The organism is Curtobacterium sp. VKM Ac-2861 (assembly GCF_013204965.1).
Lineage (GTDB): Bacteria > Actinomycetota > Actinomycetes > Actinomycetales > Microbacteriaceae > Curtobacterium.
This window is the reverse complement of record NZ_JABMLA010000001.1, coordinates 741952-972637: the sequence shown is the minus strand read 5'-3', so window position 1 is coordinate 972637 and position 230686 is coordinate 741952. Positions and strand designations below refer to the sequence as shown.

Annotated in this window: 200 protein-coding genes, 1 tRNA gene and 1 other RNA gene (2 of these 202 running past the window's edge); 137 read left to right on the top strand and 65 right to left on the bottom strand. The window is 71.5% G+C overall.

Translation table 11 applies throughout. The annotated features are described in order from the left end of the window. Together HQQ88_RS04370 and HQQ88_RS04365 are read left to right on the top strand one after the other, a co-directional pair. Positions 1-1585, top strand: the 3' portion of a protein-coding gene (locus HQQ88_RS04370; protein WP_173168711.1) for a hypothetical protein. Its footprint begins 158 nt before the window's first position; only the last 1585 of its 1743 coding nucleotides appear in the window; its start codon lies off the left edge, out of view; its stop codon occupies positions 1583-1585. Then, positions 1582-2589: a tetratricopeptide repeat protein gene (locus HQQ88_RS04365; protein ID WP_173168710.1), complete on the top strand. Its 1008-nt coding sequence runs from the start codon at positions 1582-1584 to the stop codon at positions 2587-2589. The genes HQQ88_RS04370 and HQQ88_RS04365 overlap by 4 nt, the downstream gene beginning before the upstream one ends. Before the next feature lie 89 nt (positions 2590-2678). On the opposite strand, the gene glgB is transcribed toward HQQ88_RS04365, so the two are convergent. From glgB to HQQ88_RS04350, 3 genes are all read right to left on the bottom strand, one after another. After that, positions 2679-5234: a 1,4-alpha-glucan branching protein GlgB gene (gene glgB / locus HQQ88_RS04360; protein WP_216833966.1), complete on the bottom strand. Its 2556-nt coding sequence runs from the start codon at positions 5232-5234 to the stop codon at positions 2679-2681. Further along, positions 5231-7231 carry an alpha-1,4-glucan--maltose-1-phosphate maltosyltransferase gene (locus HQQ88_RS04355; RefSeq protein ID WP_173168709.1) on the bottom strand — a complete coding sequence of 667 codons (2001 nt, stop codon included), beginning with the start codon at positions 7229-7231 and terminating at the stop codon, positions 5231-5233. The genes glgB and HQQ88_RS04355 overlap by 4 nt, the downstream gene beginning before the upstream one ends. 171 nt (positions 7232-7402) lie before the next feature. Then, a complete protein-coding gene (locus HQQ88_RS04350; RefSeq protein WP_173168708.1) occupies positions 7403-9466 on the bottom strand; it encodes an alpha-amylase family glycosyl hydrolase in 2064 nt (687 codons plus the stop codon). 59 nt (positions 9467-9525) lie between these two features. Between HQQ88_RS04350 and HQQ88_RS04345 the strand changes: the two genes are divergently transcribed. The 8 genes from HQQ88_RS04345 (at position 9526) to HQQ88_RS04310 (ending at position 17422) form a co-directional block, all read left to right on the top strand. Further along, a complete protein-coding gene (locus HQQ88_RS04345; protein ID WP_123294837.1) occupies positions 9526-10707 on the top strand; it encodes a cysteine desulfurase family protein in 1182 nt (393 codons plus the stop codon). Positions 10708-10767: 60 nt separating this feature from the next. Next, on the top strand, positions 10768-11877 hold the full coding sequence (gene prfB / locus HQQ88_RS04340) for a peptide chain release factor 2 (RefSeq protein WP_111086442.1): 1110 nt from the start codon (positions 10768-10770) through the stop codon (positions 11875-11877). Between the two features lie 61 nt (positions 11878-11938). Beyond that, complete coding sequence (gene ftsE / locus HQQ88_RS04335; RefSeq protein ID WP_111086441.1) at positions 11939-12694, top strand: cell division ATP-binding protein FtsE; 756 nt, start codon at positions 11939-11941, stop codon at positions 12692-12694. Further along, complete coding sequence (ftsX, locus tag HQQ88_RS04330) at positions 12691-13605, top strand: permease-like cell division protein FtsX (RefSeq protein ID WP_111086440.1); 915 nt, start codon at positions 12691-12693, stop codon at positions 13603-13605. The genes ftsE and ftsX overlap by 4 nt, the downstream gene beginning before the upstream one ends. A gap of 89 nt (positions 13606-13694) precedes the next feature. After that, on the top strand, positions 13695-14171 hold the full coding sequence (smpB, locus tag HQQ88_RS04325) for an SsrA-binding protein SmpB (protein WP_123294782.1): 477 nt from the start codon (positions 13695-13697) through the stop codon (positions 14169-14171). Between the two features lie 101 nt (positions 14172-14272). Then, positions 14273-14649, top strand: a transfer-messenger RNA (tmRNA) gene (ssrA, locus tag HQQ88_RS04320). 160 nt (positions 14650-14809) lie between these two features. After that, on the top strand, positions 14810-15625 hold the full coding sequence (locus HQQ88_RS04315; RefSeq protein WP_123294781.1) for a hypothetical protein: 816 nt from the start codon (positions 14810-14812) through the stop codon (positions 15623-15625). A 129-nt stretch (positions 15626-15754) separates the two neighbouring features. After that, on the top strand, positions 15755-17422 hold the full coding sequence (locus HQQ88_RS04310; protein ID WP_216833964.1) for an APC family permease: 1668 nt from the start codon (positions 15755-15757) through the stop codon (positions 17420-17422). A 16-nt stretch (positions 17423-17438) separates the two neighbouring features. Here the strand turns inward: HQQ88_RS04310 and HQQ88_RS04305 are convergent, their stop codons facing one another. Next, positions 17439-18746, bottom strand: a complete 1308-nt coding sequence (locus tag HQQ88_RS04305) for an LLM class flavin-dependent oxidoreductase (protein ID WP_173168707.1) — start codon at positions 18744-18746, stop codon at positions 17439-17441. A 3-nt stretch (positions 18747-18749) separates the two neighbouring features. Next, a complete protein-coding gene (locus tag HQQ88_RS04300) occupies positions 18750-20147 on the bottom strand; it encodes a PLP-dependent transferase (protein WP_173168706.1) in 1398 nt (465 codons plus the stop codon). Between the two features lie 135 nt (positions 20148-20282). Between HQQ88_RS04300 and HQQ88_RS04295 the strand changes: the two genes are divergently transcribed. Continuing rightward, a complete protein-coding gene (locus tag HQQ88_RS04295) occupies positions 20283-21551 on the top strand; it encodes an amidohydrolase family protein (RefSeq protein WP_173168705.1) in 1269 nt (422 codons plus the stop codon). A 91-nt stretch (positions 21552-21642) separates the two neighbouring features. Here the strand turns inward: HQQ88_RS04295 and HQQ88_RS04290 are convergent, their stop codons facing one another. The 5 genes from HQQ88_RS04290 to HQQ88_RS04275 all read right to left on the bottom strand — a co-directional run bounded on the left by HQQ88_RS04290 (position 21643) and on the right by HQQ88_RS04275 (position 28197). Next, positions 21643-22176: an NUDIX hydrolase gene (locus tag HQQ88_RS04290; protein ID WP_367916974.1), complete on the bottom strand. Its 534-nt coding sequence runs from the start codon at positions 22174-22176 to the stop codon at positions 21643-21645. A 116-nt stretch (positions 22177-22292) separates the two neighbouring features. Then, positions 22293-23006, bottom strand: coding sequence for a M50 family metallopeptidase (locus tag HQQ88_RS04285; protein ID WP_173168703.1), 714 nt, complete (start codon positions 23004-23006; stop codon positions 22293-22295). Between the two features lie 141 nt (positions 23007-23147). After that, complete coding sequence (locus HQQ88_RS19380; protein WP_240347339.1) at positions 23148-23261, bottom strand: Rax2 family protein; 114 nt, start codon at positions 23259-23261, stop codon at positions 23148-23150. After that, entirely contained in the window at positions 23261-25075 is a 1815-nt protein-coding gene (gene glmS, locus HQQ88_RS04280) for a glutamine--fructose-6-phosphate transaminase (isomerizing) (RefSeq protein WP_123294776.1), read from the bottom strand. The genes HQQ88_RS19380 and glmS overlap by 1 nt, the downstream gene beginning before the upstream one ends. Before the next feature lie 425 nt (positions 25076-25500). Continuing rightward, positions 25501-28197 carry a LuxR family transcriptional regulator gene (locus HQQ88_RS04275; protein ID WP_173168702.1) on the bottom strand — a complete coding sequence of 899 codons (2697 nt, stop codon included), beginning with the start codon at positions 28195-28197 and terminating at the stop codon, positions 25501-25503. 487 nt (positions 28198-28684) lie between these two features. Between HQQ88_RS04275 and HQQ88_RS04270 the strand changes: the two genes are divergently transcribed. Further along, positions 28685-30175 carry an MFS transporter gene (locus HQQ88_RS04270; protein ID WP_131879783.1) on the top strand — a complete coding sequence of 497 codons (1491 nt, stop codon included), beginning with the start codon at positions 28685-28687 and terminating at the stop codon, positions 30173-30175. Positions 30176-30234: 59 nt separating this feature from the next. On the opposite strand, the gene hisN is transcribed toward HQQ88_RS04270, so the two are convergent. From hisN to aroA, 4 genes are all read right to left on the bottom strand, one after another. Next, complete coding sequence (hisN, locus tag HQQ88_RS04265) at positions 30235-31017, bottom strand: histidinol-phosphatase (protein ID WP_173168701.1); 783 nt, start codon at positions 31015-31017, stop codon at positions 30235-30237. An 18-nt stretch (positions 31018-31035) separates the two neighbouring features. Then, entirely contained in the window at positions 31036-32208 is a 1173-nt protein-coding gene (locus tag HQQ88_RS04260; RefSeq protein WP_131879779.1) for a hypothetical protein, read from the bottom strand. A 420-nt stretch (positions 32209-32628) separates the two neighbouring features. Beyond that, positions 32629-33708, bottom strand: a complete 1080-nt coding sequence (rsgA, locus tag HQQ88_RS04255; protein ID WP_173168700.1) for a ribosome small subunit-dependent GTPase A — start codon at positions 33706-33708, stop codon at positions 32629-32631. Positions 33709-33711: 3 nt separating this feature from the next. Then, the gene (aroA, locus tag HQQ88_RS04250; RefSeq protein WP_173168699.1) at positions 33712-35091 is read right to left on the bottom strand and encodes a 3-phosphoshikimate 1-carboxyvinyltransferase; all 1380 of its coding nucleotides are present in this window, start codon (positions 35089-35091) and stop codon (positions 33712-33714) included. A gap of 111 nt (positions 35092-35202) precedes the next feature. Between aroA and HQQ88_RS04245 the strand changes: the two genes are divergently transcribed. The 3 genes from HQQ88_RS04245 to HQQ88_RS04235 are packed head-to-tail and all read left to right on the top strand — an operon-like array spanning position 35203 to position 36701. Continuing rightward, positions 35203-35970, top strand: a complete 768-nt coding sequence (locus HQQ88_RS04245) for a sigma-70 family RNA polymerase sigma factor (RefSeq protein ID WP_123294769.1) — start codon at positions 35203-35205, stop codon at positions 35968-35970. Next, positions 35967-36209 carry a zf-HC2 domain-containing protein gene (locus HQQ88_RS04240; protein ID WP_111086426.1) on the top strand — a complete coding sequence of 81 codons (243 nt, stop codon included), beginning with the start codon at positions 35967-35969 and terminating at the stop codon, positions 36207-36209. The genes HQQ88_RS04245 and HQQ88_RS04240 overlap by 4 nt, the downstream gene beginning before the upstream one ends. 51 nt (positions 36210-36260) lie before the next feature. Beyond that, entirely contained in the window at positions 36261-36701 is a 441-nt protein-coding gene (locus HQQ88_RS04235) for a GNAT family N-acetyltransferase (protein ID WP_123294768.1), read from the top strand. Between the two features lie 18 nt (positions 36702-36719). On the opposite strand, the gene HQQ88_RS04230 is transcribed toward HQQ88_RS04235, so the two are convergent. Next, positions 36720-40472, bottom strand: a complete 3753-nt coding sequence (locus tag HQQ88_RS04230) for a multifunctional oxoglutarate decarboxylase/oxoglutarate dehydrogenase thiamine pyrophosphate-binding subunit/dihydrolipoyllysine-residue succinyltransferase subunit (protein WP_173168698.1) — start codon at positions 40470-40472, stop codon at positions 36720-36722. A 166-nt stretch (positions 40473-40638) separates the two neighbouring features. On the opposite strand from HQQ88_RS04230, the gene HQQ88_RS04225 reads away from it, so the two are divergent. Beyond that, a complete protein-coding gene (locus tag HQQ88_RS04225; protein ID WP_173168697.1) occupies positions 40639-42078 on the top strand; it encodes a GuaB1 family IMP dehydrogenase-related protein in 1440 nt (479 codons plus the stop codon). A 161-nt stretch (positions 42079-42239) separates the two neighbouring features. Here the strand turns inward: HQQ88_RS04225 and HQQ88_RS04220 are convergent, their stop codons facing one another. From HQQ88_RS04220 to HQQ88_RS04205, 4 genes are all read right to left on the bottom strand, one after another. Continuing rightward, positions 42240-43277 (bottom strand): hemolysin family protein, encoded by a 1038-nt coding sequence (locus HQQ88_RS04220; protein ID WP_123294216.1) that lies wholly within the window; start codon positions 43275-43277, stop codon positions 42240-42242. After that, positions 43274-44668 carry a hemolysin family protein gene (locus HQQ88_RS04215; protein WP_173168696.1) on the bottom strand — a complete coding sequence of 465 codons (1395 nt, stop codon included), beginning with the start codon at positions 44666-44668 and terminating at the stop codon, positions 43274-43276. The genes HQQ88_RS04220 and HQQ88_RS04215 overlap by 4 nt, the downstream gene beginning before the upstream one ends. Before the next feature lie 157 nt (positions 44669-44825). Next, positions 44826-45908 carry an NADH:flavin oxidoreductase/NADH oxidase gene (locus tag HQQ88_RS04210; protein WP_173168695.1) on the bottom strand — a complete coding sequence of 361 codons (1083 nt, stop codon included), beginning with the start codon at positions 45906-45908 and terminating at the stop codon, positions 44826-44828. A gap of 10 nt (positions 45909-45918) precedes the next feature. Next, positions 45919-46551 carry an HAD family phosphatase gene (locus HQQ88_RS04205; protein WP_173168694.1) on the bottom strand — a complete coding sequence of 211 codons (633 nt, stop codon included), beginning with the start codon at positions 46549-46551 and terminating at the stop codon, positions 45919-45921. A 24-nt stretch (positions 46552-46575) separates the two neighbouring features. Here HQQ88_RS04205 and HQQ88_RS04200 point away from each other — a divergent pair, with 24 nt between their 5' ends. Further along, complete coding sequence (locus HQQ88_RS04200) at positions 46576-47436, top strand: ADP/ATP-dependent (S)-NAD(P)H-hydrate dehydratase (protein WP_132100235.1); 861 nt, start codon at positions 46576-46578, stop codon at positions 47434-47436. A gap of 265 nt (positions 47437-47701) precedes the next feature. Here the strand turns inward: HQQ88_RS04200 and HQQ88_RS04195 are convergent, their stop codons facing one another. Then, a complete protein-coding gene (locus HQQ88_RS04195) occupies positions 47702-48412 on the bottom strand; it encodes a YceI family protein (protein ID WP_173168693.1) in 711 nt (236 codons plus the stop codon). A gap of 105 nt (positions 48413-48517) precedes the next feature. Here HQQ88_RS04195 and HQQ88_RS04190 point away from each other — a divergent pair, with 105 nt between their 5' ends. Both HQQ88_RS04190 and HQQ88_RS04185 read left to right on the top strand, forming a co-directional pair. Continuing rightward, positions 48518-49783, top strand: a complete 1266-nt coding sequence (locus tag HQQ88_RS04190; protein ID WP_173168692.1) for a glycosyltransferase 87 family protein — start codon at positions 48518-48520, stop codon at positions 49781-49783. After that, positions 49780-50088, top strand: coding sequence for a thiamine-binding protein (locus HQQ88_RS04185; RefSeq protein WP_123294222.1), 309 nt, complete (start codon positions 49780-49782; stop codon positions 50086-50088). The genes HQQ88_RS04190 and HQQ88_RS04185 overlap by 4 nt, the downstream gene beginning before the upstream one ends. 62 nt (positions 50089-50150) lie before the next feature. Here HQQ88_RS04185 and HQQ88_RS04180 read toward each other — a convergent pair whose 3' ends face one another. Next, positions 50151-50345, bottom strand: coding sequence for a hypothetical protein (locus tag HQQ88_RS04180; RefSeq protein ID WP_173168691.1), 195 nt, complete (start codon positions 50343-50345; stop codon positions 50151-50153). Between the two features lie 124 nt (positions 50346-50469). On the opposite strand from HQQ88_RS04180, the gene HQQ88_RS04175 reads away from it, so the two are divergent. Then, complete coding sequence (locus tag HQQ88_RS04175) at positions 50470-50655, top strand: hypothetical protein (RefSeq protein WP_173168690.1); 186 nt, start codon at positions 50470-50472, stop codon at positions 50653-50655. A gap of 306 nt (positions 50656-50961) precedes the next feature. Beyond that, entirely contained in the window at positions 50962-52227 is a 1266-nt protein-coding gene (locus tag HQQ88_RS04170; protein WP_173168689.1) for an MFS transporter, read from the top strand. Positions 52228-52556: 329 nt separating this feature from the next. Here the strand turns inward: HQQ88_RS04170 and HQQ88_RS04165 are convergent, their stop codons facing one another. The 6 genes from HQQ88_RS04165 to HQQ88_RS04140 form a co-directional block, all read right to left on the bottom strand. Beyond that, entirely contained in the window at positions 52557-53228 is a 672-nt protein-coding gene (locus HQQ88_RS04165; RefSeq protein ID WP_111086410.1) for a response regulator transcription factor, read from the bottom strand. 87 nt (positions 53229-53315) lie between these two features. Continuing rightward, entirely contained in the window at positions 53316-54641 is a 1326-nt protein-coding gene (locus HQQ88_RS04160) for a hypothetical protein (RefSeq protein WP_173168688.1), read from the bottom strand. Further along, positions 54638-55795, bottom strand: coding sequence for an ATP-binding protein (locus HQQ88_RS04155; RefSeq protein ID WP_173168687.1), 1158 nt, complete (start codon positions 55793-55795; stop codon positions 54638-54640). The genes HQQ88_RS04160 and HQQ88_RS04155 overlap by 4 nt, the downstream gene beginning before the upstream one ends. Positions 55796-56038: 243 nt before the next feature. Then, positions 56039-57241 (bottom strand): homoserine O-acetyltransferase, encoded by a 1203-nt coding sequence (locus HQQ88_RS04150; protein ID WP_173168686.1) that lies wholly within the window; start codon positions 57239-57241, stop codon positions 56039-56041. 265 nt (positions 57242-57506) lie between these two features. After that, positions 57507-58838 carry a bifunctional o-acetylhomoserine/o-acetylserine sulfhydrylase gene (locus HQQ88_RS04145; RefSeq protein ID WP_111086406.1) on the bottom strand — a complete coding sequence of 444 codons (1332 nt, stop codon included), beginning with the start codon at positions 58836-58838 and terminating at the stop codon, positions 57507-57509. A gap of 279 nt (positions 58839-59117) precedes the next feature. Beyond that, positions 59118-60206 carry an acyltransferase family protein gene (locus HQQ88_RS04140; RefSeq protein WP_173168685.1) on the bottom strand — a complete coding sequence of 363 codons (1089 nt, stop codon included), beginning with the start codon at positions 60204-60206 and terminating at the stop codon, positions 59118-59120. Between the two features lie 144 nt (positions 60207-60350). Between HQQ88_RS04140 and HQQ88_RS04135 the strand changes: the two genes are divergently transcribed. The 5 genes from HQQ88_RS04135 (at position 60351) to HQQ88_RS04115 (ending at position 63744) form a co-directional block, all read left to right on the top strand. Then, positions 60351-61124: an SDR family oxidoreductase gene (locus tag HQQ88_RS04135; RefSeq protein ID WP_173168684.1), complete on the top strand. Its 774-nt coding sequence runs from the start codon at positions 60351-60353 to the stop codon at positions 61122-61124. A gap of 69 nt (positions 61125-61193) precedes the next feature. Beyond that, the gene (locus tag HQQ88_RS04130; RefSeq protein ID WP_173168683.1) at positions 61194-61727 is read left to right on the top strand and encodes a phosphoribosyltransferase; all 534 of its coding nucleotides are present in this window, start codon (positions 61194-61196) and stop codon (positions 61725-61727) included. After that, complete coding sequence (locus HQQ88_RS04125) at positions 61724-62443, top strand: Type 1 glutamine amidotransferase-like domain-containing protein (RefSeq protein ID WP_173168682.1); 720 nt, start codon at positions 61724-61726, stop codon at positions 62441-62443. The genes HQQ88_RS04130 and HQQ88_RS04125 overlap by 4 nt, the downstream gene beginning before the upstream one ends. Positions 62444-62448: 5 nt before the next feature. Then, a complete protein-coding gene (locus HQQ88_RS04120; RefSeq protein WP_123339794.1) occupies positions 62449-63132 on the top strand; it encodes a uracil-DNA glycosylase in 684 nt (227 codons plus the stop codon). 9 nt (positions 63133-63141) lie between these two features. Further along, the gene (locus tag HQQ88_RS04115; protein ID WP_123294233.1) at positions 63142-63744 is read left to right on the top strand and encodes a GNAT family N-acetyltransferase; all 603 of its coding nucleotides are present in this window, start codon (positions 63142-63144) and stop codon (positions 63742-63744) included. Between the two features lie 186 nt (positions 63745-63930). Here the strand turns inward: HQQ88_RS04115 and HQQ88_RS04110 are convergent, their stop codons facing one another. Then, the gene (locus HQQ88_RS04110) at positions 63931-64629 is read right to left on the bottom strand and encodes an FCD domain-containing protein (protein ID WP_173168681.1); all 699 of its coding nucleotides are present in this window, start codon (positions 64627-64629) and stop codon (positions 63931-63933) included. A 206-nt stretch (positions 64630-64835) separates the two neighbouring features. On the opposite strand from HQQ88_RS04110, the gene HQQ88_RS04105 reads away from it, so the two are divergent. After that, entirely contained in the window at positions 64836-66386 is a 1551-nt protein-coding gene (locus HQQ88_RS04105) for an SLC13 family permease (RefSeq protein ID WP_216833958.1), read from the top strand. Continuing rightward, complete coding sequence (locus tag HQQ88_RS04100) at positions 66383-66910, top strand: gluconokinase (RefSeq protein WP_123312356.1); 528 nt, start codon at positions 66383-66385, stop codon at positions 66908-66910. The genes HQQ88_RS04105 and HQQ88_RS04100 overlap by 4 nt, the downstream gene beginning before the upstream one ends. Here the strand turns inward: HQQ88_RS04100 and HQQ88_RS04095 are convergent. Together HQQ88_RS04095 and HQQ88_RS04090 are read right to left on the bottom strand one after the other, a co-directional pair. Further along, the gene (locus HQQ88_RS04095; RefSeq protein ID WP_131879740.1) at positions 66907-67821 is read right to left on the bottom strand and encodes a L,D-transpeptidase; all 915 of its coding nucleotides are present in this window, start codon (positions 67819-67821) and stop codon (positions 66907-66909) included. The two genes, HQQ88_RS04100 and HQQ88_RS04095, sit on opposite strands and share 4 nt — an antisense overlap. 64 nt (positions 67822-67885) lie before the next feature. Further along, positions 67886-69550, bottom strand: coding sequence for an ABC-F family ATP-binding cassette domain-containing protein (locus tag HQQ88_RS04090; RefSeq protein ID WP_173168680.1), 1665 nt, complete (start codon positions 69548-69550; stop codon positions 67886-67888). A gap of 81 nt (positions 69551-69631) precedes the next feature. Between HQQ88_RS04090 and HQQ88_RS04085 the strand changes: the two genes are divergently transcribed. Then, the gene (locus HQQ88_RS04085; protein WP_173168679.1) at positions 69632-70048 is read left to right on the top strand and encodes an HIT domain-containing protein; all 417 of its coding nucleotides are present in this window, start codon (positions 69632-69634) and stop codon (positions 70046-70048) included. A gap of 84 nt (positions 70049-70132) precedes the next feature. Beyond that, positions 70133-70438, top strand: a complete 306-nt coding sequence (locus HQQ88_RS04080; protein WP_123294430.1) for an EthD family reductase — start codon at positions 70133-70135, stop codon at positions 70436-70438. A gap of 94 nt (positions 70439-70532) precedes the next feature. Here the strand turns inward: HQQ88_RS04080 and HQQ88_RS04075 are convergent, their stop codons facing one another. Further along, positions 70533-70874, bottom strand: coding sequence for a hypothetical protein (locus HQQ88_RS04075; protein ID WP_173168678.1), 342 nt, complete (start codon positions 70872-70874; stop codon positions 70533-70535). 65 nt (positions 70875-70939) lie between these two features. Between HQQ88_RS04075 and HQQ88_RS04070 the strand changes: the two genes are divergently transcribed. Beyond that, on the top strand, positions 70940-71839 hold the full coding sequence (locus HQQ88_RS04070) for an NmrA family NAD(P)-binding protein (RefSeq protein ID WP_173168677.1): 900 nt from the start codon (positions 70940-70942) through the stop codon (positions 71837-71839). A gap of 99 nt (positions 71840-71938) precedes the next feature. On the opposite strand, the gene HQQ88_RS04065 is transcribed toward HQQ88_RS04070, so the two are convergent. From HQQ88_RS04065 to HQQ88_RS04055, 3 genes are read right to left on the bottom strand one after another with little or no spacing between them, the layout of a single operon-like run. Then, positions 71939-72826 carry an alpha/beta hydrolase fold domain-containing protein gene (locus tag HQQ88_RS04065; protein WP_173168676.1) on the bottom strand — a complete coding sequence of 296 codons (888 nt, stop codon included), beginning with the start codon at positions 72824-72826 and terminating at the stop codon, positions 71939-71941. Next, positions 72823-73524, bottom strand: coding sequence for a TetR/AcrR family transcriptional regulator (locus HQQ88_RS04060; RefSeq protein ID WP_173168675.1), 702 nt, complete (start codon positions 73522-73524; stop codon positions 72823-72825). Before HQQ88_RS04060 ends, HQQ88_RS04065 begins: the two co-directional genes overlap by 4 nt. 9 nt (positions 73525-73533) lie before the next feature. After that, the gene (locus tag HQQ88_RS04055; protein WP_123294243.1) at positions 73534-74298 is read right to left on the bottom strand and encodes an acetoacetate decarboxylase; all 765 of its coding nucleotides are present in this window, start codon (positions 74296-74298) and stop codon (positions 73534-73536) included. A gap of 80 nt (positions 74299-74378) precedes the next feature. Between HQQ88_RS04055 and HQQ88_RS04050 the strand changes: the two genes are divergently transcribed. Continuing rightward, complete coding sequence (locus HQQ88_RS04050; protein WP_173168674.1) at positions 74379-75245, top strand: 3-hydroxyacyl-CoA dehydrogenase NAD-binding domain-containing protein; 867 nt, start codon at positions 74379-74381, stop codon at positions 75243-75245. A 38-nt stretch (positions 75246-75283) separates the two neighbouring features. After that, positions 75284-76729: an amidase gene (locus tag HQQ88_RS04045; RefSeq protein ID WP_173168673.1), complete on the top strand. Its 1446-nt coding sequence runs from the start codon at positions 75284-75286 to the stop codon at positions 76727-76729. A gap of 86 nt (positions 76730-76815) precedes the next feature. Here the strand turns inward: HQQ88_RS04045 and HQQ88_RS04040 are convergent, their stop codons facing one another. The 3 genes from HQQ88_RS04040 to HQQ88_RS04030 are packed head-to-tail and all read right to left on the bottom strand — an operon-like array spanning position 76816 to position 80392. Then, on the bottom strand, positions 76816-78471 hold the full coding sequence (locus tag HQQ88_RS04040; RefSeq protein WP_159574189.1) for an extracellular solute-binding protein: 1656 nt from the start codon (positions 78469-78471) through the stop codon (positions 76816-76818). Between the two features lie 47 nt (positions 78472-78518). Next, positions 78519-79412, bottom strand: a complete 894-nt coding sequence (locus HQQ88_RS04035) for a carbohydrate ABC transporter permease (RefSeq protein ID WP_123294247.1) — start codon at positions 79410-79412, stop codon at positions 78519-78521. Continuing rightward, entirely contained in the window at positions 79409-80392 is a 984-nt protein-coding gene (locus tag HQQ88_RS04030; protein ID WP_133937079.1) for a sugar ABC transporter permease, read from the bottom strand. The genes HQQ88_RS04035 and HQQ88_RS04030 overlap by 4 nt, the downstream gene beginning before the upstream one ends. A gap of 109 nt (positions 80393-80501) precedes the next feature. Between HQQ88_RS04030 and HQQ88_RS04025 the strand changes: the two genes are divergently transcribed. The 4 genes from HQQ88_RS04025 (at position 80502) to HQQ88_RS04010 (ending at position 85518) form a co-directional block, all read left to right on the top strand. Beyond that, the gene (locus HQQ88_RS04025; RefSeq protein WP_173168672.1) at positions 80502-81605 is read left to right on the top strand and encodes a substrate-binding domain-containing protein; all 1104 of its coding nucleotides are present in this window, start codon (positions 80502-80504) and stop codon (positions 81603-81605) included. Positions 81606-81850: 245 nt separating this feature from the next. Then, complete coding sequence (locus tag HQQ88_RS04020; RefSeq protein ID WP_216833955.1) at positions 81851-82891, top strand: hydroxyacid dehydrogenase; 1041 nt, start codon at positions 81851-81853, stop codon at positions 82889-82891. A 72-nt stretch (positions 82892-82963) separates the two neighbouring features. Next, positions 82964-84862 (top strand): heparinase II/III family protein, encoded by a 1899-nt coding sequence (locus HQQ88_RS04015; protein WP_173168671.1) that lies wholly within the window; start codon positions 82964-82966, stop codon positions 84860-84862. Then, the gene (locus HQQ88_RS04010; protein WP_173168670.1) at positions 84859-85518 is read left to right on the top strand and encodes a ThuA domain-containing protein; all 660 of its coding nucleotides are present in this window, start codon (positions 84859-84861) and stop codon (positions 85516-85518) included. The genes HQQ88_RS04015 and HQQ88_RS04010 overlap by 4 nt, the downstream gene beginning before the upstream one ends. 79 nt (positions 85519-85597) lie before the next feature. On the opposite strand, the gene HQQ88_RS04005 is transcribed toward HQQ88_RS04010, so the two are convergent. The 7 genes from HQQ88_RS04005 to HQQ88_RS03975 form a co-directional block, all read right to left on the bottom strand. Beyond that, positions 85598-87211, bottom strand: a complete 1614-nt coding sequence (locus tag HQQ88_RS04005) for a DUF4832 domain-containing protein (RefSeq protein WP_173168669.1) — start codon at positions 87209-87211, stop codon at positions 85598-85600. Between the two features lie 275 nt (positions 87212-87486). After that, positions 87487-88269, bottom strand: a complete 783-nt coding sequence (locus HQQ88_RS04000) for a dipeptide/oligopeptide/nickel ABC transporter ATP-binding protein (protein WP_173168668.1) — start codon at positions 88267-88269, stop codon at positions 87487-87489. Next, complete coding sequence (locus tag HQQ88_RS03995; protein WP_173168667.1) at positions 88266-89102, bottom strand: ABC transporter ATP-binding protein; 837 nt, start codon at positions 89100-89102, stop codon at positions 88266-88268. The genes HQQ88_RS04000 and HQQ88_RS03995 overlap by 4 nt, the downstream gene beginning before the upstream one ends. Then, positions 89099-89986: an ABC transporter permease gene (locus HQQ88_RS03990; protein WP_173168666.1), complete on the bottom strand. Its 888-nt coding sequence runs from the start codon at positions 89984-89986 to the stop codon at positions 89099-89101. Before HQQ88_RS03990 ends, HQQ88_RS03995 begins: the two co-directional genes overlap by 4 nt. Then, entirely contained in the window at positions 89983-90936 is a 954-nt protein-coding gene (locus tag HQQ88_RS03985) for an ABC transporter permease (protein ID WP_123339771.1), read from the bottom strand. Before HQQ88_RS03985 ends, HQQ88_RS03990 begins: the two co-directional genes overlap by 4 nt. A 28-nt stretch (positions 90937-90964) precedes the next feature. Further along, complete coding sequence (locus HQQ88_RS03980) at positions 90965-92518, bottom strand: ABC transporter substrate-binding protein (protein WP_173168665.1); 1554 nt, start codon at positions 92516-92518, stop codon at positions 90965-90967. Positions 92519-92575: 57 nt separating this feature from the next. After that, positions 92576-93517 carry an alpha/beta fold hydrolase gene (locus HQQ88_RS03975; protein ID WP_173168664.1) on the bottom strand — a complete coding sequence of 314 codons (942 nt, stop codon included), beginning with the start codon at positions 93515-93517 and terminating at the stop codon, positions 92576-92578. Between the two features lie 66 nt (positions 93518-93583). Here HQQ88_RS03975 and HQQ88_RS03970 point away from each other — a divergent pair, with 66 nt between their 5' ends. Both HQQ88_RS03970 and HQQ88_RS03965 read left to right on the top strand, forming a co-directional pair. After that, the gene (locus HQQ88_RS03970) at positions 93584-94501 is read left to right on the top strand and encodes a siderophore-interacting protein (protein WP_243648766.1); all 918 of its coding nucleotides are present in this window, start codon (positions 93584-93586) and stop codon (positions 94499-94501) included. 26 nt (positions 94502-94527) lie between these two features. After that, positions 94528-95325: an ABC transporter ATP-binding protein gene (locus HQQ88_RS03965; RefSeq protein WP_367916973.1), complete on the top strand. Its 798-nt coding sequence runs from the start codon at positions 94528-94530 to the stop codon at positions 95323-95325. A gap of 547 nt (positions 95326-95872) precedes the next feature. On the opposite strand, the gene HQQ88_RS03960 is transcribed toward HQQ88_RS03965, so the two are convergent. From HQQ88_RS03960 to HQQ88_RS19795, 5 genes are all read right to left on the bottom strand, one after another. Next, positions 95873-96241: a Fe-S oxidoreductase gene (locus HQQ88_RS03960; protein ID WP_173168663.1), complete on the bottom strand. Its 369-nt coding sequence runs from the start codon at positions 96239-96241 to the stop codon at positions 95873-95875. Between the two features lie 2 nt (positions 96242-96243). Beyond that, positions 96244-97647: an NAD(P)/FAD-dependent oxidoreductase gene (locus HQQ88_RS03955; RefSeq protein ID WP_123671673.1), complete on the bottom strand. Its 1404-nt coding sequence runs from the start codon at positions 97645-97647 to the stop codon at positions 96244-96246. Positions 97648-97702: 55 nt separating this feature from the next. Then, positions 97703-98524: an arginase family protein gene (locus HQQ88_RS03950; protein ID WP_173168662.1), complete on the bottom strand. Its 822-nt coding sequence runs from the start codon at positions 98522-98524 to the stop codon at positions 97703-97705. A gap of 55 nt (positions 98525-98579) precedes the next feature. Next, on the bottom strand, positions 98580-99305 hold the full coding sequence (locus HQQ88_RS03945) for a PspA/IM30 family protein (RefSeq protein ID WP_123294264.1): 726 nt from the start codon (positions 99303-99305) through the stop codon (positions 98580-98582). Between the two features lie 95 nt (positions 99306-99400). Then, positions 99401-101329, bottom strand: a complete 1929-nt coding sequence (locus HQQ88_RS19795) for a YgcG family protein (RefSeq protein ID WP_301952667.1) — start codon at positions 101327-101329, stop codon at positions 99401-99403. Positions 101330-101632: 303 nt separating this feature from the next. Between HQQ88_RS19795 and HQQ88_RS03935 the strand changes: the two genes are divergently transcribed. Both HQQ88_RS03935 and HQQ88_RS20075 read left to right on the top strand, forming a co-directional pair. Continuing rightward, positions 101633-101836 (top strand): hypothetical protein, encoded by a 204-nt coding sequence (locus HQQ88_RS03935; RefSeq protein ID WP_071255966.1) that lies wholly within the window; start codon positions 101633-101635, stop codon positions 101834-101836. A 46-nt stretch (positions 101837-101882) separates the two neighbouring features. Further along, entirely contained in the window at positions 101883-102467 is a 585-nt protein-coding gene (locus HQQ88_RS20075) for a 4'-phosphopantetheinyl transferase superfamily protein (protein WP_173168661.1), read from the top strand. Here the strand turns inward: HQQ88_RS20075 and map are convergent. Continuing rightward, complete coding sequence (gene map / locus HQQ88_RS03925) at positions 102451-103218, bottom strand: type I methionyl aminopeptidase (protein WP_173168660.1); 768 nt, start codon at positions 103216-103218, stop codon at positions 102451-102453. The two genes, HQQ88_RS20075 and map, sit on opposite strands and share 17 nt — an antisense overlap. Before the next feature lie 32 nt (positions 103219-103250). Here map and HQQ88_RS03920 point away from each other — a divergent pair, with 32 nt between their 5' ends. Next, positions 103251-103520: a helix-turn-helix domain-containing protein gene (locus tag HQQ88_RS03920; protein WP_027465796.1), complete on the top strand. Its 270-nt coding sequence runs from the start codon at positions 103251-103253 to the stop codon at positions 103518-103520. Here HQQ88_RS03920 and HQQ88_RS03915 read toward each other — a convergent pair. The 4 genes from HQQ88_RS03915 to HQQ88_RS03900 all read right to left on the bottom strand — a co-directional run bounded on the left by HQQ88_RS03915 (position 103517) and on the right by HQQ88_RS03900 (position 110272). Then, positions 103517-104845 (bottom strand): M1 family metallopeptidase, encoded by a 1329-nt coding sequence (locus tag HQQ88_RS03915; RefSeq protein WP_243648768.1) that lies wholly within the window; start codon positions 104843-104845, stop codon positions 103517-103519. The two genes, HQQ88_RS03920 and HQQ88_RS03915, sit on opposite strands and share 4 nt — an antisense overlap. 26 nt (positions 104846-104871) lie before the next feature. Beyond that, complete coding sequence (locus tag HQQ88_RS03910) at positions 104872-108756, bottom strand: Pls/PosA family non-ribosomal peptide synthetase (protein ID WP_173168659.1); 3885 nt, start codon at positions 108754-108756, stop codon at positions 104872-104874. Between the two features lie 296 nt (positions 108757-109052). Next, positions 109053-109124 (bottom strand) — tRNA-Arg (locus HQQ88_RS03905). A gap of 566 nt (positions 109125-109690) precedes the next feature. Further along, the gene (locus tag HQQ88_RS03900) at positions 109691-110272 is read right to left on the bottom strand and encodes a hypothetical protein (protein WP_173168658.1); all 582 of its coding nucleotides are present in this window, start codon (positions 110270-110272) and stop codon (positions 109691-109693) included. 59 nt (positions 110273-110331) lie between these two features. On the opposite strand from HQQ88_RS03900, the gene argS reads away from it, so the two are divergent. The 9 genes from argS to prmC all read left to right on the top strand — a co-directional run bounded on the left by argS (position 110332) and on the right by prmC (position 122388). After that, positions 110332-112002, top strand: coding sequence for an arginine--tRNA ligase (gene argS, locus HQQ88_RS03895; protein ID WP_173168657.1), 1671 nt, complete (start codon positions 110332-110334; stop codon positions 112000-112002). A 169-nt stretch (positions 112003-112171) separates the two neighbouring features. Further along, on the top strand, positions 112172-112927 hold the full coding sequence (locus HQQ88_RS03890; protein WP_111083857.1) for an LmeA family phospholipid-binding protein: 756 nt from the start codon (positions 112172-112174) through the stop codon (positions 112925-112927). A 58-nt stretch (positions 112928-112985) separates the two neighbouring features. Continuing rightward, complete coding sequence (gene lysA, locus HQQ88_RS03885; protein WP_173168656.1) at positions 112986-114413, top strand: diaminopimelate decarboxylase; 1428 nt, start codon at positions 112986-112988, stop codon at positions 114411-114413. A 25-nt stretch (positions 114414-114438) separates the two neighbouring features. Beyond that, positions 114439-115746: a homoserine dehydrogenase gene (locus HQQ88_RS03880; RefSeq protein ID WP_123339754.1), complete on the top strand. Its 1308-nt coding sequence runs from the start codon at positions 114439-114441 to the stop codon at positions 115744-115746. Between the two features lie 70 nt (positions 115747-115816). Further along, the gene (thrC, locus tag HQQ88_RS03875) at positions 115817-116896 is read left to right on the top strand and encodes a threonine synthase (protein ID WP_123294272.1); all 1080 of its coding nucleotides are present in this window, start codon (positions 115817-115819) and stop codon (positions 116894-116896) included. A 101-nt stretch (positions 116897-116997) separates the two neighbouring features. Next, the gene (thrB, locus tag HQQ88_RS03870; RefSeq protein ID WP_173168655.1) at positions 116998-117939 is read left to right on the top strand and encodes a homoserine kinase; all 942 of its coding nucleotides are present in this window, start codon (positions 116998-117000) and stop codon (positions 117937-117939) included. Positions 117940-118121: 182 nt separating this feature from the next. After that, positions 118122-120401 (top strand): transcription termination factor Rho, encoded by a 2280-nt coding sequence (gene rho, locus HQQ88_RS03865; RefSeq protein ID WP_173168654.1) that lies wholly within the window; start codon positions 118122-118124, stop codon positions 120399-120401. Positions 120402-120404: 3 nt separating this feature from the next. Next, entirely contained in the window at positions 120405-121487 is a 1083-nt protein-coding gene (gene prfA / locus HQQ88_RS03860; RefSeq protein WP_111083862.1) for a peptide chain release factor 1, read from the top strand. 28 nt (positions 121488-121515) lie between these two features. After that, on the top strand, positions 121516-122388 hold the full coding sequence (prmC, locus tag HQQ88_RS03855; RefSeq protein WP_132100274.1) for a peptide chain release factor N(5)-glutamine methyltransferase: 873 nt from the start codon (positions 121516-121518) through the stop codon (positions 122386-122388). A gap of 162 nt (positions 122389-122550) precedes the next feature. Here prmC and HQQ88_RS20070 read toward each other — a convergent pair whose 3' ends face one another. Beyond that, the gene (locus HQQ88_RS20070; RefSeq protein WP_173168653.1) at positions 122551-123201 is read right to left on the bottom strand and encodes an HAD family phosphatase; all 651 of its coding nucleotides are present in this window, start codon (positions 123199-123201) and stop codon (positions 122551-122553) included. A gap of 37 nt (positions 123202-123238) precedes the next feature. Here HQQ88_RS20070 and HQQ88_RS03845 point away from each other — a divergent pair, with 37 nt between their 5' ends. The 22 genes from HQQ88_RS03845 to HQQ88_RS03745 all read left to right on the top strand — a co-directional run bounded on the left by HQQ88_RS03845 (position 123239) and on the right by HQQ88_RS03745 (position 150765). Next, positions 123239-123913, top strand: a complete 675-nt coding sequence (locus tag HQQ88_RS03845) for an L-threonylcarbamoyladenylate synthase (protein WP_123312393.1) — start codon at positions 123239-123241, stop codon at positions 123911-123913. After that, positions 123910-125136: an MraY family glycosyltransferase gene (locus HQQ88_RS03840; RefSeq protein ID WP_111083866.1), complete on the top strand. Its 1227-nt coding sequence runs from the start codon at positions 123910-123912 to the stop codon at positions 125134-125136. The genes HQQ88_RS03845 and HQQ88_RS03840 overlap by 4 nt, the downstream gene beginning before the upstream one ends. Continuing rightward, positions 125133-125624, top strand: coding sequence for a hypothetical protein (locus HQQ88_RS03835; protein ID WP_173168652.1), 492 nt, complete (start codon positions 125133-125135; stop codon positions 125622-125624). Before HQQ88_RS03840 ends, HQQ88_RS03835 begins: the two co-directional genes overlap by 4 nt. A 155-nt stretch (positions 125625-125779) precedes the next feature. Then, positions 125780-126592, top strand: coding sequence for a F0F1 ATP synthase subunit A (gene atpB / locus HQQ88_RS03830; RefSeq protein ID WP_111084153.1), 813 nt, complete (start codon positions 125780-125782; stop codon positions 126590-126592). A gap of 61 nt (positions 126593-126653) precedes the next feature. Then, positions 126654-126890 (top strand): ATP synthase F0 subunit C, encoded by a 237-nt coding sequence (gene atpE / locus HQQ88_RS03825; RefSeq protein ID WP_027465781.1) that lies wholly within the window; start codon positions 126654-126656, stop codon positions 126888-126890. 9 nt (positions 126891-126899) lie between these two features. Further along, positions 126900-127454: a F0F1 ATP synthase subunit B gene (locus tag HQQ88_RS03820; RefSeq protein WP_123294280.1), complete on the top strand. Its 555-nt coding sequence runs from the start codon at positions 126900-126902 to the stop codon at positions 127452-127454. 2 nt (positions 127455-127456) lie between these two features. Next, positions 127457-128251 (top strand): F0F1 ATP synthase subunit delta, encoded by a 795-nt coding sequence (locus HQQ88_RS03815; RefSeq protein WP_123294281.1) that lies wholly within the window; start codon positions 127457-127459, stop codon positions 128249-128251. 107 nt (positions 128252-128358) lie between these two features. Next, entirely contained in the window at positions 128359-129987 is a 1629-nt protein-coding gene (gene atpA, locus HQQ88_RS03810; protein ID WP_123339745.1) for a F0F1 ATP synthase subunit alpha, read from the top strand. Further along, a complete protein-coding gene (locus HQQ88_RS03805) occupies positions 129988-130890 on the top strand; it encodes a F0F1 ATP synthase subunit gamma (RefSeq protein WP_123339744.1) in 903 nt (300 codons plus the stop codon). Between the two features lie 47 nt (positions 130891-130937). After that, positions 130938-132392 (top strand): F0F1 ATP synthase subunit beta, encoded by a 1455-nt coding sequence (gene atpD / locus HQQ88_RS03800; RefSeq protein ID WP_173168651.1) that lies wholly within the window; start codon positions 130938-130940, stop codon positions 132390-132392. A gap of 1 nt (position 132393) precedes the next feature. Further along, entirely contained in the window at positions 132394-132657 is a 264-nt protein-coding gene (locus HQQ88_RS03795; protein ID WP_017885743.1) for a F0F1 ATP synthase subunit epsilon, read from the top strand. Further along, on the top strand, positions 132654-133424 hold the full coding sequence (locus tag HQQ88_RS03790; RefSeq protein ID WP_367916977.1) for a YaaA family protein: 771 nt from the start codon (positions 132654-132656) through the stop codon (positions 133422-133424). The genes HQQ88_RS03795 and HQQ88_RS03790 overlap by 4 nt, the downstream gene beginning before the upstream one ends. 104 nt (positions 133425-133528) lie before the next feature. Then, positions 133529-134107 carry a hypothetical protein gene (locus HQQ88_RS19360; RefSeq protein ID WP_254066827.1) on the top strand — a complete coding sequence of 193 codons (579 nt, stop codon included), beginning with the start codon at positions 133529-133531 and terminating at the stop codon, positions 134105-134107. A 52-nt stretch (positions 134108-134159) separates the two neighbouring features. Next, complete coding sequence (locus HQQ88_RS19355; protein ID WP_367916972.1) at positions 134160-134909, top strand: FHA domain-containing protein; 750 nt, start codon at positions 134160-134162, stop codon at positions 134907-134909. A 3-nt stretch (positions 134910-134912) separates the two neighbouring features. Then, on the top strand, positions 134913-135734 hold the full coding sequence (locus tag HQQ88_RS03780; RefSeq protein WP_123294286.1) for a PP2C family serine/threonine-protein phosphatase: 822 nt from the start codon (positions 134913-134915) through the stop codon (positions 135732-135734). A gap of 141 nt (positions 135735-135875) precedes the next feature. After that, on the top strand, positions 135876-137288 hold the full coding sequence (locus HQQ88_RS03775; RefSeq protein WP_173168650.1) for a serine/threonine-protein kinase: 1413 nt from the start codon (positions 135876-135878) through the stop codon (positions 137286-137288). Beyond that, complete coding sequence (locus tag HQQ88_RS03770; protein WP_173168649.1) at positions 137285-143161, top strand: Ig-like domain-containing protein; 5877 nt, start codon at positions 137285-137287, stop codon at positions 143159-143161. The genes HQQ88_RS03775 and HQQ88_RS03770 overlap by 4 nt, the downstream gene beginning before the upstream one ends. Before the next feature lie 69 nt (positions 143162-143230). Continuing rightward, positions 143231-144202 (top strand): MoxR family ATPase, encoded by a 972-nt coding sequence (locus tag HQQ88_RS03765; protein WP_123294288.1) that lies wholly within the window; start codon positions 143231-143233, stop codon positions 144200-144202. Next, positions 144199-145611 carry a DUF58 domain-containing protein gene (locus HQQ88_RS03760; protein WP_173168648.1) on the top strand — a complete coding sequence of 471 codons (1413 nt, stop codon included), beginning with the start codon at positions 144199-144201 and terminating at the stop codon, positions 145609-145611. Before HQQ88_RS03765 ends, HQQ88_RS03760 begins: the two co-directional genes overlap by 4 nt. 89 nt (positions 145612-145700) lie before the next feature. After that, on the top strand, positions 145701-148067 hold the full coding sequence (locus HQQ88_RS03755; RefSeq protein WP_173168647.1) for a transglutaminaseTgpA domain-containing protein: 2367 nt from the start codon (positions 145701-145703) through the stop codon (positions 148065-148067). Between the two features lie 188 nt (positions 148068-148255). Continuing rightward, complete coding sequence (locus HQQ88_RS03750) at positions 148256-149992, top strand: FHA domain-containing protein (RefSeq protein WP_173168646.1); 1737 nt, start codon at positions 148256-148258, stop codon at positions 149990-149992. A 68-nt stretch (positions 149993-150060) separates the two neighbouring features. After that, the gene (locus tag HQQ88_RS03745; RefSeq protein WP_173168645.1) at positions 150061-150765 is read left to right on the top strand and encodes a hypothetical protein; all 705 of its coding nucleotides are present in this window, start codon (positions 150061-150063) and stop codon (positions 150763-150765) included. A gap of 5 nt (positions 150766-150770) precedes the next feature. Here HQQ88_RS03745 and HQQ88_RS03740 read toward each other — a convergent pair whose 3' ends face one another. Further along, positions 150771-151763, bottom strand: a complete 993-nt coding sequence (locus HQQ88_RS03740) for an asparaginase (protein ID WP_173168644.1) — start codon at positions 151761-151763, stop codon at positions 150771-150773. Between the two features lie 58 nt (positions 151764-151821). Here HQQ88_RS03740 and HQQ88_RS03735 point away from each other — a divergent pair, with 58 nt between their 5' ends. Together HQQ88_RS03735 and HQQ88_RS03730 are read left to right on the top strand one after the other, a co-directional pair. Beyond that, positions 151822-152331, top strand: coding sequence for an OsmC family protein (locus tag HQQ88_RS03735; protein ID WP_123294293.1), 510 nt, complete (start codon positions 151822-151824; stop codon positions 152329-152331). A 6-nt stretch (positions 152332-152337) separates the two neighbouring features. Continuing rightward, entirely contained in the window at positions 152338-153309 is a 972-nt protein-coding gene (locus HQQ88_RS03730) for an FKBP-type peptidyl-prolyl cis-trans isomerase (RefSeq protein ID WP_173168643.1), read from the top strand. Positions 153310-153384: 75 nt separating this feature from the next. Here HQQ88_RS03730 and HQQ88_RS03725 read toward each other — a convergent pair whose 3' ends face one another. Continuing rightward, a complete protein-coding gene (locus HQQ88_RS03725; RefSeq protein WP_173168642.1) occupies positions 153385-153864 on the bottom strand; it encodes a hypothetical protein in 480 nt (159 codons plus the stop codon). Positions 153865-153962: 98 nt separating this feature from the next. Here HQQ88_RS03725 and dxr point away from each other — a divergent pair, with 98 nt between their 5' ends. The 10 genes from dxr to rbfA all read left to right on the top strand — a co-directional run bounded on the left by dxr (position 153963) and on the right by rbfA (position 166847). Beyond that, positions 153963-155054 carry a 1-deoxy-D-xylulose-5-phosphate reductoisomerase gene (dxr, locus tag HQQ88_RS03720; protein ID WP_173168641.1) on the top strand — a complete coding sequence of 364 codons (1092 nt, stop codon included), beginning with the start codon at positions 153963-153965 and terminating at the stop codon, positions 155052-155054. Between the two features lie 174 nt (positions 155055-155228). Then, on the top strand, positions 155229-156563 hold the full coding sequence (locus HQQ88_RS03715; protein ID WP_173168640.1) for a site-2 protease family protein: 1335 nt from the start codon (positions 155229-155231) through the stop codon (positions 156561-156563). A gap of 24 nt (positions 156564-156587) precedes the next feature. Beyond that, a complete protein-coding gene (locus HQQ88_RS03710; protein WP_173168639.1) occupies positions 156588-158060 on the top strand; it encodes a cytosine permease in 1473 nt (490 codons plus the stop codon). Further along, on the top strand, positions 158057-158617 hold the full coding sequence (locus tag HQQ88_RS03705) for a cysteine hydrolase (RefSeq protein WP_173168638.1): 561 nt from the start codon (positions 158057-158059) through the stop codon (positions 158615-158617). The genes HQQ88_RS03710 and HQQ88_RS03705 overlap by 4 nt, the downstream gene beginning before the upstream one ends. 74 nt (positions 158618-158691) lie before the next feature. Continuing rightward, the gene (gene ispG, locus HQQ88_RS03700) at positions 158692-159825 is read left to right on the top strand and encodes a flavodoxin-dependent (E)-4-hydroxy-3-methylbut-2-enyl-diphosphate synthase (protein ID WP_111083888.1); all 1134 of its coding nucleotides are present in this window, start codon (positions 158692-158694) and stop codon (positions 159823-159825) included. A 220-nt stretch (positions 159826-160045) separates the two neighbouring features. Next, positions 160046-161797 (top strand): proline--tRNA ligase, encoded by a 1752-nt coding sequence (locus HQQ88_RS03695; RefSeq protein WP_123937785.1) that lies wholly within the window; start codon positions 160046-160048, stop codon positions 161795-161797. Positions 161798-161971: 174 nt separating this feature from the next. After that, complete coding sequence (gene nusA, locus HQQ88_RS03690) at positions 161972-162967, top strand: transcription termination factor NusA (RefSeq protein ID WP_111083890.1); 996 nt, start codon at positions 161972-161974, stop codon at positions 162965-162967. Positions 162968-163033: 66 nt separating this feature from the next. Further along, positions 163034-163345 (top strand): YlxR family protein, encoded by a 312-nt coding sequence (locus HQQ88_RS03685; RefSeq protein ID WP_111083891.1) that lies wholly within the window; start codon positions 163034-163036, stop codon positions 163343-163345. Positions 163346-163418: 73 nt separating this feature from the next. Beyond that, positions 163419-166271 (top strand): translation initiation factor IF-2, encoded by a 2853-nt coding sequence (gene infB / locus HQQ88_RS03680; RefSeq protein ID WP_173168637.1) that lies wholly within the window; start codon positions 163419-163421, stop codon positions 166269-166271. A gap of 111 nt (positions 166272-166382) precedes the next feature. Then, positions 166383-166847 (top strand): 30S ribosome-binding factor RbfA, encoded by a 465-nt coding sequence (rbfA, locus tag HQQ88_RS03675; protein ID WP_123294301.1) that lies wholly within the window; start codon positions 166383-166385, stop codon positions 166845-166847. Positions 166848-166919: 72 nt separating this feature from the next. Here rbfA and HQQ88_RS03670 read toward each other — a convergent pair whose 3' ends face one another. Beyond that, the gene (locus tag HQQ88_RS03670; RefSeq protein ID WP_173168793.1) at positions 166920-167774 is read right to left on the bottom strand and encodes an A/G-specific adenine glycosylase; all 855 of its coding nucleotides are present in this window, start codon (positions 167772-167774) and stop codon (positions 166920-166922) included. An 88-nt stretch (positions 167775-167862) separates the two neighbouring features. Between HQQ88_RS03670 and HQQ88_RS03665 the strand changes: the two genes are divergently transcribed. From HQQ88_RS03665 to HQQ88_RS03645, 5 genes are read left to right on the top strand one after another with little or no spacing between them, the layout of a single operon-like run. Beyond that, a complete protein-coding gene (locus tag HQQ88_RS03665; RefSeq protein ID WP_173168636.1) occupies positions 167863-168309 on the top strand; it encodes a hypothetical protein in 447 nt (148 codons plus the stop codon). A 22-nt stretch (positions 168310-168331) separates the two neighbouring features. After that, a complete protein-coding gene (truB, locus tag HQQ88_RS03660) occupies positions 168332-169291 on the top strand; it encodes a tRNA pseudouridine(55) synthase TruB (RefSeq protein ID WP_132100295.1) in 960 nt (319 codons plus the stop codon). Then, positions 169288-169653 carry a hypothetical protein gene (locus tag HQQ88_RS03655; protein WP_111083896.1) on the top strand — a complete coding sequence of 122 codons (366 nt, stop codon included), beginning with the start codon at positions 169288-169290 and terminating at the stop codon, positions 169651-169653. The genes truB and HQQ88_RS03655 overlap by 4 nt, the downstream gene beginning before the upstream one ends. 45 nt (positions 169654-169698) lie before the next feature. Continuing rightward, positions 169699-170145 carry a hypothetical protein gene (locus HQQ88_RS03650; protein WP_173168635.1) on the top strand — a complete coding sequence of 149 codons (447 nt, stop codon included), beginning with the start codon at positions 169699-169701 and terminating at the stop codon, positions 170143-170145. An 8-nt stretch (positions 170146-170153) separates the two neighbouring features. Further along, the gene (locus tag HQQ88_RS03645) at positions 170154-171116 is read left to right on the top strand and encodes a bifunctional riboflavin kinase/FAD synthetase (protein WP_133937023.1); all 963 of its coding nucleotides are present in this window, start codon (positions 170154-170156) and stop codon (positions 171114-171116) included. Positions 171117-171218: 102 nt separating this feature from the next. Here the strand turns inward: HQQ88_RS03645 and HQQ88_RS03640 are convergent, their stop codons facing one another. After that, positions 171219-172451: a DUF349 domain-containing protein gene (locus HQQ88_RS03640; RefSeq protein ID WP_173168634.1), complete on the bottom strand. Its 1233-nt coding sequence runs from the start codon at positions 172449-172451 to the stop codon at positions 171219-171221. A gap of 113 nt (positions 172452-172564) precedes the next feature. Then, the gene (locus HQQ88_RS03635) at positions 172565-173377 is read right to left on the bottom strand and encodes a peptidylprolyl isomerase (protein WP_173168633.1); all 813 of its coding nucleotides are present in this window, start codon (positions 173375-173377) and stop codon (positions 172565-172567) included. A gap of 129 nt (positions 173378-173506) precedes the next feature. On the opposite strand from HQQ88_RS03635, the gene HQQ88_RS03630 reads away from it, so the two are divergent. The 9 genes from HQQ88_RS03630 (at position 173507) to aroB (ending at position 183803) form a co-directional block, all read left to right on the top strand. After that, complete coding sequence (locus HQQ88_RS03630) at positions 173507-174859, top strand: replication-associated recombination protein A (protein ID WP_173168792.1); 1353 nt, start codon at positions 173507-173509, stop codon at positions 174857-174859. 223 nt (positions 174860-175082) lie between these two features. Continuing rightward, positions 175083-175712 carry a 30S ribosomal protein S4 gene (gene rpsD / locus HQQ88_RS03625; protein WP_111083900.1) on the top strand — a complete coding sequence of 210 codons (630 nt, stop codon included), beginning with the start codon at positions 175083-175085 and terminating at the stop codon, positions 175710-175712. Positions 175713-175844: 132 nt separating this feature from the next. After that, positions 175845-176027 carry a hypothetical protein gene (locus tag HQQ88_RS03620; protein WP_111083901.1) on the top strand — a complete coding sequence of 61 codons (183 nt, stop codon included), beginning with the start codon at positions 175845-175847 and terminating at the stop codon, positions 176025-176027. Between the two features lie 81 nt (positions 176028-176108). Beyond that, entirely contained in the window at positions 176109-178766 is a 2658-nt protein-coding gene (alaS, locus tag HQQ88_RS03615; protein ID WP_173168632.1) for an alanine--tRNA ligase, read from the top strand. Between the two features lie 8 nt (positions 178767-178774). Then, a complete protein-coding gene (gene ruvX / locus HQQ88_RS03610) occupies positions 178775-179218 on the top strand; it encodes a Holliday junction resolvase RuvX (protein ID WP_173168791.1) in 444 nt (147 codons plus the stop codon). An 89-nt stretch (positions 179219-179307) separates the two neighbouring features. Next, entirely contained in the window at positions 179308-180888 is a 1581-nt protein-coding gene (gene mltG, locus HQQ88_RS03605; protein WP_254066826.1) for an endolytic transglycosylase MltG, read from the top strand. A gap of 43 nt (positions 180889-180931) precedes the next feature. After that, entirely contained in the window at positions 180932-182152 is a 1221-nt protein-coding gene (gene aroC / locus HQQ88_RS03600; protein ID WP_123294309.1) for a chorismate synthase, read from the top strand. 59 nt (positions 182153-182211) lie between these two features. Further along, complete coding sequence (locus HQQ88_RS03595) at positions 182212-182709, top strand: shikimate kinase (protein ID WP_173168789.1); 498 nt, start codon at positions 182212-182214, stop codon at positions 182707-182709. Beyond that, positions 182706-183803: a 3-dehydroquinate synthase gene (aroB, locus tag HQQ88_RS03590; RefSeq protein ID WP_173168631.1), complete on the top strand. Its 1098-nt coding sequence runs from the start codon at positions 182706-182708 to the stop codon at positions 183801-183803. The genes HQQ88_RS03595 and aroB overlap by 4 nt, the downstream gene beginning before the upstream one ends. Here the strand turns inward: aroB and HQQ88_RS03585 are convergent. Then, on the bottom strand, positions 183800-185113 hold the full coding sequence (locus tag HQQ88_RS03585) for an LLM class flavin-dependent oxidoreductase (protein WP_173168630.1): 1314 nt from the start codon (positions 185111-185113) through the stop codon (positions 183800-183802). The two genes, aroB and HQQ88_RS03585, sit on opposite strands and share 4 nt — an antisense overlap. A gap of 425 nt (positions 185114-185538) precedes the next feature. Between HQQ88_RS03585 and HQQ88_RS03580 the strand changes: the two genes are divergently transcribed. Further along, the gene (locus HQQ88_RS03580) at positions 185539-186153 is read left to right on the top strand and encodes a nucleoside deaminase (RefSeq protein WP_173168629.1); all 615 of its coding nucleotides are present in this window, start codon (positions 185539-185541) and stop codon (positions 186151-186153) included. A gap of 7 nt (positions 186154-186160) precedes the next feature. On the opposite strand, the gene HQQ88_RS03575 is transcribed toward HQQ88_RS03580, so the two are convergent. Next, on the bottom strand, positions 186161-186340 hold the full coding sequence (locus tag HQQ88_RS03575) for a hypothetical protein (protein ID WP_123937793.1): 180 nt from the start codon (positions 186338-186340) through the stop codon (positions 186161-186163). 437 nt (positions 186341-186777) lie between these two features. Here HQQ88_RS03575 and HQQ88_RS03570 point away from each other — a divergent pair, with 437 nt between their 5' ends. From HQQ88_RS03570 to HQQ88_RS03505, 14 genes are all read left to right on the top strand, one after another. Beyond that, positions 186778-188469: an AarF/ABC1/UbiB kinase family protein gene (locus HQQ88_RS03570; protein ID WP_131920073.1), complete on the top strand. Its 1692-nt coding sequence runs from the start codon at positions 186778-186780 to the stop codon at positions 188467-188469. Between the two features lie 90 nt (positions 188470-188559). Beyond that, entirely contained in the window at positions 188560-189123 is a 564-nt protein-coding gene (gene efp / locus HQQ88_RS03565; RefSeq protein ID WP_111083909.1) for an elongation factor P, read from the top strand. Between the two features lie 11 nt (positions 189124-189134). Then, positions 189135-189587 (top strand): transcription antitermination factor NusB, encoded by a 453-nt coding sequence (gene nusB, locus HQQ88_RS03560; protein ID WP_123294314.1) that lies wholly within the window; start codon positions 189135-189137, stop codon positions 189585-189587. Between the two features lie 24 nt (positions 189588-189611). Beyond that, positions 189612-190211 carry a bifunctional pyr operon transcriptional regulator/uracil phosphoribosyltransferase PyrR gene (gene pyrR / locus HQQ88_RS03555; protein ID WP_216833943.1) on the top strand — a complete coding sequence of 200 codons (600 nt, stop codon included), beginning with the start codon at positions 189612-189614 and terminating at the stop codon, positions 190209-190211. Further along, entirely contained in the window at positions 190211-191170 is a 960-nt protein-coding gene (locus HQQ88_RS03550) for an aspartate carbamoyltransferase catalytic subunit (RefSeq protein WP_173168627.1), read from the top strand. The genes pyrR and HQQ88_RS03550 overlap by 1 nt, the downstream gene beginning before the upstream one ends. Further along, positions 191167-192525 carry a dihydroorotase gene (locus HQQ88_RS03545; protein ID WP_131846506.1) on the top strand — a complete coding sequence of 453 codons (1359 nt, stop codon included), beginning with the start codon at positions 191167-191169 and terminating at the stop codon, positions 192523-192525. Before HQQ88_RS03550 ends, HQQ88_RS03545 begins: the two co-directional genes overlap by 4 nt. Further along, positions 192522-193085, top strand: coding sequence for a hypothetical protein (locus HQQ88_RS03540; RefSeq protein WP_123294318.1), 564 nt, complete (start codon positions 192522-192524; stop codon positions 193083-193085). Before HQQ88_RS03545 ends, HQQ88_RS03540 begins: the two co-directional genes overlap by 4 nt. Further along, on the top strand, positions 193082-194281 hold the full coding sequence (gene carA, locus HQQ88_RS03535) for a glutamine-hydrolyzing carbamoyl-phosphate synthase small subunit (RefSeq protein ID WP_123937797.1): 1200 nt from the start codon (positions 193082-193084) through the stop codon (positions 194279-194281). Before HQQ88_RS03540 ends, carA begins: the two co-directional genes overlap by 4 nt. Further along, positions 194281-197574, top strand: coding sequence for a carbamoyl-phosphate synthase large subunit (gene carB, locus HQQ88_RS03530; RefSeq protein WP_173168626.1), 3294 nt, complete (start codon positions 194281-194283; stop codon positions 197572-197574). The genes carA and carB overlap by 1 nt, the downstream gene beginning before the upstream one ends. Further along, positions 197571-198455 (top strand): orotidine-5'-phosphate decarboxylase, encoded by an 885-nt coding sequence (gene pyrF, locus HQQ88_RS03525; RefSeq protein WP_279387368.1) that lies wholly within the window; start codon positions 197571-197573, stop codon positions 198453-198455. Before carB ends, pyrF begins: the two co-directional genes overlap by 4 nt. Beyond that, the gene (gene gmk / locus HQQ88_RS03520; protein ID WP_173168625.1) at positions 198452-199390 is read left to right on the top strand and encodes a guanylate kinase; all 939 of its coding nucleotides are present in this window, start codon (positions 198452-198454) and stop codon (positions 199388-199390) included. Before pyrF ends, gmk begins: the two co-directional genes overlap by 4 nt. A gap of 27 nt (positions 199391-199417) precedes the next feature. Continuing rightward, positions 199418-199681, top strand: coding sequence for a DNA-directed RNA polymerase subunit omega (rpoZ, locus tag HQQ88_RS03515; protein ID WP_114849971.1), 264 nt, complete (start codon positions 199418-199420; stop codon positions 199679-199681). A 5-nt stretch (positions 199682-199686) separates the two neighbouring features. Beyond that, complete coding sequence (metK, locus tag HQQ88_RS03510) at positions 199687-200898, top strand: methionine adenosyltransferase (protein WP_111083919.1); 1212 nt, start codon at positions 199687-199689, stop codon at positions 200896-200898. Between the two features lie 8 nt (positions 200899-200906). Beyond that, positions 200907-202913, top strand: a complete 2007-nt coding sequence (locus HQQ88_RS03505; protein WP_173168624.1) for a primosomal protein N' — start codon at positions 200907-200909, stop codon at positions 202911-202913. A gap of 210 nt (positions 202914-203123) precedes the next feature. On the opposite strand, the gene HQQ88_RS03500 is transcribed toward HQQ88_RS03505, so the two are convergent. Then, positions 203124-203579: a DUF4383 domain-containing protein gene (locus HQQ88_RS03500; RefSeq protein WP_131846510.1), complete on the bottom strand. Its 456-nt coding sequence runs from the start codon at positions 203577-203579 to the stop codon at positions 203124-203126. 96 nt (positions 203580-203675) lie between these two features. Here HQQ88_RS03500 and HQQ88_RS03495 point away from each other — a divergent pair, with 96 nt between their 5' ends. From HQQ88_RS03495 to HQQ88_RS03405, 19 genes are all read left to right on the top strand, one after another. Beyond that, positions 203676-204611 (top strand): methionyl-tRNA formyltransferase, encoded by a 936-nt coding sequence (locus HQQ88_RS03495; RefSeq protein ID WP_173168623.1) that lies wholly within the window; start codon positions 203676-203678, stop codon positions 204609-204611. Further along, complete coding sequence (locus HQQ88_RS03490; RefSeq protein WP_216833940.1) at positions 204608-206182, top strand: transcription antitermination factor NusB; 1575 nt, start codon at positions 204608-204610, stop codon at positions 206180-206182. The genes HQQ88_RS03495 and HQQ88_RS03490 overlap by 4 nt, the downstream gene beginning before the upstream one ends. A gap of 114 nt (positions 206183-206296) precedes the next feature. Then, positions 206297-207199, top strand: coding sequence for an Abi family protein (locus HQQ88_RS03485; protein WP_367916971.1), 903 nt, complete (start codon positions 206297-206299; stop codon positions 207197-207199). Between the two features lie 37 nt (positions 207200-207236). Next, positions 207237-207896, top strand: coding sequence for a ribulose-phosphate 3-epimerase (rpe, locus tag HQQ88_RS03480; protein WP_123294325.1), 660 nt, complete (start codon positions 207237-207239; stop codon positions 207894-207896). 59 nt (positions 207897-207955) lie between these two features. Further along, positions 207956-208219: a phosphoribosyl-ATP diphosphatase gene (locus tag HQQ88_RS03475; protein ID WP_111084162.1), complete on the top strand. Its 264-nt coding sequence runs from the start codon at positions 207956-207958 to the stop codon at positions 208217-208219. A 69-nt stretch (positions 208220-208288) separates the two neighbouring features. Next, positions 208289-209128 (top strand): ATP phosphoribosyltransferase, encoded by an 840-nt coding sequence (gene hisG / locus HQQ88_RS03470; protein WP_133937003.1) that lies wholly within the window; start codon positions 208289-208291, stop codon positions 209126-209128. Beyond that, entirely contained in the window at positions 209125-209910 is a 786-nt protein-coding gene (gene hisF / locus HQQ88_RS03465) for an imidazole glycerol phosphate synthase subunit HisF (protein WP_243692450.1), read from the top strand. Before hisG ends, hisF begins: the two co-directional genes overlap by 4 nt. Before the next feature lie 43 nt (positions 209911-209953). After that, positions 209954-210400, top strand: coding sequence for a phosphoribosyl-AMP cyclohydrolase (hisI, locus tag HQQ88_RS03460; RefSeq protein WP_111083928.1), 447 nt, complete (start codon positions 209954-209956; stop codon positions 210398-210400). Beyond that, positions 210397-211941, top strand: coding sequence for an anthranilate synthase component I (locus tag HQQ88_RS03455; RefSeq protein ID WP_173168621.1), 1545 nt, complete (start codon positions 210397-210399; stop codon positions 211939-211941). The genes hisI and HQQ88_RS03455 overlap by 4 nt, the downstream gene beginning before the upstream one ends. Further along, positions 211938-212603: a Trp biosynthesis-associated membrane protein gene (locus HQQ88_RS03450; protein ID WP_123339700.1), complete on the top strand. Its 666-nt coding sequence runs from the start codon at positions 211938-211940 to the stop codon at positions 212601-212603. Before HQQ88_RS03455 ends, HQQ88_RS03450 begins: the two co-directional genes overlap by 4 nt. Further along, positions 212600-212839, top strand: coding sequence for an HGxxPAAW family protein (locus HQQ88_RS03445; protein WP_173168620.1), 240 nt, complete (start codon positions 212600-212602; stop codon positions 212837-212839). Before HQQ88_RS03450 ends, HQQ88_RS03445 begins: the two co-directional genes overlap by 4 nt. Positions 212840-212855: 16 nt before the next feature. After that, a complete protein-coding gene (gene trpC / locus HQQ88_RS03440) occupies positions 212856-213641 on the top strand; it encodes an indole-3-glycerol phosphate synthase TrpC (RefSeq protein ID WP_173168787.1) in 786 nt (261 codons plus the stop codon). A 64-nt stretch (positions 213642-213705) separates the two neighbouring features. Continuing rightward, complete coding sequence (gene trpB / locus HQQ88_RS03435) at positions 213706-214920, top strand: tryptophan synthase subunit beta (protein ID WP_131846519.1); 1215 nt, start codon at positions 213706-213708, stop codon at positions 214918-214920. Continuing rightward, a complete protein-coding gene (trpA, locus tag HQQ88_RS03430; protein ID WP_123339698.1) occupies positions 214917-215711 on the top strand; it encodes a tryptophan synthase subunit alpha in 795 nt (264 codons plus the stop codon). The genes trpB and trpA overlap by 4 nt, the downstream gene beginning before the upstream one ends. Positions 215712-215809: 98 nt before the next feature. Beyond that, positions 215810-216808, top strand: coding sequence for a prolipoprotein diacylglyceryl transferase (lgt, locus tag HQQ88_RS03425; RefSeq protein ID WP_123294331.1), 999 nt, complete (start codon positions 215810-215812; stop codon positions 216806-216808). A 202-nt stretch (positions 216809-217010) separates the two neighbouring features. Further along, entirely contained in the window at positions 217011-221528 is a 4518-nt protein-coding gene (gene gltB / locus HQQ88_RS03420; RefSeq protein WP_173168786.1) for a glutamate synthase large subunit, read from the top strand. Between the two features lie 53 nt (positions 221529-221581). Further along, positions 221582-223039 carry a glutamate synthase subunit beta gene (locus HQQ88_RS03415; protein ID WP_123671717.1) on the top strand — a complete coding sequence of 486 codons (1458 nt, stop codon included), beginning with the start codon at positions 221582-221584 and terminating at the stop codon, positions 223037-223039. A gap of 157 nt (positions 223040-223196) precedes the next feature. Next, the gene (pyk, locus tag HQQ88_RS03410; protein ID WP_123294333.1) at positions 223197-224642 is read left to right on the top strand and encodes a pyruvate kinase; all 1446 of its coding nucleotides are present in this window, start codon (positions 223197-223199) and stop codon (positions 224640-224642) included. A 139-nt stretch (positions 224643-224781) separates the two neighbouring features. After that, positions 224782-225867 (top strand): VIT1/CCC1 transporter family protein, encoded by a 1086-nt coding sequence (locus tag HQQ88_RS03405; RefSeq protein WP_367916970.1) that lies wholly within the window; start codon positions 224782-224784, stop codon positions 225865-225867. 3 nt (positions 225868-225870) lie between these two features. Here the strand turns inward: HQQ88_RS03405 and HQQ88_RS03400 are convergent, their stop codons facing one another. After that, positions 225871-226410 carry an HdeD family acid-resistance protein gene (locus HQQ88_RS03400; protein ID WP_165901426.1) on the bottom strand — a complete coding sequence of 180 codons (540 nt, stop codon included), beginning with the start codon at positions 226408-226410 and terminating at the stop codon, positions 225871-225873. A gap of 182 nt (positions 226411-226592) precedes the next feature. On the opposite strand from HQQ88_RS03400, the gene HQQ88_RS03395 reads away from it, so the two are divergent. Genes HQQ88_RS03395 through HQQ88_RS03385 form a run of 3 tightly spaced genes read left to right on the top strand, consistent with a single transcriptional unit; the run spans position 226593 to position 229763 of the window. Beyond that, positions 226593-228134 carry an aldehyde dehydrogenase family protein gene (locus tag HQQ88_RS03395; protein WP_173168618.1) on the top strand — a complete coding sequence of 514 codons (1542 nt, stop codon included), beginning with the start codon at positions 226593-226595 and terminating at the stop codon, positions 228132-228134. After that, positions 228134-228532: a DUF779 domain-containing protein gene (locus tag HQQ88_RS03390; RefSeq protein ID WP_111083940.1), complete on the top strand. Its 399-nt coding sequence runs from the start codon at positions 228134-228136 to the stop codon at positions 228530-228532. The genes HQQ88_RS03395 and HQQ88_RS03390 overlap by 1 nt, the downstream gene beginning before the upstream one ends. 52 nt (positions 228533-228584) lie before the next feature. Continuing rightward, positions 228585-229763, top strand: coding sequence for a helix-turn-helix domain-containing protein (locus HQQ88_RS03385; protein ID WP_173168617.1), 1179 nt, complete (start codon positions 228585-228587; stop codon positions 229761-229763). 79 nt (positions 229764-229842) lie between these two features. On the opposite strand, the gene HQQ88_RS03380 is transcribed toward HQQ88_RS03385, so the two are convergent. Further along, complete coding sequence (locus HQQ88_RS03380) at positions 229843-230325, bottom strand: hypothetical protein (protein WP_173168616.1); 483 nt, start codon at positions 230323-230325, stop codon at positions 229843-229845. A gap of 147 nt (positions 230326-230472) precedes the next feature. Here HQQ88_RS03380 and HQQ88_RS03375 point away from each other — a divergent pair, with 147 nt between their 5' ends. Next, on the top strand, positions 230473-230686 hold the 5' portion of the coding sequence (locus HQQ88_RS03375; protein WP_243648773.1) for a response regulator. It continues 470 nt past the right edge of the window; the window shows 214 of its 684 coding nt (coding positions 1-214); it begins with the start codon at positions 230473-230475; its stop codon lies off the right edge, out of view.

The window sequence follows — 230686 nt, the reverse complement described above, 5'->3', positions numbered from 1 at the left end:
CAACGCGAACCCCGGCTACCAGCGCATCAACGTGTCCGGCTCCGGCAAGGTCTTCGCGGCGTACGGCAAGACGGCCGACGTCGACGCGTGGGTCGGTGACGGCGAGCACACCACGCTCCGGTTCGACGCCGAGAGCGCGAAGCTGGTGGGCAAGACCACCGGCTCCGAGGCGTCCGTCCCGTCGCCGAAGGGCAGTGATCTCTGGTACCAGGAGTACGACGGCTCCGGGCAGTTCACGGTCCGTCTGCCGCAGGACGTCTCGGTCCTCATCGTCAGCGACGGCACCGCCGCCGCCCCGAGCGATGTCTCGGTCACCTGGCCGAAGGACACCGCGACGCCGTCCGTCGGCCCCCTGCTGGTCGCCGGTGGCGTCTTCGCACTCGGCGGCATCGTGCTGCTGGTCCTGGCGTTCCTGCACCAGCGCCGCGGTCGTGGGCCGCGTCGTCGCAGCGGTGGCACCCGACCGCCGCGCGTGCGGGCCTCGCGCCGTGCCGCCGCCGCCGGTGCACAGGTCCCGACGCGGGGCCGCCGTGGATCGCGCGCGTTCATCGCGGTCCCCGTGGTGCTCGTCGGCACGCTCGCACTGGCCGGCTGCTCGTCCGACTACTGGCCGCAGGGCGGGGACCCCTCGCTCGCGACCCCGACCCCCACGGCCAGCGCGACCGGCGCGGCGGAGACCACCGAGCCCACGGCGGCGACCAAGCAGCAGATCACCCGGGTCGTCGAGCGGATCGCCACGGTGGCGAAGCAGTCCGACGGCGCCCGCGACCGTGACCTGGCGAAGACCCGCTTCACCGGTGCCGCGCTCGACCTGCGCCTGGCGAACTACTCCATCCGCGGCAAGGACTCCGACGCCAAGGCGCCGCCGGCGATCTCGGCCGGTCAGGTGTGCGTCGCGTTGCCGCAGCAGACCGACACGTGGCCGCGCACGGTCTTCGTGATCGTCGCCGAGGACTGCGACGCAAAGTCGGCACCGCAGGCCCTGACGCTCGTGCAGGACACCGCGCGCGACCCGTACAAGGTCGCCTACGACGTCTCGCTCGAGGCCGACGCCAAGATCCCGAGCCTCGCGCCGACGTCGATCGGTGCGGCGCTCCTGGCTCCGCAGTCGAAGCTCCTCGCGATCGCCCCGGACCAGGTCGCGACCGCCTACGGCGACATCCTGTCCAAGGACTCGAAGAGCGAGTACGCCGACCTGTTCGCCACCGAGGGTGACGGCCTCCGCACCACCATCGGCAAGGCGTACAAGGACAAGAAGGCGAAGTCCCTGCCGGACACGGCGAAGATCGAGTACTCGTCCGAGGCCCCGGAGGACTCCGCCGTCGCGATCGCGACCGACGACGCCGGCGCGCTCGTCTCCGCCGACCTCAACGAGATCGAGAAGGTGGCCCCGACCGCCTCCGGCGCCGAGGTCAACACCGAGGGTGCCGTCAAGGCACTGTCCGGGGTCGACACGAGCAAGAAGGGCATCAGCGCCACGTACGGCGTACAGCTGCTCTTCTACGTGCCGCCGGTCGCCTCGGATGACAAAGTGGTCCTGCTCGGGTTCACGCAGGGCCTGACCGCAGCGAGTGAGGTGCAATGAGCAACATCCCCCCGACCCCGTCCGGGCTCCGCGGAGCCGTGGACCTGTCGTCCCTCGTCGACCGCGCACAGCGGCCGCCCCAGCCGCCCGCCGGTGCTCCGGCGCAGGCGGGAAGCCCGACCGGTGCAGCAGCGCCGGGCACCGAGACCGGCGGCGACCTGACCGTCCCGTCGCTCGTGCTCGACGTCACCGACGACACGTTCCAGGACGTCCTGGAGCTGTCGTCCGTTGTGCCCGTCATCGTCGACATCTGGGCCGAGTGGTGCGGGCCGTGCAAGCAGCTCTCGCCGATCCTCGAGCAGCTCACCGCCGAGTACGGCGGGCGCGTGCTGCTCGCCAAGGTGGACGCCGACACGAACCCGCAGCTCGTGCAGGCGTTCCAGGCGCAGTCGATCCCGACCGTGGCCGCGCTGATCGGCGGGCGCCCGCTCGGGCTCTTCGTCGGCGCGCTGCCCGAGGCGCAGGTCCGCGACGTCTACGAGCAGGTCCTCCAGGCAGCCGAGCAGAACGGCGTCTCCGGTCGCGTCACCGTGGACGGTGCTGCCGCGCCCGAGGACACCGCCGAGCAGGGCGAGCCGGAGCCGGAAGCGCTGCCGCCGCACCACCAGGCCGCGTACGACGCGATCGAGCAGGGCGACTACGCCACGGCGATCACCGAGTACAAGACCGCGATCCTGCAGGACCCGCACGACCAGATGGCCGTCGCGGGGCTCGCGCAGGTGTCGCTCCTGGACCGGTTGAACGGCCACACCGCGGACGACATCCGTGCCGCTGCCGGTGCGGGTCCGAAGGACGTCCAGGCGCAGCTCGCGGTCGCCGACCTCGACATCTCCGGTGGCCACGTCGAGGACGCCTTCGGGCGCCTGCTCGACCTGGTGCCGACGGTGTTCGGCGAGGACCGTGAGGCTCTGCGCGTCCGCCTGGTCGAGTACTTCGAGCTCATCGGGACCGACGACCCGCGCGTCGTCGCGGCCCGCCGTCGCCTGGCGAGCGCCCTGTACTAGCGGTCCGCAACCGACGAACGGGAGGCCCGGTGCCAGCTGGCACCGGGCCTCCCGTCCGTCTGCGGCCGCGTCCAGGACGCGGGCCACAGCTAGCGCTCGAGCTTGAGCCAGACGGCCCCGAGCGGCGGCACCACGAGGTGCGCCGATGCGGGGCGGCCGGCCCACGGGGTGTCCTCGGCGGTGACGACTCCGAGGTTGCCGACACCGGAGCCGCCGTACTCCGCGGCGTCGGTGTTGAGCACCTCGTGCCACTCGCCGGCGCTCGGCAGGCCGAACCGACGCTCCACGGGCACGCCCGAGAAGTTCACGAACACCGCCAGCCGGTCGTCGCCGTCCTTGCGCAGGAACCCGAGCGTCGAGTGGGGTGCGTCGCCGCCCTCGATCCACTCGAAGCCGTCGGCCGTGCTGTCGTGCGTCCAGAGCGCGGGCGTGTCCTTGTAGACCCGGTTCAGGGCGGCGACGAGGTCCTGCACACCGCGGTGCCCGGGCTGGTCGAGGAGCCACCAGTCGAGCCCCTTCGCCTCGGACCACTCTGCGGGCTGGGCGAACTCCTGCCCCATGAAGAGCAGCTGCTTGCCGGGGTGCGCCCACATGAACGCCAGGTAGGCCCGGACGTTCGCGAGCTTCTGCCACTCGTCGCCGGGCATCTTGCCGTAGAGGGAACCCTTGCCGTGCACGACCTCGTCGTGGCTGATCGGCAGGGTGAACTGCTCACTGAAGGCGTAGACGAGCGAGAACGTGATCTCGTCGTGGTGGTAGCTGCGGTACGCGGGGTCGCGCTGCACGTACTCGAGCGAGTCGTGCATCCAGCCCATGTTCCACTTCTGGCCGAACCCGAGCCCACCGGCGCTGGTCGGCTGGGTCACGCCGGGCCACGAGGTGCTCTCCTCGGCGATCATGACGATGCCCGGGTAGCGCTTGTAGGCGGTGGCGTTCGTCTCCTGCAGGAACGCGACGGCGTCCAGGCTCTCGCGGCCGCCGTGGATGTTCGGCAGCCAGTCGGTGCGGGAGTAGTCGAGGTACAGGATCGAGGCGACGGCGTCGACGCGCAGGCCGTCGATGTGGAACTCCTCGAGCCAGTACAGGGCGTTGGCGACCAGGAAGTTCCGGACCTGCGGCTGCCCGAAGTCGAACACGTAGGTGCCCCAGTCGAGCTGCTCGCCGCGGCGGGGGTCCGGGTGCTCGAACAGCGCGTGGCCGTCGAAGCGTCCGAGTGCCCACTCGTCCTTCGGGAAGTGTCCGGGGACCCAGTCCATGATCACGCCGATGCCGGCGGAGTGCAGGCGGTCGATCAGGTACCGCAGGTCGTCGGGGGAGCCGTAGCGTGCGGTCGGGGCGTAGTACCCGGTGACCTGGTAGCCCCACGAGCCGCCGAACGGGTGCTCGGCGAGCGGCAGGAACTCCACGTGCGTGAAGCCCGTGTACTGCACGTGCCCGATGAGCTGGTCGGCGACCTCGCGGTACGACAGCCCGGGGCGCCACGAGCCGAGGTGGACCTCGTAGACGCTCATCGGCGCATCGTGCGTGGTCGTCTCCGCGCGGCGTTCCATCCAGGCGCGGTCGCCCTCGGACCACGTGTAGCTCGACTCGGTGATGACCGAGGCGGTGGCCGGGGCGATCTCGGCCTCGCGGGCGAACGGGTCCGCGCGCTCGACCCAGCCGGAGTCGGTGAGGATCTGGAACTTGTACCGCTGACCGGCGACGGCCCCCGGCCAGAACAGCTCCCAGACGCCGAGGTCGCTCAGGCGGCGCATCGCGGTGGTGCGGCCTTCCCAACCCTCGAAGTCGCCGATCACGCGCACGGCGGTGGCTCGGGGTGCCCACACGGAGAACGCGACGCCGTCGACGCCGTCGATCGTGCGGACGTGCGCACCGAGGTGGTGCCAGAGCTGCTCGTCGCGGCCCTCACCGAACAGGTGCAGGTCGAGTTCGCCGAGCGTCGGGGCGAACCGGTACGCGTCGTCGGTCGTCCAGGTGGCGTCGTCCTCTTCCGAGGACTCGTCGAAGTCGTAGTCGGCCTCGACCCGGTAGCGCCCGAGCTCCTCGGTGGTGGCACCGGCCCAGAGCCCGTCGCCCTCGTGGGTCAGCTCGACGTCGTCGCCGTCGAGCCGGACGAGCCGGACCGCCTGCGCCAGGTGGCGCACCACGCGGACGCTCGTGCCGCCGTCGACGGCGTGCGGGCCGAGGACGTCGTGGGGCTGGGACCAGCGGCCCTCGGCGACCTGTTGGCGCAGCCACTGCTCGACCGGAGCCGGGCGCGGGCCCGTGCTGTCGGCGGTGTCGGGCTCGGGAGCCGGCGGCGTCGGGAGGGCGGTCGACGGCGCGACGGTGGACGGGCCTCCGGTCGGTGCGCTAGAGGACGCGACGGCGTCGACGGACGGTACCCGCGGGTGCGTCGCGTCGGCGGGGTGTCCCGCCAGCGTGGCGGACTCGGCGACCCCGCGGTCGGGCGCCTCGCGCGGTGCAGCGGGAGCGCCGGGCAGGTCCTCGTCGGGGGCGGAGACCCGCGGCTCGTAGCGCGGCTCCGGCTTCGCGTCGGACGGTGTCCGCGCGGGCACGGGCGGCGGCGGGGGCGGTACCGGCGGCACGGCGGGGCCGCGGCGCGACGGCGGGGTCGGCTGGGGTGCGGTCGGGTCGTTCGTCATCGGTGCAGTCCTTCCACGACGAGCAGGTGCACGGGTTCCTGGAAGGCGTCCAGGCGGACGTAGTTCGACGCGCCCCAGACCCAGCGCTGCCCGGTCACGACGTCACGGACGTCGAACCGGCTGTCGGCCGGCAGGCCGAGCGCAGCGAGGTCCAGGTGCACGGTGGTCTCACGCGCCGAGTGCGGGTCGACGTTCGCGACGACGATCACGGTGTCGGCGTGCCCGGAGCGGATGAACTCGCCGGACAGGTGCTTCGAGTACACGACGGTCGCCGGGTCGTCGGCGGCGTGCACGTGCAGGTTCCGCAGCTGGCGGAGGGCGGGGTGCGCGGCACGGAGCCGGTTGAGCATCGTCACGTACGGAGCGAGCGACGCGCCCTCGGCCTCGGCCAGGGCGAAGTCACGCGGCTTGTACTCGTACTTCTCGTTGTCGATGTTCTCTTCCGAGCCGGGTCGGGCGACGTCCTCGAACAGCTCGTACCCGGAGTACATGCCCCACGTCGGGGCGCCCGTCGCAGCGAGCGCGGCACGAACCTTGTAGCCGGCGCGACCGCCGAACTGCAGGTACTCGGTGAGGATGTCCGGTGTGTTCACGAACAGGTTCGGGCGCAGGTAGTCGCTCGTCTCGTGCGACAGCTCCTCGAAGTAGGACTCGATCTCTTCCTTCGTGTTCCGCCACGTGAAGTACGAGTACGACTGCTGGAACCCGACCTCTGCCAGTGCGCGCATCATCGCCGGCCGGGTGAACGCCTCGGCCAGGAACACGGTGTCCGGGTGCTCGTCGCGGACTTCGCGGATGACGCGCTCCCAGAACCAGAGCGGCTTGGTGTGCGGGTTGTCGACCCGGAAGATCCGGATGCCGAAGTCGATCCAGTGCCGCAGGACGCGCAGGACCTCGGCGACCAGGCCCTCGGGGTCGGAGTCGAACTGGATCGGGTAGATGTCCTGGTACCGCTTCGGCGGGTTCTCGGCCGTGGCGATCGAGCCGTCGGCGCGCTGCGTGAACCAGTTCGGGTGCTCGGTGACCCAGGGGTGGTCGGGGGAGCACTGCAGCGCGAAGTCGAGCGCCACTTCCATGCCGGTGTTCTTGGCGGTCTCGACGAAGTCGCGGAAGTCGTCCTCGGACCCGAGGTCGGGGTGGATCGCGTCGTGCCCGCCCTCGGGGGAGCCGATCGCCCAGGGGCTGCCGGGGTCGTGCGGCCCCGGGGTGAGCGTGTTGTTCGGCCCCTTGCGCGCGGTCGTGCCGATCGGGTGGATCGGCGGCAGGTAGACGACGTCGAAGCCCATCCGGGCGACGGCGGGCAGACGACGGGCCGAGGTCCGGAAGTCGCCGCTCTTCCACGAGCCGTCCGGGTTCTTCTTCGCGCCTTCGCTGCGGGGGAAGAACTCGTACCAGGCGCCGACGCCGGCACGGGTGCGTTCGACGTCGAGCAGCTGCGTCGGGGAGTGCGTCCGGAGCGAGGTGAGCGGGGCTTCCTCGACCTCGGCCACGATGCGCGGGTCGTCGACGGCGGCCAGGCGCTCGGCCGGGTCGAGGTCGGTGTCGCGCACCTTGGCTGCCGCACGGGTGGCGGCGGGGGAGTCGGTCTCGTCGGCGAGCCGGTCGAGCAGCAGGGCGCCGTCGAGGAGCGTCGCCTCGGTGTCCACCCCGGCCGCGATCTTCAGCCGCGCGGCGTGCAGCCACGTGGCCCAGTCGTCGGAGTAGGACTCGACGTGCCAGGTCCAGACGCCGACGTGGTCGACCTGGACGGTCGCCTCGTACCGGTCGGTCCCGGGCGCGCCGAGGGCCAGGGGGACGGTCCTGGTGCCCCCGTCCGGGCGTTCGAGGACGAGGTCGGCGCCGATGATGCCGTGTCCTTCTCGGAAGACGGTCGCACCGAACGTGATCACCTCGCCGTCGAACGCCTTGCCGGGGAACCCGTTCGGCGTCCTCGGGGCGAGCTCGGTGATCGGGATGCGCCCGATCTTCGGTCGGCGGGGTCGGTCTGCGGTGGCCACGGAGCCGACGCTACCCGGCGAGCGCCTCCGCGTTCCCCGGAATCCGCCCCCTGTGGACGGTCGGGCGCGCCGTGGACCTGTGGAGGAACCGGACGGGAGGCCCGTGGCGGGGCCGCCACGGGCCTCCCGTCCGCCCACTGGTCACGTGCCGGGCGCGGGCCGGATCGCGCGCTACGCCGGCTCGAACAGGTGGATGCCGGGGCCGTAGGCGGTGAACACCTGACCGGCGGGGCGGAGCCGCTCGTGGTCACGGTGCTTCTCGCTCGACCACGCGAGGCGGTAGCCGAGCACGTCCTCGCGCACCGGCAGCGTCAGGTCACGAGTGCGCCCGCTGCCGTGCACCACGACCAGCACGCGGTCGTACGGCTCGTGCTCGGGCGTGGACTCGGCGAAGTACTGCAGGACGCGGTGCACCGGCTGGTCCCAGCCCTCGATGGTCATCGGGTGCCCGTCCGGCCCGTACCAGGACATCCTCGAGGCACCCGGGGTCTCCTGCCCCTCGACGCCGAAGCGCGTCGGCCGGAGTGCGGGATGCGCCTGCCGGAACCGGGCGAGCGCGGCGACGGCCTCGGTCATCGACTCGGCGTCCTCGTCATCGGACCAGTCCACCGGGGTGAGGTCGTCGGACACGACGTACGCGTTGTTGTTGCCGTGCTGCGTGCGGCTCCGCTCGTCGCCCGCGGTGAGCATCGGCACGCCGGCGGAGAGCAGCAGCGTCGCCGCGAGGTTCCGCATCGACCGGCCGCGCGCTGCCCGGACGCCGCGGTCGGCGGTGTCGCCCTCGATGCCGTGGTTGAACGAGCGGTTGTCGTTCGAACCGTCGCGGTTCTCCTCGCCGTTCGCCGCGTTGTGCTTGCCGTCGTACGACACCAGGTCGAGCAGCGTGAAGCCGTCGTGGGCGGTGACGAAGTTGACGCTCGCGAGCGGACCGCGGTCGACGCCGAAGACGTGGCGCGAGCCGGTCAGGGCGCCGGCGAGGGCGCCGATGCCGGTGCGGGGCATGCCGTTGCGGCGTTCCTCGGCGATGTCCGTCAGCCAGAACTGGCGGACCGTGTTGCGGAAGCCGTCGTTCCACTCACTGGTGCGGTCGCCGGCCGCGCCGAACGAGCCGGTCTTCCAACCGTCGGGTCCGACGTCCCACGGTTCGGCGATGACCAGGGTGTCCTGCAGGTCGGGGTGGTTCCGGATCCGCTCGAGCAGGGGGTGCTGCGGATCGAAGACGTGGTGGGCGTCGCGGGCGAGCGCGGCCATCAGGTCGAAGCGGAAGCCGTCGACCTGCACCTCGCGCGCCCAGTACACCAGGCTGTCGACGATCAGGTCCGCCGTGGACTCCACCGAGGTGTCCAGGGTGTTCCCGCAGCCGGTGGTGTCGTAGTAGGTGTCCCGGAACGGCGGCGCGGCCTGGGTCCACCGGTACCGCTCCGCACCGTCGATGCCGCGCAGGCTGGTGGTGGGTCCGCCGAGGCCCTCTTCCGCCGTGTGGTTGTAGACGACGTCGAGCACCACCTGGATGCCCGCTTCGTGCAGCAGCCGGACCATGCCCTTGAACTCGCGCAGGACCGCGGACGCGCCCTCGGCCCGTGCGGGTGCGGAAGCGTGCGCGGCGTGCGGCGCGAAGAACCCGAGGGTGTTGTAGCCCCAGGCGTTCTCGCGGCCGGCGTCCCGCAACCAGTTCTCGGTGTCGAACGCGTGCACCGGCAGGAGCTCGAGTGTCGTGACACCGATCCGGTGCAGGTGCGCGATGGTGCTCTCGTGCGCCACCCCGGCGTACGTGCCGCGCAGGTGCTCCGGCAGGTGCGGGTTCGCGGCGGTCAGGGTGCGGACGTTCGCCTCGTAGACCACGGCGCGGTCGAGCGGGACCGTGGGCTTGACGACGCCGCCCCAGTCGAAGGCGTCGTCCACGACGACGCTCGTCCAGCGGGGCGTCCCGGGCCCTGTCGGTGCGATGCCGCGGGCGTACGGGTCGAGCAGGGGGCGTGTCGGGTCGAACTCGTTCCGCGGTCCGACGGGCCCGTCGACGAGCAGGTGGTAGCGGTCACCCGGGGCGGCGCCGGGGGTCTCGGCCGTCCACAGGTCGGTCGCCGGCAGCCGCTCGAGCGGGTACCGGACCGGCTGCCCGTCCGCTCGCTCGACGACCACGACGACGGCCGTGGCGGTGGCGGACCGCAGGGAGAACCGCGGGACGTCGGCCCCGAGGTCGAACCCCGGGGTGTGGTCGATCGCTGTCTCGTGCACCCGACAAGGGTACGAGGACCGACGCGTATCCTGGACACCGCTCGTTCCAGGGGGTGCAGATGCCGGTCTACCTCGACCACGCCGCGACGACGCCGATCCTGCCGGAGGCGCTCGCCGCGTTCACCGACGCGCTCGGAACCGTCGGCAACCCGTCCTCGATCCACAGCGCCGGGCAGCGCGCCAAGATGCTGCTCGAGGACGGCCGCGCCGCCGTCGCCCGGTCGCTCGACGCCGACACCGTCGAGGTCGTGTTCACCTCCGGCGGCACCGAGAGCATCAACCTCGCCGTGAAGGGCCTGTTCTGGGCTCGTCAACGCGACCGTGCCCGCCCCCGCATCGTCGTCCCGGGTGGCGAGCACCACGCCACCGTCGACACCCTGACCTGGTTGGAGACGCACGAGGGCGCCGTCATCGACGTGGTCCCGTTGGACGCGCAGGGTCGCGTCGACCTCGTCGGACTGGAGGCACGACTCGCCTCCGCCGACGACGTCGCCCTGGTCACGTTCCTCTGGGCGAACAACGAGGTGGGCACCATCCAGCCCGTGTCACGGATCGTGGAGCTGGCGCACGCCGCCGGCGTGCCCGTGCACAGCGATGCCGTCGCCGCCTACGGCCAGGTGCCGGTGTCGTTCGCCGCGTCCGGCCTCGACGCCCTGAGCGTCTCCGCGCACAAGGTCGGCGGACCGGTCGGCATCGGTGCGCTGGTGCTCGGGCGGAAGGCCACCGTCGAGCCCCTCATCCACGGCGGCGGGCAGCAGCGGCAGGTGCGGAGCGGCACCCAGGACGCCCCCGCTGCAGCATCGTTCGGCGTCGCGGCCACGATGGTCGCCGCCGAGCCGATGCCGCACCCGTCGCTCGTCGCCCTGCGCGACCGGCTCGTCGCCGGAGTCCGTGCGGCCGTGCCGTCCGCCGTGCTGATGGGCGACCCCGACGACCGGCTGCCCGGCAACGCGCACTTCACGTTCCCGGGCTGCGAGGGCGACTCGCTGCTGTTCCTGCTCGACGCGGCCGGGGTCGCGGTGTCGACCGGGTCGGCGTGCCAGGCCGGCGTGCCCGAGGCGTCGCACGTGCTGCTCGCGATGGGCCTGTCGGAGCAGGACGCCCGCGGTGCGCTCCGGATCACGCTCGGACACACCTCGACCGATGCGGACGTCGACGCCTTCCTGGCGGCGTTGCCCGACGCGGTGGCGCGGGCCGGGGCTGCGGGCATGGCGTCGCGGGAGCCGTTGCTGGGGCGGTAGCGCGCCCGCCGGCGCGGGTGCGACGCCGACCGGCCTGCCGCGCCGGTAGGATCGGTGACCATGGTCGAACTGGACTTCACCGAGCAGCTCTCCGCCCTCCGAGAGACCTTCGGCAACATCCGCTCGGTGGTCGACGTCGACCGCCTGCAGCGTGAGATCGCCGACCTCAGCGAGCAGGCGGGCGCCCAGGACCTCTGGGACGACGTCGAGCACGCGCAGCAGGTGACGAGCGCGCTCTCGCACCGGCAGTCGGAGCTCAAGAAGATCACCGACACCGAGCGTCGCATCGACGACCTCGAGGTGCTCGTCGAGATGGCGAACGAGGGCGACGACCAGGACTCGGCCGACGAAGCCGTCGCCGAGCTCAAGGCGATCCAGAAGACCATGGGCGACCTCGAGGTGCAGACGCTCCTCGACGGCGAGTACGACGACCGCCCCGCCGTGATCACCATCCGCGCCGGGGCCGGCGGCGTCGACGCCGCGGACTTCGCCGAGATGCTCATGCGCATGTACCTGCGGTACGCCGAACAGCACGGCTTCAAGACCACCGTGATGGAGACGTCCTACGCCGAAGAAGCGGGCATCAAGTCCGCCACGTTCGAGGTCGACGCCCCCCACGCATTCGGCACCCTGTCGATCGAGGCCGGCACCCACCGACTCGTCCGCATGTCGCCGTTCGGCGCAGCGGGCAAGCGGCAGACCTCGTTCGCCGCGGTCGAGGTCATCCCGCTCATGCCGGAGACGATGGTCATCGACATCCCCGAGAACGACATCCGCGTCGACGTCTTCCGTTCGTCGGGCCCCGGCGGGCAGTCCGTCAACACGACCGACTCCGCGGTGCGCCTGACGCACATCCCGACCGGCACCGTCGTCTCCATGCAGAACGAGAAGTCGCAGATCCAGAACCGTGCGGCCGCCATGCGCGTGCTGCAGTCGCGCCTGCTCCTCCTGAAGAAGGAAGAGGAGAACGCGAAGAAGAAGGAGCTCGCCGGCAACATCACGGCGAGCTGGGGCGACCAGATCCGGTCCTACGTGCTGGCGCCGTACCAGATGGTCAAGGACCTGCGGAGCGAGCACGAGGTGAACAACCCCTCAGCCGTGTTCGACGGCGACCTGGACGGCTTCATCAACGCCGGCATCCGCTGGCGCAAGCAATCCGTCGACGCGTAGGGGTTCGTGAGCCGCGCGCCTCGCTTGCTTTCCAAGCGGGGCGACCTACCCTGATCCGGTCATGATCAAATTCGACCAGGTCACCAAGGTCTACTCGGGCAACCCGAGTCCGGCGCTCGACAACCTCACCCTCGAGATCCTCAAGGGCGAGTTCGTGTTCCTCGTGGGCGCCTCGGGTTCCGGCAAGTCCAGCTTCCTGCGCCTCGTGCTCAAGGAGGAGAAGCCCTCCCGCGGCCAGATCCACGTGCTCGGGCAGCGCCTCGGGTCCCTGGCGTCGCGGAAGGTCCCGTACTTCCGGCGCAACCTCGGCGTCGTGTTCCAGGACTTCCGACTCCTGCCCAACAAGAACGTCTTCGACAACGTCGCGTTCTCACTGCAGGTGATCGGCAAGAGCAAGGGCTTCATCAGCGAGGCCGTCACCGACGTGCTGAAGCTCGTCGGACTCGCGGGCAAGGCGACCCGCATGCCGCACGAGCTCTCCGGTGGTGAGCAGCAGCGCGTGGCGATCGCCCGCGCCGTCGTCAACAAGCCGGCGATCCTGCTGGCCGACGAGCCCACCGGCAACCTGGACCCCACCACGTCCGCCGGCATCATGGCGCTCCTCGAACGCATCAACCAGGGAGGCACCACCGTGCTCATGGCGACCCACGACGCCAGCATCGTGAACCAGATGCAGCGTCGGGTCATCGAGCTGTCGAACGGCACGGTCCTCCGTGACGAGCAGTCCGGCGGCTACCAGACCCAGGCGGTCCCGATCCAGCGCGGCACCGTGTCGAACACCACCGGCATCCAGACCATCCCGGGGCTCATCCGATGAGGCTCGGGCTCGTCATGTCCGAGGTCGGCTCGGGCCTGCGGCGCAACGCGTCGATGGTCGTCTCCGTCGTCCTCGTGACCTTCATCTCGCTCACCTTCGTCGGGACCGCGATCCTGCTCCAGATGCAGATCAACCAGATGAAGGGGTACTGGTACGACCGGGCGCAGGTCGCCGTCTACCTGTGCACCGACACCGACACCACCGGCAACTGCACGGGTGCCAAGGCCACCGAGGACCAGCGGAAGCAGGTCCAGGCCCAGCTCGAGTCGTCCACCCTCAAGCCGTACATCGAGAAGACGTACTACGAGGACCAGGACCAGGCGTTCACCCGCTTCAAGGAGCAGTTCAAGGACTCCGCGGCGACCGAGTTCGTCAAGCCCGAGTACCTGAACGAGACGTTCTGGGTGAACCTGAAGAACCCGTCGCAGGCCGACGTCCTCGTCGAGAGCCTGTCGAAGGTCGCCGGTGTGCAGAGCGTCGTCGACCAACGCGGCTACCTGCAACCGATCTTCAACCTGCTCAACGCGTCGTCGTACACGGCGATCGGCATCGCGGCGCTGATGCTCGTCGCCGCCGTGCTCCTCATCGCGACCACGATCCGGTTGTCCGCCTTCAGTCGCAGGCGAGAACTCGGCATCATGCGGCTGGTCGGTGCGTCGAACCGGTTCATCCAGACGCCGTTCGTGCTCGAGGGGGTGATCGCCGCCGCCATCGGAGCCGTCCTGGCGGGTGGCGCCATCACCGCGGTGGTGTGGTTCTTCGTCCGGAACTTCCTGGCCGAGCGCTTCACCGGCACGGCGTTCATCGGCATGGGGGACGCGGCCATCGTGGTGCCGTCGGTGATCGTCATCGGGGTGTTGCTCGCCGCGGTGTCGGCGTCGATCGCCATCCGCCGCTACCTCAAGGTCTGATCCGCCGCGCCGGGAAGGTGCGTGAGGCGCCTGCTGTTGGGTAGTCTGTAGGGCTGCGCAGCGCAGTGCCCGGAACGAGAGGAGTCGTCATGGCGAAGGAACGCGGTGAGAAGATCGTCGCGACGAACCGTCGCGCCCGACACGACTACCTCATCGAGGACACGTACGAGGCCGGCATGGTCCTGTCCGGCACCGAGGTGAAGTCCCTGCGCATGGGACGTGCCTCTTTGGTCGACGGGTACGCCTACATCGACCGGGGCGAAGCCTGGATCGATGCGGTGCACATCCCCGAGTACACCGAGGGCACGTGGAACAACCACGCACCTCGGCGCAAGCGCAAGCTGCTCCTCCACAAGCAGCAGATCGTGAAGATCTCGCACAAGACGGCCCAGGGCGGCTACACCCTCGTGCCGCTGCAGATCTACTTCCACGACGGTCGGGCCAAGATCGAGATCGCGGTCGCCAAGGGCAAGCGCGAGTTCGACAAGCGTCAGGCCATGCGGGAGAAGACCGACAAGCGTGAGGCCGAGCGGGCCATGCGCACGAAGAACCGCGTCGGCGAGTAGCGGCCTCGTACCTCGGTCAGCTAGACTGAGGGACTGCTCCGATCGGAGCAGTCGCAACACAACTCAACAGCGTGACAGCGGCTCGCACGTCCGGCCCGCATGGGGATGATCGGTTTCGACATTGCCTGTGTGCCGACGGGAAGCGGGCCGAGGACCCACGGTTATCTCGTGAACGATCCGTGGAAAACAACAAGTGCCAATTCCAAGCGCACTGACTTCGCTCTCGCTGCGTAAGCAGCCCAGCACATGAAGTCCGTCGGCCAGGTGACCGTCCCCTAACCTGATCCCGGCGTCATCCAGAGGACTTGCTGCACGGTTGCGCCTCAGGGCCGTGCGGGACTTGCACTGAGACTGGGCCCGTCGTCCTAGAAGCCGGTAGCAAAGGACGGGGCCGAGCAGAACGAACTATCCGGATACGCCCGTAGAAGACGTCGAATTGCAGCGATGGACGGGGGTTCGATTCCCCCCATCTCCACCATTCGCCGGTCGTCGAGCCGCTGTCACCACGTGTTGCACGAACGCCCCGTCACCGTCCCTGGACGATGCCGGGGCGTTCGCTGTCTCGCCACGTCCGGGGACTACGCTCCGGAGGAGGCGCAGGGAAACGCCCGCGCCGACCCCGAACGGAAGGCCCCCACGTGGTGCAGGAGATCGCGATCCGAGTCCGTCTGCGCGAGCAGGAGCGAGTGGTGCTCGCCGACTACGAGCGGATCGTGGGGTCCGTCGCGACCGTCGCTGCCCTCGCCGCCTGGCTGCCCACGCCCGACGCCCGCCTGGTCGTCCGCGGCCGGGGTGCCGAACCCGTCCGCCTCGAGACCGTCACCTACGGCTCGGTCGTCGAGATGCTCGTCGTGCTCGACCAGCGTTCGGCTGCTGTCGAACGGGGTGCAGCAGCGATCGCGGCGCTGATCGAGTCGGTGCGGCACGAGCACGTCGCCGATGACGTGGCCGGGGTCGCCGGTGAGCTGGACCGCCTGGACCGCGCTGCACCGCGTGGACGGTCGGTCGTCGAGCGCACGCTCCGCACGTTCCTCGAGGGTGCGCGCGCCGACGTCCTGGCACGCAAGACCACGACCCGGGTGCGGACCGCGCAGGCGCTGTTGCGGCTCGCCGAGGATGACGCGGTGCTCACCGTGGAGCGGGTGACGGACGCGCTCGCGCCCGTGCTCGAGGAACACGCGGTCGACGTCGCGCTGGACACGGGTTCCGCCGTGGTCGTCGAGCCGATCGACGGGGTCGAGTCGCCGGAGCTGACCCCGGTCCTCCCGCTGCCCTCGGGGGGAGCGAAGCCGAAGAAGTCGGACGAGAAGCCGTCCAAGAAGCAGGACGACGGCAAGAAGCAGAAGAAGGACGCCAAGAAGCCGTCCAAGAAGAAGGACGACGGCAAGAAGAAGTCCGACAAGAAGAAGTCGGACAAGAAGGCCGACGGCAAGAAGAAGAAGTCCAAGAAGTAGCAGCCTGAGTACTTATACAGCACAATTGTTTCCGGCATGTTAAAGAATCCGGCCAACCCGCTGTCCCGGTGCCAGAGTCGATGAGCGCGACCCCCGTTCGTGGGGCCCGCTCACTCGACGGGAGCAGCAGTGGCTACAACGACGACGCCGGCGTTGCCGGACTCCGGCCTCAAGCGGAACGTGGGCTTCATCGGGCTCATCTGGGCCTCGACGGGGTCGATCATCGGCTCCGGTTGGCTCTTCGGGTCGCAGGAGGCCCTGAAGACCGCCGGCCCGGCCGCGATCATCTCGTGGCTCATCGGCGGTGTGGCGATCCTCGTCCTCGCCCTCGTGCACGCCGAACTCGGCGGCATGTTCCCGATCGCGGGCGGGACGGCACGGTTCCCGCACATCGCGTTCGGCGGCATCGCCGGCGCGTCGTTCGGCTGGTTCTCCTGGTTGCAGTCCGTGACCGTCGCCCCGATCGAGGTCGAGGCGATGATCAAGTACGCGCAGCACTGGCAGTTCGCGCACCCGTGGCTGCACACGACGACGGTGGACGGGGAGACGCAGCAGCTGCTCACCGGCGCCGGCATCGCGGTCGCCGTCGTCCTCATGGCGGTGGTCACCGTGATCAACCTGCTCAGCGTCCGGATCCTCGCGAACACGAACTCGGCGGCGACGTGGTGGAAGGTCGCCATCCCGCTGCTGGTCATCGTCGTGCTGGCGTTCAGCGGGTTCCACGGCTCGAACTTCACGGCGGCTGACGGCTTCATGCCCGAGGGTGCCAAGGGGGTCCTGGCGGCGGTGTCCACCTCCGGCATCATCTTCGCCTTCCTGGGCTTCGAGCAGGCCGACCAGCTCGCGGGTGAAGCGAAGAACCCGCGGCGGGACATCCCGCGTGCCGTCATCGGCTCGGTGCTCATCGGGCTGGTGATCTACCTGCTGCTGCAGGTCGTGTTCCTCGGGGTGCTCCGGTCGGATGCGATCCAGGGGTCCTGGGCCACCGCCGACTTCACGAAGTACACGGGGCCGTTCGCCGACATCGCGATGGCCGCGGGCATCACGTGGCTGGCGGTGGTCATCTTCATCGACGCGATCATCTCGCCCGCGGGGACCGGGCTGATCTACGTGACGGCGACGAGCCGCATCTCCTACGGACTCAGTCGCAACGGGTACTTCCCGAAGGCGTTCGAGTGGACGACGAAGCAGGGCGTGCCGTGGGTCGGGCTCGTCGCGGCGTTCGTCGTCGGTTGCGCGTGCTTCGCACCGTTCCCCTCGTGGCAGGGGCTGGTGAGCCTCATCACGAGCGCGTCGGTCCTGATGTACGCCGGTGCCCCGTTGGCGCTCGGTGCGTTCCGGAAGCGGATCCCGGAGATCGAGCGCCCCTACCGGATGCCCGCCGCAGCGGTGCTGTCACCGATCGCGTTCATCGTCGCGAACCTCATCATCCTGTGGACCGGGTGGGACACCGACTGGAAGCTCGGCGTCGCGATCCTCATCGGTGCCGTGGTGATCATCCTGAACAACGTGTTCCGCGGTGCCTCGAGCGTCCGGCCGCGCTGGGACTGGAAGGCGGCGCAGTGGCTGCTGCCGTACCTGATCGGCATGGGGCTCATCGTGTTCCTCAGCGACTTCGGTCCGCTGACGCACCCGGTGTTCCCGCTGTGGATCGACATCGTCGTCGTCGCGGTGTTCTCGCTGGTGATCTACTACTGGGCGATCAACTCCGCCTCGGACCGTGCGGAGATCCTCCGCACGGCCGACGACGTCCGTGACGTCGAGGAATCAGGCGTGGTCGAGCCGGTCCACCACTAGTCGAGCCGGTCCACCACTAGAAGTCGAACAGGTTCGCCCGGATGCCCCCGGCGCCGTACTCCCGCCGCAGGAGCCCACGGCGCCGGAGCACCGGCACCAGGTCGCCGAACATCCGGTGGATCTGCGCCGGGTGCAGGTCGCCCGAGAAGATGATGCCGTCGTTGTCCGCGTCCGACCCGAGCTCCTCGATGAAGTCCGCGAACTCGTCGGCGGTGCCGACGAAGCCCTCGCGCGAGGACACGCGCCCCTTGCGGGCCTTGCGCTCCAGGAGCGCGCGCAGCGGGGCGTCCGGGGTGTCGCCGAGCAGCCCGCGGATCGTGCCGGCGGAGACGTGGTCGCCGAAGGTCCCGTCCGGCACTGGAGCATCGAGGTCGAGCGCGAGCAGGTCCGTCTCGGAGTCGCTCGACCACGCGATCGCCGCGGTCCGCAGGTCGTCGTCGGACGGGTGCCGGGACGCCTCGACGATCCGGTCGGCCTCGTCGGACGACGAGACGATCTCGGGCTTGAGGACGAACAGGATGCGCAGGTCGGCGGCCGTGCGTCCGGCGGCCTGCGCTGCGGCGATCACGCGACCGCGGTAGTCCGCCACCGCGGCGGCCGACAGGGGCGCGAGCGCGAGTTGCACGTCCGAGTGGGTGCCGGCGAACGCGAGGCCCCGACCGGAGCCACCGGGGGAGACGACCACCGGGTCCGAGTCGAGCGGCAGCGCGTTGAGCGGGCCGTCGGCGGTGAAGTACGCGCCCTCGTGGTGGAAGGCATCGAGCGCTTCCCCGTCAGCGAAGTGCCAGTCGGAGGGGTCCCCGACGTACCCGGACGACCCCCACGACCCCCAGAGCCGGCGGAGCAGCGTGATCCACTCCTCGGCCCGGTCGTACGCTTGGTCGTGCGGCAGCGGTGGCAGACCGGCGTGCCGGGCACTGCCGACGTCGGTCACGACGTTGATGCCGAGCCGCTCGGAGGACAGGTGCGCCAGTGTGGCGAACTGTCGTGCAGCCAGGTACGGCGGCGTGAACCCGGCGTTGACGGTCGGCGCGATGCCGATGTGCGAGGTCGCCGCGAACAGGTACGGCGCGAGCAGCAACGGGTCGTGCTTCGGGCCGCCGTACGCCTGGCGGATGCGCAGGTCGAGCGTCGACGGGTTGCCGAGCGAGATGGCGTCCTCCGCGATCACCAGGTCCATGCCGGCCTGCTCGAGCGTGCGGACGGACTGCTGGTACAGGTCGGGCTTGGTCCAGTCGTGGCCCCAGTCCCAGTCCGAGCGCCCCCACGCCTGCGGGCCGAACCCGCGTGAGAAGAAGTACCCGAAGTGTTGCGGTCGTGCCATCGTCTAGAGCTCCTCCGAGATCACGTGCGTGCCCGGGACCGAGTGTTCCAGGGACGCGCGCTCCGCGTCGGACGCGCCACGGGCCTCCAGACCGACTCTGCCGTCTGCGGAACGCAACGCGGCGAACCCGCGTTCCAGGTCGCGGAGCAGGTCCGCGACGTCCTCGATGCCGACCGACAGTCGGATCAGGCCGTCGTCGATGCCCTGGTCGGCGCGCTCCGCGGCGGTCTTGCCGGCGTGCGTCGTCGTCGCGGGGTGCAGGATCAGCGAGCGGACGTCGCCCAGGTGGGTCATCCGGCTGAACAGCTGGACGCTGTCGATGAAGGTGTGCGCGGCGGCTTCGCCGCCCGCCAGCGTGAACGCGAAGACGGAGCCGGCACCGCGCGGCAGGTAGCGCTGGGCGAGGTCGTGGAACGGACTGGAGGCCAGACCCGCGTGGTCGACGCTCGTCACCTCCGGCTGTGCTTCCAACCACTGCGCCACCGCCAGCGCGTTCGCGCTGTGGCGTTCCACGCGCAGGCTCAGCGTCTCGATGCCCTGGCGGATCAGGAACGCGTTGAACGGCGACGGGGTGGGGCCGATGCGCGAGGCGACGACGTCACGCGCGAAGACGACGAACGCCCGGTCGCCGTAGCGCTCGACGTAGCTGTCGCCGCCGAGCGACCGCTCCGGGCTGGTGAGGTGCTGCCAGCGCTCGGGGGAGGCGGACCAGTCGAACGTGCCGCCGTCGACGACCACGCCGCCGAGGCCCGCGCCGTGGCCGGACAGGAACTTCGATGCCGAGTGGATGACGATGTCGGCACCGTGCTCGACCGGGCGGACCAGGTACGGCGTCGCCAGGGTGTTGTCCACGATCAAGGGGACCCCGGCACGGTGCGCGGTGTCGGCGACGCCGGTGATGTCGAGGACGTCGTTCTTCGGGTTCGGGATCGTCTCGGCGAAGAACGCCTTCGTGTTCGGGCGGACGAGCCGCGCCCACTCGTCGAGGTCGCGCTGGTCGGCGACGAAGTCGACCTCGATGCCGAGGCGGCCGAGGTTCTGCACGAGCAGCCCCTTGGTGCCCTCGTAGATGCTGCGGGCGGCGACGACGTGGTCGCCCGCCTGCAGGAGCCCGAGGAACGCGATGGTGGCGGCCGCCTGGCCACTGCCGACCAGGATCGCCTCGACGCCCCGCTCGAGCAGGGCGACGCGGCGCTCGACGTCGGCGTTCGTCGGGTTGCCGAGGCGGGTGTAGGTGTAGCCGTCCTCGGTGCCGGCGAAGCGGTCGCGCGCCTGGTCGAAGTCGTCGAAGAGGAAGCCGGAGGACATGTGGATGGCCGGGATCCGTGCGCCGTGCCCTGCGTCGGGTACGAAGCCGCCGTGCACCTGTTCGGTCGAGAAACCGTGATCGTCGTTCGCCATGGGACACCTCCGGGAGTCGTCTGGCGGTAGCCTCGCAGCCTTCGCTGCGTGGACAGGCGATTGCGGCGTTCCGTTACGCGGAACCGGGGTGCGGTGGGGTCGCGGCGGAGCCCTGGCGGCTGCCACGATGGGGGCATGGCGACCGACGAAGCGACCCTGATCATCCGCGATGTCCGTCCGTGGGGTGGTGCGCGGTCGGACATCCGGGTGGCGGGCGGCCGCATCGTCTCGGTCACCGCGACCGGAGCGGGCGACGACGTCGCGGGCGGTGCCAGTGCCAGTGCCAGTGGTGGTGCCGGTGCCGGTGCCGGTGCTGGTGCTCGGGTCGTCGACGGGCGCGGCCAGCTCGCGCTGCCGGGGCTCGTCAACACGCACGCCCACGTCGACAAGAGCTGGTGGGGGCACGAGTGGGAGTCGTACGGCGGCGAGCCCGGCACGCAGGGGCGCATCGCGCACGAACGGGCTCGGCGTGACGCCCTCGGGATCCCGAGCGAACCCGTCGCCACGCGGGTGCTGCGCGAGGGGCTGCGCACCGGCACCACCCGGGTCCGCACACACGTCGACGTCGACCTCGGCGTCGGGCTGCGGGGGATCGAGGCCGTGCGTGCGGCGGCCGACGCGCTCGACGGTGCGGTCGAGGTGTCGATCGTCGCCTTCCCGCAGGACGGCGTGCTCCGGCGGCCCGGTGTGCTCGACCTGCTGCGGCAGGCGGCGACGGCCGGAGCGGACCACATCGGCGGGCTCGACCCGTCGCTCATCGACCGCGACCCGGTCGGGCAGCTCGACGGCCTGTTCGCCATCGCCGCCGACACCGGGTGCGGCATCGACATCCACCTGCACGAGCCCGCCGAGCTCGGTGCGTTCGCGTTCGACCTGGTGCTCGACCGGGTGGAGCGGCTCGGCATCGCACCGGGCAGGGTCAACATCGCCCACGGGTTCGCGATCATCGACGTCGATCCCGTGCGTCGCCGCGACCTGCTCGCCCGGATGGCGTCGCTCGGCGTCACGATGACCACCGTCGCCCCGGTGCGGATGCGGCAGCTTCCCCTGCACGAGTTCGACGAGGCCGGCGTGCGGTTCGGCTTCGGCACCGACGGCATCCGTGACCTCTGGAGCCCCTACGGCGACGGCGACCTGCTCGGCATCGCGTGGCAGTACGCGCGGGCCGGCGGTGTGGTGCGGGACGAGGACCTCACCCGCGTGGTGGAGCTCGCCACGCGGGACGGTGCCCGGTTCGTCACCGACGAGGCGCACGACCTCGTGGCGGGGGCGCGTGCCGACGTGGTGCTGCTCGACGCCGAGAACCCGATGGACGCCCTGGTGCGGCGGGTGCCGCGGTCGCTCGTCGTCGCCGGCGGCCGGGTGTTCGACCCCGCCGAGCTCGCGCAGCGCCCCTGGGAGTAGGCGCGGGGCTGCGCACCCGTTCTGCGACATTGCACCAGTCGATCACCGCGTGGATCGTCGCGGACGTGGTGCGAGCAGGATGCGCGAGGCGTCAGCCGCGGTAACCGACCGATGCGACGGCCGCCGACAGCCGGCCCGGCAGCCCCGGCGGGATCCCGGCCGGCAGGTCGTCGAGCGCGAACCAGCGAACGTCGTCACTCTCGTCGCTGACCGCCGTCACCACTGACGGGTCGGCGAGGGCGACGAAGCCGACGTCCCAGTGCGCCGCGCAGGCGAACCCGCCGCCGAGCTCGTGCCGGTCCAGGTCCGCGATGCGGCCGTCGACGAGTTCGAGGTCGGTGATGCCGGACTCCTCGCGGGCCTCGCGACGTGCGGCGTCGGCCAACGAGGCATCCGACGGCTCGAGGTGCCCGCCGAACTGCACCCAGAAGCCGCCCTTGCGGTGCAGGCAGAGCAGCACCCGGACCAGGTCGGGCGAGAACACGAAGCACGACGCGGTGAGGTGCTCCGGGCCGCCGTCACGCCACAGGGAGGCGTCCCCTCGGGCGGCGACGAACGCGGCGAACCCATCGCGGTGCCGATCGTCAGCGGTGGCGAGGGCGGTGGTGACGGTGTCGAGCAGCACCGCACCATCCTCCCAGGTGTGGTGAGGGGGACGCGGTGGGTGGCGACGACGCGGAACGACGAGGTCGACGTCGTACGACATCGAGGGCGTCGTTCCGGGTCGACCACGGCACCCCGTCAGAAGAGTGCGCGCACGCCCGCCACCACGGTGTCCCAGACCTCGAGCAACGGGACCCGTGCGAGCCACACCGCCAGGCCGTTCGCCAGCACGAACAGCACGAACCAGACCCCGGCCGGCACCCGCGTCTCGGCTGCGGCGATGTGGAAGTCCGTCTGCACGCGGGCGCCGGTGAGCAGCCACCGTGCGACCTGCACGACGGACCGCAGTCCGTCGACGACGAAGAACGCCCCGACGGCGGCGACCACGAGCACCGTGGTCTCGGACGGACGCAGTGCCACCCACAGCGCCAGGACGTCGAACCCGAGGACGACGAGCAGCCCGAACCAGTTCCGCACGAACACCAGCGCCACGAGCCCGATGACCCCGAGCACGGCGACGGGCAGCCACCGCGAGCCGTGCAGCACCCCGGTCACCAGCAGCACCCCGGCCCAGAGCGGCGCGCTGTACCCGGCGTAGAGGTTGAGGATCCGGACGAGCCAGCGGATGCCGCCGGGGACCCGGCCGAGCTGGACCCATGCCTCGCCGGAGCCGTCCGGGTGCAGGTCGATGCGCTGGATGCGGCCGCCGAACGGGACGACGACGATGCAGTGCCCGACCTCGTGGGCGATGGTCGCGGCGATCCGGGCGACACGTCCGACGAGCGGCAGGAACGGCAGGAGCGCGCCGACGACGAGCGCGACGAACACGAGGGGCGGGGCTGCGGTGGTCAAGGGACCAGCATCGCAGCCGTGTCCCGCGAACTGCCCGAGACCCGGCGGCGAGGACGATGTGGAACGACCTCCTCGACGTCGTACGACATCGAGAACGTCGTTCCGAGTCGACGCCCGCCCGCCCGCCCGCGCCCGCCCGGCTCAGCCCAGGACGGTCGGCCCGGCCACCACGACCACGAGCACCGTCGTCATGGCGATCGCGAACGCCGTGAGCACGACCAGGAACGTCGTCAGGTGGTTCATCCGGCCGCGCATCACTCGACCGTCACCGACTTCGCCAGGTTGCGCGGCTTGTCGACGTCGCAGCCGAGCTGCAGCGCGAGTTCGCGGGCGAGCATCTGCAGCGGCACGACGGCCTCGAGCGGACCCCACGGCGCCGCCATGGCGCCCCAGGCGAGTCCGCCGGTGCCGCGGCTGCCGAGCGCCGGGATGTCGGAGCCTTCGCCGCCGATGGTGATGACGAACCCGCCGCGGGCCCGGACCTCGGCGATCGCCGACTGGATCTTCGGCTCGCCGTGGTCGATCACGACGACGGGGGTGCCCTCGTCGACGAGGGCGAGCGGACCGTGCTTCAGCTCGCCCGCGGGGTACGCCTCGGCCCAGCGGTAGCTGAGCTCCTTGAGCTTGAGTGCGCCCTCCGCGGCGTACGGCAGGCCCGCGCCGCGGCCGAGGAACAGGAAGCCGGTGGCCTCCTTCACGCTCGACACCAGGAGCGGCATCCGGTCGGCGGACACCTGCGTGGCGTGCTCGATGCGTGCCGGCAGGTCGAGCAGTTCGTCGACGAGCGCGTGGGCACGTGCGACCTCGATGCGGCCGGACGCCACGAGCGCGGAGATCACCGCAGCGACTCCGACGACGACCTGCGCGGTGAACGTCTTCGTCGCGGCGACGCCGATCTCCGGACCGGCGTGGCAGTCGAGCACGGCGTCGGCGCGACGGGCGAGCGAGGAGTGCATGTTGTTCGTGAGCGCGAGCACCGGGTGGCGGTCCTCGAAGCGGTCGAGCGCGCGGAGGACGTCGGCGGTCTCGCCGGACTGGCTGATCGCGACGACCAGGGTGTCGGGGCCGAGGACGGCCTGGTCGGCCTCGCTGGCGACGACGATGTCGGTGGGGACGCCGCCGATGCCGCGCAGCGCGGTGGCGATCACCTGGCCGGCGTTGAGCGAGGTGCCGCAGGCGACGATCGCCAGTCGCTGGAAGGCGGGCAGCCCGAGGCCGACCCACATGCTGCCGTCCGCGGTGCGGCGGGCGATGCGGTCCAGGATCGTGCTGACGACGTCGGCCTGCTCGCCGATCTCCTTCGCCATGTGGTCGGGGTGGTCGCCGAGGTCCAGCGCGGTGGCGGCGAACGGCGACGGGGTGGGGAACGGCACGGGGACGGTGATCCCGTTCGACGACCAGGTCCAGGCCTCGCCGAGCTCGACGACGTCACCGTCGCGGAGCGCCACGAAGGTCTCGCACCACTCGGCGATCGCACCGATGTCGCTCGCCACGAAGTCGCCGCGGGCGGATCGGGCGACGACGAGCGGGGAACGGTCCGCAGCCACGACCATCCGGCCGTCGCGGGCGTCGAGGACGACGATCGCCCACGACCCCTCGAGCTGCGCGGTCGCGATCTGCACGGCGAGCATCAGGTCCGGGTCGACGGCCAGGGCGCGCTCGACGAGGTGCGCGATGACCTCGGAGTCGACCTCGGAGCGGAACCGGTGGCCCTGCGCCGTGAGCATGTCACGCAGGCGGTCGGCGTTCTCGATGATGCCGTTGTGCACGATGCTGATCCGGCGCGAGCAGTCGGCGTGCGGGTGGGCGTTCGCCTCGCGCACGGCACCGTGCGTGGCCCAGCGGGTGTGGCCGATGCCGACGCCGGTCAGGGCGTCGCCGGACCGGGCGGCGACGAGCGTGCGCAGGTCCCCGACGCGGGAGACCGAGCGGATCGTCTCGGTGCGTCCGGCGGCGGTCCGGACGGCGATGCCGGCGGAGTCGTAGCCGCGGTACTCGAGTCGTTCGAGTCCGTCGAGCAGGTAGGGCGTCGCGTCGTCAGACACGCGGGCCGCGATGATGCCGCACATCGGCTGTCCCTTCGGGGGAACGGGGTGGGGGAGTGGAGCGGGGTTCGGCACCGACCGCCGTCGGGTCTGCCGCGCGTCCGGGCCCTCGCAGTCCTGACCGGCGCCCGTCCTCGGATCAGGCGAGGACGGACGACGGAGTGGGTGGGCCACGAGGTTCGGGTACCGGACGGGGTACCGCGGTCTGGCCCCTCGGGAGGGGCACGGCGGTCGGTGCATGAGAAGCCTCACCCGGCGACGCCGCCACGGCAACAGTCGTCGGCTGCTCTTGCGGTTCCCCGCGTGCGGGGGACGCCGCGGTGCGGTCGCGTGCGGACTCCCGCAACGTGCGCGCGCGACGCACGCCGCGTCCTGGACAGCGAAAAGGCGGACGGGAGGCCCGGTACCAGCTGGTACCGGGCCTCCCGTCCGCCTTGTGCTCGCGTCGACTACGTGAGCAGCGCGACCAGGTGGGAGCGCGACCGCGCGCCCACCTTGCGGTAGATCTGCGTGAGCCGCAGCTCCACCGTGCGCTGCGACATGAACAGCGACGACGCGATCTCGCGGTTGCGGTAGCCCTCCGTCACCTTCTGCACCACGGCGCGCTCCTCGGCCGTGAGCGAGGTGAGCACCGCCGAGGCGTCCGGAGCGCTCCGGGGCGTCCCCGGCATCGACGCGGACAGCACCGGTGCGGACCGGAGCGACGGCCCCGTGCCGAACGGCGGCATGGCCGCTGCCGGTGCGGGGGTGACGAGGGGACGGCGCATGCCGGCCGCCTCGTACGCCGCCGCTGCTGCCGCACCGAGACGCGGACGCTCGGCGGGGTTGCCGACCGTCGCGAGGGCCGCGAACGTCCGTGCCCGCTCGAACTGCGAGTCGTGCGGCTGGAACAGCTCCAACGCGCGGCGACGGGCGGTGTCCCGGGTGGTGTCGTCGGCGACGAGCGCGAGGCTCCTCGCCAGCACGAGCGCACCCCAGCGACCCGGTCGGGCGTGGTGGTCCGCAGCGAGCCGCGCGGTGATGGTGCGGGCGTCGTCGATCCGTCCGAGGCGTGCGTACGCCTCGACCAGGTCGCCGAGGTGCCGGAGCACCGCGGGGTTCCGCAGGGACCGACCGATGGCGTCCGCCGCTTCGAGTGCGGCGGCTGCTTCCTCCAGTCGGCCATCGAGCAGCAGGACCCGACCGCGGAGCGCGTGCAGCTTCGCCGTCGCACCCCACAGGCGGCTCGTCGAACGGTGCTCGAGGCACCGGTCCACGACCGCCAGGGCATCGGCGGAGCGCCCCTCGGCGAAGTGCCGCCAGGCGATCGCGATGGCCCGCGACGGCTCACGGAGCCGTTCGACCACCGAGGAACCGGCCTCCCACACGTCGATCGCGCGGAGCGCCTGCCGGAAGTTCCCGGAGCGCACCTCGTTCTCGGCGGTCAGGTAGCGGGCTGCCTCGGTCCACACCGGCGCCGTCTGCGGGCCACGGGCGAGGACGAGTGCGAACACCCGTCGCGCGCTCCGGTACCGCTCGGCGATGCTCAGCGCGTGGGCGAGCAGCAGCAGGGCCGGGTCGGACATCGCCAGCAGCACCGACGTCGCGAGTCCGTCGTGCAGGTCGGTGTCCGACGGCAGGGTGCCGTCGATCGCGGCGATGAGCTCCCGCGCGGTCGTCGTGATCTCCAACGTGTGCGGAGATGCCGACGCCTCGAGGGGCTCGACGCGGTGCAGCAGGTCCTTCGCCTGGTCGAGCTCCCACGCCTCGGCACGGAAGCACGCCACCATGGCCATCAGCCCGGCGACCGCGTCCACGTCGGCCGGTTCGGTCGCGTCCACCGACACGAGGAGTTCGTCCGCGTGCACGGCGTCGCCACTGAGGTACTGCGCCGAGTACTGCAGGCGCAGCCGGCGGACCTCGTGCGCCGTCGTCCGGAACGGACGGAGCGCGGCGAGGTAACGCGCGGCGAAGCCGAGCAGCCGGTTGCCGAGCAGGGCCTCAGCGACCCCGAGCAGCGCGACGAGCTCGTCCTCGGTGCCACCACCGACGTGCAGGGCACGCTCGGTGAGGGCGATCGCGGCGTGCACGTTGCCGTCCACCACGTAGGACCGTGCGGCGCTGAGCAACGCGACCACGTCGGGGACGTCGTCGACGAAGCTCCGGTGCCACGCGGCTGCCCGCGGGTCGGACTCGGCGCTCGCCGTGGCCAGCGCGGCGTGCGCCGCGCGGCGGTCACGGGCGGGCATCCGCCAGTACAGCGCGGACCGGACCAGGGGGTCGCGGACCGTCACGCTCTGGCCCCGCACGGTGGCGAGGCCTGCTCCGACCAGGTCGTCCAACTCGTCGCGGTCCCAGGCCGTGGTCTTCGCGACCGGCACCAGGGCGAGTTTCGCGAGGACGTCCAGATCTCGTCCTGCGGCGGACCCGAGTGCGAGGGCTGCGAGGGCCTCGGTCGTCGGAGTGGGTCGGAGCGGGAGCACGATCGGCTCCGCACCGGTGAGCTGCTCGCGGCTGAGCACCGCGAGTTGTTCCCGGAGCGCGCCGGGGTTGCCACCGGTCTCCGCGGCGAGGACGGCGAGGACGCCGTCGTTCGCTTCTTCCGGTGCCATGGCCCGGGCGAGGACGAGTGCCTCGTCGGACGGCAACGGCTCGATGCGGAGCGCCGGCAGGGCCGCGAGCGGACCGTCCGACGGCACCGAACGGACCGTCGCCACGACGCGCAGGGCGGTGCCTGCGAGTCGGCCGGCGAGGAACGCGATGAGCTCCTGGCTCTCGACGTCCATGCGGTCGAGGTCGTCGATCAGCACGAGCGTCGGCGGCAGGGTGAGGGCGTGCACGGCGTCGAGGAAGTCGTGCGCCGCCGCCAGTCCGGCGGTCACGGGGACCGCCGTCTCACCCGTCTGCAGGAGATGGGCGATGTGGGCCGTCGCACGAGGGTCGTCGAGCGCGGTGAACAAGGAGGTCACGCCGGCCAGCGGCCAACGGGATTCACTCCCGTTGACACCGACCCGCACGACGGGGAGGGAAACGCGGTTCGAGACCGCGTCGAGGACGCTGCTGCGTCCGGAACCAGGGTCGCCGACCACGACCATCGCGGACTCCCGAGGGAGTACAGCGAGGGTCGCGATCCGGTCGACCTCGAGACGTCGACCGGTGAGTGCCATGACTCACCGGCCTCCGGGCCCGGAAGCGGATCCTGCGGAGAGGTCGTCGGCGAGCGCTCTGAACGCTGCGACGGGGCGCCGTGAGGCGGACCGGACTGCTGCACGGTGGGTGGCCGTGTCGGAGTGCGGACGGATGGCGGCGACTGCGCGCGCGCCGGAGCTGTCGTGGATTGAATGCGGTCGACGAGTGAGGGTGCACTCGGTTCCGCTCGGGAACGATGATGTCATCGTCTGTATCACCCCTCGGGTTAGGGTCTTCGGACGAACACGGGAGGCCGTGCACGTGCACTCGGATCTAGGGAATCCAGGTGCTTGCGTGACCTTCCGTACGAGCACGATAACTCAGGTCCTGACCATCTGAGCCGCCCCGCGCACCGCGTATCCGGCAACGGTGCCCCCAGTCCGGGGGGCCACGACGAGGGGGTGTCACCCACCCGGGGGGTGGGTCTCGCCCGCCCGGAGGCCGGTCGGTGTACGAACGATGGTGATGTCCAGCGCTGACCCGACCGACGCCCGCCTCGACGACCGCACGCGTTGGAGGGCCTTCGCCGTGTGCGTCGCGGTGGCTGCCCTGACGATCCTCGACCTGTCGAAGGTCAACGTCGGGCTGCCGTCGATCGAGAAGTCCCTCGGCGCCACCAGCTCGTCGCTGCAACTCATCGTGGCGGGGTACGCGCTGGCGTTCGGCCTCGCCCTCGTGCCCGCCGGTCGGCTCGGCGACCTGAAGAGCCGCCGTGCCCTGTTCATCATCGGACTCGTGGCGTTCACCGTGTCGAGCCTGCTCTGCGCCGTGGCGCCGACCATCGAGGTGCTCATGGTCACGCGGATCCTGCAGGGCTTCGCCGCCGGCACCCAGATGCCGCAGGTGATCGGACTCGTGCAGCAGTTGTTCCGGGGCCCGGAGCGCGGACGGGCCTTCGGGCTGTTCGGCGCCATGATCGGCATCTCGACGGCACTCGGCCCGACGATCGGCGGTGGCCTCATCGCGATCGGCGGTGAGGAGAACGGGTGGCGGCTGCTGTTCTGGATGAACGTGCCGCTCGGACTCGTCGCGCTGTTCTTCGCGATGCGGCTGCTGCCCAAGGGGGCGCAGGGACAGGCGAAGGACCGCGAGCTGGACATCGTCGGCATCCTGCTGCTCGGCGCCGCCATCATCACGCTGATGCTGCCGTTCGTGCTCACCACGGGTGCCGGCGACTCCGGTGCCCGGTGGCTCTGGCTGATCGCCTTCGTCGTGTTCCTCGGCCTGTTCGTGCTCTGGGAGGTCCGGTACAAGCAGCAGGGCAAGTCACCGGTGGTGCACTTCGAGCTGTTCCGGCTGTCGTCGTACCGCAACGGGCTGTCGATCGTGGCCGTCTACTTCGCGGCGATCCCGGCGTCCTTCCTGATGGTGACGCTGTTCCTGCAGGAGGGGCTCGGGCTGTCACCGCTGTTCGCCGGCATGGTGAGCATCCCGTTCGCGGCCACGAGCGCCGTGGGGTCCTACATCGGCGGACGGATCGTCGACCGGGTCGGACGGGCCCTGGTGGTCTTCGGGCTGTTCATGGTCGTCGTCGGCTTCGTGCTCCTCATGCTCGCCGCGGTGCTGACCCCGCCGGAGGTCACGCCGTGGGCGATGGCCGGGGCGTTCCTGGTCGGCGGGCTCGGCGGCGGGTTCGTGGTGTCGCCGAACCAGACGCTCACCCTGGCCGAGATCCCCGTCGAGCAGTCCGGGGTCGCCGGGTCGATGCAGCAGCTCGGGCAGCGCGTCGGGACCGCGATCGGGACCGCGGTGGCGACGAGCATCTTCTACGGGATCGTGCGGGGTGCTGCTGCCGGGGGCTCCGGCGGGAGTCGGCTCGATGCGTACCACGACGCGTTCCGGAGCGGCACGACGTTCACGGTCTCGCTGATGGCCCTCGCGCTCGTGCTGGCGGTCGGCGACCTGGTGGTGCGGCGGCGTGCTGCCCGGCGTGAGGCGGCGGCTGCGGCTGCCTGATCGACTCGGAACGACACCCGCGACGTCGTCCGACGTCGAGCGTGTCGTTCGGGGTCGCGCTAGCGGCGGATGACCTCGACGACGGCGTCGTGCACCAGGCCGTTCGTCGCGAGTGCACTGCCGTGCCAGGCCCCGGGGTCGCCGTCGAGTGAACTGAAGCGCCCGCCGGCCTCTTCCACGATGGGCACGAGGGCCGCGATGTCCCACGGCTTCAGGTCGGGTTCGCCCGCGATGTCGATGACCCCCTCGGCGACCAGCATGTACGACCACATGTCGCCGTAGGCGCGCGTCCGCCAGACCTTGCGGGACAGGTCGACGAGGGACTCGAGCCGGTCGTCGTCGTCCCACTGCTGGATGCTGTTGTAGCTCAGGCTCGCGTCGGACAGGTCCGCGACACCGGAGACGCGGAGGTCGCCGTCGAACGAGTGCGCGCCGAGGCCCTCGGCCGCCCACCAGCGCTTACCGAGCGCGGGGGCGCTCACGACGCCGAGCACGGGGCGGCCGTCGACCGCCAGGGCGATGAGCGTCGCCCACACCGGCACGCCGCGCAGGTAGTTCGCGGTGCCGTCGATCGGGTCGATGACCCACTGACGGTGCCCCTCGCTGGTCGCCTCGGCACCGGTGTTCGCCGTGGTCTCCTCGCCGAGGAACGCGTCGTCGGGGCGTTCCGTCGCGATCCGCTCGCGCAGGGCGTGTTCGACGGCCTGGTCGGCGTCGGTCACGTGCGTGCTGTCGGCCTTCTTCGACACGTGCAGGTCGGCGGCGCGGAACCGCTCGAGGCTGATCGTGTCGGCGATGTCGGCGAGCGAGCGGGCGAAGTCCAGGTCGGCGCTGAGGTCCACGGGTCGAGCGTAGCGGGGCTACGCGGCGACGACCTCTTCCTCTTCGAGCCGGGTGACCTCACGCTCGCGGGCGATGCGGGTGCGGCGGGCGACGAGACCGTGCACGACCACGCAGAGCAGGACGGCCGCGGCGAGCCAGAGGGCGAGCACCAGGGACGACCGGCCGAGCGAGGCGTCCGGGAAGTACTGCAGGTCCTGTGCTGCCTGCAGCCACGCGGCGCCACTCCAGAAGGAGTGGAGCGCGGAGAAGAACCCGGGCACGAACGACGCCTGGAAGATGCCGCCGGACGACGTGAAGTTGAGCATCACGAACAACATGGTGAGCACGGGCGTCGTCCACCGCCCGAGGACCGGGTGCAGGCCGACGCCGATCGCGACGATGATCGCGTCGTACAGCCAGGCGAACAGGAACACCTGCCAGTGGTGCGTGGTGATGACGCCGTAGATCGGCCCGGCGACGATGATCCCGATGCCGGCGACGACCCCGGCGGTGGCGAGGCCGACCACCGCGGTCCACACCGCGCGGAGCTTCGTCGCGACGGACGCCACCGCGATCGCCGATGCGTAGCCGCCGACGCTCAGGGCGACGAGCAGGAAGAACAGCCCCTGGCCGGTGCTGTCCTGTTCACCCGTGGGGACGACGTCGACGACCCGGAACGGCACGTGCTGCTCGTACGCGATCGGCAGGAAGACCTTCTGCGCGGCGCTCGCGGTCGTCTCCGATGCCGCGGTCGACACGTAGAGCGTCGCGCCCGTGGTGGTCGGGGCGTACACGGCGGCCAGGTCGCGGTCGCGGATCTGCCGCTCGGCGTCCTTGGTCGACGCGACGACGTGGGCGACGAGGGCGCCGTCGGACTCGTCGGTGACGGTCTGGGCGAACACCTGGGTCGCGGCGGACTGCCCGACGATGCCGACGGGCAGTTCCTTCGGCGCGGGGGCGTGGAAGGCACCGAGGTACGCCAGGCCCATGCCGGCGGCGAGGAACAGCGGCACGAGGATGTGCGTGGCGAAGGTCAGGAGCACCCGTCCGAGGCCGGCCGGGCGCAGGACGCTGTCGGTGCGCTGCGGTCGCGGTGCTCGTGAGGACTTGTGGGTGGGGGAGTGGTGCGCGTGCGACGTCGTTGTCGTGCTCGAGGACGGGGCGTCGACGGCGGGGGTCGGCGCAAAGTTGTACTTTGCAACTTCAGACACGAGGGTTCACTGTACAACACCGCTGCACACTTGTCGACGCGTGCTGGGTGGGGTGAGCTGGGGTCGGGCACGGTGGGATGAGGTGCCACGCCCGAGCGCTCTCCGCCGAGGTTCCACAACATGCCGCGCGCGGTTCGCCGAGGTTCCACGAACGGCCCGAACCACCGCCGAGATGTGCAGATTTCGGAACCTCGACGGGTCGCGAGGGGGCGGGGAGTGACGGGCGGGACTGGCCACGCCTGGACAGGACGGGCGGGCGGGTCGGGGCGCCGGAGTGGTCACGACGTGCCATGCGTCGGAGCTCGAGCGGCCACGAACCGTTGAATGCTGCTCCGTCAGGCGACAGTTCGTGACCCATCGGCGCACGCCGACGGGCGGGACGGGCGCGACGGGGCGCGGGCGCGGGAGCGCGCCGCCGGGCTACTCCAGGCCGGGGTCGGAGGCGCCCATGCCCGTCAAGAGCGCGCGGAACGAGTCGAGCCGTTCGACACCGGTGACGCCGAGCTCGCCGTCCTGCACCCGGTCGACGATCTCCCAGTCGTGCGCTTGCGCCAGGGGGATGCCGTCCCGCGCAGGGCGCACCGGGATCGCGTGCGAGGCGAACGCGCGGAACACGTTCGCGGGGTCGACGTGCCCGAGGCCGAACGACCGCACGCCGGGGGTGTCGATGATCCACCCGCCGTCACGGACCCGCAGCGCGATCGACGACGACGAGGTGTGCCGCCCGCGCCCGGTCACCGAGTTCACGACGCCGATCGCCCGCGTCGACCCGGTCAGGGCGTTCACGAGCGTCGACTTGCCGACACCGGAGTGCCCCACGGTCACGGTGACCTTGTCGTCGAGCAGGTCGTGCAGGGCCTCGAACGGGACGTCGTCGGACCGGCTCGTCACGATCCGGAGGTCCAGGCACGCGAAGTGCGCCAGGAACGGTGCCGGGTCGGCGAGGTCCGTCTTCGTGATGCAGAGGATCGGGTCGAGCCCGGCGTCGAACGCGGCGACCAGGTACCGGTCGATGAGCCGGGTGCGGGGCTCGGGGTCGGCGGCCGCCACGACGATGAGCATCTGGTCGGCGTTCGCCACGATGACGCGCTCGACCTCGTCGGAGTCGTCGGCACTGCGGCGGAGCAGCGTGGTGCGCTCGGCGACCTTCACGATGCGCGCCAGCGATCCGGGGTCGCCCGAGACGTCGCCGACGAGCGACACGTGGTCGCCGGTGACGACCGACTTCTTGCCGAGCTCGCGCGCCTTCGTCGCCGTGATGACGTGCTCGGATCCCGGATCGGAGCCGGAGCCGGATCCCGTCCCCACCAGCACGCCGAACCGCCCACGGTCGACGTTCGTGACCCACCCCACGGGCGCGTCGTCGTACGTCGGCCGGGTCTTCGTTCGGGGCCGGTTGCCCTTCGGGTTCGGACGCACCCGCACGCTCGACTCGTCGTACTGTCCGTACGGTTCGTCCGCGTCGGAGTCGTCACCGTCGACGTCGTCCCACCAGCTCATGCGTCAGGCCCCCGCGTCCCCGGTCGAGACCAGCGCCGCCCACAGCTCGGGGAACTGCGGCAGCGTCTTGGCCGTGCACCCGATGTCGTCGACGGCGACGCCGTCGACGACGAGGCCCACGACGGCGCCGGCCGTCGCCATCCGGTGGTCGTCGTACGCGGCCCAGTCGCCGCCGTGGAGCGCGGCAGGCTCGATGCGCAGGCCGTCGTCGAGTTCGTGCACCGCGCCTCCCGACCGGTTCACGTCCGCCGCGAGCGCGGCGAGACGATCCGTCTCGTGCCCACGCAGGTGGCCGATCCCGGTGATCTCGGTCGGCCCGCCGGCCAGCGCGGCCAGCGCGACGAGCGCCGGTGCGAGTTCACCGCCGCGGCTGAGGTCCAGGTCGAGACCCGGCAAGGAGGCCCCGCCCCGGATCCCGACGCCGCCGTCGACGACCAGGTCGTCGCCGTCTCGGGCCACGGTCGCGCCCCACAGGGGCAGGAGCGTCTCGAGGTCGGCGCCGACCTGCGTGGTCTCGCGCGGCCAGGTGCGGATGCGGACGGTGCCGCCGGCGACGAGCGCGGCGACCGCGAACGGCGCGGCGTTCGACAGGTCGGGCTCGATGGTGACGTCGCGCGCGGCGATCGGACCGGGGTGGACGACCCACTCGCCGACCGCGGGTTCGTCGACGGTCACGCCGCGGGCACGGAGCGCGGCGACGGTCATCTCGATGTGCGGCAGGCTCGGCAGGCGCTCCCCGACGTGGGTGAGGTGCAGGCCCTCGTCGAAGCGGGGCGCGGAGAGCAGCAGGCCCGACACGAACTGCGACGACGCCGACGCGTCGATCGACAGGGCGCCACCGCGCACCGAACCGGTGCCGGTGAACGCGAACGGCATCGAGCCGTCGCCGTCGTCGGTGACGTCGACGCCCAGGTCGACGAGCGCCCCGATGATCGCGTGCATCGGACGCTTGCGGGCGTAGGGGTCGCCGTCGACGACGACCGTGCCGACCGCCAGGGCGGCCAGCGGCGGCAGGAACCGCATCACGGTGCCGGCGAGGCCGCAGTCGACGCGGACGTCGCCGTGCATCGGTGCCGGGGTGATCCGGAGGTCGGGGCCGTAGGGGTTCGGCTGCGCGCCCGGTGCCGGCTCGACCTCGTCGATCCCGACGCCGAGCTGCCGGAGCGCCGCGATCATGAGCGCCGAGTCGCGCGAGTGCAGCGGCAGGCGGATGACGGAGGGGCCGTCGGCGAGGGCGGCGAGCACGAGCTCGCGGTTCGTCAGCGACTTCGAGCCGGGCAGCGCGACGTCGCCGCGCAGGGGACCGCGCGCGAGCGGGGCGATCCAGGGGGCCGGGTCCGCGGCGGCCTGTGCACCGCTCTGGGAATGCGTCGTGTCTGCCATCGGTTCACAAGACTACTGAAACGATCGGGAGGACCCTTGGCGACAGCACTCGCACCCTCGCGGACGCGCCTGCCCGGCGTGTCCACGTCGCTCGCTCTAGACTGGCCCGCGATGACGACCGACGAGCCGCAGGCAGCACCGCACGACCTGGTCGAGGAGACCGAGGAGCAGCTCGACGCGGTCGAGGCGGAAGAAGCGGACGACGAGTCCTTCGTCGACGCCAAGACCGTGTCGGCCGACGAACTCCGGGCCCTCTTCGAGACCCAGGCACTGCCCTTCATGGACCAGCTGTACGGCGCGGCGATGCGGATGACCCGCAACCCGGCCGACGCCTCGGACCTGGTGCAGGAGACCTTCGTCAAGGCGTTCGCCGCGTTCCGCCAGTTCAAGCAGGGCACGAACCTGAAGGCCTGGCTGTACCGGATCCTGACGAACACGTTCATCAACACGTACCGCAAGAACCAGCGGAACCCGTACCAGGGCACCATCGACGAGCTCGAAGACTGGCAGCTCGGCGGCGCGGAGAGCGTCACCCAGTCGATCTCCGCACGGTCCGCCGAGGCCGACGCGATCGACCACCTGCCGTCGTCCGCCGTCAAGGACGCCCTGCAGGCCATCCCCGAGGACTTCCGGATGGCCGTGTACTTCGCTGATGTCGAGGGCTTCTCGTACCAGGAGATCGCCGACATCATGAAGACCCCCGTGGGGACGGTCATGAGCCGTCTGCACCGTGGTCGCCGGCTCCTCCGGGGGCTCCTGGCGGACCACGCCCGTGAGACCGGCATCGTCCCGGACGCAGCGTCGACGGCGACGATGCGCGGACGAGGCCGGAAGACTGCCGCGACCGAGGGTCGCGTCGATGGGAAGGAAGCACGATGAGCGGCTGCGACTGCTCCAAGGCGAAGGCCGAGCTCGAGGAGTTCCTGCACGGGGAGCTCTGCCGCGAGGACGCGGCGGACATCCGTGAGCACATGGACGACTGCGAGGACTGCACGACCGAACACCGCGTCGGCGTCGTCCTGATCGAGACCGTGCGCCGCGCGTGCAAGGAGACCGCTCCGGAAGAACTGCGTGGCGAGATCCTCGCGCGCATCCGGCTGGAGCAGTCGACCCACTGAGGTCCTCGGCTCCGTCGTCACACGGCGGGTCGGGTCGGTAGTGTCACGGACATGACCCTCCTCGTCGAGTCGATCACCACCTGGTCCGACACGGACGTCTCCGACGTCGCTGCCCTCGTCCGCCTGCTCGGCCACGAGGTCGACGACGCCGCGATGCGCGCACGCCTCGAACGGCTCACGCCCGAGGCCGGACACCGCACCTGGGTGGTGCGCGGCGACGACGGTCGCGCGGTCGCCGTCGCCGGCGCGCAGGTCACCTGGGCGTACGCGAGCGACGAGCCGACGGCGCAGCTCCTGCTGCTGGTGGTCGACGACACGGCCAGGAGGCTCGGCACCGGTTCGGCGCTCATCGGCACCTTCGAAGCATGGGCCGTCGAGCAGGGCGCGCGTCGCCTGAGCGCCGTCAGTGCGGCTGCCACGGACAGCGCGCACCGGTTCTACCAGAAGCGCGGGTACCACGACGCGGGTGTGCGCTACACGAAGATCGCGTAGCGCACCCCGGCGTGGGGTCTAGCCGAGCGCCTTCTCGATGACCTCGGTGGCTTCCTGCGCGGAGCGCTTCGACGACCCGGTGGCCGGCGCTGCACTCGCGGCACGGGCGGCGACCGACAGCGGTCGACCGTCGAGGTGCGGCGACAGGTTCATGCAGACGAACGGCCAGGCGCCCTGGTTCTCCGGCTCCTCCTGCGCCCACACGACGTCGGCGTCCGGGTAGCTCGCCAGCACCTCGAGGATGCGCTCGAGGGGGAGCGGCGCGAGCTGCTCGAGCCGGACGAGGGCGACGTCGGTGACCCCGCGCTTGTCCACCTCGGCGCGCAGGTCGTGGTGCACCTTGCCGGAGTGCAGGACCACGCGACGCACCGCCGCCTTCTGGGCCACGCGGTCGTCGTCGATCACTTCCTGGAACGTGCCGTTCGTGAAGGCCTCGACCGCGCTCGTCGCTTGGCGCAGGCGGAGCATGGCCTTCGGGGAGAACACGATCAGCGGCTTCTGCGGACGCTCCCACGCCTGGCGGCGCAGCAGGTGGAAGTACGACGCCGGAGTGGACGGGCGGGCGACGACCATGTTGTCCTCGGCGCACAGCTGTAGGTAGCGCTCGATGCGGGCGGACGAGTGGTCCGGTCCCTGGCCCTCGTAGCCGTGCGGCAGCAGCAGGACGAGGCCGGAGCGCTGCCCCCACTTCTGCTCTGCCGACGAGATGAACTCGTCGATGACGGTCTGGGCGCCGTTCGCGAAGTCGCCGAACTGCGCCTCCCACAGCACGAGTGCCTCGGGCCGCTCGACCGAGTAGCCGTACTCGAACGCCATCGCCGCGTACTCGCTGAGCAGCGAGTCGTAGATGGTGAACCGGGCCTGGTCCTCGGTCAGGTTCGACAGCGGCAGCCACTCCTGGCCGTTCGACCGGTCGTGGAACACCGCCTGGCGCTGGACGAAGGTGCCGCGGCGGGCATCCTGGCCGGCGAACCGGACGGGCTTGCCCTCCACCAGCAGCGAACCGATCGCCATGAGCTCGGCCATCGCCCAGTCCACGCCGCCGTTGCGCGTCATGTCGGTGCGCTTCGACAGCAACTGCTGCAGCTTCGGGTGGATCGAGAAGCCAGCGGGCGGGTTGCTGTGCGCGTCACCGATGGAGCGGACGAGCTCTTCGGACACTGCGGTCTCGCGGACCTCGACCTCGGAGTCGTCCTGCTGCGCCGCCGGGCGTTCGAGCCCCTGCACGGCGCCGTCGTCGTCGACCTGGATCACCGGGATGGTGCCGGTCTGCGCCTCGTGCGTCTCGGCGAAGGCCCGCTCCAGGCGGTCCTGGAAGTCGCGGTGCGCCTCGTCGTACTCTTCCTGCGTGATGTCACCGCGGCCGACGAGGGCCTCGGTGTACAGCGTGCGGACGGACCGCTTCGCCTCGATCAGGTTGTACATGAGCGGCTGGGTCATCGAGGGGTCGTCGCCCTCGTTGTGCCCGCGGCGGCGGTAGCAGATGAGGTCGATGACGACGTCACGGTGGAACGCCTCGCGGTACGCGAACGCCAGGTCGGCGACGCGTGCGACGGCCTCGGGGTCGTCGCCGTTCACGTGGAAGATCGGTGCCTGGATCGTCTTCGCGACGTCGGTGGAGTACACCGAGCTGCGCGCCGACTCGGGCGGGGTGGTGAACCCGACCTGGTTGTTGATGACCAGGTGCACGGTGCCGCCCGTGCGGTAGCCACGGAGCTGCGACATCTGCAGCGTCTCGACGACCACGCCCTGGCCGGCCATCGCCGCGTCGCCGTGCACGAGCACCGGCAGGACGTTCGTCGAACCGGGGCCCTGCTTGTCCTGCTTGGCGCGGACGATGCCCTCGAGCACGCCGTCGACGGCCTCGAGGTGGGACGGGTTCGCCGCGATCGTCACGGGGATGCTCGAGCCGTCCGACGTGCGGAACAGCCCCTCGGTGCCGACGTGGTACTTGACGTCGCCGGAGCCCTGACCGGACACCGAGCCCGGCAGGGACGAGCCCTCGAACTCACGGAAGATCTGGCCGTAGGTCTTGCCGGCGATGTTCGTCAGGACGTTCAGGCGACCGCGGTGGGCCATGCCGATCGCGACCTCGGCCAGGCCGACACCGGCGGCGTGCTGGATGAGCGTGTCGAGGAAGGCGATGGTGGACTCGCCGCCCTCGAGCGAGAAGCGCTTCTGCCCGACGTACTTGGTCTGCAGGAAGGTCTCGAAGGCCTCGGCCTCGTTGAGCTTGCCGAGGACGCGGAGCTGCTCGTCCTTCGACGGCTTCGAGTACGGGACCTCGATGCGCTCCTGCACCCAGCGGCGCTGCTCCGGGTCCTGGATGTGCATGTACTCGATGCCGACGGTGCGGCAGTAGGCGTCGCGCAGGATCCCGAGGACGTCGCGCAGCGGAGCACTCGTCGTGCCGGCCAGCCCGCCGGTGACGAACTCGCGGTCGAGGTCCCAGAACGTCAGCCCGTGGCTCTCGATCTCGAGGTCGGGGTGCGTGCGCTGGCGGTACTCGAGCGGGTCGATGTCGGCCATCAGGTGCCCGCGGACGCGGTAGCTGTTGATGAGCTCCTGCACGCGGGCGGTCTTGTTGACGCGGTGCGCCAGGTCGACGTTGATGTCGTTCGCCCACTGGATCGGCTTGTACGGGATCCGGAGCGCCGCGAAGATGCCGTCGTAGAAGCCGTGCTCGCCGATGAGGCGTTCGTGCACGTGCTTGAGGTACTCGCCCGAACCGGCGCCCTGGATCACCCGGTGGTCGTAGGTGCTCGTGAGGGTGATGGTCTTGCCGATGCCGAGCTCGACCAGGGTCTTCGACGCCGAGCCCTGGAACTGCGCCGGGTACTCGAGGGCTCCGGCGCCGATGATCGAGCCCTGCCCCTTGGTCAGGCGGGGGACCGAGTGCACGGTGCCGATGCCGCCCGGGTTCGTGAGCGAGATCGTGGTGCCCTGGAAGTCGGCCGGCGTCAGCTTGTTGTCGCGGGCCCGCTTGACGAGGTCTTCGTAGGCCGACAGGAACTGGCCGAAGGTCAGGGTCTCCGCACGCTTGATGCTCGGCACGAGGAGCGACCGGGTGCCGTCCTTCTTCGGGACGTCGATCGCGATGCCGAGGCCCACGTGCGCCGGGGCGACGACGAACGGCTTGCCGTCGCGCTCCTCGTAGAACACGTTCTGGCTCGGGAAGTCCTTGAGTGCCTGCACCATCGCCCACCCGATGAGGTGGGTGAAGGAGATCTTGCCGCCGCGGGCACGGCGCAGGTGGTTGTTGATGACGATCCGGTTGTCGATCATCAGCTTCGCCGGGATCGTCCGGACGCTCGTGGCCGTCGGGACGGTCAGCGAGGCGTCCATGTTCGACGCCAGGGTCTTCGCCATGCCCCGGAGCGGGGTCGCCACGTCCTCGTGGGTCTCCTCGTGGTCGTCGGCGGCGTCGTTGGCCTCGGCCGGGATCGGCGGCGGGGTCGGCTGGCGCGACGTGGTCTTCGCCTGGATCGGACCACCCTGCGCCGACGCCTGCTGCGCTGCCGCCTGCTGCGGGGCCGGCGCGTCACCGGTCGCGGGCTGCTGCGTGGTCGACTGCGCGGGCGTCGAGGACTGCTGGCCAGCTGCCGGAGCGCCGCCGACCTGCGTGCGGTGGTAGCTCTCGAGGACCGGCCACCAGGACTTGTCGACCGACTCCTTGTCCGCGACGAACTGCTCGTAGAGCTCGTCGACGAGCCACTCGTTCGCCCCGAATTCGCCCGCGGTCTCGTCCGTTCCGGTCAGATGGCTCGACACAGCCGATCGCCCACTCTCCGTCGATAGATGCTCGTGTGTGTCGTGCGGTGCAACCCTGCCCCGCACAGGTGCCAAGCCTAGCCGCTCGCACATGTCCGTTCGGTGTCAGCCGCGGCGCGAGTCGGGGCCCGGTCCGGCCTCCGGGCGGAGCCGTACAGTGGGGCCCATGAGGTTCTACGAGACGCGGCCGACACACGACCTGACCTACTCCGACGTCTTCCTCGTCCCGAGCCGTTCCGGCGTGACGAGCCGCTTCGACGTTGACCTCGCGTCGAACGACGGCAGCGGTGCGACGATCCCGATCGTGAGTGCCAACATGAACTCGGTCACGGGTCCGCGCCTCGCCGCGACCCTGGCCCGGCGCGGGGGCCTCGGCGTCCTGCCGCAGGACATGCACCTGCAGGACCTCGACGCCGCGATCCGCTGGGTGAAGGACCAGCCGGTCGACTACGACACCGCCTACGACATGGGCTCGTCCACCACCGTTGCCGAGGCACTCGAGCAGCTGCTGCCCGTCGCCGGTCGGGGCGTGGTGGTCCGCGACGCCGCTGGGGAGTACCTCGGGTGCGTCCCCGCCAGCCGGCTCGGCGACGCCGGTCCCGACGCGACGCTCGGCGACCTGCTGCACGGCGCCTCGACCGCGATCGACGCCGAGGACGCCGGCACGCCCCGCCACGTCTACGACGTGCTGAGCGGCGCCGAGGTCGACTTCGCACCCGTCGTGCGGCACGGCAAGGTCGTCGGCACCACGAGCCGGACCAGCGCCATCCGCTCGGACATCTACACGCCGGCCGTCGACGCCTCGGGTCGTCTGCGCGTCGCGGCCGCGATCGGCATCAACGGCGACGTCGCCGCCAAGGCGCAGGCCCTCGCGGCCGCTGGGGTCGACGTGCTCGTGCTCGACACGGCGCACGGCCACCAGGAGAGCATGCTCCGCGCGCTCCGCACCGTCGCGGGGCTCCGGCTCGGCATCCCGCTCGTCGCCGGCAACGTCGTCACCGCCGACGCCGTCGCCCACCTCGTCGACGCGGGCGCGGACATCATCAAGGTCGGTGTCGGGCCCGGCGCCATGTGCACCACGCGCATGATGACCGCCGTCGGTCGGCCGCAGTTCTCCGCCGTCCTCGAGACCGCCGCCGCCGCCCGGTCCCTCGGCGCGCACGTCTGGGCCGACGGCGGGGTGCGCTACCCGCGCGACGTCGCCCTCGCCCTGGCGGCCGGCGCCTCGGCCGTGATGATCGGCTCGTGGTTCGCCGGCACCCTCGAAGCGCCGGGCGTGCTCCGTCGCGACGCCGCCGGCAAGGCCTACAAGGAGAGCTGGGGGATGGCGTCCGCGAAGGCCGTCCGCGAGCGGTTCGAGCGGCTCGACCCGTACGAGCGGGCCCGCAAGGAGCTCTTCGCCGAGGGGATCTCGTCGTCGACGATCTACCTCGACCCGGAGCGCCCGAGCGTCGAGGACCTGCTCGACATGATCACCACGGGCGTCCGGAGTTCCGCCACCTACGCGGGCGCCGCGTCGCTGGCCGAGTTCTCCGAGCGTGCCCTGGTCGGCATCCAGTCCGCCGCCGGCTACGAAGAGGGCAAGCCGCTCCCCGTCAGCTGGTAGCGCGCAGGCGGGTGCGGCCCTGGTCGCGACCACGAACGGACGGGAGGCCCGTGGCGAGACCGCCACGGGCCTCCCGTCCGCCATCGCGAAAGCGACAGTTCCCTGCGGAACGTTCGCGGGAATCTGTCGCTTTGGCGGGACTGGCGGAACTGGCGGTGCGGCTACCGGCGTCGGGTCGCGTCCTCGACCTCGCCGACGAGCTCCTCGAGGATGTCCTCGAGGAAGAGCACACCGAGGGTCCGGCCGTCGGCGTCGAACGCCCGCGCGACGTGGCGGCCAGCAGCCCGCATGGTGGCCAGGGCGTCCTCCAGGTCCATCTCCGTGTAGAGCGAGATGAGCTGGCGGATGCGCTTCGGCGGCACCGGGTCGTCGAACTCGTCCGGCCGCAGGTCGATGACGTCCTTCACGTGCACGTAGCCCGTGGGGGAGCCGTCCTCGCCGACGAGCACGTACCGCGAGAACCCGCGCTGCGCCACCGCACGCTCGACGTCCGCTGGGGTGGCGTCCTCGGGCAGGGTGACGAGCTCGGCCATCGGCACGGCGACGTCGCGGACCTTCTTCTCGGTGAACTCGAACGCCAGGGCGAGCTTGCCGTCGTCGGTCAGGGTGCCCTCGCGGCGGGACTGCTCCACGATGGTCTGCACCTCTTCCACCGTGAAGGCGCTGACGGCTTCGTCCTTGGGCTCGACGCGGAACAGGCGCAGCACGGCGTTCGCGACCTCGTTCAGGCCGACGATGACCCAGTGCAGGCCGTGGCCGATGTACCAGAGCGTCGGCACGAGCAGCAGTGCTGCCCGGTCCGGCATCGAGAACGAGATGTTCTTCGGGACCATCTCGCCGAACACCACGTGCAGGAACGAGACGAGCAGCAGCGTGACCACGAACGCCACGGTGCCGATGACCTCGACGCTCCAGCCCGTCAGGTGCAGCGGCACCTCGAGCAGGTGGTGGATCGCCGGCTCGGAGACGTTCAGGATGAGCAGCGAGCAGACCGTGATGCCGAGCTGCGTGGTCGCGAGCATGCGAGTGGCGTGCTCCATCGCCCACAGGGTCATCTGCGCGGCCTTCGAGCCCTCTTCTGCGCGCGGTTCGATCTGCGATCGGCGGGCGGAGATGACGGCGAACTCGGCGGCGACGAAGTACGCGTTGCCGAGCAGCAGCACGAAGAGCCAGAAGATGCCCCACCAGTCGGAGCTCATCGGGTGCTCTCCTTCGTCTCGGACCGCTTCGCGGTCTTGGCGCCGGTCTTCGTGGCGGGGATGATGATGGCGGTCGCCGCGGTGTCCGTCGGCGGGGGCGTCGGGGTCCAGCGGATGCGGTCGATCCGGCGGCCGTCCAGGCGCTCGACCCGGAAGACTCCGCTGTCGAGCGGGACCTCGTCACCGACGACGGGCAGGCGGCCGAGCGTCGACATGAGGAAGCCGCCGACGGTCTCGTACGGGCCGTCCTCCGGCACCTTCACGCCGGCGCGGTCCTCGAGCTCGTCTGGACGCAGGAGACCGGGGAAGGTCAGCCAGTCGCGGGAGCGGACCACGTCGATGCGCGCGCGGTCGTGCTCGTCGGAGACCTCGCCGACGATCTCCTCGATGAGGTCCTCGAGCGTGACGACCCCCGCGGTGCCGCCGTACTCGTCGACCACGATGACCATCTGGTAGCCGCGGCCGCGGACCTCGGCGAGCAGGGTGTCGCCCGGCATCGTCTCGGGCACGCGTTCGGCATCGGTCATGAGCGCCCCGACGGGGACCTCCGGGCGCTTCTCGCGGGGGACGGCGACGGCCTGCTTGACGTGCACGATGCCGACGACGTCGTCCGCGTCCTCCTCGATGACGGGGAAGCGGCTGAAGCCGGTCTTGCGGGCGAGGGCGATGACGTCCTGCGCGGACTCGGACACCCGGATGGTGGAGAGCCGCGGGCGCGGCGTCATCACGTCGCTGGCGCTGAGTTCCGAGAACGAGATCGTCCGCTGGAGGAGCGTCGCGGTGTCCTGCTCGAGCGACCCCTCGGACGCCGAACGGCGGAGCAGCGAGGTGAGCTCCTCGGCGCTGCGAGCACCGGAGAGTTCCTCTTGCGGCTCGATGCCGATCGACCGCAGCACGGCGTTCGCGGTGCCGTTGAGCACCGCGACCGCCGGCTTGAACACGGTCGTGAAGGCGATCTGCAACGGCACGACGAGCTTCGCGGTCTGCAGCGGCAGCGCGAGCGCGAAGTTCTTCGGTACGAGCTCGCCGAGGATCATCGACAGCAGGGTCGCGATGACGAGCGCGATGATCGATCCGACGGTCTCGACGATGCCCTCGGGCAGGTTCATCGCCAGGAACGGCGCCTCGAGCAACTTCGCGATGGACGGCTCGAGCAGGTAGCCGGTGAGCAGCGTGGTCAGCGTGATGCCGAGCTGCGCACTGGACAGGTGCGTCGAGGTGACCTTCAACGCCCCGATGACGGGTGCCAGGCCCGGCTCACCGCGGTCGCGACGCGCTTCGACGTCGGCGCGGTCGAGGTTGACCAGCGCGAACTCGGACGCGACGAAGACGCCGGTGCCGAGTGTCAGCAGGATGCCGCCGACGAGCATGACGATGTCGATCGGACTCATGATTCACCCCCGTCCGCGCACGGGGATGACGTGCAGCTCACCGAGTGAGCGGCGGATGAGTGAGGCGAAGAACTATTCGGGGGATCGTCCACAGTGCTGCCAATCGTACTGCCTGCCCGAGGGGCCGACCGAGGATCCGTTCAGGAAGGCCGCGCGTCTACGCCGTGACGCGCGCGCGGTGGTACTGCTGCGGCTCGTAGTCGACGGTCACGCCGAGCTCGACGGCCACGCGCAGCGGGAAGCCCGGGTCGCGCAGGAACTCGCGGCCCACCATCACCACGTCGGCCTGTCCGGTCGCGACGATCTGCTCGGCCTGGAAGCCCTCGGAGATCATGCCGACCGCGATGGTGCCGATGCCGGCGTCGCGCTTGATCGCCGCGGCGTGCGGCACCTGGTAGCCGGGGCCGACCGGGATCGGTGCGCTCGCGACGTTGCCGCCGGTCGAGACGTCAGCCAGGTCCGCGCCGTGCTCCGCAGCCCACCGAGCGACCTCCGTGGTCTCGTCGAGCGTGAGCCCGCCGTCCACCCAGTCGGTCGCCGAGAACCGCACGACGATCGGGAAGCCCTCGCCGACCTCGGCACGGACGGCGTCGAGGACCTCGAGCAGTGCCCGGGCGCGGTTCTCGAGCGACCCGCCGTACTGGTCCGCGCGGTGGTTGCTCAGCGGCGAGAGGAACTGGTGCAGCAGGTACCCGTGGGCGGCGTGGATCTCGACCAGGTCGAACCCGGCCTCGACGGCGCGGCGAGCGGACTGCGCGAACGCCAGCGCGACGACCCGGATGTCCTCGGCCTCGAGCTCGCGCGGGACCGCGTAGCCGTCGAAGGCCACGGCGGACGGGGCGACGGTGGACCAGCCGCCCTGGTCGGCGGGGACCGAACCGTGCGTGGACTCCCACGGGCGGAACGTCGATGCCTTGCGGCCGGCGTGCGCGAGCTGGACACCGGCGGCAGCGCCCTGCGCGTGCAGGAAGTCGACGATCGGCTTGAAGGCGTCGCGCTGCTGGTCGTTCCAGAGCCCGAGGTCCTGCGGGCTGATCCGGCCCTCCGGCACCACGCCGGTGGCCTCGACGACCACCGCACCGGCACCGCCCTTGGCGAAGCCGCCCAGGTGGACGAAGTGCCACGCGGTCGGCACGCCGTCCTGCTCCTCGGCCGAGTACTGGCACATCGGGGAGACCCAGATGCGGTTGCGGACCGTCAGGTCGCGGATGGTGATCGGCTCGAACAGGGCGTGCGTCACGCGGGACTCCTCAGGGGACGGGCGCCGGCTCGGCCGCGAGTTCCGTCAGGAACGACCGCAGTGACGCCGACGACGTGTAGTGGTGGCCGACCGCCCCGATCGCTTCCGCGCCGGTGGCGTTCTCGGCCCTGTTGTCCACGAACACCATCTGCTGCGGCTCGATTCCCAGACGCGCGCACGTGTCGCGGTAGATGGATGCGTCGGGCTTCAGGACGTGCTCCTCGGCGCTCACCACCACCGTCTCGAACAGCGAGCCCATCGGGGAGCGTCGGTACGGGTCACCGAAGTCGAAGCCGGCGTTCGACAGCAGCGCCACCCGGGTCCCCGCGTCGTGCAGCTCCTCGACGATCGCCAGGGTCTCCGGTTCGACCTCGAACCACCCGGTGAAGTCGACGGCCCAGAACCGGTGGATGTCCGTGATGCTCCAGTTCCGCCCGACGCGCTCGCCGATCGCCCGCCAGTACGCCACGACGGACAGGTCGCCGCGGTCGAGGTCGTGGCGGAGCTCCTGGTAGACGGGGAACAGCTCGTCGGCCGGCACCCCCGTCAGCTCGACGAGGGCATCGCGTGACGCGTGCGGCGTCCGGCTGATCACCTCGCCGTAGTCGAAGACCACCACGCGACCAGGCAGGAACAGGCTCATGCGCTCCACCGTAACGTGGGGCCGGTGAACGACTTCGTGCCCGTCCAGCCGTCCGATGCCGCCGCGTGGGTCACCGCGCCGACTGGGGAGTCCACCAAGTACCGCCGCGGGGTGCTCGGCATCGCGACCGGCTCCGACCAGTACCCGGGTGCCGCGGTGCTCGGGGTCGACGCCGCGGTGCACACCGGTGTCGGCATGGTCCGGTACGTCGGGCCGTCGCGGGCGTCGGACCACGTCCTGGCGCGTCGCCCCGAGTCCGTCGCCGGTGTCGGTCGGGTGCAGGCCTGGCTCGTCGGCTCAGGAATCTCGGCGTCGTCGCTCGGCGACCTGGACGACACGACCGCCTCGGGCTTCACGCACGCCTCGGACGACGGTGTCCCGGTCGTGGTCGACGCGGGCGCGATCCCGCTCGTCGACCTCGGCCCGCTCGCCGTCCTGACCCCGCACGCGGGCGAACTCGCGTCGTTGCTCGGCGTCTCCCGCGAGTCGATCGAGCAGGATCCCGCCGCCGCAGCGCTCCGTGCCGCCGAGCAGACCGGCAGCGTCGTGCTGCTCAAGGGCGAGCGCACGCACGTGGTCACGCCCGACGGGTCGGTCCGGTTGGTGGCGTCGTCGGCGACGCCGTGGCTCGCCGCCGCCGGTGCCGGGGACGTGCTCGGCGGGGTGCTCGGCGCGCTCGTGGCCGCGCGGCAGGGGTCCGTCGAGGCTGCGGGGTCGTCCCTGACGCCGTCGGACCTCGCGCACCTGGCCGCGTCGGCCGCGGTGGTGCACGGGCTCGCGGCGCGGCGGGCGTCCGGCGGCGGGCCGTTCCCGATGACCGGGCTCATCGCCGAGCTGCCCGGGGTCGTGCGGGACCTGGTCGTCGACGGCGACGCGCGCGGGTAGCGGTCGGTGCGCGTGCACCTTCCGACGATCCACGAGGTGATCGACGCGTGTTCTGTCGCAGGATGCGCACGCAATGGGTTCGTGCGCATGTTCCGACGAAACACCGCGGGTTCGACGGGTGGAAGGTCGCAACATGCGCACGCATGCGCGAGAGGGCGCGGCCTGGGACGCGAGCAGGGGACGGACGGGAGGCACGTGGCGGGGCCGCCACGGGCCTCCCGTCCGCCTGTCGCGCACGTCACGGGCGTGACGCGAGTTGCGGACGTCAGCTCGCGGGGGTCGCGTGCACCAGGAACTCGACCGTGCCGGAGTCGTCGACCTTCACGAAGCCGAGGCTCGGCGCCTGCACGCCGTAGTCCGAGAAGGTGACCGGGATCGAGCCGGAGATGTCGACGCCGTCGCCGTTCAGGCCGACCTGCAGGTCGGCGGTGACGTCCTTCGTGACGCCGTGCAGCGTGAGCTTGCCGGCAGCGGTGACCGTCGTCGTGTCCGAGCCGCTCGGGACCGCGTCGGCGATCGGCTCGGAGAGTTCGAACGTGGCCTCGGGGAAGGCGGCGGTGTCCATTGCGGAGTCGCGGAAGTAGGAGTCGCGCTGGTCGGAGTCGGTGGCGATGTCGGCGACCTGCACGGTGATCGTCGCCTTCGTGATGCTCGTGCCGTCGACGGTGGCGCTGCCGGAGACGCTGTCGGTGCGGCCGGTGACGGTGACGTCGGAGCCGTTCAGGACCTCGTGCAGGCGGTAGCCGGCCTCGGAGTCGCCGCCGACCGTCCACGCGCCGGACAGGTCGGAGTCGTCGAGGGTGGAGGCCTCGCGGCTGGCGGCCACGGACGGCGCCGCCGACGCCTTCGCGTTCTCGTTGCTCGTGTAGACGTTCGTCGCGACGATCGCCCCGATGACGCCGAGCACGACGACGGCGGCGATGACGGAGATCCAGATGACGGCCTTGCGGCGCCCGCGCGGGGTTTCGGTGGTCACGAGCAAGACGGTGACACGTCATGGTTGGGGGAGCCTGGGATTCCCAGCCGGTTCGGGTGTGCTCGCTGCCGGTTCGGGTGCGCTCGCTGCCGGTACGCTCGTTCGGTGCGCAGGACCGGGAACCCGTGGATCGAACGCGTCGGGTTCGTGTTGGCGTTCACCGCCGTGCACGCGGCGCTGTGGTGGCTGACCGCGATCTCGGCGAACCTTCCGCTCGGCGACGTCACCATCACCTACAGCCGGTGGATCGAGACCGGGCGGAGCGCGGACTTCTGGGTCGGGATCGACGGCGAGTGGGTCTACCCGATCCTGGCGATCGTGCCGATGGCCGCCGCAGCACTCGGTGGGATCGCGTCGATCGGCTCCGGGTGGCTGCTGCTGATGGTCCTGCTCGACGCCGTGGCGTGTTCGTTCCTGTGGCGGTTCCGGGCGCGCGGCGCGTTCGGCTCGCGTGCGGACGGCTCGTCGTCGCGTGGCGTGCGGGTCGTGTGGTGGTGGCTCGCCTTCCTGCTCGCACTCGGGCCGATCGCGCTCGGTCGCATCGACACCGTCGCGACGGTGTTCGCGCTGGTCGGGGTGGCCTTCGTCGCCTCGCGGCCGGCGGTCGCCTCGGCGCTGTTCACCGCCGGTGCGTGGACGAAGGTCTGGCCGGCCGCCCTCGTCGCCGTGCTGCTGCTCCTGCGCAAGGGGCACCGCCGCGGTGTGCTGGCTGGTGCCCTCGTGCTCAGCGCGCTCATCGTGCTCGTCGACGTGCTCTGGGGCGGAGCGCCGTACCTGCTGTCGTTCATCGGGGAGCAAACCGGCCGAGCGCTGCAGATCGAGTCGCCGCTCGCGACGCCGTTCATGTGGGCGGCAGCGTTCGAGGCTCCTGGTGCGGCCGTCTTCTACAACCAGCAGATCCTGACGTTCGAGGTCTCCGGTGCCGGCACGCACGCCGCTGCCGCGGTCTCGACGCCGCTGATGGCCCTCGTGGTCGTCGCCGGTGTCGTCCTCGCGCTGTGGGCCGCACGCCGCGGAGCCCGTCGGGCCGAGCTCGCGCCCGTGCTCGCGCTGCTGTTCGTCGCCGCGCTCATCGCCACCAACAAGGTCGGGTCGCCGCAGTACATCGGGTGGCTCGCCGTGCCGATCGTGTGGGGACTGGCGGCCGGGACGCCGAGTGTGCGCCGGTTCGTGCCGATCGCGATCGCCGCGCTCCCCACCGCCGTGCTGACGCAGCTGATCTACCCGGCCTACTACGACCAGGTGCTCACACTGCAGCCGTGGATGCTCGTGGTGCTGACGCTGCGGAACGTGCTCGAGGTGGCGATCCTGGCGTGGACCGTGGTCGAGCTGGTGCGGATGGGCCGGGGCGCGGGCAGGATGGACGCATGATCGTCGCCTTCTCCGTTGCTCCGTCCGGTGGTCCCTCCGAACAGGCGGACGGCTCCGTGCACGACGCCGTCGCCGCAGCCGTGCGGGTGGTCCGCGAGAGCGGCCTGCCGAACCGCACGTCGTCGATGTTCACCGAGCTCGAGGGGGAGTGGGACGAGGTCATGGACGTCGTCAAGCGTGCCACCGAGGCCGTCGGCGTCTACGGCACGCGGGTGTCGCTCGTGCTCAAGGCCGACATCCGACCGGGGCACACCGGCGAGATCGACGGCAAGCTCGAGCGGCTCGAGGCTGCGCTCGGCGAGTAGCGCTCAGCGGCCGGCGCTGTCGCTCGGCGCTCGCGTTCGGCGCTGTCGCTCGGCGCTCGCGCTCAGCGCTTGTCGCGCCGCCGTGCCCGGGTCCGACGGCGGGGGTCCGGCCCGAGCACCACGAACACCGTCAGCAGCGCGATGCCGGCGAGCACCGCGATGAGCACGATGACCATGCCCATCGGGTCGGTGGCGTCCTCGCAGTTCACGGGCGCGCCGGCGCGGCACGATGCGAGCACGGTGGTGGCGAGGGTCACGTGCTCATTGAACAACGAGGGCCCGCGCGACACGCCGACGCCCTCCCGCGGATGTCGGTGGTCGGGTGTCTCATGGCCCCTGTCGAGCCACATCCGGTGGCCCCGAGACGACGAGGAGCGCGTGATGACCCACGACGGCTGGTGCCCCGACTGCGACCTGCGAACGGTCGTCATCGACACGGACGAACAGGGCGAGAACGCCTGGGCCACGTGCGCCGAGTGCGGCTCCGGCTGGACGCACCGCGACGAGCTGCCCGATCTCGCACCCGCGTCGACGCGTCCCGCCCATACGGAGCGTCAGGCGGCCTGACCCGGTTCTCCTCGGGTACGACCGGGCCAGCCCGGTGCGACCCGTGCTGGCCGCGCACGGCGACTTCCGTTCGGCCTTTGGAGCGGTCTACACTGCTCGGACCGGATGGTCGTCGCCACCCGGACCGTCCCGTTCGCTGCTGAACCCGGACCGGCACCCCGCTCGGGCGTGGCCGCGTTGCCGATCGGCACGTGCGCCGCGACGACCGCGGGACGCCTCCGTCACCACCGTCGCCCAGGCGACACCGTCCAGCCGACACCCCGATCCGACGCCGCCCGTGCAGGACGTCGTCCGAGAACAGGCCCCATGTCACAGCTCACGCCTGCGCGTCGCACCGCCGCGCTCATCTCGCTCGCCCTCGGCGGCTTCGCCATCGGGTCGACCGAGTTCGTCGCGATGGGCCTGCTGCCGAACATCGCGCAGGCACTGCTGCCGCAGCAGTACGGCCTCGACCCGGACGCCGGCATCGCGCACGCGGGCTGGCTCGTCAGTGCCTACGCCCTCGGGGTCGTCGTCGGTGCTCCCACCATCGCGGCGATGTCGGCGAAGTTCCCGCGCAAGGGCCTGATCCTCGTGCTGCTCGTCGGGTTCGTCCTCGCGACGATCGCGAGTGCGCTGCTGCCGTCGTTCGGACTGGTGCTCGTCGCCCGGTTCGTGGCGGGTCTGCCGCACGGCGCCTACTTCGGCATCGCCTCGATCGTCGCGGGCGACATGATGGGCCCGGGCAAGCGCGGCAAGGGCATCGCGATGGTGCTGCTCGGCCTGTCCGTCGCGAACGTCGTCGGCGTCCCCGCGATCACCTGGGTCGGCCAGCTCGCCGGCTGGCGGATCGCCTACGGCGTCGTCGCCGCACTGTTCGCGCTCACGTTCCTCGCCGTCGCGGCCTTCGTGCCGAAGAGCGCCCGTGACGAGCACGCGACGATCGGCCGGGAGCTCCGCGCCTTCCGCGTGCCGCAGGTCTGGATCGTGATGGGCCTCGGCGCCGTCGGGTTCGGTGGGTTCTTCGCCGTCTACTCGTACATCTCGCCGCTCGTGCAGCACGTCACGGGCATGCCGGAGTCGTTCGTGCCGATCGTCCTGGTGGTCGTGGGCATCGGCATGGTCGTCGGCGGTGTGCTCGGCGGACACCTCGCCGACCACAGCGTGAAGCGCACGATCTACTTCGGCATGTTCTCGCTCATCGGCGCGCTGCTGCTCACGGTGCTGACCGCGCAGTGGCTCTGGGGCATGCTGATCGGCGCCTTCCTGCTCGGTGCGACCTCGTCGGCGATCCCGCCGGCGGTGCAGTCCCGCCTGATGGACGTCGCCGGCGACGCCCGGACGATCGCCGCGGCGCTCAACCACTCCGCGTTCAACATCGGCAACTCGCTCGGCGCAGCACTCGGCGGTGCGGTCATCGCTGCCGGCTTCGGGTTCGTCGCACCGGGCTGGCTCGGCATCGTCCTCGCGCTGCTCGGCGTCCTCGTCACGATGTTCAGCTACTCGGTCGAGCGTCGCACCACGCGCCGTGCGGCGCTGCGCTCCCCGTCGCCGAGCACCGGCCCGATCACCGCGCCGGTCCCCATCCACTGACCACGCGCGGGCGCCCCCAGCGCGGTTCGCGAAAGCGACAGTCTGCCGCGAACTGTTCGCCGCAGAGTGTCGCTTTCGTGGAACGGACCGCCGGCATCGGCGGCACCGTGTCGCTGCGGCGGGACAGACCGCAGGCCGGTCCCGATCCACTGATCGCGCGCGGTGGGCGCGCCCACGCACCGGACGGGAGGCCCGTGGCGACGCCGCCACGGGCCTCCCGTCCGATGTGGGTGCGGCAGACCGCCCATGGTGAGCAGAAATGGTCGGGTCCCGTGATGGGACCCGACCATTTGTGCTCACGAAGCGGGCAAGCGCCCATGTGCGCCGCGCTACAGGCCCAGCGGGCCGCCGTCCTGCACGATGATGCCGTCGGTGATCGCCCGCTTCCGGAGCGCCACCTTCGTGCCCACGTCGAAGCCTGCGACGCGGTACTTCTCGCGGATGCGCTTGAGGTAGCTCTTCGCGGTCTCCTCGGAGATGCCGAGCTGGTACGCGACACTCTTCACGGGCTCGCCACCGCCGTACAGGGCCATCACGCGACGCTCCTGGGCGCTGAGCTTCGGGACGCCACCGACGTCGCCGCTGTTGATGGCCAGGTCGAGCTCGGCGGAGACGTACTGCTCGCCGCGCTGGGCGGAGCGGATCGCCTCGACGATCATGTCGGCGTCCTCGCTCTTCACCAGGTAGCCGAGTGCGCCGGCCGCCAGGGCCTCGCGCACGACGTTCGGCTCCGAGTAGGTGCTCATCACGACGGTCTTCACACCGGCGGTCTTGAGCGTCGAGATCTTCAGCGACACCGGGATGGAGTCCTTGAGGTCCAGGTCGAGCAGCACCACGTCCACCGGGAACGCCGGGCTCGTCAGGAGCTCGGGCCAGGTCGTGACCGCGGCCACCAGCGTGATGTCGTCGGCGGCGCTCCGGATCCACTCCGTGAGCGCGCCGAGGAGCATCCTGTGGTCGTCGACGAGTGCGAGTCGGATGGGTTCCTCTGGAGTCGCCATGCGGGCGTCCTTTCTCGGGGGCAGTTCGTGCCCGATCCTAGGAGGGAGGGGCACGTGGCACGGGCAGGCTGTCCGGGTGTCCGGCAGCTACATCGACGGATGTCGGTCCACGACGCAGTGGGCGACGATGTGGAGCGCGCCGTCGCGGACGGTCTCGGTGTACGGGCCGATGCGTTGCAGGGCGCTCCAGGCGGTGGGGCCGAGGCGTCGGCGCTGGACGCCGCGGGACTCGATCACGACCGGCACGTCCATCCGCTCGTCGGTGACGGGGTGGCCGTCGGACCCGACCGGGCCGAGCGTGACCGCGACGACCGGCAGGCCGGGGGTGGCGGTGCGGCCGTCGCCGACCATCTGCCACAGGGCCTGCAGCAGTCCGTCGCGCTGGGCGGGGGTGAGGTGTCCGGCCAGGGCGCCCGGGTCGGCGACGCTCACCGAACGGCCGAGGTGGTCGGACTCCGTGATCGCGTGGTACAGCCAGGTCTCGCGCCGTCCCTCGATGAGGTGCAGGCGGAGCTCGGTCGCGAGCGAGGCGGCGACGGAGCTCGAGGCGTCCGACAGCGGCAGGGGATCGGTGCCGTTCGCGACGGCGTCGAGCAGCTTCTCGGCGGCCAGGTCGAGTCGGGCGAGCTCGTCCGAGGCGAGCATGCCGACGGCGAACTGCGGCGCTTGCACGTTGCTCTGCACGAGCACCCGGTCGAGCTCCCTCTGCACGAGCTGCCGGAACCGCTGCACGACGTACAGGGCGATCGACGGCGGCACGACGACCAGGGCCAGCAGGGACACGATGCCCGGCAGCGTGTCGTTGGTGATCGGGGTCGAGGCGACGCTCATGCCGACGAACGCCAGGCCGAGGACCGCGATGGCGGCGGCGACCTCGCGGGCGGGTCGGAGCGTGGCGATCGGCAGGAGCGCGAAGCCCGCGGCGATCGACGCCGATGCCGTGTGGGCGATGTCGTGCTCGGGCCAGATGCCGATGAAGTCCAGGGTCACGACGCACGCCAGCACGACGCAGATCAGCACGAAGGCCAGCCCGGTCAACCGCTCGCCGTAGGTCAGCACGCTCAGACCGACACCGACCGCGGCGACGATGTAGAGCATCCAGGCGGCTGCGGGCAACCACGGGTCGGAGAAGTCGGACCAGCGGACCAGGAAGTACACGATGCCGGAGACGGCCTCGATGGCGGTGAGCACCGCGGCGCCGAGGCCGAGGTACCCGGCTCCGAGTGAGGCGCCGGGCTTGGCGGCCTGGCGGAGCGACCGTGCACCGGTCGAGGTCGAGGGGAGCCCGCGGGCCTGCCGACGCTCGCTGGTGCGGTAGCGCTCGCGCGCCTCGCGGCGGGTGCGGGGCGGCTGCTGCCCGGTCGACTCGCCGGGCAGGCCTCGGCTGATGGTGTCCTCGGGGACCCGGGTCATCGAGGTGCCTCCAGGACGACGGTGGTGCCGGAGCCCGGCGCGGAGAAGAGCTTGGCGTCGCCGCCGACCTCGCGCAGGCGGCTCACGACACTCTCCTTGAAGCCGAGTCGCTCGGCGCTCACGGTGGTCAGGTCGAACCCGACGCCGGAGTCCGTGACCATGGCGCGCACCATGTCGTTGTCGTGGACGATCGTGACGTGCGCCTCGCCGACGCCGGCGTGCCGGCGGACGTTCTCGAGGCACTCGCCGAGTGCGAGCAGGAAGGCGTCGAGCACGTGCGAGGGCAGCAGCACCTGGCCGGTGCCGTGCCAGCTGACCTCGAGGCCCATCCGCCCGAAGCGCTGCTTCACCGACTCGAGGGTCTGGCCGAGCGGCGACTCCTCTTCGCGGGTGAGCGAGTAGTCGCCGGACTGCGACGGCTGCGGGGTCGCGCCGAGTCGCAGGTGGCGCAGGAGTCTGGCGTCCTCGGCGGCCTGCTCGCGCATGGCCTGCTCGGAGACCCCGACGCCGGAGTGGGCGAGGAGCGTGAGCGTCGCGAGGACCGTGTCGTGCAGCAGCCGCGCCCCCTGCCGCCGCTGGGCCTCGGTCTCGCTGGCCTGGCGTTCGGCGCGGTGCGCGGTGCCGATGCTGTAGATCCGTCGGGCGACGCGGGGGATGCTGCGCGAGATCCAGACGGACACGACCGCGATGAGCACCCAGCCGAGCAGGGCGCCGCTGACGGGCGTCGACAGGAGCCCGCCGGTGGCCCACACCATCACGACGACGACGATCGCGCCGGTGCCGATCGTGAGTCCGAGGCCGAACGGCTGGCCGCGCTGCGCCATCAGCGGGGCGGACAGCGAGCCGCCCGCGAGCGGCATGACGGCGCTGGCGACGAGCGGGCGGACCGACTCGTCCACGCCGGAGAACAGCAGCGCGAGCGAGGCGAGGCCCGTGACGAGGATCGCGGCGGTCCACCACACGGTGCCACTGCGCCCGAAGAACACGAACGCGGCGACCATCGCGGCGATGCACAGCAGGGCGCCCACGAGCGGCAGGGCGGAGACCGCGGCGGCGGAGACCACGCCGACGACGCTGATGAGCGCGCAGACGATGCCCACGACACGGGTCGTCGCCCGCAGCAAGCGGTCGCGTTCCTGTGCGATGAATTCCATCGATGTCCTGGTTGGTGACGAGCTGGTGTGACGGGTCGTGCGGGAAACCGAGCCTCGTTCAGTCCGGGCTCGCAGCCATCCAACCACGGGCGACACCCGTTGGGGGGTGTTCGGCGCGCCGTGCCGCGCGTGCCGCCGCCCCGGTGCGTGCCGCCACGGGTGCCGCGCGTGCCGCCGCCGTCGCCGCGCGTGCCGCCGCCGCCCCGCCGCGTGTGCCCCGCCCCGCCGCGCGCCGTGTCGCGTTCAGCCGTCGAGCAACCGCCGCAGGTGCGCGCCGACCTGCTCGTGCTCGATGAGGAACCCGTCGTGCCCGAACTCGCTCTCGATCACCGCGGCCGTGTCACCGTCGAGCGTGTCCGGCACCCCGGCGGCGATCCGGTGCTGGTCCTCGATCGGGAACAGCCGGTCGCTCGAGATCCCCACGACAAGCGTGCGGGCCGTCACGAGTTCGAGCGCGGCAGCGACACCGCCCCGCCCGGCCCCGACGTCGTGGGAGTCCATCGCGTGCGTGAGCGTGATGTACGACGACGCGTCGAAGCGCCGGGTGAACTTGTTGCCGTGGAAGTCGAGGTAGCTCTCCACCGAGAACCGGCCGTCGTCGCCGAGCGGGGACACGTCGCTCTGCCACGACCGGGCGAACCGGCCGTTCAGCTCGTCCGACGCCCGGTAGGTCATCAACGCCATCCGCCGTGCAAGCGCCAGCCCGCGGTGCGGGCCCTCGCCAGCGTCGGCCTCGTAGTAGTCACCGCCCGCGAACGCCGGGTCCATCTGGATCGCCGAGCGCTGCAGGGAGTTCGCCGCGATCTGGTCCGCCGTCGTCTGCGCCGTCGAGGCCAGCACCGCCAGCCGCTGGACGCGTGCGGGGTGTGACACCGCGAACTCGAGCGCGTGCATCCCGCCCATCGACCCGCCGACGACGGCCGCGAACACGTCGATGCCGAGCCGGTCGGCGAGCTGGCGCTGCACCTCGACCTGGTCGTGCACGGTGACGAACGGGAACCGCGAGCCCCACTCGACCCCGGTGGGTGCCACCGACGACGGCCCGGTCGTGCCCTGGCAGCCGCCGAGCATGTTGGGCGCGATCACGAACCAGCGGTCGGTGTCGATCGCCAGGCCGGGTCCGACGACGTCGCCCCACCAGCCGGCGGTGCGGTGGCCCGGACCGGGTGCGCCCGCGACGTGCGAGTCGCCGGTCAGCGCGTGGAAGAGCAGGACGGCGTTGTCGCGCGCCGCGTTGAGCGTGCCCCACGACTCGTACGCCACCCGCACGGCCGGCAGCCGCCCGCCGCGCACCCACTGCTCGCCGAGGGATGCGAAGTGGCGCGCACCCGGGTGGTCGCCGGGGCGCCAGGCGCCGGTGACCGGCGGCTTGCCGATGGTGCCGAGTTCGGCGCCGGGCACCAGGGTGGACGGCACGGAGTCCTCGGGGGTCGTCTGCCAGTCCATGGTGCGTCCAGTCTGCCGGGAGGCGCGGGTCGCCGCCGCCGTGTTACGTCACGCCCGCCCCGCGACCGGGTCCCGGGCCGCGCTCGCGTCGTCCTGGTCCGGGCGTCTGCGGGTGGGTGCGCGGGCGGGTACGACAACGTCGACGTCGTACGACGTCGAGGAAGTCGCACCGCCGCGTCGGCAACTGTTGCACGGGCGGGGAGACGACAAGGTCGACGTCGTGCGACGTCGACCTTGTCGTTCCGAGTCGGTGCTCGGGCGAACGCTAGGCGCGCTGCCCCTCCTGCGAGACCGCACGGGCCGCGGCGAGCCCGGCCTCGAGGTCGGCCTTCAGGTCCTCGATGTTCTCGATGCCGACGGACAGGCGCACCAGGCCCGGCGTCACCCCGGTGGTGAGCTGCTGCTCGGGCGTGAGCTGCGAGTGCGTGGTGGACGCCGGGTGGATCACGAGCGAGCGCACGTCGCCGATGTTCGCCAGGTGCGAGAACAGCTGCAGGTTGTCGACGAACGCCTTGCCCGCGGGCACCCCGCCCTTGAGTTCGAACGAGAGCACGGCGCCGACCCCCTTCGGCGCGTACCGGTTCGCCGCGGCGTACCAGGGCGACGTCGGCAGGCCGGCGTAGGCGACGGTCGCGACGTCCGGGTGCTGGTCGAGCCACTCCGCGATCTCCTGCGCGTTCGACACGTGGCGCTCGATGCGGAGCGACAGCGTCTCGATGCCCTGCAGCAGTGCGAACGCGGTGTCCGCCGAGTTCGACGCCCCGAGGTCGCGGAGCAGCTGCACGCGGGCCTTCACGATGTAGGCGAGCTCGTTGCCGACGGCCTCGGCGAAGACCGCGCCGTGGTACGACGGGTCGGGCGTGTTGAACTCCGGGAACTTGTCCGGGTGCTGCGACCAGGCGAACTTCCCGCCGTCGACGATGATGCCGCCGATGACGGTGCCGTGGCCGCCGAGGAACTTCGTCGCCGAGTGCACGACGATGTCGGCCCCGTGCTCGAACGGACGGATCAGGTACGGCGTCGCGATCGTGTTGTCGACGATCAGCGGGACGCCGGACTCGTGCGCGACGTCGCTGACGCCGGTGATGTCGAGGACGTTGATCCGCGGGTTGCCGATGGTCTCGGCGAAGAAGAGCTTCGTGTTCGGGCGGACGGCGCGGCGCCACTCCTCGAGGTCGTCCTGGTCCTCGACGAACGTGGTCTCGATCCCGAGCTTCGCCAGCGTGTACTTGAACAGGTTGTACGTGCCGCCGTAGATCGACGACGACGACACGATGTGGTCGCCCGCACCCGCGATGTTCAGCACGGCGTACGTCTCCGCCGCCTGGCCGGACGCCACGAGGAGTGCACCGCTGCCGCCCTCGAGTGCCGCGATGCGCTGCTCCACGACGTCGTTCGTCGGGTTCATGATGCGGGAGTAGATGTTGCCCGGCTTGGCGAGGGCGAACAGGTCGCGGGCCTCGTCCGAGTTCGCGAAGACGTACGAGGTCGTCTTGTAGATCGGGGTGGCGCGGGCGCCCGTGGTCGGGTCCGGCTGTGCGCCGGCGTGGACCTGCGTGGTCTCGAACCGCCACTGCGCGGCGTCGTGCTCGGTCATCTTGGTGCTCCTGTCCGGTGCGGCTGGTCGTCGGGTCGCCTTGCGCTCGGCCTGGAGGCGCGGCGCGTCTGTGCGTCGGGTGTCACGGTACGCAGGTGGCCGGGCCCGCACCACCGCACCCGCCTCGGGACGTAACGCACCCGCCGGGCCCGCCCCGCGCCTCCCGGCCGGGATGGTGCCAGGTGCTGACGGCGGCGACCACGCGGATCGGTCGCGGCCTGCCGCGACGTCGCGCGCTGCCGACTGAGCGCAGCGAAGACGACTGCTTGCGCGGAAATGTCACTTGTCGCGACGGAACAGCCAGCCGACGTTCGGTTCGAGCAGCCAGCGCATCCCGCGCCGCACGAAGGGCTGCGCCAGGAAGAGGCTGACCGCGCAGGCGATCGCGACCATCAGGAGCACGAACGGCCACGCGGAGTGCGGACCGGCGAGCACGCCGGACTCGCGGATCGGGTAGAGCACGAACGTGTGCAGCAGGTAGACGTACATCGTCGCCGCACCGAACTGCGTGAGCCAGATGTTCCGGCGGGGGATGAGCACCAGGAACGACGCGGTGAGCAGCGTCGCGAGCAGCATCAGCCCGAACCGGACGGCACCCGCCCACCAGGCGTCCTCGCCGAGACCCGAGTACGAGTCGTCGTAGAAGAACCAGTGGTGCAGGTCGAACTCCTTGAACTGCGGGATCCACACCGCGCACGACACGGCCCACGCGGCGAACACCACGCCGGCGGCGACGCGCACCCGGACCACGGTGCGGCGCGACGCCTCGTACCAGCGGTCGAAGAGCCCCCACTGCTTGACCTGCCACCCGAGCAGGAAGAACGGCAGCAGGCTGATCGCACGGGACAACGAGAGCGTGGAGTCGACGTTGTCGAAGTAGCCGACGCCGATGCTGAACACGACGGCCCAGAACAACGGCCACCGCAGCTGCGCCAGGTACGGCAGGATCAGCTTGAAGATGCCGAGGGCCAGCAGGAACCACAGGGTCCAGGTCGGCTGCGTCGGGTTGAAGTCCTTGCCGCCCTCGACGATGCCCTGCACCACCGTCCAGATCGTCTGCATGATGATGTACGGCACGACGATGTCGGTGATCGTCCGGCGCATGCGCTTCGCCGTCGGGGTGTCGGCCGACGAGAAGTAGCCGCTGATCACACCGAACGCGGGCATGTGGAACGCGTAGATGAACGTGTAGAGCGCCAGGGCGTGCTCGCTCGCCGTCGTCTGGCGCTGGATCGCGTGGCCGATCACCACGAGGGTCACCGCGACGAACCGCGCGGTGTCCCACATCGGGATACGGCGCGGTGCCCGGCCGGGTTCGAGCTGCGTCGCCGGGGCCGAGGGTGCGGGAGGGGCGGCATCCGTCGTCATCGTCGGTCACGTTACCGGATCGTGACCTGCTCGGCTCGGTACGGTGGGGACCCGGGGCGAGCAGTCGCCCCGACAGCGGAGCGAACCATCGTCCCGACACCGGGGCGATCCGTTGCCCCGACACCGACGCAGGAGGCAGATCACATGGCAGCACGGCGCGCAGTCGTCACCGGAGCGAGCTCGGGCATCGGAGCGGCCACCGTCCGACTGTTCCGCTCGCGGGGCTGGGACGTGCTCGCCGTCGCCCGCCGGCAGTCGAAGCTCGAGGCGCTCGCCGCGGAGACCGGGGCCGAGGTCCTGGTGGCGGACATCACGAGTGCTGCCGACGTCGAGGCGCTCGCCGCCCGCGTCGCCGAGCTCGGCGGCGCCGATGTCCTCGTCAACAACGCCGGCGGCGCGTTCGGCTCGGCCAGCGTCGAGGAGTCCGACGTCGACGACTGGCGGGCCATGTTCGAGGTGAACGTGATCGGCACGAAGCGCGTCGTCGCCGCGCTGCTGCCGCACCTGCGGGACCGTGCGCGCGACACCGGGGGAGCGGACATCGTCACGGTGACGAGCACCGCCGGGTTCGTGGCGTACGAGAACGGCGGCGGCTACAACGCCGCGAAGTTCGCCGAGCACGCCCTGGTCGGCGCGCTCCGGCTCGAGCTGAACGGCGAACCGATCCGCGTCGTCGAGATCGCCCCCGGCCTGGTGAAGACCGACGAGTTCGCGCTCACCCGCTTCCGAGGCGACGAGCAGAAGGCCGCTGCGGTCTACGACGACGTGCCGGACCCGCTCGTGGCCGACGACGTCGCCGAGGCGATCGTGCACGCGGTGGAACTGCCGCCGCACGTGAACCTCGACCTCGTCACGATCCGGCCGGTCGCGCAGTCGGCGCAGCACAAGCTCGCGCGCGGGACGCTCGCGCCGCGCTGATCGCGTTCGCAGCGCCCGGGCGGTGGCCACGGGTCGCGGGCGCGGGGTCCCTGCCGGTACCGTGGACGGATGCCGATCAGCAGCGAACCCGAGCCCACGGCCCCGGCTCAGTCGACCGTGACCGTGACGAGCGGGCCCGAGGTGCTCGGATGGCTGGAGTTCGGTGACGCCGCACGCCTGCTCGCGAAGGACGTGCTGTCCTCCGGCTTCGAGCCCGAGGTCGTCGTCGCCGTCGCCCGCGGCGGGCTGATCATCGCCGGTGCCGTGGCCTACGCGCTCGGCACCAAGGAGTGCGGCTCGATCAACGTCGAGTTCTACACCGACGTCGAGCAGCGCCTGGACGAGCCCGTTGTGCTCGCACCCGCGCTCGACGCCCCGAGCCTCGCCGGCAAGCGCGTGCTCGTCGTCGACGACGTGTCGGACTCCGGTCGGACCCTGCGCCTGGTGGTCGACATCATCCGGAACGCCGGTGCCGACGTCCGCAGCGCCTGCCTGTACTCGAAGCCCGGCACCGTCCTCGAGCCCGACCACGTGTGGCGCCGGGTCGACGGCTGGATCACGTTCCCGTGGAGCGCCCTCGCACCGGTGACGGCCGAGTCGTGAGCATCCACCTCGTCGGCGGCGGACTCTTCGCCGCCTCGGACGCCGCAGCGCCCTTCCTCGCCGAGGCCACCGCACGCTCGGCCGCCGTCGGCCGGACGGTCCCGCGCATCGCCCTGCTCTCGGTCGCCGGCCCGGACGGCGGCAGTCCGTCGTCGACCGCCGACATCGCCGAGGTGCTCGGCGGTGCCCGCGTGGCCGAGGTCATCGTCACCGAGGTCGCGGCCGGCCAGGTGTTCGACACGACCGTCCTGAGCGACGTCGACGCGCTCGTCGTCGGTGGCGGCGTCACCCCCGACTACCTGGGCGCGATCGCCCCACTCGTCGACCAGCTTCGGCTGCTCGTCGCCGACGGCCTGCCCTACCTGGGCTACTCGGCCGGTGCGATGATCGCCGCCGACCGCGCGCTCGTGGGCGGCTGGCGCATCGGCGGCGTCGAGATCTGCCCCGAGGCAGCCTCTGAAGGACTCGACGAGGTCGAACTCCGCGAAGGGCTCGGCCTGGTCGACCTGACCATCGACGTCCACGCGGTGCAGGCCGGCACCCTCGCCCGCCTGATCGCGAGCGCCGAGGCCGAGTTCGTCACCGCCGGCCTGGCGATCGACGAGGACACCGCCCTCGTCGTCGGCGAGGGCGCGCTCGAGGTCCGGGGCACCGGCAGCGTCTGGCGGGTCATGGCCGGCGAGGAGTCGGTGGCCGTCGCCACGATGGGCGCGTAGCCGTCGTGGAACCACGACCGCTCGCCGACCTGGTCGACCCGGGCTGGGCGTCGGCGCTCGCTCCGGTGGAGGCCGACGTGCACCGCATGGGTGCCTGGCTCCGTGACGAGACAGCGGCCGGCCGCACCTACCTGCCGGCCGGCGCCGACGTGCTCCGGGCCTTCACCACGCCGTTCGACGCCGTGAAGGTGCTCGTGGTGGGGCAGGACCCCTACCCGACGCCGGGCAACCCGATCGGGCTGTCGTTCGCCGTCGACCCGGCAGTTCGTCCGGTGCCGCGCAGCCTGGCGAACATCTACAAGGAGCTCAGCGCCGACGTCGGCGTGACCCCGCCGGCGCACGGTGACCTGCGTGCGTGGTCGGACCAGGGCGTGCTGCTGCTCAACCGTGTGCTCACGGTCCGTGCGGGCGACGCCGGTAGTCACCGCGGCAAGGGCTGGGAAGCCGTCACCGACCAGGCCGTCCGCGCACTCGTCGCCCGGGGGACCCCGCTCGTCGCCGTGCTGTGGGGCGCGCAGGCCGCGTCCGTCCGGCCGCTGCTCGGCGACACCCCGGTGGTGGCGTCGGCGCACCCGAGCCCGTTGAGTGCGTCGCGGGGCTTCTTCGGCAGCCGGCCGTTCTCGCAGGTCAACGCGCTGCTGCAGGAACAGGGCGCGGCACCGGTCGACTGGTCGCTGCCCGCTCAGTAGGCTCGACACGTGCTCGAGGAGGAATACCAGCGACGGCGGGTCCTGCCGCGACACCTGCGTGCCCGGCCGGCGAGCGAGACCGCGTTCGAGTACCGGATCCGTGCCGCCGAGGCGAGCGACCTGCCCGACGTCCGTGAGATCCACACGCACTACGTCCGCAACTCGTCGGTGACCTTCGACCCGTCGGCGTTCACCTTTGCCCGGTGGAAGCAGCGCTACGACGACATCCGGAAGCGCAAGCTGCCCTTCCTGGTGGCCGAGAACCCCGCCGGGCAGATCCTCGGCTACGCGCTAGTGGACGCCTGGAACCCGCGCGACCGGTCGAACCGGGTGGTCGAGGACTCGATCTACCTCGGAGCGGCCTCCGGGGGCAAGGGGTTGGGCCGTGCGCTCATGGAGGCCTTGCTCGACGAGTGCCGGTCCGCCGGGGTCCGCGAGGTCGTCGCGGTCATCGCCGACCGGCAGGCCGAGGCCTCGATCCGCCTGCACGAGCGGCTCGGCTTCGAGGAGGTCGGCCGGATGGGCAAGGTCGGCTACAAGTACGACCGGTGGCTCGGCACGGTGACGATGCGCCTGCGGTTGCGCGGTCCCCGCCTCTTCGCGCGCAAGTAGTCGGTCCGTCGTCCGTCGTCGGTCGGTCGCGTCTCGTCTCGGGCCGCGCCGAGGTTCCGAAATCTGCGCATCTCGGCGTGCGATCGCGCGCGTTGTGGAACCTCGACGACCAGCGCACGGCGCGTTGTGGAACCTCGGCGGTCAGCGCACGGCGTGCCGGCCCGCCCCCGCACCCCGCACACCCCGTCAGTCGCGCGGGGCCTCCGCGATGAACTCGTCGCGCGTGACGCCGACGAGCGCCGTCGTCGCGGCCGCCGCGGCGGCCCCGTCACCCGCGACGAGCGCGTGCCCGACGGCCTCGTGGCGGAGTGCTGCCTCGCGCGTCCATCGCGTGATGGTGTCGCGCGACTCCGACGTGCGGGTGCGCAGCAGCGCCTCGACGGTGCCGGCGAAGTGCGCGAAGACGGCGTTGCCGGAGCCGGTGAGCAGGGCGCGGTGGAAGCGGACGTCGGCCTCGAGGTACGCGCGGCTGTCCTCGCGCGCGCAGGCGGCGAGCATGTCCTGCGCGGCGTCGAGGACTGCGGACGCCCCGGAGCCGCCGGCGGTGAGCGACGCTGCGACGGGTTCGACGCCGAGCCGTAGTTCGAGGAGTTCCCGCTGCTGCACGAAGTAGGCGGGCGAGGCGCCACGCCACCGGATGACCGTCGGGGCGAGCAGTTCCCACGACCCGATGCCGAGCACCTGCGTGCCGACGCGCTGCCGGGGTTCGACGAGTCCGAGCGACTGCAGGACGCGGAGCGCCTCGCGCACGACCGACCGGGACACGCCGAACTCGTCCGCCACGAGCTCGGGGCGGACCACCGTGCCGGGGTCGAGCGCACCGTCGACGATGCGCTGCCCGAGGGTGTCGAGCACGTGGGCGTGGAGTCCGCGGGCTGGGGGCATCGTTCCTCCGTGCAGTACGGGTCGCGCGGTCGGCGTGACGTCGGTCCCATCGAAACGACAGACTGCGTCCGAGGGCGGATGGCGCGCGGCGGATCGTCGTATAGTCTGATTAATCAGATTATTGAGGGTCGGTGCGTGCAGCGCCAGCCGCCCCTCGACACGAAGGCGACGGAGCCGCGCGGCAGCGGCTCCAGGAAGGGGCACCGATGCCTCACGCTCCAGTCCACCTGCTCGCCCACCCCGTGGGCGCGGTCCTCGCGGCCGAGGGCGGCGGCACCGAGACCGTCGACCCGTCCGGGCCGATCCCGCAGCTGATCATCGCGGCCCTGGTCGGCATCGTCGTGATCATCGCGCTCATCACCTGGCTCAAGGTGCACCCGTTCATCGCGCTCGTGATCGGTGCCCTGGGCGTCGGCATCGGTGCGGGGCTCGCACCGGACAAGGCCGTCGTGAGCTTCGGCAACGGCTTCGGTGCGACGATGACGAGCGTCGGCATTCTGGTCGGGCTCGGGTCGATGTTCGGCAAGATGCTCGTCGACTCCGGCGCCGCCGACCGCGTGGTCGACACCCTGGTGCGCAGGTCGTCGAAGGCCGCGCTGCCGTGGACGATGGCCCTGATCGGTGCGCTGATCGGCCTGCCGATGTTCTTCGAGGTCGGCCTCGTGCTCCTCATCCCGATCATCGTGCTCGTCGCGAAGCGCAGCTCCGTGCCGATCATGAAGATCGCCGTGCCCGCCCTGGTCGGCCTGTCGACGATGCACGCGTTCGTCCCGCCGCACCCCGGCCCGCTCGTCGCGATCTCGACCGTCGGCGCGAACCTCGGCACCACGCTCGCCTTCGGCATCGTGCTGGCGATCCCGGTCATAATCCTGGCCGGGCCGGTGTTCGCCCAGTTCGCGGCCCGCTGGGTCGACATCCCCGCCCCCGACATGTTCGGGTCGCGTGGGTCGGACGCCGGCTCGGCGTCCGGTCCGCAGGACCCCGCCTCGGGCGGACGGGAGGCCCGGCGCGGCCCCGCCACGCAGGACACCGCGTCCCTTCCCAACGGTAAGAGCGACTTCACGCGCGTCATCAGCGAGCCCCGCAGCCCGTCGTTCACCGTCGCGCTCATCGGCATCCTGCTGCCCGTCGTCCTCATGCTCGCCCAGGCCGTCCGCGAGGCCACGATGCCCGACGCGGCCGGCTCGTGGGTGAGCCTGCTCGACTTCCTCGGGTCGCCGATGATCGCGATCGGCATCGCGGCGATCTACGCGATGGTCTTCTTCGCGATCGGCGGCGGCATGGACCGGTCCGCCGTGGCGAAGTCGCTCGAGAGCGCGCTGCCCCCGGTCGCCGGGGTGCTGCTCATCGTCGGTGCCGGCGGTGGGTTCAAGCAGGTGCTCATCGACACGGGCATCGGCGGCGTGATCGCCGACGCCGTGAAGGACTCCGGCGTCTCGGTGCTCCTCGTCGCCTGGGTCGTGTCGGCCCTGGTGCGCGTCGCCACCGGTTCCGCCACGGTCGCCACCGTCACCGCGGCGGGCATCATGGCCCCGATCGCCGCCGACCTGTCCACGCCGATGACCTCGCTGCTCGTGCTGGCGATCGGTGCGGGCTCGGTGTTCCTGTCGCACGTCAACGACGCCGGGTTCTGGCTCGTCAAGGGCTACCTCAACACCACCGTGGGACAGACCTTCAAGACGTGGACGGTGCTCGAGTGCCTCATCTCGGTGCTCGGTCTGCTCGGGGTGCTGCTGGCCGGGGTCTTCATCCGATGAGCGGCGACTCCGCTCTGGATGCGCGTGTCCTGGTCGTCATGGGGGTCTCCGGTTCCGGCAAGTCAACCGTCGCCGCGATGGTCGCCGAGCAGCTCGGGTGGGACTTCGCCGAGGGCGACGCCATGCACCCGCAGGCCAACGTCGACAAGATGCATGCCGGTACGCCACTGACGGACGAGGACCGCTGGCCGTGGCTCGACGTCGTCGCCGGCTGGATCCGCGGGCACCTCGACGCCGGCACCCACGGTGTCGTGACCTGCTCGGCGCTGAAGCGGTCGTACCGGGACGTGCTGCGGGCGCCCGGCGTGGTGTTCGTGCACGTGGCCGGTGACGGCGCGTTGATCGAGCAGCGCATGTCGCAGCGGTCGGGCCACTTCATGCCGACGTCGCTGCTGCAGTCCCAGCTCGCGACGCTCGAGCCGCCGCAGGACGACGAGGCGCACCTGACGATCGCGGCCGACCGCACTCCGGAGGAGGAGAGCGCCGAGGTCGTCGAGCGGCTCGGGCTCGGCGGCGGCCGCTAGCTGAACCGGATCGGGGTGCCGACGGGCAGGGCGGCGAGGGTGCGGGTCATCTCCGCCGAGATCCGCACGCACCCGTGCGAACTGCCGGTCGGGTCGGGGTAGTAGTGCAGCGCCGTCAGTGCCGCGTTGCCGCCGTACGACGGGATCCGCGACGAGTGCGCCCCGGTCAGGATGATCGGGTTGCCCTGCGTGTAGGTCACGCGGGTGTCCACGTACGCCGCTTCGACGTAGGTGGCGGTGTCGGACGGCGTGGGGTCCTCGGGGGTGCCGAGCCGGGCCGCCTCGGTCGCGGTGACCTGGCCGCTCCGGGTGACGACGGAGACCGTGCTCCGGGCGACGTCGACGCGGATCATCCGGTCGGTGTCGGCGACCGTGAAGTCGGCGGCCCGTGCCCAGGCGAACGTGGCGCTCGGCGCCTCCGGGTCGCCGCCGACGCCCGGGGTGCGGTTCCGGGCCGGGGTCGAGACGAGGAGCATGCCGCCGTCGACGCCGGGCGACCGGCCCCAGACAGCGGTGGCGGCGGGCAGGTCGATCGTCGACACCAGGTGCGACAGCGTGGCCACCGGGCGGGCGCGGCTGGACGGGCTGGCGTACAGGGCCACGAGGTCGTGCCGCGGGGTGGCGATCTGCCAGGTGTCCGCGGGGCGGACGTCCCCGCCGTCGAGCAGTTCGGGGACGACGCCGTCGTGGAACGCCGACGGCAGGGCGGCGAGGGTGGCGGCCGACGGCGCTCGGGGGACGGCCGCGAGCGTCGGGGTGGGGGTCGGCGTCGGCGTCGCGGTCGGGGTGGCCCGTGCGACGTGGGTCGGGTCGGTGTCCGGACGGTCGGCTGTCACCCCGACGACGACGGCGGCCGCGACGGCGAGCGCCGCTGCACCCCCGACCACGGCGATCCAGCCCCTGCGTCGCATCGGCATCCCCCTGTGCTCCTGGTCCAGCGTGCGCTCGTCGTCTGGGTGTGTGCTCCTGGTGTCGTCAGCGTTCGGTGACCCGGCCGGCGTCGACGTGCCACTGCCGGTCGAGGCGGACGGTCTCCAGCATGCGCCGGTCGTGCGTGACGAGCAGCAGGGTGCCGTCGTACGACTCCAGCGCCTGTTCGAGCTGCTCGATGGCCACCAGGTCGAGGTGGTTCGTCGGTTCGTCGAGCACGAGCACGTTCACCCCGCGGGCCTGCAGCAGCGCCAGTCCGGCGCGGGTCCGTTCGCCGGGGGAGAGCGCCGACGCGGGCCGTCCGACGTGGTCGGCCTTCAACCCGAACTTCGCGAGCAGCGTCCGGACGTCGGCGGTGGTGTACTCGGGCACGATCGCCTCGAACGCCGCGGCGAGCGACTGGTCGCCGGTGAAGGCCGCACGGGCCTGGTCGACCTCGCCGACGGCGACGCTCGACCCGAGCGAGGCGGTGCCGGTCGTCGGCGCCTGCTTGCCGAGCAGTGCCCGGAGCAATGTGGACTTGCCGGCGCCGTTCGGGCCGGTGATGCCGATGCGGTCGCCGCCGTCGACCTGCAACGACACCGGGCCGAGCGTGAAGTCGCCCTGCGTGAAGGTGGCGTCGGACAGGGTGGCCACGACGGCCGAGGACCGGGGAGCGCTGCCGATCGTGAACTCGAGCTGCCACTCCTTGCGGGGCTCCTCGACCTCGTCGAGTCGCGCGATGCGGGACTCCATCTGGCGGACCTTCTGCGCCTGCTTCTCGCTCGACTCCGAGGCGGCCTTGCGCCGGATCTTGTCGTTGTCCGGGGCCTTCTTCATGGCGTTGCGCACGCCCTGGCTCGACCACTCGCGCTGTGTGCGGGCACGGGAGACCAGGTCGGCCTTGGTGGAGGCGTAGTCCTCGTACGCGTCGCGCTTGTGCTGCCGGGCGATCTCGCGCTCCTCGAGGAACGAGTCGTAGCCGCCGCCGAACAGCCGGTTGGACGACTGCGCCAGGTCGAGCTCGAGCACGCTCGTCACCGACCGTGCCAGGAACTCCCGGTCGTGGCTGACGAGCACGACCCCGCCGCGCAGGCCCCGGACGAACCCCTCGAGCCGGTCCAGACCGTCGAGGTCGAGGTCGTTGGTGGGCTCGTCGAGCAGGACGATGTCGAACCGCGACAGCAGCAGCGCCGCCAGCCCGACCCGAGCGGCCTGCCCACCGGACAGCGCGGTCATGAGCGAGTCCGGCCCGACGCCGTCGTCATCGGTTCCGGTCTCGAGGCCGAGGTCGGCCAGGACGGCGGGGATCCTGTCCTCCAGATCAGCGGCGCCCGCGGCGAGCCAGCGGTCGAGCGCCGTCGAGTAGCGGTCCGCGGCAGCGTCGCCGGCGTCCGGGTCGCCGAGCGCGGCAGCCGCGGCGTCCATGGCCTCGGTCGCCTCGGCCGAGCCGGTCCGTCGGGCGATGTACGCGGCGACGGTCTCGCCCGCGATCCGCTCGTGTTCCTGGGGGAGCCAGCCGACGAACGCGTCGGTCGGTGCGAGCGACACCGTGCCCGCCAGGGGCTCGTCGACACCCGCCAGCAGTCGGAGCAGGGTGGACTTGCCGGCACCGTTCACGCCGACGACGCCGATCACGTCGCCCGGTGCCACCGTGAGGTCGAGGGAGTCGAACAGCGTGCGAGCGGCGTACCCGCCGGACAGGCCCTTGGCGACGAGCGTGGCGGTCATGCGCCAATCGTCCCACGCGGCGGCGCGCGCACGGCACCGCCCTCGGAGCGCCAGGTGCTCCGGGTGCAGCACACTGGACGGATGGCATCCTGCGTCTTCTGCCCGATCATCGCCGGCGACGAACCGGCCGTGTGGGTCGAGCGCGAGGAACACGCCGTCGCGTTCGCGCCGCTGCCCGGGTCCGCGCTCGCACCCGGGCACACCCTCGTCGTACCGGTCGAGCACGCCGACGACCTGCTCGGTGCCGCCCCGGTGGCACTGGCCGCCACCGTCGCGCTCGCGCAACGTGTCGCACGGGCGATGCGGGGCGCACTCGGCGCCACCGGCACCGTCGTGCTGCAGGCCTCCGGCGCCGATGCCGGGCAGAGCGTGCGGCACCTGCACTTCCACGTCGTGCCGTGCTGGCCGGACGACGGCACGACGCACTGGCCGGAGCCGCCCTCGGCACACGTCGTCGACGGTGACCCGCACGCACTCCTCGCCGAGATGTTCGAGTAGCCGATCCCGGGCAGCGGTGCGCGGAACGGAGTGGAGTGGGCGCTGCACCGTCACCCGTCACACCGACACCCGCAGGAGCACACCATGACCACGAAGATCACCCTGATCATCGACAACCCGGCCGACCCGTCGGCGTTCGAGCAGTCCTACGTGGAGCTCGAGGCACTCGCCGCGAAGCTGCCCGGCCTGCAGCGGCTCGAGGCGGCGAAGGTCTGGCCGAAGGAGGACGGCACGCCCACACCGGCGCACCGCACGCTCGACCTGTACTTCGCCTCGTACGGGGATGCCTCCGACGCAGTGGCGACCGCCGAGGCCGGGGCGTTCTTCCAGCAGCTCGGCGGCACGGGTGCCACGTTCACCGGCCTGTTCTCGGACATCGAGCACGAGTAGCACCGGGCCGGGCCGGGCCGGGCCTGGCCGGGCGCCGGGTCCGGGTCTCGGGCTGAGCGACACTCCTCGGGTCCCGCGCCGCGTGGAGTGTCGCTCAGCGCGAACCTCGGCCCGGCAGGCCCGGCAGGCCCGGCAGGCCCGGCACGGGCGCCAACCGGCCCGCGCCGACGGGCAGCACACCCGCGCGGTACTCGAGCACCTCGGCACCGCCGACGGTCACCGTCGCCGTGCCGAAGCGCCATGCCCGGTTGAACAGGTACACCCCGATCACGGTCCGGCCGTCGTCCGCGACCGCCCACGTGCCGGTGCCCCACTGCGCCGGGTGCCCGACCCCGTCGATCGTGACGGTCGGGCGGGCGAACCAGGTGAGCAGGGGGCGAGCGAGCCGGAGCTCGATCCGGCGCTTCGTCGTGCCGGAGGGGAGAGTCGTGTCCACCTCCGCAGGATACGTGGACTCCGCACCTGTGCCCGCCGCACCCGCGCACCCGTAGCGTGGCGGCCATGACCACCACCGTCCTCGTCGCCGGCGCCACCGGAGACCTCGGCGGACGCATCGTCCGCGAGCTCCTGCAGCACGACACCCGCGTCCGCGTCCTCACCCGCCCGTCCAGCACCGGCGCCCAGCGGCAGTTCGCCGACGACGACCGCATCGACGTCGTCACCGCGGACTACACGGACGCACCGGCGCTGGTCACGGCGCTCGCCGGGGTCGACGTCGTCGTCTCCACGGTCAGCGGCACCCGCGCGGTGATCGTGGACGCCCAGCGCGCCCTGCTCGACGCCGCGGTCCAGGCCGGCGTCCCGCGGTTCATCCCCTCGGACTACGCCGCCGACTACCGCTCGATCACGCCCGGCTCGAACCGGAACTTCGAGCTCCGCCGCGAGTTCGCCGCCGCCCTCGACGCCGCGCCGATCCGTGCGACCTCGGTGCTGAACGGGGCGTTCACGGACATGCTCACCGGTCAGGCGCCGCTGATCCTGTTCGACCGCCAGCGGGTGCTCTACTGGTCGTCGGCCGAACAGGTCCTCGACTTCACCACGAAGGACGACGTCGCGCGCGTGACGGCGCTCGTCGCACTCGACGTGGACGCACCCCGTGTGGTGGAGGTCGCCGGTGACCGCGTGACGGCACGGTCGATCGCCGACACGATGTCCCGGCTGACCGGCACCCCGTTCCGGCTGCAGTGGGCGGGGACGACCGGCACGCTGTCGGCGATGGCACGGATCGGCCGTCGACTGTCGAAGGACGACGCCGAACCGTTCCCGGCCTGGCAGGGCATGCAGTACTTCGTGAGCATGTTCAGCGGCGAGGCGGAGCTCCACCACGTCGACGACGACCGCTACGGTCCGCACGACTGGACGAGCGTCCGCGACGTGCTCGCCGCCCACCTGGGCGTCTGACTGTCCGACCGGGAGGCCCGCCCCTCCTCGCGCAGGACGGCCGGCGGTCCGCCGCCGTGGCCGTCACGGGCACGCGCCGGCACGGTCCTGCGCTGACGGTCAGGCGCCGCGGACGGCCCTGACGATCTCCTGCCGTGCTGCTCGTCCGCTGCGCGTCGGCAGCAGGGGGAACACGTGCAGGGCGCCGGGGCGCTCGCGCAGCGTGACGTCCACGCCCGCGGCCCGGGCGGCCTCGACGAGCAGGTGCGCGTCGGGGTTCAGCACGTCGTGGGTCCCGGTGTGGAGGAGCATCGGGCCGAGGCCGTGGAACGAACCGGCCAGGGGACTGACGACCGGGTCGTCGATCGACAGGCCGTCGGCCCACAGGTGACCGAGGACACGGCCCCCGTCGCGACCGAGCCACGGGTCGCTCGGTTGGACCTGGGGGATGCGCGGGTTCGAGAAGCCGAGGTCGAGCGCCGGTGACACCAGGACGGTCCGGAGCGTCCGGACGCCCTGGTCGCGCAGGGTCTGGGCGACGGAGAGCGCGATCTGCCCACCGGCGGAGTCGCCGGCGAGCTGCACCCGTCCGCGCCGGTCGATGACGCGGCGTGCGACGTCGAGGACCAGGTCGTGCGCCTGCCGTGCGTTTCCGTCCGGCAGGAGTCGGTAGATCGGGACGGTCACGGTGGCGCGCGCCTCGGCGGCGAGCTGGGCGATGAGCGCCCAGTGCTGCGGGGCGATCTCGTGGACCCACCCGCCGCCGTGCACGTACACGACGTCGCGGAGCGGTGGCTGGCGGCTCGGCGTCACGGTGTACACCGGGGTGCCACCCTGCCGGTGGACGTCGACGCGCACGTCGGGCCGGAGGCGCTTCGGTGGTCCGAACGGCTCGGGGCGGAGGGCCTGTCGGCGGACGGCTCGGTGCGCTCCCGCTTCGGTGACGAACGGCGCGTTCGCGTGCGTGGCCCGCAGGAACAGCGGGACCGCGGCTTCGGGGACGATCACGCTGTACCTCCTGTGTCGTCGGTGTCGTCGGTGTCGTCGGTGTCGTCGGCACCGTCGGGCTCGCGCGCCGGCTCGCTGAGTCCGAGGAGTGCGCCCCGCACCGCGGCGACGCGGATGGTCGCGGCGTCGTCGTACAGCACCGTCTGGCTGACCGCGCCGACGTGCGCGGCGACGACCGCCCGGGTGAAGACGTCCGGGGCGACGGTCAGTCGCCGGCCCTGTGCCGTGACCGACTCGACGAGCAGCGGTTCGAGTGCCGCGTGGAAGGCGTCGGTGTGCGCTCGGAGCAGTGCCCGGAGCTCGGGTTCGTGTCGCGCCCGGGACAGCAGGACCGAGCGGATCGCGTACCACTTGCCCTCGGGGGGCAGGCCGCCGAGGACCCCGGAGACGATCGCGTCGACGGACTGCGGGTCGGTCGTGCCGAGCGCGGCCCGGAAGCCGTCCTCGAGCCGCTCGACGACCACGGCCTCCTGCGCTTCGTACACCGCGAAGAAGAGCTCGTCGGTCGTCGCGAAGTTCGAGTAGAAGGCGCCGCGCGTGAACCCCGCACGCGCGACGATCGCCTCGACGCTGGCCGAGGCCGAGCCGGTCTCGTCGAACAGCGCCTCGGCCGCGCGGACGAGCTCCGCGCGGGTGCTGCTGCGCCGCCGGGTGGGGCGGGCGGGTGCGGCGGTGTCGTCGCTCACTCGTGGGGACATCGGCTCATCCTAGGAGGCGTCGTCCGACCGGCGCGGGTCGGCCAGGTAGTCGTGCACGGACCGCACCGGCGCGAGCGTCAGGTCGGTCAGGACGTGCGAGGCGCTGATGACCTCGAGCACCGGCAGGTCGGCCATCGGCGCGAGGGCGTGCTCGAACAGCTGCAGGCGGGCGGGCCCGGTCCAGGCCCCCTTCACGACGATGTCGGTGATCTCGGTCCGCACGAGATCGGCGGCGCGCAGCCCCAGGGTCGTCACGTCGGGGACGAGCTTCACCATCCAGGTCGGCACCGTGATCTGCGCCGCGGCCTCGACCGGGTCCATCGGTTCCCACTGGTACGCCATGGTCGCCGTCGCCACGCGTTCGGCACCGCGGTCGAGCGTGCCGACGAGGGCGCCCTGGTCGACGCGCAACCCCGGGGTCCCGAGCACCTTCGGGTAGGCGCTCAGTTCGCGACCGGCGAGCGTCGCCGCGGAGTTGTCGAGGTACATGGCGTGCAGGTACTCGCCGACCTCGCCGTCGTGGGTGACCTGGATCGCCTGACCGGACTCGACGTAGGGGCCGTAGCCGTCGACGTCACCCATCTTCATGACCTCGAACCGGACCAGCGGCGCGTCGACCTGCAGCGGCTCCGGCACGACGGCGCGGAGGGCGTCGGGGTCGGTCCGGTACACGACGTTGAAGTACTCGCGATCGGTGAAGCGCGTCGGGCGCAGCGGATAGACCGGCCCGGTGAGGGGGGTGGTGGCGTGGCGGAGGACGTCCGAGGCCTGCATGGGAACTCCTTGTCGAGTTGCGATACGTTCCGTACTGAGTACGTTGTGTATCGAACGTACACCCGAGAACGAAGGACACCATGGGCTTCTCCCTGCCGACCGACATCCGCAACCGACCCGTCACCGTGATCGGCGGTGGGACCCTCGGTCGTCGCATCGCCCTGGTGTTCGCCAGCGCCGGCGGCGAGTCCCGCGTGTACGACCTCGCCGAGCCGGTCCGCACGGCCGCCGTCGAGTACGTCGAGCGCGAGCTCCCGGCGCTCGCAGCGGCGCGGGGCGGGGGCGCGGTCGGCACCGTCCGCGCGTTCGACGACCTGGACGAGGCCGTCGCCGGTTCGTGGCTCGTCGTCGAGGCGATCCCGGAGCGCCTCGACCTCAAGACGACGGTGTTCGGGCAGCTCGACCGTGCCGTCGGGGCGGACACGATCCTGGCGAGCAACTCGTCGTCGTACGCGAGCCGACTCGTGATCGACGAGGTCGAGCACCCGGAGCGCGTGCTGAACATGCACTTCTACATGCCGCCGGCGCAGAACGCCGTCGACCTGATGAGCGACGGGGAGACCGACCCCGCGGTCATCGACCTGCTGCTCGAGGTCCTGCCGACCTACGGCGTCCGGCCGTTCGTCGCCCGCAAGGAGTCGACCGGGTTCATCTTCAACCGCATCTGGGCGGCCATCAAGCGCGAGTCCCTGGCCGTCGTCGCCGACGGGGTCTCCACGCCGGAGGACGTCGACGCCATGTTCGCGGTGAACACCGGTTCGCCCGCGGGGCCGTTCCGGATGATGGACCAGGTGGGGCTCGACGTCGTCCTGGACATCGAGGAGCACTACGCGGCGGAGGACCCGCACCTGCCCGAGGGCCCACGGCAGCTGCTCCGGCAGTACGTCGACGCGGGGCACCTGGGCGTGAAGACCGGCCGCGGCTTCTACGCGTACGACCAGCACTGACGGTCGACCAGCACCGTCGCCGCCTAGGCTCGGGAACCGTGTTCGAACTCCACCACCTCGCCGCGCAGGAACTCTGGGACTGGATCCGCCGGGGGGAGGCGACCGCGCTCGAGGTGACGGAGCACTACCTCGCCCGCATCGAGCGCCTCGACCCGGCCCTCGGTGCGTTCGTGACGGTCACGGCGGACGCCGCGCGCACGAGAGCCGACCGTCTCGGGCACCTGGTGCCGACGTCCAGACCGTTGTGGGGCCTCCCGTCCGCCGACAAGGACCTGTACGACCGCGCCGGGGTCCCCACGCGCTCCGGCACTGCGAGTCTGCCGGAGCGCCCTGCCGGGGCCGACCACCCGCTCGTCGCGGCGCTCGACGCCGCCGGCACGGTGAGCCTCGGCAAGACGGCGTCGCCGGAGTTCGGGATGTCCTCGTCGTCGGAGACGCGGTTCGGCGTGACGCGGAACCCGTACGACACGACCCGCGCGCCCGGGGGGTCGTCGAGCGGGGCGGCGGTCGCCGTGGCGGCCGGGCTGCTGCCCGCGGCCGTCGGGTCCGACGGCGGGGGATCGGTCCGGATCCCGGCCGCCGCGACCGGACTCGTCGGCCTGAAGCCGAGCCGCGGGCGGGTGCCGGCGATGCCCGGTCGCTCCGGTGTCGGCGGGCTCTCCGTCGCCGGGCCGCTGACCCGGTCCGTCGCGGACGCGGGGATGCTGCTCGACGCCCTCGTCGCGCCGACCGGCCTGCCGGAACCGTCGCCGTACGCCCTGGTCACGCCGTCGCGCGGTGACGGCCCGTTCACCGCGGCGGCCGTCCGCGGTGAGGGACGCTTCGTCGTCGGGCTGCTCGACGGTTCACCGTGGGACGACACCGTCGACGTCGTGGTCGACCCCGCGGCGCGTGCCGCAGCCTCGACCGCTGTGCGGGTGCTCGGCGAACTGGGGCACGGCGTCGAGGACGTGCAGATGCCGCGGGCGCCGTACGCCGACGCGTTCCGGGTGGCGTGGGAGAGCTCCGCGGCGCGGCTGCCGATGGTCCCCGGAATCGACCTGACCGCGCTCACGCCGCTGGTGGCGTGGCTCGTGGAGCGGGGACAGCGGCTCACGGGCACGCAGGTGCTCGACGCGATGACGGCGCTCGACACGTTCTCGGCGACGCTGATCGGTGCGTTCGACCGGTTCGACGCCGTCCTCTCACCGACCCTCGCACTGACCCCGCGGCCGCTCGGCTGGTACGGTGACGACCCGGACGAGGACTTCCGCCGCCAGTGCGCGTACTCGCCGTGGACCTCGATGGCGAACGTGGCCGGACTGCCGGCGATCACCCTGCCCGTCGGGGTCACCGCCGACGACCACCCGGACGGCGGCGGCCTGCCGATGGGCGTCCAGTTGATCGGGCGTCCAGGGGGCGAGCGGGTGCTGCTCGCGATCGGGGCCCAGCTCGAGCGGCGGCTGCGCTGGCAGCGGCGGCACCCGGCTGCCTGGACCGCCTGACGGGGGGTCGATGCGAAACGACATCATCGTCGTCGTACGACGTCGATGATGTCGATCCGAGTCGGCCAGACCCGCCGCCGCCCGGGCTAGCTCTGCTTCTCGATCGCCTCGGAGTACTCGCGGCGCATCTTGTCCCCGGCGGCCGACACCCACGTCGCCCGCGCGGCCTTCACCTTCGCCAGGTTCGTCCGCCCGAGCACGTAGTCGTTGCACACGCTGTTGAACGCGGTGCTCGCCGACGCCGTCGCCGCGGCCGAGGGGGAGTAGAAGCCGTCCACCGGGTTCTTCACGAGCATGTCCTGCGTCTTGGTCTGGTACTGGTGCGACTGCCGCAGCTGCTCGTCGATGCGGACCGCGGTGTTCAGCACCTGCGGGCCGGCGCCGAGTCGGTACAGCGCGCTGGCGTTGATGGTCTGCTCGCCGGCCTTCGTCAGCGTCGCGTCCGGGCCGCTGCCGGTGTGGTGGACGCCCTTCTCGCCGTGGGTCAGCGTGAACGCCTCCTTCGACCCGAACGGTGCGGAGAGGTAGTCGATGAGCCGGAGCTGGGCCCTGATGCGTTCGGGCGTCGTCTTCTTCAGGGCGGCGAACGAGAAGCTCGACGTGCCCTGGTAGTTCGCACCGGGGCCGCCCGTCGCTCCGAAGGGCACGATGCCGCCCGTGACGATCCCCTTCGGCATCGACACGTCGAGCAGGGCGGAGATGCCGTCGAGGTGCATGAGCACGGTGCCGTTGTTGATGTACGTCTTCGCCTTCGCGCTCTCGAGGCTCGGGGTGTCCGGGTGGAAGACGCCGAGGTTCCAGAGCTTCTTGACGTAGCCGAGGGTCTCGAGCCACGCGTCGGTCTCGTTCTTGTGGGTGAGTTCGCCGCCCTTCGACATCGCCCACTGGTTCGGCACGCCGAAGGTGGCGCCGATGAAGTCGTACGCCCAGTCGACGCCGCTCGCCCCGCCCTGGCCGGCGATCGCGTACCGGCCGGCCTTGGCGTCGGTGACGGCCGTGCACAGCTCGGTGAACTCGTCCTTGTCCTTCGGGGCCGGTGCTGCGCCTGTCAGCTGCTCGATGAGGTCGGGGCGGCAGATCATCACCGACCCGAACGGCGGCCGGTGTTCGGGGACGCCGTAGATCTTCCCGTTGATGCGGGCGCTCCGCCACGACGCGGTGGGGATGTTCGCCAGGTTCGGGTAGTCCTTGACGGCGTCGCCGGAGAGGTGCTCCGACAGGTCCGCGAACTTCGCGTCGAGCAGCTGCGGGAACCGGGGCGGCATCGCGAACGTCAGGAACTCGACGATGCCCGGGATGTCGTTGCCGGCGGTCATCGTCGCGAACTTCGCGGCGAACGAGTCGCCGGGCACGAACGTCAGGTCGTACTCGGTGTCCGTCAGGCCCCCGACGTAGTCGAGGAACGAGTTCTGCGCCGGCGGCGGCGCCGCGTAGGTCACGACGAACCCGGTGGTCTTCTCGCCGTCGCCGACCTTGCCGGTGACCGAGGTGAAGAGCTCGCTGTCCTGCGGGTACGAGTAGTACACGGGCTGCACGACGCCGTTGCCGGGCAGGTCGGGCTTCGGCCCCTTGGTGATGGGGACGTAGGTCGGCAGCGCGGCCACCTGGTCCGAGATGGTCGCGGCGTTGCCGCCGGTGGAGCACCCGGTCAGGCTGCCGGCAGCGCCGAGGGCGACGAGGCCGAAGGCGGCGCCGGAGATGAGGGTCCGGCGGCTGAGGCCGCCGGTCGTGGTGTCGGTCATGGCTTCTCCCTTGAAGCGTCGGGTGGCAGTGAGGTGGTGGGGCCGTGTCAGCCCTTGACGGCGCCCGTCAGGACGCCCTTGGTGAGGTGGCGCTGCACCAGGGGGTAGGCAGCGAGGATCGGGATGATCGCGATCATCACGACGGCCATCTGGATCGACTCCGCCGGCGGCTGCATCGAGGCGTCGGACCCGGCACCGGACACCAGGCTGGAGCCCTGCAGGACGTAGGTGCGCAGCACCAGCTGCAACGTCCACTTCGTCGAGTCCGACAGGTAGAGCAGCGCGTTGAAGAACGCGTTCCAGTAGCCGACGGCGTAGAACAAGCCGACGACGGCGATGACCGCGCGGGACAGCGGCAGGACGAGCTGCCACAGGATGCGGAACTCGCCGGCGCCGTCGATCTTCGCGCTGTCGATGAGCTCCTGCGGGATGCTCATCATGAAACCGCGGACGACCACCATGTTGAACACGCTGAACGCGCTCGGCAGGATCAGCGCCCAGTAGTTGTCGAGGAGTCCGAGCTGCTTCACCATCAGGTACAGCGGGATCATCCCCGGCGCGAACAGGAACGTGATGAGCACGAAGGTCAGCAGCGGCCGCTGGAACAGCGATCCCTGTCGGCTGAGCGCCCACGCGGCGAGCACCGTCGACGCCAGGCTGATGACGGTGCCCACGACCGTGACGAGCAACGTGACCACCACGGCGCGGGTGACGACCCCGCCGGACAGGATCTGCACGTACGCGGACAGGTCGAACGACCGCGGCCACACGACGTAGCCGCCGGCAGCGGTGACGTCCGCCTGGCTCGACACGCTCGTCGAGAAGACGATGAGGAACGGGAACAGCACGACGGCGAGGATCAGGACGATCGCGACGGCCTTGAGTGCGAGGACGACGGGTGTGGGTTTTCCGGCCCAGACCGGACGGGCGATGGTGCTCATGACCGTGAATACACTCCCTGCTCACCGAGCATGTGGGCGGCCTTGTTCGCCGCCATGATGAGGACGAACCCGACCAGGCCCTTGACCAGACCGACCGCGATGCCCGTGGACCAGTTCCCGTCGACGACGCCGTGGTAGTAGACGTAGGTGTCGAGGACCTCGGCGGCATCGGCCCCCACGGCGTTCCGTTGCAGGATGATCTGCTCGAACCCAACGGACAGGGCCTCGCCGAGCCGCAGGATCAGCAGGAGCACGATGATGGGACGGATGCCCGGCAGCGTGACGTGCCAGAACCGGCTCCACGCTCCCGACCCGTCGATCGCCGCCGCCTCGTACAGGTTGTCGTCGATCGCCGCGAGCGCCGCCAGGAAGATGATCGTGCCCCAGCCGGCGTCCTTCCAGATCACCTGCGACGTCAGCAACAGCTTGAACGTCTCCGGGTCGCTCATGACCCCGATGGTCCCCATGTCGAGCTGCCGCAGCGTGTGGTTGACCACACCGCCGGACCCCAGCGACTGCTGGAAGAAGCCCACGACGATCACCCACGACAGGAAGTGCGGCAGGTAGAGCACCGACTGCACGGTCGCCCGGAGCCACGGCCACACCAGCGAGTGGATGAGGATGGCCAACGCGATCGGCACCGGGAAGAACAGGATGAGCTGCAGGAACGTGATCTCCAGCGTGTTCACCGTCGCCCGCCAGAACTCCGGGTCGGCGAACATCAGCTGGAAGTTCGTGAACCCGACCCACGGGCTCTGGGCGATCGGGATGTACGGCTGGTAGTCCATGAACGCGATGACGTTGCCGATCATCGGCACGTACACGAACAGCAGCAGCAGGACCACCGCCGGCGCCACCATGAGCAGCAGCGGGTAGTCGCGCCGCAGCCGAGCGAGGAACGGGACCTTCCGCGGGGCCGGGGCACCACCGGACCGGGTGGTCCGGGGCTCGGTGGTCGGATCGACCAGCGTCGCGCTCATGTGGCTCCTTTGCTCACGTGGCTGGGGGTTTCGTCATCCTGTGGCGTCCGTATGATGACGGTCAAGCCGCGGTATTCACCCGCACACGAATCGAACACTGGGAGCGACGATGCACCCGACCAGACGCCACGAACGGATCCTCGCCGAGCTCCGCGTGCACGGGACCCTGTCCGCCTCGGACTTCGCCGAGCGTGAGGGGATCTCGGCCATGACGGTCCGCCGCGACCTGTCCGAACTCGCCGACCGCGGCGTGCTCCGGCGCGTGCACGGCGGCGCCGTCTCCGTCGAGACCCTGCCCACCGCGGGCGCACCGCACCGACCCGCACCCCGCCCCGACCGGGACACCACCGACGGCAGCGGCGCGCTCTTCACCCTCGGGCTCGTCGTCCCCGACCCCGGCTACTACTTCCCGAAGATCGTCGCCGGCGTCGCCGAACGCACCGAGGCCCTGGGCGGCCGCGTCGTGCTCGGCGTCTCCCGCTACGAACCCGCCCGCGAACGCCAGCAGGTCGAACGCCTCATCGCCGCCGGCGTCGACGGACTGCTCGTCACCACCACCGTCGCCGACGCCTTCACCACCCTCGAGCTCCTCGACCACGCACCGATGCCCGTCGTCGTGGTCGAACGCTCCGTGGTCGAGGCCCCCGTCGGCTCCGCGCTCGAGTCCGTCCGCAGCGACCACGAGTCCGGTGCCGGCATCGCGGTCCGCCACCTCGCCGAACTCGGGCACCGCCGCATCGGCATGGCCGTGTTCGACACCCCGACCACCCCGCAGCTCCGCACCGGGTACGACCGCGCCGTCCGGCAACTCGGCCTCGACCCCGACGCCCCGGTCCAGGTCATCCCGGACGACCAGGGCGTGGGCGCCACGACCAGGGCCTTCATCGAGCGCTGCCTCGCCACCGGGACCACCGCAGTCTTCGTGCACTCCGACCAGTACGCCGTCGAGTTCGTCGAGACCGTCACCGAGATGGGCCTGTCGATCCCGGACGACCTGTCCGTGGTCGCCTACGACGACGAGGTCGCGGCGCTCGCCGGGGTGCCGCTCACCGCGGTCGCGCCCCCGAAGAACGACGTCGGCCGGTTCGCTGCCACGATGTGCTTCGAGCGCATCTCGGCGACGGCGCAGGTCGGCTTCGCCCGTCGGCACATGACCCTGGCGCCGACGTTGAGCGTGCGGGCGTCGACCGCGGCGGTCGTCCCCGGTCCGTGAGCGGCCGGCGCGCGATCCGCGCGATCCGCGCGCCCGTCGTGTTCACTTCGTGAGCGTTTGCGCCCCGCGGCTTGACTCCGCACACCGCCGAACGCTGGCATGGGGACGCCGTACCCCCGGAGAGGAACCGTCCGACGATGACGTCACGCCCCGTCACGCCCCGAGCGCAGCCCACGCCCCGAGCGCAGCCCGCGCCCCGAGCGCAGCCCGCGCCCCGAGCGCAGCCCGCGCCTCCGGCGGTGCCCGTGCCCCCCGCCCCACCTGGCCACGCGCACCGCTCGCCCGTCCCCGTCGCCTTCGTGATGCCCGAGGCGACCTTCACCCGGGTGTTCGACCCCGGCGACCTCGCCGCCCTGCACGCCTCCGAGGCCGTCCGGCTGGTCGCCGACCGTCCGCTCGACCCGGACGACCCGCGCGATCTCCCGCTGCTCGCCGACGCCGAGCTGCTCGTCACCGGGTGGGGCAGCCCCGTGCTGTCCGCGGACCGTCTGGACCGGATGCCGCGGCTCCGCGCCGTTGTGCACTCCGCCGGGTCGGTCAAGCCCGTCGTCGACACCGACGTGTGGGAGCGACGGATCGCCGTGGCGTCGAGCGCCGCCGCGAACGCCGTCCCGGTCGCCGAGTTCACGGTCGCGGTGATCGTGCTCGCCGCCAAGCGGGCCTTCGCCAGCGCCGCCGCGCTGCGTTCGGACGAGACCCCGGTCGACGTCGAGGGCTCGTGGCCGGTCGTCGGCATGCACGGCGTGACCGTCGGTGTCGTCGGCGCCTCGCGCGTCGGGCGGGCCGTCATCGAACGGCTCCGTGACTACGACGTCCGCGTGCTCGTGAGCGACCCGTACCTGGACGACGACGAGGCCGCGCTGCTCGGCGTCACCGCCGTCGACCTCGGCACCCTCGCCGCCTCGAGCGACGTCGTCACCCTGCACGCGCCGCTGCTGCCGTCGACGCGGGGGCTCGTCGACCGTGCCGTGATCGGGCGGATGCGGCCGGGCACCACGCTCGTGAACACCGCGCGCGGGGCGATCGTCGACCAGGACGCCCTCGCCGACCGCCTGGACCGCGGCGACCTGGCCGCCGTCCTCGACGTCACCGAGCCGGAACGCCTGCCACCGGACGCCCGACTGCGGTCGACGCCGAACACCTTCATCACGCCGCACATCGCCGGGTCCCTGGGCAACGAGCTGCGTCGGCTCGCCGACAACGCGGTGCGCGAGACCATCGCGTTCGCGGCCACCGGCGCGTTCACCGACCCCATCGTCCCCAACGGCTTCGCCGTCCAGGCCTGAGGCCCGCCACCAGCCGCCACCCACCAGCCGCCACCACCCGTCCACCACCGTCACCACCCGGAGACCCACCCCATGACCGTCACCGTCGACGCCCCGTCCTTCACCGACCGGTTCACCCCGGCAGCGCGCGTGGCGCTCCGTCCGCGCACGTGGCGACCCGCGCCTCCCGTCAGTGACCGCCCGGCGTGGGCGCACGTCGCGGACGCCGACCGGGAGGCCCTGCTCGCGGTCGCGCACGACCGTCGCGCCGCCGCGGCGGTCACCTTCCCGACCCTCGCCCTGTGGGCGACGTACAGTCGCGACGGGAACCGCCAGCCGTACGAGCGGGCCCAGCGGAACCTGCTCGAGTCCGCCGCGACCGCGGCCCTGGCTCTCGGCGTGACCGGCGACGCCGAGTGGGCGGACGTGCTCGGCGACCAGGTCTGGCGGATCCTGGAGCTGCGCGCCTGGTGCCTGCCGTCGCACTACGCGCTGCCCGAGGACGGCAGCCGGCCGTTCCTGCCCGTGCCCGGTCGGGACGTGCTCGACCTGTCCGACGCCTACGTCGGCGGCATGCTCGCGGCGATCGACGCGATCGCGGGGGAGCGTCTCGAGCAGGACCGCCCCGGCATCCGCGCGCACGTCCACCACGAGATCCGCCGCCGCGTGCTCGACCCGTGGGAGCAGGAGGTCTACTTCTGGCACGGGGTCGACGGGCCGCCGAACAACTGGGCGCCGTGGATCGTGTCGAACGTGCTCGTGTGCGCCGCCGTGGTCGAGCCCGACCGCGATCGCCTCGCCGCGACGATCGACCGTGCGCTCGTGATCCTCGACCGGTTCCGCGCCGGCTACGACGCCGACGGCAGCTGCGACGAGGGTGCCACGTACTGGTGGTGGGCCGGCGCGACCCTGTTCGAGGCCCTGGACCTGGTCGAGGAGCTCACCGGCGGCGCGTTCGACGGTTTCTCGGTCGAGCCGGTCGCCGCGATGGCCCGGTTCCCGATGGGCATGCAGATCGGCGCCGCGACGCAGGTCAACCACTCCGACGGCTCCCCGGCGCTGGCCGAGAACGCGAACTGGAACCTGCTCGCCCGCTTCGGGGAGCGCGTCGACGACGACCGGGTCGTGCGGCACGCCCGGTGGATGGGCCGGCAGCACGCGTTGCGGTTCGACGGACAGCTCGCCGCGCTGTTCCGTCGGACGCTCGCCGAACTGCGGGACCCCTCGTGGACCGACGGGCCGGCCGAGCCCGGGATGCCCGCGTCGCTGTGGCTGCCCGGCACCGAGGTCGCCGTCGCCCGCGCCCACGACGGCGCGACCGACGGGTTCGTCCTCGCGGTGAAGGGCGGGCACAACGACGTCAGCCACAACCACAACGACGCCGGCGGGGTGATCGTCTCGCTCGACGGCGAACCGGTGCTCATCGACGTCGGGGTGGGCGTGTACCGCCGCGAGACGTTCATGCCGGAGCACCGCTACGGCATCTGGACGATGCGGAGTGCCTGGCACACCGTCCCGCTGCCGAACGGCGTCGAACAACACGAGGGTGCCGCGTTCCGCGCGACCGACACCGTGTTCGAGGACGACGGCGACGTCGCGTCGTGGTCCGCCGACCTGACCGCCGCGTACCCGGCGACCGGCGGACTGCGATCGCTCCACCGCACCGCGACGCTCGACCGGGCGGTGCCCCGTGACCGCGCCACCGAACGCGTGGTCGTCCGCGACACCTGGACGTTCGCGGAGCCCGGCACGATGACCCTGGTGCTCATGACCCGCGACGAACCCGTGCCCGTCGACGGCGGGCTGCGCGTCGGCCCCGCCCACCTGTCCGTCGACACCGAGCGGTTCGCGGTGCACGTCGAGCGGCGGCACGTCGACGACGCGAAGCTCGAGCGGGTCTGGGGCCCGGCGGTGCACCGTGTGCGGCTCGTCGCGCGGCAGGCGTCCGCCGACGGCGACCACGCGCTCACCGTGACCCGGGCGACACCGTGAGCGCGGTCCTGCTCGGCGGCTCCGAACGCTGGACCGACCCGTGGCACCCCTTCGCCGAGACGAACGCCGCGGTCACGGCGCTCGCTGCGTCGGCCGGCGTCGCCCTCGAGCAACCGGAGGACGTGGACACCGCCCTGGCCGCCCTCGCGACCGGACCCCTGCCGTCGCTCGTCGTCGTCGACGTCGGGCTGCCCCGGGACGACCGCCCCGTCCCGCTCGCCGACGCCCGGGCCGGCTTCCACCGCCTGCTCGCGAGCGACGTGCCCCTGCTCGTGTTGCACGTCGCCGCGACGTCGTTCGCCGACGACCCGCACTGGGAGCGTGCCCTCGGCGGGGTGTGGGAGCGCGGCACGACGATGCACCCGCCGTTCGGGCCCGCGGCCGTCCGGGTGGTCGACGCGGCGCACCCGATCACCGCCGGCCTGACGGACTTCACCCTGGAGGACGAGCGCTACACGCACCTCCGGGTCTCGCCCTCGGTGCGGGTCCTGCTCGACCACGAGCACGAGGGGGAGCGGCACCCGCTCGCCTGGGTGCACGAACGACCCGGCGGCGGCACCACCGTCTACGACGCGCTCGGCCACTCCGCCGCGTCGTTCGCGTCACCGGAGCACCGCGCGTTCCTGACGCGCGCCGTGACGTTCCTCGCGCGCTGACGGGACGGGGTGGGGGCGACTGCCTGGAGGCCCGGTGCCGGTCTCGTGGACCGGCACCGGGCCTCCAGGCAGTCGCGTCTCAGGCGATGGTGACGTCGCCGACGACCAGCCAGCCAGCCTGCTGCGTGCCCTGCGCACCGAGCTCGATGCCGGGGGCGTTGCCCGCGGTGGTGTCGACGATCGCGATGCCCCACCGGTACGCGCCAGCCGCGACGCCGGCCAGCGACGGACGGAACGCGTACGACGTCGGCGAGCCCTTCAACCACGTCGACGGGTCGGACGCGGTGTCCACGAACCTCTTCGCCACGCTGCCGTCCGCACGGAGCAACGCGACCGCCGCCTTGTACTTGCCGTTCCACACCGGCAGGTTGTCGGGCAGGTAGCCCCAACCGGTGTTCGTCCACTCGTGCGTGACGTCGACCGTCGCGCCGGCGGACGCCGAACCGGGCACGACCACGCGCGACGGGTGCAGGCGGTAGCCGCCCTCGGCGTCGAACCGCTGCGTCAACGGGAAGGTCTGCGCCGCGAACCACGACAGGGCCTCGCCGTTCCGCAGGTCCATCATGTTCACGTGCGCCTCGACCGAGTCGTCGAACTCGCCCTGACGGACGTCGGCGGTCGTCACGTACCCGCGCGGGTCCTGCGTGACGTCGTGCTGGGCGGTGACCCACCCGCCCTCCATGATGATCGGCCGCCGGTACCGCCACTTCGCGGCCATCGACTTCTCCCAGTCCGCGTAGTACGTGGTCATGCCGAAGGCGTCATGGCGCAGGACGTAGCCCTTCTCGTACGCGCCGTCGAGCATCCGCTCGCTCTCGGGGTCCGGGGCGCCCCAGTCCTTCGGGCCCCCGATCATCCGGTGGTAGTTCAACGCCAGCGGCACCCGGGTGAAGTGCTCCTGGTACAGGTCGATGATCCAGTCGAACACCGGCTCGCGGTTCGCGGCGTCCTGGTACAGCATCGAGTGGCCCTCACCCCACTTGCCGAGCCCGTACCCGTCGATGAAGTCCGTCGTGGCCGGGTCGTCGTACTGCTCGCCGAAGGCCGCGACGAACGCGGCGTACTTCGCCTGGAACACCGGGTCGTCCGGGTACGGGCTCCACACGGTCTTGCTGCCGGTCTGCGTCTCGTACCCGGCGGCCCCGGCGGCACGCACCCACGCGGGCGTGAAGTCCGACGACTTGTCGCGACTGTCCACCACGACGCGGAAGGCCAGCCGCAGCCCACGGCGACGGGCCTCGGCGAGGATGCCCGCGAACGCCGCGTTCGTGTCCCAGCCGTACACGCCCTCGGACGGCTCGAGGATCGTCCACGAGACCCGCATGTACATGACCGAGGCGTGGTCGGACACCGTGACCGTGGTGCCGTCGGGCAGCGGGACGTCGTCGTACTGCGTCCAGTAGTTCGCGGGCGGTGCCGACGAGCCGTACAGTGCCCAGCCGTTCAGCGGGTTCCGCAGGACCGTGGTGGTGTCGGCGGCGAACTCCCGCTCGACCGCGGCGGCGAGGTGCGGGCGACCGGGGTGGCCGGGGCCGGGGTGGCCGGGGCTGGCGGGGCCTGCGCCTGCGCCGGGGTGGGCGCGGCCGTGGGCGCTCGCCGGTGTGCTGCCGAGCACCCCGCTCGCTGCCGATGCGGTGGCGACGATGCCGAGTCCGAGTGCCGTGCGCCTGGTGATGTCGTGCGACTTGCTCATGCGTTCTCCCCTTCGAGAAGCGATCGGTGCAGGTCGATCGTCGCGGCGTCCCGCTCAGTGGGCAAGGAGTCCCGCCCAGTCGAACAGGAGTCGCACACCCCTGGCGACGCGCTGGGGAGCGAGGTGGGTGCGTGTGCATGTTCCGACGAAGCACGCGTCGATCACCTCGTGGATCGTCGCACCATGCACGTGCATCCGGTGCGTGTGCATGTTCCGACAGGCCACGCGTCGATCGACTCGTGGGATGTCGCGTGCCGCCCCGCCCCGCCCCGCCCCTACGGCAGCGTCGGCGCAGCCTCCACCAGCGCCCGCGTCACCGGGTGCACCGGCGCATCGAGCAACGACACCGGCCCGTGCTCCACCACGCGCCCCGCCGACATCACCGCGACGGTGTCGCACAGCCGCTGGACCACACCGATGTCGTGCGACACCAGCACCAGGGTCAGCCCGAGGTCGTCGGCGAGCGAGCGGAACAGCTCGATGACCCGTGCCCGCACCACCACGTCGAGGGCGCTCATCGGCTCGTCGCCGAACAGGATCCGCGGCCCGTGCACCACGGCCCGGGCGATCGCGATGCGCTGCCGCTGCCCTCCGGAGAACTCGTGCGGGTGCCGGTCGACGACGTCTGCCGGCAGGTCGACCCGCTCCAGCACGTCGCGCACCAGCGCCCGGTGATCTCCGTCGATCCGCAGTGCCCGCAGCGGTTCGCCGACGATCGCGCCGACGCGCATCCGCGGGTCGAGGGACGCGTACGGGTCCTGGAACACCACCCCGGTCTCGCGACGGAACCAGCGCATCGCGGCCGCGGACCCGGACGCCACCACCGGACGACCGGAGGCGGTCACGGAACCCGCGGAAGGTGCCTCCAGGCCAGCGAGCAGCCGGACCAGGGTGGACTTGCCGGACCCCGATTCGCCGACGATCCCGAGCCGCTGGCCGGAGGCGACCGTCAGGTCGACGCCGTCGACGGCGGTGCGGACGGGGCCGGGTTCGAAGGGCCCGCGGCGGGGGAGCCGGTAGGTGCGGTGCAGCCCGACCCCGTCGAGGACGGCGGTCATGCGGAGCCTCCGGACGGACGGGCACGACGGGCGGTGGCACGCGCGGCGTCGACGAGCGCGACGGTCGCGGGGTGCTGCGGCGCGGCGAGCAGCGACGCCACCGAGCCCTGCTCGACGACCCGTCCGCCGTCGAGCACGACGGCGGTGTCGGCGATCCGCGCGAGCACGGCGAGGTCGTGCGTGACGAAGACCATGCCCGCGGGTAGCCCTTCGAAGAGATCCAGGATCCGCGCCTCGGTCGTGACGTCGAGCGCCGTGGTCGGCTCGTCGGCCACGAGGTACGCGGGCTGCCCGGCCATCGCCATCGCGATGCAGATCCGCTGACGCTGCCCGCCGGACAGCTGGTGCGGGTACTGCCGCAGCAGCGACTCCGGGTCCGGCAGTCCGACGTCCGCCGCCAGGGTGGTCGCCGCGGCGCGTGCCGCCCGCCGGTCGAGTCCGCGGTGCAGGCGCAGCGGCTCCGCGATCTGCGCGCCGACGCGGCGCAGCGGGTCGAGGGCGGTGCCGGGCTCCTGGAACACCATGCCGATGCCGGAGCCGCGGTGCTCTGCGCGCTCCCGATCGGGCAGGCCGACGAGTTCCGTGCCGTCCAGGCGGATGCTGCCGGTGACGGTCGCGCCGGCGGGCTCCAGGCCCATCAGGGCGAGCGAGGTCATGGACTTGCCGGATCCGGATGCGCCGATCACGCCCACGCGTTCGCCGGGAGGCACGGTGAACGTCACGTCGTCGAGGATCGTCCGCCCCGCGATGCGGACGGAGAGCCCCACCACCGCGAGCCCACCGGTGCCGGTGTCGCTGTGGCTGCCCGTGTCGCTGCGGCTGCGGTCGGTCATGCGGTCACCCCCGGGGTGGTCGTGGCCGGGTCGGTGCGGCGGTCGCCGCCCGCTGCGCGGTCGTTCGTCGTCAGCCGTGGGTCGGTGGCGTCGCGGATCGCGTCACCGAGCAGGGAGAGCGCGGCGACGACCAGCGCGATCGCGGCCCCCGGCCAGGTGGCGCTCCACGGGTGCACGCCGATGTAGGTCTGCAGGTCGGAGAGCAGGTTGCCCCACGACGCCGTGTCCGACCCGGCGCCGTAGCCCAGGTACGACAGACCGGCCTCGGCGAGGACCGCGGTGGCCATCGCGAGCGAGAGCTGCACGGTGAACAGCGGTGCGGCGTTCGGCACCAGGTGGCGGAACAGGACCCCGCCACCACCGACGCCAGAGGCCCGGGCGGCGGTGACGTAGTCGCTGCGGGCGATGCGCCGGATCTCGCCGCGGGCGACCCGAGCGATCGTGACGCCGAAGGACAGTCCGACGCTCACGATGACGACCCCGAGCGACCCACCGAACACCGCGGTCAGCAGCATCGCGGTCAGCAGGGTCGGGAACGCCACCAAGATGTCGAGCAGAACGGCCGTGCCCTCGCGCACCCAGCGTGCGGTGAGCGACCCGATCGCGGTCAGGACGATGCCGACGACGCTCGCGATCACCCCGGCCCCGACGGCGACGAGCACGGTGGTGCGGGTGCCGGCGAGCAGGTAGCTCGCGATGTCGCGGCCAGCGGCGTCGGTGCCGAACCAGTGCGCCGCGCTCGGGCCCTCCCACTGGTGGAACGGATCGGCGCGGAACGGGTCCTGCGGCGTCCACACGAGCGACACCGCGGCGAGCACCACGAGCAGGCCGAGCACGACGACGGCGAAGACCCCGGTGGGGCGGGAGAGCAGGCGGCGGATCATCCGGACACCTCGCGTTGGCGTGGGTCGAGGGCGCGGTGCACGACGTCGACGGCGAAGCCGACCAGCAGCACGAGCCCGGTGAGCACGAGCAGCTCGGACTGCACCTTGGTGACGTCGCGGCGACCGACGTCGGTCACGAGCATGCGCCCGACCCCGGGCAGCGAGAACAGCTGCTCGACGACGACGGCCCCGACCAGCAGCCCGGCGATCTGCACCCCGAGCACGGCGAGCACGGTGAGGGCGACCGAGGGCAGCCCGTGCCGGAGCAACGCCTGCGTGCGCGTCAGCCCGATCGCGGCCGCGGTGCGGACGTGGTCGGCGTCGAGCACCGACAGCGTCGCGGACCGGGTGAAGCGCAGGATGACGGCGCCCTCGACCGCGCCGATGGTCAGGGCGGGCAGCACGAGCGACGCGAACGCACGCCCCGGCTCGGACCAGCCGTCGAGCGGGAAGCCCTGCGTCGGCAGCCAGTGCAGCGTGACGGCGAACAGCGCGACGAGCAGCATGCCGGCCCAGACGACCGGGATCGCAGCGACGGCCTGCGCCACGAACCCGATGACGGCGCCGCCCGGTCGACGGCGGAGCACCGCGGCGACGACCCCGAGGGGGACGCCGATCACGAGCGCGGTGACGAGTGACATGCCCGCGAGCGGCAGCGTGATCGCCAGCTTCTGCGCGATCTCCGGCGCGACCTGCCCGTTGGTCACCAGGGACCGGCCGAGGTCGCCGCGGAACACCCCGCCGATCCAGTCGAGGTACTGCACCACGACGGGCCGGTCGAGGCCGAGCTGCTGTCGGAGCTGCTCGACCTGCGCCGGGGTCGACTGGGTGCCGGCGACGACCTGTGCGACGTCGCCGGGGAGCACCCGCAGGGTCGCGAAGATGATGACGCTCGCGACGAGCAGCCCGACGACGAACAGCAGCAGCCTGCCGACCAGGAACCGGGTCACGTGCTCGGAGCTCCGGGCGCGGGTCGTCTCACTTGACGGCGAGCTTCGACAGGTCGAGTCGTGAGTTGCCGCCGTCGACCGGGAAGCCCGTCACGCCGGAGCGCACCGCGGTGATCTCGGTGGCCGTGTAGAGCCACTCGCCGGCGGCGTCCTCGCTCACGATCTTCGCGGCCTTCCGCAGCGCGTCGACCTTGGCGTCCTCGTCGGTGGCCGCGATCGACTCGGCGTACAGCGACTGCACCTCGGCGTTGTCGTACCCGAAGTAGTAGTCGGGGTTCGCCCAGTTGCCGAAGTCGCGGGCCTCGACGTGGTCCACCATCGACAGGTCGAAGTCGCGCTCACCCGACTTCGGTGCCTGGAACACCGTCGACAGCCAGGTCGCGAAGTCGACGCGCTTGACGGTCAGGGTGATCCCGACGTCGGCGAGCTGCGACTTGAGCACGTCGCCGATGGTCGCCGGGTAGATGTTCGCGTACGTCAGCGTGAGCTTGAGGTTCTCCTGACCGGCGGCGGCGAGGAGCTGCTTCGCGTTGTCGGGGTCGTACGCGTCGATGTCGGTCAGGTCCTCGTACCCGGGGTCGAGCTCCGGGATCGGGCCGCCCTGCTCGACGCCCGTACCACCGATGGCCTTGATGAGGGCCTTCGGATCGATCGCCTGCCGGATCGCCTGGCGCACCTTCTTGTCGGTGAACGGCGCCTTCTGGTCGTTGAACGCGAGGGTGTACTTGTCGGTCGTCTTGCCGGAGTGCAGCGCGATGTCCGAGTTGCCGTCGAGCTGGCTCTTGAGTGTTCCGTCGACCGGGTTGAGGACGTCGAGGTCGCCGTTCGCCATGGCGTTGACGGCCGTCGACGGGTCGGTGATGTACCGGAAGACGATCTTCGCGACCTTCGCCTTCGTGCCCCAGTAGTCGTCGTTGCGGTCGAAGGTGAGCGAGTCACCCTGCTTCCAGCTCGCGACCTCGTACGGGCCGGTGCCGTTCGCGGTGTTCGACAGGTCGTTCGTCGCGGCCTTCTCGAGCACCAGCCCGGAGCGGCCGGTCAGGTTCCAGAGCAGGTCCGAGTCGGGCTTCGCCAGCTTGAGCTCGACCACACCGGTCGACGGTGACGTGATCGAGGTGACGCCGGCGAGCTTGGCGGAGTCGACGTAGGTCTCGTTCGACTTGACCTGCTCCAGGGACCAGACGACGTCGGCCGCGGTGACGTCCTTGCCGTCCTGGAAGGTGATGCCGTCGCGCAGCGTGAACGTGTACGTCAGGCCGTCGTCGGAGACCTCGTGCTCGGAGGCCAGCACGTCGCGGATGTCGCCGTCGGCAGTCCGGCCGACGAGCCCCTGGTACACGTTGTCGATGAGCACCTGGTCGAGCGCTGCACCGGACTGCGTGCGGATGTCGAGGCTGGTCGGTTCGAGCACCAGGCCGACGCGGACGGTGGCGTCGGCGCCGCCGTCCTCGTTCGACGAGCCGGAGCAGCCGGTCAGCGCGAGGGCGGAGACGACGGCGACCGCGGTGGCGGCGAGGGCAGCACGTCCGAGGCGCGTGGTGCGCGCAGCCCGAGCGGGACGGCGGGGCAGGCGTGGACTCATGGGTGTGGGTTCCTTCCGGGCGCGAGGGCGATGATCAGTGCTCGCGCTCGCACGAGGTTACCGGCGGCCGGTGTCGTCCGCGGTCGGTTCTTCGATCCGGTGCAACAAACCGTGACGTCCCGCCCATGCCCGGATCGCCGAAGCGAGTTCGAGGGGCGCCTGGTTCTGCACCGCGTGCCGTGCGGTGACCGTCACGATCTCGGCGTCCGGCAGCCGCTCGGCGAACGCGGCGTGCAGCTTCGGGGACACGTACCCGCGGTCGCCCCGGACGAGCAGGATCGGCACGCGCAGGGCCTCGAGGTCGGGCCACGCATCGGCGAAGCGCCCCACCGACGACGTGCGGCCGGCGGGCAGGTGCGGGAAGTGGTGGCGCCGCACGAGCGCTCCGTCGTCACCGAGCCGCGTGGTATGGCGCGCCTCACGCAGCAGCACGTGCCGGTCGTCGCCGACGCGTGCCTCGATCGCCCGGTCGACGACCTGGTCCAGGGTGGCGAACGGCTCCTCGGCCTCGAGCGCGCGGGCGATCCGGTCGACCGCCCGCTGCGCGAAGTCCGGCGACATGTCGACGAGGACGAGCCCGGTCACCCGCTCCGGTGCCGTGGCCGCGAGTCGTGCCGACAGGATCGCGCCGAGCGAGTGCCCGACGACGATCCCCGGCGGGACCTCCAGGGCGTCGAGCGCCGCGAGCACGGTCGGCGCCGTCACGGACGCCCCGTAGTCGGCGTCGTCCCGCCACGACGACCGCCCGTGGCCGGGCAGGTCGAGGGCGACCGCCGGCTCGCCGACGGCGAGCGCGGTCTGGTCGAAGCTGTGGGCGTCGATGCCGAGCCCGTGCAGGTAGGTGATCCGGGCCTCCCGGTCGCCCCACCGGATGGCGGACGTCTCCTGCCCGTCATCGGTGCGGACCACCTGCCTGGAGGCGCGGAGCGGCTCCGTCACGCCGCTCGCGCGGGCGAGGGCGGCCAGGTCTGCGAATTCGTCGTCGGGGGCATCGGGCACGGAACCGATCTTCGCACCGTCTGCGGGGTCTGGAGACGTTAGGTAAGGCATGCCATACTCGGATCCGTGGCAACCCGGTACCGCGTCTTCTCCGTCCGTGTGGCAGCGGTCACGTCGCTCACCCCGCACTTCGTCCGGGTGACGCTGACGGGCGATGCCCTGGCGGACTTCTCCTCGGTCGGGCTCGACCAGCGGATCAAGGTCGTCCTGCCGCTCGACGGTGTGGGGTTCTCCGAACTGCCCGAGGACGAGGACTGGTACGCCGCCTGGCGTGCGCTGCCGGACGCGGAACGCAACCCGCTGCGCACCTACACGGTCCGCTCGTTCCGGCCCGATGCCCGTGAGCTCGACATCGACTTCGTCGCACACGGCGACGCCGGACCCGCATCCCGGTGGGTGTCGTCCTGCCGGGTCGGCGACGAACTCCGGATCGTCGGACCCCGCGTGCCGGAGTCGCCCGAGGACCTGCCGACCGGTGCCGCCGAGTTCGCACCCGGGCACGCGAACCGCATCCTGCTCGCCGGGGACGAGACCGCCGCCCCGGCCATCTGCGCCATCCTCGAGGCGCTCGACGTCTCGACCGTCGGACACGTCTTCATCGAGGTGCCGACCGACGCCGACCGGCTGCCCGTGAGCGCGCCCGCCGGGGTCGAGGTCCGCTGGATCGCCCGGAACGGTGCGACCCACGGCGTCCGCATGACCGACCAGGTGCACGCGTGGGCGTCGACGGTCGTCGCCGGTGCTGCACCTGTCGCCGCGGGTCCCGCCTGTGGGGACGCCGTCGAGCTGGCGGACGTCGACGTCGACGAGCAGGTCCTCTGGGACGTGCCGGCCACCGAGGAGTCGCGCCCCGTCTACGCCTGGATCGCGGGCGAGGCCGGCTGCGTCAAGGAGCTCCGACGGCACCTGGTGCGCGGGGTCGGCATCGACCGCAAGCAGGTCGCGTTCATGGGGTACTGGCGGCACGGCAAGGCCGAGAACTGAACGCCGCAGCCGGACTGCCGACCAGCGTGGTCGGCGTCCCGACGACCGCGCTCGGCGTGCGTGGGCTGACGCTCGCGTACGACGACCGCATCGTGGTGGACGGGCTCGACGTGGACGTCCCCGACGGCGAACTGACCGTCATCGTCGGTCCGAACGCGTGCGGCAAGTCGACGCTGCTGAAGTCGTTCGCGCGCACCCTCAAGCCCCGAGCCGGCACGGTGTACCTCGACGGGGCGCCGATCGACTCGTACCGTCCGAAGGCCGTGGCCCGGCGGGTCGGCATGCTGCCCCAGACGCCGATCGCACCGGACGGCATCACCGTGCGCGACCTCGTGTCCCGCGGGCGGTTCCCGCACCAGGACCTGCTGCACCCGTCGTCCGGGTCCGACCGGCGTGCGGTGCAGGCCGCCCTCGAGCAGACGTCGACGGTGGAGCTGGCGGACCGGAGCGTCGACGAGCTCTCCGGCGGGCAGCGGCAGCGGGTGTGGATCGCGATGGTCCTGGCACAGGAGACCGACATCGTGCTGCTCGACGAGCCGACGACGTTCCTCGACATCGCACACCAGTACGACGTGCTCGAGCTGGCCTCCACCCTGCACGCCGCGGGTCGGACGGTCGTCGCGGTGCTGCACGACCTGAACCAGGCGGCGCGGTACGCCACCCACGTCATCGCGATGCGCAGCGGGTCGATCGTCGCTGCCGGCCCCCCGGCCGCGGTGCTGACGGCCGACCTCGTCGAGGACGTCTTCGGCCTGCCGTGCGTGGTCGTCCCCGACCCCGAGACCGGCACGCCCCTCATCGTCCCCCGTCGTCCCGCCGCCTGACTCGCCCGCCCCTCCGCACCCCGAGGTTCCGAAATCTCGGCATCTCGCGCCGCATCCGGGCCGCCCGTGGAACCTCGGCGCAACGCACGCGGCATGTCGTGGAACCTCGGCGGCAGGAGTTCAGGGCGTCTGACCGACCGCGACGAGACGCGGCGCCACGCGCGCGCGTCGCTGAGCGGCCGCGTGCCGTCGGCCACGGCCGGTGCGACCGACGGTCAGCGACCGCTCGGCGCCGCCCCGGCGGGGTGTCGCGACCGATCAGCGCTGCTCAGCCGGGCAGGTGGGCCGGGCCAGGGCGGACGGGAGGCCCGTGGCGGCCGTGATCCGTGCCTCCCGTCCGCCGTTCGGTCACGTCTCGTCGCCCGTCCGGCCCCCACCGAAGTCACGCCGCGCCGAGCGTGCCGCGCCGAGCGGTCGCAGACCGTCGGTTGCGGCCAGAGGCGCCGACGGTCTGCGACCACTCGGCGCCGGCCCGACGGGGTGTCGTGACCGATCGGCACACGGCAAACGAGGGGGAAGCACAGACAGCGCCGCGCACGGGCACCCGTCAGCGGTAGCCGCCGTCCTCCAGCCCCGCCTCGACCTCGAAGCGGTTGCGGAGCGGGTCTCGGCCGGCGACGGCGTACAGCACGGGCATGAGCATGCCGTACCGCCGCCACTGCTCGACGTGCACCCGCTCGTGCCGCAGCACCCGGGGCCCGTCGTTGTCCCGGGTCAGGTACACCGAACCCACGCAGGTGCCACCACGCCGGAACACCCACCGCGGCAGGCCCGAGCAGACGACGAGCCCGTCGACCACGCGGACGCGGCCGGTCGACAGCGGCACGCCGATCGCCAGACCCACCGCCGTGGCGAACAGCCAGCCCACCCGCGACACGGGGGAGTCGAGCAGCGTCCGGCGTGCCAGTCCGCGCATGCTCAGGCCGGGCGACCGTAGGTCTCGAGCAGCCGGAGCCAGATCTCGTTCATCGTCGGGTAGGCCGGCACCGCGTGCCAGAGGCGGTCGACGGGTACCTCGCCGACGACGGCGATCGTTGCCGCGTGCAGCATCTCGGCGACGTCCTGGCCGACGAAGGTGACGCCCACGACGACCCCGCGGTCCTCGTCGACGACCATCTTGGCGCGGCCGGTGTAGCCGTCGGCCTGCAGGGCGGAACCCGCGACGCCGCCGAGGTCGTACTCCACGGCACGGACGTTCAGCCCCTGCTCTCGTGCGGCCTTCTCGGTCAGGCCGACGCTCGCGACCTCGGGGTCGGTGAACGTGACCTGGGGGACCGCGGCGTGGTCGGCGGTCGCGACGTGTGCGCCCCACGGTTCGGTGTGCAGCGGCGTGCCCTGGTGCCGGGCGGCGATCGCCTCGCCGGCCGCGCGGGCCTGGTACTTGCCCTGGTGGGTGAGGAGGGCGCGGTGGTTGGCGTCGCCGACGGCGTACAGCCAGTCGGTGCCGTGCACGAGCATCGTGTCGTCGACCTCGAGCCAGTCGCCGGCGGTGAGCCCGACGGACTCGAGGCCGAGGTCGGCGGTGTGCGGGGTGCGGCCGGTGGCGGCCAGCACCTCGCTCGTGATGACGGTGGTGTCGTCGTCGAGTGTGGTGGTGACGAGCCCGTGCTCGTCGCGGTCGACCCGCACGGGGTTCACGCCGGTGCGGACGTCGACGCCGAGCTCGCGGAGGGCATCGGTGACGAGTTCGCCGGCGAACGGCTCCATGCCGCCGAGTAGTCCGTGCCGGGCGACGAGGGTGACCTTCGCGCCGAGCGATGCCCAGGCGGTGGCGAGCTCGGAGCCGGCGACACCGCCGCCGATCACGAGCAGGCTCTCCGGCACCTGCTGGGCGCTGGTGCCCTCGCGGGTGCCCCACGGCTTCGCCTCGGCGAGTCCCGGCACGTCGGGCAGCGCGTGCAGCGAACCGGTCACGACGGCGACGGCGGCACGGGCGGTGTGCGTCTCGCCGCCGACCTCGATCGTCTTCTCGCCGGTGATGCGGGCGTGGCCGCGGATCAGGGCGATGTCGGCGGACTCGAGCCAGGACACCTGGCCGTCGTCCTTCCAGTCCGAGGTGAACGAGTTGCGGCGCGCGAGCACGTGGGCGGCGTCGAGTTCGCCGGTGACGGCCTGCTTCGCGCCGTCGAGCCGCTTGGCCGCTGCCAGGGCGTGGCCGCTGCGCAGCAGTGCCTTCGACGGCATGCACGCCCAGTAGGAGCACTCGCCGCCGACCAGTTCGGACTCCACGATCGCGACCGCCAGGCCGCGCTTGTGGGCGTAGTCCGCCACGTTCTCGCCGACTGCGCCGGCGCCGATCACGATGAGGTCGTAGTCCGTCATGAGGCCGAGCGTACGCGGACCGGCATGGGGTGCGCCCGGCGCGCCGGGTCGGTTCTCAGGCCACCCGGGAGGCGCTGGTCAACGCCCCGACGACGCGCAGGATCACGCCGAGGTCGTCCACTGCACGCTCCGGGTCGACGGGAGCGAAGCCGGTGAGCGCGGCGCCGGCAAGGCGGCGGCCGCGGGTCGCGGCCTGGATCCGCTCGACCAGTCCCGCGCCGTCGAGTCCGAACGGCACCGGCTCGAGCAGGCCGTCGACCTCGGACGGGTCGAGGACGTCGAGGTCGACGTGCACGAACACCGAGGTCGCTCCGGTGGCGTCGACGGCGGCGGCGAGGGCGTCCGGGGTGGCGGCGTCGACGTCGAGTCGGGTGATCCCGGCACGGTCGAGTGCGGCGTCCTCGGCGTCGTCGAGCCCACGGACGCCCGCGACCACGACCGACGAGGCGGGGAGCACCGGCAGCGCGGGGAACAGCTCGTCGGCGCGGTCGACCAGGATCCGCAGGGCCGCGGTCTCGGCGGCGACGGGCTGGGCGCGGTTGAGTGCGCGGTACCCGCTGGACCCGGCGATGCGGACGAACGCGGTGTCCGGGCCGAGGCCGACGGTCGCACCGAGGACGCTCGCACCGTCCCCGCCGACGACGAGGACGGGTTCGCTCGCGACGCCGGTCTCCTCGGCCACGCGGTCGGCGACGGCGAGCACGGAGGTGTAGCGGGCGACGGCCGTCTCGAGCCGGTCGCCCGCGCCGGTGGGGACGTCGACCACGGTGGTGGACGCACGGGGGAGGTCGGCCGCGATCGCGGTCGCTCCGTCCCCGAGGCGCATCGCGCGCGACGACGCCGAACCCTGCCACTGACCGACCACGAGGAACTGCATCGTCTCAGTCTGTCAGCTGGGGTCCGGCGTCGTCCGGGAAGGTCGTCCGGGAACGTCAGAGGCTCGACGAGCCGCCGGACTTCAGCGCGGCGAGTCGTGCCTCGACCTCGGCGTCCTTGCCGACGTCCTCGAGGCTCTCGAACTGCGCGTCGAGGCTCGACGACTGCAGTTCCTGCTGCCCGAGGACCTTGGCCTCTTCACGACGGACCTTCTCCTCGAAGCGACCGAGGTCGCTCGTCGGGTCGAGCACGTCGATGTTGCCGAGGGCGTCGTTGACCTTGGACTGCGCCTCGGCCGTCTTCGAGCGGGCGACGAGGTTGTCGCGCTTCGCACGGAGCTCCTCGAGCTTCTGCTCCATGCCGGCGAGCCCGGTCTTGAGCTTCTCGACCGCTTCGTTCTGCGAGGCGAGGTTCGGCTCGGCGTCCTTGACCTCCTGCTCGGCCGCGATCTGCTTGCCGATCGCGATCTTGGCGAGGTTGTCGAACTTGTCCGCCTCGGCCGTCTTGCCCTCGGCGCGGTACTTGTCCGCGGCGGTGGAGGCGTTGGCGGCCTTCTGGCCCCACTCGGACGAGGCGCGCTTGTCCTCTTCGTGGTCCTGCTCGAGCAGCCGCACGTTGCCGATCGTCTGCGCGATCGCCGTCTTCGCGTCGGCGATGTTGTTCGTGTAGTCACGCACGAGCTGGTCCAGCATCTTCTGCGGGTCCTCGGCGTTGTCGATGAGCTGGTTGATGTTCGCCCGCACGAGGGTGGAGATGCGGCCGAAGATCGTCTGCTTTGCCATTGCTGTTCCCTTTCCTGGAAGGTCTGACGTGGTGTGTCTGGTCTGTCGGGTACTGGTCTGTCGGGTGTGTGGTCTGGTCGTCGGGTGGGTCGGGGTCAGAAGCGGCCGCCGCCGGAGAACCCGCCTCCGCCGCCGCCTCCGCCACCGCCGAAACCGCCCCCGCCGCCGAAGCCGCCGCCCCCGCCGCCGAAGCCGCCGCCTCCGCCGCCCCCGAAGGAGCCGCCGCCGAAGCTGCCACCGCGACCGCCGAGCAGGCCGCCGAGCACGATGCCGGTGACGAGGCCGCCGAGCTGGGCGCCGTTGCCGCCGCCACCACCGAAGCCGCCGCCACCGCCGCCCCAGCCGCCCATGTCGTCGTTCGCCGAGTCCATCGCCGCGGCGGCGTACTGCTCGGCCGCCCGTGCTGCCTGCAGTGCCTGTCCGGGGTCGGTGGTGGCGAGCTGCACGGCGTCGTCGAGGGCGCGTTCGGCCTCGGACAGGCGGGTGCGAGCGGTCGGTCCGATGCCGCCACGGTGCAGCGAGATGTACTCGCGCGCCTGGCTGATCCGGTTCCGGGCGTCGCGCAGGGCGTCGTCGAGGGCGCGGGACGCCCGGCGCTGCTGCTCTTCGGCACCCCGGGCGGCCGCGATGGCCTGGTCGATCTCGGTGTTCGCCTTCGTGAGGGCGTCGACCGCGGTGATCGGGTCCTTCGGGTCGAACCCCTGCCGCAGCACGGTCTGCGCCCGGGTCACGGCCGCGGCGAGGTCGGGCCCGCCCACGGTGAGGGTCCGGGCCGCGGCGACGTCGCCCTCGATGTCGATGCGCATCGCCTCGGCGCGTGCGGTGGCCTCGGTGAAGGTGCCCTCGGCCGCGACCGCGCTGTTCGTGAGTTGCTGCACCTGGGCCAGGGCGTGCTGGGCGTCGCGCACGGCGACCACCGCTTCGCCCTTGTCGCCGGCCGCGATCGCCGCGGTGGCCGCGTTCGAGCGCTCGGTGGCGTAGGCGAGCACCTGATGTGCCTGGTCGACGTTGTCGGCGACGGTCGCGAGGGTACGGCCGGTGTAGTTGGCTCGCACGCGGTCGAGCGCGGCTGCTGCAGCGCCGACCGACGCCGGTGCTTCCGCGACGGCCTGGGCCAGTGCGGCGGCTGCTTCCTCGACGCCGTCCTCGAGCGACCGGAGCTTGTCGAACGACTCGGTCTGTTCCTCGATCGAGGCGTGCGCCTGCTGGCAGATCGCGATGATCTGGTTCGCCCAGTCCGCACGCTGCTGGGGGGAGTCCGGGATCTCGTCGTCGAGCTGCTGCCGGAACGTGAAGGCCTTGCGCACGGCCTGCTGCGCAGCGGCGACGGCGTCGGCGAAGGGCTTCGCGGCGTCGGGACCGAACTGGGCCGTGGCGAACCCGACCTCTTGCTCGGCGGTGCGGAGCTCGTCGTCGATCGTCACGAGCGCGCCGCCGGCGGTGCGCTCGAGGTCGGCGAGGGACTCCTGCTGTGCCTGGGTGGCCGCGGCGGTCTTCCGCTTGTTGCGGGTGCGGATGACGAGCACGACGACGATCAGGCCGACGACGATGACGAGCAACAGGATCCAGAGCCAGGTCAGGTTCGGCGGCGCCTGGGTGTCCGTCAGGCCGTTCGCGAACGCCACGGCCGCGCCGGACCAGTCGCCCTGCTTCAGCGCGGGGAGCAGCGAGTCGTTCACGGCGCTCTGCACGTCGGACTCGGAGATGGCGGTCTCGTTCGTCTGCTGCACGTCGTAGTTGCGGTCGTCGACGGCGACCGACAGCAGGATGCCGTCGGTGTCGATCTGGTTCTGCTCCATGACCGCGGAGCCCCACGCGGTGTGGTCCGTCGGATCGGTGAACGTGGGCACGAACACGACGTACAGCTGCGTCTGGGTCTCGGCGTACAGGTCCTGCACCGCCTGTTCGACCTGCGCCTGCTGCGAGGAGCTGAGGGCGTCGGCTTCGTCGAGGACGTACGCCCCACCCAGGTCGACGGGTGCCGTGGCCTGCGCGGTCGCCGCCGGAGCCAGGACGATCAGCATCGCCACGGCCGCTGCCGTGACGCGACCCCAGAGCCGCGCTGTCCCCCGTTCCGTCCTCGACCCGCCTGTGCCCGATCCGCGCTGGACCGTTCGCATCCGTCCTCCGTCCGTCACCGGTCGGCGCCGTCGACGCCGTCCCGAACGGCACCCTGAGAGCGCCGTCGCCCGGAGTCTATCCACGGCGCGCGGGGCGACGGACGGACTCTCGGCGAACACTGTGGACAAGCCGATCCATGGGTGTCTTGTCCCCCGGACCGGGGTAGGCTGACGCCACTGTTCGACGACGAACGGAAGGGAACAGCAATGGAGCGAACCACGAGTACCGAGGTCGTCCCGCTCGAGGACGGCTACCACCGCGTCTCGACGCCGGCGACCGGCGTGATCGGCTTCGTGCGCGAGCACGACGGCCGCTACGAAGTGCTGCGCGGACGCGTCCGCCAGGCGACCCGATCCGAGGGTCTCTACAGCACGATGAACGTCGCACTGATCGCACTCACGCACGCGTAGCGACCACGGCCCTGGGCCGGCCATCCGCGCACCGTAGGCTGCGTGCGTGGGTGAGTCGAGCCTCCAGGCCGTCGTGGTGACGCTGTGCGCGACGGGTCCGGACCGCGCGGCCGACCGGGAGGCCCTGGTCGCCGCCGTCGCGTCGGCTGCGGCAGTCGAGACGTCCGCCGTGCGCGCGGGGCGCGTCTGCCCACACTGTGCCGGGACCGACCACGGTCGTCCCTGGGCCACGGTGTGCGGCACCGCGTTCGGCGTCAGTCTGTCGCGCACGACCGGCGTGCTCGCGCTCGCGGTCGCGCCGGGCACGGTCGGCGTCGACCTCGAGCGGGTGTCCCGCGTCGGCGCAGCGCCCCTCGACGTCTTCACGCCCGGCGAACGCGAGCGCTCGGCCGGTGATGCCGGCTTGCTCGCGGCCTGCTGGGCGGCGAAGGAGGCCGTGCTGAAGCGCGACGGTCGGGGCCTGCGCGTCGATCCACTGTCGGTCGACGTGGACCTCGCTGCCGGCGCCGCGCGGTTCGAGGGGCGAGACCACCCGGTGTCGGTCCACCGTCCGGCACCCGACCTGGTGCTCGTCGTCGCGGCCGGCGGGCTGCCCGTCGTGGTCGAGGGGACGCTCAGCGGGGGAGTGTGAGCACCTCGACGCCGTCCTCGGTGATCGCGATGGTGTGCTCGGTGTGGGCCGTCCGGGCTCCCGTGGCACTGCGGAGCGTCCAGCCGTCGGCATCGGTGACGAGCACGTCGGTGTCCGCCATCACCCACGGCTCGAGCGCGAGCAGGAGGCCGGGCCGGAGCGTGTAGCCGCGGCCCGCGCGGCCCGTGTTCGACACGTGCGGGTCCTGGTGCATGGTCGAGCCGATGCCGTGGCCGCCGAACTCGACGTTGACCGGGTAGCCCGCACCCTCGAGCACGGTCCCGATGGCGTGCGACAGGTCGCCGATGCGGGCGCCGGGGCCGGCGGCGGCGATCCCGGCGGCCAGGGCGCGCTCGGTCGCGTCGATGAGGGCGAGGTCCTCGTCGCGCGGGGTGCCGACGACGAAGCTCACGGCGGCGTCGGCGGCGATGCCGTCCAGCGACACCGCCAGGTCGAGGGTGAGCAGGTCGCCGTCCGCCAGGACCCGGTCGTGCGGCAGCCCGTGCAGCACGGCGTCGTTCACGGCGGTGCAGATGTGGTGTCCGAACGGGCCGCGACCGAACGAGGGTGCGTAGTCGACGTAGCAGGAGTCCGCGCCGGCGGCCTCGATCATCTGCTTCGCCCACCGGTCGATCTCGAGCAGGTTGGTGCCCACGCGGGTGCGTTCGCGCAGGGTCTGCAGGATGGTGCCGACGAGGGCTCCGGTGGCACGGGCCTTCTCGACCTCGGCGGGCGTCAGGATCTCGATCACGCGAATGATCATACCGGTATTACTATGTGGGGATGGTCCGTCTCCCGCTCCGCCCCGACGAGGTCGCGCGCGGCCGCCGTCTCGGTGCCCTGCTCCGCCGCGCACGTGGCCCACGGTCGATCGTCGACACCGCCCTCGCCGCCGGGATCTCGCCCGAGACCCTCCGCAAGATCGAGACCGGGCGGATCGCGACCCCGGCGTTCTCGACCATCGCGTCCGTCGCCGGCGTGGTCGGGCTGTCGCTCGACGCGGTCTGGTCCGAGGTCAGCTGCGACCCGGCCGACGGCGAGCTGGCTGGCTAGTCGACGCGCGGCGCGGGCAGCGCCGGTACCGACGCCTCGTCGATCCAGGGCCCGGTCACCGCCCGGACGTCCGCGACGGAACGGTCGGCGGCGTCGGCGAACGCACTGAGCACGTCGGGCACCGTCACCGAACCGTGCCGGTGCCGTTCGGTGATGCTGCGCAGTCCGGCGGTGAACGCGTCGTCGCCGAACGTGCGGCGGACGGCGTGCAGGGCGAGGGCCCCGCGCTTGTAGACCCGGTCGTCGAACATGTCCTTCGCGCCGGGGTCACCGACGACGAGGTCCTCGGGCTGGTCGAGGAGCCCCTGCCGGTACTGCGCCGCGAGCACGTCGGCGGTGTCGCCGCCGTGGTGCTCGGACCACAACCACTCGGCGTAGCAGGCGAACCCCTCGTGCAGCCAGATGTCCTGCCACCGGGTGACCGTCACCGAGTTGCCGAACCACTGGTGCGCGAGCTCGTGCGCGATGAGCCGGTCGGTGCCGTGCTCGCCGTCGACGTGGTTCCGGCCGAACACCGCCAGCCCGTGGGCCTCGAGGGGGATCTCGAGCTCGTCGTCGGTGACCACGACGCCGTACGCCGCGAACGGGTACGGGCCGAAGCGGTCCGAGAACAGTGCGAGCATCTCGGGCACCTGGCCGAAGTCGGTCTTCGCGGCGGCGGCGAGGTCGGCGGGGTGGTGCAGGGTGACGGGCACGACGGCGCCGCGGAGCCTCGTCGTGCGGTACCGGCCGATCTGCACCGTCGCCAGGTACGTCGCCATCGGCTCGGTGGTGGCGTAGGTCCAGCGGGTGCCGATGCGGTCGCGTTCCTTGCCGAGCAGTTCACCGTTCGCCAGGACGTCGTACGCGGCCTCGGCGGCGATCTCGAACCGGTAGGTCGCCTTGTCGTCCGGTCGGTCGTTGCACGGGAACCACGAGGGCGCCCCCGTCGGCTGGGCCGCGACGATGACGCCGTCGGTGAGTTCCTCCCACCCGACCTGGCCCCAGGCGCTGCGGACGGGGCGCGGGTTGCCGCGGTACCGCAGGTGCACGGTGAACGTGGTGTCGGCCGCGATCGGCGACGCCGGGGTGACGGTGACCTTGTGCACCGCCTTCGACACCTTCTTCGCGCGGGTGCCGTCGACGTCGGCGCGCTCGACGCTCAGGCCGTGCAGGTCGATGACGATCCGGTCGAGGGGTTCGTGGGCTCGGGCGGTGATCGTCGCCGTGCCGTCGAGACGGTTCGTGGCCACGCGGTAGTCGAGGCGGAGGTCGTAGTGCTCGGCGCTCCAGCGTCGGTCGCCGCTGTGCGGGGTGTACGGGTCGGCAGCGGGGGTGTTCGGCACGGTCCCAGTCAACCCCATGGCGCCGGTCAGTCCGCCACGGTGGCCGGTTCGGCTGTCCACGGAGCGATGGGGTTGCCGGACCAGCGGGACCCGGTGGGCACCTGCTCACCGCGCATCACGAGCGAGGCCGGACCCACCGTGGCGCCCGTGCCGATGCCGGCTGCGGGCAGGACGACGCTGTGCGGCCCGAGGGTCGCACCGGCGTCCAGCCGCACCGTGTCGAGCTGCATCACCCGGTCGTGGAACAGGTGGGTCTGCACGACGGTCCCGCGCGCCACCGAGGCGCCGGCCCCGATCGTGACGAGGTCGGCCTCGGGCAGCCAGTAGGTCTCGAGCCAGGTGCCGCGGCCGATCGTCGCGCCGAGGCTCCGCAGCCACGCCGCCAGGGCCGGGGTGCCGGTGGCCTGCTCGGCGAACCAGGGCCGGGCGACCGTCTCGACGAAGGTGTCCTGCACCTCGTTGCGCCACACGAACGACGACCACAGCGGGTGCTCCCGGGCGATGATCCGGCCGACGAACGCCCACTTCGCGATCGTCGACACCACCGCGGCGACGGCCCCGGCGACGATGAGCACCGGTCCGGCGAGCAGCACCGTCCACCCGACGCCGACCGCCGACCACAGGGCGAGCAGGGTGCCCGCCACCCCGAGGGCGATCGCGGCGGACACCATCGGGGCCACGAGCCGCAGCAGCTCCCAGCAGCCGCGGGCGACCTTGAGCCGGACGGGCGGGCGGAAGGTGCGCTCCTCGTCGAACTGCGTCGCCGCACGGCGCAGCCGCACCGGGGGCGAGCCGAGCCACGACGACCCGCGCTTGGCCTTCTTCGGCACGGCGGACAGCACCGCCACCAGCGCCTCGCGGGGGACCGAGCGTCCGGCGCCCGTCATCCCGCTGTTGCCGAGGAACGCCCGCCGACCGACCTTCGACCGGCCGATCCGCACCCGGCCACCACCGAGCTCGTACGTGGCGACCATGGTGTCGTCGGCCAGGAAGGCACCGGACGCGATCTGCGTCAGCGCGGGGATGAGCAGGACCGTCGAGATCTCCGTGTTCCGGCCGACCTTCGCCCCGAGCAGCCGCAACCACACGGGCGTCACGAGCGAGGCGTACAGCGGGAACAGCAGCGTCCGCGCCGCGTCCAGCACCCGCTCCGTCGACCACGCCTGCCAGCCGATCCGCGAACGCACGGGGTGACGCCCCTCGTGCAGCCCGATGCCGAGCAACCGCACCGACCCCACCACGAGCAGCGCGTACACGGCCCCGGCGACGACGGTCACGAGCGGCACGGTCGCGAGGGCGCGCAGTAGCGCGTCGCCGAGCGTCGACGCGCGCCCGACCAGGGCGACGGCGACCAGCAGCCCGACCGCGACACCGATCACCGGCAACCCGGCCACGGCCACGGAGCCGGCCCCGTACGCCAGCAGCCAGCGTCGACGCGACGGGGGACGGGCCTCCCGGCCGTGCCTGGCCGACCCGACGCGTTCAGCGGGCGAACCCGCCCAGCGCTGACCGGCGGGCACCCGGCCGGCGACGGCGGAGCCGGCCTCGACCTCGGCACCCGCGCCCACGTGCGCACCGGGCAGCAGCGTGGTGCGGCTGTGCACGACGGCGTCGTCGTCGACACGGACCCGGCCGAGCCGGAACACGTCACCGTCCACCCAGTGCCCCGCGAGGTCCACCTCGGGCTCGATCGACGCACGCTTGCCGATCGTGAGCATCCCGGTGACCGGCGGGAGCGTGTGCAGGTCGACGTCCGTGCCGATCCGCGCCCCGAGCGCACGGGCGTAGTAGCTGATCCACGGCGCCCCGGCGGTCGAGGGACCGTCGACCGCCTCGGCGATCCGCTCCGCCAGCCAGACCCGCAGGTGCACCGAGCCACCCCGGGGGTGGTCGCCCGGCCGGACCCCGACGAGCAGCAGCCGAGCCAGCACGACCGTGAGTGCCATCTTGCCGATCGGCGTCACGAACACCAGCAGCGCGACGACGAGCGCCGGCCAGGGGAGCACCGGCAGGAACGGCAGCGTCGTCGCGTGCAGCACCGCCGCGACCAGCGCCGTCCACGTCAGGACCCGCAACCCGCGCAGCACCTGCACCGGCAAGCCCAGCAGCGTCATCGCGAGGCCCGTCGTCGGCGGGACCGGCGTCACGTCGCGCGATGCAGCCGCCACCGGACCGGACTCGTCCAACGCGGCAGCCAGCGCGCCGATGCGCGGGTGGTCGTAGACGTCGGCGACGGTCGTCGACGGGAACCGCTCGCGGATCGCCGACACCAGCTGCGCCGCCGTCAGCGACCCGCCACCGTGCGCGAAGAAGTCGTCGTCGACGCTCGACACCGGCACCCCGAGGATCGCCGCCCAGCGCTCCGCGATCCACGCCACCGTGTCCGGCAGCATCGCGGCGTCCGTCGCCCCGGGCAACGGCCACGGCAGCGCCGCACGGTCGACCTTGCCCGACGTCCGCGTCGGCAACGAGTCCACCACGGCGACGAGCGGGACGAGCGCAGCGGGCAGCTCCCGCCGCAACCGGGCGTTCGCAGCCTCGACGTCCACCGTGGCACCCGCCACCGGTGCCACGTACCCCACCAGCACCTGGTTGCCCGCCGGGGTCCGCTGCACCACGGCCGCACCACCGGCCACGTCGTCGAGCGCCTGCAGCGCCGCGTCGATCTCCCCGAGCTCGATGCGCCGACCACCGAGCTTCACCTGGTCGTCCGCACGCCCCTGGAACACGAGCCCCTCGGGGTCGTAGCGCACCAGGTCACCACTCCGGTACGCCCGGTCCCACCCGAGCTCCGGGAACGGCGCGTACTTCTCCGCGTCCTTCGCCGGGTCCAGGTACCGCCCCAACCCGACACCACCGATCACGAGCTCACCGACCCCGCCCGGCTCCACCCGCTGCCCGGCACCGTCCACGACCGCCAGGTCCCACCCGTCCAGCGGCAGCCCGATCCGGATCGGCTGGCTCCCGTCGAGCAGCGACCCGCACGCCACCACCGTCGCCTCCGTCGGACCGTACGTGTTCCACACCTCACGGTCCCGACTCGCGATCCGCGCCGCCAGCTCCGGCGGGCACGCCTCACCACCGAAGATGACCAGCCGCACCTGCTCCAACGCATCGTCCGGCCACAGCGCGGCCAGCGTCGGCACCGTCGACACCACCGTGATCGTGTGCGCGATCAACCACGGCCCGAGGTCCACCCCCGTCCGCACCAGCGACCGCGGCGCCGGCACCAACGCGGCACCGTGCCCCCACGCCAGCCACATCTCCTCGCACGACGCATCGAACGCGACACTCAGCCCCGCCAGCACCCGGTCACCGGGACCGATCGGCGCCGCCTGCAGGAACATCCGCGCCTCGGCGTCCACGAACGCCGCAGCACTGCGGTGGGTGACCGCCACGCCCTTCGGCACCCCGGTCGACCCCGAGGTGAAGATGATCCACGCGTCGTCGTCCAGGTGGGGGAGATCGGCGCTCGCCGTGGGGTCCGTCACGGGCAGCTCGCCGCCGTCGCGGTCGCGCAGGACGCCGCCGGCCCCGATCACGCCGACGACTCCGGCCTCACCGAACACGAGGGCCGCGCGTTCCTCGGGGTCGTCGGCGTCGACGGGCACGTAGGCGGCTCCGGCGGCGAGGACCGCGAGGATCGACAGGTACAGGTCACGCCCGCCGGAGGGGATCCGCACCCCGACCCGGTCACCCCGTCGGACTCCGCGGCGGGCGAGGTCGTCGGCCTGAGCGCGCACCAGGTCGAGCAGGGCGGCGTAGTCGACGGTGCCGGCGGGGTCCTCGAGCGCGGTGGCGGTCGGGTGGGTGGCCGCCGTCGCCGCGAGGACGTCGAACAGGGTCCGTGGTGCGGGGGCGTGCCCGCCGCGGGCGAGTTCGAGCTGCGCGTTCCCGGTGCCGGTGGTCATCGGTTCCCTCTTCCCGGTCGCGTGCAGGACGACCGGCCCGTGATCCTAGGGGACCGAGGTGTCGCGCTCGGAAACACGGGGTAGCGAGGGGCGCGCGGGCGCTTCGTGAGCAGAAACTGTCGAGTCGATTCCCCCGACTCGACCATTCCTGCTCATCATCCGCGCGAACGTCAACATCCGCCACGACGTGCGCAACCCATCCCGGAGAGTCTCAACGGGGGAAGGTCGCCGCAGGCGACATCGCGCGCAGCTGACTGAGCGCAGCGAAGACAACTGCTTGCGCGGGAATGTCACAGTGCCCCCAGGAGGATTCGAACCTCCGCCCCTGCCTCCGGAGGGCAGTGCTCTATCCCCTGAGCTATGGGGGCCAAGGGGTGGAACAACCGTAGCAGGTCCGGCGCGGGCTCCTGGACAGCGCGTGTCGTGCACGAGACGCGACTGCAGGGCGGACGGGAGGCGCGGTGCGGGGCCGCCACGGGCCTCCCGTCCGCACCGTGCGTGCGTTTCGGGCCCGTGCGAGGTTGCGCGCTCCGTGCGGCGCTGCAAGCGCGCACCAGGCGCGCAACCTCGCACCGGGCTACGGACCCGGCGCCGTGCGTGGTCGCCGCTGGACGGGAGGCGCGGTGCGGGCATACCTCGGGCCTCCCGTCTGCACGGTGCGTCCGTTGCGGGACGGTGCGAGGTTCCGTGTTCCGTGCGGCTTTGTGAGCGCGCACCAAGCGTGCAACCTCGCACCAGGCGGCGGGCCCGGCACTGTGCGTGGTGGCCGTCGGACGGGAGGCACGGTGCGGGGCCGCCACGGGCCTCCCGTCCGCACGGTGCGTCCGTTGCGGGCCCGTGCGAGGTTCCGTGTTCCGTGCGTCGCTGTAGACGCGCACCACGTGTGCAACCTCGCACCGGATGGCGGACCCCGCACCGTGCCGGCGCGGGTGCGTCAGCCCGCGGGCGTCGCCGACGCCGACGCCGACGCCGACGGCTGCAGCGCTGCGCGCACCGCGTCGACGACGGGCTGTGCGCCGCCGGGCTCCGTGAACAGCGTTGACTGCGTGGTGATCCAGTACGGGTCGGTGAAGGCGTCCGCGCGGCCGATGCCGTCGTCCAGCGCGAAGTAGCCCTCGACGCGGTAGGTGGGGACCGATCCGCCCCGGTCGTACAGGGCGTCCTTCAGGTTCGTGAGCGACTTCTCAGGCAGGTCGGCAACGGCCAGGGTGATCGTCTCGGTGTCGTCGTCGGTGGCGACGAACTGGCAGACGCGGCCCCGCTGCTTCGCGATCGTGGCGGCGGGGGAGCCCTTGGCCGGCGTGAAGGAGTCGTCGAGCGCGAAGGTCGTCCCGTACACGGACAGGGCCTCGGTCGGCAGGAGCTCGGCGCAGGTCTGCGACACCGTCTTGCCGACCGGGGTCGGGCTGGGCGTCGGGTCGCTGTCCCCGCCGCCCGAGCAGGCCGACAACGCGAGTGCTGCTGCGGCGGTGACGACGGCGACGGAGCACGCCCGGGCACGGCTTCGGGTGGTCATCCCGACATGATGGCCCATCGTCCGGCGTGCACCTGGGTGTCCCGGTAGACTCGTCCGCCGTGACTCCTGCCGAACTCTCCGCCGCGTACCTGTCGATCCTGACCGGGATCGTCGAGCGACGAGGCGCGTCCGAGACCGTGACGATCGGGGACTCCCACGTGGTGCTCGAGCGTCCGAAGAACCGTGCGCACGGCGACTGGGCCTCGAACGCCGCCATGCAGCTCGCGAAGCGCATCGGCACGAACCCGCGCGAGCTCGCGACGGAGATCGCCGGCGAGCTGACCGAGCTCGACGGCGTGGCCTCGGTCGACGTCGCCGGCCCGGGGTTCATCAACATCACGCTCGAGGCCGCAGCAGCCGGTGAGATCGCCCGCACGATCGTCGAGGGCGGTGACGCCTTCGGGCACGGCGACCTGTACGACGGCGTCCGGATCAACCTGGAGTTCGTCTCGGCGAACCCGACCGGCCCGATCCACATGGGCGGCGTGCGCTGGGCGGCGGTCGGCGACAGCCTGGCCCGCGTGTTCCAGGCGCAGGGCGGCCTCGTCACCCGCGAGTACTACTTCAACGACCACGGCGCGCAGATCGACCGCTTCGCCCGCTCGCTCGTCGCGTCGGCGCTCGGTGAGCCCACGCCGGAGGACGGCTACGGCGGCGCGTACATCGCCGAGATCGCGGCACGCGTCATCGCGACGCTGGACCCCTCGGTCGACGTGAAGGACCTGCCGCGCGACGAGGCGCAGGAACTCTTCCGGCGCGAGGGCGTCGACTTCATGTTCGCGGACATCAAGTCGTCGCTGCACGACTTCGGCGTGGACTTCGACGTCTACTTCCACGAGAACGCCCTGCACGAGTCGAAGGCCGTCGAGCGCGCCATCGCCCGGCTCCGTTCGGCGGGCGTGATGTACGAGGCCGAGGGTGCCGAGTGGCTCCGCACGACCGACTTCGGCGACGACCGCGACCGCGTGGTCATCAAGTCCGACGGCGAGCCCGCGTACATCGCCGGCGACCTGGCGTACTACCTCGACAAGCGCGAGCGCGGCTTCGAGCGCAACCTGATCATGCTCGGTGCGGACCACCACGGCTACGTCGGCCGGATGATGGCGATGTGCGCCGCGTTCGGCGACGAGCCGGGCACGAACCTCGAGATCCTGATCGGGCAGATGGTCAACCTGCTCAAGGACGGCGAGCCGATGCGCATGTCCAAGCGCAACGGCACCATCGTCACGATGGAGGACCTCGTCGACGCGGTGGGCGTCGACGCCGGCCGGTACTCGCTCGTCCGGTTCGCCAGCGACACCGCGATCGACATCGACCTCGACCTGCTCACGAAGCGGACGAACGACAACCCGGTCTTCTACGTGCAGTACGCCCACGCACGCACCCAGTCCGTGGCCCGCAACGCCGAGGCCGCCGGGGTCGACCGCTCCGTGTTCGACGCCTCGATGTTGACGCACGACTCCGAGGGTGCGCTGCTCGGCGCCCTCGCCGAGTACCCGCGCGTGGTGCGCCACGCCGCGGAGCTCCGCGAGCCGCACCGCATCGCCCGGTACATCGAGCAGCTCGCCGGCCTGTACCACCGCTGGTACGACGCCTGCCGCGTGACCCCGCTCGGCGACGAGCCGGTCACCGACCTGCACCGCACGCGCCTGTGGCTGAACGACGCCACCGGCCAGGTCGTCCGCAACGGCCTCGGCCTGCTCGGCGTGAGCGCTCCGTCCCGCATGTAGCGGAGCGCCCCCCCCCGGAACCAGGTTCCGGACACAGCACCGCGGAATCCCGCGGTGCTGTGTCCGTTCCACGGTGTGGAAGGAACCCATCGCCCCGCCGCAGCCGCTGCACCGGACGCACCCCGCGCCTCCAGGCAGGCTGACGGGACCACCTGGCAGGGTGGGACGCATGTCCGCCGCCACCGAACGCCCCCGCAAGCGCCGCCGCTGGCCCGTCGTCCTGATCGTGGTCGTCGTCGTGCTCGCCGCCCTCGTCGTGATCGCCGAGTTCGTGCTCCGCGGGGTCGTCGACCGCATCATCGCCCAGCAGGTCGAGCAGTCGCTGCCCGACGGCACCACGGGCCAGGTCGAGGCGCACGCCGACGGCATCGTCATCCCGCAGCTCATCGGCGGCACCCTCGACCAGGTCGAGATCACGTCCGAGAAGCTCACCGTCGACGGCATCCCGCTCGCCGCCGACGTCACCGCGAAGGACGTCCCCGTGGACGGCAAGGGCGACGTGCACGACGTCGACGGCACGGTCACGCTGGCGTCGTCGAGCGTGAAGGACCTGTCGAAGTACAGCCCGCTGTTCGACCGGTTGACCCTGGTGGACGGCGGCGTCGAGCTGTCCGGTTCCACGGCGGTGCTCGGCTACGACATCACCTACGCGGCGAAGGGCGACGTGGTCGCGCAGGACGACGGCCGCGGCATCACGATCACCCCGAAGAGCGTGCGGATCACGAACTCCGACCTCGGCCTCAAGGTGGACTCGATCCCCGGCGTCACGAACGTGCCGGTGCAGGTGTGCACGGCGCAGTTCCTGCCCGAGGCGCTCCGCGTGCGCTCGCTCGACGTCTCGAAGGCCGACGCGACGGTCCGCGTCACCGCGGACGCGCTGCCGCTCAACGAGCAGGGCCTGCAGACGGTCGGCAGCTGCGGCTGATCCCGTGGCTGCGTCACACGGACGGGAGGCCCGCCCCGCGTCGGTAGGATCGGGTCCCGTGAGCGAGAACCCCCTTGCACCGCCGCGACTGCGGTTCCCGACGGACGCCTCCGAGCTGGTGGACCGGATCTGGCCCGCGTCCGCGACGCGGACCGACGACGGCGACCTGGCGGTCGGCGGTGTCACCGCGACTGACCTCGTCCGGCAGTACGGCACTCCGCTGTACGTCGTCGACGAGCGTGACGTGCAGTCGCGTGCGGTCCGGGTGCGGAACGCGTTCACCGAGGCCTTCGAGGGCATCGGCACCCGGGCGCACGTCTACTACGCCGGCAAGGCGTTCCTGACGACGCAGGTCGTGGCGTGGATGGCCGAGGCCGACCTGCGCGTGGACGTCTGCACCGGCGGGGAGCTCGCGGTCGCCCTGGCCGCCGGGATCGACCCGGCGATGCTCGGCTTCCACGGCAACGACAAGTCCGACGCCGAGATCGCCCGCGCCGTCGAGGTCGGTGTGGGCACGATCGTGCTCGACAGCCACGAGGAGGTCCAGCGCGTCGCCCGTGCCGCTGCCGACGCCGGGGTCGTGCAGCGCGTCCGGATCCGCATCAACAGCGGCGTCCACGCGTCCACCCACGAGTACCTGGCGACCGCGCGCGAGGACCAGAAGTTCGGCATCCCGCTCACCGAGGCCGTCGCCGCGGCCGAGGCGGTGCGCGCCGAGTCGTCGCTCGTGTTCGTCGGGCTGCACTCGCACATCGGGTCGCAGATCTTCGACGAGTCCGGGTTCCGCGAAGCCGCTCGACGCCTGATGGACGTGCACGCCACCCTCGTCGAGTCGGGCCCGGTGCCCGAGCTGAACCTCGGCGGCGGCTGGGGCATCGACTACACCGAGGCCGACTCCGCCTTCGCTCCCGAGGACGTCGCCGACGCCCTCGCCGCGATCATCGCCGAGGCCTGCGCCGAGCGGGACATCCCGGTGCCCGAGGTCGCGGTCGAGCCCGGTCGCTACATCGTCGGGCCGGCGGGCATCACGCTCTACCGCGTCGGCACGATCAAGCCCGTCACCCTCGAGACCGGCGACGCGGACACCGGCCACGCCACCCGCACCTACGTGTCCGTCGACGGCGGCATGAGCGACAACGCCCGTCCTGCCCTGTACGGCGCCGACTACACCGCTCGCCTCGCCCGGACGTCCGAGGCGCCGGCCGTCCTCACCCGCGTCGTCGGGAAGCACTGCGAGAGCGGGGACATCGTGGTGGGCGACGAGTACCTGCCGGGAGACGTCCAGCGGGGGGACCTGCTCGCCGTCGCGGCCACCGGGGCGTACTGCTGGGCGCTGTCGAGCAACTACAACCACGTGGGCCGCCCGCCGGTCGTCGCCGTGGCGGACGGCACAACCCGTATCCTCGTGCGGGGCGAGTCGATCGACGACCTCCTCGCCCGCGACACCGGGGTCCGCCCCGTGCCCCACGCCGGCACCGGTCGCTGACCCGACGAACAGGAACCAACTCCAGATGATCGAATACCGCAACGTCCGCGTCGCGCTGCTCGGGGCCGGCTCGGTCGGGTCCCAGGTCGCGCGGCTCCTGCTCGAGCACGCCGACGAACTCGCCTCGCGCGCTGGTGCCGGCCTCGAACTCGTCGGGATCGCCGTGCGCGACGTCGACGCCGCGCGTGACGTCGACCTGCCGAAGGACCTCTACACGACCGACGCCGAGTCGCTCATCCTCGGTGCCGACATCGTCGTCGAGCTGATCGGCGGCATCGAGCCCGCGCGCACGCTCGTGCTGCAGGCGCTGCAGTCCGGCGCGGACGTCGTGACCGGCAACAAGGCGCTCCTCGCGACCCACGGTCCGGAGCTCTTCGCGGTGGCCGAGCAGGTCGGCGCGCAGCTGTACTACGAGGCCGCCGTCGCCGGAGCGATCCCGATCATCCGACCGCTGCACGACTCGCTCGCCGGGGATCGCATCGAGCGGATCATGGGCATCGTCAACGGCACCACGAACTTCATCCTCGACCTGATGGACCGCGAGGGCGCCACGTTCGAGGACGCCCTGGCGACCGCGACCGAGCTCGGGTACGCCGAGGCCGACCCGACCGCCGACATCGAGGGCTACGACGCCGCGCAGAAGGCCGCGATCCTGGCCTCGCTGGCGTTCCACACCTCGGTGCCGCTCGCTGCCGTGCACCGCGAGGGCATCACCTCGGTCACCATCGAGCAGGTCCGCGCCGCGCGCAAGGCCGGCTACGTCGTGAAGATCCTGGCGACCGCCGAGCGACTGACCGACGAGGACGGCCGCGAGGGCGTCAGCGCCCGCGTGTACCCGGCCCTCGTGCCGGAGTCCCACCCCCTGGCGAGCGTGCACGGCGCGAAGAACGCCGTGTTCGTCGAGGCCGAGGCCGCGGGCGACCTCATGTTCTACGGCGCCGGTGCCGGTGGCGTCGAGACCGCGTCTGCCGTCCTCGGCGACCTGGTGTCCGCCGCACGTCGGCACGTCATCGGCGGCCCGGGCGTCGCGGAGTCGACCCAGTCGGACCTGCCCGTCTTCCCGATCGGCACCGTCCGCACGCGCTACCAGATCACCCTGCACGTCACGGACGCCCCCGGCGTGCTGTCGACGGTCGCCGGCGTGCTCGCGAAGCACGGCGTGAGCGTCGAGACCGTCGAGCAGACCACCACGGGTGCCTCCGAGGGGACGGCAGCGCTCGTCATCGGGACGCACCTGGCGCGCGAAGCCGACCTGGCGGACACCGTCCGCACGCTCCGCGGCGAAGACGTGGTCCTGGACGTGACCAGCGTCCTGCGCTTCGTCGGCGCCTGACGCACCACGGGCCTCCAGGCCGACCGCGAACCACCACCAGACCGACCCACCGGACAGAGAGAGAAGCCTGATGGCCCACCAGTGGCAGGGAGTCCTGCGCGAGTACGCCGACCGACTCGACGTGACCGAGGCGACGCCGATCGTCACGCTCGGCGAGGGCGGCACGCCCCTCATCCCGGCTCGTCGGCTCTCCGAGCGCACCGGCGCCGAGGTCTACGTCAAGTTCGAGGGCATGAACCCGACCGGGTCCTTCAAGGACCGCGGCATGACGATGGCGATCTCGAAGGCCGTCGAGCACGGCGCGAAGGCCGTCATCTGCGCCTCGACCGGCAACACCAGCGCCTCGGCCGCCGCGTACGCCACGCACGCCGGCATCACCGCCGCGGTGCTCGTGCCCGAGGGCAAGATCGCGATGGGCAAGCTCAGCCAGGCCGTCGCCCACGACGCCCAGCTGCTGCAGGTCCAGGGCAACTTCGACGACTGCCTCGACATCGCCCGCGACCTGGCGGCGAACTACCCGGTGCACCTCGTCAACTCGGTCAACAACGACCGCATCGAGGGCCAGAAGACCGCTGCGTTCGAGGTCGTCGACGTCCTCGGTGACGCCCCGGACTTCCACTTCCTGCCGGTCGGCAACGCGGGCAACTACACCGCGTACTCCCGTGGCTACCGCGAGGACGTGGCCGCCGGTCGCACGACGAAGCTCCCGCGCATGTTCGGGTTCCAGGCCGCCGGTTCCGCACCGATCGTCCGTGGCGAGGTCGTCAAGAACCCCGACACCATCGCCTCCGCGATCCGCATCGGCAACCCGGCCTCGTGGCAGTTCGCCCTCGAGGCCCGCGACGAGACCGACGGCTACTTCGGCGCCATCTCGGACGAGGCCATCCTCGCCGCGCACCACATCCTGTCGGCCGAGGTCGGCGTCTTCGTCGAGCCCGCTTCGGCCATCGGTGTCGCCGGGCTGCTCGAGCGCGCCGACGCCGGCGTCGTGCCGAAGGGCGCGAAGGTCGTCATCACCGTCACCGGCCACGGCCTGAAGGACCCGCAGTGGGCCCTGCGCACCGAGGACGGCAGCGAGGTCACCCCGACGAGCGTGCCGGTCGACACCAAGTCGATCGCGGACGTGCTCGGACTGGTCGCGGCGCAGTGAGCCCCGACCGCTCGTCCGGACCGGGGGAGGGCGTCACCGCCCGCAGTGCTGTACCGGCCGGACGGGCGGTCCACGCTGTGCCCGCCGGGCGGGCGGCCCACGTGTTGCCCGCCGGACGGGCCGTGCGCGTCCGCGTGCCGGCGACGTCCGCGAACCTCGGCCCGGGGTTCGACTCGCTCGGTCTCGCGCTCTCGCTGTACGACGAGGTCGTCGTCCGGATCCGCCCGGAAGCCGGCGCCACCGTCACGGTGCAGGGCGTCGGTGCCGGCGAGGTCGCCACCGACGACACGAACCTGGTCGTGCGCGCCGTCCGCCGCGGCCTCGAGCACGCCGGTGTCGACCAGCCCGGCCTCGAGCTGCACGCCACGAACGCGATCCCGCACGGCCGCGGGCTCGGTTCCTCGGCGGCCGCGATCGTCGCCGGCCTGATGGCGGCCCGCGGGCTGCTCGAGGGCATCGTCGACCTGGACGCCTCGACCCTGCTCAGCCTGGCCACCGAGATGGAGGGGCACCCGGACAACGTCGCCCCCGCACTCTTCGGTGGGCTCACCATCGCGTGGATGACGGCCGAGGGACCCGCGTACAAGCGGCTCCTGGTGCACCGCGGCGTCGCACCGGTCGTGTTCGTGCCGACGTCCACGCTGTCGACGAAGCTCGCCCGATCCCTGCAGCCCGAGAACGTCCCGCACGCCGACGCCGCGTTCAACGTCTCCCGTTCCGCGCTGCTCGTCGCCGCGCTCATCCAGAGCCCCGAGCTCCTGCTCGCCGCGACCGAGGACCGCCTGCACCAGGCGTACCGGGCCAGCGCAATGCCGGAGACCGACGCGCTGATCGGACTGCTCCGGCAGCACGGCCTCGCGGCCGTCGTGTCGGGGGCGGGACCGAGCCTGCTCGTGCTCGGCAGCGACCCGGCACAACGGCTCACGGCCGCGGATCTCGTCGCCCGACACGGGGAATCCGACTGGCGCGCGCTCATGCTGGCCGTCGATCTCGGTGGTGCTACAGTGGTGGCGCACTCGGCGCTCGAAGCCGAACCCGCGTAACCGCACGGTATGCCCGTCCTCAAGGACAGCGCCTGCGACGTCGCAGGGTCCGGCGCGCGGGTGTGCATCTCTTTCTGATCACCGAATCCCGGTCCGTCGTCTGAACGGCGGTCGATGCATACCCGTGCATCCGGGACGGTGGAAACTCTCCGCGTTCTGCGGTTCGAAAGGAAACACCGACCTTGACCGACAACAACTCCACCCCGGTGGAGATCCCCAGCGACCTGCGCGCCCTCCGCCTGCCGGAACTCCAGCGCATCGCCTCCTCGCTCGGCATCACCGGGCTCTCGAAGCTCCGCAAGGGCGACCTCATCGCCTCCATCGAGGACAAGCGCCCCGTCACGGACGACGTCCCCGCCGCGGCAGCGCCCGCCACGACCCCCGCCGCGGCGCCGGTGACCGAGCAGCCGACGCTGCCGGAGCCCGCAGCCGAGGCACCGACCGCTCCGGTCGCCGACCCCGAGGCACCCGCCGTCGAGTCCGAGCCGGCCGCGCCGTCGCGTGCCCGCCGTTCGCGCCGCGCGTCGTCCGGTGGCACCGTGAACGCCGGCCCGACCTCGGCCGCCGAGCACACCAACGCCGGCCACACCGGCACCGAGGACCTGCTCGCTGGCCTCGACCAGGTGCGTGCCGAGAAGGACGCCCAGGAAGCCGCCCAGACGCAGACCGGTGGGCAGCGTCGCGGCCGCGGCCAGCGCGGTGCCGACCAGCAGGCCCAGCAGCCGAACGAGTCGGCCGACCAGCAGACGCCGACCTCGGCACCTGCCCAGACCGACCAGCAGGCCCGCACCGAGCAGCAGGCGCGGACCGAGCAGCAGAGCACCGACGGCGAGTCGCAGGACCAGTCCGGTGCCGCCGACTCCGGCGAGCAGCACGACCAGAACGACCAGAACGGCGAGGGCGGTTCGCGTCGCGGCCGTCGCAGCCGTGGTCGCGGTCGTGGCCGTGGGCAGAACGCCGAGAACGGCGAGCAGAACGGCGAGCAGCAGGACGGCCAGCAGCACCAGCAGGGCGGCCAGCAGAAGCAGAACGGCGGCGACCAGCAGAAGCAGGCCGACGCCAAGCAGGCCGACGCGAAGCAGGGCGACGCCAAGCAGCGAGACGCGAAGCAGGACGACCGCGCCGAGCAGAAGCAGCAGGCGGCGAACCAGCAGAAGCAGAACGGTCAGCAGAAGCAGGGCCAGCAGGCCCAGCAGAACGCCGACGACACCGAGGGCGGCCGCAGCCGTCGCCAGCGTGACCGCAAGCGCGGCCGTGGCGGCCAGAACGACGACTTCGAGCCCGAGGTCACCGAGGACGACGTCCTGATCCCGATCGCGGGCATCCTCGACGTCCTCGACAACTACGCGTTCGTCCGCACCACCGGTTACCTGCCCGGACCGAACGACGTCTACGTCTCCCTCGGCCAGGTGAAGAAGTACCACCTGCGCAAGGGCGACGCCGTCGTCGGTTCGATCAAGCAGCCCCGTGACAACGAGCAGCAGAGCCGTCAGAAGTACAACGCGCTCGTGACCGTCGACTCGGTCAACGGCCAGACCGCCGAAGAAGCAGCGGCCCGTGTCGACTTCTCGGACCTCACCCCGCTGTACCCGAACGAGCGCCTGCGTCTCGAGACGGAGCCGGGCAAGCTGAGCACCCGCATCATCGACCTCGTGTCGCCGATCGGCAAGGGCCAGCGTGGCCTCATCGTCTCGCCGCCCAAGGCCGGCAAGACCGTGGTGCTGCAGGCCATCGCGAACGCCGTCGCGAAGAACAACCCCGAGGCGCACCTCATGGTCGTCCTCGTCGACGAGCGGCCCGAAGAGGTCACCGACATGCAGCGCACGGTGAAGGGTGAGGTCATCGCCTCGACCTTCGACCGTCCGGCCGAGGACCACACCACGGTCGCCGAGCTCGCCATCGAGCGTGCGAAGCGCCTGGTGGAGCTGGGCCACGACGTCGTGCTGCTGCTCGACTCGATCACCCGTCTGGGCCGTGCCTACAACCTGTCGACCCCGGCGTCGGGCCGCGTGCTCTCCGGTGGCGTCGACTCGGCGGCGCTCTACCCGCCGAAGCGCTTCTTCGGTGCGGCGCGCAACATCGAGGACGGCGGCTCGCTGACCATCCTCGCCACCGCGCTCGTCGAGACCGGTTCCAAGATGGACGAGGTCATCTTCGAGGAGTTCAAGGGCACCGGCAACATGGAGCTCCGCCTGAACCGTCACCTGGCGGACAAGCGGATCTTCCCGGCCGTCGATGTCAACGCCTCCGGTACCCGTCGCGAGGAGCAGCTGCTCTCCGCCGACGAGGTCAAGATCACCTGGCGTCTGCGCCGAGCCCTCGCCGGGCTCGACCCGCAGCAGGCCCTCGAGATCGTGCTGCGGAACCTCAAGGAGACGCAGTCGAACGTCGAGTTCCTGGTGCAGGTGCAGAAGTCGGTCCCGACGACCGGCGGCGCTCACCACAACGGTCACCAGGAGTAACGCGTGTTCGAGTCGGTGGCAGGGCTGCTGGCGGAACACGAGGACCTGACGCAGCAGCTGTCGGACCCCGCGCTCCACGCCGATGCGGCCCGGGCGAAGAAGGTGAACCGGCGCTACGCCGAGCTCAACCAGATCAAGTCCGCGTACGAGTCCTGGCAGGCGGCGGGGGACGACCTCGCCGCCGCCCAGGAGCTCGCGCGTGAGGACTCGGCGTTCGCGGACGAGGTCCCCGGGCTCGAGGAGCAGTTGGCGGAGCGCCAGGAGCGTCTCCGCCGGCTGCTCATCCCGCGCGACCCCGACGACGGGCGCGACGTGATCATGGAGATCAAGGGCGGCGAGGGCGGCGAGGAATCGGCGCTGTTCGCGGCCGACCTCCTGCGCATGTACTCGCACTACGCCGAGACCAAGGGCTGGAAGGTCGAACTCCTCGAGCGCACCGAGTCCGACCTGGGTGGCTACAAGGACGTCCAGGTCGCGATCAAGTCGAACACGACCGACCCGTCGCAGGGCGTCTGGGCGCACCTGAAGTACGAGGGCGGCGTGCACCGTGTGCAGCGCGTGCCGCAGACCGAGTCGCAGGGGCGCATCCACACCTCGACGACCGGCGTGCTGGTGTTCCCCGAGGTCGACGAGCCCGAAGAGGTCGCGATCAACCAGAACGACCTGAAGATCGACGTGTACCGGTCCTCCGGTCCCGGCGGGCAGTCCGTCAACACGACGGACTCCGCGGTCCGCATCACCCACCTGCCCACGGGCATCACGGTGGCGATGCAGAACGAGAAGTCGCAGCTGCAGAACCGTGAGGCCGGCATGCGCGTGCTCCGCGCACGCATCCTCGCGCGGCAGCAGGAGGAGCTCGACGCGATCGCCTCGGACGCGCGCAAGTCGCAGATCCGCGGGATGGACCGTTCGGAGCGCATCCGGACGTACAACTTCCCGGAGAACCGGATCGCGGACCACCGCACCGGCTACAAGGCGTACGACCTGGACCGCGTCATGAACGGTGCGCTCGAGCCCGTCGTCCAATCCGCCATCCAGGCGGACGAAGAGGCACGTCTGGCCGCCATCGGCGACCAGGACGCGTAACCGCTCACCCCGCCTGGAGGCCCGGCTCGTGTCCGACACGCCCCTCACGTTCGCCGCGGATCGCCTGCTCGAGCAGGCGGCCGCGGCGCTCGTCGCGTCCGGCGTCCCGACGCCCCAGGTCGACGCCGAGCTGCTGCTCGCGTGGGCGACCGACACCTCGCGCGGTGCGGTACAGGCCCGCGCGATGACCGGCGGCGCGATCGCTCCGGAGCACGTCGAGCGCTTCCGGCACGCGATCGCCCGACGGAGCACCCGCGAGCCGCTGCAGCACATCACCGGGCAGGCGTACTTCCGAGCGCTGACCCTGGCGGTCGGACCCGGCGTGTTCGTGCCCCGTCCCGAGACCGAGGGCGTCGTGCAGTTCGGCATCGACGCGCTCCGAGCCGTCGCGGTGCCGGCGCCGATCGCTGTCGACCTCGGCTCCGGCAGCGGTGCGATCGCCATCGCCATGGACACCGAGGTGCCGAACGCCGTCGTGTACGCCGTCGAACGGTCGCCCGAGGCCCTGCCCTGGACTCGCCGGAACACCGACGCCCACGGCGGCACGGTGCGACTCGTCGAGGGCGACCTCGCCGACGCGCTGCCCGAACTCGACGGCACCGTGTCCGTCGTGGTGTCGAACCCGCCGTACGTGCCGGACGACGCGATCCCGATCGACCCCGAGGTCCGCGACCACGACCCCGCGATGGCGCTGTACGGCGGACCGGACGGCCTCGACGCCGTGCGCGCCCTGGCCGAGACGGCGTGGCGGTTGCTCGTGCCCGGCGGGGTGCTCGTCATCGAGCACGCCGAGCCGCAGGGCGCCGGCGTCCGCGAGGTCCTGGCGCGTCGGGGGTTCCGGACCCCGGAGACGCACGTCGACCTGACGGGTCGCGACCGCACGACCACCGCGACCCGGTAGGCGGACGCACCCCGGGCCTCCCGGTCGTGTGGCGTGCTTGGCGTTACCGAGCTGTCTGTCGTGCCGTGCGTTGCCGTACCGAGCGGAAACGGGCGTACCTGGCCGTTCAGAACGACCAGGTACGCCTGTTGCTTGTTGCCATCGCGAACGTGATGGGAAGGATCAGGCGACGGGGGAGGCCTCGCGCTGCTGCGCGACGAAGGCGCGGACGTGCTCGCGCAGGTCGGTGTCGCGCTCGACCAGGACCGCGTGGATGCCGACGCTCCGGGCACCCGCGATGTTCTCCGGCATGTCGTCGGCGAAGAAGGTGCGTTCGGCGGGCACGCCGTGGTGCTCCATCGCGCGGAGGAAGACCTCGGGCTCGGGCTTGCGGGCGCCGAAGTTGCTCGACGTGTCCAGGTGCTCGCCGAACAGCCCCGGCAGTGACGGCGCCCACTGGTGGATCCACCGCCCCGCGAGCGGCCCGTTGTTGGTGAGCAGGCCGACACGCCCGTGCTCGCTCGCGATCCGGACGGCCTCGATGCGTTCCGGCAGCTCGGTCATCGCGGAACCGCGGATGCGCGCCCACTCGGACTCGGGGACATCGCACTCCATCGCCCGCTCGAACGCGGCGAGGTACTCGTCGCCGTCTGCGAAGTCGCCGGCCTCGGCACGCATCTCGTGGCCGCAGTCCCACCAGCGGCGTCGGAGCTCCTCGAACTCGTGTCCGGTGAACTCGGAGAGTGCGGCCATCCGCACCTGCCAGTCGTACCGGACCAGGACGTCGTCCATGTCGAAGAGGAACAGGAGGTGGGGCGCAGGGGTCTCGTTCACGATGTCCTCCATTGTGTCGCACTATCATCGTCGAGTCATGGCATCCCGATACGACTGCACCGACTCCGACGGGCTCCTGACCGGGATGCGGCTCGCACGTGCCGCCCTCGGGCGCGGAGACCTCGTCGTCGTCCCCACCGACACCGTCTACGGCCTCGCCGCGGACGCCTTCAACGCGGCCGCCGTCCAGCGGCTGCTCGACGCGAAGGGCCGGACGCGGCAGTCGCCGCCGCCGGTGTTGATCCCCGGCCCGCCGACGCTCGACGCGCTTGCGAGCGACGTGCCGCAGCAGGTGCGCGACCTCGTCGCCGAGTTCTGGCCCGGCGGCCTGACCGTGATCCTGCGCGCGCAGCCGTCGCTCGACTGGGACCTCGGCGAGACGCGGGGCACGGTCGCCCTGCGGATGCCGGACTCGCGGATCGCGCTCGAGCTCCTGCAAGAGGTCGGTCCGCTCGCGGTCTCGTCCGCGAACTCGACCGGCGACCCGGCCGCGATGGACGTCGACGCCGCGGAGCGGATGCTCGGCGACAGCGTCGCCGTGTACCTGGACGGCGGCGCGATCGGGGAGCACGAGGGCTTCGAGGCCTCCACCGGGTCGACGATCGTCGACGCGACGGGGCTGTCGGACGGCGGGAAGCTCCGCATCGTCCGGCACGGGGTGATCTCCGACGACGAGATCACCCGGGTCGTCGGAGCCGACCTCGTCGGATGAAGTACTACCTGCTGGCGGGGGCGATCGCCGCGGTCGTGAGCTTCCTGGTCAGCGTGCTGGTGTGGAAACTCGGGCTGAAGTACAAGTGGTACCCCCAGGTCCGCGAGCGCGACGTGCACCGCACGCCGACTCCGCGCCTCGGCGGGATCGCGATGTACATCGGCGTCATCGTGTCGCTGTTGGCGGCGTGGTTCCTGTTCCCGTCGATCGCGGGGACCGACTACTTCCGGCTCGTGTTCTCCGAACCCGGGCGCGTGCTGGCGGTGCTCGGGGGCGCGACGATCATCGTGGTCCTGGGCGTCGCGGACGACATCTGGGACCTCGACTGGATGACGAAGCTCGCGGGGCAGATCATCGCCGCGGGCATCCTCGCCTGGCAGGGCGTCGCGATCGTGTCGCTGCCGATCGGCAACACGCTGGGGGTCGGCTCGTCCTACATGAGCCTGATCTTCACGGTGCTGGCGGTGGTGCTCGTGATGAACGCGGTGAACTTCATCGACGGACTCGACGGCCTGGTCGCCGGGGTCGCGATCATCGCCGGCGGGGTGTTCTTCCTCTACACGTTCTTCATCAACCGCGTGGTCGTGCAGACCGAGTTCTTCTTCAACCTGCCGTCACTGCTGACGGCGGTGCTCGTCGGCTCCTGCTTCGGGTTCCTCATCCTGAACTGGCACCCCGCGAAGCTGTTCATGGGCGACGCAGGAGCGCTGCTCGTCGGCTTCCTGATGGCCACCAGCGCCGTGTCGGTCACGGGCAACATCGACCCCGCAGCGGTGCAGACACGCCAGGCGCTGCTGCCGGCGTTCATCCCGATCCTGCTGCCCTTCGCGATCCTGATCGTGCCGATCCTGGACTTCGGCCTGGCGGTCACCCGGCGGCTCAGCGCTGGCAAGTCACCGTTCTCGGCCGACCGCAAGCACCTGCACCACCGTCTGCTCGACATGGGGCACTCGCACTTCCACGCCGTCCTGATCTTCTACGCGTGGACCGCCACCGTCGCGGTCGGGTGCCTGCTGTTCCTGTTCGTGGACTGGTACTGGGTGGTCGCCTTCGTCGCGGTCGGCTTCACCGTGTGCGCCGTCGCCACGTTCGCGCCGCTCGGCCGGAAGCGCACCGAGATCGCCGCCCAGACCGCCAACCGTTCCGCCGCCGTGGTGGACGCCAGCCTCGACCCGCTCGACCGGGCCGCCAACGACCGCACGATCCCAGGAGACATCACGTGACCGCACCGAACGCGCTCGACCACGTCCGGCCGGTGTTCCGCCGCATCATCACGTGGGGCGCCGTGCTCGCGGTCGCCCTGGCGATCGTCGGGGGAGTCGTGGGGCTGCTCGTCGCCGACACTCCCGGGCTCGTCGGCGGCCTGCTCGGAGCCGTGCTCAGCGTGGTGTTCCTCGGCCTCACCGCGGTCAGTGTCCTCGTCGCGCTACGAGTGTCCAAGGGGCAGATGATCTCGGGTGCCTTCTTCGGCATCGTGATGGGCACCTGGCTGCTCAAGTTCGTCGTGTTCATCGTGCTGCTGGTGGCACTGAAGGACCGTACCTGGGTGGACTTCCCGGTGCTCGCGATCGTGATCATCGCGGGGGTCGTCGGGTCCCTGGTCATCGACGTCGTCGCGGTGGCGAAGGCCCGCATCCCGATCGGCGTGCAGCTGCCCGGTGACGGGTCGGGTGGCTCCGCGGACGCTGAGAACCCGACCCCCCGCAACTGAGAAGCCGGGAAGCCTCTCGCACCTGATAGGCTTCTCGGAGTCCGCCACCGGAGCCTTTCGCTCGGAGCGGGCAAGCCTCCACAACGTCCACCATCGCGTGCCATGATGTGCGCGCGCCGACACAGGAGACAGCGCTGCTATCCCACGCTCTTCCCCTGTCCCTCTCTGCTGCGGTTGACACCGTTGCGGCGGGGAGCAGCAAGGCCGCCGAGTTCCATGGTCCGTCGATCAACGAGTTCTTCCCGGATGCGATCTTCTTCGCAGGGACGCCGTTCGAGATCGATCGGGTCGTCCTCATCCGCTTCTTCGCCGTCGCCGTGCTCCTGGTGTTCGCCTTCGTGGGAACCCGCGCGCTGAAGCTCGTCCCGAACCGCGGTCAGGCGTTCATCGAGTACGCGTTCGACGTCGTTCGTCGCAACACCTTCGACAACCTCGGAGAGAAGGACGGCAAGCGATTCCTGCCGCTCCTGGCGACGATCTTCTTCGGCGTGCTGTTCATGAACCTGACCGGTCTGATCCCGGGCATGAACCTCGCCGGCACCAGTCGCATCGCGATGCCGATGATCCTCGCGATCGTCGCCTACGTCGCGTTCATCTACGCCGGCCTCCGCAAGCACCCGGGCACGTTCCTCCGGAACTCGCTCTTCCCGCCCGGGGTGCCGTGGTTCCTCTACATCATCGTGACGCCGATCGAGCTCGTCTCGACCTTCGTGCTCCGTCCGGTGACGCTCACCCTGCGACTCCTGATGAACATGGTCGTCGGGCACCTGCTGCTCGTCCTGTTCTTCTCGGCGACGCAGTTCTTCTTCTTCGACGCTTCGCTCGGCTTCAAGGCCTTCGGTGTCGGGACCCTCGCGTTCGGCATCGCGTTCAGCTTCTTCGAGATCCTCGTCGCGCTGCTGCAGGCCTACGTCTTCATGCTCCTCACCGCCGTCTACATCCAGCTGGCGCTGGCTGACGAGCACTGATTCCTCACTGACCCCCTACGGGACCGGCAACCGTCGGACCCGCACCTCGAAAGGAAAACACGTGGACGCAACGACCGTTCTCGCGGAGATCAACGGCAACATCGCGACGGTTGGCTACGGCCTCGCTGCGATCGGCCCGGCCATCGGTGTCGGCATCGTCGTCGGCAAGACGATCGAGTCCGTCGCCCGCCAGCCCGAGCTCCAGGGCCGCCTGACGACCCTCATGTACATCGGTATCGCCTTCACCGAGGCCCTGGCCTTCATCGGCATCGCCACGTACTTCATCTTCACCAACTAAGGTTCCTCGATGCACAACGCACTCATCATCGCGGCGGAGGAGACGCACAACCCCCTCATTCCGCCGGTGTACGACATCGTGTGGTCCGCGGTGGCCTTCGTCATCATCTTCCTGGTGATGTGGCGTGTCGTCACGCCGCGCATCACGAAGATGCTCGATGAGCGCACTGAGGCCATCGAGGGTGGCATCAAGAAGGCAGAGGCTGCTCAGGAGCAGGCCGCTGCTGCGCTCGACGAGTACAACAAGCAGCTCGCCGACGCCCGCTCCGAGGCGTCCCGCATCCGTGAGCAGGCCCGCGCCGACGCCACGGCGATCGGCAACGAGGTCCGCGAGCAGGCAGCGGCCGATGCAGCACGCATCACGGCCAACGCCCAGGCGCAGATCGAAGCCGAGCGTCAGAGCGCCGTCCAGTCCCTCCGGTCCGAGGTGGGCACCCTTGCCCTCGACCTCGCGTCCGGTGTGATCGGCGAATCGCTCAAGGACGACGCCAAGTCGTCGGCAGTCGTCGACCGCTTCCTCGCCGACCTCGAGGCCTCGCAGGCCACGAAGACGGGGGAGCACTGAGCATGCGCAGCGCTACCAGAGAAGCACTCGCGTCCACCAGGGCGGTGCTCTCGGACCTCGGTTCGAGCGCCGACCTGGCCGTGGGTGCCGAGATCCTCGCCTCCGGGCGTGCGATCGCCGGTGCGCCGCAGCTGCTCGGGCTGCTGTCCGACCCGACGGCCGACCCGGCCGGCAAGAAGGTCCTCATCGACCGCGTCTTCGCCGGTCAGTCGCACGCGACTCGTGCGGTCCTGACCGCGGTGGCCGGCTCGCGCTGGTCCTCGCACCAGGACCTGCTCGCCGGCATCGAGGACGCGGGCATCCGCGCCGTCGCCGCCACCGCGGGTACCGACTCGCCGATCGAGTCCGAGCTGTTCGCCTTCGAGACCGCTGTCCGTTCGGACGCCGGCCTCGAGCTGGCACTCGGCACGAAGCTCGGCAGCGCGGCGCAGAAGGGCGCGCTCGTCGAGCGGCTCCTCGGCCCCAAGGCGTCGCAGCAGACCGTGACGATCGTCTCCGCGCTCGTGCAGCAGCCTCGCGGCCGCCGCATCGGTGAACTCGTCCGCGATGCCTCGCGCATCGTGGCCGAGCAGGACGGCAAGCTCGTCGCGACCGTGGTCACCGCCACGGCACTCACGACCGCCCAGTCGGCACGCGTTGCACGCGGGCTGGCCGAGCGCTACGGCAAGGACATCAGCATCAACCAGGTCGTCGACCCCACGGTCGTCGGCGGGGTCCGGGTGCAGATCGGCGGCGACGTCATCGACGGCACCGTGTCCACGCGGCTCTCGGAGCTCCGGCTCCAGCTCGCCGGCTAGGCGTACGGTCGAAGCCGCTCCTCCCAAGTCCACAACGGGAACTGCCGAGTCCGGCAGCGTCACCCTCTCGGAGCCGAAGGGCCCCGGAAAACCACAAGGAAAATCCCATGGCAGACATCACCATCAGCCCCGATGAGATCCGTGATGCCCTGAAGGACTTCGTCTCGAACTACGAGCCGACGAAGGCCTCCACGGCCGAGGTCGGGCACGTCACCGACGCCGGCGACGGCATCGCGCACGTCGAGGGCCTCCCCGGCGTCATGGCCAACGAGCTCATCCGCTTCGCGGACGGCACGCTCGGCCTCGCGCAGAACCTCGATGAAGACTCGATCGGTGCCATCGTGCTCGGCGAGTTCGCCGGCATCGAAGAGGGCATGGAGGTCACCCGCACGGGTGAGGTCCTCTCCGCCCCCGTCGGCGACGCCTTCCTCGGCCGTGTCGTCGACCCGCTCGGCGCCCCGATCGACGGTCTCGGCGAGATCGCTGCAGAGGGCCGTCGCGCCCTCGAGCTCCAGGCTCCCGGCGTCATGGCCCGCAAGTCGGTCCACCAGCCGCTGCAGACCGGCATCAAGGCCATCGACGCGATGATCCCCGTCGGCCGCGGTCAGCGTCAGCTGATCATCGGCGACCGCCAGACCGGCAAGACGGCCATCGCGATCGACACGATCATCAACCAGAAGGCCAACTGGGAGTCCGGCGACGAGGACAAGCAGGTCCGCTGCATCTACGTCGCCATCGGTCAGAAGGGTTCCACGATCGCCTCCGTCAAGGGTGCGCTCGAGGACGCCGGCGCGATGGAGTACACCACCATCGTCGCCGCCCCGGCGTCCGACCCGGCCGGCTTCAAGTACCTCGCCCCGTACACCGGCTCGGCCATCGGCCAGCACTGGATGTACTCCGGCAAGCACGTCCTCATCATCTTCGACGACCTGTCGAAGCAGGCCGAGGCCTACCGCGCCGTGTCGCTCCTCCTGCGTCGTCCGCCGGGGCGCGAGGCGTACCCGGGTGACGTCTTCTACCTGCACTCCCGTCTGCTGGAGCGTTGCGCGAAGCTGTCCGACGAGCTCGGCGCCGGTTCGATGACGGGTCTCCCGATCATCGAGACCAAGGCGAACGACGTCTCGGCGTACATCCCGACCAACGTCATCTCCATCACCGACGGCCAGATCTTCCTGCAGTCGGACCTCTTCAACGCGAACCAGCGTCCGGCCGTCGACGTGGGCATCTCGGTGTCCCGCGTCGGTGGTGACGCCCAGGTGAAGTCGATCAAGAAGGTCTCCGGCACGCTGAAGCTCGAGCTGGCGCAGTACCGCTCCCTCGAGGCGTTCGCGATGTTCGCGTCCGACCTCGACCAGGCGTCGCGTCGTCAGCTGGACCGTGGTGCCCGTCTGACCGAGCTCCTCAAGCAGCCGCAGTACTCGCCGTACCCGGTCGAGGAGCAGGTCGTCTCGATCTGGGCCGGCACCAACGGCAAGCTCGACACCGTCCCGGTGCCGGACGTGCTGCGCTTCGAGTCCGAACTGCTCGACCACCTGCGTCGCAACTCCGAGGTCCTCACGACCCTGCGCGAGACGAACCAGCTCAGCGACGAGACCGTCGCCGAGATGTCGAAGCAGATCGACGAGTTCACGAAGAGCTTCCAGACGAGCGACGGCAAGACCCTCGGCTCCGAGCAGTTCGACGCGGCAGACTCCGAGGACGTCGACCAGGAGCAGATCGTCAAGGGTCGTCGCTAGATGGCAGCGCAGGTCCGGGTCTACCGACAGCGAATCAAGTCCGCGAAGACCACGAAGAAGGTCACTCGCGCGATGGAACTGATCTCGGCGTCGCGGATCCAGAAGGCGCAGGCCCGCATGGCTGCGTCCGGCCCGTACTCGCGAGCCGTGACGCGTGCGGTGTCGGCCGTGGCGACGTTCTCGAACGTCGACCACGTGCTGACCACCGAGCCGGAGTCCTCGACCCGTGCGGCCGTGGTGCTCTTCACCTCGGACCGCGGCCTGAACGGCGCGTTCAGCACGAACGTCCTCAAGCAGGGCGAGGAGCTCGCCTCCCTGCTCCGCAGCGAGGGCAAGGACGTCGTCTACTACCTGGTCGGCCGCAAGTCCGTCGGGTACTTCGCGTTCCGTGAGCGCGCGTCGGAGCAGCAGTGGGTCGGCAACACCGACCAGCCCGAGTTCTCGACGGCCAAGGAGATCGGCGACGCCGTCGTGGCGAAGTTCCTCCAGGACACCGCAGAGGGCGGCGTGGACGAGATCCACATCGTGTTCAACCGGTTCCTCAGCATGGCGACGCAGGAGCCGCAGGTCGTTCGCCTGCTGCCCCTCGAGGTCGTCGAAGGCGTCGAGGAGCCCGAGGGCAACGAGCCCCTGCCGCTCTACGAGTTCGAGCCGGACGCCGATGCGGTGCTCGACTCGCTGCTCCCGGTCTACATCGAGAGCCGCATCTTCAACGCCATGCTGCAGTCGGCTGCTTCCGAGCACGCCGCGCGTCAGAAGGCGATGAAGGCGGCCAGCGACAACGCGGACTCGCTGATCCGTGACTTCACCCGACTCGCGAACAACGCGCGTCAGGCGGAGATCACGCAGCAGATCTCCGAGATCGTCGGCGGCGCCGACGCGCTCTCGTCGAAGAAGAAGTAGTCCGCGTCGTTCGCGGACAGATACCCACCCTCAGGAAGGCACCAGCCATGACCGACACCGCAACCACCGCGGTCGAGACGTCGTCGGCGCCCGGTGTCGGCCGGATCGCCCGTGTCACGGGTCCCGTCGTCGACATCGAGTTCCCCCACGACGCAATCCCGGAGATGTACAACCTCCTGTTCACGACCATCACCATCGGTGACTCGTCGCAGGAGATCGGCCTCGAGGTCGCCCAGCACCTGGGCGACGACCTGGTCCGTGCCATCTCCCTGAAGCCGACCGACGGCCTGGTCCGTGGCCAGGAGGTCCGTGACTCGGGCGCTCCGATCTCGGTCCCCGTCGGCGACGTCACCAAGGGCAAGGTCTTCGACGTCCTCGGGAACGTGCTCAACACGGACGAGAAGCTCGAGATCACCGAGCGCTGGCCGATCCACCGCAAGGCCCCGGCCTTCGACCAGCTCGAGTCGAAGACCTCGATGTTCGAGACCGGCATCAAGTCCATCGACCTCCTCACCCCGTACGTGCAGGGTGGCAAGATCGGCCTCTTCGGTGGTGCGGGCGTCGGCAAGACGGTCCTCATCCAGGAGATGATCCAGCGCGTTGCGCAGGACCACGGCGGTGTGTCGGTGTTCGCCGGTGTCGGTGAGCGCACCCGTGAGGGCAACGACCTCATCGGTGAGATGGAAGAGGCGGGGGTCTTCGACAAGACGGCCCTCGTGTTCGGCCAGATGGACGAGCCGCCGGGAACGCGTCTCCGCGTGGCCCTGTCGGCGCTGACGATGGCGGAGTACTTCCGCGACGTCCAGAAGCAGGACGTGCTCCTCTTCATCGACAACATCTTCCGCTTCACGCAGGCCGGCTCCGAGGTCTCGACGCTGCTCGGTCGCATGCCGTCCGCCGTGGGCTACCAGCCCAACCTCGCCGACGAGATGGGTGTGCTCCAGGAGCGCATCACCTCGACGCGTGGTCACTCGATCACCTCGCTGCAGGCGATCTACGTGCCGGCTGACGACTACACCGACCCGGCTCCGGCCACCACGTTCGCGCACCTCGACGCGACCACCGAGCTCTCGCGTGAGATTGCGTCGCAGGGTCTGTACCCCGCGATCGACCCGCTGACCTCGACGTCGCGGATCATGGACCCGCGGTACCTGGGCGCCGACCACTACGAGACGGCCACGCGCGTCAAGCAGATCCTCCAGAAGAACAAGGAACTGCAGGAGATCATCGCCATCCTCGGTGTCGACGAGCTCTCCGAAGAGGACAAGATCACGGTCGAGCGCGCTCGTCGTATCCAGCAGTTCCTCTCGCAGAACACGTACATGGCGAAGAAGTTCACGGGCGTCGAGGGCTCCACGGTGCCGCTCAAGGACACCATCGAGTCCTTCCGCGCCATCGCCGACGGCGAGTTCGACCACGTTGCGACGCAGGCGTTCTTCAACGTCGGTGGCATCAACGACGTGGAAGAGAAGTGGGCACGGATCCAGAAGGAGAACCGCTGACATGGCGGGTCTCAACGTGAGCGTCGTCTCGGCCGACCGTGAGGTCTGGTCGGGCGACACCACCATGGTCGTCGCACGCACGACAGAGGGCCAGATCGGCATCCTCGCGGGACACGAGCCGATGCTCGCGATCCTCGCGCAGGGTCAGGTCCGCATCACGCGGGCCGATGGGTCGACCGTCGCGGTCGATGCCGAAGACGGCTTCCTGTCGGTCGAGCACGACACGGTGACGATCGTCGCGCGGCAGGCCGCGCTGGCGTCCTGACCGGACTGACCGTCCTCCTCCCGCCTTCGGAGACGAAGCGGGAGGGTGGGGACACGAGCCGCACGCTCGATCTGCGTGCACTCTCGTTCCCGGAACTGGCCGAAGAGCGGGCCGCGGTGATCACCGCGGCCCGCTCTGTCAGTTCCGGGGAGTCCTCGGCCAGGACGGCTCTGAAGCTCGGCCCGAAGTCGATCGCCGAACGGTTCCGCAATCTCGAACTCGACACGTCGGGCACGATGCCGGCGATCGAGCGCTACACGGGGGTGCTCTACGACCCCCTCGGCGCGCAGACCGCCGACGCGTCGACGCGGGCGTGGTGGCACGACCACGTGGTCGTGCAGTCGGCCATGTTCGGACCGATCGGTGCTGGTGACCCGATCCCGGCGTACCGCCTGTCGCACGACTCCCGGCTCGGGACGGTCCGATTGGCGTCGCACTGGCCTGCGGCCTCGTCCCGGGTCCTGGCCGATCGGGCGGACGGCCTGGTGCTCGACCTCCGGTCCGAGGGCTACCGCCAGCTCGGTCCCGTCCCGGAGGCGGTCGCCCCGCGCGTCGTGAGCATCGACGGCTCCGGTCGGCGGCGGGCGTTGAACCACTGGAACAAGACGGCGAAGGGCCGACTCGTCGCGCTGCTCGCGCGCACCGGAGCGGTCGTCGCGACCATGGACGACCTGGTCGACTGGGCCGCCGCGAACGGCGTCGTGGTCGAACGCAGCGACTCCGGCTGGGACCTGGTCGCCGAGAGCCTGGAGCCCGTCACCGTCTGACCATCGCCCCGGTCCGTCCTCCACAGGTCGGGCCGGGGCGCTGCTGTCCACAGGTGGTCGGTTCGTGCCTGACTGGAGGCCCGGATCACGCTTCGATGGCGTGCATGATCCCCTTGACGGCACACACCCCCGACCACACCGCAGTCCGGTTCCCTCGCGAGATCGCGGCGGCGGTCACCCTCCCGGCAGCGGCCGCAGCGCTGGTCACGTCCGGCGTCGGCGCTGGCTCCCGCGTCGGCGCGATCGCGATCGTCACCGCCTGCGGTGCGCTGTCGACCCGCATGGCGCTCATGCCGTTCCTGGCCGCCCGGGACCAGCCGGATCCGCGGGCCATCCGGGGGTTCGACCCGTTCGACGACCCGACGCCGCCGGCGTTGCACGGCCTCGGGCCGGAACCGGACCGTGCTCGTCTGCGTACGGCCGGCGACCGGTGTGCCGAGGCCTGGCGGGTCTGGCGCGCCGAGGGTGGTCAGGCGGACAGTACGGCCGGAGCCGCCGGTGCGCTCGCACTCGGGGCCTGGTGTGCGTGGGCGCTCGGGTCGTCGGCCCGCGCCGAGACACGGGCGCGCTACGCCCTCGAGACCCGTGCCGACGACCCACTCGCCGGGCTGGTCCTGCGGTCGGTCCTGGCCGGCAGCGCGCCGAGGTGGGCCGGACCCCGTCGTGACCGGCACCGATCGTGACCGGCGCGGGCGGCCGTCGGTGCGGTGCGACGGGTCGACCGGATCGTCTACGGTGGAGGACACCACATCCGAAGGGCTCCGGTTGCGCGACGACGACATCGAGGACACCGTCATCCGGCGACCCCGCGGTGCCGGGGGCGGCGATCGCTTCGACGACGTGCTCGGTGACACCGTCATCCGGCCGCGCACGGAGCCGTCCGAACCGGTCGGTGACCGGGCCGACGACGGAGCCGACGACCCTGCCGACGACGGAGCCGACCCGGAGGACACGGTCGTCCGCGCCCGTGTCCGGAGCGCCGCCGGACCGAGCGTGCCCGCCGGAGCCGCCACGGGCCTCCCGTCCGTCCCTGCCGCGCCCGCGGCGCGCGTGCCGTCGATCCGCATCGGCGACCGCACCTTCCGACTGGACCACCCGGTCGTCATCGGACGGCGTCCGTCGCTGCCGCGGATCACCAGTGGCCCCGAACCGGAGCTCGTGACGGTGCGGTCCGCCAACGGGCAGGTGTCGTCCTCGCACGTCCGCATCCACGCCGAGGGCGAAGCCGTCGTGGTGCAGGACCTGCGGTCCACGAACGGAACCGTCGTCCGACCGGCCGGCGCGCCGGTGTACCGCATGGCATCGGGTGCGTCGATCGTCGCGCTGACGGGTACGGTAGTCGAGGTCGGTGACGGCAACGCCATCGAGGTCCTCTCGCCGTACCTCCGGGTCGCACCGACGGCGGACGGGTTCCCACCGGTTCCCCCGTGGCCCACCGACCAGACAGCACACGGCACGCCCCGAACCCCCAGAGAGCGATCCTGAAACGTGACCGAACTCGGCCGAGCAGCGACTGCGCACGCCATCGACGTCCCCGGTGCCGACGGCGCCACCCTGACGCTCTCGTGGGGAGCCGCGACCGACGTCGGTCGTCGCCGTGACCACAACGAGGACAGCTACATCGTCGGGGCGCCGTTCTTCGTCGTCGCCGACGGCATGGGCGGACACCTCGCGGGCGACCGAGCGAGCGACGCCGTCGTCCGTCGACTCGAGCAGGTGACGCAGGAGCCCTTCACCACGCGGCAGGGCATCCAGCGGGCGCTGCTGCTCGCCACGGCCGACATCGAGCGCGCAGCCGGCGGCAACGCGATCGGAGCGGGCACGACCGTCACCGGCATCGCCCTGGTCGCGTCACTCGGGCAGCCGGCGGCCCTCGTCTTCAACGTCGGCGACTCCCGGACCTACCGGATCGAGGACGGCGTGCTGCGCCGCGTCACCGTGGACCACTCCGTGGTGCAGGAGATGGTCGACGCCGGGCTGCTGCGGGCCGAGGACGCCGAACAGCACCCGGACAGCAACGTCATCACCCGCGCGGTCGGGTTCGGCGAACCGCCGGCGCCCGACTGGTGGACCCTGCCGCTCCGCGCGGGCGACCGGTACATCGTCTGCTCCGACGGCCTGACGAAGGAGCTCGGCGACGCCGGCATCGCGCGCATCGCGGCGCGGGAAGCCGGTGCGCAGGGACTCGCCGAACGCCTCGTCGGCGACGCGGTCGTCGCCGGGGGCCGCGACAACGTCACCGTCGTGGTGCTCCAGGTCGACGCCGCCCCGGACGACGGCGACCTCGAGGACACCCTGCCGCGGCACTGACCGTCGGCACAGGACCCCCCCGAACTGGGGGAGTGCGCCCGTCCACAGGTGGTCGGTGTGCGGATCGACGGTCACCGGCGCTTCGTACAATGACTGTGCCACGACGAGAGAGTTGGCCGCTCGGCCGGGGAGGAGATGTCGATGGCGCGTCGCCTGCCGTCCAACCCGCCCGTGATCGGCGGCTTCAGCCCCGTGCACGTCCTCGGCTCCGGTGGCTTCGCCGACGTCTTCCTCTACGAGCAGGACATGCCGCGTCGTCAGGTCGCGGTGAAGGTGCTGCTCGACGAGGTCGTCGACGACCGCGTCCGGCAGATGTTCCAGGCCGAGGCCAACCTGATGGCCCGGCTCAGCACCCACCCGTCGATCCTCACGGTGTTCCAGGCGAGCGTCGCGGCCGACGGACGTCCGTACCTCGTGATGGAGCTGTGCTCCTCATCGCTCAGCGAGCGGTACCGGCGGGAGCCGATCCCGGTGTCCGAGGTGCTCTCGATCGGTGTCCGGATCGGGTCCGCCCTCGAGACCGCGCACCGCGAAGGCGTGCTCCACCGGGACATCAAGCCGTCGAACATCCTGCTCACGGCGTACGGCAACCCCGTGTTGTCCGACTTCGGCATCGCGGCCACCATCGGCGGGACCGACCCGGACGAGCCCATCGGCATGTCGATCCCGTGGTCGGCGCCCGAGGTCCTGATCGACGAGTCCCGGGGCACGATCCAGTCCGAGGTGTACTCGCTCGCCGCCACCGTGTACTCCCTGCTCGCCGGCCGCAGCCCGTTCGAGGTCCGGGGCGGCAAGAACGGTGCGAGCGACCTGATGAGCCGGATCGACAAGGGGGGCGTCAAGCCCACCGGTCGGACCGACGTCCCACCGTCGCTCGAGCGCCTGCTCGCCACCGCGCTGTCCCGCAAGGTGCCGTCGCGCCCGACGACCGTGCTCGAACTCGTGCGCGGGTTCCAGCAGGTCGAGGCCGAGCTCGGGATATCGCAGACCGCGGCCGACGTCGCGGTCGAGGCGTGGGCGATAGCGACCCCGAGCCCGGAGGGCGACCGGACCATGATCCGCGAGCTCCAGCCGCCGTCGCGAGTCGGCGCCCGGCGCCGCACCCGTCGCGCGGTCCAGGGCGGCGTCGTCGCCGGCGGTTCGCAGAGCGTCGGTACTGTCCACCGCACCGGATCCGTCACACGTGCGCGTCGACGCACCCGGTCGACACTCGTCTGGGCGACGTCCCTCGCCGTCGTCGTGGTCGCCGCCCTCGCCATCGCGACCGTGGTCGTCGTCGGGCGGCTCGGCGCCGGGGCGATCCCCGTGGTGGCCGACGTCCGCGCACAGCCGTCGGCGCAGTCGGTGTCGTTCTCGTGGGCGGACCCGGGTCTCAAGAGCGGCGACACCTACGTCATCTCGTCGAACGGCGCCTCCAGCCAGCAGACCGGCACCACGTTCGTCGTCTCCGGGCAGCGCGGCGACGAGGAGTGCATCGCGGTCGCCGTCAACCGCGACGGCAAGACCGGTGCAGCGAGCGCGCAGAAGTGCGCGACCGTCGGGAGCACCGGGTGATCCGCGCGCTCGTCGCGAAGCACCGATCCGCAGCCGTCACCACCGGGGTCTCCGTCCTGGTCGCCGCGGTCGTCGCGACGACCGCGATCGTCTCGACCGGGTACCACACGCAACGAGTCGACCTCGGGGACGGCACCGTCTGGGTGCCCTCCGCCGAGTACGGAGCGGTCGGCCGGGCCAACACCGGGGTCCTCCAGCTGAACACCGCCGTCGAGACCGCGAGCGACGACCTGGCCGTGCTGCAGCGCGGGTCCATGGTCTACAGCGTCGACCAGACCAAGGGGACCGTGGCCAAGGTCGACGTCGCCGACGCCACCGTCGGCGACGCCGTGACCCTGCCCGCGGGGACACCCCAGGTCTTCTTCGCGGGGGACACCGCGGTGATCGGCAACCAGGACACCGGCGAGCTGTGGGCGACGCCCGCGGCCGACCTCGCCGAGTTCGATGCCTCGACCAAGGCCGACCTGACGCTCGGGGCGGACACCGTCTTCGACGCCTCGGACGGACACGTCGCGGTGTACTCGGCGAAGACCGGCACGGCATCGCTCGTCGACGTCGGGTCGACATTGTCCGTCGACCAGCGGTGGAAGGTCGACATGGACCGCACCGACGACTTCCAGGTCGCGACCTTCGACGGCCACCTGGCCGTGCTCGACCGCACCAGCGGCGCCCTGTCGATCGACGGCCGCACCGTGGAGCTCGGCGACCGGGTCGGCGCGTCACCCGCGCTCCAGCGATCGTCGGACACCTCGTCCGACGTCACCGTCGCGGGCACCGCCGGACTCGTCCGGGTCAGCGCCTCGGGGTCCGTCGACGCCACCGCGCTCCAGGTGTCCGGACGCGCGGCGCGCCCCTACGTCGACGGAGCCTGCACCTACGCGGCGTGGGCCGGTGGCCAGGCGATCGACACCTGCGACGGCAACGCCCTCCAGCGGCTCGCGAGCACCGGCGGGACCAGCACGATGCAGATCCTGCACAACGGGCAGACCGTCGTCGCCAACGACCCGTCGAGCGGTCGTTCCTGGGCGATCGACCGCAGCGGCCAGCTCATCGACAACTGGGCCGACCTCATCAAGCAGGACGACGAGCAGCAGCAGGAGCAGGTCTCCGACGACGACCCCGAGGTCGACAAGGACCAGAAGCCGCCGGTGGCGGTGGACGACGACCTGGGCGCTCGTCCGGGACGCACCACGAGCCTCCCGGTCCTGCTCAACGACTACGACCCGAACGGTGACCCGATCATCGTGAGCGAGGTCGGGTCCATCTCGGAGTCCGCCGGCCGCGTCGCCATCGTCGCCGACGGCCAACGGCTGCAGGTCACGCTGTCGTCGCGCGCAACCGGCACCGTGACCTTCCCGTACACGATCACCGACGGCAACGGCGGGTCGGACACCGCGACCGTCCGCGTCACGGTGCGGCCGGAGTCGCAGAACGAGGCCCCGCGACAGGTGCGCGACACCTCGGCGGACGTGGTGCAGAACGGACACGTCGTCAGCAGCGTGCTCGGCGACTGGGTCGACCCCGACGGCGACCCGGTGTACCTGAAGTCCGCGACCGCCTCGGACGGCGACCGGGTGTCGACCACCCCGGACGGCCTGCTCGACTTCCGGGCGGACAGCGGCCGGACGGGTGACCGTGCCGTGCAGCTCGTCGTGAGCGACGGACGCGCCGACGGCCGTGGCTCGGTGACCGTGCGCGTGGCGAAGCAGGGGAGTGTGCCGCTGCGTGCCGACCCGTTCCCGGTGCAGGGCTACGCCGGCAAGGCCTTCACGGTGGAGCCGCTCGACCACGTCCGCGGCGGCAACGGCACCGTGACCCTCACGAGTGTGTCGTCGTCGGCGGGGCTGACGGTCACCCCGAGCTACGACGCGGGCACGTTCCGGGTGCAGGGGGCGAGCGCCGGCGACCACCAGCTCGAGTACACCGTGACCGACGGTGTGAAGACGTCGAGCGGCATCGTCCGGGTCACGATCCTCGCGCCGCCGGACGCCTCGACCGCGCCCATCACGACCCCGAAGACGGTCTTCGTCAACACGCTGTCGAGCAAGGACACCGACGTCACCGCGACCGACATCGACCCGGCGGGCGGGGTGTTGCTCGTCACCGCCCTCGACGGACCGGTGCGGGGCAGCGGAGTCCAGGCGAGCATCCTCGACCAGCACACCGTTCGCGTCACGCTGACCGCACCGCTCGACGGGCCGGTGTCGTTCTGGTACACCGAGACGAACGGCCTGGCGTCGTCCACCGGCACGATCACCGTCGTCGAGATCCCCAAGCCCGACCGGATCCAGCCGCCCGTCGCCCAGCCCGACAGCGCGACCGTCCGGGTCGGCGACGTCGCGAACATCGACGTGCTCGACAACGACACCCAGCCCGAGGGCGAGCCCCTGACCCTCGAGCCCGAGCTCGTGCAGAACGTGCCCGGCGACGGCGGTCTGCTGTTCGCCTCGGGCGACCACCTGCGCTACCTCGCGCCGAAGACCCCCGGCAACTACACCGCCGTCTACCGGGTCGCCGGTCCGGACGGCCAGTACGCCGACGCCGCCGTCTCGATCTCGGTGCGCGAACGGGACGCCGCGACGAACAACCCGCCGGTCCCGCAGACCGTGACGGCCCGGGTCGTGGCGGGTTCGTCGGTGCGGATCTCGGTGCCGCTGAACGGGATCGACCCGGACGGCGACTCGGTGCAGCTCGTCGGCGTCGGGTCGAACCCCGACAAGGGCTCCGTCACCGACGTCGCGTCCGACGCGCTGACCTACGAGGCCGGCGACTACTCGGCCGGCACCGACGAGTTCACCTACACGGTGGTCGACGCCCTCGGCGCGCGTGCCACCGGTACCGTCCGCGTGGGCATCGCCCCCCGTGCCGAACAGGCGTCGAACCCCGTCGCCGAGGCCGACCACGTGACCATCCGCCCCGGCGGGTCGGTGACCGTGCGGGTGCTGCAGAACGACTCCGACCCCGAGGGCGGCCAGCTCACCGTGGCGGCGGCCGAGCCCACCGCGGACGACGTGTCGGCGAAGATCCTGCGGAAGCAGCAGATCCGGGTCACACCCCCGAAGACCGCGAAGTCGGGCGACTACGCCGTGCTCTACACGGTGGCGAACGCCAGCGGGGGATCGAGCACCGCGTTCCTCACCGTCACGGTCGACCCGGACGCGCAACCCCTCCGCCCCGAGGTCGACGACACCACCCTGGACCTGCAGGACATCCTGCGGCGCGAGAGCGTGACCGTCGACGTGCTCGAGAACGTCTTCTTCGCCGAGGGCACCGCTGCCGACCTGCAGGTCGGGATCGTCGACGGCTACGGCGACACCGCACGGCTCACCGACGACGGACGGATCACGGTCCGGCTCACCGACGAGTCCCAGGTCATCCCGTTCTCGGTCGCACGGGTCGACCACCCCGACATCGTGTCCTACGGCTTCATCAACGTCCCCGGGTTCGACGACGCCCTGCCGCAGATCAACCGCTCGGCCGGTGCCGTCACCGTGAAGAGCGAGGCGACGGTCCGGATCCCGCTCGAGGACTACGTCGTGACCGCGAACGGCCAGACGGCGACGATCACGGACCGCGGCACGGTGAAGGCGACGCACGCGAACGGCCAGAGCCTGGTCGTGGACTCGTCGACGCTGCAGTTCACCTCGTCGAAGCTGTACTACGGCAACGCGTCGATCTCGTTCGAGGTCACGGACGGTTCCGCGGCCAACGGCGGGAAGGGGCGGGTCGCGACGCTCGTGCTCCCGGTCACCGTGACGCCGCGGTCGAACCAGCCGCCGGCGTTCACCGGCTCGGCGGTCGAGATGCAGCCTGGTGAGACGCGCACCGTCGACCTGACGAAGCTCACCGACTACCCGTACCCGAAGGACCTGCCGGAGCTGCGCTACTCCGTCGTCGGCCGTCCAGCGGCCGGCACCACCGCCACGATCTCCAAGCAGCAGCTGACCATCACGGTCGCCGACACCGCGAAGAAGAACACCACGGCGTCGATCGGCATCGGGGTGCAGGACGACGCGAACGCCGGACGTGCCGGCACCGTGACCGTCGGGGTCGTGGCCTCGACGCGTCCGCTCGTGCAACCCGGCGCCGACCGGTCGATCACCAAGCGCGGTGCGACGACCACCATCGACGTCCTGACGAACGACCAGCCGACGAACCCGTTCCCCGGACAGCGGCTGCGCGTCGTGAACATCCGTGGTCTGTCCGGCGGGCTGCCGAGCGGCGTCTCCGTGACCCCGAGCGGCGACCGCACCCGTCTGCAGGTCCGCGTCTCCGACAGCGCCAAACCGGTGGACGCCCACCTGCAGTACCAGGTCGCCGACGCCACGAACGACCCGGACCGCTACGTGTGGGGCGACGTGACGATCTCGGTGCAGGACGTCCCCGACGCCCCCGGCACGCCCACCCGGACCGGGTCCTACGACGGTGGCCAGGCCACGCTGACCTGGTCGACCCCGCAGGGCAACAACTCGCCGATCACCGGGTACCGCGTCACCGGCACGAACGGCGTCGCGAAGGACTGCGGCACCGCCACGGTCTGCACCCTGACCGGCCTCGACCCGAAGGCGTCGTACCGCTTCCAGGTCATCGCCACCAACGCGATCGGCGACTCGAAGCCGTCGGGCAGCTCGGCCCCGATCAGCGCCGACTACGTGCCGGCGCCGCCGAAGGGCATCACCGTCACACCGAACGGGTCGACGCCGAACCAGCTCGACGTCGCGTGGAAGGCCGTTCCCGCTCCGAACCGTGGCAGCGCGGTCGACGACTACATCGTCACCATCGAGGGACCGGGGCTGTCCGGTACCCGGCACACCGGCACGGCGACGAGCACCTCGTTCACCGGAGCCCAGAGCGCCGCGCAGTACAAGGTGACGATCTCGGCCCGGAACGACGCGGACCGCAACGGCACGGTCGTGCAGTGGAACTCGGCATCGGCCACGGGCACGGCCGTCGGGACGCCCGCGGCCCCGACGCTGAACGCGACGCGTGACCAGTCCCCGGGGAAGACGACGGTCTCGCTGAGCGCGACGGAGAGCGACTGGGCCGGCAGCGGTCGGACGCTCACGATCGTCCGCTACCCGCCGGGCGTCGACATCCCCGGCGGTTGCACGACCACGGGCTCGGACAAGAAGTGGGACGGCAGCAGCGCGACGGACACGTTGAGCTCGAACGGGAACTTCCAGTACGTCGCACTGGCCGACAACGGCCTGTTCTGCACGCCGAGCCGTGCGGCGTCCGTTCAGGGCTACGCGGCACCGGGTACCGCGTCCGCCGACGTCGCCGTGGAGAAGTTCAGCGATGACGACGGCACCTACGCGATCCGGATCCGCAACCCGCGCGCCCAGGCGAGCCCGAACGGATCGATCGACCACTTCGCGTACTCGGTGAACGGCGGCGGCCTCGTGTCGTTCGGCGCCAACGGTTCGTGGGTGAGCGGTGTGGCCTTCGGCTCTGCGGTCAGCGTGACCGTGGTGGCGTGTGCCGACGGGACGTCGAACTTCTGCGGCAGCGGCAGCACGGTGGACGGGCTCCGACCGGTCCAGACACGTGCGACGCTCCCGGACTCGATGACCGCCGGCACCCAGATCACCGTGAACGCGGCGCCGAGCAACAGCGGGTACCAGCCCTCGGGCTACCGCGTGTCGTTCTGCCTGGTCGACCGGCCCTGCGGCGGCGGTCAGGTCTACGCGCCGAACGCCTTGCCGACGGTCGAGGACTCGCTCCTCGCGAACTACGTGGTCGTCGCGGCCATCGTCGACGGGCACGAGGACCCGAACCCGCCGAGCGCACGGATCGCAGCAGCGCCGGTGCCGGACCCCGAGCCGGAGCCGTCCGATCCGGGCGAGCCCGATCCGGAACCCGCGCCCGGCTGACCCGGTTCCGCCGCCCGCTGACCGTACGCTGCACCTACCGCCATCCCCGAGAACGAGGAACGACCCCGCATGAGCATGACCCCGGAGCAGGCCACCTGGTTCGCCGACGTCGCAGGCCGCATCGTGACCAACGTCGAGCAGGTGCTCCTCGGGAAGACGTTCGTGATCCGCCTCGCGGTGACGGCGATGCTCAGCGAGGGCCACCTGCTCCTCGAGGACGTCCCCGGCACGGGCAAGACCAGCCTGGCGCGGGCGATGGCGCAGAGCGTGCAGGGGACGACGAACCGCATCCAGTTCACCCCCGACCTGCTGCCCGGCGACATCACCGGCATCAGTGTCTACGACCAGCGCACGCAGGAGTTCGACTTCCACCGCGGCCCGGTCTTCGCGAACATCGTGCTCGCCGACGAGATCAACCGTGCGAGCCCGAAGACGCAGTCGGCCCTGCTCGAGGCGATGGAGGAGTCGGCGATCACGGTTGACGGCGTGAACCACCGTCTGGCGGCTCCGTTCATGGTCATCGCGACGCAGAACCCCATCGAGCAGGCCGGCACGTACCGTCTGCCCGAGGCGCAGCTCGACCGGTTCCTCATGAAGACCTCGATCGGCTACCCCGACCACGCCGCCACCGTGAAGATCCTCGAGACCTCGTCGGCTCCGTCGGCATCGGTTCCGCTCGCGAGCGTCGTGCCCGCGGCGACGATCACCGAGATGGCCGCGCTGGCCCGCACGGTGCACGTCGACGCCGTGATCGCCGACTACGTCGCACGGTTGGTCGACGCGACACGTTCGGCCAGCGAGGTCCGCCTGGGCGTCAGCGTCCGCGGCGCGATGGGCCTCATCCGTTCGGCACGCGTGCTCGCGGCGCTGAGCGGCCGCCACTACGTCACGCCGGACGACGTCAAGGCCCTCGCCGTCCCGGTGCTCGCGCACCGCCTGGTGCTCGACGCCGAGGCGGAGTTCGACGGTGTCAGCGCGCCGAGCGTCATCGCACAGCTGCTGGTGGAGACGCCGCCGCCGGCCGACCGAGTCACGACGTGACGGACCGCCGGCCCGTCTCCACGCGCTCACGCCGTCCGTCCTCGACGCGGTCGCGTCGCGGGTCGACGGCGTACGAGCGCACGGGGACGGTCGCCGGCCTGACCAACGTCCGCTCACGGATCGTCGGTGACCGCGAAGGCGTCGCAGCGGATGCGGTCGTCGGGATCGTCCGGGTCTGGGCAACGGCCTGGAGGCTCGTCAAGCGTTCCTGGGGCGAGGTCTCGTCCGTCGTCACCGGGCTCGGGTGGACGGTCGCGGCCCTCACGCTCGTCGCGTTCGTGGCCGGCTACCGGTTCGGCCTGCGCGAGATCGTCGTCGTCGGGTTCGCGGGAGCGGTGCTCGTCGTCGTCGCCGCGATCGCGCTCATCGGCCGCACGCGGCTGGTGATCCGGATGCGCCTGCCGCAGCACCGTGTGGCGGTCGGCGACGAGGCCGGTGTGGTGGTCACGGCGGAGAACCCGACACGTCTGCCCTCGGTGCCGACGACGGTCGAGGTGCCGGTCGGCCCGGGTCTCGTCGACGTCGCGATCCCGGCGATCGGCGCGCACGGCACGTTCGAGCAGCTGGTGCCTGTGCCGACCGTGCGCCGCGGCGTGCTCGACGTGGGGCCGGTCACCGGTGTCCGCGCCGACCCCGTCGGTCTCGTCCGCCGCGAGGTCGTCTGGACCGCACGCGAACAGGTCATCGTGCACCCGCGCACGATCGCGATACCGTCGACGAGCACCGGGCTGGTGCGCGACCTCGAGGGGCAGGCGACCACCGACCTGTCGCCGGCCGACATCGCGTTCCACGCCATCCGCGAGTACATGCCGGGTGACGACCCCCGCACAATCCACTGGAAGTCGACGGCGAAGTCGGGCGCGCTGATGGTGCGCCAGTTCGAGGACACGCGCCGCTCGCACCTGGTCGTGGCGCTCGGCATCGCCCGGTCGGAGTTCGGGGACGACGAGGAGTTCGAGCTCGCGGTGAGCGCTGCGGCCTCGCTCGGTGCCCGTGCGATCCGCGACGGCCGAGAGGTCTCGGTCGTGGTGTCGGAACGCACCCCGGAGTTCGCGAAGCGTGCCGTCTACGCGGTGCGGACCCTGCCGACGGCCACCCCGACGCGACTGCTCGACGACTTCGCCTCGGTCGGACTCGCCGATGCCTGCCTGCCCATCGCCGAGGTCTCCCGGATCGTCGGCAGCGACACCGAGGGCATCTCGGTGGCGTTCCTGGTCGTCGGTTCGACGATCGGACTGCCGGCGCTCCGGCTCGCGGCGACGCGCTTCCCCGTCGGGGTCGAGGTCGTCGCGGTGATCTGCGAGCCCGAAGCGCAGCCACGGTTCCTGCGGGTCGCGGGCCTGACCGTGATGACCATCGGCTACCTGGACGACCTCCGGCACGCCCTGCACCGATCGGCCGCCGCGTGAGCGCCCCTCCGGTGGCCACGCCGACGCCGCCCGTGGAGCGTGCCCGTCGGTCGACCCGGCGTTCCGATCGACGCGATGCCCGGCGGCTCGTGCCGTTCCGTCTGGCCGGCGGGACCCTCGTCGTGTGGCTCCTGCTCGCGATCGCGAGTGTGTCGTGGTGGCCGGTCTACCGCGACGACTCGATGATCGTCGCGGCGGTGACCGCGATCGCGTTCGGCACCCTCGTCGCCCTCGTCGGCGCGGTCCTGCGGCTGCCGCTGGTCGTGGTGGCGATCGCGACGGTGGCGGCGTTCACGCTCGCCGGTGTACCCGCCGCCGTGCCCGGTCAGGCCAACGGGGTCCTGCCGACGGGCCCGGGCCTGCTCGCGCTGTTCGCCGGCGTCGCGCTGGGGTGGAAGCAGCTGGTGACCATCAGTTTGCCGGTCGGCTCGTACGAGGCGCTCCTCGTGCCGTACTTCGTGACGCTCCTCGTCGCCACGGTGACGGCCGTGAGCGTGGCGACCCGTGCCTCCAGGCAGGAACTCGCGAGCATCCCGGCACTGGTGCTGTTCGCGATCGGGGTGGTCGTCGGACCGAGCCGGCTGGACACGTCGATCGTGACGGCCGTCGTGCTCGTCGCCGTCGCGCTCGTGTGGGCGCTGACGGTGCGGCACGCACGTCGCGCGGTCGCCGTGGCGACCACGATCGGGTCGCCGGTGCCGATCGCTCGGTCCGTCGTGCGCCCCGCGCTCGTCGGCACGGGGACGATCGTCGCGGCAGCCGTCGTCGCCACGGGTCTCGGGCTGGTCGCGCCGCCGTCCAACGAGCGCACCGTCGCCCGCACGGACGTCGTCAAGCCGTTCGACCCGCGCGACTACGTCAGCCCGCTGAGCGGCTTCCGGGCGTACGAGGAACAGAGCGCGGCGGACACCGCACAGCTCCGGGTCACCGGACTGCCGGAGAACGGGTTCGTGCGCATCGCGACGCTCGACACCTACGACGGCGTGGTCTACCGCGTCGGCGGGTCGGACGGCTCCTCGTCGTCGGGCACCTTCGAGCGGGTGCCGACGTCGGTCGACGTCCGTGGCGTGGACGGCACCAGGGTGCGCGTGGGGGTGACCGTCGACGGCTACAGCGGGGTCTGGCTGCCGACGGTGGGGGACCTGGAGCGCGTCGACTTCACCGGGACCGACGCCGACGACGAGCGTGGGTCCTTCTTCTACAACGGCTCGACGCAGACGGGCGCCGTGGTCGGCGGTGTCCGCGAAGGCACTTCCTACGACCTGACCGCCGTGGTCCCCGATCAGCCGACGGACGAGCAACTCGCGGCCGCCCGCCCGGGCAGTGCCGCGGTCCCGACGGCGCGCGACGTGCCGGACGCCGTCCGCGAGACGGTCGAGGCGACGACCGACGCCGATGCGACTTCTGGTGCGAAGCTCGTCGCGGTGATCCAGGCGCTCAAGCGCAACGGGTACGTCAGCCACGGCGTCGGTGACGACCGGATGAGCCGTTCGGGGCACGGCGCCGACCGCATCCAGGAGCTCCTGACGTCGCCGCTGATGATCGGCGACCAGGAGCAGTACGCCGCCGCAGCAGCGCTGATGGCCGACGAGCTCGGGTTCCCGGCGCGGGTGGTCATGGGCTTCACCGCAGGCGGCGACTCGGGGTCCGGCGGAGCGTCGGCGAGCGGGGGCGCCACGACGTTCCGCGGCTCGGACGTCACCGCGCGCATCGAGGTCGACACCGCGCAGTGGGGGTGGGTGATGCTCAACCCCAACCCGAGTGTCCGCGAGATCCCGAACGAGCAGCAGCAGACGCCGCAGCCGGTGACCCGTCCCGAGACCGTCGTGCCGCCGCCTCCCGTCGACCAGCAGGACCAGGACCAGCAGGCGCCGCCGCAGAGCGATCGGAACACGCCGCCCGTGCAGCCGCTGTGGTTGCAGATCCTGCTCGCAGCGCTGCCGTGGGTGCTCGGCGCACTGGGGCTGATCGCCCTCGTGCTCCTGCCGTTCGGGGTGATCGTCCTGCTGAAGCGGGTCCGCCGCCGACGGCGCCGTCGTGCTCCGACGCCGCGCGGTCGCATCGTCGGGGCCTGGGACGAGTACCGCGATGCGCTCCTCGACCGTGGGCACGACGTGGCCGGATCTGCCACACGACGCGAGACCGTGACCGGTGCTCCGGGTGAGGGTGGGACCGGACTGGCCGCCCTCGCCGACCGGGCGGTGTTCGGACCGAGCGATGTCGACCAGGCCGCCGCCGACCGGATGTGGTCGGCGACGGACGATGCGGTGGGGACCCTGCGCGCCGGTCGGACACGCCGTGAGCGGTTCCGCACCGCCGTGTCGCTCCGGTCCCTGCGCGGACCCGGACGGCCGCGCGCCACCACCGGTCAGGGCTCGGCGAGACGCGGTGACTACGATGGCCGGAGGCCTGACGAGCGTCGTGGACGGCCGAGTGAGGACAGAGGCAGACCGTGATCAGATGCGAACACTGTGGATCGATGCTCCCGGAGGGGGCGATCTTCTGCGGTGAGTGCGGACGCACGGTGACCGCCGGAGCGAGCCGCCGGCCGGTCGCTCCGACCCCCGTCGAGCAGGCGCCGCCACCGCCCCTGCAGCAGCCCGACTCCCACGGACGTCGCTCTGACCCTGCGGCCGACGCGTGGTTGCCCGAGTCGACCCTCGACCCCGCCACCCGCGCCTGGCTGACCGGTGCCGACCGCCGCAGCACCGAACCCCCGACCGCGGTGCCCGTGCAACGCCCCGACGACCTCGCCCCGCGCGAGGCACCGTCGCACGTGCACGGAGCGGGCTCCGGCCTCGGCGACTGGTCGAACGCGGCCGCGCAGCCCGACGCCGTCCCCGCCCAGGACGAACCGCCACTTGACCCGGACGCTTACCGCTCCGAGCCCGCCGACGCCCTCGCCGACGACCCCGAGCGGACCCGGTTGGCTCCCGTCGAGGACCGTCCCGTGACCCCGCCGGCCGCTGAAGAGGCTCCGGCCCCCGTGTGGGCGCCGCCGGTCGCTCCGGCCCCGTCCGCGGCGCCGGCCGGCCCGTCCTGGTGGGTCGGTCGCGGCGCCACCACCGATGCCGCGCAGCCCGCGTCCGGAGCTGATCCGGCTCCCGTCGTGCCGCCGGTCCCGAGTGCACCGACCGTCGCTGACGACACGCCCCGTGACACGTCCCACGACACGCCAGACGACACCGCGGCGTCCCCGCACGCGACGGACGACGCAGCCGTGCACGCCGACACCGACGGTGCTGACGACACGACGTCCACCCGCTCCGGCGAGCCCGTGCAGGACGGTGCGCTCGGACAACCGACCGCAGCCGTGCCCGTCGTCTCGCCGCCGCAGCCGGGGGACACCGCCGTCGTCGAGCCCCTGATCGACCGCCGACCGCCGCGGCCCGCGCCGCTCGTGACGCCGGGCATGCACGCCACGACCATCTGCCACGTCTGTGGCAACCGCCTCGAGCCCGACGACATCTTCTGCGGCGAGTGCGGAGCAGTCCGCCCCGCCGTGACCGCCGCGTTCACCGGACCGGTCGTACCGCTGCCGATGGCGCGTCCGGACTGGGCCACCGAGCACTCCGGTGTGGAGTCGGCCGGTGCCGGCGGGTCGTCGTCGACCGACGTGCCGGACGACGAGATCCCGGTCGATGCGCCTGCGGACGATCAGGCCTCGAGCGACGAGACCGGGTCCGGCGAGACCAGGTCCGACGAGAACGGGTCCGTCGAGGACGTGGCCGACGAGACCGCCGCCGACGACGAGTCGGCCCTGCCGGACAGCGAGGCCTCGCGCCCGGGTGGCCGTCCCCGCGGCGCACACGCGGCGCCGGTGACCGAGCCGACCGAGCCCGGGGACGCGGCACCGCACGGAGAACCGCAGGACTCCGAACGGTCCTGGGCCCCGCCGGCGCAGGCCCCGCTCGCCGCGCCGCTGCCTCCGCTCCCCGGGGCGCCGGCACCCGAGCTCCCGCTCCCGCCGTCGGACCGTCCCGAGGCCAGTGCGGACGCCGACGAGCTCGACGAGGACGTCGACGAGACCCGCATCGTCTCGAAGACCCCGACGCGCGCGCCGTTCCTGCTGCACTTCAGCACGGGCGAGCGGTTCGGGGTGCACGGCACGGGCCTGCTCGGTCGTCTGCCTCGTCCGCAGCCGGGGGAGCGCTACGACGACCTGCTGACCGTCCACGACCCGGGCAAGTCGGTGTCGAAGACCCACCTCGAGCTCGGCCGCGACGGTGACGACCTGTGGGTGTCCGACCGGTTCTCCGGCAACGGCACCGTGGTCCGCCACATCGACGGTTCGATCCGTCGCTGCGAGCCCGGCCGTCGGTACCGCGTGGAGCGCGGGGCTCGGGTGGACATCGGCGAGCAGTTCTTCCTCGTGCAGTAGCGCTCGGAGTTCTCCACAGATCGGTCGTCGGCGCCCCGGAGACGCCGCCGTCCTGCTGCGATGGAGGCATGACCCCGTTCGCTGCTCGGTGCGTCCTGGTCGGGACCGCCGTCGTGCTCGTCCTCGCCGGGGTGTTCGCGCCCCTCGACGGCGCTTCCCGTGCGGTGGTGTTCGCAGCCGCCGGGTGCTGCGCGGTGCTCGACGTCCTGCTGCACCGGTCCGGCGCTGGCGGGGCCCGCGAACCGGAGTCGCTGGCCGGCGACGACTCCGCCGCGGCGATCGAGTCCCACTGTCCGAGCGCACCAGGACGGCTCCTGCTCGGCCACGGCTCGGACGGTGTGCCGTGGGAGACCGACACGACCGGTCACGTCGTGGTCATCGGCACCGGGGCACTCGCCGCCGCGGTGTTCCGGGCGATCGCCGAACAGCTCCGCGCCACCGCCGATCCGTGGGACGACCTCCGCGCAGCCGGCAGACCCGGAAGCCCCGCTGGCGACGGTCCGGCGCTGCCCGACGGCGCGACACTGCCCGACGGCGCGACGCTGCCCGACGGCACGGCGGTGCTCGCTCGCCTCGACCGCTCCGGACGTCCGAGCGGCACGGTCGTGCTCGTCCCGGGACTCGGCGCGATGCCACGGCTGTGGGACGCCGCGGTCGAGGTCACCCGCTACGGCTGCACCGTCCGTCGCCCACCCGACCGACGCGGTGTGACGCTCAAACCGGTGCTCCCGGTGCTCCCGGTGCTTCCGGTGCTTCCGGAGCTCGTCGGATGACGGCCTCAGCGCAGGCCGGCGCCGACCCGGACCGCGCCGACCGGCACACCACCGCCGAGCACCTGCTCACCCGTCGCCGCCAAGACATCGGCGACGCCGTCGGCGCCCACCAGCCCGTTCCGCTGCAGCAGGGTGAGCGCTGCGAGGGTGCCCGCGCGCTGCGACCCGTCCAGCACCTTCACCGCGACTGCGGCACCACCAGGCAGCCCCATCACCATGACGCCCTCGGCGCCGAGCTTCGCCAGGACCTGCAGCCGCTCGATCGTGACGGTGTTGGCCCGCCCGACCCCGTCGATCGCCCACGGGTGCGCCAGGACGGCGTCGGTCAGCGCCGTGGAGTCGTCGTCGGCCCGGGCGACGACGCCGGCGAACCCGCGTGCCAGTCCGGTCAGCGTGAGCGGGAAGACGGGGGCGCCGCAGCCGTCGGTGCCGACCAGGTCGACCGTCTCGTGCGTGTACTCCTCGACCACCGAGCGGACCCGCTGCTGCATCGGGTGCTCGATGTCCAGGTACGTCGCCTCGTCCCACCCGTTGACGCGGCAGGCGGCGAGCATGCCGGCGTGCTTGCCCGAGCAGTTCATCGCCAGGCGCCGGGGGCCGTCCATCGTCCGGCCGGTCGCTCGGTCGAAGGGCATGTCCGGCGGGCACCCGAGGTCGGCCTCGACGTGGTCGAACGACTCGAGCATGTGCAGCGCGAGGGCCTGGTGCGCGACGGTACCGGCGTGGCTCGCGGTGGTGAGGACGAGTTCCTCGTCGGAGAACCGGGCACCGGCGCCGCGGACGGCCAGGGCCTGGAACGGCTTCATCGTCGAGCGCGGGTAGATGCTGGCTGCGACGTCGCCGACCGAGTCGACGACGGCACCTGCGGAGTCGACCACGACCCCGGCGCCGATGTGCCGGCTCTCGTCGAACCCCGACCGGTCGAGGACCGCGAGTTCGACCGACCCGTCGGCGGTGAGAGGATGGCGATCAGTGCGGACTTCGTGGCTCACCGTCATGCCGCCATGCTAGCCAGGGCGGACGACCGCCAGTGACGCCGACGAAGGGGCAGCAGCCGTGCAGGACCACACCTACGAGGTCTCCGTCAGCTGGACGGGAGACCGCGGCACCGGCACGTCCGGCTACCGCGACTACGGGCGCGACCACGTCGTCTCGGCGGTCGGCAAGCCCGACGTGGCCGGCTCGGCCGACCCCACGTTCCGCGGTGACCGCGACCGCTGGAACCCGGAGGAACTCGTCGTCGCCGCGTTGGCCCAGTGCCACATGCTCAGCTACCTGCACGTCGCGGTGACCCAGGGCTTCACCGTCGTCGACTACCGCGACACGGCCACTGCATCGCTGAACCTGAACCGCGACGGCTCGGGCGAGCTCACCGGTGCGACGCTGCACCCGGTCGTGACGATCCTCGAGGCAGACCGGGTGGCCGATGCCGAAGCCGCGCACGCCACGGCGAACCAGCTCTGCTTCATCGCCCGGTCGGTGTCGTTCCCGGTGCACCACGAGGCCCAGACCGTCGTCCGTGCTGCGACATTGGCAGGGGACTCTTCAGCAGGTGGGGCAGACTAGGGTCCCGTGAAGCGTCTGCGCCTGCTCCCGATCGCCCTCGTCCCCGCCGTCGTGCTGGGACTCGCCGCATGCTCCGGCTCCGGTTCGGACGGGTCCACGGCCTCGCCGACCCCGACCGCCAGTGCGACCGCCTCGGCGATCACGTCCTGCCCGGACCCCGGCAAGGCCTCTGACTCCATCCGGGCGACCGGCTCGTTCGGCGGCGCGAAGGCCCCGACGGTCAAGTTCGCGGCCGGTCTGTCGGCGAAGACGCCGCAGGCCACGAAGCTCGTCTCGGGCAAGGGCGCGTCGTTGGACGAGGGCGACTACGCCCAGGTGTCGTACACGGTCTACGAGGCCAAGGACGCCAAGAAGCTCGGCACGGTCGGCTTCGACGAGGGCAACCCGCAGGTCCTGTCCGTCGGCGGTTCGGGCTTCGGCGCCCTGCTCGCCTGCTCGAAGGTCGGCGACCGTGTGGCAGCGGTGGGGCAGTCCTCGGCACTCGGCTTCAACACCGGCGGCGAGATCGTCGTCGTCGCCGACGTCGTCGCGCAGACCCCCACCAAGGCGAGCGGCACCCCGCAGGACCAGGACCCCGGCCTGCCGACGGTCAAGGACAAGGCATCCGGCGAGCCCGAGATCACGATCCCCGACGGCGTGAAGGCCCCGACCAAGACGACCGTCGAGGTCCTCAAGCAGGGCGACGGCGCGTCCATCGCCGACGGCGACACCGCTCTCGTGCAGTACAAGGGCGTCGTCTACAGCACCGGCAAGGAGTTCGACTCCTCGTGGTCGAAGGGTGCCCCGACGACGTTCACGGTCTCCGAGAGCGCACTCATCAAGGGCTTCGTCACCGGGCTCGTCGGCCAGAAGGTCGGCTCCCAGGTGCTGATCGTCGCCACGCCGGAGGACGCCTACGGCGCGACTCCTCGCGAAGGCTCGGGCATCCCGAAGAACGCCACGCTCGTCTTCGTCGTCGACATCCTCGCGAAGGGCTGAGCGCCGAAGTCGACACGACCTGAAGAGGCCGACCACTGACAACAGTGGTCGGCCTCTTCCGTCCTACGACAGCAGTCAGCGGCTCACCTTGGTGACCGTGACAGCTTTCGTCCACGTCACCGAGGCACCTGCTCGATACTCGTAGGCCATCCCGTTCGATGCCCAGAAACTCGTCCGTCGATTTCCGGACTTCACGCCGGTGACCCCTCTCCACGTGCCGGTCTTCGTTCCGGTACCGGTCAAACCGTACGGCCCGCCCGACGAACGGAGCATGCATGCGCTGGTGCTGGTGCATCCGGGTCCCACCGGCGTGAGCGCACGTGATCGAACGCTCATTGCCGCGAGGATGTCTCCGGTGTCTGGATCGGCCAGGGCCTCGACGGGAGCTGCGCCCTGCATCACGGCATCGATCTCCGCATGCGACTGGGCCCCCCGCAGATCGGTCAGTACCGCGAGTGTGGTCGGCGCGGGAGTTGTTGCGTTCGCTGCCGTCGGCAGCGCTCCGATCCCCAACACCACGATCACGGCAGCGGCAACTGTGTTCTTCATCGACATCGTTCATCCCCTCCTGAGGTTGCGTCGTCACCATAGTGGCCGTGAAGTGCGGTGTGCAACATACTGCACGCGTCGAGCCCGCAGATAGGGTTGGCGCCGTGGACACCCTTGAAAGGCGACGCATCGTCGTCCTCGGCAGCACCGGCTCGATCGGCACGCAGGCGCTCGACGTCGTCGCCCGCAACCCCGACCGGTTCGAGGTCGTCGGTCTGACCGCCGGCAGCAACCGCACCTTGGTCGCCGAGCAGGCCGAGCGGTTCGGCGTGCGCGACACGGCGTTCGGGGCGGAGGACTCCGAGCGGCTCGTCCGCAGCGTCGAGGCCGACGTCGTCCTGAACGGCATCACGGGGTCGGTCGGCCTCGGGCCGACGCTCGCGGTGCTCGAGACCGGTGCGACCCTGGCGCTCGCCAACAAGGAGAGCCTCATCGTGGGCGGTTCCCTGGTGCAGCAGGCTGCAGCGCCGGGCCAGATCGTCCCCGTGGACAGTGAGCACTCGGCGATCGCGCAGGCGCTCCGCTCCGGTGCCGACACCGAGGTGCAGCGGCTCGTCCTGACGGCGAGCGGCGGTCCGTTCCGCGGCCGCACCCGCGAGCAGCTCCGCGACGTCACCCCGGCGCAGGCGCTGGCGCACCCCACGTGGGACATGGGACTCGTCGTCACGACGAACTCCGCCACGCTCGTCAACAAGGGGCTCGAGGTCATCGAGGCGCACCTGCTCTTCGGCGTGCCGTACGACCGCATCGAGGTCACGGTGCACGCGCAGTCGATCGTGCACTCGATGGTCGAGTTCGTCGACGGCTCCACCATCGCGCAGGCCTCGCCGCCGGACATGCGTCTGCCGATCGCGCTCGGCCTGGCGTGGCCGGACCGCGTGCCCGGGGTCGGTTTGCCGCTCGACTGGACGACGGCGAGCACCTGGACCTTCGAGCCGCTCGACGCCGACGCGTTCGGCGCCGTCGCCCTCGCGAAGCATGTCGGTGAACTCGGCGGGACCTTCCCGGCCGTGTTCAACGCGGCGAACGAGCAGGCCGTGGCCGCGTTCCACGCGGGCGCCATCGGCTTCCTCGACATCGTCGACACGGTCGAGCGCGTCGTCGAGGAGCACACCGCGGGGGAGTCGTCACTCGACGGCGTGCTCGCTGCGGAGCACTGGGCCCGCGCCGCGGCGGACCGCGCGCTGACCCGCTGACGCGATCCGCGCCTCCCGTCCGTCGCCGGGTCACCACGTGACGGACTGGGCCCACACCGCCGGTTCCGGCGCGACGCGCCAGCGGCGGGACGGCCGTGCCGGTGGGGAGAGGCTCAGATCACCTCTCAGACGGCGCTCGGCTCCGTCATGGCAAGCGTCCCGTACCCTTTCCCGGTGACCGTCGAATCCGTCCTGCTCTTCGTCCTCGGCGTGGTCGTCTTCATCATCGGCCTGCTGGTCTCGATCGGACTCCACGAGCTGGGGCACCTGTCCTTCGCGAAGCTGTTCAACGTCAAGGTGACGCAGTACTCGCTGGGCTTCGGCAAGGCCATGTGGTCGTTCAAGCGGGGTGAGACCGAGTACGGTATCCGCCCGATCCTGCTCGGCGGATACATCTCGATGGTCGGCATGCTCAAGCCGCGTGCCTCCGGCCGCCCGAGTGCGATCACGAACACCGGCATGTACGGCGCGTTCGTGCAGGACGCCCGCCAGGCCAGCGCGGAGCAGATCGCGGACTCCGGCGGCGACGACTCCCGCGCCTTCTACCGACTCACCCCGTGGAAGCGCATCATCGTGATGGTCGCTGGACCCGCGATGAACCTGGTGATCGGGATCGTGCTGTTCGGCGTGCTGCTGTGCGGCTTCGGGTCGCCGACCACGACGTTCACGTCGAGCGTCGACTGTGTCCTACCGACCAGCCAGACGACCGATTGCACCTCGGGCGATGCGGAGTCGCCGGCGAAGCAGGCCGGCATCGCGTCGGGCGACGTCGTGCTCTCGGTGAACGGTGAGCAGGACCCGACCATCGCGCGCGTCTCCGAGGTCTTCCAGAAGTCGGCCGGCGAGCAGGTGACGGTCGTCGTCGAGCGTGACGGTGCCCGGAAGACGCTCGAGATCACCCCGACGACCGCCACCCGCGACGTCTACGACGCCGAAGGCAAGGTCGTCACGAACGACGACGGCACGACGAAGACCCAGCGGGTCGGTGTCGTCGGCGTCAGCATCGGGCAGTCGCTCGTGCGGCAGTCGCCGGCCGAGGTCCTGCCCGCGACGGGTGCGCAGATCGCCGCGTCGGCGCACCTCATCATCGACCTGCCGCAGCGCCTGGTCGCCGTCTGGAACGCGGCGTTCGGCGCGCAGGAGCGGTCGCAGGACAGCCCCGTGTCGGTCGTCGGCGTCGGCCGCGCGATCGGCGAGGTCTCGTCGATGAGCGGCGTGCCGGTGGTCGACAAGGCGTACACGATCCTCGGGCTGCTGGCCTCGCTGAACATCGGCCTGTTCGTGCTGAACATGGTGCCGCTGCTGCCACTCGACGGCGGGCACATCGCCGGCGCCCTGTGGGAGGCGATCAAGCGACGGTCCTTCAAGCTCGTGGGCAAGGCGGACCCGGGCCCCATCGACCTGGCGAAGACGATGCCGCTCACGATGGTCGTCGTGGTGCTGCTGGCGGGGATGAGCGCGCTGCTGATCTACGCCGACATCGTGCGGCCCGTGAACCTGTTCGGGTAGTCGCTGCGGCGCTACGCTCAGCGGATGAGCACAGCGCCCACGAACTCCGGGCCCGCCACCGCCGCGCCCGAGGTCCGCACCGTCGAACGGCAGGGCCTCGACGTCATCGCCGAGTCCGACCGCAAGGGCACCCCGCGGGGACTCTTCTGGCCGTGGTTCGCGGCGAACATCTCCGTCCTCGGCATCGCCTACGGGTCCTTCGTGGTCGGCTTCGGCATCTCGTTCTGGCAGGCCACCGTCGTCTCGGTCATCGGGGTGGTGTTCTCGTTCCTGCTGTGCGGCGTCGTCGCGATCGCCGGCAAGCGGGGGTCGGCGCCGACGATGGTGCTGAGCCGCGCGGCCTTCGGGGTCCGCGGCAACCGGGTGCCCTCGTTCCTCAGCTGGATCCTCACCGTCGGGTGGGAGACCGCCCTCGCCGCACTGGCGGTCCTCGCGACCTCGACGGTGTTCACCGAGCTCGGCTGGGACGGCGGGGTGCTGACGAAGGTCGTCGCCCTCGTCGTGGTCGCCGCGCTCGTGGTCGGGGCCGGCGTCGCGGGCTTCGACGTGATCATGCGCCTGCAGACCTGGATCACGGTCATCACGGGGGTGCTCACGGTCGTCTACGTCGTGCTCGCGGTGCCGTCCATCGACTTCGCCGCGATCGCCGCGATGCCGACGGGCAGTGCCCAGCAGTTCATCGGTGCGCTCGTGCTCGTGATGACCGGCTTCGGGCTGGGCTGGGTGAACGCCGCTGCCGACTACTCGCGGTACCTGCCGCGCTCGGCGTCGACCGGGGGAGTCGTCGGGTGGACGACCTTCGGCGGGGCGCTCGCACCGGCGATCCTCGTGGTCTTCGGCGTCCTGCTCGCCGGCTCCTCGCCGGACCTGAACGCCGCGATCCAGGACGACCCGATCGGCGCGCTCACCACGATCCTGCCGGTGTGGTTCCTCATCCCGTTCGCCCTCGTCGCGATCCTCGGGCTCGTCGGCGGCGCGGTGCTCGACATCTACTCGTCGGGCCTCGCGCTGCTGAGCGTCGGCGTGAAGATCCCGCGGCCGGTCGCCGCCGGGGTCGACGGCGTGTTCATGGTGGCGGGTGCGATCTACATCGCCTTCTTCTCGACGGGCTTCGCCAAGCCGTTCCAGGCGTTCCTCATCACCCTCGGCGTCCCGATCGCCGCCTGGGCCGGCATCTTCGTCGCCGACGTCCTGCTGCGGCGCACGGCCTACGCCGAAGGCGAGCTCGACGACCGTCGCGGCCGCTACGGCGACGTCCGGTGGGGTGCGATCGCCCTGGTCGCGGTCGGCACGGCGCTCGGATGGGGCCTCGTCACGCTGGCGTCACCGGCGTGGCTGTCGTGGCAGGGCTACCTGCTCGGGCCGTTCGGCCTCGGCGGACGCGACGGCGCCTGGGCCTACGCGAACCTCGGAGTGTTGGTCGCCCTCGTCGTCGGGTTCCTCGGCACCCTGCTGTTCGCCCGGGACTCCGTCCGGCGCCAGGAAGCACAGCGGTGAGTACGGGCGTCCCCGACGACGCCTGGCTCGTCGTCATCGACATGCAGCAGGTCTTCACGGGGGAGTCTCCGTGGGCCGCGCCGCGGTACGACCACGCCGGAGTCGGCATCGAGCGTCTGCTGCCCCGGTTCACCGGACGCACGGTGTTCACCCGGTTCGTCGCACCCCAGCGCCCGCAGGGCGCCTGGGTGCCGTACTACCGCGAGTGGCCCTTCGCCCTCGTGCCGGACGCCGACCCGCTGTACGCGCTGACCGAGCCCTTCGCGAGTGCGGCAGGGGACCGGAACGACCCCGTCGTGACCGAGCCGACGTTCGGCAAGTGGGGGACGGGCCTCCAGGCAGTCGTCGGCGACCACCCGCACCTGGTGCTCACGGGGGTGTCGACCGACTGCTGCGTGCTGTCGACCGCCCTGGCGGCGGCGGACGCCGGAGCGACCGTGACGGTCGTCGCGGACGCCTGCGCCGGGGCGAGCGACGCGGACCACGAGCGGGCGCTCGACGCGATGCGGCTGTACGCGCCGCTCATCACCGTGGTGGACAGCGCCGCCCGGCTCTGAGCGTCCGGTGTGACCGGGCCGGGACGCTCGGAGCGAGCGCGTAGAGTGCTCACGTGCCCGCTGTGAACCTCGGTATGCCCAAGTCGCCCGAAACCCTCGCCCCCCGACGCAAGTCGCGCCAGATCCGGGTCGGCAAGGTGCTCGTGGGCGGCGACGCTCCGGTGTCCGTCCAGTCGATGACCACGACCCCGACGACGAACATCAACGCGACGCTGCAGCAGATCGCCGAGCTCACGGCCTCGGGCTGCGACATCGTCCGGGTCGCCGTGCCGACGCAGGAAGACGCCGACGCGCTGCCGATCATCGCGAAGAAGTCGCAGATCCCGGTCATCGCCGACATCCACTTCCAGCCGAAGTACGTGTTCCAGGCGATCGACGCCGGCTGCGCCGCGGTCCGCGTCAACCCGGGTAACATCCGCAAGTTCGACGACCAGGTCGGTGCCATCGCCGCCGCGGCGAAGGCCGCAGGCGTGTCGCTCCGCATCGGCGTCAACGCCGGATCGCTCGAGCCGAGCCTGCTGCAGAAGTACGGCAAGGCCACGCCCGAGGCGCTCGTCGAGTCCGCCGTGTGGGAAGCCAGCCTGTTCGAGGAGCACGACTTCCACGACTTCAAGATCTCGGTCAAGCACAACGACCCGATCGTCATGGTCAAGGCCTACCGCCAGCTCGCCGCCGCCGGTGACTGGCCGCTGCACCTCGGTGTGACCGAGGCCGGCCCCGAGTTCCAGGGCACCATCAAGAGCGCCACCGCGTTCGGCATCCTGCTGGCCGAGGGGATCGGCGACACCATCCGCGTGTCCCTGTCCGCGCCGCCCGCGCAAGAGGTCAAGGTCGGCCTGCAGATCCTGCAGTCGCTCAACCTGCGCGAACGCAAGCTCGAGATCGTCTCGTGCCCGAGCTGCGGCCGGGCCCAGGTCGACGTCTACCAGCTGGCGAACGACGTCACCAAGGGGCTCGAGGGCATGTCCGTCCCCCTGCGCGTCGCCGTCATGGGCTGCGTCGTGAACGGCCCCGGCGAAGCCCGCGAGGCCGACCTCGGCGTGGCGTCGGGCAACGGCAAGGGCCAGATCTTCGTCAAGGGCAAGGTCGTCAAGACGGTGCCGGAGCACGAGATCGTGCAGACCCTCATCGCCGAGGCGAACCGCATCGCCGACGAGATGGGGCCGGAGGCCGCGCTCGGCAGCCCCGAGGTCATCACCACCCCGTAGCGCGAGTACACCCCTCGCACCGTGCGAGGCGGTCTCGGCGCGCTGCGCTCCCGTGCGAGGTTCCGTACTCGGTGCGAGTCTCCCTGCCCCGCACCGAGTACGCAACCTCGCACCGTTCGCCCGGGACCTCGCACCGTTCGCCCGGGACCTCGCACCGTTCGCCCGGGACCTCGCACGGTGCGAGTGCCGCGCCGTCGGCGCACGCCGCTAGGCTGGCCCCGTGGTCACACGGCTTTCGCATCTGTTCCTCCGTACGCTCCGCGACGACCCCTCCGACGCCGAGGTGACGAGCCACAAGCTGCTCGTCCGCGCCGGGTACGTCCGTCGCCAGTCCCCGGGGATCTTCGCCTGGCTGCCGCTCGGTCTCCGGGTGCGCGCCAAGATCGAGGGGATCATCCGCGACGAGATGGTCGCTGCCGGTGCGCAGGAAGTGCTCCTGCCGGCGCTGCTGCCGCGCGAGCCGTACGAGGCGACGAACCGCTGGACCGAGTACGGCGACGGCATGTTCCGCCTGCAGGACCGCAAGGGTTCCGACTACCTGCTCGCCCCCACGCACGAAGAGATGTTCGCGCTGCTGGTGAAGGACCTGTACTCGTCGTACAAGGACCTCCCCGTCACGCTGTTCCAGATCCAGGACAAGTACCGCGACGAAGCACGCCCGCGCGCGGGTCTGCTGCGCGGTCGCGAGTTCACCATGAAGGACGCGTACTCGTTCGACCTCACCGACGAGGGCCTCGAGCGCAGCTACCAGGTCATGCGCGACGCGTACGAGAAGATCTTCGCCCGACTCGGCCTCGAGTACGTCATCGTCAAGGCGGACGCCGGCGCGATGGGCGGCTCCAAGTCGGAGGAGTTCCTGCACCCGATCGCCGTGGGCGAGGACACCTTCGTCCGCAGCGCCAACGGCTACGCGGCGAACGTCGAGGCCTACGTCACGCCCGTGCCCGCGTCCCTGCCGATCGAGGGCCAGCCCGACGCGGTGCTCCTGCCGTCGTCGGACACCCCGACGATCGACACGCTCGTCGCCCACGCGAACGAGGTCGCCCCGCGCGACGGCGCGCCGTGGACCGCCGCGGACACGCTGAAGAACGTCGTCCTCGCCCTCACGCACCTGGACGGCACGCGCGAGGTCGTGGTCGTCGGGCTCCCCGGTGACCGCGACGTCGACCTGAAGCGCGCCGAGGTGGCGTTCGCCCCGGCCGAGGTCGAAGCCGCAGGCGACGACGACTTCAAGAAGCACAAGGGCCTGGTCAAGGGCTACATCGGTCCGCAGGTCCTCGGCGCAGAGAGCGCCACGGGCATCCGGTACTTCGTCGACCCGCGCGTGGTCGACGGCACCGCCTGGGTCACCGGCGCCAACGAGCGCGGCGTGCACGTCTCCGGCCTGGTCGCCGGCCGTGACTTCGTGGCCGACGGTGTCGCCGAGGTCTCGGACGTCCGCGCGGGGGACCCGTCGCCCGACGGCTCGGGTCCGCTCGAGACCGCCCGCGGCATGGAGATCGGGCACGTCTTCCAGCTCGGCCGCAAGTACGCCGAGGCCCTCGGCCTCAAGGTGCAGGACGAGAACGGCAAGCTCGCGACCGTCACGATGGGCTCGTACGGCATCGGCGTGACGCGCATCCTGGCGATCCTGGCCGAGGCGCACAACGACGACAAGGGCCTGGCCTGGCCGAAGAACGTCGCACCGTTCGACGTGCACATCGTCGCCACCGGGCGTGACCAGGTCGCCTACGAGCTGGCGACGTCGATCGTCGCCGAGCTCGAGGGCGAGCGGTTCGACGTGCTCTACGACGACCGTCCGAAGGTGTCGCCCGGCGTCAAGCTCCGCGACGCCGAGCTGCTCGGCATGCCGATCGTGGTCGTCGCCGGCCGCGGTGCCGCCGACGGCGTCGTCGAGCTGTGGAACCGTGCCAGCGGCGAACGCCGCGACGTGCCGGTCGCCGAGCTGCTCGACGCGGTCCGCGCGATCTAGCGGGTCGCGTCCTGGACGCGACCACCCAACGGACGGGAGGCCCGTGGCGACGCCGCCACGGGCCTCCCGTCCGTTTCGGCTCGGGTCCGCGAGCCGCAGTGCGGTACGCTTGTGGCCGACTTCTGCGACGGTTCCATCCGCAGGAGCGACTCATCTGAATACGGAGGCACCTCGGTGAAGATCGATCTCGCAGTCCTGCGACTCATGGAGCGCGAGCGGGAGATCCCGTTCGACGAACTGGTCCAGATCATCGAATCTGCCATCCTGACCGCCTACCAGAAGCACGCCGAAGAGAACGGCGAGCCGGCCCACGCGCAGTCGCGTGTCGAGCTCGACCGCAAGTCCGGCGAGGTCAGTGTCTACGTCCCCGAGCTCGACGACGAGGGCACCGTCATCGGTGAAGCCGTCGACCAGCCGAGCGACTTCGGCCGCATCGCGGCCTTCGCGGCGAAGCAGGTCATCAACCAGCGCCTCCGCGACATCGGTGACGACAAGATCCTCGGCGAGTTCCGCGGCAAGGAAGGCGACATCGTCGCCGGTGTGGTCCAGCAGGGCCCGAATCCGCGCATGGTGATGGTCGACCTCGGCACGGTCGAGGCGATCCTGCCGCCCGAAGAGCAGGTGCCGGGCGAGTCCTACGCGCACGGTTCGCGCATCCGCGTGTACGTGACGAGCGTCGCCCGCGGCAACAAGGGCCCGCAGATCACGGTGTCGCGCACGCACCCGGGCCTGGTCCGGAAGCTCTTCGCCCTCGAGGTGCCGGAGATCGCCTCGGGCGTCGTCGAGATCACGTCGCTCGCGCGCGAAGCCGGTCACCGCACGAAGATCGCGGTCAAGGCGAACGAGCCCGGCGTCAACGCGAAGGGTGCCTGCATCGGTGAGCTGGGCGCGCGCGTCCGTGCCGTCACCAACGAGCTCGGTGCCGAGAAGGTCGACATCGTGGACTGGTCTCCGGACCTGTCGGCGTTCGTCGCGAGTGCCCTGTCGCCGGCCAAGGTGACCAGCGCCTTCGTGCTCGACGCGTCGACCAAGGCCGTCCGCGCGCTCGTGCCGGACTACCAGCTGTCGCTCGCGATCGGCAAGGAAGGGCAGAACGCCCGCCTGGCTGCCAAGCTCACCGGGGCCCGGATCGACATCCAGCCGGACTCCATCCTGGACGGCGACGACTAGGCGATTTCGCCGCCGGCGTGCCCAGAAGGGCGCGCCGGATCGCGGACGTCCGAGGCAAGGAGTAGAGTGGTTCCCGTCAGAACGTGCATCGGCAGTCGTCGTCGCGCTTCCCGATCCTCACTCCTCCGAGTCGTCGCCCTGAGCGATGGCCGCGTCGTGGCGGATCCGAAGGCAGTCATGCCGGGCCGGGGAGCATGGCTCACACCGACCGTCGATGCCTACGATCTGGCCGTCAAGCGCAGGGCTTTCCGCCGTGCGCTCCGGTTGGATCGCGATCCCGACACGTCCGCTGTGCTCGACCACATCGTCGGCCTCTCACGAGCGTCGACCGAGCGCCCGGACATGACAGAACAGGCTGAACGGCTTATGGACAACTGATGAGCGGCTCGAAATGAGACCCGTCATCCATTGAGTCCTGCCCTTTACGGGGTGGGACCCGTGAAGGAGAACAGTGGCTAAACCACGCGTACACGAGATCGCAAGCGAACTCGGCGTCGACAGCAAGACCGCACTCGAGAAGCTCAAGGAGCTCGGCGAGTTCGTCCGGGGTGCCAGCTCGAGCATCGAGCCCCCCGTTGCCCGGAAGCTCCGTGCCGCCCTGCAGGCGGACGGTGTCCCGGCATCCAAGCCCGCAGCCTCGGCCCCCGCGCCGAGCACGCCGGCCAAGAGCAGCACGCCCGCGTCCGGCGCGCCGAAGCCCGGTGGCCCGCGCCCCGGCCCGGTCCGTCCGGCACCCGCACCGGAGCCCGAGGTCCAGGCAGCACCTGCTGCCGAGGACGTCCCGGCCCCGGCCGCACCGAAGTCCGTCGCCCAGCGACAGGCCGAGGCCGAGGCCGCACAGAAGGCCCGTGCCGAGAAGGCCGCCGCCGAGCAGCAGGCTGCCACGCAGCCGGCCGACTCGACCGGTGACGAGCCGAAGACCGACGCGGTGAAGCCTGGCTCGAGTGCCAAGCCCGCCGCTGCCGGCCCGAAGCCCGGTGGCCCGAAGCCCGGCGCACGTCCGGGCAACAACCCCTACGCGTCGAACCAGGGCATGGGCTCGCGCCCGCCGCGCCCCGGCAACAACCCCTTCGCCTCGAACCAGGGCATGGGCCAGCGCCCCGCCGCTGGTGCCGGTGGAGCGGGCATCCCGCGTCCGCAGCCCCCGCGTCCCGGCGTCCCGCGTCCGGGTGCACCGCGTCCGGGTGGACCCGGTCAGGCGAACCGTCCCAACGGCTTCGGGCAGCGCCCGGGCCAGGGTGGCGGTCGTGGCGGCCCCGGTGGCGCCCGTCCGGGTGCCGGCGGCGGTGCCGGTGGCGGCTTCCCGCGTCCGGCCTTCAGCGGCCCGCGTCCCGCCGGTGGCGGTGGCCGTGGTCGTGGCCCCGGTGGTGGTACCGCCGGTGCGTTCGGTCGCGGTGGCGGCAAGAGCCGTGCCCGCAAGTCGAAGCGGACGAAGCGCGCCGAGTACGAGATGCGTCAGGCCCCGTCGCTCGGCGGTGTGCAGGTCCCTCGTGGCGACGGCAGCACGGTCGTCCGACTCCGTCGTGGTGCGAGCATCTCGGACTTCGCGGACAAGATCGACGCCATGCCCGGCAACCTGGTCACGGTGCTGTTCCACCTCGGTGAGATGGCGACCGCGACCGAGTCGCTGGACGAGGCGACGTTCGAGGTCCTCGGTGACGAGCTGGGCTACAAGATCCAGATCGTCTCGCCCGAGGACGAGGACAAGGAGCTCCTCGAGGGCTTCGACATCGACATCGATGCCGAGTACGCCGACGAGGACGACTCCGTCCTGCAGGTCCGTCCCCCCGTCGTGACCGTCATGGGTCACGTCGACCACGGTAAGACGCGACTGCTCGACGCGATCCGGAACTCGAAGGTCGTCGAGGGTGAAGCCGGTGGCATCACCCAGCACATCGGTGCGTACCAGATCGTCACCGAGCACGAGGGCATCGAGCGTCCGATCACGTTCATCGACACCCCGGGTCACGAGGCCTTCACGGCCATGCGTGCTCGTGGTGCGCAGGTCACCGACATCGCGATCCTCGTGGTCGCGGCGGACGACGGCATCATGCCCCAGACGATCGAGGCGCTGAACCACGCGCAGTCGGCCAACGTGCCGATCGTGGTCGCGGTGAACAAGATCGACAAGGAAGGCGCGAACCCGGCCAAGGTCCGCCAGCAGCTCACCGAGTACAACCTGGTGGCGGAGGAGTACGGCGGAGACGTCATGTTCGTCGACGTCTCGGCTCGGCAGAACATCGGCATCCAGGACCTCCTGGACGCCGTGCTGCTCACCGCTGACGCCGGGCTCGACCTGCGTGCGAACCCCGACAAGGACGCCCGCGGCGTCGCGATCGAAGCACGGCTCGACAAGGGCCGTGGTGCGGTGGCGACCGTCCTCATCCAGTCCGGAACGCTGCACGTCGGCGACGCCATCGTGGCGGGCACGGCCTACGGCCGCGTCCGTGCGATGACCGACGAGAACGGTGTCGCGGTCAAGGCCGCCACGCCGAGCCGCCCGGTCCAGGTGCAGGGTCTGTCCTCGGTGCCCCGCGCCGGTGACACGTTCCTCGTCACCGAAGAGGACCGCACGGCACGTCAGATCGCCGAGAAGCGTGAAGCCGCCGAGCGCAACGCCCAGCTGGCCAAGGCCCGCAAGCGCATCTCGCTCGAGGACTTCACGCGTGCACTCGAAGAGGGCAAGGTCGACTCGCTCAACCTCATCATCAAGGGTGACGTCTCCGGTGCCGTCGAGGCACTCGAGCAGTCGCTCCTGGACATCGAGGTCGACGACAGCGTCCAGCTCCGCATCCTCCACCGCGGTGTCGGTGCGATCACGGAGTCGGACATCGACCTCGCCACGATCGACAACGCCATCGTGGTCGGCTTCAACGTCCGTCCGGACGTCAAGGCCCGCGAGCGTGCGGCGCGCGAAGGCATCGACGTGCGCTTCTACTCGGTCATCTACAACGCACTCGACGACATCGAGCAGTCCCTCAAGGGCATGCTCAAGCCCGAGTACGAAGAGGTCCAGTCCGGTGTCGCCGAGATCCGCGAGGTCTTCAGCTCCTCGAAGTTCGGCAACATCGCGGGTGTCATCGTCCGCTCCGGCACGATCACGCGCAACGCCAAGGCGCGCGTCATCCGTGACGGTGTGGTCCTGGCCGACGGACTGGCGATCGAGTCGCTCCGTCGCTTCAAGGACGACGTCACCGAGGTCCGCACGGACTTCGAGGCCGGTATCGGTCTCGGCAAGTTCAACGATCTCCAGATCGGTGACGAGATCGAGACCACCGAGCTCGTCGAGAAGCCGCGCGACTGATCGTGTGACTACCCTGGGCCCCGGCCTCCCTTCGCGGGAGGTCGGGGCCCGACCCCTTTCCACGCAGAACCACCGGCGGGAAACGTCCCGCCACTGCCTCAGGAGGCACCCATGGCCGATCCGCAGCGCGCACGCAAGATGGCGGACCGCATCAAGGAAGTCGTCGCACGCCGTCTCGACAAGGGTCTGCGCGACCCGCGTCTCGGGTTCGTGACGATCACCGACGTCCGCGTGACCGGAGACCTGCAGCACGCATCGGTCTTCTACACCGTGTACGGCACCGACGAGGAGCGCGCCGACTCCGCCGCGGCACTCAAGGCCGCGACCGGCATGCTCCGCTCCGAGGTCGGCAAGAACATCACGGCGCGGCTCACCCCGTCGCTCGAGTTCATCGCCGACGCACTGCCGGAGACCTCGGCGCACATGGAGGACCTGCTCGTGCAGGCCCAGGTGCGTGACGAGCAGGTGCGAGCTGCGTCGGTCGGTGCGACGTTCGCCGGCGACGCCGACCCGTACAAGCACGACGAGGACGAGGACGACGAGTCCGACGACGAGCAGGACGTGGCGCGGGCGTAGCCCGACGAGCGTCCGAGCGCCCCGCTGCACCGTGTGCGGCGGGGCGCTCGTTCGTCGTGCCCGGCGGAAACGTCAGGCGTCCGGCAGCCGGTACCCGGTGGCGTCGTCGCCGACCGCCAGTCCGTCGCGCAGCAGCGACGCGAGCGCTCGGTCCCGCTGCTCGGCGTCCGGCCAGACCGGTTCGATCTCCGACCGGGTGACCGGCACGTCGCTCGCGCGCAGCTCGGCCATGATCAGCCCGCGCACCTGCCGGTCGCTGCCGGCGAACTTCGCCTGCTTCGGGGCGCGTGGCCCGTCGTGTTCGGGGTACCCGGCCGCACGCCAGGCGCAGCGGTCCGCGATCGGGCACGCGTCGCACGCGGGGGAGCGGGCGACGCACACGAGCGCTCCGAGCTCCATCACCGCCGCGTTCGTCGCAGCGGCGTCGTCGCGGTCGGCTGGCAGCACGGACTCCATCAGGGGCAGGTCGTCCTTGGCCTTCGCCGGCCCGGGCTCGCCCTGGCCGAGGAGCGCGCGCTTCAGGACCCGCCGCACGTTGACGTCGACGACCGGGTGCCGGTCGCCGTACGCGAACACGGCGACGGCCCGTGCCGTGTAGTCGCCGATCCCCGGCAGCGCGAGCAGCGCCTCGACGTCCCGGGGGACGACGTTGCCGTGCTCGGTGGCGATCACCGTGGCCGCCGCGTGCAGCGCGAGCGCGCGTCTCGGGTAGCCGAGCCGGTCCCAGGCACGCACCGCGTCCGCCGGGGGCGACGCCGCGAGGTCCGCAGGCGTCGGCCACCGGGTGAGCCACGCCTCCAGTCGGGGGATCACGCGCGCGACCTGCGTCTGCTGCAGCATGATCTCGCTGACCAGGGTGCCCCACGCGGGGAAGCCGGGGCGACGCCACGGCAGGTCGCGGGCCTCCTGTCGGAACCAGGTGGTCAACGGGGTCGCGATGTCGGGGACGCTCGCGTTCTCCACATCCGGCTGGGAGGCCCTGCTCGCGTTCACCACGACAGCCTACGGTGGACGCATGGCACGCTGGGCACCCGAAGAGACCGACACGATGGCCGCGATCGCTGCTGAGGTGATCGCGCAGGTCGGCACGAACCGGACCGTGATCGGCATCGACGGGCAGGACGGCACCGATCTCGAACACGTCGCCGCCACGCTGGTGGCCGGCTTCGAGCACCACGGGGTGTCCGCGATGGCCGCGACGGCGCCGTCCACCGATCCCGACACGCTGCGCGACGAGGTGGTCGCCCCGTTCCGCACCACCGGCGCCGGTGACGGCGTGCTGGTCGTGCACGGGCACGGGCTGCTGGCCCCGGGTGTCCGCGGGCTCTGGCGCTGGTCGCTGTGGGTCGAGCAGGAAGCCGGCCGGCTCGAACGTCGGGCGGACGTCAAGATCGCCGCCTCCGCCGTCCTCGACGTCACCGATCCCGAGCACCCTCGTCGCGAGTGGAACGACGCCTGCTGACCGGCGCTGGTAATCTCCTCTGGTGCTCGAAACCGTGCCGGACGGCATCCTCCTCGTCGACAAACCGCAGGGGATCTCCAGCCACCGCGTCGTGTCGATCGCCCGCCGCCGCCTCGGTCTGAAGAAGGTCGGCCACGCGGGGACCCTCGACCCGATGGCGACCGGGCTGCTGCTCCTGGGGATCGGGCACTCCACCCGGTTGCTCACCCACCTGGTGGGCCTCGGCAAGACCTACACCGCCACCATCCGGCTCGGCGTGTCCACGGACTCCGACGACGCCGACGGCACCCCGACCGCCGCGACCGGCATCGCCGCAGCGGACGTCTCGGACGAGTCCGTCGAACGCGCCGTCGCCCTGCAGCGCGGCACGATCGACCAGGTCCCGTCCACCGTCAGCGCGATCAAGGTCGACGGGCGCCGCGCGTACGACCTGGCGCGCAAGGGCGAGACCGTCGAGCTGAAGTCCCGCACGGTCACCGTCTCGCGGTTCGACGTCACCGGGCGGAACGACCGCACCGTCACGGTCGACGGTGCCGAGGTGGCGGTCGTCGACCTCGACGTCGTCGTGACGTGCTCGTCCGGCACGTACGTCCGGGCCCTCGCACGCGACGTCGGCGCCACCCTCGGCACCGGCGCGCACCTCACCGCGCTCCGCCGCACCCAGGTCGGTCCGTTCGACGTGGCCGACGCGATCGACCTCGAGGACGACGCCGTCGACGTCCGCGCGGCGCTCGCTCGTCCGGCCGACGTGGCACGCCGGTTGTTCTCGTCGGTGTCGCTCGACGCGGCCGCGGCGAAGGACCTGACCGACGGCAAGCGCGTCGCAGCCGACCACCCCGACTCGGACGAGCCGGTGGCTGCCGTGGCCGTCGACGACGACCGCCTCGTCGGACTGGTCTCGGTCCGGCGCGGACTGCTCCGGGTCATCACGAACTTCCCGGCGCCGGCTGCTCCGGCGTCGCAGAACGGGGCGCACGCGTGATCGAGTGGTTCATGTGGGTCCAGCTCGTCGTCGCGGTCCTGGCCGGGCTGTTCGCCGTCGTGGTCGGGTTCATCGGCTGGAAGCCGAACGACTACACCGTGGGGTCCCTCGCGCTCATCGAGGTCCTGCTCCTGGTGCAGGGCGTCATCTCCATCGTGCTGCCCGCGACGGGCAGCCCGCCGGACGGCAACGCCCTCGAGTTCGGGGTCTACGCCGTGTCGGTGCTCCTGGTGCCGCCGGCGGCCATCGTCTGGGCGCTCGTGGACCGCACGAAGTGGAGCACCGTCGTCCTCGGCGCCGGCGCCTTCACCGTCGCGGTCATGATCTACCGGATGTACCAGATCTGGTTCGCCCTGAACTGACGCCGAGCGTCATGGTGGTCCGCGCACGTCGGTAGAATCGGTGCAATGGCGACCAGATCCTCACTCGCGACCGGCATCGGCCGCGTCCTCATCGCCGTGTACGGCATCCTCGCCCTGGCGGCGACGGGCCGGAGCGTCGTCCAGATCATCGAGAAGTTCTCCTTCGCGCCGTTCGCGTACACGGTGAGCGCCATCGCCGCCGTCGTGTACATCGTGGCGATGATCGCCCTGATCGTGCCCGGACGCTTCTGGTACCGCGTCGCGTGCGTCACGATCGTGTTCGAGATGACCGGTGTGCTCGTCATCGGCACGCTCTCGCTGTTCGACCGGCAGCTCTTCCCCGACGACACGATCTGGTCGTACTACGGCATGGGTTACGCCTTCGCGCCGCTGGTGCTGCCGATCGCCGGACTCTGGTGGCTCCGCAAGCACCACCGCACCGCGACGGTCGAACCGGTGCCCACATCGACCACCGCCCCCGTGGGCGAGTAGGAGCAGCCGTGCAGTTCTACGACGACATCGCCGACGTGGCCGAGGGCTTCGGTCCGAGCGCCGTCACGATCGGCAAGTTCGACGGCGTGCACGTCGGACACCGCGCGGTGATCGCGCACCTGGAGCGTGCCGCCCACGAACAGGGCCTGGTCGCCACCGTGGTGACGTTCGACCGGCACCCCCTCAACGTCATCGACCCGCAGCACGTCCCGCCGGCACTCACGAGCACGGCGCAGCGGCGCGAGCTCCTCGACGACGCCGGGGTCGACGCCACCCTGCTGCTCCGCTTCGACGAGGAACTGCAGTCGAAGTCGCCCGAGGCGTTCGTGTCCGAGATCCTCGTCGACACCCTGCACGCCCGGCTCGTCTTCGTCGGCAGCGACTTCCGCTTCGGGGCGAAGGGTGCCGGCGACGTCGCCCTGCTCCGCACCCTGGGGGAGGAGCACGGCTTCACGGTCGAGCTCATCGACGACGTCGACCTGGTGGACGACGTCCGCCCCGACGGCGAGCGGCGCGTCTCGTCGACCTGGATCCGCGAACTGCTCGGCGACGGGCGGGTGGCCGAGGCCGCCCGGCTGCTCGGGCGTGAGCACGCGGTCCGCAGCACCGTCGTGCACGGCAACCAGCGCGGGCGCGCCATGGGGTACCCGACGGCGAACCTCGACCCGGCGTTCGAGGGGTTCGCACCGGCCGACGGCGTCTACGCCGCGCGCGTGCTGCACGACGGCACGGTGTACCCGGCGGCGGTCTCGGTCGGCAACAACCCGACGTTCGAGGGCGTGCCCGCCAAGCAGATCGAGGCGCACCTGCTCGACGTCGACCTCGACCTGTACGGCGACCGCATCTCGGTGCTGTTCGTCTCGTACGTCCGCGGCATGGTGAAGTTCGACTCGATGGACGAGCTCGCCACGCAGATGCGGCAGGACGACCTCGACATCCGGTTGCTGCTGGGCCTGCCCACGCCGGTCTGAACGGCGGCGCCACACCGGACGCCAGCAGACAGTGCCCACACGGCACCACACGACGACGCCCCCGCGACCGATCGGTCACGGGGGCGTCGTCGTGTGCAGTGACTAGCTGCCGAGGGCGTCGAGCCAGATCTTGCGGGCGTCGAGCGCTTCCTGGGCGTCCTTGATCTTGCGGGCGTCGCCGGAGGCCTGCGCGTCGGCGAGCTCGGACTCGAGCTTGCCGATGGCGTCCTCGAGCTGGCTGGCGAGTCCGGTCTGCCGGGCCTTGCGCTCCGGGTTGGACTCCTTCCAGTGCGCGTCCTCAAGCCCGCGCACGTGGTCTTCGATCGCACGCAGGCGGTCCTCGATGCGACGGACGTCCGCGCGGGGGACCTTTCCGACCTCGTCCCAGCGGCGCTGGATGCCGGTCAGGGTCTTGCGCGCCGCCACCCGGTCGGTCGCCTTGAGCAGCGGCTCGGCCTCGGTGAGCAGGGCCTGCTTCGCCTCGAGATTGCCCGAGAACTCCTCGTCCTCCGCCGCGCTCTCGGCGTGGCGCTGCTCGAACAGCACGTCACCGGCGGCCTTGAACCGCGCCCAGAGGGCATCGTCGTGGCGCTTGCCGGCGCGCCCGGCGTTCTTCCAGTCGTCGAGCAGCTGGCGGTAGTCCGGGATCGCGTCGGACCCGCGCGAGGCGAGTGCCTCGGCCTGGGTCACGAGTTCCTGCTTGCGGGTGCGGGCGTCGCGGTGCTGCGCGTCGAGCTCGGAGTAGAACGCGCGACGGTGCTGGTCGACGGTGGACCGCGCTGCGCGGAACCGCTTCCAGAGCTCGTTGGCCTCGTTCTTGGGGATGCGCGGGCCGTCGTGCTGGTGCTGCTGCCAGCGGGCGAACACGTCGTCGAGCTGCGCCGTGATCTGCTTCCACTGCGCGCGTGCCGGGTCGACCGCCGCGAGCGCCTCGGCCTCTTCGACCAGGGCCGCACGGTGCGCCAGGGCGTCGTTCAGCGCCTGCTGCGCCTGCTCGGCCTGCTCCTTGGTGAGCGAGCCGAGCTGCTCGGTGAGCGCGCCCACTCGGGTCTCGAGCGACTTGATGTCACCGACCACGCGGGCTTCGGCCACCAGGGTCGTCAGGTGCTCGACCGTCCGGGCGACGTCGTTCGCCGACGCACCACGCTGGACGCGCTGCTCGGCGATCTTCACCTGCCCCTCGAGGTCGGCGTACTTCCGTGCGAAGTAGGCGAGGGCTTCTTCGGGGGTGGCGTCCGGGTACTCACCGACAGCACGTTCGGTCTCTTCGTACCGGACGTACACGGTCCCGTTCTCGTCGACCCGCCCCCAGGTCGTTGCTTCGTCAGATCCCACAGGTCTCGCCTCGATCGTGGTCGTGCATCGCCGACGTCACCGTCGGCACGGTCAGGTCGTCAGCCTATTGCACGGACGGGCTCCGCGGCCCGCCGGACGCAACGGCTTGTGGACTACTTCTCCTGGGCGATGGTCGCGGCGGTGATCGTCGTCGCCACCTTCGGCTCACCGGTGCCGTCGTCACCGGGTGACGAGATGCCCTTCGCGGCGATCTTCGACTCGAGTTCGGACAGGCCGCTCGTGACCTTCCCGACGACCGTGTAGCCGCCCGTGGAGCCGTCGAGCGTGGTGTCGCCGTAGACGATGAAGAACTGGGTCGACTGCGAGTACGGCGACGTCGACCGCGCGATCGCGATGGTGCCGTCGTCGTAGACGCCGTCGCTCGGGACGTTCTCGAGCGGGCCGTACTCGAACCCGGCGTCGCCCGTGCCGTCGCCGTTCGCCGAACCGCACTGCAGGAACTTCAGCCCGTCGCTGTCGGCGAGCCGGTGGCAGGTGGTGCCGTTGTAGAACTGCTCCTTGATCAACGAGATCTCGACGCTCGCGGCCTGCGGGGCCTTCTCGCCGTCCAGTTCGATGCCGAGGTCGATCGACTTGTTGAGCGTCAGTGAGCCCGTCCAGGTCGCGCCCTTCGCGATCTCCTTGCTCGGCACGTCGCCCGTGTTCGCCGCCGTGGCGCTGGCCGAGGGCGTCGGTGTGGCGGTGGCGCTTGCGCTGGCGTCCGCCGACCCGTTCCCCTGCGAGCCCGCGAAGGCGAGCTGTGACCCGGTGGCCAGGGCGGCGACCAGCACGAGGACACCGGCGCCGACCAGGTTGTCGCGCACCCGCCGGCGGCGCTGCCGGTCGTGGAGTCCCTGGCGGGCCTGGTAGAGACGGAGGCGCTCGCGCGCCTCGCGGTTGTCGCGCGCTGGGTTCTTCGGTGCCACGGTGCTGTTCTGCCCTCTCGTCGCAGTGTGGAACGAGCGTATCCGAGTCGTCACCATCAACGGCCTGGGAGGCGCGGGGCTGTCAGTGGGTCGGCCTACGATTGGTGCATGGCAGCGGACCGTTCGAGCATGCGTGCGCCCACGACGGGCGGTCGCGCCGGTCTCGCGCAGGGCTCCGTCCCGCTCGCGGTCCGGATGCGCCCGACGAGCCTCAACGAGGTCGCCGGCCAGCAGCACCTGCTCGGCCGCGGGTCGCCGCTCGTGCAGCTCGCCACCGGTACCCGCGACAACCCGGGCGGTGTGTCGGTCATCCTCTGGGGTCCTCCCGGCACCGGCAAGACCACGTTGGCGCAGGCCATCGCGCGGCAGTCCGGGCGCGAGTTCGTCGAGCTCTCCGCGGTCACCGCCGGCGTCAAGGACGTGCGCGAGGTCATGGAGAAGGCCCTCACCCACCGCGACCTGTACGGGTCCACGACCGTGCTGTTCCTCGACGAGATCCACCGGTTCAGCAAGGCCCAGCAGGACGCCCTGCTGCCCGGGGTCGAGAACGGGTGGGTGATCCTCATCGCGGCCACCACCGAGAACCCGTCGTTCTCGGTCATCTCCCCGCTGCTGTCCCGGTCCCTGCTCCTGACGCTCAAGCCGCTCACCGACGCCGACCTCGGCATGCTCGTCGACCGTGCGGTGGAGGACCCCCGCGGCCTCGGTGGCGCGGTCGTCCTCGGGGACGAGGCACGTGGGGCCATCGTCCGCTTGGCCTCGGGTGACGCCCGACGCGCCCTCACGGCGCTCGAGGCCGCTGCGGCCTCGGCCACCGCGGCCCAGGACGACGACGACGACACCGTGCCGGTGGTCGACGCGGACACCGTCGCCGCGGCCGTCGACCGTGCACTCCTGCGGTACGACCGGCAGGGCGACGAGCACTACGACGTCATCAGCGCGTTCATCAAGTCGGTGCGGGGGAGCGACGTCGACGCCGCGCTGCACTACCTCGCGCGGATGATCGAAGCGGGCGAGGACTCCCGGTTCATCGCGCGCCGGATCATCATCTCGGCGTCCGAGGACATCGGCATGGCGGACCCGCAGGCGCTGCCCATCGCCGTCGCGGCGGCCCAGGCCGTGCAGCTCATCGGCATGCCCGAGGGCCGCATCCCCCTGGCCGAGGCCGTCGTGTACCTGGCGACCGCGCCGAAGTCGAACGCCGCCTACAACGGTGTGAACGCGGCGATGGCGGACGTGAAGGCCGGCCGGATGGGCACCGTGCCGATGCACCTGCGCGACGCGCACTACGCCGGGGCGAAGCGACTCGGCCACGGCAAGGGCTACGTCTACTCGCACGACGCCGAGCACGGGGTCGCCGAGCAGCAGTACCTGCCCGATGCGCTCGAGGGCACCGAGTACTACACCCCGACGGCGAACGGCTACGAGCGCGAGGTCGGTCCGCGGCTCGAACGACTCCGGAAGATCACCCGCGGGCAGTAGGACGGCACGTCGAGTTCCTGCTAGCATTGCCGGGCCTACGTCCTGGTCCTCGAGCACGGCTGCGTTGAGGACAGAGTGCCACTCCGGTGGTACGGGGGCAGAGGTTCGGACTGTAGCCGTCCGATCCCACAGGCTCATCCCTCTGGATCCCGTCGTCGGGGCCACGGGCACTCGCGTGCCCGGCCTCCGGTGAGTATTCAGTTCGAACAGAGAAAAGGACCCTGTGTCTACCAAGTCACGTACCCGCAGCAAGACCCGCCTGTCGCGCGCACTCGGCATCCCGCTGACGCCGAAGGCGGCCCGTTACCTCGAGAAGCGCCCCTACGGCCCCGGTGAGCACGGCCGTACGCGCCGTCGTGCGGACAGCGACTACGCCGTCCGCCTCCGTGAGAAGCAGCGTCTGCGCGCCCAGTACGGCATCCGCGAGAAGCAGCTCCGCATCGTCTTCGAAGAGGCCCGCAAGACGAAGGGCCTGACCGGTGAGAACCTGGTCGAGCTCCTCGAGCAGCGCCTCGACGCCCTCGTGGTCCGTGCCGGCTTCGCCCGCACCACCGCGCAGGCCCGTCAGCTGATCGTGCACCGTCACCTGCTGGTCGACGGCAAGCTCGTGGACCGCCCCTCCTTCCGCGTCAAGGAGGGCCAGCTGATCCACGTCAAGCCGAAGTCCGAGTCGATGGAGCCCTTCCAGGTCGCCGCTGCCGGTGGCCACCAGGAAGTCCTGCCGAAGGTCCCGGGTTACCTCGAGGTCGAGATCGACAAGCTCCAGGCCCGCCTCGTGCGTCGCCCGAAGCGCGCCGAGGTCCCCGTGACCTGTGAAGTGCAGCTCGTCGTCGAGTACTACGCAGCTCGCTGATCCACTGATCACACCCGAACGGCGGGTCGTCCTCTCGAGGACGGCCCGCCGTTCGGCGTTCCGGCCCCGAAGTGCCCGGCGGCTAAGCTTGTCCGGGCATGCACCGCCAGGGTGCACAGAGGGAGAGGCACCGTGAAGCAGCTGTTCTTCGTCGCGGTCGGCGTCGTCATCGGGTTCGCCGTGGCGCACCAGGTCGCCAGGACCCCCGGAGGCGCACGGCTCTTCGCCGTCGTCGACGCGAGCACGAAGGCCTTCACGGGCGCGGTCGCCGACGGGTACCGGTCCCGCGGGGCCGAGCTCCGCACCGACGTCTGAGTCGTCGAGCTCCACCGCGGTCCGGCCGCACCGTCGTCCCGCCTCCACCTCCCACCCCCCGACCTGAACCCAGGAAGCACCATGCAGACCGCAGAGATCCGCCGCCGTTGGCTCCAGTACTTCGGTGACCGCGGCCACACCGTCGTCCCGTCCGCGTCCCTCGTCTCCGACGACCCGTCGCTCCTCTTCACGGTCGCCGGCATGGTGCCGTTCATCCCGTACCTGACCGGGCTCGTCCCCGCGCCGTACCCCCGTGCCACGAGCGTGCAGAAGTGCATCCGCACGAACGACATCGAAGAGGTCGGCAAGACCCCTCGCCACGGCACGTTCTTCCAGATGAACGGCAACTTCTCGTTCGGCGACTACTTCAAGGAGCAGGCGATCCAGTTCGCCTGGGAGTTCCTGACGAACCCGGAGTCCGACGGCGGGCTCGGTTTCTCGCCCGACGACCTCTGGGTGACGGTCTACGAGGACGACGACGAGGCGATCGCGTTCTGGAAGCAGCACTCCACCCTGCCCGAGGAGCGAATCCAGCGACTCGGCAAGGACACGAACTACTGGTCCACCGGCCAGCCCGGACCCGCAGGTCCCTGCTCCGAGATCTTCTTCGACCGCGGGCCCGAGTACGGCATCGACGGCGGCCCGGCCACCGACGACGACCGGTACGTCGAGATCTGGAACCTCGTGTTCATGCAGTACCAGATCGCGGACGTCCGCTCGAAGTACGACTTCGAGATCACCGGCGAGCTGCCGAACAAGAACATCGACACCGGCATGGGGCTCGAGCGCGTCGCCTTCATCAAGCAGGGCGTCGACAACATGTACGAGATCGACCAGGTCCGCCCGGTCCTCGACCGCGCGTCCGAGATCTCCGGCCGCCGCTACGGCGCCGTGCACGATGACGACGTCCGCATGCGGGTCATCGCGGACCACGTGCGCTCCGCGCTCATGCTCATCGCCGATGGTGTGAGCCCATCGAACGAGGGCCGCGGGTACATCCTGCGTCGGCTGCTGCGCCGCACGGTCCGTGCGATGCGCCTGCTCGGGGTCGAGACCGCGACGTTCCCGGAGCTGTTCCCGGCGTCCCGCGACGCGATGCGCGACGCCTACCCCGAGGTCGCCTCCGACTACGACCGCATCGCGCGGATCGCCTACGCGGAAGAGGAGACGTTCCTCCGCACGCTCGCGCAGGGCACGACGATCCTCGACGTCGCCGTCGAGCGCGCGAAGCAGGACGGTGCGCCGTCCATCGGCGGAGACACCGCGTTCCTGCTGCACGACACCTTCGGGTTCCCGATCGACCTGACGATGGAGATGGCCGAAGAGGCCGGGGTCCACGTCGACCGGACCGCGTTCGAGACCCTGATGTCCGAGCAGCGTGCCCGGGCGAAGGCCGACGCGAAGAGCAAGAAGACCGCGATCGCCGACCTGAGCGTGTACAGCGCGTTCCGGGCGAAGGGCGAAACCGTCTTCCTCGGCTACGACGCGCTCGAGGCCGAGACGAACGTGCTCGGCATCATCGTCGGCGGCGTGAGCGTCGACCGGGCCGTGGCGGGCGACATCGCCGAGGTCGTCCTCGGCGAGACGTCGCTGTACGCCGAGTCGGGTGGCCAGGACGCCGACCAGGGATCGATCGTCGGCAACGGCTTCGACCTCGAGGTCCTCGACGTCCAGCGTCCCGTCGCTGGCCTCTGGAGCCACACCGTCCAGGTCCGCTCGGGCGAGGTCGGCGTGGGCGACGCGGCGAGCACCGTGGTCGACGCCGAGTACCGTCGCGGCGCGACGCAGGCGCACTCCGCGACGCACCTGGTGAACGCCGCGCTCCGCGACATCCTCGGCCCCGAGGCGCTGCAGGCGGGTTCGTACAACAAGTCCGGCTACATGCGCCTCGACTTCTCGTGGTCGCAGCCGATCTCGCTCGCGACCCGTTCCGAGATCGAGGAGGTCGTCAACACCGCGATCCGCACCGACCTCGAGGTCTCGACCCGCATCATGCCCATCGACGAGGCCAAGGCGCTCGGTGCGCAGGCGCTCTTCGGTGAGAAGTACGGCGCCGAGGTCCGCATGGTCGACATCGGCGGTCCGTGGTCACGCGAGCTCTGCGGTGGGACGCACGTCGCGTCGAGCGCCCAGATCGGACTCGTCAACCTGGTGGGGGAGTCGAGCGTGGGGTCGACCAACCGTCGTGTCGAAGCGCTCGTCGGGCTCGAGGGCTTCCGTGACCTCGCGGTCGAGCGGACCATCGTCTCGCAGCTCTCCAGCGCGCTGAAGGCCCCCCGTGCCGACCTGCCCACGCGTGTGCAGTCGCTCATGGAGGACCTCCGCACCGCGCAGAAGCGGATCGCCGAGTACGAGTCGGCGAACCTGCAGCAGCGGGTCCCGTCGATCGCACGGACCGCGACGACCGTCGGCACGACCACCGTCGTGGCCGAGACCGTCGACGGCCTGCAGTCCGGCGACGACCTGCGCTCGCTGGCCACCGGGGTCCGCGCACAGCTCGGTGACGGCGCTGCCGTCGTCGTGCTCGGTGCCGTGGTGAGCGGGAAGCCGATCGTGATCGTCGCGACGAACGACGCGGCGCGCTCCGCGGGCGTCCAGGCGGGTCCGCTCGCCAAGGAGGCCGCCGGTGTGCTCGGTGGTGGCGGCGGCGGCAAGCCGGACCTGGCCCAGGGCGGCGGCACCGACCCGGCTGCGCTCCCGGCTGCGCTCCGCGCCGTGACCGCTCGGATCGCGGGCTGATCGTGGCGATCCGGTCCGGGCGGCGGCTCGGCGTGGACGTCGGCCGCGCCCGGATCGGGATCGCCGTGTGCGACCGCGACGGGTTGCTGGCGACGCCGGTCGAGACCGTGCGTCGCGACGACTCGACCGACCTGCGTCGGATCCTCGAGATCGCGGACGAGTACGACGTGCTCGAGCTCGTCGTCGGACTGCCCCTGTCGATGTCCGGCGGCGACACCCCGTCGACGGACGACGCGCGGGCGTTCGCTGCCCGGATCGCCGAGCGCCGCCCGGTCCGGCTGGTCGACGAACGACTGTCCACGGTGACCGCGCAACGCGGACTGCACCAGGCCGGCAAGAACACGAAGAAGTCGCGGTCCGTGATCGACCAAGCGGCCGCTGTTATCATTCTGCAACACGCGCTCGACCACGAACGCAGTGCCGGTGCCCCTCCGGGCACCACGCTTCCCTGACAGGGCAACCCACCGCGACCCGGCTGCCCTTCCGTCACCCGAGGACGACGGTGCCCAGGCGGAGTTCCCGACCGAGAGACCGAGAACCGTTGGCAGACGATCTGGACTGGAACGCGATCATCGCGCCCGGCAACGAAGCCGAGCGGCGGAAGACCACTTCCGACCGCGCAGCAGGTACCGATGACCGTGACGACTCCGCGCGGGTGACCCCGCAGCCGGACCGTCCGATGTCCCGCCGCGAGGCTCGGGCGCTCGAAGCGGAACGCGCTCGTCGCGACGCCGTTCCCGGGCCCGACTCCGAGCCGGCACCCGAGGAGCTCGCCGCCGCCGACCGCGTGGACCCCGACTCGACCGCTCCCCGCGAGCAGCCGGCACCGGAGCCCGTGCGACCGCAGCAGGCGGCCCCCGAACTCCATCCCGAGGTCGCCGCGCTGCTGACCGGCGAGGTGCCCTCGGCGCCCGCCGCCGGCGGAGCCGGGTCCGACGGGCCCGACGGTACCGACGACGCCGGGCGCACCGGTGGCGGTGGAGCCGCGGGAGGCGGCGGACGTGGTGGCCGTGGCGGACGCGGGGGAGCCTCCAGGCCACCGCGCGAACCGCGCCCGAAGCGCCGTCGCGGGCCGCTCATCGCCGGCATCGTGATCGTCGCCGTGGTCGTGGCCGGCGGGGTGAGCGCGTACGCGTTCGCCGCCCCGAAGATCCAGCAGATCGTCGCCGCGGTCAGCGGCTCGACCGAACCGGACGACTACACCGGCTCCGGCAAGGCCAAGGTCACCATCACGATCAAGCAGGGCGACATCGGCGAGAACGTCGCCGCGACGCTGCAGCGCAGCGGGGTCGTGAAGGACTCGAAGGTCTTCTACAAGCTGCTGCTGGCGTCGCCCGACGTGCAGTTCCAGCCGGGTTCGTACTCGCTGAAGAAGCAGATGAGCTCGAAGTCGGCCCTGGCCGCGCTGCAGGACGAGAAGAACCGCGTGCAGGCCTCGATCGTGATCCCCGAGGGCACCGCGCTGGCGGACATCGAGGCCGGCATGGTCTCGAAGGCCGGGCTCACCAAGACCGAGGTCGCCAAGGCCGCGAAGGACGTGTCCGCGTACGACCTGCCGTCCGGCGTCACCACGCTCGAGGGCTGGCTGTTCCCCGCGACGTACCCGATCAACCCGGGGTGGACCGCGGAGCAGTACTTCGGGTCGATGGTCGACACGATGAAGGAGCACCTGGCCGCCGCCGGCGTCAAGGAGGCCGACCAGGAGCACGTCATCGTGTTCGCGTCGCTCGTGCAGAAGGAAGCCGGCCTCGCCGCCGACTACCCGAAGGTCGCGCGGGTGTTCCAGAACCGGCTCGACCAGGGCATGCGCCTGCAGTCCGACGCCACCGTCGCCTACGGCACCGGCAACACCCACACCGTCACGACGACCGACGCAGAACGCGCCGACGAGTCGAACGCGTACAACACGTACGTGCACGAGGGGCTGCCGCCGGCACCGATCTCGAACCCCGGGGACATCGCCATCAAGGCCGTGACGAACGAGGCCCCGGGCAAGTGGCTGTACTTCGTGACGGTGAACCTGGAGACCGGCGAGACGGTGTTCTCGAACACCTACGACGAGCACCTCGTCGCCGTGAAGCAGTTCCAGGCGTGGCTCCGGGCGCACCCCGACTACCAGTAGGGCGACGACGTCGCACAGCGGTGCGCTGTGGGAGGATTGCAGCATGCTTCGTTGGTTGACTGCTGGTGAGTCCCACGGACCCGAACTGATCGCGATGCTCGAGGGCCTGCCCGCGGGTGTCCCGGTGTCGTTCGAGTCCATCCGTACCGATCTCGCGCGCCGCAAGCTCGGCTACGGTCGCGGCTCGCGCATGAAGTTCGAACAGGACGAGCTGCACGTGTCCGGCGGTGTCCGGCACGGGTTCTCGCTCGGCAGCCCGATCGCGATCCGGATCGGCAACACCGAGTGGCCGAAGTGGGTCGAGGTCATGAACCCCGAGCCGGTCGAGTCCACCGAGATGTCGCGTGGCCGCAGCGCCCCGTTGACCCGCCCGCGTCCGGGCCACGCCGACCTGGTCGGCATGCAGAAGTACGGCTTCGACGAGGCCCGCCCGATCCTCGAGCGCGCGAGCGCCCGTGAGACCGCGGCCCGCGTCGCGCTCGGCGCCGTCGCGAAGTCCTTCCTCGCCGAACTCGGCATGCGGTCGGTCGCGCACACCCTGCAGGTCGGCACGGTCCGCGTGCCGGACGGCACCGACCTGCCGCTGCCAGACGACGTCGACCGTCTCGACGACGACCAGCTGCGCTGCTTCGACGCCGACACCTCGGCGCGCATGGTGACCGAGGTCGAGGCCGCGAAGAAGGACGGCGACACCCTTGGTGGCGTCGTCGAGGTGCTGTTCTACGGCGTCCCGCCGGGGCTCGGCTCGCACGTGCAGTGGGACCGTCGGCTCGACGCCCGTCTGGCCGCGGCGATCATGGGCATCCAGGCGATCAAGGGCGTCGAGGTCGGCGACGGCTTCGCGACCGCTGGCCGTCGCGGCTCCGCGGCCCACGACGAGCTCTACCGTGAGGACGGCGAGATCTACCGCACGAGCGACCGTGCCGGTGGCACCGAGGGCGGCATGTCCACGGGCACCGTCCTGCGCGTCCGTGCCGGCATGAAGCCGATCGCGACCGTGCCGCACGCGCTGCACACCGTCGACGTCGTCTCGGGCGAGGACGCCTCGGCCCACCACCAGCGGTCCGACGTCTGCGCGGTCCCGGCCGCCGGCGTCGTGGCCGAGGCGATGGTGGCGCTCGTGCTCGCCGACGCCGTGCTCGAGAAGTTCGGCGGCGACAACGTCGTCGAGACCAAGCGCAACCTCGACGCCTACCTCGCGTCGATCCCGGAGACGCTCCGCACCCGTCGGACGGAGCCGGCGGCACCGGCCGACGCGTCGTGAGCACGAACGGCGGCGGCGCCGCGCGAGGTCCGGCTGCGCCCGTCGTCGTGATCGGCCCGATGGGCGCCGGCAAGTCCAGCGTCGGCAAGCGCGTCGCGAAGGCGCTGGGCGTGCCGTTCACCGACACGGACCGGGTCATCGTCCGCGAGCACGGCCCCATCCCCGGCATCTTCGCCGACCGTGGTGAGCTGGCCTTCCGTGCCCTCGAAGCCGACGCCGTCCGGACCGCGCTCGGCACCGGGGGCGTGATCGCCGTCGGCGGCGGAGCGGTGACGCACGCCGCCACCCGCGAGGCACTGTCCGGCGCCCGCATCGTCCTGCTCACCGTCTCGCCCGAGGCCGTCGCCGAGCGGATCGCCGGCTCGGACCGGCCCCTGCTCGCGAACGGCGGCATCGACGCCTGGCAGACGATCATGGACGAGCGTGCGGCGACCTACGCCGAGCTCGCGCACGTCGTCGTCGACACCTCGCGCCGTCCGATGTCCCGGGTGGTCGACGAGGTCGTCACCTGGCTGCGGAGCGACAGCAACGCCCCCACCACCGAAGGAGCACCGTGACCGACCCGATCCTGCCCGCAGGCACCACCGAGATCCGCGTCGGCGGTGACGACGGCTACGTGGTGGCGGTCGGTTCGGGCCTGCTCGGCTCGCTGCCCGCGATCCTCGGCCCTCGTGTCGCCAAGGTCCTCATCGTGCACGCCCCGACCCTCGGTGCGCGTGCGAACGACCTGCGCGACCTGCTCGTCGACGCCGGCCTCGAAGCCCTCATCGCCGAGGTGCCCGACGCCGAGGCCGCCAAGCGCATCGAGGTCGCGTCGTTCTGCTGGCAGATCATGGGCCAGTCCGACTTCACCCGCACCGACGCCGTCATCGGCCTCGGTGGCGGTGCCGTCACCGACCTGGCGGGCTTCGTCGCGGCGACGTGGCTGCGCGGGGTGCCGTACGTGTCGGTGCCGACGAGCGTGCTCGGCATGGTGGACGCCAGCGTGGGCGGGAAGACCGGCATCAACACGAACGAGGGCAAGAACCTGGTCGGTTCCTTCTCCGCCCCCCGCGCGGTGGTCGCGGACCTCGACCTCGTCCGCACCCTGCCGCGCAACGAGATCCTCACCGGCTTCGCGGAGATCGTGAAGGCCGGGTTCATCGCCGTGCCGGAGATCCTGGACATCATCGAGGCCGACGTCGCCCGCGTCACCGACCCGACGTCGCCGGAATTCCGCCGCGTGGTCGAACTCGCCATCGCCCTGAAGGCCGAGGTCGTGTCCGACGACTTCACCGAGCAGGGACGACGCGAGATCCTGAACTACGGTCACACGCTCGGGCACGCCATCGAGCACGCGGAGCGGTACCAGTGGCGGCACGGTGCTGCGGTGTCGGTCGGCATGGTGTTCGCCGCCGAGCTCGCCCGCCTGACGGGCCACCTCGACGACGCGACCGTGGACCGGCACCGGGCGATCCTGGACTCCCTGGACCTGCCGACGTCGTACGGTCTCGGACGGTGGCAGGGCCTCCTCGCCGCGATGCGTCGCGACAAGAAGGCCCGTGCCGGCATGCTCCGCTTCATCATCCTCGACGGTGTCGGCAAGCCGGTGATCCTCGAGGGCCCCGAGGACCACCTGCTGTTCACCGCCTACCAAGAGGTCGGCGTCTAGTGCTTCTGCACGCCCAGGTGGTCGCGCAGGTGCGGTCCGGTGTACTCGGTGCGGTGCAGTCCGCGGCGCTGCAGCTCCGGCACGACCTTCTGGGTGAAGTCCTCGACCCCGGCCGGGAAGTGCGTCGGCACCGCCAGGAACCCGTCGCACGCCCCGGCCTCCGACCACGCCTGCATGGTGTCGGCGATCGTCGACGGTGACCCGATCATCTTCCGGTAACTGCCCTCGGCGAAGTACCGGGCGGTCTCGATGACCGACAGTCCCTGTTGCCGTGACACCGCCATGATCGCTGCCCGGTGCGACTTGCCGGCGTTCGACTCGGGCAGCTCCGGCACGGGCGCGTCGAGATCGAACTGCCGGAAGTCGACGCCACCGGCGAGGGGCTTCAGGTTGCTCAGTGCCAGGTCGTCGGGGATCAACGCCATCATCCGGGCGGCGAGGTCGCGTGCGTCCTGGTCGGTGTCGCCGACGATCGGGGTCATCCCGACGAGCACCTTGACGTGGTCGGGGTCGCGGCCGAACCGTTCGGCGCGCGCGCGGATGTCGTCGCGGAACGCACGGCTCTCGTCCGGGTCGGACTGCAGGGTGAACACGACGTCGGCGGTGCGCGCCGCGAGTGCGCGGCCCGGCTCCGACGCACCGGCCTGGAACACGACGGGCCGTCCCTGCGGACTCCGACCCGTCGTCAGCGGTCCTCGCACGCGGAAGTGCTCGCCGTCGTGCTGCAGGAACCGCATCTTCTCGATGTCGAAGTAGGTGCCGGACTCCTTGTCGCGCACGATCGCGTCCGGGTCCCACGAGTCCCACAGCCCGGTGACGACGTCGACGAACTCGCTCGCCCGCTCGTACCGGGCGGCGTGCTGCACGTGGGCGTCGAGTCCGAAGTTCTGGGCTTCGTCCTCGTTGAAGGACGTCACGAGGTTCCACCCCGCGCGGCCCTTGCTGATGTGGTCGAGGGTCGAGAACCGCCGCGCGAGGTTGTAGGGGTCGTTGAAGGTCGTGGTCGACGTCGCCGCGAGACCCAAGTGCGTGGTCCGCATCGCCAGGGCGGGCAGGAGCATCGTCGGGTCGAAGTGGATCGAGCGGGGGTTCGCCGCACCGTAGGTGTCGTTGGCCAGGATGTCGTTGCTGCGCCGGACTGCGGCCTGGTCCTCGAAGAACAGGGCGTCGAGCTTCGCTGCCTCGGCGAGTTCGGCGGCGCGGACGTAGTGGTCGATGCCGAGGTCGAGCTCGGGGACGGCGTCCGGCAGGCGCCAGGCGCCGAGGTGGTATCCGGGGAACAGGAACATTGCGAGGTGGATCGTGGTCACGGGGGTCCTCTCGGAGGGGACGGTGCAGCAGGTGGGACGGTGCAGCAGGTGGGTGGGTGCCTCCGGCGGACGGCCAGGAGGCACGGAGCAGGGTGCGCGGATCGGGGCGGCTCGGCGAGACGGCGCGCTCCAGAGCACGTGGACCGCCCAGCGGATCGGCGCGCGGCGGTCAGACGGACGGTCGGTCGGTCGGTCGGACGGACGGACGGACGGACGTCAGTGTCCGTGCGCGATGGCGCCGCGGGGCCAGCAGCGGGACGCGGCGGTCGCGTGGTGTGCCGTCATCGTCGCCCCCCTGTCGCCCGTGCTCGTGTCGCGTTCTCCCACCGGCTCGAGCCGGTGGTGGACGACGCTACGGGCGTGGTGTTTCGGCATCGTTTCGATCGGGAAACACCGTCGAAACGATGCGCCGTTAGCGTCGCCGCATGTCTGCAGCAGCCCTCGCCCCGTTCCCGACCGAGCTCCGTGTCGGCGTCCCCGACTGGCTCCGCGACGCGCAGGCCGCTGCTCCGGAACACCTCGGCACCCGTGCGGAGCGGTTCGCGCTCGTGAACGCCCTCGCCGAACGGAACGTCGAGGAGGGCACCGGCGGTCCGTTCGCGGCGGCCGTCGTCGACGAGGACACGGGCGCGGTCGTCGCCCTCGGGGTGAACCTGGTACTGCACACCAATCTGTCGTCGATGCACGCCGAGGTCGTCACCCTCGGACTCGCACAGGCTCGGATGGGGGCCTGGAACCTCGGCCGTGACGTCGGCCACCGGCGTGTGCTCGTGGTGAACGCCCAACCGTGCGTGATGTGCCTCGGGGCCCTGCTGTGGTCGGGGGTCTCCGCGCTGGAGTTCGCCGCCGACGGAGCCACGGTCGAGCGGATCACGGGCTTCGACGAGGGCCCGGTGCCGGGGGACTGGCGCGAGCAGCTCGTTGCTCGGGGGATCGACGTGCACCAGGAGCAAAGCACCGGTGCCGAGACGGCGCTCGAGCGCTACCGCGACCTGGTCGAGTCCGGTGCCACCGCGCGCTACAACGGCAGCGGCGCCTGACCCGGCGTCAGCGCAACACCCGCCGCGTCCGTCGCCACCACCACTTGACCTGCATCGACACGGTGAGGACGCCGGTCCGCTGCCATTCCCGGAACTCCGCGACGGTGGCTCCGTTGTCCCACGCGAAGAGCACGTCGTCGTCCGCGTCCACGTCGGGCGCATCCGGCAAGGGTCGCAAGATCGGCATCAGGTGGACTCCTCTTCCTCAGGGTGGACGTGATCGGCGGCGGTTCGCCTCCGGAGTGCACGAGTGGCGAGCCGTCGGTCCGCCTTCGACCACCACCGTACGGTCTCGAGTTCCCGGAGCACAGTTCTCGAAATGTCGTATGCACCGCCGCCTCGTGGCTGGGCGAGCGACCAGGTGAACCGCTTCCAGGCGTGTTCTCGATCGGTCGTCCGCCGGCTCTGGAACGCCCCGAACCAGCTGACGACCGCCGCCACGATCGCCGCGCCGGCGGCGATGCACGCCGCGACCAGTGCTGTCTCCATTGGGCAAGCCTGCGGCAGTGGGCGCGACCCGACGCGACACGCGAGCCGACCTGTGGATGCCGGACCGCGCCTCCCGGCCTGTGCACGACAACGGGCGCACCCGGCGGACCCAGCAGCGGGGAGCAGACTGACGACGTGCCCAACCCACCCCGACTGAGCGACCTGTCCGGCTCGCAGGAGGCCGACACCGGCACCCTCCGGTCCCGCGGCCGCCGGTTCACCGAACTGCTGTCGATCGCGAGACGCCACCGCCTCGTCCCGTTCCGTCGCCTCGACTTTTCGCACGACCCGGCCACCTCCGACCTGCGCCGCAGCCAGGCCGAGCACCTGCGCCGTGCGCTCGAGGAAGCGGGCGGCGGGTTCGTGAAGATGGGCCAGCTGCTCTCCACCCGCGACGACCTGCTGCCGGAGGAGTGGACCGAGGGACTCGCCCACCTGCAGCGCAACGTCACCGCCGCCCCCGCCGACCAGGTGCTCGCCCTGCTCGAACAGGAACTCGGCGCACCGGTCGACCAGGTCTTCGCGTCCTTCGACCCGGTGCCCGTCGCCGCGGCCTCGATCGCCCAGGTCCACCGCGCCCGCCTGCCCGACGGCACCGCGGTCGCGGTCAAGGTGCAGCGACCCGGCATCGACGCCGCCGTCCGCCGTGACGTCGACATCGCGCTCCGTGTCGTCCGCTTCATGGCGCGATGGTCGACCGAGGCCCGGCAGGTCGGCGTGCAGGACGTGGCCGCGCAGTACGCCGACGACCTGGTCCGCCAGGTCGACTTCGTCTCCGAGCTGCGCAACCTCACCGCCCTGCGTGCCGCACAGGCCCGCAGTGCCCGTCCGGACGAGGTCCGGTTCCCGGACCCGTACCCGGACCTCTCCGGGCGCCGCGTACTCGTGATGGAGTTCCTGGAGGGCGACACGCTCAGCGCGATCCGCGCCGAGCGCGCGGACCGCGACCTCGACGGCCCGATGCGCGCGATCCTGCGGGCGTTCCTGCGACAGGTCGTCTTCGACGGCCTGTACCACGCCGACCTGCACCCCGGGAACGTCCTGGTGCTGCCCGACGGGCGGCCCGCGTTGATCGACTTCGGATCGGTCGGGAGGCTCGACCCGACCCTCCGGGACACGGTCCAGGACCTGCTGGTCGCCTACCTGCAGGACGACACCTCGCGGATCGCCGATGCGGTCCTGCGGATGGCACCGGTGCGCGACGCGCACGACGAGCCCGACTTCCGTCGGGACATCGCGCGCTTCGTCGCGGACGAGCTCGGACCGGGCGCGCGCATCGGCGTCGAGACGGTCGACGATGCCGTCGAGGTGTTCGGGCGGTACCGGCTCAAGGCGCCGCCGGACTTCGTCGCCGCCGCGCGGGCGCTGGCGATCTTCGAGGGCACGCTCCGGACGCTCGCGCCCTCGTTCGACCTGCTCGAGGAGTCCCGCGGGCTCGCCCGTGAGCAGATCACCGACCAGCTGCGCCCCGGCAAGCTGCGCGACCTGGCGGCGAAGGAGCTGATCGGCGTCGTCTCCGCGGCCCGACGGCTGCCGCGCCGGGTCGACCGGATCGGCGAGGCGATCGAGACGGGCAAGTTCACCGTCAACATCCGGCTCTTCGCGGACCGCCGCGACCGCGAGCTCGTGTCCGGCATGATCCGGCGCATCCTGCTCGTGCTGCTCGGCGCCGGTGCCGGCATCCTGGCGATCGTCTACCTGGCACTGCCCGCCCGACCGGACGCGGCGATCTCGACCGCGGTGGCCGGGGCACTGCTCGGGGGAGCGGCCGTGGTGCTGCTCGGCTGGGCGGCGATCGACTCCTGGCGCGCCCGGCGACGGCGCTGATGGCGACGGTCGGGCGTCCGCTACACTCGTCCGGGGCCAGCGCGGCCCGAAGACCTTTCACAACACGACCGAACGGGACACCGAAGACTCATGGCCAGTACCACTGACATCAAGAACGGCGCCGTTCTCATCATCGACGGCCAGCTGTGGTCGGTCGTGGAGTTCCAGCACGTCAAGCCCGGCAAGGGTGGCGCGTTCGTCCGCACCAAGCTGAAGAACGTCGTCTCCGGCAAGGTCGTCGACCGCACCTTCAACGCCGGTGCGAAGATCGACACCGCCGTGGTCGACCGCCGCGACTACCAGTTCCTCTACGAGGACGGCGACTCGTACGTGTTCATGGACACCGACACCTACGACCAGATCCCGGTCTCGGCGACGGTCGTCGGCGACGCGAAGAACTACCTGCTCGAGTCCGCGATGGTCACCATTGCGATGAACGAGGGCAACCCGCTCTACGTCGAGCTCCCGACGTCGATCGTGACCGAGGTCGAGACCGAGCCGGGCCTGCAGGGCGACCGCTCCTCCGGTGGCACCAAGGACGCGACCATCATCGCGACCGGCCACCGCATCCAGGTCCCGCTGTACCTCGAGAGCGGCACCACGGTGAAGATCGACACGCGCGACGGCAGCTTCCTCGGCCGCGTCAACTCCTAGGCGACGCCCGTATGAGTGCTCGTTCGAAGGCCCGCAAGCGCGCCCTCGACATGCTGTACGTGGCCGAGGTGCGCGAGCTCCCGATCACGGACGTCCTGGCGACCGAGACCGTCCGTCACCTGGACCAGCCCGAGCGTGCCTCGAGCTGGGACTACGCACGGCAGATCGTGACGGGCGTCGATGACGCCCGCCACGAGATCGACTCCGTCATCATCGACCACGCCCAGGGGTGGTCGATCGCCCGGATGCCGGTCCTCGACCGCTGCATCCTGCGGATGGCCGTCTGGGAGCTCCGGTTCAACCCGGAGGTGCCGGACGCCGTCGCGATCGCCGAGGCCGTCGAGCTCGCCCAGTCGCTCTCGACCGAGGACTCCGCGGGCTTCGTGAACGGTGTCCTCGGAGCCGTCGCCGGCGGTCGTGCACCGTCCGGTCGGACGGTCGCAGGGGACCAGGAGTCCCGCTAGGCTTGTGCACGTCAGCATCCTTTAATGCCGTCCAGTGAGGCGGGGAAGGGGGTCGACGTGGGTACCAGAACGGTCCTGCAGCAACCCGACATCACGCGCGCTCTGACGCGCATCGCACACGAGATCCTCGAGGCCAACCACGGCGGCTCGGACCTCGTCCTCCTGGGCATCCCGACCCGGGGCGCCGTGCTCGCCGAACGACTAGGCCGCGTCCTGGCGGACATCGAGCCCGAGTGGCGGTCCGCGCGGGCGGGCATCGGATCCGAACGGGTCGGCACGCTCGACGTGACCATGCACCGGGACGACCTCGGGCACGGCATCGGTCGTGCCCCGCACCGCACGGTGATCCCCGCCGGCGGCATCGACGGCAAGGTCGTCGTGCTCGTCGACGACGTCCTGTACTCCGGTCGCACGGTCCGGGCAGCGCTCGACGCCCTGCAGGGGATCGGCCGGCCGCGCGCCGTCCGGCTCGCCGTGCTCGTCGACCGCGGCCACCGCGAGCTGCCGATCCGCGCGGACCACGTGGGCAAGAACCTGCCGACCGCCTCGGACGAGCGGGTCACCCTGCACCTGTCCGAGACCGACGGCGACGACACCGTGTTCATCGAGCAGGGGGTGGCGTGATGCGGCACCTGCTCTCCACCGCCGACCTGTCGCGCGACCAGGCCATGCACATCCTCGACGTCGCCGAGGAGATGGCCGAGGTCAACACGCGCGAGGTCCGGAAGCTCCCGGCCCTGCGCGGCAAGACCGTCGTGAACCTGTTCTTCGAGGACTCGACACGAACGCGCATCTCGTTCGAGGCCGCGGCGAAGCGCCTGTCGGCCGACGTCATCAACTTCGCGGCCAAGGGTTCCAGCGTCTCCAAGGGTGAGTCCCTCAAGGACACCGTGCAGACCCTCGGCGCGATGGGCATCGACGGCATCGTGATGCGGCACGGCGCGTCCGGTGCGCCGCGCGTGCTGGCCGACGCCGACTGGATCGACGTCCCCGTGGTGAACGCCGGCGACGGCACGCACGAGCACCCGACGCAGGCGCTGCTCGACGCCTTCACGATGCGTCGTCGCCTGCACGGTGCCGGGTCGCGCGGACAGGGCCTCGACGGCGTCCGGGTCCTGATCGTCGGCGACGTGCTGCACAGCCGCGTCGCCCGGTCGAACGCGTGGCTGCTCCGGACCCTCGGCGCGAGCGTGACCTTCGCCGCACCGCCGACGCTCCTGCCCGCCACCACGACCCCGTTCGGGGCCGCGGTGCACCACGACCTCGACGCCGCCCTGGCCGAGGACCCGGACGTCGTCATGACGCTCCGGATCCAGCAGGAGCGGATGGACGACGCGTTCTTCCCGAACCCGCGCGAGTACACGCGGCACTGGGGCCTGACGGCTGCGCGGTTCGCGCGGCTGTCCGAGCGCACTCTGATCATGCACCCCGGTCCGATGAACCGCGGGCTGGAGATCGCCGGCGTCGCTGCCGACGACCCCCGTTCCACCGTGGTCGAGCAGGTCGAGAACGGCGTCTCGGTCCGCATGGCGGTCCTCTACCTGGCCCTGACCGGCACCGAACCGAAGGAGTCCGCAGCATGACCGCTCACCTGATCCGCGGCGCGCAGCTGGTCGACGGCTCGCGCGCCGACATCCGACTGCAGGACGGCCGCATCACGGCGATCGGCTCCGGCGTGGACGCGAGCGGTGCCACGGTCGTCGACGCCGACGGGCTCATCGCCCTGCCGGGTCTCGTCGACCTGCACACCCACCTGCGCGAGCCCGGTCACGAGGAATCCGAGACGGTCCTCACCGGCTCGCGCGCCGCCGCGGCCGGAGGCTTCACCGCCGTCAACGCGATGGCGAACTCGAGCCCGGTCGCCGACACCGCCGGGGTCGTCGAGCAGGTGCAGGCACTCGGCGACGACGCCGGCTACGTCACGGTCCGCCCGATCGGCGCGGTGTCGCAGGGGCTGCAGGGCACGCACCTGTCCGAGATCGGTGCCATGGCAACGAGCAGGGCGAAGGTCCGGGTCTTCTCGGACGACGGCTCGTGCGTTTCCGACCCGCTCCTCATGCGCCGCGCACTCGAGTACATCAAGGGCTTCGGCGGGGTGCTCGCGCAGCACGCGCAGGAACCCCGACTCACCATCGGCGCGCAGATGAACGAGGGCCGCCTGTCATCGGAGCTCGGGCTGGCGGGCTGGCCGGCCGTGGCAGAAGAGGCGATCATCGCCCGCGACGTCCTGCTCGCCGACCACGTGGGCGCGCGGCTGCACGTCTGCCACGTGTCGACCGCCGGCAGCGTCGAGGTCATCCGCTGGGCCAAGTCCCGCGGCATCGACGTCACCGCCGAGGTCACCCCGCACCACCTCGTGCTCACCGAGGACCTCATCGCCGGGCACGACGGCGCCCCCGGGTACGACGCCCGCTACAAGGTGAACCCGCCGCTCCGGGCCCGCGAGGACGTCGACGCCCTGCGCGCGGCCCTGGCCGACGGCACCATCGACATCGTCGCGACCGACCACGCACCGCACACCGCCGAGGCGAAGTGCTGCGAGTGGCCGGCGGCGGCGAACGGCATGGTCGGCCTCGAGTCGGCGCTGAGCGTCGTGCAGTCCGCCGTCGTCGCGTCGGGCCAGCTCGACTGGGCCGACGTCGCCCGGGTCCTGTCCGAGGCGCCCGCGCGCATCGGCCAGGTCGAGGGCCACGGTCAGCGCATCGCCGAGGGCGCGCCGGCCGAGATCACGCTCTACGACCCGACGGCCAGCCGCGAGTTCGCGGTCGCCGACCTCGCCGGACAGTCGCAGAACTCGCCGTACCTCGGCATGACGCTGCCCGGCCGGGTCGTCGCCACGTTCCACCTGGGCGCGCCGACGGTGCTCGACGGCCGCCTCGTCGACGCCGACACCGTCGCCGCGCACGCCGCGGCGCTCCGGACGGGGGCGCGCGCATGAGCGGCGACGCCGCGCGCTGGTTGCTCGGCGGGGTGATCCTGCTCGCGGTGGCCGCGCTGTTCGTCGCCATGGCGCGCACCTGGCGGACGCGGACCAGGAAGCAGGCGGAATCCGTGCCTCCCGTCCCCGTCCCGACCACGATCGGACCGGAAGTCGGGTCCTGGGACGGTTTCTCCGTCGCGACGACCCGTGCCGACCAGCCGCTGGAACGCATCACCGCCGGCGGACTCGGGTTCCGGGGTCGCGGCGGCGTGCGCGTCCACGCGACCGGTGTGGTCCTGCGACTCGCCGGCGCGGACGACCGCTGGATCGCACGTGCTGCGGTCCGCGGTGCCGACCGCTCGACGTGGGCGATCGACCGGGTGGTCGAGCCCGGGGGACTGGTCCGTCTGCGATGGACGGCGACCGGCGCCGCAGGTGCGACGGACCTCGACACGTACTTCCGGTTCCCGGAGGGCGACGCAGCCGCGCTGCTCGCCCTGCAGGGACTGACCGAGACCGGGCCGCAGGCGACTGCGGCCGATGCCCCGCGAACCGCGGGCGAAGGGAAGAAAGCATGACACGCGAACGGGCCGTCCTGGTCCTCGAAGACGGCACCCGGTACGACGGCTGGGCCTACGGCGCCCGCGGGCGCACGCTCGGCGAGGTGGTCTTCGCGACCGGCATGACCGGCTACCAGGAGACGCTGACCGATCCGTCCTACGCCGGCCAGATCGTGGTGCAGACCGCACCGCACATCGGCAACACCGGCGTCAACGACGAGGACCCCGAGTCCCGTCGCATCTGGGTCGCCGGGTACGTGGTGCGCGACCCCAGCCGCGTGGTCTCGAACCACCGCGCGAACGCGTCGCTCGACGACCACCTGGTGCGCGACGGCATCGTCGGGATCTCCGGCATCGACACCCGCGCCCTCACGCGCCGGATCCGCGACGCCGGCGCCATGAAGGGCGGCGTGTTCAGCGGCGCCGACGCGACGCTTTCGGAGTCGGAGCAGCTGGACGCCGTCCGGTCGCAGGCCACGATGGCCGGCGCGAGCTTCTCTGCGATCGTGTCCACCCCGGAGACCTACGTCGTGCCGGCCGAGGGCGAGCAGATCGGCCGACTGGCCGTGCTCGACCTGGGCGTGAAGGCGTCGACCACCCGCTACCTCGCCCAGCGCGGGTTCGAGGTGCACGTCGTCCCGCAGGACATCTCCGCTGCGGCGCTCGAGGAGCTCGCACCGGACGCCCTGTTCTACTCGAACGGCCCCGGCGACCCCGCCGCGTCGGACGCCCAGGTCGAACTGCTGCAGGGCAGCCTGCGGACCGGGCGTCCGTTCTTCGGCATCTGCTTCGGCAACCAGCTGCTCGGCCGCGCGCTCGGCTTCGGCACCTACAAGCTGCCCTTCGGGCACCGCGGCATCAACCAGCCGGTGCTCGACACCACCACGGGCAAGGTCGAGATCACGAGCCAGAACCACGGCTTCGCGGTCGACGCTCCCCTGGGGCAGGTCCTCGAGTCGCCGGCCGGGTTCGGCCGTGTCGAGGTCTCGCACTACTCGCTGAACGACGACGTGGTCGAGGGCCTGCGGGCGCTCGACGTGCCCGCGTTCAGCGTGCAGTACCACCCCGAGGCCGCCGCTGGTCCGCACGACAGCATGTACCTCTTCGACCGGTTCGCGGACCTGGTGCGCGCGCGACGTGACGGGGAGCCGCTCGACGCGGCCACCGCCGACGCGACCACTCCCGCAGCAGACATCACCAAGGAAGCGAACTGATGCCCAAGCGCGCAGACATCAACTCCGTCCTCGTCATCGGTTCCGGCCCGATCGTCATCGGTCAGGCCGCCGAGTTCGACTACTCCGGCACCCAGGCGTGCCGTGTCCTCCGCGCCGAGGGCGTCCGGGTCATCCTCGTCAACCCGAACCCGGCGACGATCATGACCGACCCCGACTTCGCCGACGCGACCTACATCGAGCCGATCACGAACGCGTGCCTCGAGGAGATCATCCGCATCGAGAAGCCGGACGCCGTCCTGCCGACGCTGGGCGGCCAGACCGCCCTGAACGCGGCGATCGCGCTCGACGAGGCCGGCATCCTCGAGAAGCACGGCGTCGAGCTCATCGGTGCCAAGGTGGACGCCATCCAGCGCGGTGAGGACCGCCAGCTCTTCAAGGAGCTCGTGCTCGAGTCCGGCGCCGACGTGGCCCGGAGCCACATCGCCCACACGCTGGAAGAGGCGAAGGAGTTCGCGAAGGACCTCGGCTACCCGCTCGTCGTCCGCCCGTCCTTCACCATGGGCGGTCTCGGTTCGGGCTTCGCGTACGACGAAGCCGAGCTCGTCCGCTTCGTCGGCGACGGGCTGCAGTCCAGCCCGACGACCGAGGTCCTGCTCGAGGAATCGATCCTCGGCTGGAAGGAGTACGAGCTCGAGCTGATGCGCGACAACTACGACAACACCGTCGTCATCTGCTCCATCGAGAACGTCGACCCGGTCGGCGTGCACACCGGCGACTCGATCACCGTCGCCCCGGCGCTCACGCTCACCGACCGCGAGTACCAGAACATGCGCAACATCGGCATCGACATCATCCGTCGCGTCGGTGTCGACACCGGTGGTTGCAACATCCAGTTCGCCGTCGACCCGTCGAACGGCCGTCTGATCGTCATCGAGATGAACCCGCGCGTCTCCCGCTCGTCGGCGCTTGCCTCGAAGGCCACGGGCTTCCCGATCGCGAAGATCGCCGCGAAGCTCGCCATCGGGTACCGCCTGGACGAGATCCAGAACGACATCACGAAGGTGACCCCGGCCAGCTTCGAGCCGACGCTCGACTACGTGGTCGTGAAGACCCCGCGCTTCGCGTTCGAGAAGTTCCCCGCGGCGGACGCCACGCTCACCACGACGATGAAGAGCGTCGGCGAGGCGATGGCCATCGGCCGCAACTACGCGACGGCGCTGCAGAAGTCGCTGCGCTCGCTCGAGAAGCGCGGCTCGAGCTTCCACTGGGACACCCCGGCGTCGGAGCTCGACAAGGACGCCCTGCTCGCGAAGTCGTCCATCCCCACCGACGGCCGGATCGTCACGGTGCAGCAGGCCCTGGTCGCCGGCGCCACCGCCGCCGAGGTCTTCGAAGCCACGAAGATCGACCCGTGGTTCATCGACCAGATCGTGCTCATCAACGAGGTCGCCGCCGAGGTCGCGGCCGCCGACGAGCTCGACGCGGACACCATCCGCTGGGCCAAGGAGCACGGCTTCAGCGACACCCAGATCGCGGCGCTGCGCAGCACCCCGGAGCACCCGGTCAGCGAGCAGCAGGTCCGCGACGACCGGCACGCCCTCGGCATCCGTCCCGTCTTCAAGACCGTCGACACCTGCGCCGGCGAGTTCCCGGCCCTGACGCCGTACCACTACTCGTCGTACGACGCCGAGACCGAGGTGGTCGCGAGCGACCGCAAGAAGGTCGTGATCCTGGGCTCCGGCCCGAACCGCATCGGCCAGGGCGTCGAGTTCGACTACTCCTGCGTGCACGCGTCCTTCGCGCTGAGCGACGCCGGGTTCGAGACGATCATGATCAACTGCAACCCCGAGACGGTCTCCACCGACTACGACACCTCGGACCGTCTGTACTTCGAGCCGCTCACGGCCGAGGACGTCCTCGAGGTCATCGAGGCCGAGGCGGCGTCGGGCGAGCTCGTCGGCGTCGTCGTGCAGCTCGGCGGGCAGACCGCCCTGGGCCTGGCGAAGCCGCTCGAGGCGGCGGGGATCCCGATCCTCGGCACCAGCCCGACGGCGATCGACTCCGCCGAGGAGCGCGGCCAGTTCTCCGCCATCCTCGACGCCGCGGGGCTGCTCGCGCCGCGCAACGGCACCGCCCACGACCTGGCGAGCGCGACCGCCGTGGCCGAGGAGATCGGCTACCCGGTGCTCGTCCGCCCGTCCTTCGTGCTCGGCGGCCGCGGCATGGAGATCCTGTACGACTCCCCGTCGCTCGCCGACTACTTCGACCGGATGGCCGACCAGGCGATCATCGGCCCGGACCTCCCGCTGCTCGTCGACCGGTTCCTGGACGACGCGGTGGAGATCGACGTCGACGCGCTCTTCGACGGTGAGCGGCTCTACATCGGCGGCATCATGGAGCACCTGGAAGAGGCCGGCATCCACTCCGGTGACTCCGCGTGCACCCTGCCCCCGGTCGGCCTCGGCCGCGCCGAGATCCAGGGCGTCGTCGACGCGACCGAGAAGATCGCCCGCGGCATCGGCGTGCAGGGTCTGCTCAACGTCCAGTTCGCCATCGGCGCCGGCGTGCTCTACGTCCTCGAGGCGAACCCGCGTGCCAGCCGCACGGTCCCGTTCGTCTCGAAGGCGCTCGGCATCGCGCTGGCCAAGGCCGCGTCGCGCATCATGACCGGCACGAGCGTCGACGAGCTCGTCGCCGAGGGCATGCTGCCGGCCCGCGACGGGGCGTTCGTCCCGATGGAGGCCCCGGTCGCCGTGAAGGAGGCCGTCCTGCCCTTCCGCCGCTTCCGCACCCGCGAGGGCCAGGTCGTCGACTCGGTGCTCAGCCCCGAGATGCGCTCCACCGGCGAGGTCATGGGCATCGACCGCGACTTCCCGCGGGCGTTCCTCAAGTCGCAGGACGCCGCGTACGGCGGCCTGCCGACCAGCGGCACGGTCTTCGTGAGCGTCGCGGACACCGACAAGCGCGCCATCGTGCTGCCGGTGCACCGCCTGCAGCAGCTCGGCTTCACGATCATCGCTACCGAGGGCACGGCGGAGATCCTCCGCCGCAACGGCATCGAGGTCGGCATCGTCGGCAAGTACAGCCAGGGCGGCGAGAGCGTCGTCGACCTGCTGACGCGCAACGAGGTCGACATCGTCATCAACACGCCGTCGGGTGCCGCCGGTCGTGCGGACGGGTACGAGATCCGTGCGGCCACGGTCGCAGCGGACAAGCCGCTGTTCACGACGATCGCGCAGATCGGTGCGGCGGTCGCGGCGATCGAGACGATCGGCACGCCGCTCAACGTCCGGAGCCTGCAGGACTACGCGCGGGAGCGCGCCACCTGGTGAGCGAGGGACACACGGGAGGCCCGGCCTCCTTCGGCGATCGGCTCGCGTCCGCGATGCGCGAGCGTTCACCGCTCTGCGTCGGCATCGACCCCCACGCCACCACCCTGGCGGCGTGGGGGCTCGGCCGCGACGAGCAGGGCCTGACGGCCTTCGGCGCGGCCCTGGTCGACGCGGCCGCCGGCCGCGCGGCGATCGTGAAGCCGCAGATCGCCTTCTTCGAGGCGGCGGGGGTGGCGGGCTACCGCGCGCTCGACGCGACGATCCGTCGGGCACGTGATGCGGGCCTCCTGGTCGTCGCCGACGTGAAGCGGGGCGACATCGGGTCGACCGGTGACGACTACGCACTCGCGTGGCTCGACCGTGACGGGCCGTTCGCGGCCGACGCGATGACGGTGTCGCCGTACCTGGGCTACGGCTCGCTCAGCGGGACGGTCGACGTCGCTCGGCGGAACGGTGCCGGGGTCTTCGTGCTCGCCGCGACGAGCAACCCGGAGGCGCGGGTGCTGCAGACCGCGGTCCTGGCGGAGGGCCCGCGTGCCGGGCGGTCCGTGGCTGCCGGTATCGTCTTGGACGTGGCAGACGACAACCGGGCCGCGGGCGACCAGGCCCTCGGCGACGTCGGGCTCGTGCTCGGCGCGACCCTTCACCTCGACGACTTCGGCATCGACGCGGACGCGATCGGCACCGCGCCGGTGCTCGCCCCGGGCTTCGGTGCCCAGGGCGCCCGGATCGAGGACCTCCGTGCGCTGTACGGTGCGCGCGCCGAGCAGGTGCTCGTCAGCGAGTCGCGCGGTCTGCTGACCGACGGTCCGGACGGGGTCACGGCACTCGTGTCCGACCGCGCCGACCGGATCCGCGCCGCCCTCGGAGCCGCAGCATGACCACCGGCGGCGACCGTACCGACGGCACCGACCTGCCGGCCCACCGCACCCCACCGGAGGTCGACCGCGTCGCGGCGGCCCAGGCGGCGGTCGCCGCGCGACGCGCCCGGGCCGCGGTGAAGTCCCAGGTCGCGTCGGGGGAGCGCTCGGCACTCGAGGTCGCTCGATCGGCATGGGACGACGCCCTGGTCGACACGACCTCGGCGGAGCGCTCGCTCCGGGTGCGCGACCTGCTCGTCAGCCTGTCCGGCATCGGTCCGGCGCGTGCCGAGTCGATCATGGGCACCCTGCGCATCGCGCCGTCGAAGCGCCTCGGGGGCCTCGGCACCCGGCAGCGCACGGCCCTGGCCGACTGGCTCGCCGCGCGCGGTCGCAAGCGCGGTGCCTCGAAGCTCGTCGTCCTCGCCGGGCCGACCGCCGTCGGCAAGGGAACGGTGAGCGCGTACATCCGCGAGCAGTACCCGGACGTGAACCTCAGCGTCTCCGCCACGACCCGGAAGCCCCGCCCGGGCGAGGTCGACGGCGTGCACTACTACTTCGTCGACGACGCCGAGTTCGACCGGATGATCCGCGAGCGCGAACTGCTCGAGTGGGCCACGGTGCACAACTCGTACCGGTACGGCACCCCGCGGCCGCCGATCGACCGAGCGCTCGACGCCGGCGAGCGGGTCATGCTCGAGATCGACCTGCAGGGTGCTCGCCAGGTCCGTGACGCCATGCCCGAGGCCGTGCTCGTGTTCCTGCTGCCCCCGACGTGGGAAGAACTGGTGCGTCGACTCATCGGCCGCGGCACCGAGTCGCCCGAGGAACAGGCGCGTCGACTCGACACCGCGAAGGTCGAACTGGCTGCCCAGGACGAGTTCGACGTCCGCATCGTGAACTCCGATGTCGGCACCGCGGCACGACAGGTCGTAGACTTGTTCTCTGCGCCCTGACGGGTGCACCGACGACGAGGAGACTCCATGGCCAACCCCCAGGGCATCATCGACCCGCCCATCGACGACCTGCTCAGCAAGGTCGAGTCGAAGTACGCGCTCGTCATCTTCGCTTCCAAGCGCGCGCGTCAGATCAACGACTACTACGCCGACCTGCACGAGGGCTCGCTCTTCGACAACGTCGGCCCGCTCGTCGACTCGACGATCGACGACAAGCCGCTGTCCGTGGCTCTCCACGAGATCAACGAGGACAAGCTCACCGTCACCAAGCAGCAGCAGCCCTCCGACTGATCCCGGTGACTGCCGCTGCTCTGCGCCTCTTCACGTCCGAGTCGGTGACCGAGGGGCACCCCGACAAGATCTGCGACCAGATCTCGGACAGCATCCTCGACGCACTGCTCACGGTGGACCCGCACGCTCGGGTCGCCGTCGAGACCATGGTGACGACCGGCCTCGTGCACGTCGCCGGTGAGGTCACGACCTCGGGCTACGTCGAGATCCCCAAGCTCGTCCGTGACGTCATCACGGGCATCGGCTACAACTCGTCCGACGTCTCCTTCGACGGCGCCACGTGTGGCGTCGAGGTGTCGATCGGTGCGCAGTCACCGGACATCGCGCAGGGCGTCGACGAGTCGCTCGACTCCCGCACCGGCGCGGTCGACCCGCTCGACCGCCAGGGTGCCGGCGACCAGGGCATCATGTTCGGCTTCGCGACGAACGAGACCCCCGAGTACATGCCGGTCGCGATCTGGCTGGCGCACCGCCTTGCCGAGCGTCTGGCCGCCGTGCGCAAGTCCGGCGAGCTGGCGTTCCTGCGCCCGGACGGCAAGACGCAGGTCACCGTCGGCTACGACGGCGTCGTGCCGAAGACCGTCGAGACCGTCGTCCTGTCGACGCAGCACTCGCCGAGCGTCACGCTGGAGCAGCTCACCGCCGAGATCACCGAGCACGTGATCCGTCCGGTGCTCGACCTCGTCGACCTCGACTCCTCGCACGTCGACGTCATCGTCAACCCGACGGGTCGCTTCGAGATCGGTGGCCCCCAGGGCGACGCCGGGCTCACCGGCCGCAAGGTCATCGTCGACACCTACGGCGGGGCCTCCCGTCACGGTGGCGGCGCGTTCAGCGGCAAGGACCCGTCGAAGGTCGACCGCTCGGCGGCGTACGCGCTGCGCTGGGTCGCGAAGAACGCGGTCGCCGCGGGCCTCGCCGACCGGCTCGAGGTGCAGGTCGCCTACGCGATCGGCCGCGCGAAGCCCGTCGGGCTCTACGTCGAGACCTTCGGCACCGGACACGTCGACGACGCCACGATCGAAGCCGCGATCCGCCAGGTCTTCGACCTGCGTCCGGCCGCGATCATCCGCGACCTCGACCTGCTCCGTCCGATCTACGCGCAGACCGCGACGTACGGACACTTCGGCCGCGAGCTCCCCGGGTTCACCTGGGAGCAGCTCGACCGCGTCGAGGAACTCCGCGCCGCCGCAGGGCTCGTCACCGCCGCCGTCTGAGGCACCGCGTGACCACCGTCGCGCGCGTCGTCCTCGACTCGCCGCTCCCACAGTTGGACCGTCTGTTCGACTACCGGGTGCCGGCCGAGCTCGAGGACGACTGCGTGCCGGGCGTCCGCGTGAAGGTCCCGCTCCGCACCGGGGCCCGGATGTCCGACGGCTACGTCGTCGAGATCGTCGACGAGGGCGACTACCCGGGTGAGCTCAGCGCGATCGAGACCCTGGTGTCACCCGTCCCGGTCCTGGCGCCGGAGATCTGGAAGCTCGCCCGCGCCGTGGCCGACCGTGCCGCCGGTGTGGCTTCCGACGTCCTGCGCCTGGCCGTGCCGACCCGCCAGGTCCGCGCCGAGAAGGCCTGGCTCGCGCGGGACACCTCGTGGTCCCCGCCCCCGGTGTCCGCACCGCCGGTGACCGGCTACACCCCGGGCATGCTCGAAGGCGTGATCGCCGAGCACGATCGCGCTGCCGTCGCGGCCGTTCCCCACCCGGTGGCGCTGGCCGGGCCCACCAGCGACGAGGGCGACGGCGACTCCGTTCCGATCTGGGTTCCCGGATGGGCGGCGACGCTCGCCCAGGCGGCTGCCCACACCCTCGCGGCCGAGCAGTCCGCCGTCATCGCCGTCCCCGACTTCCGCGACGTCATCGACCTCGAGCGCGCGCTGCTCGCGGTGCTGCCGCCGGAACGGGTCGTGCGCTTCGACGCCAAGCAGACGAACGGGCAGCGGGCCAAGGCACTGCTGCAGGCGCGGACGCACCCCGTCGTCGCGATCGGCAACCGGACGGCGGTGTACGCGCCGGCGACCGACCTCGGGCTCATCGCGATGTGGGACGACGGCGACGCCTCGTTCATCGAGCAGCGCGCGCCGTACGTGCACACGCGTGACGTGGCCCTCGTGCGGGCTGCGCAGTCGGGTGCCGCACTGCTGTTCGTCTCGCACGCCCGCAGCACCGACGTGCAGCGGCTCGTCGAACTGCACTGGCTGCAGGACGTCACGCCGTTCCGGGTGAAGACCCCGAAGGTCATCCCGACCGTGCAGCAGACCTCAGCCGAGGGGTACGCCGCACAGGCGCGCATCCCGAGCTCCGCGTGGCGTGCCGCGCGCGAGGCCAGCCAGCACGGCCCGGTGCTCGTGCAGGTCGCGAGCCCCGGGTTCGGCACCGGACTCGTCTGCGCGGAGTGCGGTGAGCGGGCGCACTGCCGGATCTGCGGCGGTCCGCTCGGCAGTCCGCACCGCGGTGCCACGCCGCAGTGCCGGTTCTGCGGTGCCCTCGCCGTGGGGTTCCGCTGCCCGACGTGCGGCAACGGCACCGTGAAGCCCGTGGGACAGGGCGCCCAACGCACCGCGGACGAACTCGGGCGGGCGTTCCCCGGCACCCGGATCGTGGTGGCCGACGGCTCACGCCCGCTCGACGAGGTGCCCGCGAGGCCCTCCGTCGTCGTCGCGACCCGTGGCGCCGAGCCGAGCGTGCCCGGAGGCTACGCGTGCGTGCTGTTGCTCGACGGCGAGAAGATGCTGGCGCGCGAAGGACTGCGCGTGCAGGAGGACGTGCTCCGGTTCTGGACGAACGCCGCCGCGAAGGGCGCTCCCGGGGCCGAGGCGTACCTGGTCGGCATCGGCGGCAAGCTCGCGACGGCGATGGCGCTCTGGCGGCTCGACGGTCCCGCGCACGACGAACTCACCGACCGGCGCGAACTGCACTTCCCGCCGGCGGTCCGCGTCGCGACGATGACCGGCACCGACGAGGCCGTCACCGCCGCGGTCGAGGCCCTCGAGGGGGCGACCGCGGGCCCGGTGCTCGGCCCGGTCCCCGTCGAGGACGACGCCCTGCCGGGCACGGTCCGGGCGATCGTGCGGTTCCCGTACGCCCACGGTGCCGAGGTCGCGGCGACCCTGAAGGCTGAGGTCATCCGGCGGTCGTCGACCCGTCGAGTGCTCAAGGGCGGCAACCGGCGTCGGGCGGCACCGACGCTGCGGGTCCGGCTCGACGACGCCGAACCCTTCAGCGAGGTCTGACCCGCACCGGTCGTCGGGGCGGGGCCTCCGTGGCGGAGTTGCGCCGCGCCTCCCGGGCCGTGTGCGTTCGCATCTTGCGACGTTCCACGCGTCGATCACCTCGTGTTCTGTCGGCCGATGCGCACGCACCCGATGCGTGTGCACCTTCCGACGAACCACGCGTCGATCAACGAGTGGTTCGTCGCGAAACGAGTCCGCCGCGCAGCAGCGTCAGGCGCGCACGGCCCGCCCGCCGACGCGCGGGAACACCACGCCGAGCGCGACCATCCCGACCGCGAGCACGAGGTGCAGCCAGTTGTCCGCCCAGTTCAGCGGCACGAAGTTCGCGCCGAACGAGTGCCCGGCGGTGAACAGCCCGTAGACCCAGAGCACGAAGTAGACGACCCCGCCGAGCACCAGGTACATCCGCGACCCGGTGGCGTACCCCGCCGCGAGCACCCCGACGACCCCGAACAGCAGGTGCACGACGTTGTGCAGCACCGACACCTGGAAGACCCCGAGCAGCATCGCCATCGACCCGTGCCCGGCACCCGCGAGCGAGCCGGACGTCAGCCCGGGCACGAACCCGGCGATGCCGACGAGCAGGAACACGACGCCGACGAGCAGCGCGACCTTCTGGATGCTGGACCCTGCGAAGCGGTCGGTGGGCGTGGTGACGTCGGACATGGGAACCCCTCTCGTGCTTTGCCGCAGACCGTACCCACCCGGCGCGGGCCCGGTTCGGGTCAGTCCACCGAGCGCGCGCGTGGGAGGATCGAACCCATGCGTCTCGTCGTCGCCGGCAGCCCCGCTGCGGCCGTCCCCACCCTCCGCCGTCTGGCGGCGTCCGACCACGAGATCGCCGCGGTCCTCACGCGTCCGCCGACACCGCAGGGCCGGAAGCGCGTGCTGACGCCGACGCCGGTCGCGCAGGTCGCCGCGGAGCTCGGACTGCCCGTCATCGAGGCGAGCCGCGTCGACGACGACGTCACCGCGCGCATCGCCGCGCTCGACGTCGACCTCGGTGTCATCGTCGCCTACGGCGCGTTGCTCCGCCGTCCCGCGCTCGACGCCCCACGCCTCGGCTGGGTCAACCTGCACTTCTCCGACCTGCCGGCGTACCGCGGCGCCGCGCCGGTCCAGCGGGCCGTGATGGCGGGGGACACCCGCACCGCCGCGTCGGTCTTCCAGCTCGTCGAGGCGCTCGACGCCGGCCCGGTGTTCGCGGCGGACCCGTTCACGATCGACCCGGAGGCCACCGCCGGCGAGGTCCTCGCTGCCATGGCGGAGTCCGGCGCCGAGACCGTCGCCCGGGTGGTCGACGCCATCGCCGCCGGCACGGCCGTCGCGACCGAGCAGACCGGCGAGCCGACGCTCGCGCCGAAGACCACCATCGAGGACGGGCGCATCGACTTCGGTGCTCCGGCGACGGTCGTGCACGCCCGTCTGCGCGGGGTCACCCCCGAGCCCGGCGCGTACGCCCACCTCGGCGAGACCCGCGTGAAGCTGCTCCGCAGCAACCGCCTGACAGGAGGCCCCGCGGACCCCGCCCCGCAGCTCGCGCCCGGTGCGCTGGCACTCCACGGCGGTCGGCTGCTGGTCGGGACCGGTGACACTCCGCTGGTGCTGCTCGAGGTGCAGCCGGCCGGCAAGAAGGCGATGGACGCCGCTGCCTGGGCCCGTGGCCTGGGCGAACTGGACGGGAAGGTCCTCGCATGAGCCAGCCGACGAACACCCGGGGCGCCCGCCGCGGTCCCCGTCCCGCGAACGCCCGTCGTGTCGCGTTCGACGTGCTCCGCGCCGTGCAGGTCGACGACGCGTACGCGAACCTGCTGCTGCCGACACGCATCCGTCGTGCCGGCCTCACCGCGCGCGACGCCGCGTTCGCCACCGAGCTCACCTACGGCTCGATCCGGATGCTCGGTCGCTACGACGTCATCATCGCGCTGGCGTCGGGTCGTCGGCCGGAGAACATCGAGGCCGACGTCCTCGACGTGATGCGGCTCGGCGCCCACCAGCTGCTCGCCATGCGCACCCCGACGCACGCCGCGGTCGACGCCACGGTCGAGCTCGCCCGCGAGGTCGGTGCCCGCCGTGCCACCGGCTTCGTGAACGCCGTGATGCGCAAGATCGCCGCGCGCACCGACGACGAGTGGGACGCGCAGATCACCGAGGGCCGTGGTGGCGACGCCCTGCTCGCCACGCGGTGGTCGCACCCGGTCTGGGTCGTCTCGGCACTGCGCGACGCCCTCGCCGCCGAACGCTCCCGCGACGAGCTCGCCGCCCTGCTCGCCGCCGACAACGCCGCGCCCCGGGTGCAGCTCGCGGCGCTGCCCGGGCTCGCCACCGACGAGGACATCGCCACCGCGACCACGCGCACGGTGCCCGACGAAGACGCAGACGACGACGCCGCGTTCGCCGACGCGACCGGCGCGGCGGACGTGCCGGCGACCCTGGTGCCCGCCGACGACGAACCGGAGGCCGACGGCGCGACCGGCACCGTGCCTCCCGTCCGGACCGCCGACCCCGTGCCGGCCGCCGACGCCCTGCCGGTCTCGCCCGTCGGGATCCGGGGCATCTCCGGTGACCCCGCGCGCGTGCCGGGCGTCGCTGCCGGGCGCCTGCGCGTGCAGGACGAGGGCTCGCAGCTCGCCGCCCTCGCGCTGAGTCGGTCGTCCGCGGTGCGCGAGGGCGAGCGCTGGCTCGACATGTGCGCCGGCCCCGGCGGCAAGGCCGCGCTGCTCGCCGCCGAGGCGCAGCAGGGCGGCGCGACCCTCGTCGCGAACGAACTCGTGCCGGCACGTGCCGGACTCGTGCGGAACGCCCTCGGGGTGTTCGGCGACCACGTCCGCGTCGTCGAGGGCGACGCCAGGCGCTACGGCCGCGACGGCACCGGGATGACCTTCGACCGCATCCTGCTCGACGCGCCGTGCACCGGCCTGGGCGCCCTGCGTCGGCGTCCGGAAGCACGCTGGCGGAAGACCCCGGAGGACGTCCAAGAGCTCGCGGCCCTGCAGACCGAGCTGCTCGACGCCGCGGTCCGGGTGCTCGCACCGGGTGGGACGCTCGCGTACGTCACGTGCTCGCCGCACCTGGCCGAGACGCGCGGGCAGGTCGACGCGCTGATGGGGCGGCACGGGGGAGTCCTCGAGCAGCTCGACACCGCGACGATCGTCCGGGGGGTCGCCGCGCGCGACCCGGAGATCGCGGACGGGGACACGGCGCAGCTGTGGCCGCACCGGGTCGGCACCGATGCGATGTTCATCGCGTTGTTCCGTCGCGTCGGCTGAGGCCGTCGAGCGGGGCGTTTGCACCACCGGAGCCGACGTGATATGTTGGTTCCACAAGACCGGTTCCGCCTGCGAAAGCAGGTCCAGGGCCGGTCCTCTTCGTGTGGGGGTGCGGTGAGCGACGTCAAGCAGTTCCGCTCGTACGCAGAGCAGGTCGAACTGCTCGAGCGCCGGGGGATGGACGTCGGCGATCGGGACAGCGCGATCAGCGTTCTGCGCCGGGTGAACTACTTCCGGCTGAGCGGCTACTGGTACTCGTTCCGAGGGCTGCGCGAAGGACGGCGCCTCGACGAGTTCGCCGCCGGTACTCGACTCCAGGACGTCGTCGCGCTCTACGAGTTCGATTCGCGCCTGCGGACCACGGTCTTCGATTCGCTGGCTCCGATCGAACTCGCCGTGCGCGCCAGCCTGGGGCATGCGCTCGGACGGTTGGACCCGTGCGCACACCTCCAGCCGGACCTCCTCGGCGTGTTGGCGCGGACGGGCGACAACTACGAGGGATGGCGGCGACGGCACGAGCGCGAGGCCGCCCGCTCCCGCGAGGACTTCGTCGAACACCACCGCCGCGCGTACGGCGGGACGCTGCCGGTGTGGGCTGCGGTCGAGGTGATGGACTGGGGAACCCTCGCCAGACTCTTCGCCTTCGCACCTCCGATCGTGCAGGACGAAGTCGCGCAGGCATTCGGGCTGAGGTCCCCGCAGTTCTCGTCGTGGCTCCGGGCGCTGAACATCGTCAGGAACGCATGCGCCCATCACGCCCGGCTCTTCAACCGTGTGTACCCGAAGCGGCCGAGGTTGCCGCGACCGGGGACCCATGCGGGCTTGGACCTCGCGGCCGACACGATGAACCGGACGTACGGTCAGCTGACGCTCGTGCAGTACTTGCGGGAAGCGAGCGGGCACGCTCCCTCCCGGCTCCTCACCGGCGTGATGGCGACCTACCCGTCGGTCGACCTCGTGCCGTTCGCACAGACCGGAGCGCCGGACGACTGGCGGTCGAGCTCGCTGTGGACCTGACAGCGGGGCGTCGCGCTCGCGCCGGTAGGCTTGCCCGGTGACGATCCGCATCTCGCCGAGCATCCTGTCCGCCGACTTCGCGAACCTCGAGCGTGAACTCCACCGCATCGAGACCGCCGACCTGGTGCACGTCGACGTGATGGACAACCACTTCGTGCCGAACCTGACGCTCGGGCTGCCGATCGTCGAGCGCCTGCAGCAGGTCTCCCCGGTGCCGCTCGACGTCCACCTCATGATCACCGACGCCGACGTCAACGCACCGAAGTACGCCGAGACCGGTGCGTCGAGCGTGACGTTCCACTTCGAGGCCGCGGACGACCCCGTGGCCACGGCCGCCGCGATCCGCTCGAACGGGGCCCGTGCCGCCGTCGCGGTGAAGCCCGGCACCCCGATCACGCAGGTGCTGCACCACCTCGATGCCTACGACATGATCCTGCTCATGACCGTCGAGCCCGGCTTCGGCGGGCAGTCGTTCATGCCGTCCGTGATGCCGAAGCTCGCCGACGCCCGTGCGGCGGTCGACGCCTCGGGGCTCGACGTGTGGCTCGAGGTCGACGGCGGCATCTCGGTGGACACCGTGCCCGAGGCCGTGCGCAGCGGTGCCGACACGCTCGTCGCCGGGTCGGCCGTCTACGGCGGTGAGCCCGCCGCGCGGATCACGGACCTGCGCGAAGCGGCCGCGCGGGCGCGGGCATGAGCGCGACCCGTCCGGACGGTACGTCGGCAGCGTCAGCGGAGACCGGTAGCCTGGACCGTGTGAAGACGTTCGACGACCTGTTCCAGGAGCTCACCGAGAAGGCGCGTACGCGCCCCGAGGGCTCCGGCACCGTCGCCGAACTGGACGCCGGCGTGCACCAGATCGGCAAGAAGATCGTGGAAGAAGCGGCCGAGGTCTGGATGGCGGCCGAGTACGAGGGCGACGAGCGCACCTCGGAGGAGATCTCGCAGCTCGTGTACCACCTGCAGGTCCTCATGGTCGCGAAGGGGCTGTCCCCGGCGGACATCTGGCGACATCTGTAGGACGCGCTCGGGCCCGCCCGCGCACCGACCTCGATCCGCCACGACCCCGACCAGAAAGCAGACCCCCTGATGCTCCGCATCGCCGTGCCCAACAAGGGCTCCCTGTCCGAGACCGCGTCAGACATGCTTCGCGAGGCCGGGTACGCCGGTCGCCGCGACCCGAAGGCGCTGCACCTGCTCGACGAGCGCAACGGCGTCGAGTTCTTCTTCCTCCGCCCGCGGGACATCGCGACCTACGTCGGCTCCGGCGCACTCCACGTCGGGATCACCGGCCGCGACCTGCTGCTCGACTCCGGTTCCGAGGCGCACGAGGTCGATGCGCTCGGTTTCGCCGACTCCACCTTCCGCTTCGCCGGCACGCCGGGCCGGTACAGCACGCTGCAGGACCTCGACGGCGTCCGCGTCGCCACGAGCTACCCGGGCCTGGTGGGCGACTTCCTCGCCCGCCACGGGGTGACGGCGACGCTCGTCAAGCTCGACGGGGCCGTCGAGAGCGCGGTGCGTCTCGGTGTCGCCGACGCCGTGGCCGACGTGGTCTCCACGGGCAGCACGCTGCGGCAGGCCGGCCTCGAGATCTTCGGTCCGGTCATCCTCGAGTCGACCGCGCTGCTGGTGTCGACCGACGAGACGATCCCGGGCATCGACGTGCTCCGCCGTCGACTGCAGGGTGTGCTCGTCGCGCGCGGCTACGTCATGCTCGACTACGACATCCCCACCGCGCTGCTCGAGCAGGCGACGGCAGTCGCGTCCGGCATCGAGTCGCCGACGGTCTCGCCGCTGCACGGCCGCGACTGGTCCGCGGTGCGCGTGATGATCCCGCGCGACGACGCGAACCTCATCATGGACGCCCTGTACGACCTCGGTGCCCGCGCCATCCTCGTCAGCCCGATCCACGCGGCCCGGCTGTGACCGCGGCAGCCACGGCGCCGGGCGGCGTGGCCGTCCGCGTCATCCCGTGCCTCGACGTCAAGGGCGGCCGGGTGGTCAAGGGCGTGAACTTCCTCGACCTGCAGGACGCCGGTGACCCGGTCGAGCTCGCCGCGCGCTACTACGAGCAGGGCGCCGACGAGCTGACGTTCCTCGACGTCGGAGCCACGGTCGAGAACCGCGCCACGATGTACGACACGGTCACCCGCACCGCCGAGCAGGTGTTCATCCCGCTCACGGTCGGTGGCGGCGTCCGTTCCGTCGACGACGTGTCCCGCCTGCAGCAGTGCGGCGCGGACAAGATCGGCGTGAACAGCGCCGCGATCGCCCGGCCCGACCTCGTCGGCGAGATCGCCGACCGGTTCGGTGCGCAGGCCGTCGTGCTGTCGCTCGACGTCAAGCGCTCCGACCGGACCGCGTCCGGCTTCGTGGTCACCACGCACGGCGGCCGCACCGAGACCGACATCGACGCGATCGCCTGGGCGCGCGACGCCGTCGAGCGGGGTGCGGGGGAGCTGCTCGTCAACTCCATCGACGCGGACGGCACGAAGAACGGGTTCGACCTCGAGCTCGTCGCCGCGGTGCGGTCGGTCGCGCGGGTCCCGGTCATCGCTTCGGGAGGCGCGGGTCGGGTCGACCACTTCGCCCCCGCCGTCGACGCGGGTGCGGATGCCCTCCTCGCCGCGTCCGTCTTCCACCGTGGCGAGATGACGGTGGGCGACGTCAAGGCCGCGTTGCGCGCGACCGGCCACGCCGTCCGCTGAACCGCCGCCGCCCGCTGATCCGCCGCCGTAGGCTAGGAGTCTCATGACCGACAGCACCAGCACCGACACCGACGCGGTCCTCGACCGCGCACGTTTCGGTGCGGACGGGCTGCTCCCCGCCATCGTGCAAGAGGAGTCGTCGAAGGACGTCCTCATGCTCGGGTACATGGACCGGGAAGCGCTCCGCCGCACCCTCACCGAGGGGCGCGTGACCTTCTGGTCGCGGTCGCGGAACGAGTACTGGCGGAAGGGCGACACGTCGGGGCACGCGCAGTACGTGCGCGACGCGGCGTTCGACTGCGACGCCGACACCCTGCTCGTCACCGTGCAGCAGGTCGGGGCCGCGTGCCACACCGGGGCGCACCGCTGCTTCGACGTCGATCCGCTCGCGCCCACGACGGCGTCAGCCCCGACCGGCACAGCGGCGTCGGCGCCGACGGACGCGACCGCGTCTGCCCCGGCCGACACGGCAGTGGAGGCGACCCGATGACGACCGCGACGATCTCCGATGCGCCGCACACGACCTCCCGGCCGGAGTTCGACGCCCTGCTGAGCGACCACCGCGTCGTCCCGGTGGTGCGCGCGCTCTACGCCGACAGCGAGACGCCGGTGGGTGTCTACCGGAAGCTCGCCGACGGCCGGCCCGGGTCGTTCCTGCTGGAGTCCGCGGGCCAGGGCGGCCTCTGGTCGCGCTGGTCGTTCGTCGGTGTGCGCAGCTTCGGCGTCCTCACGCAGGAGGGCGACCGTGCCGCCTGGATCGACACCGGCATCGACGCCGAACGTGCGGTCGGCTCACTCGACGGCGAACCGCTCGAGGTCCTGGCACGCCTGCACGAGCGCTGGGCCACCCCGCGGGTGCCCGGCTCCCCGCCGCTCGTCGGCGGGACGGTCGGGTTCATCGGGTGGGAGGCCGTGCGCCAGCTCGAGCACCTGCCGAACGTGCCGCCGGCCGACTTCGACGTGCCCGGACAGGCACTGTCCTTCGTCTCCGAGCTCGTCGCGCTCGACCACCGCACGGGCCTCGTCCTGCTCGTCGCGAGCGTGCTGAACGACGGCACCGACGACGCCGACACGCTCTGGTCCGACGCGCAGCGCCGCCTGGACCGCCTGCAGGCCGACCTCGTCCAGCCGAGCGTCGCGACCGTCGCCGAGGCGTTCGAGATCGCCGACCCGACGCCGACGCACCGTTCCACGCCGGACGAGTACATGGCCGCGGTGGAGCGCTCGAAGGAGTTCATCCGCGACGGCGACGTGTTCCAGGTCGTGATCTCGCAGCGCTTCGACCACGAGGTGACCGCCGACCCGCTCGACGTGTACCGGGTCCTCCGGACGCTGAACCCGAGTCCGTACATGTACTTCCTGGCCCTGGCGGACACCGCCGACGAGCGGTACTGGATCGTCGGTGCCTCGCCCGAGGCCCTGGTGAAGGTGCAGTCCGGCCGCGCCATCACGCACCCGATCGCCGGGTCGCGTCCACGTGGTGCGACCCCGGAAGAGGATGTCCGCTTCGGCGACGACCTGCTCGACGACCCGAAGGAACGCGCCGAGCACCTGATGCTCGTCGACCTGGCCCGCAACGACCTGCAGAAGGTCTGCGAGCCCGGCACCGTCGCGGTCACCGAGTTCATGACGGTCGAGCGCTTCAGCCACATCATGCACCTGGTGTCGAGTGTCGAGGGTGCGGTGCGCCCGGGGATGTCCGCCATCGACGTGTTCCGGGCGACGTTCCCGGCCGGCACCCTGTCCGGCGCGCCGAAGCCCCGCGCGCTGGAGATCATCGACGAGCTCGAGCCGGCGAAGCGCGGTGCCTACGCCGGTGTCGTCGGCTACTTCGACTTCGCCGGCGACGCGGACATCGCGATCGCGATCCGCACCGCCCTGATCAAGGACGGCGTGGCACGGGTGCAGGCCGGTGCCGGCCTGGTGGCGGACTCCGACCCCGCCACCGAGCACGAGGAGACCATCAACAAGGCGGCGGCACCCCTGCGGGCCGTCGCCACGGCGAACCGGATGCGCGAGGTGCGCTCGTGAAGCGCTCGCGCCCGATCGTCGTCGTCGCCGGACTGCTCGTCGCCGGCATCATCATGCTCGCGTGGACGCAGACCTGGTTCACCGTGGACCTGCACGCCGGTGCGGCCGTCACCTCGACGGTCGACGCCGACGGGGCCGCGGTCGTGCCGCAGTACACCGCCCTGGCGATCGCGAGCCTGGCGCTCTTCCTCGCGATGACCATCGCCGGCCGGGTGCTGCGCATCGTGCTCGCGTGCGTCGAGATCCTGCTCGGACTCGGCGTCGTGGTCAGCGGCATCACCGCACTCGGTGACCCGGTCGCCGCGGCGAAGGGGGCCGTCGGCGCGGTGGCCGGGGTCAGCGACCTGACCGCCGTGCGCCGCGTCGTGTCCGGCGTCGACGTGTCGCTCTGGCCGGCCGTCGGCATCGCCGGTGGGGTCCTGGCCGTCCTGCTCGGTGTCGTCGTCATCGTGGTGCAGCGTGCGTGGCCCGGTCCGAGCCGGAAGTACGGGGCAGCGACCGCCGGAGCCGCCGCCGACGCGCGTGCCGCAGCCCCGGTCGTGCGCGACGCCGTCGTGGACTGGGACGACCTCAGTGCTGGGGTCGACCCGACCGACGGCACGGTAGGATCGGATGGGCGTCGGTCGACCGACGACGCCGGAGCAGAACGAGGAGCACCGTGAGCAACACTGAGCCCGCAGAACTCGGCGAAGGCCACTCGCCGGCCGCCTGGACCGCCGTCGTGATCATGCTGATCGGATTCGCGGCAGGCACGCTGTTCTTCTGGTTCGACCAGCCGTGGGGCGTCTGGGCCTCCGCTGCCGTCGTCGTCATCGGTCTGGTCATCGGTGCGGTCATGGCGAAGGCCGGCTACGGCGTGAACGGCCCGAAGTACGTCGCCAAGCACCACGCCGAGTAGGACTCGCATGCCGAACGTGCTCGAGACCCTCGTCGCGGGCGCGCTCGAGGACGCCGCCGCCCGTCGTGTCGACCGCCCGTACTCGGACGTCGAACGCGACCTCGACCGGGTGGCGTCGCCGCTCGACGCCCTCGCGTTCCTCGCCCCGGGCGACCGGGTGAAGATCCTCGCCGAGGTCAAGCGCGCCAGCCCGTCCCGTGGCTCGATGGCCCCCATCGAGGACCCGGCCGCCCTCGCGGCCGACTACGAGCGCGGTGGTGCGTCGACGATCAGCGTCCTGACCGAGGGGCGCAAGTTCCTCGGCAGCCTCGCTGACCTCGAAGCCGTCAAGGCCCGCGTGGGCATCCCCGTGCTGCGCAAGGACTTCATCGCCGACCCGTACCAGGTCGTCGAGGCCCGAGCTGCCGGCGCCGACGTCGTGCTGCTCATCGTGGCCGCGCTCGAGCAGCAGCAGCTGGTCGAGCTCCACATGCTGGCCGAAGAACTCGGCATGCGCGTGCTGGTCGAGGCGCACTCCGCCGACGAGGTCTCCCGTGGCCTCGACGCCGGTGCGCGGATCCTCGGCGTCAACGCGCGCGACCTCACCGACTTCTCGCTCGACCGCGACCTGTTCGGATCGCTCGCCGACCGCATCCCCGACGGGGTCGTGCGTGTCGCCGAGTCCGCCGTCGCCGGTCCCGCCGACGTCGCCCACTACCGCGCAGCGGGTGCCGACGTCGTCCTGGTCGGGGAAGCGCTCGTCACGGGTGCAGACCCCGCCGCCACCCTCGCGTCGTTCATCGAGGCCGCCGACCGCGGCTGAACGTTCCACCCGTCCGACCACCGGCACCGCCGGTCGCGTCGGACTCGTCCCGGGAAGACCCATCGTGACCTCACTCCGCGACCTGCACGGCCCGTACTTCGGTGACTTCGGCGGACGTTTCGTCCCCGAGTCGCTCGTCCTCGCGCTCGACGAGCTCGAGGCCGCCTTCCGCACGGCCTGGGCGGACCCGGCCTTCCGTGCCGAGCTCGACGAGCTCCAGCGCGACTACACCGGTCGTCCGTCGATCATCACCGAGGTGCCGCGGTTCGCGAAGCACGCCGGTGGTGCCCGCGTGATCCTGAAGCGCGAGGACCTGAACCACACCGGGTCCCACAAGATCAACAACGTGCTCGGCCAGGCGCTCGTGGCCCGTCGGCTCGGCAAGACCCGCCTCATCGCGGAGACCGGCGCCGGTCAGCACGGTGTGGCCACGGCGACCGCTGCGGCGCTGTTCGGCATGGACTGCGTCGTGTACATGGGTGCCGTCGACACCGAGCGGCAGGCGCTCAACGTCGCCCGGATGCGCCTGCTCGGCGCCGAGGTGATCCCGGTCGAGACCGGGTCGCGCACGCTGAAGGACGCCATCAACGAGGCACTCCGCGACTGGGTGGCGAACGTGGACTCGACCCACTACCTGCTCGGCACGGTCGCCGGCCCGCACCCGTTCCCCGAGATGGTGCGCGAGTTCCACAAGGTGATCGGTGAAGAGGCCCGGCAGCAGGTCCTCGACCGCGTCGGGCGTCTCCCCGACGCCGTCGCCGCGTGCGTCGGTGGCGGCTCGAACGCGATGGGGATCTTCGAGGCGTTCCTCGACGACGAGTCCGTCGCGCTGCACGGATTCGAGGCCGGTGGCGACGGTGTCGAGACCGGTCGGCACGCCGCGAGCATCACGCTCGGTCGCGAGGGCGTCCTGCAGGGCGCGAAGTCCTACCTGATGCAAGACGAGGACGGCCAGACCATCGAGAGCCACAGCATCTCCGCCGGGCTCGACTACCCGAGCGTCGGGCCGGAGCACGCGTACCTGGCGTCGATCGGTCGCGCGCAGTACGCGCCGATCACCGACACCGAGGCGATGGAGGCGTTCCGGCTGCTCAGCCAGACCGAGGGCATCATCCCGGCGATCGAGTCGTCGCACGCGCTCGCGGGTGCGATGAAGCTCGGCAAGGAGCTCGGCCCCGAGGGTGTCGTGCTCGTGAACCTGTCCGGCCGTGGCGACAAGGACGTGGCGTCCGCCAGTCGCTACTTCGGCATCCTCGACGAGAACGCGGTGCAGCTGTGACCACGAACCAGACCGTCGCCACGACGATCGACACCGCCAACGCCGAGCGTGCCGGGGCCGTCGTGGGCTACCTGCCCGCCGGGTACCCCGACGTGCAGACCAGCGTCGACGCTGCCGTCGCCCTCGCCGAGAACGGCGTGGACGTCATCGAGCTCGGCCTGCCGTACTCCGACCCCGTCATGGACGGCCCAGTCATCCAGCGTGCGGCCGAGGAGAGCCTGGCGAACGGCTTCCGGGTCGCGCAGGTCTTCGACGCCGTGCACCAGATCACCGAGCGCGCCGACGTGCCGGTGCTCGTGATGACGTACTGGAACCCGGTCCTCCGCTACGGCGTGGACCGCTTCGCCGACGACCTCGTCGCCGCCGGTGCCGCCGGGCTCATCACGCCCGACCTGATCCCGGACGAAGCCGCCGAGTGGATGGCCTCGTCGGAGCGGACCGGCCTGGACCGCGTGTTCCTCGCGGCACCGTCCTCGTCCGACGCCCGGATGCAGCAGGCGGTGCAGGCGAGCCGCGGGTTCGTCTACGCCGTCTCGACGATGGGCGTCACCGGAGCACGGGCAGGCGTCGACGTCGCTGCACGCACCGTGGTGTCGCGGCTCCGTGACGCCGGCGTCGCGCGCACCTGCGTGGGCCTCGGCATCTCGACGGCCGAGCAGGTCGCCGAGGTCCTGGAGTACGCCGACGGCGCGATCGTCGGCTCGGCGTTCGTCCGCGCACTGGCCGACCTCGGGGTGCAGGGGGTCGCCGACCGCGCGGCCGACCTCACCACCGGCGCCCGCCGCTCCTAGTCCAGTTCCTGGCGGGCCCACGGTCCGCGGTACAGTGAGCGGGGCCGACGACACGTCGACACCGCGCCCCGTCAGTTCCGAAAGGCGACCGTTCCTCCATGCCCCTCCTGAGCATCCCGAGCCCGAGCACCGCCTGGCAGTACTTCGACCTGACCGCCTGGCTGCGCGACGTGTTCGGTTGGTCGCTGCCGCTCGACTTCCGCATCCACGCGTACGCGATCTGCATCCTGCTCGGGATCGTCGCCGCGGTCCTGCTCGCGAACCGCCGCCTCAACGCGCGCGGCGTGGAGCGTTGGATCATCATCGACATCGCGATCTGGGCGGTGCCGGCCGGCATCATCGGCGGCCGGCTCTTCCACGTGTTCACACACGTGTCGGACTACTTCGGCCCCGGCATCGACCCGCTGTCCTTCCTGTACATCTGGGAGGGCGGGCTCGCCATCTTCGGCGCCCTGATCCTCGGGTCCGTCGGTGCCTGGATCGGCTGCCGCCAGGTCGGCCTGCGGTTCACGTCGTTCATCGACGCCGTAGTGCCCGGGGTGCTGCTCGCACAGGCGTTCGGTCGGCTCGGCAACTACTTCAACCACGAGCTCTTCGGCATGCCGACCAGCCTGCCGTGGGGCCTGCAGATCGAGTCGACGAACGCCGCGTTCCCGAAGGGCCTGCCCGAGGGCACGCTGTTCCACCCGACGTTCCTCTACGAGATCATCTGGAACGTCCTGGGCGTCGTCGTCATCCTGCTGCTCGACCGCAAGTTCACGCTGCAGTGGGGCAAGGTCCTCGCCCTGTACCTGATCTGGTACGGCGTCGGCCGGTCCTTCCTCGAGTCGATCCGCGTCGACACCAGCGAGACCTTCGCGGGCATCCGCACGAACGTCTGGATGTCGTTCGCGGCCATCCTGCTCGGCATCGTCATCTTCATCGTGCAGACCCGTCGGCACACCGGCAAGGAGCCGAGCCCGTACCTGCCCGGTCGCGAGCCGCGTCCGAAGTCCGATGTAGACTCCGACGACACCTTCTCGGAGCACGAGGACGACGACGAACGCCTCGTCGCCCAGGGCTCCGGAGCGGTCACGACTCCCACTGACCGCGCCTAGGAGCACTCCTCCCCGCCACAAGCGGGGCACGGGCACCAGTCCCGCCCGTCTGGGCGGAACGCACCACCGGGCCACCGCTGTCCCTGTTCCACTTCCTCGTGAGGACGGTTCCCCCATGGCGCTCCAGCCACTCCAGCCCTCGGCACCGAAGTCCCTCGTGCCGCCGCACCGTCGGTTCTCGGCGGTCCCCGACGCCACCGGCATGTACGACCCGGCGAACGAGAAGGACGCCTGCGGTCTCGCGATGGTCGCGACGCTGCGCGGGACGCCCGGCCACGACATCGTCGACGCTGCACTCGGTGCCCTCCGCAACCTCGAGCACCGCGGTGCCGTCGGTTCGGACGCCGGCACGGGCGACGGCGCGGGCATCCTGTGCCAAGTGCCGGACGAGTTCCTGCGCGCCGTGGTGCCGTTCGACCTGCCGGCGGCGGGGGAGTACGCGGTCGGCACGGCCTACCTGCCGACCGACGAGGGCGACCGGCACGCCGTCAAGGGCGCCGTAGAACGACTGGCGCGCGAAGAGGGCCTCAAGGTCCTCGGCTGGCGCGAGGTCCCGGTGCGCCCCGAGGTGCTCGGCACCCTGGCGCGTGCGGCCATGCCCGCATTCGAGCAGCTGTTCGTCGCCTCGGTGCGCCACGACGTGCACGGCGCGTCCTGGAGCGGCATCGCCCTGGACCGCCAGACCTACCGGCTGCGCAAGCGCGCCGAGCACGCGAACGACCTGTACTTCATGTCGCTGTCGAGCCGCACCATGGTCTACAAGGGCATGGTCACGACGCTGCAGCTCGAGCCGTTCTACCCGGACCTCAGCGACGAGCGCTTCGCGTCGAAGCTCGCGATCGTGCACTCGCGCTACTCGACCAACACGTTCCCGTCGTGGCCGCTCGCGCAGCCCTTCCGGACGATCGCGCACAACGGTGAGATCAACACGGTGCGCGGCAACCGCAACTGGATGCGCGCACGCCAGTCGCAGCTCGAGAGCGAACTGCTCGGCGACGTCGCGCCGCTGCTGCCGATCGTCAGCCCCGGTGCGAGCGACTCGGCGTCGTTCGACGAGGTGCTCGAGCTCCTGACCCTGACCGGCCGGACGCTGCCGCACGCGGTGTCGATGATGGTGCCGGAGGCCTGGGAGAACCAGGTCGGGATGGACCCGGAGCTGCGGGCGTTCTACGAGTACCACTCGATGCTCATGGAGCCGTGGGACGGTCCGGCCGCCATCACCTTCACCGACGGCTCGCTCGTCGGCGCGACCCTCGACCGCAACGGGCTGCGTCCCGGGCGCTTCCTCGTCACCGACGACGGGCTCATCGTCATGGGGTCGGAGACCGGTGTCATCGACGTGCCCGCCGCGAAGGTCGTCCGCAAGGGCCGTCTGCGCCCCGGCCGGATGTTCCTGGTGGACACCGAGGCCGGCCGCATCATCGAGGACGACGAGGTCAAGCAGGGCCTGGCGTCCTCCGGCCCCTGGGGCGAATGGCTCGACGAGGGGCGCATCAACCTCAACGACCTGCCCGACCGCGAGCACATCGTGCACACCCCGGCATCGGTCACCCGCCGCCAGCGTGCGTTCGGCTACACCGAGGAGGAAGTCCGCATCCTGCTCCGCCCGATGGCGCAGGTGGGCGCGGAGCCCCTCGGTGCGATGGGGTCCGACACCCCGATCGCGGTGCTCTCGCAGCGCCCCCGGCTGCTGTTCGACTACTTCACCCAGCAGTTCGCCCAGGTGACGAACCCGCCGCTCGACTCGATCCGCGAGCAGGTCATCACCTCGATGGGCATGGGCCTCGGTCCGGAGCGGAACCTGCTGTCGGCCGGTCCCGAGCACGCGAAGCAGATCACGCTCGACTTCCCGGTGATCGACAACGACCAGCTCGCCAAGGTGCAGCACTTCGAGACGGAGTCGGGTCGGCACCTGACGGTCACGATCAAGGGCCTGTACCGCGTCGACGCCGGCAAGAAGGCGATGCAGAAGCGCATCGCCGCCGTGTGCGACGAGGTCGACGCCGCGATCGAGTCGGGCAAGCAGTTCATCGTGCTGTCGGACCGCGACGGCAACGCCGAGCAGGCGCCCGTGCCGAGCCTGTTGCTGCTCGCCTCCGTGCACCACCACCTGATCCGCACCGAGCAGCGCATGAAGGTCGGCCTGATCGTCGAGGCCGGCGACGTGCGCGAGGTCCACCACGTGGCGTCCCTCATCGGGTACGGCGCGTCGGCGATCAACCCGTACCTCGCGATGGAGACCTGCGAGAACCTGGTCCGTGCCGGCATGATCACCGGGATCACCCCGGAGCAGGCCGTCAAGAACGTGATCAAGGCGCTCGGCAAGGGCGTCCTGAAGATCATGTCGAAGATGGGCATCTCGACGGTGTCGAGCTACGCCGGCGCCCAGGCGTTCGAAGCCGTGGGCCTCAGCCAGGAGTTCGTCGACAAGTACTTCACCGGAACGTCGTCGATCCTCGGCGGGGTCGACATCGACGTCATCGCGAAGGAGAACGCCGAGCGGCACGCCCAGGCGTACCCGCAGGACGGCGCGGTCCTGTCGCACGAGCGACTGCAGACCGGCGGCGAGTACCAGTGGCGTCGCGAAGGCCCCCCGCACCTGTTCAACCCGGACACCGTCTTCCGGCTGCAGCACGCCACCCGTGCCCGCCGGTACGACATCTTCCGTGAGTACTCGAGTGCCGTGGACGACCAATCCGAGGAGCTCATGACGCTGCGCGGGCTGTTCCGCTTCAAGCACGGCGTCCGCAAGCCCGTCGCGCTCGACGAGGTCGAGTCGATCGAGTCGATCGTCAAGCGCTTCAACACGGGTGCGATGTCGTACGGCTCCATCTCGAAGGAAGCCCACGAGACGCTCGCGATCGCGATGAACCGCCTCGGTGGCCGCTCGAACACGGGCGAGGGCGGCGAGGACGTCGACCGGCTGCTCGACCCCGAGCGCCGCAGCGCGATCAAGCAGGTCGCCTCCGGGCGGTTCGGCGTGACGAGCATGTACCTCACCCACGCCACCGACATCCAGCTGAAGATGGCGCAGGGTGCGAAGCCCGGCGAGGGCGGCCAGCTGCCCCCGCAGAAGGTGTACCCGTGGGTCGCCCGCACCCGGCACGCCACCGCCGGCGTCGGCCTCATCTCGCCGCCGCCGCACCACGACATCTACTCGATCGAGGACCTCAAACAGCTGATCTTCGACGTGAAGCGCGCCAACCCGGCCGCACGCGTCCACGTGAAGCTCGTGAGCCAGTCCGGCATCGGCGCGGTCGCGGCCGGTGTGACGAAGGCCCTGGCCGACGTCGTGCTCGTGTCCGGACACGACGGTGGCACGGGTGCGTCCCCGCTCAACTCGCTCAAGCACGCCGGCACCCCGTGGGAGATCGGCCTCGCCGAGACGCAGCAGACGCTCATGCTGAACGGCATGCGCGACCGCGTCGTCGTGCAGGTCGACGGTCAGATGAAGACCGGGCGCGACGTCGTCGTGGCAGCCCTGCTCGGCGCCGAGGAGTACGGCTTCGCCACCGCTCCGCTCGTCGTCGAGGGCTGCATCCTGATGCGCGTGTGCCACCTCGACACGTGTCCGGTGGGGGTCGCGACGCAGAACCCCGAGCTCCGCAAGCGCTTCTCCGGCAAGCCCGAGTTCGTCGTGAACTTCTTCGAGTTCATCGCGCAGGAAGTGCGCGAGCTCCTCGCCGAGCTCGGCTTCCGCACCCTCGACGAAGCGATCGGCCGGTCCGACGCCCTCGACGTCGACCGTGCCCTCGAGCACTGGAAGGCGTCAGGGCTCGACCTCGCACCGGTCCTCGCGGGTCCGCACTTCGAGGACGCCGAGCCGCGTCGCCACCAGCGCGAGCAGGACCACGAGCTCGAGCAGCACTTCGACGTGGGGCTGATCCAGCAGACCGCCGACGTGCTCGACCACGGCGGCTCGATCGCGCTCGACCTGCCCATCCGCAACACCGAACGCGCGGTCGGCACGATGCTCGGCCACGAGGTCACCAAACGGCACGGCGAGCACGGGTTGCCGAGCGGCTCGATCGACGTCACGCTGCGCGGCTCCGCCGGACAGTCGCTCGGCGCGTTCATGCCCGCCGGCGTCACCCTGCGCCTCATCGGCGACAGCAACGACTACGTCGGCAAGGGCCTGTCCGGTGGCGAGATCATCGTGCGGCCGGACGCCGGTTCGGGCTTCGACCCGGCGGAGAACGTCATCGCCGGCAACGTGATCGGCTACGGCGCGACCCAGGGCAGCATGTTCATCCGTGGCATCGTGGGCGAGCGCTTCCTGGTGCGCAACTCGGGGGCGACCGCGGTGGTCGAGGGCGTTGGCGACCACGCGCTCGAGTACATGACGGGCGGGCTCGCGCTCATCCTGGGCGAGACCGGTCGGAACCTCGGGGCCGGCATGTCCGGCGGCACCGCGTACGTCCGTGGTCTGCGCGAGGAGCACGTCAACACCGACGCCCTCGCGACCGGTGAACTCCGACTCGAGGCGCTCGACAGCGCCGACGTCGAGATCGTCACCGACCTGCTCACCCGGCACGCCGAGGAGACCGGTTCGACGCTCGCGTCCGACCTGCTCGAGTCCGGCGACCTGAGCGACTTCGTCAAGGTGCTGCCGCGTGACTACGCGGCGGTGCTCGAGACCCGTCAGCGCGCCGTCGACGAGGGGCTCGACCCCGACGGCGACGTCGTCTGGAACAGAATCATGGAGGTGACCGGTGGCTGAGCGTCACGCACGTCTGGAACCGGCAGCGCCCGACACGACCACGGAGGTGACCGGTGGGTGACCCCAAGGGATTCCTCAAGGTCCAGGAACGCGAACTGCCCGCACGGCGCCCCGTGCCCGTCCGGCTCATGGACTGGAAAGAGGTCTACGAGCAGCAGGAGTCCGGTGCCCTCAAGCGCCAGGCCGGCCGCTGCATGGACTGCGGCGTGCCGTTCTGCCACCAGGGCTGCCCCCTCGGCAACCTGATCCCGGAGTGGAACGACCTGACCTGGCGCGGTGAGGGCCGTCAGGCGATCGAGCGACTGCACGCGACGAACAACTTCCCGGAGTTCACGGGCCGGCTGTGCCCCGCTCCGTGCGAGTCCTCGTGCGTGCTCGGCATCAACCAGCCGCCCGTGACGATCAAGCAGGTCGAGGTCTCGATCATCGACGAGGCGTTCCAGAACGGCTGGGTCACCCCGCACCCGCCGGAGCGCCTGACGGGCAAGACCGTCGCCGTCGTGGGTTCCGGCCCCGCCGGGCTGGCCGCCGCGCAGCAGCTCACGCGCGCCGGGCACACCGTCGCCGTCTACGAGCGCGACGACCGCATCGGCGGGCTGCTCCGCTACGGGATCCCGGACTTCAAGATGGAGAAGCGCCAGATCGACGCGCGCCTGTCCCAGATGCAGGCCGAGGGCACCCGCTTCCGCGCGGGCGTCGAGATCGGCCGCGACATCACCTGGGACGACCTGAAGTCGCGCTACGACGCGGTCGTCGTCGCCACCGGCGCCACGGTGCCGCGCGACCTGCCGATCCCGGGGCGCGACCTCGAGGGCGTGCACTTCGCGATGGACTACCTGGTCCAGCAGAACAAGGCGAACGCCGGCACCCGGGTCGACAACCAGCTGACCGCCGAGGGCAAGCACGTCGTCGTGATCGGCGGCGGTGACACCGGTGCGGACTGCATCGGCACCGCGCACCGGCAGGGCGCCCTGAGCGTGACGAACCTGGCGATCGGCAAGCAGCCGCCGCTGGAGCGTCCGTCCGAGCAGCCGTGGCCGATGTTCCCGACCGTCTTCGAGGTCACGAGCGCCCACGAAGAGGGCGGCGAGCGGCACTTCCTCGCCTCGACCGTCGAGTTCCTGGCGAACGAGGCCGGCGAGGTCCGGGCGCTCCGGGTCGCCGAGACCGAGTACCTCGACGGCCGTCGCGTGCCGAAGGCCGGCTCCGAGCGTGAGATCCCCGCAGACCTCGTCCTCGTCGCGATGGGCTTCACGGGTCCGGAATCCGACACGATCGAGCCGCAGCTCGGTCTGCCGACGACGGTGTCCGGTGCGCTCGACCGCCGCGCCGACTACACGACGAACGAGGCGGGCGTGTTCGTCGCCGGTGACGCCGGCCGCGGGCAGTCCCTGATCGTCTGGGCGATCGCCGAGGGCCGTGCCGCGGCGGCGAAGGTCGACGAGTACCTCGAGGGCTCGACGATCCTGCCGGCGCCGGTGAAGGCGACCGACCGCGCGATGTCGGTCTGAGATGACGGATCGCCGCATGACCAACCACCACCAGATGCTCACCCCCCGGTGAGCGAGGGGCCACCAGCACTCGATAAGGTGCTGGTGGCCTCGCTTCGTTCCGCGCGGCCCCACAGCGCGGAAACCAGAGCATCACCCACCACCACGAAGGAATCCATTGAGACGCGCAAAGATCGTTTCGACGCTCGGACCGGCAACGTCGGACTACGAGACCGTCAAGGAGATCATCGAAGCGGGCGTCGACGTCGCCCGACTCAACCTCAGCCACGGTGACTACAGCGTCCACGAGGCCAACTACGTGAACGTCCGTCGCGCTGCCGAGGAGCTCGGAAAGCCGGTCGCGATCCTCGTCGACCTGCAGGGTCCGAAGATCCGTCTGGCCAAGTTCGCCGACGGGCCGCACGACCTGGCGGTCGGCGACGTGTTCACGATCACGACCGAGGACGTCCCCGGCTCCAAGGAGATCTGCGGCACGACGTTCAAGGGCCTGCCCCAGGACGTCAAGCCCGGCGACCCGCTGCTCATCGACGACGGTCGCGTCCGCCTGCGCGTGCTCGACACCGACGGCGTCCGTGTCCGCACCGAGGTCGTCGTCGGCGGCACCGTGTCGAACAACAAGGGCATCAACCTGCCCGGCGTCGCCGTCAACGTCCCCGCGCTGAGCGAGAAGGACGAGGCCGACCTCCGCTGGGGCATCCGCCAGGGTGCCGACCTCATCGCGCTCTCGTTCGTCCGCAACGCCTCGGACGTCGTCCGCGCGCACGAGATCATGGACGAAGAGGGCAAGCGCCTCCCCGTCATCGCGAAGATCGAGAAGCCGCAGGCCGTCGACGCGCTCGAGGAGATCATCGACGCCTTCGACAGCATCATGGTCGCCCGCGGTGACCTCGGCGTCGAGCTGCCGCTCGAGGCCGTCCCGATCGTGCAGAAGCGCGCCGTCGAGCTCGCGCGCCGCATGGCGAAGCCGGTCATCGTCGCGACCCAGATGCTCGAGTCGATGATCTCGTCGCCGATCCCGACCCGTGCCGAGACCTCCGACGTCGCGAACGCCGTCCTCGACGGTGCAGACGCGGTCATGCTCTCGGGCGAGACCAGCGTCGGCGAGTACCCGGTGCAGACCGTCCGCACGATGGCCCGCATCGTCGAGTCGACCGAGGACCACGGCCTCGAGCGCATCGCGCCGCTCGGCACCAAGCCGCGCACCCTCGGCGGGGCGATCACCCTCGCCGCGGTCGAGATCGCGGAGTTCACCGAGGCGTCGTACCTCTGCGTGTTCACCGAGTCCGGCGACTCGGCGCGCCGCATGTCGCGTCTGCGCCACGGCCTGCCGATCATCGCCTTCACCCCGAACGAGGCCACGCGTCGCCGCATGGCGCTCACCTGGGGCGTCCGGTCCTTCCTGGTCGAGCGCAAGACCCACACTGACGAGCTCTTCTCGCAGGTGGACGACGTCCTGCTCGAGAACGGCCTGGCCGCCCCCGGCGACCGCGTCATCGTGACGGCCGGTTCGCCTCCCGGGATCGAGGGCTCGACGAACGACCTGCGCGTGCACCGGGTGGGCGACGCCCACGCCGAGGCCGCTCCGGCCTACGTGCGGGACTGATCCGCAGGATCCCGACGCCGACAGGGCGCGGACAGGAGGCACGGCGCACGAGCACGCGTCGCTTCCGGTCCGCGCCCTGCCGCGTCTCCACGGCCCTGGTGGCGGCCACCTGTCGGCCGCAGGCGGCAGGATGGCTGCTGTGAGCCTCCAGACCGAACACCCGACGCCGCGCGCCGACGCCCGCCGCTGGCGCCGCTACCTGGCCGACGAACGCGCCGAGGGCGCGGTCTACCGGAACCTGGCCGCGCGGCGGTCCGGCGAGGAACGCGAGATCCTCGCCGCGCTGGCCGAGGCCGAGGGACGGCACGAGCAGCACTGGCTCGACCTGCTCGGTGACGACGTCGGACGTCCGCAGCGGGGCAGTCTGCGCACACGGGTCCTCGCGACGCTGGCGAAGCGCTTCGGGTCGGTGTTCGTCCTCGCGTTGATGCAGCGCGCCGAGGACCGCTCGCCGTACGCCGACGACGACGACGCGACCGCGAGCATGGCGGCCGACGAGCGCATCCACGGCGAGGTGGTGCGCGGGCTCGCGAACCGCGGTCGGATGCGGTTGTCGGGCACGTTCCGCGCGGCGGTCTTCGGCGCCAACGACGGACTCGTGTCGAACCTGGCCCTCATCATCGGCATCAGCGCCTCGGGCGCCGACCGGCACTTCGTCCTGCTGAGCGGCATCGCGGGCTTGCTCGCCGGCGCCCTGTCGATGGGTGCGGGGGAGTACGTGTCGGTCCGGTCGCAGCGCGAACTGCTCGAGGCATCTGCACCGCACCCCGAGGCCGGCCGCGCCGTGGCGGACCTCGACGTCGACGCGAACGAGCTAGCCTTGGTGTACCGCGCCCGCGGGATGTCCGAGGCCGAGGCGACCGAGCACGCGGCGCACGTGCTGTCCGGGATCGGTGAGCGACACCCGTCGACCGGTCCGGTCACCGTCACCGACGACCACGAGGCAGTGGGCAACGGCCTGAGTGCCGCGGTGTCGAGCTTCCTGTTCTTCGCGTCGGGCGCGATCATCCCGGTGCTGCCGTTCCTGTTCGGCATGCAGGGGTGGGCGGCCATCGCGGTCGCCGGCACGCTCGTCGGACTCGCCCTGCTCGGCACCGGTGCGGTCGTCGGCGTGCTGAGCGGTGCGTCGCCGGGCAAGCGGGCGTTCCGGCAGCTGGCGATCGGGTTCGGCGCCGCGGTCGTGACCTACGCGCTCGGGCTGCTGTTCGGCACCGGTTCCGCCTGACGTCTACCGGCGGACGGCGGCTCGCGGCGGGAGCAGCAGCAGGGCCGCGGCACCGACGACGATGAGGGCGATGCCGGCGAAGACCATGAACACGGTGAGCGCGAGGCCGGGCGCGACGAGCACGACGACGCCGCCGAGGATCGACAGCACGCCACTCACCAGCGTCGGCACCCGGGACGACCCGGGGTGGCCGACGAAGCCGCCCACGATCGACACGATGCCCTCGATCACGAAGCCGACCCCGGCGAGCACGGCGTAGACGACCAGGGGGATCGCGGGGTCGAGCAGCGCGACGAGTCCGGCGACCGCGACGAGCGCACCGACGATCCCGGAGGTCCACCGCCACACCGTCGGCGTCCCGTGCCCGCGCGCCGCAGCCACGACCCGCAGGGCGCCGGCGACGACGAGGTACACGCCGAACAGCAGCGCCACGAGGACGAGCGACGGCCGGGGCCACACGATGGCGACGATCCCCAGGGCGATCGCGACGACCGCTGTGACGACGACGAACACCCGGAACGTGCGGACGGCACGAGAATCCACGGACACTCCTCCTGATCGGACCGCTGGAGTCCCGAACGCTACCCGGCCGACGGCGAGCCCGTGCGGTCCTCGGACTCGAGCGGGCGCGAGCGCGTGCAACCGGATGCAACCCCCGCGGTCGTACGGTGCGAGCAGCACGCGAACCGTGCGTGCCCCGACAGCGTCGTCGAAAGGCCACCACCATGACCATCGCACCATCGCCCACCAGCTACGCCGCACCCGGCGAACCGGGCTCCCTCGTGCAGTACCGATCGCGGTACGACCACTTCATCGGCGGCGAGTACGTCCCGTCGGCGAGCGGCCAGTACTTCGAGAACCCCACCCCCGTCACCGGCAAGGTCTTCACCGAGGTCGCGCGCGGTGACTCCACCGACGTCGACCGTGCGGTGGCGGCGGGGTGGAAGGCGTTCCCGGCCTGGGGGCGGACGAGCGCCGCCGAGCGCGCGGTCATCCTCAACAAGATCGCCGACCGCATGGAGGAGAACCTCGAGATGCTCGCCGTCGCCGAGACGTGGGAGAACGGCAAGCCGATCCGCGAGACCCTCGGCGCCGACATCCCGCTCGCGATCGACCACTTCCGCTACTTCGCCGGAGCGATCCGCGCGCAGGAGGGCTCGGCCGGCGAGATCGACCACGACACCGTGGCGTACCACTTCCACGAACCGCTCGGCGTGGTCGGACAGATCATCCCGTGGAACTTCCCGATCCTGATGGCCGTGTGGAAGCTCGCACCGGCCCTGGCCGCGGGCAACTGCGTCGTGCTGAAGCCCGCCGAGCAGACCCCGGCGTCGATCCACGTGCTCGTCGAGCTCATCCGCGACCTCCTGCCCGCCGGCGTGCTCAACGTCGTCAACGGCTTCGGCATCGAGGTCGGCGCACCACTCGCCCAGCACCCGGACATCCGGAAGATCGCGTTCACCGGCGAGACCACCACCGGTCGGCTGATCATGCAGTACGCCTCGCAGAGCCTCATCCCGGTGACGCTCGAGCTCGGCGGCAAGAGCCCGAACGTGTTCTTCCCCGACGTCGCCGCCGAGAAGGACTCGTTCTACGACAAGGCGCTCGAGGGCTTCACCTTCTTCAACCTCAACCAGGGCGAGGTCTGCACGTGTCCGTCCCGGGCGCTCGTGGCGAAGGAGATCTACGACGGGTTCGTCGCCGACGGCCTCGACCGGGTGCGCGCCGTCAAGCAGGGGCACCCGCTCGACCTGTCCACGATGATCGGCGCCCAGGCGTCGAACGACCAGCTCGAGAAGATCCTGAGCTACATCGACATCGGCAAGCAGGAGGGCGCGAAGCTGCTCACCGGCGGGGAGCGCGCGGACCTCGGCGGGGAGCTCTCCGGCGGGTACTACGTCACGCCGACGGTGTTCGAGGGCGTCAACTCGATGCGGATCTTCCAGGAGGAGATCTTCGGTCCGGTCCTCGCGCTGACGTCCTTCAGCGGCTACGACGACGCGATCGCCACGGCCAACGACACCCTCTACGGACTCGGTGCCGGGGTGTGGAGCCGCGAGGCCACCACGCTGTACCGCGCCGGCCGTGACATCCAGGCCGGACGCGTGTGGTCGAACACGTACCACCAGTACCCGGCGGGAGCGGCGTTCGGTGGGTACAAGCAGTCCGGCATCGGGCGCGAGAACCACAAGATGATGCTCGACCATTACCAGCAGACGAAGAACCTGCTCGTGTCCTACGCCGACGGACCGATGGGCTTCTTCTGATGCCCGACACCGCACGCGTGGCGGTCACGCCGGCGGCGGGGGAGCTCCTGCGCACCCTCGCCGCCCGGCACGGCCCGCTGATGTTCCACCAGTCGGGCGGCTGCTGCGACGGCTCGAGCCCGATGTGCTACCCCGTCGGCATGTTCCGGACCGGCTCCGGCGACGTGCTGCTCGGGGCGCTCGAGGTCGACGGCATCGACCCCGTCGAGGTGTACATGTCGGTGTCGCAGTTCGAGTACTGGAAGTACACGCACCTGACGATCGACGTCGTCGACGGTCGCGGCGGCGGGTTCTCGGTCGAGAGCCCCGAGGGCAAGCGGTTCCTGACCCGGTCGCGGATGTTCGACGACGCCGAGCTGGCGGATCTCGGCCTGGTCCCGGTCGCGCACCGGACGTAGGCTGGCCGTACTCGTCGCGACGGTGCGGCGGGTGGGGTCGATCGGAGGACGCATGCGCGCACCCGACCGGCTCCGCCCGCTCGTCGCCGCGTCCTGGCGACGGTCCGCGGCGGTCGACCCGGACGGCGTGCCATCGCTTGCACTCGGTGACGATGAGCTCGACGCCGCCCGCCGGGATGGCCCCCTCGCCACCCTGCTGCCCGTGGTCCGGCACCTGCTGCTCGACGACACCCGGTCCGCCGGCTGCGTCCTGGCCGTCGGCGACGCCTCCGGTCGGCTCGTGTGGGTCGACGGCGCGCGGACGGCCCGACGTGCGGCCGAGGACATGGGCTTCGTCCCCGGGGCCGACTGGGCCGAGGACCGCGTCGGCACGAGCGCGCCCGGTACCGCCCTGCGGCTCGACCGGCCGGTGCAGATCCGCTCCGACGAGCACTACGCCAACGCCGTCAAGCCGTGGTCGTGCACCGCAGTGCCCGTGCACGACGCCCACGGTGCCACCGTCGGCGTGCTCGACCTGACGGGCGACGACCGGGCCGTCGAACGGCACACCCTCTCGCTCCTCGCGGCCACCGTCGCCGCCGCCGAGGCGCAGCTCGCCCTGGCCGCGAGCCGGTTCCCGGCGTCCGCCGCGTCGACGCCGCGCGCACCCGGCGCGGAACTGACGGTCCTCGGCACCGACACCGCCGTCCTGCGCGTCCACGACCGCCGGGTCCACCTGTCCGCGCGGCACTCCGAGCTCCTGGTCGTCCTCGCCGCCCACCCCGACGGGTTGGCGGCCGCCGACCTCGCGCACGCCGTGTACGGCGACGCCGGCGCCGTCGTGACGCTGCGCGCCGAGGTGGTGCGGCTCCGACGGGTCCTCGCGGAGCACGCGTCGGGCGTGACCGTGACGTCGCGACCGTACCGGGTGACCGGGATGGCGACCGACGTCGACACCGTGCTGTCCGCGCTCGACCGCGGGGCGCGCCTCCAGGCCGTCGACCGGTACACCGGACCGGTCCTGCCGGGGTCGGCTGCGCCGGGCGTGGACGCCGTGCGCGACCTGGTGCGCGGTCGGTTCCGCGAGTCGGTCGTCGCGGACGGCAGCGTCGAGGCGCTGCTGGCGTGGGCGCGGACGCCGGACGGGGCGGCGGACGCGCGCGTGCTCCGCGCGCTGCTCGCGGTCCTGCCGCGGCGGTCGCCGCGACGAGCCGGTCTCGTGGCGGCGATCGAGGCGCTCGAGGGTCCCTGAACCGGTCGGGACGACCCGGCCTGGAGGCACGCCCCGCGCGGTCGGGACCGCCGACGGTGCGCGCCTCCCGGCCTGGTGATCAGGAACCGGAGGTCGGCGTCGGCGTGGTGGTCGCGTCGGGAGCCGGCGGGGTGGGTGCCGTGGGCTTCGCACCGTCCTTCGGCGGAGTGGGTGCGGTGGGCTTCGTGCCGTCCTTCGGCGGGGTGGGTGCCTTCCCCTCGTCGCCCTTCGGCGGCGCGGGCATCGTCGCGGGGGCGCCGGCCTTCGGCAGCGCCGTGCAACCGGGCGCCGTCGCGGGGCCGCCCTCGGGCGGAGCGGGCAGCGTCGCGGCGTCGCCGTCGGCCGGAGCCGGAGCCGGTGTGGTCGCGCTGGTCGGAGCACCGCTCGGTGCGCCCGTCGGGGTGCTCGGCGCCGGGGTGGTCGTCGCGGCGTTCGCCGTGGCGATGCCGAACCCGCCGAGCACCAGGACCGCGGCCGCGGCCGTGCCGATGCCGATCCGTCGCAGGAGGGCACCGCGTCGCGGGGTGGCAGTGGTGGTCGAGTCGTCTCGTTCGTCGCGCATGGGGGATCCGTTCCGTGTCCGAGCGGATCCGGGTGATCCGCCGCTGGAGACGACGCTCGAGTCCGAATCTGAAGCATGCCTGAAGCACAGGGGTTCTCCAGCGTCCTCCATGCTCGGTGGCCGCCGGAGCGTCCTACGGTGTCCGCCGTGCCTGTTCCCGCTCGAATCCTGGTCGTCGACGACGACGACTCCATCCGGACCTCCGTCGCGACGACCCTGCGTGCGGAGGGCTTCCTGGTCGCCGAGGCATCCGACGGACGCGACCTCGTCGAGGACCTCCGACGCGCCGCACCCGACCTCGTCCTGTTGGACTGGATGCTGCCCGGGCCGAGCGGCATCGTGCTCGCCGGCCGGGTGCGCT

Bases quoted from the DNA above. Each gene is read 5' to 3' on its own strand.
- HQQ88_RS04365 (WP_173168710.1), top strand. From the start codon at position 1,582: ATGAGCAACATCCCCCCGACCCCGTCCGGGCTCCGCGGAGCCGTGGAC.
- glgB (WP_216833966.1), bottom strand. From the start codon at position 5,234: ATGACGAACGACCCGACCGCACCCCAGCCGACCCCGCCGTCGCGCCGC.
- HQQ88_RS04345 (WP_123294837.1), top strand. From the start codon at position 9,526: ATGCCGGTCTACCTCGACCACGCCGCGACGACGCCGATCCTGCCGGAG.
- prfB (WP_111086442.1), top strand. From the start codon at position 10,768: ATGGTCGAACTGGACTTCACCGAGCAGCTCTCCGCCCTCCGAGAGACC.
- ftsE (WP_111086441.1), top strand. From the start codon at position 11,939: ATGATCAAATTCGACCAGGTCACCAAGGTCTACTCGGGCAACCCGAGT.
- ftsX (WP_111086440.1), top strand. From the start codon at position 12,691: ATGAGGCTCGGGCTCGTCATGTCCGAGGTCGGCTCGGGCCTGCGGCGC.
- smpB (WP_123294782.1), top strand. From the start codon at position 13,695: ATGGCGAAGGAACGCGGTGAGAAGATCGTCGCGACGAACCGTCGCGCC.
- HQQ88_RS04305 (WP_173168707.1), bottom strand. From the start codon at position 18,746: ATGGCACGACCGCAACACTTCGGGTACTTCTTCTCACGCGGGTTCGGC.
- HQQ88_RS04300 (WP_173168706.1), bottom strand. From the start codon at position 20,147: ATGGCGAACGACGATCACGGTTTCTCGACCGAACAGGTGCACGGCGGC.
- HQQ88_RS04295 (WP_173168705.1), top strand. From the start codon at position 20,283: ATGGCGACCGACGAAGCGACCCTGATCATCCGCGATGTCCGTCCGTGG.
- HQQ88_RS19380 (WP_240347339.1), bottom strand. From the start codon at position 23,261: ATGCGCGGCCGGATGAACCACCTGACGACGTTCCTGGTCGTGCTCACG.
- glmS (WP_123294776.1), bottom strand. From the start codon at position 25,075: ATGTGCGGCATCATCGCGGCCCGCGTGTCTGACGACGCGACGCCCTAC.
- HQQ88_RS04275 (WP_173168702.1), bottom strand. From the start codon at position 28,197: ATGGCACTCACCGGTCGACGTCTCGAGGTCGACCGGATCGCGACCCTC.
- HQQ88_RS04270 (WP_131879783.1), top strand. From the start codon at position 28,685: ATGTCCAGCGCTGACCCGACCGACGCCCGCCTCGACGACCGCACGCGT.
- rsgA (WP_173168700.1), bottom strand. From the start codon at position 33,708: ATGAGCTGGTGGGACGACGTCGACGGTGACGACTCCGACGCGGACGAA.
- aroA (WP_173168699.1), bottom strand. From the start codon at position 35,091: ATGGCAGACACGACGCATTCCCAGAGCGGTGCACAGGCCGCCGCGGAC.
- HQQ88_RS04245 (WP_123294769.1), top strand. From the start codon at position 35,203: ATGACGACCGACGAGCCGCAGGCAGCACCGCACGACCTGGTCGAGGAG.
- HQQ88_RS04240 (WP_111086426.1), top strand. From the start codon at position 35,967: ATGAGCGGCTGCGACTGCTCCAAGGCGAAGGCCGAGCTCGAGGAGTTC.
- HQQ88_RS04235 (WP_123294768.1), top strand. From the start codon at position 36,261: ATGACCCTCCTCGTCGAGTCGATCACCACCTGGTCCGACACGGACGTC.
- HQQ88_RS04225 (WP_173168697.1), top strand. From the start codon at position 40,639: ATGAGGTTCTACGAGACGCGGCCGACACACGACCTGACCTACTCCGAC.
- HQQ88_RS04220 (WP_123294216.1), bottom strand. From the start codon at position 43,277: ATGAGCTCCGACTGGTGGGGCATCTTCTGGCTCTTCGTGCTGCTGCTC.
- HQQ88_RS04215 (WP_173168696.1), bottom strand. From the start codon at position 44,668: ATGAGTCCGATCGACATCGTCATGCTCGTCGGCGGCATCCTGCTGACA.
- HQQ88_RS04205 (WP_173168694.1), bottom strand. From the start codon at position 46,551: ATGAGCCTGTTCCTGCCTGGTCGCGTGGTGGTCTTCGACTACGGCGAG.
- HQQ88_RS04185 (WP_123294222.1), top strand. From the start codon at position 49,780: ATGATCGTCGCCTTCTCCGTTGCTCCGTCCGGTGGTCCCTCCGAACAG.
- HQQ88_RS04175 (WP_173168690.1), top strand. From the start codon at position 50,470: ATGACCCACGACGGCTGGTGCCCCGACTGCGACCTGCGAACGGTCGTC.
- HQQ88_RS04170 (WP_173168689.1), top strand. From the start codon at position 50,962: ATGTCACAGCTCACGCCTGCGCGTCGCACCGCCGCGCTCATCTCGCTC.
- HQQ88_RS04165 (WP_111086410.1), bottom strand. From the start codon at position 53,228: ATGGCGACTCCAGAGGAACCCATCCGACTCGCACTCGTCGACGACCAC.
- HQQ88_RS04160 (WP_173168688.1), bottom strand. From the start codon at position 54,641: ATGACCCGGGTCCCCGAGGACACCATCAGCCGAGGCCTGCCCGGCGAG.
- HQQ88_RS04155 (WP_173168687.1), bottom strand. From the start codon at position 55,795: ATGGAATTCATCGCACAGGAACGCGACCGCTTGCTGCGGGCGACGACC.
- HQQ88_RS04150 (WP_173168686.1), bottom strand. From the start codon at position 57,241: ATGGACTGGCAGACGACCCCCGAGGACTCCGTGCCGTCCACCCTGGTG.
- HQQ88_RS04145 (WP_111086406.1), bottom strand. From the start codon at position 58,838: ATGACCGAGCACGACGCCGCGCAGTGGCGGTTCGAGACCACGCAGGTC.
- HQQ88_RS04140 (WP_173168685.1), bottom strand. From the start codon at position 60,206: ATGACGACGGATGCCGCCCCTCCCGCACCCTCGGCCCCGGCGACGCAG.
- HQQ88_RS04135 (WP_173168684.1), top strand. From the start codon at position 60,351: ATGGCAGCACGGCGCGCAGTCGTCACCGGAGCGAGCTCGGGCATCGGA.
- HQQ88_RS04130 (WP_173168683.1), top strand. From the start codon at position 61,194: ATGCCGATCAGCAGCGAACCCGAGCCCACGGCCCCGGCTCAGTCGACC.
- HQQ88_RS04110 (WP_173168681.1), bottom strand. From the start codon at position 64,629: ATGCCCCCAGCCCGCGGACTCCACGCCCACGTGCTCGACACCCTCGGG.
- HQQ88_RS04105 (WP_216833958.1), top strand. From the start codon at position 64,836: ATGCCTCACGCTCCAGTCCACCTGCTCGCCCACCCCGTGGGCGCGGTC.
- HQQ88_RS04100 (WP_123312356.1), top strand. From the start codon at position 66,383: ATGAGCGGCGACTCCGCTCTGGATGCGCGTGTCCTGGTCGTCATGGGG.
- HQQ88_RS04095 (WP_131879740.1), bottom strand. From the start codon at position 67,821: ATGCGACGCAGGGGCTGGATCGCCGTGGTCGGGGGTGCAGCGGCGCTC.
- HQQ88_RS04090 (WP_173168680.1), bottom strand. From the start codon at position 69,550: ATGACCGCCACGCTCGTCGCCAAGGGCCTGTCCGGCGGGTACGCCGCT.
- HQQ88_RS04085 (WP_173168679.1), top strand. From the start codon at position 69,632: ATGGCATCCTGCGTCTTCTGCCCGATCATCGCCGGCGACGAACCGGCC.
- HQQ88_RS04080 (WP_123294430.1), top strand. From the start codon at position 70,133: ATGACCACGAAGATCACCCTGATCATCGACAACCCGGCCGACCCGTCG.
- HQQ88_RS04070 (WP_173168677.1), top strand. From the start codon at position 70,940: ATGACCACCACCGTCCTCGTCGCCGGCGCCACCGGAGACCTCGGCGGA.
- HQQ88_RS04060 (WP_173168675.1), bottom strand. From the start codon at position 73,524: ATGTCCCCACGAGTGAGCGACGACACCGCCGCACCCGCCCGCCCCACC.
- HQQ88_RS04055 (WP_123294243.1), bottom strand. From the start codon at position 74,298: ATGCAGGCCTCGGACGTCCTCCGCCACGCCACCACCCCCCTCACCGGG.
- HQQ88_RS04050 (WP_173168674.1), top strand. From the start codon at position 74,379: ATGGGCTTCTCCCTGCCGACCGACATCCGCAACCGACCCGTCACCGTG.
- HQQ88_RS04040 (WP_159574189.1), bottom strand. From the start codon at position 78,471: ATGACCGACACCACGACCGGCGGCCTCAGCCGCCGGACCCTCATCTCC.
- HQQ88_RS04035 (WP_123294247.1), bottom strand. From the start codon at position 79,412: ATGAGCACCATCGCCCGTCCGGTCTGGGCCGGAAAACCCACACCCGTC.
- HQQ88_RS04030 (WP_133937079.1), bottom strand. From the start codon at position 80,392: ATGAGCGCGACGCTGGTCGATCCGACCACCGAGCCCCGGACCACCCGG.
- HQQ88_RS04025 (WP_173168672.1), top strand. From the start codon at position 80,502: ATGCACCCGACCAGACGCCACGAACGGATCCTCGCCGAGCTCCGCGTG.
- HQQ88_RS04015 (WP_173168671.1), top strand. From the start codon at position 82,964: ATGACCGTCACCGTCGACGCCCCGTCCTTCACCGACCGGTTCACCCCG.
- HQQ88_RS04005 (WP_173168669.1), bottom strand. From the start codon at position 87,211: ATGAGCAAGTCGCACGACATCACCAGGCGCACGGCACTCGGACTCGGC.
- HQQ88_RS04000 (WP_173168668.1), bottom strand. From the start codon at position 88,269: ATGACCGCCGTCCTCGACGGGGTCGGGCTGCACCGCACCTACCGGCTC.
- HQQ88_RS03995 (WP_173168667.1), bottom strand. From the start codon at position 89,102: ATGACCGACCGCAGCCGCAGCGACACGGGCAGCCACAGCGACACCGGC.
- HQQ88_RS03990 (WP_173168666.1), bottom strand. From the start codon at position 89,986: ATGATCCGCCGCCTGCTCTCCCGCCCCACCGGGGTCTTCGCCGTCGTC.
- HQQ88_RS03980 (WP_173168665.1), bottom strand. From the start codon at position 92,518: ATGAGTCCACGCCTGCCCCGCCGTCCCGCTCGGGCTGCGCGCACCACG.
- HQQ88_RS03960 (WP_173168663.1), bottom strand. From the start codon at position 96,241: ATGCGCGGACTGGCACGCCGGACGCTGCTCGACTCCCCCGTGTCGCGG.
- HQQ88_RS03955 (WP_123671673.1), bottom strand. From the start codon at position 97,647: ATGACGGACTACGACCTCATCGTGATCGGCGCCGGCGCAGTCGGCGAG.
- HQQ88_RS03950 (WP_173168662.1), bottom strand. From the start codon at position 98,524: ATGCAGTTCCTCGTGGTCGGTCAGTGGCAGGGTTCGGCGTCGTCGCGC.
- HQQ88_RS03945 (WP_123294264.1), bottom strand. From the start codon at position 99,305: ATGGCAAAGCAGACGATCTTCGGCCGCATCTCCACCCTCGTGCGGGCG.
- HQQ88_RS19795 (WP_301952667.1), bottom strand. From the start codon at position 101,329: ATGCTGATCGTCCTGGCTCCGGCGGCGACCGCGCAGGCCACGGCACCC.
- HQQ88_RS03935 (WP_071255966.1), top strand. From the start codon at position 101,633: ATGGAGCGAACCACGAGTACCGAGGTCGTCCCGCTCGAGGACGGCTAC.
- HQQ88_RS03920 (WP_027465796.1), top strand. From the start codon at position 103,251: ATGGTCCGTCTCCCGCTCCGCCCCGACGAGGTCGCGCGCGGCCGCCGT.
- HQQ88_RS03910 (WP_173168659.1), bottom strand. From the start codon at position 108,756: ATGACCACCGGCACCGGGAACGCGCAGCTCGAACTCGCCCGCGGCGGG.
- HQQ88_RS03900 (WP_173168658.1), bottom strand. From the start codon at position 110,272: ATGACCACCCGAAGCCGTGCCCGGGCGTGCTCCGTCGCCGTCGTCACC.
- HQQ88_RS03890 (WP_111083857.1), top strand. From the start codon at position 112,172: ATGTCCGCCGCCACCGAACGCCCCCGCAAGCGCCGCCGCTGGCCCGTC.
- HQQ88_RS03880 (WP_123339754.1), top strand. From the start codon at position 114,439: ATGATCGAATACCGCAACGTCCGCGTCGCGCTGCTCGGGGCCGGCTCG.
- thrC (WP_123294272.1), top strand. From the start codon at position 115,817: ATGGCCCACCAGTGGCAGGGAGTCCTGCGCGAGTACGCCGACCGACTC.
- HQQ88_RS03845 (WP_123312393.1), top strand. From the start codon at position 123,239: ATGGCATCCCGATACGACTGCACCGACTCCGACGGGCTCCTGACCGGG.
- HQQ88_RS03840 (WP_111083866.1), top strand. From the start codon at position 123,910: ATGAAGTACTACCTGCTGGCGGGGGCGATCGCCGCGGTCGTGAGCTTC.
- HQQ88_RS03820 (WP_123294280.1), top strand. From the start codon at position 126,900: ATGCACAACGCACTCATCATCGCGGCGGAGGAGACGCACAACCCCCTC.
- HQQ88_RS03815 (WP_123294281.1), top strand. From the start codon at position 127,457: ATGCGCAGCGCTACCAGAGAAGCACTCGCGTCCACCAGGGCGGTGCTC.
- atpA (WP_123339745.1), top strand. From the start codon at position 128,359: ATGGCAGACATCACCATCAGCCCCGATGAGATCCGTGATGCCCTGAAG.
- HQQ88_RS03805 (WP_123339744.1), top strand. From the start codon at position 129,988: ATGGCAGCGCAGGTCCGGGTCTACCGACAGCGAATCAAGTCCGCGAAG.
- atpD (WP_173168651.1), top strand. From the start codon at position 130,938: ATGACCGACACCGCAACCACCGCGGTCGAGACGTCGTCGGCGCCCGGT.
- HQQ88_RS03795 (WP_017885743.1), top strand. From the start codon at position 132,394: ATGGCGGGTCTCAACGTGAGCGTCGTCTCGGCCGACCGTGAGGTCTGG.
- HQQ88_RS19360 (WP_254066827.1), top strand. From the start codon at position 133,529: ATGATCCCCTTGACGGCACACACCCCCGACCACACCGCAGTCCGGTTC.
- HQQ88_RS03775 (WP_173168650.1), top strand. From the start codon at position 135,876: ATGGCGCGTCGCCTGCCGTCCAACCCGCCCGTGATCGGCGGCTTCAGC.
- HQQ88_RS03765 (WP_123294288.1), top strand. From the start codon at position 143,231: ATGAGCATGACCCCGGAGCAGGCCACCTGGTTCGCCGACGTCGCAGGC.
- HQQ88_RS03745 (WP_173168645.1), top strand. From the start codon at position 150,061: ATGACCCCGTTCGCTGCTCGGTGCGTCCTGGTCGGGACCGCCGTCGTG.
- HQQ88_RS03740 (WP_173168644.1), bottom strand. From the start codon at position 151,763: ATGACGGTGAGCCACGAAGTCCGCACTGATCGCCATCCTCTCACCGCC.
- HQQ88_RS03725 (WP_173168642.1), bottom strand. From the start codon at position 153,864: ATGTCGATGAAGAACACAGTTGCCGCTGCCGTGATCGTGGTGTTGGGG.
- HQQ88_RS03710 (WP_173168639.1), top strand. From the start codon at position 156,588: ATGAGCACAGCGCCCACGAACTCCGGGCCCGCCACCGCCGCGCCCGAG.
- ispG (WP_111083888.1), top strand. From the start codon at position 158,692: ATGCCCAAGTCGCCCGAAACCCTCGCCCCCCGACGCAAGTCGCGCCAG.
- rbfA (WP_123294301.1), top strand. From the start codon at position 166,383: ATGGCCGATCCGCAGCGCGCACGCAAGATGGCGGACCGCATCAAGGAA.
- HQQ88_RS03665 (WP_173168636.1), top strand. From the start codon at position 167,863: ATGGCACGCTGGGCACCCGAAGAGACCGACACGATGGCCGCGATCGCT.
- HQQ88_RS03650 (WP_173168635.1), top strand. From the start codon at position 169,699: ATGGCGACCAGATCCTCACTCGCGACCGGCATCGGCCGCGTCCTCATC.
- HQQ88_RS03630 (WP_173168792.1), top strand. From the start codon at position 173,507: ATGCGTGCGCCCACGACGGGCGGTCGCGCCGGTCTCGCGCAGGGCTCC.
- alaS (WP_173168632.1), top strand. From the start codon at position 176,109: ATGCAGACCGCAGAGATCCGCCGCCGTTGGCTCCAGTACTTCGGTGAC.
- aroC (WP_123294309.1), top strand. From the start codon at position 180,932: ATGCTTCGTTGGTTGACTGCTGGTGAGTCCCACGGACCCGAACTGATC.
- HQQ88_RS03595 (WP_173168789.1), top strand. From the start codon at position 182,212: ATGGGCGCCGGCAAGTCCAGCGTCGGCAAGCGCGTCGCGAAGGCGCTG.
- HQQ88_RS03580 (WP_173168629.1), top strand. From the start codon at position 185,539: ATGTCTGCAGCAGCCCTCGCCCCGTTCCCGACCGAGCTCCGTGTCGGC.
- HQQ88_RS03575 (WP_123937793.1), bottom strand. From the start codon at position 186,340: ATGCCGATCTTGCGACCCTTGCCGGATGCGCCCGACGTGGACGCGGAC.
- efp (WP_111083909.1), top strand. From the start codon at position 188,560: ATGGCCAGTACCACTGACATCAAGAACGGCGCCGTTCTCATCATCGAC.
- nusB (WP_123294314.1), top strand. From the start codon at position 189,135: ATGAGTGCTCGTTCGAAGGCCCGCAAGCGCGCCCTCGACATGCTGTAC.
- pyrR (WP_216833943.1), top strand. From the start codon at position 189,612: ATGCCGTCCAGTGAGGCGGGGAAGGGGGTCGACGTGGGTACCAGAACG.
- HQQ88_RS03550 (WP_173168627.1), top strand. From the start codon at position 190,211: ATGCGGCACCTGCTCTCCACCGCCGACCTGTCGCGCGACCAGGCCATG.
- HQQ88_RS03545 (WP_131846506.1), top strand. From the start codon at position 191,167: ATGACCGCTCACCTGATCCGCGGCGCGCAGCTGGTCGACGGCTCGCGC.
- HQQ88_RS03540 (WP_123294318.1), top strand. From the start codon at position 192,522: ATGAGCGGCGACGCCGCGCGCTGGTTGCTCGGCGGGGTGATCCTGCTC.
- carA (WP_123937797.1), top strand. From the start codon at position 193,082: ATGACACGCGAACGGGCCGTCCTGGTCCTCGAAGACGGCACCCGGTAC.
- carB (WP_173168626.1), top strand. From the start codon at position 194,281: ATGCCCAAGCGCGCAGACATCAACTCCGTCCTCGTCATCGGTTCCGGC.
- gmk (WP_173168625.1), top strand. From the start codon at position 198,452: ATGACCACCGGCGGCGACCGTACCGACGGCACCGACCTGCCGGCCCAC.
- rpoZ (WP_114849971.1), top strand. From the start codon at position 199,418: ATGGCCAACCCCCAGGGCATCATCGACCCGCCCATCGACGACCTGCTC.
- HQQ88_RS03500 (WP_131846510.1), bottom strand. From the start codon at position 203,579: ATGTCCGACGTCACCACGCCCACCGACCGCTTCGCAGGGTCCAGCATC.
- HQQ88_RS03495 (WP_173168623.1), top strand. From the start codon at position 203,676: ATGCGTCTCGTCGTCGCCGGCAGCCCCGCTGCGGCCGTCCCCACCCTC.
- HQQ88_RS03490 (WP_216833940.1), top strand. From the start codon at position 204,608: ATGAGCCAGCCGACGAACACCCGGGGCGCCCGCCGCGGTCCCCGTCCC.
- hisG (WP_133937003.1), top strand. From the start codon at position 208,289: ATGCTCCGCATCGCCGTGCCCAACAAGGGCTCCCTGTCCGAGACCGCG.
- hisI (WP_111083928.1), top strand. From the start codon at position 209,954: ATGACCGACAGCACCAGCACCGACACCGACGCGGTCCTCGACCGCGCA.
- HQQ88_RS03455 (WP_173168621.1), top strand. From the start codon at position 210,397: ATGACGACCGCGACGATCTCCGATGCGCCGCACACGACCTCCCGGCCG.
- lgt (WP_123294331.1), top strand. From the start codon at position 215,810: ATGCCCCTCCTGAGCATCCCGAGCCCGAGCACCGCCTGGCAGTACTTC.
- gltB (WP_173168786.1), top strand. From the start codon at position 217,011: ATGTACGACCCGGCGAACGAGAAGGACGCCTGCGGTCTCGCGATGGTC.
- HQQ88_RS03395 (WP_173168618.1), top strand. From the start codon at position 226,593: ATGACCATCGCACCATCGCCCACCAGCTACGCCGCACCCGGCGAACCG.
- HQQ88_RS03390 (WP_111083940.1), top strand. From the start codon at position 228,134: ATGCCCGACACCGCACGCGTGGCGGTCACGCCGGCGGCGGGGGAGCTC.
- HQQ88_RS03385 (WP_173168617.1), top strand. From the start codon at position 228,585: ATGCGCGCACCCGACCGGCTCCGCCCGCTCGTCGCCGCGTCCTGGCGA.
- HQQ88_RS03380 (WP_173168616.1), bottom strand. From the start codon at position 230,325: ATGCGCGACGAACGAGACGACTCGACCACCACTGCCACCCCGCGACGC.